This is a genomic window from Citrobacter europaeus (assembly GCA_020099315.1).
Taxonomy (GTDB): domain Bacteria; phylum Pseudomonadota; class Gammaproteobacteria; order Enterobacterales; family Enterobacteriaceae; genus Citrobacter; species Citrobacter europaeus.
The window spans coordinates 4,379,772-4,608,030 of the sequence record CP083650.1 but is presented as its reverse complement, the minus strand read 5'-3'; the positions used below and the strand labels follow the sequence as shown (position 1 = coordinate 4,608,030).

237 protein-coding genes, 5 tRNA genes, 4 rRNA genes and 1 other RNA gene (2 of these 247 only partly in view) are annotated in these 228,259 nt (G+C 52.1%); 145 read left to right on the top strand and 102 right to left on the bottom strand.

Annotation, left to right across the window (positions count from 1 at the left end; genetic code table 11):
• A protein-coding gene (locus tag LA337_21645; GenBank protein UBI18533.1) for an FUSC family protein crosses the window boundary here: on the bottom strand, positions 1–1,534 show its 5' portion. 554 nt of this gene lie to the left of the window's left edge; only the first 1,534 of its 2,088 coding nucleotides appear in the window; its start codon is at positions 1,532–1,534; the stop codon falls past the left edge of the window.
• A gap of 51 nt (positions 1,535–1,585) precedes the next feature.
• Entirely contained in the window at positions 1,586–2,218 is a 633-nt protein-coding gene (gene crp / locus LA337_21640; protein ID UBI15723.1) for a cAMP-activated global transcriptional regulator CRP, read from the bottom strand.
• Between the two features lie 308 nt (positions 2,219–2,526).
• On the opposite strand from crp, the gene LA337_21635 reads away from it, so the two are divergent.
• On the top strand, positions 2,527–2,931 hold the full coding sequence (locus LA337_21635) for an OsmC family protein (protein UBI15722.1): 405 nt from the start codon (positions 2,527–2,529) through the stop codon (positions 2,929–2,931).
• A gap of 68 nt (positions 2,932–2,999) precedes the next feature.
• On the opposite strand, the gene LA337_21630 is transcribed toward LA337_21635, so the two are convergent.
• From LA337_21630 to LA337_21615, 4 genes are all read right to left on the bottom strand, one after another.
• Positions 3,000–3,869, bottom strand: coding sequence for a phosphoribulokinase (locus LA337_21630; GenBank protein UBI15721.1), 870 nt, complete (start codon positions 3,867–3,869; stop codon positions 3,000–3,002).
• 53 nt (positions 3,870–3,922) lie between these two features.
• Entirely contained in the window at positions 3,923–4,141 is a 219-nt protein-coding gene (locus LA337_21625; GenBank protein ID UBI15720.1) for a YheU family protein, read from the bottom strand.
• Positions 4,138–5,160, bottom strand: coding sequence for a hydrolase (locus LA337_21620; protein UBI15719.1), 1,023 nt, complete (start codon positions 5,158–5,160; stop codon positions 4,138–4,140). The genes LA337_21625 and LA337_21620 overlap by 4 nt, the downstream gene beginning before the upstream one ends.
• Before the next feature lie 81 nt (positions 5,161–5,241).
• Entirely contained in the window at positions 5,242–5,961 is a 720-nt protein-coding gene (locus LA337_21615; protein UBI15718.1) for an NUDIX hydrolase, read from the bottom strand.
• A 191-nt stretch (positions 5,962–6,152) separates the two neighbouring features.
• Here LA337_21615 and prs point away from each other — a divergent pair, with 191 nt between their 5' ends.
• Entirely contained in the window at positions 6,153–7,013 is an 861-nt protein-coding gene (gene prs, locus LA337_21610; protein ID UBI15717.1) for a ribose-phosphate diphosphokinase, read from the top strand.
• 14 nt (positions 7,014–7,027) lie between these two features.
• Complete coding sequence (locus LA337_21605; protein UBI15716.1) at positions 7,028–8,518, top strand: nicotinate phosphoribosyltransferase; 1,491 nt, start codon at positions 7,028–7,030, stop codon at positions 8,516–8,518.
• Positions 8,519–8,570: 52 nt separating this feature from the next.
• Here LA337_21605 and LA337_21600 read toward each other — a convergent pair whose 3' ends face one another.
• Positions 8,571–10,472 (bottom strand): ABC transporter ATP-binding protein, encoded by a 1,902-nt coding sequence (locus tag LA337_21600; protein UBI15715.1) that lies wholly within the window; start codon positions 10,470–10,472, stop codon positions 8,571–8,573.
• A gap of 132 nt (positions 10,473–10,604) precedes the next feature.
• Here LA337_21600 and kefG point away from each other — a divergent pair, with 132 nt between their 5' ends.
• The 4 genes from kefG (at position 10,605) to slyD (ending at position 13,876) form a co-directional block, all read left to right on the top strand.
• Positions 10,605–11,156, top strand: coding sequence for a glutathione-regulated potassium-efflux system ancillary protein KefG (gene kefG, locus LA337_21595; GenBank protein ID UBI18532.1), 552 nt, complete (start codon positions 10,605–10,607; stop codon positions 11,154–11,156).
• Positions 11,156–12,961, top strand: a complete 1,806-nt coding sequence (kefB, locus tag LA337_21590; protein ID UBI15714.1) for a glutathione-regulated potassium-efflux system protein KefB — start codon at positions 11,156–11,158, stop codon at positions 12,959–12,961. Before kefG ends, kefB begins: the two co-directional genes overlap by 1 nt.
• Before the next feature lie 8 nt (positions 12,962–12,969).
• Complete coding sequence (locus LA337_21585) at positions 12,970–13,170, top strand: YheV family putative metal-binding protein (protein UBI15713.1); 201 nt, start codon at positions 12,970–12,972, stop codon at positions 13,168–13,170.
• Positions 13,171–13,264: 94 nt separating this feature from the next.
• Entirely contained in the window at positions 13,265–13,876 is a 612-nt protein-coding gene (gene slyD / locus LA337_21580) for a peptidylprolyl isomerase (protein UBI15712.1), read from the top strand.
• Between the two features lie 112 nt (positions 13,877–13,988).
• On the opposite strand, the gene LA337_21575 is transcribed toward slyD, so the two are convergent.
• On the bottom strand, positions 13,989–14,207 hold the full coding sequence (locus LA337_21575; GenBank protein UBI15711.1) for a SlyX family protein: 219 nt from the start codon (positions 14,205–14,207) through the stop codon (positions 13,989–13,991).
• Positions 14,208–14,439: 232 nt separating this feature from the next.
• On the opposite strand from LA337_21575, the gene fkpA reads away from it, so the two are divergent.
• From fkpA to bfr, 11 genes are all read left to right on the top strand, one after another.
• Positions 14,440–15,258, top strand: coding sequence for an FKBP-type peptidyl-prolyl cis-trans isomerase (fkpA, locus tag LA337_21570; protein ID UBI15710.1), 819 nt, complete (start codon positions 14,440–14,442; stop codon positions 15,256–15,258).
• A 167-nt stretch (positions 15,259–15,425) separates the two neighbouring features.
• The gene (locus LA337_21565) at positions 15,426–16,148 is read left to right on the top strand and encodes a transcriptional regulator (protein ID UBI15709.1); all 723 of its coding nucleotides are present in this window, start codon (positions 15,426–15,428) and stop codon (positions 16,146–16,148) included.
• Entirely contained in the window at positions 16,148–16,534 is a 387-nt protein-coding gene (gene tusD, locus LA337_21560; protein UBI15708.1) for a sulfurtransferase complex subunit TusD, read from the top strand. The genes LA337_21565 and tusD overlap by 1 nt, the downstream gene beginning before the upstream one ends.
• Positions 16,534–16,893, top strand: a complete 360-nt coding sequence (gene tusC, locus LA337_21555; GenBank protein ID UBI15707.1) for a sulfurtransferase complex subunit TusC — start codon at positions 16,534–16,536, stop codon at positions 16,891–16,893. The genes tusD and tusC overlap by 1 nt, the downstream gene beginning before the upstream one ends.
• A gap of 7 nt (positions 16,894–16,900) precedes the next feature.
• Entirely contained in the window at positions 16,901–17,188 is a 288-nt protein-coding gene (gene tusB / locus LA337_21550) for a sulfurtransferase complex subunit TusB (protein ID UBI15706.1), read from the top strand.
• Between the two features lie 125 nt (positions 17,189–17,313).
• The gene (gene rpsL, locus LA337_21545) at positions 17,314–17,688 is read left to right on the top strand and encodes a 30S ribosomal protein S12 (GenBank protein ID UBI15705.1); all 375 of its coding nucleotides are present in this window, start codon (positions 17,314–17,316) and stop codon (positions 17,686–17,688) included.
• A 95-nt stretch (positions 17,689–17,783) separates the two neighbouring features.
• Entirely contained in the window at positions 17,784–18,254 is a 471-nt protein-coding gene (gene rpsG / locus LA337_21540) for a 30S ribosomal protein S7 (protein ID UBI15704.1), read from the top strand.
• A gap of 96 nt (positions 18,255–18,350) precedes the next feature.
• Positions 18,351–20,465, top strand: coding sequence for an elongation factor G (fusA, locus tag LA337_21535; protein UBI15703.1), 2,115 nt, complete (start codon positions 18,351–18,353; stop codon positions 20,463–20,465).
• Positions 20,466–20,534: 69 nt separating this feature from the next.
• Positions 20,535–21,719: an elongation factor Tu gene (gene tuf, locus LA337_21530; protein ID UBI15702.1), complete on the top strand. Its 1,185-nt coding sequence runs from the start codon at positions 20,535–20,537 to the stop codon at positions 21,717–21,719.
• 185 nt (positions 21,720–21,904) lie between these two features.
• Positions 21,905–22,099, top strand: coding sequence for a bacterioferritin-associated ferredoxin (gene bfd, locus LA337_21525; GenBank protein UBI15701.1), 195 nt, complete (start codon positions 21,905–21,907; stop codon positions 22,097–22,099).
• A 71-nt stretch (positions 22,100–22,170) separates the two neighbouring features.
• Positions 22,171–22,647: a bacterioferritin gene (gene bfr / locus LA337_21520; GenBank protein ID UBI15700.1), complete on the top strand. Its 477-nt coding sequence runs from the start codon at positions 22,171–22,173 to the stop codon at positions 22,645–22,647.
• On the opposite strand, the gene LA337_21515 is transcribed toward bfr, so the two are convergent.
• Positions 22,644–23,111, bottom strand: a complete 468-nt coding sequence (locus LA337_21515; GenBank protein UBI15699.1) for an A24 family peptidase — start codon at positions 23,109–23,111, stop codon at positions 22,644–22,646. The two genes, bfr and LA337_21515, sit on opposite strands and share 4 nt — an antisense overlap.
• A gap of 379 nt (positions 23,112–23,490) precedes the next feature.
• Between LA337_21515 and rpsJ the strand changes: the two genes are divergently transcribed.
• The 31 genes from rpsJ to arfA all read left to right on the top strand — a co-directional run bounded on the left by rpsJ (position 23,491) and on the right by arfA (position 38,328).
• Complete coding sequence (gene rpsJ, locus LA337_21510) at positions 23,491–23,802, top strand: 30S ribosomal protein S10 (protein ID UBI15698.1); 312 nt, start codon at positions 23,491–23,493, stop codon at positions 23,800–23,802.
• 32 nt (positions 23,803–23,834) lie between these two features.
• Positions 23,835–24,464 carry a 50S ribosomal protein L3 gene (rplC, locus tag LA337_21505; GenBank protein ID UBI15697.1) on the top strand — a complete coding sequence of 210 codons (630 nt, stop codon included), beginning with the start codon at positions 23,835–23,837 and terminating at the stop codon, positions 24,462–24,464.
• Between the two features lie 10 nt (positions 24,465–24,474).
• Entirely contained in the window at positions 24,475–25,080 is a 606-nt protein-coding gene (rplD, locus tag LA337_21500; GenBank protein ID UBI15696.1) for a 50S ribosomal protein L4, read from the top strand.
• Positions 25,077–25,379 (top strand): 50S ribosomal protein L23, encoded by a 303-nt coding sequence (gene rplW, locus LA337_21495; GenBank protein UBI15695.1) that lies wholly within the window; start codon positions 25,077–25,079, stop codon positions 25,377–25,379. The genes rplD and rplW overlap by 4 nt, the downstream gene beginning before the upstream one ends.
• A gap of 17 nt (positions 25,380–25,396) precedes the next feature.
• A complete protein-coding gene (gene rplB, locus LA337_21490; GenBank protein ID UBI15694.1) occupies positions 25,397–26,218 on the top strand; it encodes a 50S ribosomal protein L2 in 822 nt (273 codons plus the stop codon).
• 16 nt (positions 26,219–26,234) lie between these two features.
• The gene (rpsS, locus tag LA337_21485) at positions 26,235–26,513 is read left to right on the top strand and encodes a 30S ribosomal protein S19 (GenBank protein UBI15693.1); all 279 of its coding nucleotides are present in this window, start codon (positions 26,235–26,237) and stop codon (positions 26,511–26,513) included.
• Positions 26,514–26,527: 14 nt separating this feature from the next.
• A complete protein-coding gene (rplV, locus tag LA337_21480) occupies positions 26,528–26,860 on the top strand; it encodes a 50S ribosomal protein L22 (protein ID UBI15692.1) in 333 nt (110 codons plus the stop codon).
• A 17-nt stretch (positions 26,861–26,877) separates the two neighbouring features.
• Positions 26,878–27,579 (top strand): 30S ribosomal protein S3, encoded by a 702-nt coding sequence (rpsC, locus tag LA337_21475; protein UBI15691.1) that lies wholly within the window; start codon positions 26,878–26,880, stop codon positions 27,577–27,579.
• Between the two features lie 12 nt (positions 27,580–27,591).
• Positions 27,592–28,002, top strand: coding sequence for a 50S ribosomal protein L16 (gene rplP, locus LA337_21470; protein ID UBI15690.1), 411 nt, complete (start codon positions 27,592–27,594; stop codon positions 28,000–28,002).
• A complete protein-coding gene (rpmC, locus tag LA337_21465; protein ID UBI15689.1) occupies positions 28,002–28,193 on the top strand; it encodes a 50S ribosomal protein L29 in 192 nt (63 codons plus the stop codon). Before rplP ends, rpmC begins: the two co-directional genes overlap by 1 nt.
• On the top strand, positions 28,193–28,447 hold the full coding sequence (gene rpsQ / locus LA337_21460) for a 30S ribosomal protein S17 (protein UBI15688.1): 255 nt from the start codon (positions 28,193–28,195) through the stop codon (positions 28,445–28,447). The genes rpmC and rpsQ overlap by 1 nt, the downstream gene beginning before the upstream one ends.
• 163 nt (positions 28,448–28,610) lie before the next feature.
• Positions 28,611–28,982 carry a 50S ribosomal protein L14 gene (rplN, locus tag LA337_21455; GenBank protein UBI15687.1) on the top strand — a complete coding sequence of 124 codons (372 nt, stop codon included), beginning with the start codon at positions 28,611–28,613 and terminating at the stop codon, positions 28,980–28,982.
• 10 nt (positions 28,983–28,992) lie between these two features.
• On the top strand, positions 28,993–29,307 hold the full coding sequence (gene rplX / locus LA337_21450) for a 50S ribosomal protein L24 (protein ID UBI15686.1): 315 nt from the start codon (positions 28,993–28,995) through the stop codon (positions 29,305–29,307).
• A gap of 14 nt (positions 29,308–29,321) precedes the next feature.
• Positions 29,322–29,861: a 50S ribosomal protein L5 gene (rplE, locus tag LA337_21445; GenBank protein ID UBI15685.1), complete on the top strand. Its 540-nt coding sequence runs from the start codon at positions 29,322–29,324 to the stop codon at positions 29,859–29,861.
• 14 nt (positions 29,862–29,875) lie between these two features.
• Positions 29,876–30,181 carry a 30S ribosomal protein S14 gene (gene rpsN / locus LA337_21440; GenBank protein UBI15684.1) on the top strand — a complete coding sequence of 102 codons (306 nt, stop codon included), beginning with the start codon at positions 29,876–29,878 and terminating at the stop codon, positions 30,179–30,181.
• 30 nt (positions 30,182–30,211) lie between these two features.
• Entirely contained in the window at positions 30,212–30,604 is a 393-nt protein-coding gene (gene rpsH / locus LA337_21435; protein ID UBI15683.1) for a 30S ribosomal protein S8, read from the top strand.
• A 12-nt stretch (positions 30,605–30,616) separates the two neighbouring features.
• The gene (gene rplF, locus LA337_21430) at positions 30,617–31,150 is read left to right on the top strand and encodes a 50S ribosomal protein L6 (protein UBI15682.1); all 534 of its coding nucleotides are present in this window, start codon (positions 30,617–30,619) and stop codon (positions 31,148–31,150) included.
• A 9-nt stretch (positions 31,151–31,159) separates the two neighbouring features.
• Complete coding sequence (gene rplR, locus LA337_21425; GenBank protein UBI15681.1) at positions 31,160–31,513, top strand: 50S ribosomal protein L18; 354 nt, start codon at positions 31,160–31,162, stop codon at positions 31,511–31,513.
• Between the two features lie 14 nt (positions 31,514–31,527).
• The gene (rpsE, locus tag LA337_21420) at positions 31,528–32,031 is read left to right on the top strand and encodes a 30S ribosomal protein S5 (GenBank protein ID UBI15680.1); all 504 of its coding nucleotides are present in this window, start codon (positions 31,528–31,530) and stop codon (positions 32,029–32,031) included.
• 3 nt (positions 32,032–32,034) lie between these two features.
• Positions 32,035–32,214: a 50S ribosomal protein L30 gene (gene rpmD / locus LA337_21415; GenBank protein UBI15679.1), complete on the top strand. Its 180-nt coding sequence runs from the start codon at positions 32,035–32,037 to the stop codon at positions 32,212–32,214.
• Positions 32,215–32,217: 3 nt separating this feature from the next.
• Complete coding sequence (gene rplO, locus LA337_21410; protein ID UBI15678.1) at positions 32,218–32,652, top strand: 50S ribosomal protein L15; 435 nt, start codon at positions 32,218–32,220, stop codon at positions 32,650–32,652.
• A gap of 7 nt (positions 32,653–32,659) precedes the next feature.
• Positions 32,660–33,991, top strand: coding sequence for a preprotein translocase subunit SecY (gene secY, locus LA337_21405; protein UBI15677.1), 1,332 nt, complete (start codon positions 32,660–32,662; stop codon positions 33,989–33,991).
• 30 nt (positions 33,992–34,021) lie between these two features.
• Positions 34,022–34,138: a 50S ribosomal protein L36 gene (gene rpmJ, locus LA337_21400; GenBank protein ID UBI15676.1), complete on the top strand. Its 117-nt coding sequence runs from the start codon at positions 34,022–34,024 to the stop codon at positions 34,136–34,138.
• Positions 34,139–34,284: 146 nt separating this feature from the next.
• Positions 34,285–34,641: a 30S ribosomal protein S13 gene (gene rpsM, locus LA337_21395; GenBank protein ID UBI15675.1), complete on the top strand. Its 357-nt coding sequence runs from the start codon at positions 34,285–34,287 to the stop codon at positions 34,639–34,641.
• A 16-nt stretch (positions 34,642–34,657) separates the two neighbouring features.
• Positions 34,658–35,047, top strand: coding sequence for a 30S ribosomal protein S11 (gene rpsK, locus LA337_21390; GenBank protein ID UBI15674.1), 390 nt, complete (start codon positions 34,658–34,660; stop codon positions 35,045–35,047).
• A 33-nt stretch (positions 35,048–35,080) separates the two neighbouring features.
• The gene (gene rpsD, locus LA337_21385; GenBank protein ID UBI15673.1) at positions 35,081–35,701 is read left to right on the top strand and encodes a 30S ribosomal protein S4; all 621 of its coding nucleotides are present in this window, start codon (positions 35,081–35,083) and stop codon (positions 35,699–35,701) included.
• 25 nt (positions 35,702–35,726) lie between these two features.
• A complete protein-coding gene (gene rpoA / locus LA337_21380; GenBank protein UBI15672.1) occupies positions 35,727–36,716 on the top strand; it encodes a DNA-directed RNA polymerase subunit alpha in 990 nt (329 codons plus the stop codon).
• A gap of 40 nt (positions 36,717–36,756) precedes the next feature.
• The gene (gene rplQ, locus LA337_21375) at positions 36,757–37,140 is read left to right on the top strand and encodes a 50S ribosomal protein L17 (protein ID UBI15671.1); all 384 of its coding nucleotides are present in this window, start codon (positions 36,757–36,759) and stop codon (positions 37,138–37,140) included.
• 107 nt (positions 37,141–37,247) lie between these two features.
• Positions 37,248–37,616 carry a DUF1992 domain-containing protein gene (locus LA337_21370; protein ID UBI15670.1) on the top strand — a complete coding sequence of 123 codons (369 nt, stop codon included), beginning with the start codon at positions 37,248–37,250 and terminating at the stop codon, positions 37,614–37,616.
• A gap of 10 nt (positions 37,617–37,626) precedes the next feature.
• On the top strand, positions 37,627–38,052 hold the full coding sequence (gene zntR / locus LA337_21365; protein UBI15669.1) for a Zn(2+)-responsive transcriptional regulator: 426 nt from the start codon (positions 37,627–37,629) through the stop codon (positions 38,050–38,052).
• A 57-nt stretch (positions 38,053–38,109) separates the two neighbouring features.
• Positions 38,110–38,328: an alternative ribosome-rescue factor ArfA gene (gene arfA / locus LA337_21360; protein UBI15668.1), complete on the top strand. Its 219-nt coding sequence runs from the start codon at positions 38,110–38,112 to the stop codon at positions 38,326–38,328.
• Here arfA and mscL read toward each other — a convergent pair.
• The 5 genes from mscL to def all read right to left on the bottom strand — a co-directional run bounded on the left by mscL (position 38,325) and on the right by def (position 43,090).
• On the bottom strand, positions 38,325–38,738 hold the full coding sequence (mscL, locus tag LA337_21355; GenBank protein UBI15667.1) for a large-conductance mechanosensitive channel protein MscL: 414 nt from the start codon (positions 38,736–38,738) through the stop codon (positions 38,325–38,327). The two genes, arfA and mscL, sit on opposite strands and share 4 nt — an antisense overlap.
• 141 nt (positions 38,739–38,879) lie before the next feature.
• Entirely contained in the window at positions 38,880–40,256 is a 1,377-nt protein-coding gene (gene trkA / locus LA337_21350; GenBank protein UBI15666.1) for a Trk system potassium transporter TrkA, read from the bottom strand.
• Positions 40,257–40,277: 21 nt separating this feature from the next.
• Positions 40,278–41,567, bottom strand: coding sequence for a 16S rRNA (cytosine(967)-C(5))-methyltransferase RsmB (gene rsmB, locus LA337_21345; GenBank protein UBI15665.1), 1,290 nt, complete (start codon positions 41,565–41,567; stop codon positions 40,278–40,280).
• A gap of 51 nt (positions 41,568–41,618) precedes the next feature.
• On the bottom strand, positions 41,619–42,566 hold the full coding sequence (gene fmt, locus LA337_21340) for a methionyl-tRNA formyltransferase (GenBank protein UBI15664.1): 948 nt from the start codon (positions 42,564–42,566) through the stop codon (positions 41,619–41,621).
• 14 nt (positions 42,567–42,580) lie between these two features.
• On the bottom strand, positions 42,581–43,090 hold the full coding sequence (gene def, locus LA337_21335; protein ID UBI15663.1) for a peptide deformylase: 510 nt from the start codon (positions 43,088–43,090) through the stop codon (positions 42,581–42,583).
• A 129-nt stretch (positions 43,091–43,219) separates the two neighbouring features.
• On the opposite strand from def, the gene dprA reads away from it, so the two are divergent.
• Genes dprA through LA337_21305 form a run of 6 tightly spaced genes read left to right on the top strand, consistent with a single transcriptional unit; the run spans position 43,220 to position 47,012 of the window.
• Positions 43,220–44,344, top strand: a complete 1,125-nt coding sequence (gene dprA, locus LA337_21330) for a DNA-protecting protein DprA (protein ID UBI15662.1) — start codon at positions 43,220–43,222, stop codon at positions 44,342–44,344.
• The gene (gene smg / locus LA337_21325) at positions 44,316–44,789 is read left to right on the top strand and encodes a DUF494 family protein Smg (protein UBI15661.1); all 474 of its coding nucleotides are present in this window, start codon (positions 44,316–44,318) and stop codon (positions 44,787–44,789) included. Before dprA ends, smg begins: the two co-directional genes overlap by 29 nt.
• A gap of 26 nt (positions 44,790–44,815) precedes the next feature.
• Positions 44,816–45,358 (top strand): topoisomerase DNA-binding C4 zinc finger domain-containing protein, encoded by a 543-nt coding sequence (locus LA337_21320; GenBank protein UBI15660.1) that lies wholly within the window; start codon positions 44,816–44,818, stop codon positions 45,356–45,358.
• A gap of 4 nt (positions 45,359–45,362) precedes the next feature.
• Positions 45,363–45,935, top strand: a complete 573-nt coding sequence (tsaC, locus tag LA337_21315; GenBank protein UBI15659.1) for an L-threonylcarbamoyladenylate synthase type 1 TsaC — start codon at positions 45,363–45,365, stop codon at positions 45,933–45,935.
• A 1-nt stretch (position 45,936) separates the two neighbouring features.
• Positions 45,937–46,758, top strand: coding sequence for a shikimate dehydrogenase (gene aroE, locus LA337_21310; GenBank protein UBI15658.1), 822 nt, complete (start codon positions 45,937–45,939; stop codon positions 46,756–46,758).
• Positions 46,755–47,012, top strand: a complete 258-nt coding sequence (locus LA337_21305; protein ID UBI15657.1) for a DUF1488 domain-containing protein — start codon at positions 46,755–46,757, stop codon at positions 47,010–47,012. Before aroE ends, LA337_21305 begins: the two co-directional genes overlap by 4 nt.
• Here the strand turns inward: LA337_21305 and LA337_21300 are convergent.
• Positions 46,988–47,542, bottom strand: a complete 555-nt coding sequence (locus tag LA337_21300; GenBank protein UBI15656.1) for a gamma carbonic anhydrase family protein — start codon at positions 47,540–47,542, stop codon at positions 46,988–46,990. The two genes, LA337_21305 and LA337_21300, sit on opposite strands and share 25 nt — an antisense overlap.
• 472 nt (positions 47,543–48,014) lie before the next feature.
• Between LA337_21300 and LA337_21295 the strand changes: the two genes are divergently transcribed.
• The 7 genes from LA337_21295 (at position 48,015) to rrf (LA337_21265) (ending at position 53,567) form a co-directional block, all read left to right on the top strand.
• Positions 48,015–49,556: ribosomal RNA gene (locus LA337_21295) — 16S ribosomal RNA — on the top strand.
• 71 nt (positions 49,557–49,627) lie between these two features.
• Positions 49,628–49,704: transfer RNA gene (locus LA337_21290), tRNA-Ile, on the top strand.
• 108 nt (positions 49,705–49,812) lie between these two features.
• Positions 49,813–49,888, top strand: a tRNA-Ala gene (locus LA337_21285).
• 213 nt (positions 49,889–50,101) lie between these two features.
• Positions 50,102–53,008: ribosomal RNA gene (locus LA337_21280) — 23S ribosomal RNA — on the top strand.
• A gap of 199 nt (positions 53,009–53,207) precedes the next feature.
• Positions 53,208–53,323: ribosomal RNA gene (gene rrf / locus LA337_21275) — 5S ribosomal RNA — on the top strand.
• Positions 53,324–53,337: 14 nt separating this feature from the next.
• Positions 53,338–53,413, top strand: a tRNA-Thr gene (locus tag LA337_21270).
• Between the two features lie 38 nt (positions 53,414–53,451).
• A 5S ribosomal RNA gene (rrf, locus tag LA337_21265) occupies positions 53,452–53,567 on the top strand.
• The 16S, 23S and 5S rRNA genes sit together here with 3 tRNA genes alongside, the layout of an rRNA operon.
• A gap of 256 nt (positions 53,568–53,823) precedes the next feature.
• Here the strand turns inward: rrf (LA337_21265) and LA337_21260 are convergent.
• The 7 genes from LA337_21260 to LA337_21230 all read right to left on the bottom strand — a co-directional run bounded on the left by LA337_21260 (position 53,824) and on the right by LA337_21230 (position 63,219).
• On the bottom strand, positions 53,824–54,582 hold the full coding sequence (locus LA337_21260; protein ID UBI15655.1) for an amino acid ABC transporter ATP-binding protein: 759 nt from the start codon (positions 54,580–54,582) through the stop codon (positions 53,824–53,826).
• Between the two features lie 7 nt (positions 54,583–54,589).
• On the bottom strand, positions 54,590–55,693 hold the full coding sequence (locus LA337_21255; GenBank protein ID UBI18531.1) for an amino acid ABC transporter permease: 1,104 nt from the start codon (positions 55,691–55,693) through the stop codon (positions 54,590–54,592).
• 9 nt (positions 55,694–55,702) lie between these two features.
• The gene (locus LA337_21250) at positions 55,703–56,884 is read right to left on the bottom strand and encodes an amino acid ABC transporter permease (protein UBI15654.1); all 1,182 of its coding nucleotides are present in this window, start codon (positions 56,882–56,884) and stop codon (positions 55,703–55,705) included.
• Positions 56,885–56,953: 69 nt separating this feature from the next.
• Entirely contained in the window at positions 56,954–57,979 is a 1,026-nt protein-coding gene (locus LA337_21245; protein UBI15653.1) for an amino acid ABC transporter substrate-binding protein, read from the bottom strand.
• Positions 57,980–58,440: 461 nt separating this feature from the next.
• A complete protein-coding gene (locus tag LA337_21240; protein UBI15652.1) occupies positions 58,441–58,662 on the bottom strand; it encodes a lipoprotein in 222 nt (73 codons plus the stop codon).
• A gap of 271 nt (positions 58,663–58,933) precedes the next feature.
• Positions 58,934–62,047: an efflux RND transporter permease subunit gene (locus LA337_21235; GenBank protein ID UBI15651.1), complete on the bottom strand. Its 3,114-nt coding sequence runs from the start codon at positions 62,045–62,047 to the stop codon at positions 58,934–58,936.
• 11 nt (positions 62,048–62,058) lie between these two features.
• Entirely contained in the window at positions 62,059–63,219 is a 1,161-nt protein-coding gene (locus LA337_21230; GenBank protein ID UBI15650.1) for an efflux RND transporter periplasmic adaptor subunit, read from the bottom strand.
• Positions 63,220–63,632: 413 nt separating this feature from the next.
• On the opposite strand from LA337_21230, the gene envR reads away from it, so the two are divergent.
• On the top strand, positions 63,633–64,289 hold the full coding sequence (envR, locus tag LA337_21225) for an acrEF/envCD operon transcriptional regulator (protein UBI15649.1): 657 nt from the start codon (positions 63,633–63,635) through the stop codon (positions 64,287–64,289).
• 46 nt (positions 64,290–64,335) lie between these two features.
• Here envR and LA337_21220 read toward each other — a convergent pair whose 3' ends face one another.
• From LA337_21220 to LA337_21165, 12 genes are all read right to left on the bottom strand, one after another.
• A complete protein-coding gene (locus LA337_21220) occupies positions 64,336–64,500 on the bottom strand; it encodes a DUF2556 family protein (GenBank protein UBI15648.1) in 165 nt (54 codons plus the stop codon).
• 82 nt (positions 64,501–64,582) lie between these two features.
• Positions 64,583–65,467, bottom strand: a complete 885-nt coding sequence (gene yhdJ / locus LA337_21215; GenBank protein ID UBI15647.1) for an adenine-specific DNA-methyltransferase — start codon at positions 65,465–65,467, stop codon at positions 64,583–64,585.
• An 88-nt stretch (positions 65,468–65,555) separates the two neighbouring features.
• Positions 65,556–65,852, bottom strand: a complete 297-nt coding sequence (gene fis / locus LA337_21210; protein UBI15646.1) for a DNA-binding transcriptional regulator Fis — start codon at positions 65,850–65,852, stop codon at positions 65,556–65,558.
• Between the two features lie 25 nt (positions 65,853–65,877).
• Positions 65,878–66,843, bottom strand: coding sequence for a tRNA dihydrouridine synthase DusB (dusB, locus tag LA337_21205; GenBank protein ID UBI15645.1), 966 nt, complete (start codon positions 66,841–66,843; stop codon positions 65,878–65,880).
• A 360-nt stretch (positions 66,844–67,203) separates the two neighbouring features.
• A complete protein-coding gene (gene prmA, locus LA337_21200) occupies positions 67,204–68,085 on the bottom strand; it encodes a 50S ribosomal protein L11 methyltransferase (protein UBI15644.1) in 882 nt (293 codons plus the stop codon).
• A gap of 11 nt (positions 68,086–68,096) precedes the next feature.
• The gene (gene panF, locus LA337_21195) at positions 68,097–69,548 is read right to left on the bottom strand and encodes a sodium/pantothenate symporter (GenBank protein UBI15643.1); all 1,452 of its coding nucleotides are present in this window, start codon (positions 69,546–69,548) and stop codon (positions 68,097–68,099) included.
• Entirely contained in the window at positions 69,538–69,780 is a 243-nt protein-coding gene (locus tag LA337_21190; protein UBI15642.1) for a YhdT family protein, read from the bottom strand. Before LA337_21190 ends, panF begins: the two co-directional genes overlap by 11 nt.
• A gap of 107 nt (positions 69,781–69,887) precedes the next feature.
• Positions 69,888–71,237, bottom strand: a complete 1,350-nt coding sequence (accC, locus tag LA337_21185) for an acetyl-CoA carboxylase biotin carboxylase subunit (protein UBI15641.1) — start codon at positions 71,235–71,237, stop codon at positions 69,888–69,890.
• A 10-nt stretch (positions 71,238–71,247) separates the two neighbouring features.
• Positions 71,248–71,718 carry an acetyl-CoA carboxylase biotin carboxyl carrier protein gene (gene accB / locus LA337_21180; GenBank protein ID UBI15640.1) on the bottom strand — a complete coding sequence of 157 codons (471 nt, stop codon included), beginning with the start codon at positions 71,716–71,718 and terminating at the stop codon, positions 71,248–71,250.
• A gap of 392 nt (positions 71,719–72,110) precedes the next feature.
• A complete protein-coding gene (gene msrQ / locus LA337_21175; GenBank protein UBI15639.1) occupies positions 72,111–72,710 on the bottom strand; it encodes a protein-methionine-sulfoxide reductase heme-binding subunit MsrQ in 600 nt (199 codons plus the stop codon).
• Entirely contained in the window at positions 72,711–73,715 is a 1,005-nt protein-coding gene (gene msrP, locus LA337_21170) for a protein-methionine-sulfoxide reductase catalytic subunit MsrP (protein UBI15638.1), read from the bottom strand.
• A gap of 119 nt (positions 73,716–73,834) precedes the next feature.
• Complete coding sequence (locus tag LA337_21165; protein UBI15637.1) at positions 73,835–74,809, bottom strand: oxidoreductase; 975 nt, start codon at positions 74,807–74,809, stop codon at positions 73,835–73,837.
• 225 nt (positions 74,810–75,034) lie between these two features.
• Between LA337_21165 and csrD the strand changes: the two genes are divergently transcribed.
• Positions 75,035–76,975 (top strand): RNase E specificity factor CsrD, encoded by a 1,941-nt coding sequence (gene csrD / locus LA337_21160; GenBank protein ID UBI15636.1) that lies wholly within the window; start codon positions 75,035–75,037, stop codon positions 76,973–76,975.
• Positions 76,976–76,983: 8 nt separating this feature from the next.
• On the opposite strand, the gene LA337_21155 is transcribed toward csrD, so the two are convergent.
• Complete coding sequence (locus tag LA337_21155) at positions 76,984–77,304, bottom strand: hypothetical protein (protein ID UBI15635.1); 321 nt, start codon at positions 77,302–77,304, stop codon at positions 76,984–76,986.
• On the opposite strand from LA337_21155, the gene mreB reads away from it, so the two are divergent.
• From mreB to tldD, 7 genes are all read left to right on the top strand, one after another.
• Positions 77,282–78,325 (top strand): rod shape-determining protein MreB, encoded by a 1,044-nt coding sequence (mreB, locus tag LA337_21150; GenBank protein ID UBI15634.1) that lies wholly within the window; start codon positions 77,282–77,284, stop codon positions 78,323–78,325. The genes LA337_21155 and mreB overlap by 23 nt on opposite strands.
• Positions 78,326–78,389: 64 nt before the next feature.
• Positions 78,390–79,412, top strand: coding sequence for a rod shape-determining protein MreC (gene mreC, locus LA337_21145; GenBank protein ID UBI15633.1), 1,023 nt, complete (start codon positions 78,390–78,392; stop codon positions 79,410–79,412).
• Complete coding sequence (mreD, locus tag LA337_21140) at positions 79,413–79,901, top strand: rod shape-determining protein MreD (protein UBI15632.1); 489 nt, start codon at positions 79,413–79,415, stop codon at positions 79,899–79,901.
• A gap of 7 nt (positions 79,902–79,908) precedes the next feature.
• Positions 79,909–80,502 (top strand): Maf-like protein, encoded by a 594-nt coding sequence (locus tag LA337_21135; protein ID UBI15631.1) that lies wholly within the window; start codon positions 79,909–79,911, stop codon positions 80,500–80,502.
• Positions 80,492–81,961, top strand: coding sequence for a ribonuclease G (gene rng / locus LA337_21130; protein ID UBI15630.1), 1,470 nt, complete (start codon positions 80,492–80,494; stop codon positions 81,959–81,961). The genes LA337_21135 and rng overlap by 11 nt, the downstream gene beginning before the upstream one ends.
• 114 nt (positions 81,962–82,075) lie before the next feature.
• Complete coding sequence (gene yhdP / locus LA337_21125) at positions 82,076–85,876, top strand: AsmA2 domain-containing protein YhdP (protein UBI15629.1); 3,801 nt, start codon at positions 82,076–82,078, stop codon at positions 85,874–85,876.
• A 163-nt stretch (positions 85,877–86,039) separates the two neighbouring features.
• Positions 86,040–87,485: a metalloprotease TldD gene (tldD, locus tag LA337_21120; GenBank protein UBI18530.1), complete on the top strand. Its 1,446-nt coding sequence runs from the start codon at positions 86,040–86,042 to the stop codon at positions 87,483–87,485.
• 48 nt (positions 87,486–87,533) lie between these two features.
• On the opposite strand, the gene LA337_21115 is transcribed toward tldD, so the two are convergent.
• Positions 87,534–88,148 (bottom strand): YagU family protein, encoded by a 615-nt coding sequence (locus LA337_21115; GenBank protein UBI15628.1) that lies wholly within the window; start codon positions 88,146–88,148, stop codon positions 87,534–87,536.
• Positions 88,149–88,376: 228 nt separating this feature from the next.
• On the bottom strand, positions 88,377–89,291 hold the full coding sequence (aaeR, locus tag LA337_21110) for an HTH-type transcriptional activator AaeR (protein ID UBI15627.1): 915 nt from the start codon (positions 89,289–89,291) through the stop codon (positions 88,377–88,379).
• Positions 89,292–89,475: 184 nt separating this feature from the next.
• On the opposite strand from aaeR, the gene LA337_21105 reads away from it, so the two are divergent.
• From LA337_21105 to LA337_21090, 4 genes are all read left to right on the top strand, one after another.
• A complete protein-coding gene (locus tag LA337_21105; GenBank protein UBI15626.1) occupies positions 89,476–89,679 on the top strand; it encodes an AaeX family protein in 204 nt (67 codons plus the stop codon).
• Positions 89,680–89,686: 7 nt separating this feature from the next.
• Positions 89,687–90,619, top strand: coding sequence for a p-hydroxybenzoic acid efflux pump subunit AaeA (gene aaeA / locus LA337_21100; protein UBI15625.1), 933 nt, complete (start codon positions 89,687–89,689; stop codon positions 90,617–90,619).
• Positions 90,620–90,624: 5 nt separating this feature from the next.
• On the top strand, positions 90,625–92,592 hold the full coding sequence (gene aaeB / locus LA337_21095; protein ID UBI15624.1) for a p-hydroxybenzoic acid efflux pump subunit AaeB: 1,968 nt from the start codon (positions 90,625–90,627) through the stop codon (positions 92,590–92,592).
• A 119-nt stretch (positions 92,593–92,711) separates the two neighbouring features.
• Complete coding sequence (locus LA337_21090; GenBank protein ID UBI15623.1) at positions 92,712–92,990, top strand: hypothetical protein; 279 nt, start codon at positions 92,712–92,714, stop codon at positions 92,988–92,990.
• Between the two features lie 57 nt (positions 92,991–93,047).
• Here the strand turns inward: LA337_21090 and yhcN are convergent, their stop codons facing one another.
• Both yhcN and argR read right to left on the bottom strand, forming a co-directional pair.
• A complete protein-coding gene (gene yhcN / locus LA337_21085; protein UBI15622.1) occupies positions 93,048–93,314 on the bottom strand; it encodes a peroxide/acid stress response protein YhcN in 267 nt (88 codons plus the stop codon).
• A gap of 375 nt (positions 93,315–93,689) precedes the next feature.
• Entirely contained in the window at positions 93,690–94,160 is a 471-nt protein-coding gene (gene argR / locus LA337_21080) for a transcriptional regulator ArgR (protein ID UBI15621.1), read from the bottom strand.
• A 436-nt stretch (positions 94,161–94,596) separates the two neighbouring features.
• Here argR and mdh point away from each other — a divergent pair, with 436 nt between their 5' ends.
• Positions 94,597–95,532 carry a malate dehydrogenase gene (gene mdh / locus LA337_21075; protein UBI15620.1) on the top strand — a complete coding sequence of 312 codons (936 nt, stop codon included), beginning with the start codon at positions 94,597–94,599 and terminating at the stop codon, positions 95,530–95,532.
• A 95-nt stretch (positions 95,533–95,627) separates the two neighbouring features.
• Here the strand turns inward: mdh and degS are convergent, their stop codons facing one another.
• From degS to LA337_21060, 3 genes are all read right to left on the bottom strand, one after another.
• Positions 95,628–96,695 (bottom strand): outer membrane-stress sensor serine endopeptidase DegS, encoded by a 1,068-nt coding sequence (gene degS, locus LA337_21070; protein UBI15619.1) that lies wholly within the window; start codon positions 96,693–96,695, stop codon positions 95,628–95,630.
• 89 nt (positions 96,696–96,784) lie between these two features.
• The gene (gene degQ, locus LA337_21065) at positions 96,785–98,152 is read right to left on the bottom strand and encodes a serine endoprotease DegQ (GenBank protein ID UBI15618.1); all 1,368 of its coding nucleotides are present in this window, start codon (positions 98,150–98,152) and stop codon (positions 96,785–96,787) included.
• Positions 98,153–98,320: 168 nt separating this feature from the next.
• Positions 98,321–98,719 carry a DUF1043 family protein gene (locus LA337_21060; protein ID UBI15617.1) on the bottom strand — a complete coding sequence of 133 codons (399 nt, stop codon included), beginning with the start codon at positions 98,717–98,719 and terminating at the stop codon, positions 98,321–98,323.
• A 192-nt stretch (positions 98,720–98,911) separates the two neighbouring features.
• Between LA337_21060 and LA337_21055 the strand changes: the two genes are divergently transcribed.
• From LA337_21055 to sspB, 5 genes are all read left to right on the top strand, one after another.
• Entirely contained in the window at positions 98,912–100,039 is a 1,128-nt protein-coding gene (locus tag LA337_21055) for an AFG1 family ATPase (protein ID UBI15616.1), read from the top strand.
• Between the two features lie 218 nt (positions 100,040–100,257).
• Entirely contained in the window at positions 100,258–100,686 is a 429-nt protein-coding gene (gene rplM, locus LA337_21050) for a 50S ribosomal protein L13 (protein ID UBI15615.1), read from the top strand.
• Positions 100,687–100,701: 15 nt separating this feature from the next.
• Positions 100,702–101,094: a 30S ribosomal protein S9 gene (gene rpsI, locus LA337_21045; protein ID UBI15614.1), complete on the top strand. Its 393-nt coding sequence runs from the start codon at positions 100,702–100,704 to the stop codon at positions 101,092–101,094.
• Between the two features lie 315 nt (positions 101,095–101,409).
• Positions 101,410–102,048 (top strand): stringent starvation protein A, encoded by a 639-nt coding sequence (gene sspA / locus LA337_21040; GenBank protein ID UBI15613.1) that lies wholly within the window; start codon positions 101,410–101,412, stop codon positions 102,046–102,048.
• Positions 102,049–102,053: 5 nt separating this feature from the next.
• On the top strand, positions 102,054–102,557 hold the full coding sequence (gene sspB / locus LA337_21035) for a ClpXP protease specificity-enhancing factor (GenBank protein UBI15612.1): 504 nt from the start codon (positions 102,054–102,056) through the stop codon (positions 102,555–102,557).
• Between the two features lie 43 nt (positions 102,558–102,600).
• Here the strand turns inward: sspB and dcuC (LA337_21030) are convergent, their stop codons facing one another.
• On the bottom strand, positions 102,601–103,968 hold the full coding sequence (gene dcuC, locus LA337_21030; GenBank protein ID UBI15611.1) for an anaerobic C4-dicarboxylate transporter DcuC: 1,368 nt from the start codon (positions 103,966–103,968) through the stop codon (positions 102,601–102,603).
• 359 nt (positions 103,969–104,327) lie between these two features.
• Between dcuC (LA337_21030) and nanR the strand changes: the two genes are divergently transcribed.
• The 5 genes from nanR to LA337_21005 all read left to right on the top strand — a co-directional run bounded on the left by nanR (position 104,328) and on the right by LA337_21005 (position 109,317).
• Positions 104,328–105,119 carry a transcriptional regulator NanR gene (nanR, locus tag LA337_21025; protein UBI15610.1) on the top strand — a complete coding sequence of 264 codons (792 nt, stop codon included), beginning with the start codon at positions 104,328–104,330 and terminating at the stop codon, positions 105,117–105,119.
• Positions 105,120–105,377: 258 nt separating this feature from the next.
• Positions 105,378–106,271, top strand: a complete 894-nt coding sequence (nanA, locus tag LA337_21020; protein UBI15609.1) for an N-acetylneuraminate lyase — start codon at positions 105,378–105,380, stop codon at positions 106,269–106,271.
• 110 nt (positions 106,272–106,381) lie between these two features.
• Positions 106,382–107,872: an MFS transporter gene (locus tag LA337_21015; GenBank protein ID UBI15608.1), complete on the top strand. Its 1,491-nt coding sequence runs from the start codon at positions 106,382–106,384 to the stop codon at positions 107,870–107,872.
• Between the two features lie 105 nt (positions 107,873–107,977).
• The gene (nanK, locus tag LA337_21010) at positions 107,978–108,847 is read left to right on the top strand and encodes an N-acetylmannosamine kinase (protein ID UBI15607.1); all 870 of its coding nucleotides are present in this window, start codon (positions 107,978–107,980) and stop codon (positions 108,845–108,847) included.
• Positions 108,848–108,849: 2 nt separating this feature from the next.
• Positions 108,850–109,317 carry a YhcH/YjgK/YiaL family protein gene (locus LA337_21005; GenBank protein ID UBI15606.1) on the top strand — a complete coding sequence of 156 codons (468 nt, stop codon included), beginning with the start codon at positions 108,850–108,852 and terminating at the stop codon, positions 109,315–109,317.
• 58 nt (positions 109,318–109,375) lie between these two features.
• Here the strand turns inward: LA337_21005 and LA337_21000 are convergent, their stop codons facing one another.
• The 4 genes from LA337_21000 to gltB form a co-directional block, all read right to left on the bottom strand.
• Positions 109,376–110,656: a cytosine deaminase gene (locus LA337_21000; GenBank protein UBI15605.1), complete on the bottom strand. Its 1,281-nt coding sequence runs from the start codon at positions 110,654–110,656 to the stop codon at positions 109,376–109,378.
• Entirely contained in the window at positions 110,646–111,896 is a 1,251-nt protein-coding gene (codB, locus tag LA337_20995) for a cytosine permease (protein UBI15604.1), read from the bottom strand. Before codB ends, LA337_21000 begins: the two co-directional genes overlap by 11 nt.
• A 271-nt stretch (positions 111,897–112,167) precedes the next feature.
• Entirely contained in the window at positions 112,168–113,586 is a 1,419-nt protein-coding gene (locus tag LA337_20990; protein UBI15603.1) for a glutamate synthase small subunit, read from the bottom strand.
• A gap of 12 nt (positions 113,587–113,598) precedes the next feature.
• Positions 113,599–118,059 (bottom strand): glutamate synthase large subunit, encoded by a 4,461-nt coding sequence (gene gltB / locus LA337_20985; protein ID UBI15602.1) that lies wholly within the window; start codon positions 118,057–118,059, stop codon positions 113,599–113,601.
• A gap of 684 nt (positions 118,060–118,743) precedes the next feature.
• On the opposite strand from gltB, the gene LA337_20980 reads away from it, so the two are divergent.
• The 4 genes from LA337_20980 to mtgA all read left to right on the top strand — a co-directional run bounded on the left by LA337_20980 (position 118,744) and on the right by mtgA (position 123,813).
• Positions 118,744–119,673: a TIGR01212 family radical SAM protein gene (locus LA337_20980; protein ID UBI18529.1), complete on the top strand. Its 930-nt coding sequence runs from the start codon at positions 118,744–118,746 to the stop codon at positions 119,671–119,673.
• Positions 119,674–119,876: 203 nt separating this feature from the next.
• Positions 119,877–122,213, top strand: coding sequence for an aerobic respiration two-component sensor histidine kinase ArcB (gene arcB / locus LA337_20975; GenBank protein UBI15601.1), 2,337 nt, complete (start codon positions 119,877–119,879; stop codon positions 122,211–122,213).
• A gap of 230 nt (positions 122,214–122,443) precedes the next feature.
• Complete coding sequence (gene elbB / locus LA337_20970; GenBank protein UBI15600.1) at positions 122,444–123,097, top strand: isoprenoid biosynthesis glyoxalase ElbB; 654 nt, start codon at positions 122,444–122,446, stop codon at positions 123,095–123,097.
• Entirely contained in the window at positions 123,094–123,813 is a 720-nt protein-coding gene (gene mtgA, locus LA337_20965) for a monofunctional biosynthetic peptidoglycan transglycosylase (protein UBI15599.1), read from the top strand. Before elbB ends, mtgA begins: the two co-directional genes overlap by 4 nt.
• Before the next feature lie 66 nt (positions 123,814–123,879).
• Here the strand turns inward: mtgA and npr are convergent, their stop codons facing one another.
• The 11 genes from npr to LA337_20910 all read right to left on the bottom strand — a co-directional run bounded on the left by npr (position 123,880) and on the right by LA337_20910 (position 131,799).
• Positions 123,880–124,152 carry a PTS phosphocarrier protein NPr gene (gene npr, locus LA337_20960; GenBank protein ID UBI15598.1) on the bottom strand — a complete coding sequence of 91 codons (273 nt, stop codon included), beginning with the start codon at positions 124,150–124,152 and terminating at the stop codon, positions 123,880–123,882.
• On the bottom strand, positions 124,149–125,003 hold the full coding sequence (gene rapZ, locus LA337_20955; GenBank protein ID UBI15597.1) for an RNase adapter RapZ: 855 nt from the start codon (positions 125,001–125,003) through the stop codon (positions 124,149–124,151). The genes npr and rapZ overlap by 4 nt, the downstream gene beginning before the upstream one ends.
• 45 nt (positions 125,004–125,048) lie before the next feature.
• Positions 125,049–125,540 (bottom strand): PTS IIA-like nitrogen regulatory protein PtsN, encoded by a 492-nt coding sequence (gene ptsN, locus LA337_20950; protein ID UBI15596.1) that lies wholly within the window; start codon positions 125,538–125,540, stop codon positions 125,049–125,051.
• Between the two features lie 83 nt (positions 125,541–125,623).
• Entirely contained in the window at positions 125,624–125,911 is a 288-nt protein-coding gene (hpf, locus tag LA337_20945; protein UBI15595.1) for a ribosome hibernation promoting factor, read from the bottom strand.
• A 22-nt stretch (positions 125,912–125,933) separates the two neighbouring features.
• Entirely contained in the window at positions 125,934–127,367 is a 1,434-nt protein-coding gene (rpoN, locus tag LA337_20940; protein ID UBI15594.1) for an RNA polymerase factor sigma-54, read from the bottom strand.
• Between the two features lie 46 nt (positions 127,368–127,413).
• Complete coding sequence (gene lptB, locus LA337_20935) at positions 127,414–128,139, bottom strand: LPS export ABC transporter ATP-binding protein (GenBank protein UBI15593.1); 726 nt, start codon at positions 128,137–128,139, stop codon at positions 127,414–127,416.
• A gap of 6 nt (positions 128,140–128,145) precedes the next feature.
• Entirely contained in the window at positions 128,146–128,694 is a 549-nt protein-coding gene (lptA, locus tag LA337_20930; protein UBI15592.1) for a lipopolysaccharide ABC transporter substrate-binding protein LptA, read from the bottom strand.
• Positions 128,663–129,238: an LPS export ABC transporter periplasmic protein LptC gene (gene lptC / locus LA337_20925; GenBank protein UBI15591.1), complete on the bottom strand. Its 576-nt coding sequence runs from the start codon at positions 129,236–129,238 to the stop codon at positions 128,663–128,665. Before lptC ends, lptA begins: the two co-directional genes overlap by 32 nt.
• Positions 129,235–129,801 carry a 3-deoxy-manno-octulosonate-8-phosphatase KdsC gene (gene kdsC, locus LA337_20920; GenBank protein ID UBI15590.1) on the bottom strand — a complete coding sequence of 189 codons (567 nt, stop codon included), beginning with the start codon at positions 129,799–129,801 and terminating at the stop codon, positions 129,235–129,237. Before kdsC ends, lptC begins: the two co-directional genes overlap by 4 nt.
• 20 nt (positions 129,802–129,821) lie before the next feature.
• Positions 129,822–130,808 carry an arabinose-5-phosphate isomerase KdsD gene (gene kdsD / locus LA337_20915; protein UBI15589.1) on the bottom strand — a complete coding sequence of 329 codons (987 nt, stop codon included), beginning with the start codon at positions 130,806–130,808 and terminating at the stop codon, positions 129,822–129,824.
• Between the two features lie 13 nt (positions 130,809–130,821).
• Positions 130,822–131,799: a calcium/sodium antiporter gene (locus tag LA337_20910; protein ID UBI15588.1), complete on the bottom strand. Its 978-nt coding sequence runs from the start codon at positions 131,797–131,799 to the stop codon at positions 130,822–130,824.
• Between the two features lie 214 nt (positions 131,800–132,013).
• Here LA337_20910 and mlaF point away from each other — a divergent pair, with 214 nt between their 5' ends.
• The 7 genes from mlaF (at position 132,014) to murA (ending at position 136,862) form a co-directional block, all read left to right on the top strand.
• The gene (mlaF, locus tag LA337_20905; protein UBI15587.1) at positions 132,014–132,826 is read left to right on the top strand and encodes a phospholipid ABC transporter ATP-binding protein MlaF; all 813 of its coding nucleotides are present in this window, start codon (positions 132,014–132,016) and stop codon (positions 132,824–132,826) included.
• 7 nt (positions 132,827–132,833) lie between these two features.
• On the top strand, positions 132,834–133,616 hold the full coding sequence (mlaE, locus tag LA337_20900) for a lipid asymmetry maintenance ABC transporter permease subunit MlaE (GenBank protein UBI15586.1): 783 nt from the start codon (positions 132,834–132,836) through the stop codon (positions 133,614–133,616).
• Between the two features lie 4 nt (positions 133,617–133,620).
• Complete coding sequence (gene mlaD, locus LA337_20895) at positions 133,621–134,178, top strand: outer membrane lipid asymmetry maintenance protein MlaD (protein UBI15585.1); 558 nt, start codon at positions 133,621–133,623, stop codon at positions 134,176–134,178.
• An 18-nt stretch (positions 134,179–134,196) separates the two neighbouring features.
• The gene (gene mlaC / locus LA337_20890) at positions 134,197–134,832 is read left to right on the top strand and encodes a phospholipid-binding protein MlaC (protein ID UBI15584.1); all 636 of its coding nucleotides are present in this window, start codon (positions 134,197–134,199) and stop codon (positions 134,830–134,832) included.
• The gene (gene mlaB / locus LA337_20885; protein UBI15583.1) at positions 134,832–135,125 is read left to right on the top strand and encodes a lipid asymmetry maintenance protein MlaB; all 294 of its coding nucleotides are present in this window, start codon (positions 134,832–134,834) and stop codon (positions 135,123–135,125) included. The genes mlaC and mlaB overlap by 1 nt, the downstream gene beginning before the upstream one ends.
• Before the next feature lie 169 nt (positions 135,126–135,294).
• Complete coding sequence (gene ibaG, locus LA337_20880; GenBank protein UBI15582.1) at positions 135,295–135,549, top strand: BolA family iron metabolism protein IbaG; 255 nt, start codon at positions 135,295–135,297, stop codon at positions 135,547–135,549.
• Positions 135,550–135,602: 53 nt separating this feature from the next.
• Entirely contained in the window at positions 135,603–136,862 is a 1,260-nt protein-coding gene (gene murA, locus LA337_20875) for a UDP-N-acetylglucosamine 1-carboxyvinyltransferase (GenBank protein ID UBI15581.1), read from the top strand.
• 59 nt (positions 136,863–136,921) lie between these two features.
• On the opposite strand, the gene sfsB is transcribed toward murA, so the two are convergent.
• Positions 136,922–137,206: a DNA-binding transcriptional regulator SfsB gene (gene sfsB / locus LA337_20870; protein ID UBI15580.1), complete on the bottom strand. Its 285-nt coding sequence runs from the start codon at positions 137,204–137,206 to the stop codon at positions 136,922–136,924.
• Positions 137,207–137,427: 221 nt separating this feature from the next.
• Complete coding sequence (gene ispB / locus LA337_20865) at positions 137,428–138,399, bottom strand: octaprenyl diphosphate synthase (GenBank protein UBI15579.1); 972 nt, start codon at positions 138,397–138,399, stop codon at positions 137,428–137,430.
• A gap of 258 nt (positions 138,400–138,657) precedes the next feature.
• Here ispB and rplU point away from each other — a divergent pair, with 258 nt between their 5' ends.
• The 4 genes from rplU to cgtA all read left to right on the top strand — a co-directional run bounded on the left by rplU (position 138,658) and on the right by cgtA (position 141,527).
• Positions 138,658–138,969, top strand: a complete 312-nt coding sequence (rplU, locus tag LA337_20860; protein UBI15578.1) for a 50S ribosomal protein L21 — start codon at positions 138,658–138,660, stop codon at positions 138,967–138,969.
• Between the two features lie 19 nt (positions 138,970–138,988).
• On the top strand, positions 138,989–139,246 hold the full coding sequence (rpmA, locus tag LA337_20855; GenBank protein UBI15577.1) for a 50S ribosomal protein L27: 258 nt from the start codon (positions 138,989–138,991) through the stop codon (positions 139,244–139,246).
• Positions 139,247–139,373: 127 nt separating this feature from the next.
• Positions 139,374–140,339, top strand: coding sequence for a DMT family transporter (locus LA337_20850; GenBank protein ID UBI15576.1), 966 nt, complete (start codon positions 139,374–139,376; stop codon positions 140,337–140,339).
• A 15-nt stretch (positions 140,340–140,354) separates the two neighbouring features.
• On the top strand, positions 140,355–141,527 hold the full coding sequence (gene cgtA, locus LA337_20845; GenBank protein ID UBI15575.1) for an Obg family GTPase CgtA: 1,173 nt from the start codon (positions 140,355–140,357) through the stop codon (positions 141,525–141,527).
• Positions 141,528–141,633: 106 nt separating this feature from the next.
• Here cgtA and dacB read toward each other — a convergent pair whose 3' ends face one another.
• Complete coding sequence (dacB, locus tag LA337_20840; GenBank protein ID UBI15574.1) at positions 141,634–143,067, bottom strand: serine-type D-Ala-D-Ala carboxypeptidase; 1,434 nt, start codon at positions 143,065–143,067, stop codon at positions 141,634–141,636.
• A 248-nt stretch (positions 143,068–143,315) separates the two neighbouring features.
• Between dacB and greA the strand changes: the two genes are divergently transcribed.
• Positions 143,316–143,792 (top strand): transcription elongation factor GreA, encoded by a 477-nt coding sequence (gene greA, locus LA337_20835; GenBank protein ID UBI15573.1) that lies wholly within the window; start codon positions 143,316–143,318, stop codon positions 143,790–143,792.
• Between the two features lie 153 nt (positions 143,793–143,945).
• Here the strand turns inward: greA and yhbY are convergent, their stop codons facing one another.
• The gene (gene yhbY, locus LA337_20830) at positions 143,946–144,239 is read right to left on the bottom strand and encodes a ribosome assembly RNA-binding protein YhbY (GenBank protein UBI18528.1); all 294 of its coding nucleotides are present in this window, start codon (positions 144,237–144,239) and stop codon (positions 143,946–143,948) included.
• 125 nt (positions 144,240–144,364) lie between these two features.
• Here yhbY and rlmE point away from each other — a divergent pair, with 125 nt between their 5' ends.
• From rlmE to glmM, 4 genes are all read left to right on the top strand, one after another.
• Positions 144,365–144,994, top strand: coding sequence for a 23S rRNA (uridine(2552)-2'-O)-methyltransferase RlmE (rlmE, locus tag LA337_20825; GenBank protein ID UBI15572.1), 630 nt, complete (start codon positions 144,365–144,367; stop codon positions 144,992–144,994).
• Between the two features lie 99 nt (positions 144,995–145,093).
• Positions 145,094–147,028 carry an ATP-dependent zinc metalloprotease FtsH gene (gene ftsH / locus LA337_20820; protein UBI15571.1) on the top strand — a complete coding sequence of 645 codons (1,935 nt, stop codon included), beginning with the start codon at positions 145,094–145,096 and terminating at the stop codon, positions 147,026–147,028.
• A 98-nt stretch (positions 147,029–147,126) separates the two neighbouring features.
• Entirely contained in the window at positions 147,127–147,975 is an 849-nt protein-coding gene (folP, locus tag LA337_20815; GenBank protein UBI15570.1) for a dihydropteroate synthase, read from the top strand.
• Complete coding sequence (gene glmM / locus LA337_20810; protein UBI15569.1) at positions 147,968–149,305, top strand: phosphoglucosamine mutase; 1,338 nt, start codon at positions 147,968–147,970, stop codon at positions 149,303–149,305. The genes folP and glmM overlap by 8 nt, the downstream gene beginning before the upstream one ends.
• A gap of 45 nt (positions 149,306–149,350) precedes the next feature.
• Here glmM and dcuC (LA337_20805) read toward each other — a convergent pair whose 3' ends face one another.
• Positions 149,351–150,817: a C4-dicarboxylate transporter DcuC gene (gene dcuC, locus LA337_20805; GenBank protein ID UBI15568.1), complete on the bottom strand. Its 1,467-nt coding sequence runs from the start codon at positions 150,815–150,817 to the stop codon at positions 149,351–149,353.
• Positions 150,818–150,827: 10 nt separating this feature from the next.
• Entirely contained in the window at positions 150,828–151,961 is a 1,134-nt protein-coding gene (gene iadA, locus LA337_20800; GenBank protein ID UBI15567.1) for a beta-aspartyl-peptidase, read from the bottom strand.
• A 148-nt stretch (positions 151,962–152,109) separates the two neighbouring features.
• On the opposite strand from iadA, the gene LA337_20795 reads away from it, so the two are divergent.
• The 3 genes from LA337_20795 to LA337_20785 all read left to right on the top strand — a co-directional run bounded on the left by LA337_20795 (position 152,110) and on the right by LA337_20785 (position 153,599).
• Complete coding sequence (locus LA337_20795) at positions 152,110–153,003, top strand: LysR family transcriptional regulator (GenBank protein ID UBI15566.1); 894 nt, start codon at positions 152,110–152,112, stop codon at positions 153,001–153,003.
• Positions 153,004–153,170: 167 nt separating this feature from the next.
• The gene (secG, locus tag LA337_20790) at positions 153,171–153,503 is read left to right on the top strand and encodes a preprotein translocase subunit SecG (protein UBI15565.1); all 333 of its coding nucleotides are present in this window, start codon (positions 153,171–153,173) and stop codon (positions 153,501–153,503) included.
• A 9-nt stretch (positions 153,504–153,512) separates the two neighbouring features.
• Positions 153,513–153,599, top strand: a tRNA-Leu gene (locus LA337_20785).
• Between the two features lie 198 nt (positions 153,600–153,797).
• Here the strand turns inward: LA337_20785 and argG are convergent.
• Entirely contained in the window at positions 153,798–155,141 is a 1,344-nt protein-coding gene (gene argG, locus LA337_20780; protein UBI15564.1) for an argininosuccinate synthase, read from the bottom strand.
• A gap of 334 nt (positions 155,142–155,475) precedes the next feature.
• On the opposite strand from argG, the gene LA337_20775 reads away from it, so the two are divergent.
• From LA337_20775 to mtr, 12 genes are all read left to right on the top strand, one after another.
• Positions 155,476–155,552, top strand: a tRNA-Met gene (locus LA337_20775).
• Between the two features lie 207 nt (positions 155,553–155,759).
• Positions 155,760–156,212 (top strand): ribosome maturation factor RimP, encoded by a 453-nt coding sequence (gene rimP, locus LA337_20770; protein UBI15563.1) that lies wholly within the window; start codon positions 155,760–155,762, stop codon positions 156,210–156,212.
• 28 nt (positions 156,213–156,240) lie between these two features.
• Complete coding sequence (gene nusA, locus LA337_20765; GenBank protein ID UBI15562.1) at positions 156,241–157,728, top strand: transcription termination factor NusA; 1,488 nt, start codon at positions 156,241–156,243, stop codon at positions 157,726–157,728.
• Positions 157,729–157,752: 24 nt separating this feature from the next.
• On the top strand, positions 157,753–160,443 hold the full coding sequence (gene infB, locus LA337_20760; protein ID UBI15561.1) for a translation initiation factor IF-2: 2,691 nt from the start codon (positions 157,753–157,755) through the stop codon (positions 160,441–160,443).
• 146 nt (positions 160,444–160,589) lie between these two features.
• Positions 160,590–160,994 (top strand): 30S ribosome-binding factor RbfA, encoded by a 405-nt coding sequence (gene rbfA, locus LA337_20755; protein ID UBI15560.1) that lies wholly within the window; start codon positions 160,590–160,592, stop codon positions 160,992–160,994.
• Positions 160,994–161,938 (top strand): tRNA pseudouridine(55) synthase TruB, encoded by a 945-nt coding sequence (truB, locus tag LA337_20750; protein ID UBI15559.1) that lies wholly within the window; start codon positions 160,994–160,996, stop codon positions 161,936–161,938. Before rbfA ends, truB begins: the two co-directional genes overlap by 1 nt.
• 273 nt (positions 161,939–162,211) lie before the next feature.
• Positions 162,212–162,481, top strand: coding sequence for a 30S ribosomal protein S15 (gene rpsO / locus LA337_20745; protein UBI15558.1), 270 nt, complete (start codon positions 162,212–162,214; stop codon positions 162,479–162,481).
• 246 nt (positions 162,482–162,727) lie between these two features.
• Positions 162,728–164,860: a polyribonucleotide nucleotidyltransferase gene (gene pnp, locus LA337_20740; GenBank protein ID UBI15557.1), complete on the top strand. Its 2,133-nt coding sequence runs from the start codon at positions 162,728–162,730 to the stop codon at positions 164,858–164,860.
• 109 nt (positions 164,861–164,969) lie between these two features.
• Complete coding sequence (nlpI, locus tag LA337_20735; protein ID UBI15556.1) at positions 164,970–165,854, top strand: lipoprotein NlpI; 885 nt, start codon at positions 164,970–164,972, stop codon at positions 165,852–165,854.
• A 106-nt stretch (positions 165,855–165,960) separates the two neighbouring features.
• On the top strand, positions 165,961–166,041 hold the full coding sequence (gene yrbN, locus LA337_20730) for a protein YrbN (protein UBI18527.1): 81 nt from the start codon (positions 165,961–165,963) through the stop codon (positions 166,039–166,041).
• Positions 166,034–167,962 (top strand): DEAD/DEAH family ATP-dependent RNA helicase, encoded by a 1,929-nt coding sequence (locus LA337_20725; protein UBI15555.1) that lies wholly within the window; start codon positions 166,034–166,036, stop codon positions 167,960–167,962. Before yrbN ends, LA337_20725 begins: the two co-directional genes overlap by 8 nt.
• A gap of 269 nt (positions 167,963–168,231) precedes the next feature.
• On the top strand, positions 168,232–169,476 hold the full coding sequence (gene mtr, locus LA337_20720; protein ID UBI15554.1) for a tryptophan permease: 1,245 nt from the start codon (positions 168,232–168,234) through the stop codon (positions 169,474–169,476).
• An 88-nt stretch (positions 169,477–169,564) separates the two neighbouring features.
• Here mtr and LA337_20715 read toward each other — a convergent pair whose 3' ends face one another.
• The 10 genes from LA337_20715 to LA337_20670 all read right to left on the bottom strand — a co-directional run bounded on the left by LA337_20715 (position 169,565) and on the right by LA337_20670 (position 179,972).
• Positions 169,565–170,572: a luciferase-like monooxygenase gene (locus LA337_20715; GenBank protein ID UBI15553.1), complete on the bottom strand. Its 1,008-nt coding sequence runs from the start codon at positions 170,570–170,572 to the stop codon at positions 169,565–169,567.
• A gap of 94 nt (positions 170,573–170,666) precedes the next feature.
• The gene (locus LA337_20710; protein ID UBI15552.1) at positions 170,667–171,371 is read right to left on the bottom strand and encodes a fimbria/pilus periplasmic chaperone; all 705 of its coding nucleotides are present in this window, start codon (positions 171,369–171,371) and stop codon (positions 170,667–170,669) included.
• Complete coding sequence (locus tag LA337_20705; protein ID UBI15551.1) at positions 171,364–171,897, bottom strand: fimbrial protein; 534 nt, start codon at positions 171,895–171,897, stop codon at positions 171,364–171,366. Before LA337_20705 ends, LA337_20710 begins: the two co-directional genes overlap by 8 nt.
• A gap of 9 nt (positions 171,898–171,906) precedes the next feature.
• Entirely contained in the window at positions 171,907–172,428 is a 522-nt protein-coding gene (locus LA337_20700; GenBank protein UBI15550.1) for a fimbrial protein, read from the bottom strand.
• Positions 172,429–172,448: 20 nt separating this feature from the next.
• Positions 172,449–173,504 (bottom strand): fimbrial protein, encoded by a 1,056-nt coding sequence (locus tag LA337_20695; protein ID UBI15549.1) that lies wholly within the window; start codon positions 173,502–173,504, stop codon positions 172,449–172,451.
• Positions 173,504–176,089 carry a fimbrial biogenesis usher protein gene (locus LA337_20690; protein UBI15548.1) on the bottom strand — a complete coding sequence of 862 codons (2,586 nt, stop codon included), beginning with the start codon at positions 176,087–176,089 and terminating at the stop codon, positions 173,504–173,506. Before LA337_20690 ends, LA337_20695 begins: the two co-directional genes overlap by 1 nt.
• 38 nt (positions 176,090–176,127) lie before the next feature.
• Entirely contained in the window at positions 176,128–176,784 is a 657-nt protein-coding gene (locus LA337_20685) for a fimbria/pilus periplasmic chaperone (GenBank protein ID UBI18526.1), read from the bottom strand.
• 234 nt (positions 176,785–177,018) lie between these two features.
• A complete protein-coding gene (locus tag LA337_20680) occupies positions 177,019–177,576 on the bottom strand; it encodes a fimbrial protein (GenBank protein UBI15547.1) in 558 nt (185 codons plus the stop codon).
• A gap of 513 nt (positions 177,577–178,089) precedes the next feature.
• On the bottom strand, positions 178,090–178,986 hold the full coding sequence (locus tag LA337_20675; protein UBI15546.1) for a U32 family peptidase: 897 nt from the start codon (positions 178,984–178,986) through the stop codon (positions 178,090–178,092).
• Positions 178,977–179,972, bottom strand: coding sequence for a U32 family peptidase (locus tag LA337_20670; GenBank protein ID UBI15545.1), 996 nt, complete (start codon positions 179,970–179,972; stop codon positions 178,977–178,979). Before LA337_20670 ends, LA337_20675 begins: the two co-directional genes overlap by 10 nt.
• Positions 179,973–180,192: 220 nt before the next feature.
• On the opposite strand from LA337_20670, the gene LA337_20665 reads away from it, so the two are divergent.
• On the top strand, positions 180,193–180,717 hold the full coding sequence (locus LA337_20665) for an SCP2 domain-containing protein (protein UBI15544.1): 525 nt from the start codon (positions 180,193–180,195) through the stop codon (positions 180,715–180,717).
• Complete coding sequence (locus tag LA337_20660; protein ID UBI15543.1) at positions 180,711–181,214, top strand: N-acetyltransferase; 504 nt, start codon at positions 180,711–180,713, stop codon at positions 181,212–181,214. Before LA337_20665 ends, LA337_20660 begins: the two co-directional genes overlap by 7 nt.
• Here LA337_20660 and LA337_20655 read toward each other — a convergent pair.
• Positions 181,201–181,500 carry a GIY-YIG nuclease family protein gene (locus LA337_20655; protein ID UBI15542.1) on the bottom strand — a complete coding sequence of 100 codons (300 nt, stop codon included), beginning with the start codon at positions 181,498–181,500 and terminating at the stop codon, positions 181,201–181,203. The two genes, LA337_20660 and LA337_20655, sit on opposite strands and share 14 nt — an antisense overlap.
• Positions 181,501–181,552: 52 nt before the next feature.
• Between LA337_20655 and LA337_20650 the strand changes: the two genes are divergently transcribed.
• Positions 181,553–181,996: a YhbP family protein gene (locus LA337_20650; protein UBI15541.1), complete on the top strand. Its 444-nt coding sequence runs from the start codon at positions 181,553–181,555 to the stop codon at positions 181,994–181,996.
• Here LA337_20650 and LA337_20645 read toward each other — a convergent pair.
• Complete coding sequence (locus LA337_20645; GenBank protein UBI15540.1) at positions 181,976–182,494, bottom strand: type 1 glutamine amidotransferase; 519 nt, start codon at positions 182,492–182,494, stop codon at positions 181,976–181,978. The genes LA337_20650 and LA337_20645 overlap by 21 nt on opposite strands.
• A gap of 128 nt (positions 182,495–182,622) precedes the next feature.
• On the opposite strand from LA337_20645, the gene LA337_20640 reads away from it, so the two are divergent.
• Positions 182,623–183,258: an NAD(P)H-binding protein gene (locus tag LA337_20640; protein UBI15539.1), complete on the top strand. Its 636-nt coding sequence runs from the start codon at positions 182,623–182,625 to the stop codon at positions 183,256–183,258.
• Positions 183,259–183,350: 92 nt separating this feature from the next.
• Here LA337_20640 and yraP read toward each other — a convergent pair whose 3' ends face one another.
• Genes yraP through LA337_20620 form a run of 4 tightly spaced genes read right to left on the bottom strand, consistent with a single transcriptional unit; the run spans position 183,351 to position 186,962 of the window.
• On the bottom strand, positions 183,351–183,926 hold the full coding sequence (gene yraP, locus LA337_20635) for a divisome-associated lipoprotein YraP (GenBank protein ID UBI15538.1): 576 nt from the start codon (positions 183,924–183,926) through the stop codon (positions 183,351–183,353).
• Between the two features lie 9 nt (positions 183,927–183,935).
• Positions 183,936–184,526, bottom strand: coding sequence for a DnaA initiator-associating protein DiaA (gene diaA / locus LA337_20630; GenBank protein ID UBI15537.1), 591 nt, complete (start codon positions 184,524–184,526; stop codon positions 183,936–183,938).
• Positions 184,527–184,560: 34 nt separating this feature from the next.
• Positions 184,561–184,956, bottom strand: coding sequence for a YraN family protein (locus tag LA337_20625; protein ID UBI15536.1), 396 nt, complete (start codon positions 184,954–184,956; stop codon positions 184,561–184,563).
• On the bottom strand, positions 184,914–186,962 hold the full coding sequence (locus LA337_20620; GenBank protein UBI15535.1) for a penicillin-binding protein activator: 2,049 nt from the start codon (positions 186,960–186,962) through the stop codon (positions 184,914–184,916). Before LA337_20620 ends, LA337_20625 begins: the two co-directional genes overlap by 43 nt.
• A gap of 63 nt (positions 186,963–187,025) precedes the next feature.
• Between LA337_20620 and rsmI the strand changes: the two genes are divergently transcribed.
• Positions 187,026–187,889, top strand: a complete 864-nt coding sequence (gene rsmI, locus LA337_20615; protein UBI15534.1) for a 16S rRNA (cytidine(1402)-2'-O)-methyltransferase — start codon at positions 187,026–187,028, stop codon at positions 187,887–187,889.
• Positions 187,890–187,891: 2 nt separating this feature from the next.
• Entirely contained in the window at positions 187,892–188,953 is a 1,062-nt protein-coding gene (locus LA337_20610; GenBank protein ID UBI15533.1) for a Fic family protein, read from the top strand.
• Here the strand turns inward: LA337_20610 and LA337_20605 are convergent.
• The 8 genes from LA337_20605 to garD all read right to left on the bottom strand — a co-directional run bounded on the left by LA337_20605 (position 188,950) and on the right by garD (position 197,102).
• A complete protein-coding gene (locus LA337_20605) occupies positions 188,950–189,723 on the bottom strand; it encodes a DeoR/GlpR family DNA-binding transcription regulator (GenBank protein ID UBI15532.1) in 774 nt (257 codons plus the stop codon). The genes LA337_20610 and LA337_20605 overlap by 4 nt on opposite strands.
• Positions 189,724–189,834: 111 nt before the next feature.
• Positions 189,835–190,878 carry a galactitol-1-phosphate 5-dehydrogenase gene (gene gatD / locus LA337_20600; protein UBI15531.1) on the bottom strand — a complete coding sequence of 348 codons (1,044 nt, stop codon included), beginning with the start codon at positions 190,876–190,878 and terminating at the stop codon, positions 189,835–189,837.
• 44 nt (positions 190,879–190,922) lie between these two features.
• Complete coding sequence (locus LA337_20595; GenBank protein UBI15530.1) at positions 190,923–192,296, bottom strand: PTS galactitol transporter subunit IIC; 1,374 nt, start codon at positions 192,294–192,296, stop codon at positions 190,923–190,925.
• Positions 192,297–192,300: 4 nt separating this feature from the next.
• Positions 192,301–192,585, bottom strand: coding sequence for a PTS galactitol transporter subunit IIB (gene gatB, locus LA337_20590; GenBank protein ID UBI15529.1), 285 nt, complete (start codon positions 192,583–192,585; stop codon positions 192,301–192,303).
• Between the two features lie 29 nt (positions 192,586–192,614).
• On the bottom strand, positions 192,615–193,079 hold the full coding sequence (gatA, locus tag LA337_20585) for a PTS galactitol transporter subunit IIA (GenBank protein UBI15528.1): 465 nt from the start codon (positions 193,077–193,079) through the stop codon (positions 192,615–192,617).
• 14 nt (positions 193,080–193,093) lie between these two features.
• Positions 193,094–194,365: a tagatose-bisphosphate aldolase subunit GatZ gene (gatZ, locus tag LA337_20580; GenBank protein ID UBI15527.1), complete on the bottom strand. Its 1,272-nt coding sequence runs from the start codon at positions 194,363–194,365 to the stop codon at positions 193,094–193,096.
• Between the two features lie 132 nt (positions 194,366–194,497).
• On the bottom strand, positions 194,498–195,352 hold the full coding sequence (locus tag LA337_20575) for a tagatose bisphosphate family class II aldolase (protein UBI15526.1): 855 nt from the start codon (positions 195,350–195,352) through the stop codon (positions 194,498–194,500).
• A 178-nt stretch (positions 195,353–195,530) separates the two neighbouring features.
• Complete coding sequence (garD, locus tag LA337_20570; protein ID UBI15525.1) at positions 195,531–197,102, bottom strand: galactarate dehydratase; 1,572 nt, start codon at positions 197,100–197,102, stop codon at positions 195,531–195,533.
• Positions 197,103–197,505: 403 nt separating this feature from the next.
• Between garD and garP the strand changes: the two genes are divergently transcribed.
• From garP to LA337_20500, 14 genes are all read left to right on the top strand, one after another.
• Entirely contained in the window at positions 197,506–198,840 is a 1,335-nt protein-coding gene (gene garP / locus LA337_20565; protein ID UBI15524.1) for a galactarate/glucarate/glycerate transporter GarP, read from the top strand.
• 15 nt (positions 198,841–198,855) lie between these two features.
• Positions 198,856–199,626 carry a 2-dehydro-3-deoxyglucarate aldolase gene (gene garL / locus LA337_20560; GenBank protein ID UBI15523.1) on the top strand — a complete coding sequence of 257 codons (771 nt, stop codon included), beginning with the start codon at positions 198,856–198,858 and terminating at the stop codon, positions 199,624–199,626.
• A 30-nt stretch (positions 199,627–199,656) separates the two neighbouring features.
• Positions 199,657–200,547 carry a 2-hydroxy-3-oxopropionate reductase gene (gene garR, locus LA337_20555; protein UBI15522.1) on the top strand — a complete coding sequence of 297 codons (891 nt, stop codon included), beginning with the start codon at positions 199,657–199,659 and terminating at the stop codon, positions 200,545–200,547.
• 65 nt (positions 200,548–200,612) lie between these two features.
• Positions 200,613–201,758, top strand: coding sequence for a glycerate 2-kinase (gene garK / locus LA337_20550; GenBank protein UBI15521.1), 1,146 nt, complete (start codon positions 200,613–200,615; stop codon positions 201,756–201,758).
• A gap of 32 nt (positions 201,759–201,790) precedes the next feature.
• An RNA gene (gene rnpB, locus LA337_20545) (RNase P RNA component class A) lies at positions 201,791–202,167 on the top strand.
• 1,076 nt (positions 202,168–203,243) lie between these two features.
• Positions 203,244–204,182, top strand: a complete 939-nt coding sequence (tdcA, locus tag LA337_20540) for a transcriptional regulator TdcA (GenBank protein UBI15520.1) — start codon at positions 203,244–203,246, stop codon at positions 204,180–204,182.
• A 98-nt stretch (positions 204,183–204,280) separates the two neighbouring features.
• The gene (gene tdcB, locus LA337_20535; GenBank protein ID UBI15519.1) at positions 204,281–205,270 is read left to right on the top strand and encodes a bifunctional threonine ammonia-lyase/L-serine ammonia-lyase TdcB; all 990 of its coding nucleotides are present in this window, start codon (positions 204,281–204,283) and stop codon (positions 205,268–205,270) included.
• Between the two features lie 22 nt (positions 205,271–205,292).
• The gene (gene tdcC, locus LA337_20530; protein UBI15518.1) at positions 205,293–206,624 is read left to right on the top strand and encodes a threonine/serine transporter TdcC; all 1,332 of its coding nucleotides are present in this window, start codon (positions 205,293–205,295) and stop codon (positions 206,622–206,624) included.
• A gap of 31 nt (positions 206,625–206,655) precedes the next feature.
• Positions 206,656–207,864 (top strand): propionate kinase, encoded by a 1,209-nt coding sequence (gene tdcD, locus LA337_20525; protein ID UBI15517.1) that lies wholly within the window; start codon positions 206,656–206,658, stop codon positions 207,862–207,864.
• 28 nt (positions 207,865–207,892) lie between these two features.
• A complete protein-coding gene (gene pflB / locus LA337_20520) occupies positions 207,893–210,187 on the top strand; it encodes a formate C-acetyltransferase (protein ID UBI15516.1) in 2,295 nt (764 codons plus the stop codon).
• 13 nt (positions 210,188–210,200) lie between these two features.
• Complete coding sequence (locus LA337_20515) at positions 210,201–210,596, top strand: enamine/imine deaminase (GenBank protein ID UBI15515.1); 396 nt, start codon at positions 210,201–210,203, stop codon at positions 210,594–210,596.
• A gap of 87 nt (positions 210,597–210,683) precedes the next feature.
• Positions 210,684–212,048, top strand: a complete 1,365-nt coding sequence (gene tdcG, locus LA337_20510) for an L-serine ammonia-lyase (GenBank protein UBI15514.1) — start codon at positions 210,684–210,686, stop codon at positions 212,046–212,048.
• A 380-nt stretch (positions 212,049–212,428) separates the two neighbouring features.
• Positions 212,429–213,760 carry an amino acid permease gene (locus LA337_20505; GenBank protein UBI15513.1) on the top strand — a complete coding sequence of 444 codons (1,332 nt, stop codon included), beginning with the start codon at positions 212,429–212,431 and terminating at the stop codon, positions 213,758–213,760.
• Positions 213,761–213,784: 24 nt separating this feature from the next.
• Positions 213,785–215,095, top strand: coding sequence for a serine dehydratase subunit alpha family protein (locus LA337_20500; protein ID UBI15512.1), 1,311 nt, complete (start codon positions 213,785–213,787; stop codon positions 215,093–215,095).
• A 54-nt stretch (positions 215,096–215,149) separates the two neighbouring features.
• On the opposite strand, the gene LA337_20495 is transcribed toward LA337_20500, so the two are convergent.
• Both LA337_20495 and LA337_20490 read right to left on the bottom strand, forming a co-directional pair.
• Positions 215,150–215,299: a hypothetical protein gene (locus LA337_20495; protein ID UBI15511.1), complete on the bottom strand. Its 150-nt coding sequence runs from the start codon at positions 215,297–215,299 to the stop codon at positions 215,150–215,152.
• Positions 215,300–215,325: 26 nt separating this feature from the next.
• Positions 215,326–216,027, bottom strand: coding sequence for a pirin family protein (locus tag LA337_20490; protein UBI15510.1), 702 nt, complete (start codon positions 216,025–216,027; stop codon positions 215,326–215,328).
• Between the two features lie 104 nt (positions 216,028–216,131).
• Here LA337_20490 and yhaJ point away from each other — a divergent pair, with 104 nt between their 5' ends.
• Entirely contained in the window at positions 216,132–217,028 is an 897-nt protein-coding gene (yhaJ, locus tag LA337_20485; protein UBI15509.1) for a DNA-binding transcriptional regulator YhaJ, read from the top strand.
• A 108-nt stretch (positions 217,029–217,136) separates the two neighbouring features.
• Here yhaJ and LA337_20480 read toward each other — a convergent pair whose 3' ends face one another.
• The 11 genes from LA337_20480 to LA337_20430 all read right to left on the bottom strand — a co-directional run bounded on the left by LA337_20480 (position 217,137) and on the right by LA337_20430 (position 224,417).
• Complete coding sequence (locus LA337_20480; protein ID UBI15508.1) at positions 217,137–217,502, bottom strand: DUF805 domain-containing protein; 366 nt, start codon at positions 217,500–217,502, stop codon at positions 217,137–217,139.
• A 125-nt stretch (positions 217,503–217,627) separates the two neighbouring features.
• A complete protein-coding gene (gene yqjG / locus LA337_20475) occupies positions 217,628–218,614 on the bottom strand; it encodes a glutathionyl-hydroquinone reductase YqjG (protein UBI15507.1) in 987 nt (328 codons plus the stop codon).
• Positions 218,615–218,686: 72 nt separating this feature from the next.
• Entirely contained in the window at positions 218,687–219,079 is a 393-nt protein-coding gene (locus LA337_20470; GenBank protein UBI18525.1) for a DoxX family protein, read from the bottom strand.
• Positions 219,080–219,254: 175 nt separating this feature from the next.
• Entirely contained in the window at positions 219,255–219,554 is a 300-nt protein-coding gene (locus LA337_20465) for a YqjK-like family protein (protein ID UBI15506.1), read from the bottom strand.
• Complete coding sequence (locus LA337_20460) at positions 219,554–219,949, bottom strand: phage holin family protein (GenBank protein UBI15505.1); 396 nt, start codon at positions 219,947–219,949, stop codon at positions 219,554–219,556. The genes LA337_20465 and LA337_20460 overlap by 1 nt, the downstream gene beginning before the upstream one ends.
• A gap of 2 nt (positions 219,950–219,951) precedes the next feature.
• Complete coding sequence (locus tag LA337_20455; protein ID UBI15504.1) at positions 219,952–220,257, bottom strand: YqjD family protein; 306 nt, start codon at positions 220,255–220,257, stop codon at positions 219,952–219,954.
• A 33-nt stretch (positions 220,258–220,290) separates the two neighbouring features.
• Positions 220,291–220,659 (bottom strand): DUF1090 domain-containing protein, encoded by a 369-nt coding sequence (locus LA337_20450; GenBank protein ID UBI15503.1) that lies wholly within the window; start codon positions 220,657–220,659, stop codon positions 220,291–220,293.
• 147 nt (positions 220,660–220,806) lie between these two features.
• Positions 220,807–221,175 (bottom strand): EnvZ/OmpR regulon moderator MzrA, encoded by a 369-nt coding sequence (mzrA, locus tag LA337_20445; protein UBI18524.1) that lies wholly within the window; start codon positions 221,173–221,175, stop codon positions 220,807–220,809.
• 18 nt (positions 221,176–221,193) lie between these two features.
• Positions 221,194–221,856, bottom strand: a complete 663-nt coding sequence (locus tag LA337_20440) for a DedA family protein (protein UBI15502.1) — start codon at positions 221,854–221,856, stop codon at positions 221,194–221,196.
• A gap of 348 nt (positions 221,857–222,204) precedes the next feature.
• A complete protein-coding gene (gene exuR, locus LA337_20435; protein ID UBI15501.1) occupies positions 222,205–222,981 on the bottom strand; it encodes a transcriptional regulator ExuR in 777 nt (258 codons plus the stop codon).
• 134 nt (positions 222,982–223,115) lie between these two features.
• On the bottom strand, positions 223,116–224,417 hold the full coding sequence (locus tag LA337_20430; GenBank protein UBI15500.1) for an MFS transporter: 1,302 nt from the start codon (positions 224,415–224,417) through the stop codon (positions 223,116–223,118).
• A gap of 473 nt (positions 224,418–224,890) precedes the next feature.
• On the opposite strand from LA337_20430, the gene uxaC reads away from it, so the two are divergent.
• The 3 genes from uxaC to LA337_20415 all read left to right on the top strand — a co-directional run.
• Entirely contained in the window at positions 224,891–226,303 is a 1,413-nt protein-coding gene (uxaC, locus tag LA337_20425; GenBank protein ID UBI15499.1) for a glucuronate isomerase, read from the top strand.
• A 161-nt stretch (positions 226,304–226,464) separates the two neighbouring features.
• On the top strand, positions 226,465–227,952 hold the full coding sequence (locus LA337_20420) for an altronate dehydratase family protein (GenBank protein ID UBI15498.1): 1,488 nt from the start codon (positions 226,465–226,467) through the stop codon (positions 227,950–227,952).
• Positions 227,953–228,060: 108 nt separating this feature from the next.
• Positions 228,061–228,259, top strand: the start of a protein-coding gene (locus LA337_20415) for a YgjV family protein (protein UBI15497.1). It continues 356 nt past the right edge of the window; the window shows 199 of its 555 coding nt (coding positions 1–199); it begins with the start codon at positions 228,061–228,063; the stop codon falls past the right edge of the window.

Genomic DNA, 228,259 nt, shown 5'->3' with positions numbered 1-228,259 from the left:
GACCGCTCTGCCACTGTGGCCACAGCCAGAGCGTGCCGCCAAAGGCGATTAGGCAGCCAATGATCGTATCGACAAACCGCGGCACGATAAACTGTTCCCCGTTCAGCGTCAGCAGTTGCAGGGTGTAAACTGCCGTGACCGTAAAGCCGACGGTAGCCCAGCCGTAATTTTTACGGATGATCAGATAGCTCACCAGGGTTATCAGCAGCATGGCTGCCAGCGTGAAACCTTCCGGAATATGAAAGTGCAGCGTGACGCCGGCAATCACCAGCCCAACGAGCGTACCGACCGACCGATGTAAGATGCGTACCCGGGTCGCCCCGTAGCCATTTTGCGTGACGAACAGAATAGTCATTAAAATCCAGTAGGGCTTTGGCAGGTGTAAGGCGCTGCCCATCAGGCTGGCGATACTCAACATAACGCAGATGCGTCCGGCATTGCGCAGCGCTGGAGATTTCAACGACAGATAGTTTTTCAGGGCTGGGATCAACGGCAACCGACGCTGCTTGTCAGCCATCAAGTCACGGGCATACAACGGGCGCTGGGTGCGTAGCACGCGGGCAATACGGCTAAAGTGCCAGTAGCAAAATTGTCCCACCGGGTTGTCCGGATGCTGCCTGGCGATTTTCTCCAGTGTGCCAATCTGTTTTTCCATCGAGAAACGGGTCGGCAAACGGTGATACAAAATATCATCGGCCAGTACCCGAAGGCGTTCGGCTACGGTACGCGCATTCCAGCGAATCACCTGCTCCGCATGGCTACGCTCGACCAGCTTTTGCACCTCTTCCGGCTGGTGGAGGCTAACGGAAATATGCTCTTGTAAATCGAGCGCCTCCTGAAAGGCACGCAGCAGGCGCTTGTAATCGTTGTTGCGATGCGCCGACAGCATATGCATTTGCTGATAACACTGGGTAATCAGATCCACTGCCTTTTGTTGGCGAACCAGCAGGGGAGGCAGCGCTTTTTCTGGGTCGGCATGCTGGGTCAGCATGCTGTACTTAGTTTCACAGTAATCGGCTAATTCACGATACAACAGGCTGAGCGATTCACGGAGCGGCTGTTCGCGCCACATCCAAAACCAGAACCAGTTGAACAGGCCATACCATAACGTGCCCAGCGCGTAGATCAGCAGCGGCTCCCAGACGGGCATGTTGCCGGCCAGGCTTAGCGTGAAAATCGCTGCGATAAGTGAGGCAGGCAATAGTCGCGCATGCAAAGGGCTCAACTCGGCGGTTACACCAAGAATTAGCGTCAGGCCGGTGAGGATAAGCGGCAGTGGTATATCTTTTGCCAGCAGTAATTGCATGATCAAACTGCATCCGGCAAACAAAGACGCGCCAATAGCTAAACGTTTGAAAAAGCGCTTATGCGGGGTATCAAGACCGGCAATGTTGCAGCAGGCAGGGACCAGGGAGAAGAGGAGGCCCAGATGAAGCTGACCGATGATCAGACCAACAGCCACAGGTAAACATAGCACTAGCGTCTGCCGTAGTGCGTAGTTGATCTCTGGGTGGTATATCAGTCTTCGCCACATCGGTGCAAACAAAAGTGGCGCATTACTGGGTAACGCGCCACTTCGATGGGGTTAACGGGTGCCGTAGACGACGATAGTCTTACCGTGTGCGGAGATCAGGTTCTGATCTTCCAGCATCTTCAGAATACGGCCGACGGTCTCACGGGAGCAGCCAACGATCTGGCCGATTTCCTGACGGGTGATTTTAATCTGCATGCCGTCCGGGTGGGTCATCGCATCAGGCTGTTTCGCCAGATTCAGCAGAGTCTGCGCGATACGACCAGTTACGTCGAGGAAGGCGAGGTTGCCGACTTTTTCAGACGTGACCTGCAGACGACGAGCCATCTGAGAAGACAGGCGCATCAGAATATCCGGGTTGACCTGGATTAATTGGCGAAATTTTTTGTAGGAAATTTCAGCGACTTCACATGCGGTTTTGGCACGTACCCAGGCGCTACGTTCCTGACCTTCTTCGAAGAGGCCTAATTCACCAATAAAATCGCCCTGATTCAGATAAGAAAGGATCATTTCTTTCCCTTCTTCATCTTTGATCAGCACTGCCACTGAGCCTTTAACGATGTAATACAACGTTTCCGCTTTTTCACCCTGGTGAATCAGCGTGCTCTTCGATGGGTACTTATGAATATGGCAATGAGACAAGAACCATTCGAGAGTCGGGTCTGTTTGCGGTTTGCCAAGCACCATGCGCGGTTATCCTCTGTTATAAGCTGTCTCCAGAGCCAGAAAACGACGCTGCCTCTGGGTTTGCAAAAATGTGCTTCCCGCTACCTGGGAAGGGGGCTACTAAAAATATACTGCAGCCTGTAATGTGATGTCCTCTGCATACATGCAGTACGTCAATGTATTACTGTAGCATCCCGACTGTTTTAGCATAGCTTTCGCCGTGTGTCTCCTGGTGTCTCGCTTCAGCATGACGCAGGTCGCCTTCCATTGCGAGAATTGTTATGTGCGCGTAATCTGTCAGGAAAATTGAAACATTGGAGTTACGAAATATGCAAGCGCGTGTAAAGTGGGTTGAAGGGTTAACCTTCCTCGGTGAGTCCGCCTCTGGCCACCAAATTCTGATGGACGGTAACTCCGGTGATAAAGCGCCGAGCCCGATGGAAATGGTATTAATGGCGGCGGGCGGTTGTAGCGCAATTGATGTGGTTTCGATCCTGCAAAAGGGTCGTCAGGATGTGACCAACTGCGAAGTGAAACTGACCTCAGAGCGTCGTGATGAAGCGCCGCGCCTGTTTACCCACATCAACCTGCATTTCATCGTAACGGGTAACGATCTTAAAGATGCATCAGTCTCACGCGCAGTCGACCTTTCAGCGGAAAAATATTGCTCCGTGGCACTGATGCTGGAAAAGGCGGTGAACATTACCCACTCCTATGAAGTGGTTGCCGCGTAATCCCTGACGCCAGATAATGTTGATTCGTAGGCCCGATAAGCGAAGCGCCATCGGGCACTTTCCACGCCTCACCCTATCTTTTTGCCTTCCATCAGTCGCTGGACCAGCGGCAGCATAATCAATTCCATCGCCAGGCCCATCTTGCCGCCCGGCACGACCAATGTATTGATATGGGAAATGAATGAGCCCTGCAGCATGGCCAGTAGCCACGGGAAGTCGATCCCTTCCAGGTTACGAAAATGAATCACGACAAAGCTTTCATCCAGAGACGGGATACTCTTGGCGGCAAAGGGGTTAGAGGTATCGACGGTCGGTACGCGCTGGAAGTTAATATGCGTCCGGGAAAACTGCGGCGTGATGTAATTGATGTAATCGTCCATTGATCGCACCACCGAGTCCATCACCGCTTCACGCGAGTGTCCACGCTCGCTGGTATCGCGAGTCAGTTTCTGGATCCATTCCAGGTTTACGATCGGCACCACGCCAACCAGCAGATCGACATGTTGGGCCACGTTTTGCTGTGGGGTGACGACGCCGCCGTGCAGTCCTTCATAAAACAGGACATCCGTCGGTTCAGGCAGCGGCTGCCAGGGCGTGAAAGTCCCTGGCACCTGGTTCCACGGTACGGCCTCATCGTAAGTGTGCAGATATTTTCGCGACTGGCCTTTGCCCGTCTGACCGTATTCGATGAAAGTTTGTTCCAGCAGACCGAAGTCATTCGCTTCGGGGCCGAAATAGCTGATATGCCGCCCGGCATCGCGCGCTTTGCGAATCGCCATGTCCATTTCCGGACGGGTATAGCGATGAAAACTGTCACCTTCCACCTCGGCGGCACGCAGATTTAACTGCGCGAAAATTTTACGAAACGCGAGGCTGGTGGTGGTGGTCCCCGCGCCGCTGGATCCTGTTACCGCAATCACCGGATGTTTGGCAGACATAACAACTCCATGAAATGGTTATAATTATAGTAAAGTCGGCCGGCGGCTACGGATTACTCGTGAATCTGCTTCCTCGGCATAATATTGACCGTTTCATGCAGTTCAGACCACACCAGCACGGCTTCACCTGATTGTAGTTGGCGTTTGACGTCGGCGACTTTTTGTTCGAGCGAACGTTCATGTTCACCATAATCGGTGCCTTCACGCAAGACAAAGCTTTCAATCAGATTGTCCAGCGCGTCCGGGGAGATATCTTGCCAGGGGATGATCATGATGAGACCTCCAGATACGTTGTCAGCCAGTCGGGGATTCTGGATTCCAGCCACATCTCAGGATGGCGTACCGTGCCGCCAATGAATCCGACGTGGCCACCGTGTTCAGTCAACTGATACTCCACCTGCGAAGGCAGGTTTTCCGGTTTCGGGATCACGTGATGATCCATAAACGGATCGTCCTTGGCATGGATAATCAGCGTGGGTTTGGCTATCTGGTTGAGCAACGGCATGGCGCTACACTGACGATAATAGTCTATAGCATCGGCGAAACCGTGGATTTTGGCGGTGATCAGATCGTCAAAATCGCGGATGCGACGCAGAGATTTCAATTGGGACAGACTTACCGGCAGCGAGCCTGGATAGGCCTCAAGCTTACGCGAGGCATTGGCTTTCAACAGATTGAGCAGGTAGCGCTGATAGACCCGAGAGAATCCCTTGTCCATATGGTAACTACAGGCTTCCAGCACGAAAGGCGCGGAGACGATAACGGCGGCATCAATTGGAATCTCGTTGCCTTCTTTGGCCAGCAGGCAGGCCAGCATGTTGCCACCGAGCGAATAGCCCACCGCTGCGGTCGGCACGCGACCGAACTCACGCTCCAGCCAGTGTAAAAACCAGGTGCCATCTTCTGTTTCGCCCGAATGATAAATGCGGTTCAGACGATTGGGTTCACCGCTGCAGCCGCGAAAATGCATTACCACGCCCAGCCAGCCGCGCTTTTGCGCCGCTTCAATCAGGCCATGTGCGTACGGGCTGTTCAGACTACCTTCCAGACCGTGAAAAACCACCAGGCGCGGTTTGTGTTTCGCCTGTTGCGGATCTTCACTCCACGCCAGATCGACAAAATCACCATCGGGCAATTCCAGACGCTGCCAGTGGGCGTCGAACTTCACCTTGCGGCGAATTAAGCGCGGCAGCATCGTCTGCAGATGGCGGTTACTGATACCGCGCATCGGGCGGAATTCTCGCGAATCGTCGGTAGGTGGGGTCATTTCTGTGGACGTGATTTCAACCATAACACCAGAGCAATTAATAATCGGAAAGAATAACTATACCGCGCACAGCGCGTGCGGGTTAGCCAATATGTGATTTTGTCGCTAGTCAGCAAGCAGGTTACGCGAGAAAAGATGAAAATCGACGTCGGGTTTACGTCGCCACAGGCGAGCTTTACGCGTCCCTGTCGCCATGCTTTCTCCGGTATCTTCAAACATTCCTGACGCTTCAAAGCGGCGAATCAGACTTTTACGCTGGATCGACTGACCAAGGATAACCTCGGTGGCTTCAAGCAGTTGTCCATGGGTAAATGTCTCCGGCAGGCAGTATACGGGCAGTAGCGAGTACATCGTTTTTTGCCGTAAGCGATGCAGTGCCGCCGTAATGATTTTCTCGTGATCGAACGCGAGTGAATGGTTTTTCAACTCGTCAACCGGTACCCAACGGGCGTTACTGACGCTGGCAATATGCGGCGCGCAGTCTACCCAGGCGATTAGCGCAAACCAGGTGACCGTCAGGCTCCAGCCGCGCGGGTCTCGTTCTGGCCCGGAAAAGGTATCCAGTTGTTCAAGCCACGAAGGCGAAACGCCCGTTTTTTCAGTGAGTTTGCGTAGCGCGGTGGCGCGGGTTGAATCATCGTTTTCGATATCAATAAAACCGCCAGGTAATCCCCAACGTCCTTTTTGCGGCTGGTTTGCCCGCTCGACCAGTAATACGCACAGCGCCTGCTGATGCAGGGTAAATAACACGCTATCTACCGTCACCAGAGGTGAAGGGAAGCGGCTGGCGTCGTACTGATTCAGGTAGTCGGCTTCGGTGGTCATAAGGTACTCACGATGATTTGTAACGCTGACAAGTGTACCAGCCCGGCACTGGGGGGCAAGGTTCGTTTTTTATCATTACTTATCAGTGGATTATCTCTTGTTCTAAAAATAATGCATTTTATACTTGCTTAATATGTGTCTCAAGGACATTATTAATTGTGTCGAAGGGACATAATTAAGGGGTGAGAGCGATGAGCGTAAAACTGACATTAACTTTGGACGACCAGACCTACGCAGTTGCCAGTGGTATTTTTCCTGATGGCGCCGGCTGGTTGAAAGTCACTGATGCACTGCCATCGTTTGCTCGCCTGATGCGCATCCGCGCGGTGGCAATGCGAGATATGAACGATTTTATGCTGCTGGCGCAACTGGTTGAGGCGGTCCGTCATCAGACGGATGTACTGGTCAGCCATCTCGACCTCCCCTGGCTGCCGTGGGCGCGTCAGGACAGACATATGGTGGCGGGTGATAGCTTTGCGCTGAAAGTCTTCGCCAGCCAGCTCAATACGCTGCAATTCGATAAGGTGAAGGTGCTCGATCCGCACAGCGACGCGGCGGCGGCAGCTATCAATAATTTTGTGGCGATTTCACAAGAGACTTGCCTGCTGCACAGCGCGACTTTGCAGCGCCAGTTCCAGCAAAAAACGCTAATGCTGGTTGCCCCCGACGCCGGAGCTTTGAAGAAAATTGATGCTGTTGCCAGAGCTGCCGGCGTGGAGGAGTACGCCATCCTGAGCAAAAAACGCGATGTAGCAAGCGGCAAGCTGACGGGATTTTCGTTAATGGCCGGAGACGTCAGGGGCAGGGATATGCTGATTGTTGACGATCTGTGCGACGCAGGCGGTACGTTCATTGGTTCCGCGCAGGTACTACGTGAGGCCGGTGCCCACAGCGTCAGTCTGTATGTCACCCACGGTATTTTTTCTAAGGGCGTCGAACACCTGTTTGCCAACGGCATTGATGCTATCTACACCACCACCTCTTTTGCTGCCCCGACGCTGGAGCATCCGCAGCTTGAGCTTATCGACATTGACGCGATTTACCGCGCCTGAGGGAGATGCTGATTATGAAAATGAACCCAATTCTGGCTATCGACGGCTACAAAGTTTCTCACCGCGTGCAATATCCGCAGGGAACCCGTCGCGTGTATTCCAATTTTACCCCACGCAGCGATCGCTTTTTTTCCTCGCCGTTGGCGGATGGCAAACTGGTATTTTTTGGCCTGCAGGGTTTTTTGCAGTGGTTTTTAGTCGACCTGTTTAATGAGGCGTTTTTTGCCCGTCCGGAAGATGAGGTGGTCAGCGAATATAAACAGGTCATGGACAGCTATCTCGGCAAAGATGCGGTGGCGGTGGATCATATCCGCGCCCTGCATCAGTTGGGCTATCTGCCGTTGCACATCAAAGCGCTGGATGAAGGCAGCAAAGTTCCGATGGCGGTACCGGTCTTAACCATTATCAACACCAAACCCGAGTTTTTCTGGCTGGTGAATTACCTGGAAACCGTGCTGTCGGCAGAGCTGTGGAAAGCGTCAACCAACGCCACCATTGCTCACCACTACCGCAAAATCTGCGCGCGCTGGGCAGAGAAAACCTGTAGCGACCTGGCACACCTTGACTTCCAGTGTCATGACTTTTCCTTTCGCGGCATGTCCGGATTACAGGACACCATGCAGGCGGGCAGTGGGCATTTGTTAAGCTTTAAAGGGACCGACAGTATTCCATCTCTGCTGTACGCCCGCGATTACTACACCGACGGCGAACCCTATTTTATCGGCGCCAGTATTCCGGCTACCGAACACAGCGTGATGTGTATGGGTGAGCGCGAGCATGAGATTGAAACCTTCCGCCGCCTGATTGCCGATCTCTATCCGCAGGGATTTGTATCGATAGTCTCCGATACCTGGGACTACTGGCAGGTGCTGACGGAATACACCCGCGAACTGAAGAACATCATTCTGACCCGTGAAGGGCGGGTGGTATTCCGTCCGGATAGCGGTAATCCGGTTGAGATTCTGTGCGGTACAGGTGCGGATGAGGATACCCGAGCCGATCGTACGGCACAGGAGAAAGGCTCTGTGGAGGTGCTGTGGGAGATATTTGGCGGCACGGTTAACGCTAAAGGCTACAAGGTGCTCGACCCACATGTGGGGCTGATTTATGGCGATTCCATCACCCTTGAGCGGGCGAATGAGATCCTGCGTCGTCTTGAAGCGAAAGGATTTGCCAGTTCAAATGTGGTGTTTGGCGTGGGTTCCTTTACCTATCAGTACAACACGCGTGACACCTTCGGTTTTGCAATGAAAGCGACGTGGGGAGAAGTCGATGGCAAAGGCCGGACGATTTTCAAAGAGCCGAAAACCGATAATGGCTTAAAGCGCTCTGCCCGCGGTTTGCTTCGAGTAGCACGTGATGAGCTGGGGGAATTGCGCCTGCATGATGAACAAACGTGGGAGCAAGAGCAGGAAGGAGAACTGAAAACCCGTTTTCTTAACGGCAAGCTGTTTAACCGTGAACATTTTGAAGATATCCGCCAGCGTCTGGCGATGCAGAGATAATTCAACAAAAATGCCTGATAAGACGCACAAGCGCCTTATCAGGCACTCATGACTATTCGGCCAGCATCTGCTCAAGCTGTTCCTGCGCTTCCAGCCAGGCCATCTCGCACTCTTCCAGTCCGGATTTTGCACTGGCCTGCTGCTGCAGGCATGCGGTGAGTTCGGCTTTGCGGCTTTGGTCATACAGTTCGCTATCGCCGAGTTTTTCTTCCGCCTGCGCCAGCTGTGCGTGCAGTTTCTCCATCTCTTTTTCCAGACGGGTAATCTCTTTACGCAGCGGCTGCGTCAGGGTGCGCAATTCAGCTTCGCGACGCTTCTGGTCTTTACGCGCCTGGGCGCTGTTAACGCTCTCTTTCGCCGGTTCGTCGTTCTGGTTTTCTTGTTTTTGCACATCGCTCAGCCACTGCTGATAATCCTCCAGATCGCCGTCAAACGGCTCGACTTTTTTGTCGTGCACCAGATAGAGGTCATCGGTGGTGGAGCGAATCAGGTGACGGTCGTGCGAGACCACGACCAGCGCGCCTTCGAAATCGATCAACGCTTCGGTCAGCGCCTGGCGCATATCAAGGTCCAGGTGGTTGGTCGGTTCATCAAGCAGGAGCAGGTTCGGGCGCTGCCAGACGATCAACGCCAGCACCAGACGCGCTTTTTCACCACCGGAGAAGCGGCGAGTCTCTTCGCTGACTTTATCGCCCTGGAAGCCGAATCCGCCGAGGTAGTCCCGCAGTTTCTGCTCCAGCTCCTGCGGCGCCATGCGCGCCAGGTGCTGAATAGGCGATTCATCGGCGCGTAAAAACTCCAGCTGGTGCTGCGCGAAGTAGCCCAGCTTGATACCTTTCGCCAGGCCAATCTCGCCGCTAATGGGGGCCAATTCGCCGGCCAGCAGCTTGATCAGCGTCGATTTACCCGCGCCGTTGCGACCGAGCAGGCCGATGCGGGAACCCGGCACCAGATTCAGTTTGATCGAATCGAGAATGACGCGATCGCCGTAGCCAGCGCTGACCTTTTCCATCTTCAGCAGTGGATTCGGCAGGCTTTCTGGTTCACGAAAGCTGAAGTGGAACGGGTTGTCCACGTGTGCCGGGGCAATCAGCTCCATGCGTTCCAGCATTTTGATACGGCTTTGCGCCTGCTTTGCTTTGGTTGCTTTAGCGCGGAAACGATCGATATAGCTTTGCAGATGCGCCACGCGCTCCTGCTGGCTTTCGTACATTGCCTGTTGCTGCGCGAGGCGGGTCGCACGCTGGATTTCAAACGCGCTGTAGTTGCCGGTGTACTCGAACATGGTTTGCTGTTCGATATGAATAATTTTGTCCACCACCGGGTCGAGGAAGTCGCGGTCGTGGGAGATCAATATCAGCGTGCCCTGGTAGCTTTTCAGCCATCTTTCCAGCCAGATTACCGCGTCGAGATCGAGGTGGTTGGTGGGTTCATCGAGCAGCAGCAGGTCTGAACGGCAAATCAGCGCCTGGGCCAGGTTGAGACGCATACGCCAGCCACCGGAAAAGTCGCTGACCGGGCGCTCAAGCTGTTCGTTGGAGAAACCGAGACCATGCAGCAGGCTGGCGGCGCGTGAGCGCACGGTCCAGGCGTCGATGGCATCCAGTTTGCCATGGACGGTGGCAATAGCGTGTCCATCGTTACGTTCGTTGGCATCGTTCAACTGCGCTTCCAGTTGACGATACTCGCGGTCGCCGTCAATCACGTACTCCAGCGCGGGCTGCGGCAATGCTGGCGTTTCCTGATTCACCCACGCAAGCTGCCAGTTTCCCGGATAGGTAAATCCTCCGGCGTCGGCGCTGAGTTCATTTTTCAGCAATGCCAGCAGGGTAGATTTACCACAGCCATTTTTACCTACCAGACCAACTTTCTGCCCTGGATTAATGGTGGCCGTGGCATTGTCCAGCAAGACGCGCACGCCGCGACGAATTTGTAACGATGAGAAAACAATCATAAGGCGCCGTATGTTCAGACTATGTTAATTTATCATTATGATAATGTAATGTGTGGGCCATTTGCCGCACCGAGGCGCAATGGTAGCCCAAAACGTCGAAAATAGACAAAAGACAAAACCGGGAGGGGGATGATGTTCCAGCCAGCGAAAGTCTTGCTGCTGTATGCCCATCCGGAATCTCAGGACTCGGTTGCGAACCGGGTTCTGCTTAAACCGGCCATGCAGCTCAGCAATGTTACCGTGCACGACCTGTACGCGCACTATCCTGATTTTTTTATCGACATTCCGCATGAGCAGGCGCTGCTGCGTGAGCATGATGTGATTGTTTTTCAGCATCCGCTTTACACCTATAGCTGTCCGGCGCTGTTAAAGGAGTGGCTTGACCGTGTACTGAGCCGCGGATTTGCCAGCGGCCCCGGAGGGAATCAACTGGCGGGAAAGTACTGGCGGAGCGTTATCACGACCGGAGAACCGGAAAGCGCCTATCGCTATGACGCGCTAAACCGTTATCCAATGAGCGATGTACTGCGTCCTTTTGAGCTAACGGCCGGTATGTGCCGCATGCACTGGATGAGCCCTATTATCGTCTACTGGGCCAGGCGGCAAACGAAGCAGGAGCTGGACAGCCATGCGAAAGCGTATGGTGACTGGCTGGCGAATCCGATCCCTGTGGGAGGCCGCTGATGGAAGGTTCTGATTTATTGACGGCGGGAGTGTTGTTCCTCTTCGCGGCGGTGGCGGCAGTTCCCCTGGCCTCAAAGCTGGGTATCGGTCCGGTGCTGGGTTACTTGCTGGCGGGTATTGCTATCGGCCCGTGGGGATTAGGATTCATCAGCGATGTGGATGAAATTCTGCACTTTTCCGAGCTGGGTGTGGTCTTTTTGATGTTCATCATTGGGCTGGAACTTAACCCTGCCAAGTTATGGCAGTTGCGGCGTTCAATTTTTGGCGTCGGCGCCGCGCAGGTAATGCTGAGTGCAGTAGTGCTGGCAGGATTATTGATGCTCACTGCGTTCTCCTGGCAGGCGGCAGTGGTTGGCGGCATTGGTCTGGCGATGTCATCGACCGCCATGGCGCTACAGTTGATGCGCGAAAAAGGCATGAACCGCAGTGAATCCGGACAACTGGGTTTTTCGGTGCTGCTGTTTCAGGATTTGGCGGTGATCCCTGCGTTGGCGCTGGTTCCGCTGCTGGCGGGTTCTGCTGACGAACATTTTGACTGGATCAAAGTGGGAATGAAGGTGCTGGCCTTTGCCGGCATGCTGATTGGCGGGCGCTATTTGCTGCGTCCGGTTTTCCGCTTTATTGCGGATTCTGGCGTGCGGGAAGTATTTACCGCCGCGACGCTGTTGCTGGTGCTGGGTTCGGCTTTATTTATGGATGCGCTGGGGCTGTCGATGGCGTTGGGAACGTTTATCGCGGGCGTGCTGCTGGCGGAAAGCGAATACCGACATGAGCTGGAAACGGCAATCGATCCGTTTAAAGGCCTGCTGCTCGGCCTGTTTTTTATCTCCGTAGGCATGTCACTCAATCTTGGCGTGCTCTATACCCATATTCTGTGGGTGGCGGCGAGCGTGATAGTACTGGTGGTTGTAAAAATGCTGGTGCTGTATGTGCTGGCGCGTCTTAACGGCATGAGAAGCTCAGAACGGATGCAGTTTGCCGGGGTTTTGAGTCAGGGCGGTGAATTCGCTTTCGTGCTGTTTTCAACGGCATCCTCGCAACGGCTGTTTCAGGGCGACCAAATGGCGTTGCTGCTGGTGACCGTCACGCTGTCGATGATGACCACGCCGCTGGTGATGAAGCTGATCGACAAATGGCTCTCCCGTCAGTTTAACGGTACGGATGAAGAAGATGAAAAACCCTGGGTAGAAGATGATAAACCGCAGGTGATTGTGGTGGGGTTTGGGCGCTTTGGTCAGGTTATTGGTCGCCTGTTGATGGCCAATAAAATGCGGATTACCGTTCTGGAGCGGGATATCAGCGCGGTGAATTTGATGCGTAAATATGGCTATAAGGTTTACTACGGTGATGCCACGCAGGTGGATCTGTTGCGTTCTGCGGGTGCGGAGGCGGCACAGTCTATTGTTATTACCTGTAATGAGCCTGAAGACACCATGAAACTGGTGGAACTGTGCCAACAGTATTTTCCGCATTTGCATATTCTTGCGCGTGCGCGCGGACGTGTAGAGGCGCATGAGTTATTACAAGCTGGTGTGACGCAGTTTTCCCGCGAAACGTTCTCCAGTGCGCTGGAGTTGGGGCGTAAAACGCTGGTTACACTGGGGATGCATCCGCACCAGGCTCAGCGCGCTCAGCTGCATTTTCGTCGGCTGGATATGCGCATGCTGCGGGAGCTGATCCCCATGCATACGGATACCGTACAAATCTCTCGAGCCAGGGAAGCCCGGCGCGAGCTGGAGGAAATTTTCCAACGAGAGATGCAGCAAGAGCGGCGTCAGCTGGATGGCTGGGATGAATTTGAGTAGAGGTAATCATGGCAATTCGTAAACGTTTTATTGCAGGCGCAAAATGTCCGTCCTGCCAGGCGCAGGATACGCTGGCAATGTGGCGCGAAAATAATATCGATATTGTTGAGTGTGTTAAGTGCGGCCATCAGATGCGGGAAGCGGATAAAGAGGCGCGCGAGCACGTTCGCAAAGAAGAGCAAGTGATCGGGATTTTTCATCCGGACTAGCGATATGGCGCAGCTTTTTTTAAGCTAGAGGGTACACGGGTGCAGAATTCCGCTACAATCTGCGCCACTATTCTTTCCATGCTCAGGAGATATCATGAAAGTAGCAAAGGACCTGGTGGTCAGCCTGGCCTATCAGGTACGTACAGAAGACGGTGTGTTGGTTGATGAGTCTCCGGTGAGTGCACCGCTGGACTACCTGCATGGTCACGGTTCCCTGATTTCTGGCCTGGAAACAGCGCTGGACGGTCATGAAGTTGGCGACAAATTCGATGTTGCTGTTGGCGCAAACGACGCATACGGTCAGTACGACGAAAACCTGGTGCAGCGCGTTCCTAAAGACGTCTTCATGGGCGTTGACGAACTGCAGGTTGGCATGCGTTTCCTGGCTGAAACTGACCAGGGTCCAGTACCGGTAGAAATTACCGAAGTGGAAGACGATCACGTTGTAGTTGATGGTAACCACATGCTGGCTGGCCAGAACCTGAAATTCAACGTAGAAGTTGTTGCTATCCGCGAAGCGACCGAAGAAGAACTGGCTCACGGCCACGTTCACGGCGCGCACGGTCACGACCACGATCATGACCACGGTCATGACGGTTGCTGCGGTGGTCATGGCCACGGTCACGACCATGGTCACGAGCACGGCGGCGAAGGCTGCTGCGGCGGTGGCGGTAAAGGTAACGGCGGCGGCTGCGGTTGCCACTGATCGGTATGATTGCCTGATGGCGCTACGCTTATCAGGCCTACCGTAGGCCGGATAAGACGTTTACGTCGTCATCCGGCACAAAAAGCGGGGATATCCCCGCTTTTTTTACGTCTCAATAATGTGGCGGCGGGGTCTCTTCAGACTGCGACGCAATGTGGGACGGCTGCGTTGCTTTGAGCTTTTCTGTCAGTAAACGCAGATGGTCGCGGAGTTTGGCCATTTCCAGTTCATGCGCGGTCACCGTCACGTTGAGCTCTTCAATGGTTATCTCCTGAAATGCCAGGCGACTTTCCAGTTCAGCCAGGCGAGTTTCCATTGTTGTATCCTGCATGATTCACCTCTTTCTTTTTTCTCCGGCAGATCGCGGACTGCGGCGAATTCTACTTAACTTTGCCTGTTTGCACAGCACTCAATCTTCGGTCACGAAACTAATTTAAACAAAAAGAGTCTGAAATGTGGTGATAATAGGGCGTGCCCGTATGTTGATTTGTTCTACAACGCTTTATAGTACATTTTTGTTTTAGCTAACCCTGGGGTGAGATGCCCCGGCCCTGGAGATATGGATGAAATCACTGTTTAAAGTAACGCTGCTGGCGACCACAATGGCTGTTGCTCTGCATGCCCCGATCACCTTCGCTGCTGATGCTGCGAAACCAGCCGCTACTGCTGACAGCAAAGCAGCATTCAAGAATGACGACCAAAAAGCCGCTTACGCGCTGGGCGCGTCCCTGGGTCGTTATATGGAAAACTCTCTGAAAGAGCAGGAAAAACTGGGCATCAAACTGGATAAAGATCAGCTGATCGCTGGCGTTCAGGATGCGTTTGCAGACAAGAGCAAGCTGTCTGACCAGGAAATCGAACAAACTCTGCAGGCGTTTGAAGCGCGCGTGAAGAGCTCCGCTCAGGCGAAAATGGAAAAAGACGCGGCTGATAACGAAGCCAAAGGTAAAGTTTACCGCGAGAAATTTGCTAAAGAGAAAGGCGTTAAAACCTCTGCTACTGGCCTGGTCTACAAAGTAGAGAAAGAAGGTACTGGCGCTGCGCCGAAAGACAGCGATACCGTGGTAGTCAACTACAAAGGTACGCTGATTGATGGTAAAGAGTTTGATAACTCTTATACCCGCGGTGAGCCGCTCTCTTTCCGTCTTGACGGGGTAATCCCGGGCTGGACTGAAGGCCTGAAAAACATCAAGAAAGGCGGCAAAATCCAGCTGGTTATCCCACCGGATCTGGCTTACGGCAAAACTGGCGTACCGGGCATTCCGGCCAACTCTACGCTGGTCTTTGATGTTGAACTGTTAGACATCAAACCGGCGCCGAAGGCCGATGCGCAGCCAGATGCTGCACCGGCAGATAAAGCTGCAGACAGCAGCAAAAAATAAGTGACCAGAAACCGCCGCCCACAGGGCGGCGGTTTTTTATTATCGACAGGATATAATTAATACTGGAAAGCGCCTTGTGCGCTGTATTACTTTAGATGCCCCTATAATAGTGATGAGCCTGCCCTGACAACATAACGACAGGCTCCTGAAAAGGAGTGCTTTTTTTCATGTCCAGGTCGCTTTTAACCAACGAAACCAGTGAGCTAGATTTACTGGATCAACGTCCTTTCGATCAAACTGACTTCGATATCCTCAAATCCTACGAAGCGGTTGTGGACGGGTTGGCGATGCTCATTGGTTCCCATTGTGAAATCGTATTGCACTCTTTGCAGGATTTGAAATGCTCGGCTATCCGCATTGCTAACGGTGAACACACGGGCCGCAAAATTGGCTCGCCGATTACCGACCTTGCATTGCGTATGCTGCATGATATGACGGGTGCGGATAGCAGCGTGTCGAAGTGTTACTTCACACGTGCGAAAAGCGGTGTCTTGATGAAGTCGGTGACGATTGCTATTCGCAACCGTGAGCATCGCGTGATTGGTCTGCTGTGCATCAATATGAACCTTGATGTCCCATTCTCGCAGATAATGAATACCTTTATCCCACCGGAAACCCCGGAAGTGGGTTCTGCCGTCAACTTCGCTTCTTCGGTGGAAGACCTGGTTACCCAAACGCTGGAATTCACGATCGAAGAAGTGAACGCCGATCGCAATGTTTCCAACAACGCCAAGAATCGTCAGATTGTCCTGAATCTGTATGAGAAAGGTATCTTCGATATTAAAGATGCCATCAACCAGGTTGCCGATCGGCTGAACATCTCCAAGCACACGGTCTACCTCTATATTCGTCAGTTCAAAAGCGGCGATTTCCAGGGGCAAGACAAGTAATGCGTTTTGCCATCATGGTGACGGGGCCGGCTTATGGTACGCAGCAGGCGAGCAGCGCGTTGCAATTTGCTCATGCGCTACTCAAAGAAGGGCATGAGCTAAGTAGCGTCTTTTTCTATCGTGAAGGTGTGTATAACGCCAACTTACTGACTTCGCCTGCCAGTGATGAATACGATCTGGTACGGGCCTGGCAACAGCTGAACCAGCAGCATGGCGTGACGCTGAATATTTGCGTGGCGGCGGCGTTGCGTCGCGGCGTAGTCGATGAAACTGAAGCGAAACGTCTGGGCCTGGCAGGCGCTAATTTACAATCAGGTTTTAACCTCAGCGGGCTGGGTTCGCTGGCTGAGGCGTCCCTGACCTGCGATCGCGTGGTGCAGTTTTAATGAAACGTGTTGCTTTTGTCTTTTCTACCGTGCCGCACGGCAGCGCGTCTGGCCGTGAAGGATTAGATGCCTTGCTGGCGACATCGGCATTAACGGAAGACCTCGGCGTATTTTTTATCGGCGATGGCGTTTTTCAAATCCTTCAGGGACAACAGCCGGATGTTGTGTTGGCGCGAGACTACATCGCAACCTTCAAACTGTTGGGATTGTACGATATTGAGCAATGTTGGCTTTGCGCCGCCTCTTTACGCGAGCGGGGTCTTCAGCAGGGTGTTAATTTTGTGGTCGATGCGACAGCGTTAGAACCGGAAGATTTACGCCGTGAGCTAGGCAACTATGACGTCATTTTAAGGTTTTGAGATACTCATGCTGCACACATTACATCGCTCTGCGTGGCTTACCGATTTCTCCTCTCTTCTCCGCCTGATTGATAAAGACGATGAACTTTTATTGCTCCAAGATGGCGTGACCGCGGCAGTAGAAGGAAGCCGTTTCCTTGAAAGTCTGCAAAATGCCTCCATTAAGGTCTATGTACTGGAAGAAGACATTCAAGCTCGCGGCTTATGTGGTCAAATTTCAGACAGTGTCGTCAGGGTTAGCTATACTGACTTCGTCAGACTTACGGTGAAGCACCCCAGCCAGATGTCCTGGTAATTGTGGGATCGTTGTATATTTCTTGACACCTTTTCGACACCGACCTAAAATTCTGCGTCCTCATATTGTATGAGGTCGTTTTATTACGTGTTTACGAAGCGAAAGCTACAACCAGGAGCTATTTAATGGCAACAGTTAACCATCTGGTACGCAAACCACGCGCACGCAAAGTTGCAAAGAGCAACGTGCCTGCACTGGAAGCATGCCCGCAGAAACGTGGTGTATGTACTCGTGTATATACCACCACTCCTAAAAAACCAAACTCCGCACTGCGTAAAGTATGCCGTGTGCGTTTGACTAACGGTTTTGAAGTGACTTCCTACATCGGTGGTGAAGGTCACAACCTGCAGGAGCACTCCGTGATCCTGATCCGTGGCGGTCGTGTAAAAGACCTCCCGGGTGTTCGTTACCACACCGTTCGCGGTGCGCTTGACTGCTCCGGCGTTAAAGACCGTAAGCAATCACGCTCCAAGTATGGCGTGAAACGTCCTAAGGCTTAATGGTTCTCCGTTAAGTAAGGCCAAACGTTTTATATTAATGTCAAACTAAACTCGTAGAGTTTTGGACAATCCTGAATTAACAACGGAGTATACCCATGCCACGTCGTCGCGTCATTGGTCAGCGTAAAATTCTGCCGGATCCTAAGTTCGGATCAGAGCTGCTGGCTAAATTTGTAAATATCCTGATGGTAGATGGTAAAAAATCTACTGCAGAAACCATCGTATACAGCGCGCTGGAGACCCTGGCTCAGCGTTCTGGTAAAGATGGCCTGGAAGCTTTTGAAGTAGCCCTTGAAAACGTGCGTCCGACTGTCGAAGTTAAGTCTCGCCGCGTTGGTGGTTCTACTTATCAGGTTCCAGTTGAAGTCCGTCCGGTTCGTCGTAATGCCCTGGCAATGCGTTGGATCGTTGAAGCTGCTCGTAAACGCGGTGATAAATCCATGGCTCTGCGCCTGGCGAACGAACTTTCTGATGCTGCAGAAAACAAAGGTACTGCAGTTAAGAAACGTGAAGACGTTCACCGTATGGCAGAAGCCAACAAGGCGTTCGCACACTACCGTTGGTAATCCCTTCGGAGTTTTAGTCACCAGGCGGGCGCTTCTAGTAAGCAGCCCGCTTTGGGCTACTTAAATTGAACGCCTAAAAGATAAACGAGGAATCAAATGGCTCGTACAACACCCATCGCGCGCTACCGTAACATCGGTATCAGTGCGCACATCGACGCCGGTAAAACCACTACTACCGAACGTATTCTGTTCTACACCGGTGTAAACCACAAAATCGGTGAAGTTCATGACGGCGCAGCCACCATGGACTGGATGGAACAGGAGCAGGAGCGTGGTATTACTATCACCTCCGCAGCGACTACTGCATTCTGGTCTGGTATGGCTAAGCAGTATGAACCGCATCGCGTAAACATCATCGACACCCCGGGGCACGTTGACTTCACTATCGAAGTAGAACGTTCCATGCGTGTGCTTGATGGTGCAGTAATGGTTTACTGCGCAGTTGGTGGTGTTCAGCCTCAGTCTGAAACCGTATGGCGTCAGGCAAACAAATATAAAGTTCCACGCATTGCGTTCGTTAACAAAATGGACCGTATGGGTGCGAACTTCCTGAAAGTTGTTGGTCAGATCAAAACCCGTCTGGGCGCGAACCCTGTTCCGCTGCAGCTGGCAATTGGCGCTGAAGAAGCGTTCACCGGTGTTGTTGACCTGGTGAAAATGAAAGCCATCAACTGGAACGAAGAAGATGCAGGCGTAACCTTCACTTATGAAGATATCCCGGCTGACATGCAGGAACTGGCTGAAGAATGGCACCAGAACCTGATCGAGTCCGCTGCAGAAGCTTCAGAAGAGCTGATGGAGAAATACCTGGGTGGTGAAGAACTGACTGAAGAAGAGATCAAAAAAGCTCTGCGTCAGCGCGTTCTGAACAACGAAATCATCCTGGTAACCTGTGGTTCTGCGTTCAAGAACAAAGGTGTTCAGGCGATGCTGGATGCGGTAATTGATTACCTGCCATCCCCAGTCGACGTACCTGCGATCAACGGTATTCTGGACGACGGTAAAGATACTCCGGCTGAGCGTCACGCTAGCGATGATGAGCCGTTTGCTGCTCTGGCATTCAAAATCGCTACCGACCCGTTCGTGGGTAACCTGACCTTCTTCCGCGTGTACTCTGGTGTGGTTAACTCCGGTGACACCATCCTGAACTCAGTGAAAACTGCACGCGAGCGTTTTGGCCGTATCGTACAGATGCACGCTAACAAACGTGAAGAGATCAAAGAAGTTCGCGCGGGCGATATCGCTGCTGCTATCGGTCTGAAAGACGTGACCACTGGTGACACTCTGTGTGACCCGGATCACCCGATCATTCTGGAACGTATGGAATTCCCTGAGCCGGTAATTTCCATCGCGGTAGAACCGAAAACCAAAGCTGACCAGGAAAAAATGGGTCTGGCTCTGGGCCGTCTGGCTAAAGAAGACCCGTCATTCCGCGTTTGGACTGACGAAGAATCTAACCAGACCATTATCGCCGGTATGGGTGAGCTGCACCTCGACATCATCGTTGACCGTATGAAGCGTGAATTCAACGTTGAAGCGAACGTCGGTAAACCTCAGGTTGCTTACCGTGAAGCGATTCGCGCGAAAGTTACCGATATCGAAGGTAAACACGCTAAGCAGTCTGGTGGTCGCGGTCAGTACGGTCATGTTGTTATCGACATGTACCCGCTGGAGCCGGGTTCAAACCCGAAAGGCTACGAGTTCATCAACGACATCAAAGGTGGTGTAATTCCTGGCGAATACATCCCGGCCGTTGATAAAGGCATCCAGGAACAGCTGAAATCCGGCCCACTGGCTGGTTACCCGGTTGTTGATCTGGGCGTGCGTCTGCACTTCGGTTCTTACCATGACGTTGACTCCTCTGAGCTGGCGTTTAAACTGGCCGCTTCTATCGCCTTCAAAGATGGCTTTAAGAAAGCGAAACCAGTTCTGCTTGAGCCTATCATGAAGGTTGAAGTAGAGACTCCGGAAGAGAACACCGGTGACGTAATCGGTGACTTGAGCCGTCGTCGTGGTATGCTTCGTGGTCAGGAATCCAACGTCACTGGCGTTGTTATCCATGCTGAAGTTCCGCTGTCTGAAATGTTCGGATATGCAACCCAGCTGCGTTCTTTGACCAAAGGCCGTGCTTCTTACTCCATGGAGTTCCTGAAGTACGACGATGCGCCGAACAACGTTGCTCAGGCCGTTATTGAAGCCCGTGGTAAATAATCCACAGGATTAAAACCTAAGTCCCGTGCTCTCTCCAAAGGGGAGAGCACTATAGTAAGGAATATAGCCGTGTCTAAAGAAAAATTTGAACGTACAAAACCGCACGTTAACGTCGGCACCATCGGCCACGTTGACCACGGTAAAACTACCCTGACCGCTGCAATCACTACCGTACTGGCTAAAACCTACGGCGGTGCTGCTCGTGCATTCGACCAGATCGATAACGCGCCGGAAGAAAAAGCTCGTGGTATCACCATCAACACTTCTCACGTTGAATATGACACCCCGACTCGCCACTACGCACACGTAGACTGCCCGGGCCACGCCGACTATGTTAAAAACATGATCACCGGTGCTGCGCAGATGGACGGCGCGATCCTGGTTGTTGCTGCGACTGACGGCCCGATGCCGCAGACTCGTGAGCACATCCTGCTGGGTCGTCAGGTAGGCGTTCCGTACATCATCGTGTTCCTGAACAAATGCGACATGGTTGATGACGAAGAGCTGCTGGAACTGGTAGAAATGGAAGTTCGTGAACTTCTGTCTCAGTACGATTTCCCGGGCGACGACACTCCGATCGTTCGTGGTTCTGCTCTGAAAGCGCTGGAAGGCGAAGCAGAGTGGGAAGCGAAAATCATCGAACTGGCTGGCTTCCTGGATTCTTACATCCCAGAACCAGAGCGTGCGATTGACAAGCCGTTCCTGCTGCCTATCGAAGACGTATTCTCCATCTCCGGTCGTGGTACCGTTGTTACCGGTCGTGTAGAGCGCGGTATCATCAAAGTTGGTGAAGAAGTTGAAATCGTTGGTATCAAAGAGACTGCTAAGTCTACCTGTACTGGCGTTGAAATGTTCCGCAAACTGCTGGACGAAGGCCGTGCTGGTGAGAACGTTGGTGTTCTGCTGCGTGGTATCAAACGTGAAGAAATCGAACGTGGTCAGGTACTGGCTAAGCCGGGCTCTATCAAGCCGCACACCAAGTTCGAATCTGAAGTGTACATTCTGTCCAAAGACGAAGGCGGCCGTCATACTCCGTTCTTCAAAGGCTACCGTCCGCAGTTCTACTTCCGTACTACTGACGTGACTGGTACCATCGAACTGCCGGAAGGCGTTGAGATGGTAATGCCGGGCGACAACATCAAAATGGTTGTTACCCTGATCCACCCAATCGCGATGGACGACGGTCTGCGTTTCGCAATCCGTGAAGGCGGCCGTACTGTTGGTGCGGGCGTTGTTGCTAAAGTAATGAGCTAATTATTAGTTAATTAGCTTTGAGCTTAAAAAGGGCGCTTCGGCGCCCTTTTTGCTGCCTGCTATTTAGCGATTGTCATATTTATTCGCATTTTTTATTCATTCTCCCGCCGCGTAAATAGCGTTGTGCTATTGTAATCATAACTATTCTCATTTACACTTTGCGCAGAAATTGAACGGGAGCGATCATGTACGTTTGTTTGTGTAATGCGATAAGTGATAAAAAAATACGTCAGGCTGTTCGCCAGTTTCATCCTCAGTCCTTTCAACAATTACGTAAATTTATTCCTGTTGGAAATCAATGTGGTAAGTGTATTCGTGCCGCCCGCGAAGTCATGCAGGATGAATTAACGCAAATGCCAGAATTTAAAGAGATCGCCTAAGTCACACTCTTTTTTTTGACATCCCTGTAGCCCCATCTACGCTCTAATAGTGGAAGCGGAGGGACTATAAAATGAAAGGTGATGTTAAAATCATAAATTATCTCAATAAACTATTGGGAAATGAGCTTGTCGCAATCAACCAGTATTTTCTCCATGCCCGTATGTTTAAAAACTGGGGACTGACTCGCCTCAATGATGTTGAGTACCATGAATCTATCGATGAGATGAAGCACGCTGATAAATACATTGAGCGTATTTTATTTTTAGAAGGGCTCCCAAACTTACAGGACCTCGGTAAGTTGGGTATAGGCGAAGACGTTGAAGAGATGCTGCAATCCGATCTTCGACTGGAACTCGATGGTGCTAAAGACTTACGTGAAGCCATTGCCTATGCCGATAGCGTTCATGACTATGTCAGCCGGGATATGATGATCGAGATCCTGACTGAAGAAGAAGGGCATATTGACTGGCTCGAAACAGAGCTGGACCTGATTGCAAAACTTGGCTTGCAAAACTATCTGCAATCGCAAATTAAAGTCAGCGACTAACTGCCCTGTATCATACTTACCAGGCCAATGACAAAACCCGCAGCCGCCAGATATGGCCCAAATGGCAGCGGGTTTTTTAGTACCTGTCTCCCGCACCGGACGCAGGAAATCCCGGTGAGGCAACAGGCCATGCCTGCGGCAAGTAAAACCAACAGTGGTAATGATTCCCAGCGATGCCATGCGCCTAGCGCGGCAAGAAATTTGACATCACCAAAGCCTAACCCTTCCTGACGGCATATCAGACGATACCCCCAGTAGAACAAAGCAAATACCCCATACCCCGCTACGGCACCCCAAAGCGCGTCGGATAACTGCGCCGGTCTGCAGCACTGATGATAAATAAGACCGCCCCACAAAAGAGGGCAGGTAAATTTGTCGGGCAGCAGTCCGGTACGTAGGTCATGGACTAAGAGCAACCCTGATAGCGAAACATAAATCAGCAGAAAGGGAAAATCGATGTACATGGGCAAGCCTCATCTGGCAAAGCGTTTACCCTCGGGTAAACCCGGCGGCTCTACAAGTCCGGGATGTGGGTTATGTTTGCTCCCTTCCAGGGAAAACGCGTTGCACCACAGGACATACAATCAGAGTGGAAGGGGACCCGCATTTGTGAACGAGTGATTAATTTCTACGCGGCACTTGCTTAAGACTGAGATTTACGTATAATGCGCGGGCTTGTCTAATATTGACAGCGGTTCGATATGAGCCACCGGTACTGCGAAAGCAATACCAGACAATGTTCCCAATCGGGGAACTCTGTAAGAACGGTTACACTCTCCCATCAATCGTAATGGGTTTGAGGAGTAACTATTTCGTCTATAAAATAATTGGAGCTCTGGTCTCATGCAGAACCAAAGAATCCGTATCCGTTTGAAAGCGTTTGATCATCGTCTGATCGATCAATCAACCGCGGAAATCGTCGAGACTGCCAAGCGCACTGGTGCGCAGGTTCGTGGTCCGATCCCGCTGCCGACCCGCAAAGAGCGTTTCACCGTTCTGATCTCCCCGCACGTCAACAAAGACGCGCGTGATCAGTACGAGATCCGTACTCACAAGCGTCTGGTTGACATCGTTGAGCCAACTGAAAAAACCGTTGATGCTCTGATGCGTCTGGACCTGGCTGCCGGTGTAGACGTGCAGATCAGCCTGGGTTAATCAGGTCATCGAGCGATTGAGAGGTTGATACAATGATTGGTTTAGTCGGTAAAAAAGTGGGTATGACCCGCATCTTCACTGAAGATGGCGTATCTATCCCAGTAACCGTTATCGAAGTTGAAGCAAACCGCGTTACTCAGGTTAAAGATCTGGCTAACGATGGCTATCGCGCTGTTCAGGTTACCACCGGTGCTAAAAAAGCTAACCGCGTAACTAAGCCGGAAGCTGGCCACTTTGCTAAAGCTGGCGTAGAAGCTGGCCGCGGCCTGTGGGAGTTCCGTCTGGCAGATGGTGAAGAATACACCGTTGGTCAGAACATTAGCGTTGAACTGTTTGCTGACGTTAAAAAAGTTGACGTAACCGGTACCTCTAAAGGTAAAGGTTTCGCTGGTACCGTTAAGCGCTGGAACTTCCGTACCCAGGACGCTACTCACGGTAACTCCTTGTCTCACCGCGTTCCGGGTTCTATCGGTCAGAACCAGACTCCGGGCAAAGTGTTCAAAGGCAAGAAAATGGCAGGTCAGCTGGGCAACGAACGTGTAACCGTTCAGAGCCTGGACGTAGTACGTGTTGACGCTGAGCGCAACCTGCTGCTGGTTAAAGGTGGTGTTCCGGGTGCGACCGGTTGCGACCTGATCGTTAAACCAGCTGTGAAGGCGTAAGGGGATAGCAATGGAATTAGTATTGAAAGACGCGCAGAGCGCGCTGACTGTTTCCGAAACTACCTTCGGTCGTGATTTCAACGAAGCGCTGGTTCACCAGGTTGTTGTTGCTTATGCAGCTGGTGCTCGTCAGGGTACTCGTGCTCAGAAGACTCGTGCTGAAGTAACTGGTTCAGGCAAAAAGCCGTGGCGCCAGAAAGGTACCGGCCGTGCGCGTTCAGGTTCTATCAAGAGCCCGATCTGGCGTTCAGGTGGCGTGACCTTCGCTGCTCGTCCACAGGACCACAGTCAAAAAGTTAACAAAAAGATGTACCGCGGCGCGCTGAAAAGCATTCTGTCCGAACTGGTACGTCAGGATCGTCTGATCGTTGTCGAATCATTCTCTGTAGAAGCGCCTAAAACTAAGCTGCTGGCACAGAAACTGAAAGACATGGCTCTGGAAGATGTGCTGATCATCACCGGTGAGCTGGACGAAAACCTGTTCCTGGCTGCGCGCAACCTGCACAAGGTTGACGTACGCGATGCAACTGGTATCGACCCGGTTAGCCTGATCGCCTTCGACAAAGTCGTAATGACTGCTGATGCTGTTAAGCAAGTTGAGGAGATGCTGGCATGATTCGTGAAGAACGTCTGCTGAAAGTGCTGCGCGCACCGCACGTTTCTGAAAAAGCGTCTACTGCGATGGAAAAAACTAACACCATCGTTCTCAAAGTTGCTAAAGACGCGACCAAAGCAGAAATCAAAGCTGCTGTGCAGAAACTGTTTGAAGTCGAAGTCGAAGTCGTTAACACCCTGGTAGTTAAAGGGAAAGTTAAACGTCACGGACAGCGTATCGGTCGTCGTAGCGACTGGAAAAAAGCTTACGTCACCCTGAAGGAAGGCCAGAATCTGGACTTCGTCGGCGGCGCTGAGTAAGTCGGAGGAGTAATACAATGGCAGTTGTTAAATGTAAACCGACATCTCCGGGTCGTCGCCACGTTGTTAAAGTGGTCAACCCAGAGCTGCACAAGGGCAAACCTTTTGCTCCGCTGGTTGAAAAAAACAGCAAATCCGGTGGTCGTAACAACAATGGCCGCATCACCACTCGTCACATCGGTGGTGGTCACAAGCAGGCTTATCGTATTGTTGACTTCAAACGCAACAAAGACGGTATCCCGGCAGTTGTTGAACGTCTTGAGTACGATCCGAACCGCTCCGCGAACATCGCGCTGGTTCTGTACAAAGACGGTGAACGCCGTTACATCCTGGCCCCTAAAGGCCTGAAAGCTGGCGACCAGATTCAATCTGGCGTTGATGCTGCAATCAAAGCAGGTAACACCCTGCCGATGCGCAATATCCCGGTTGGTTCTACCGTTCATAACGTAGAAATGAAACCAGGTAAAGGCGGTCAGCTGGCACGTTCCGCTGGTACTTACGTTCAGATCGTTGCTCGTGATGGTGCTTATGTCACCCTGCGTCTGCGTTCTGGTGAAATGCGTAAAGTAGAAGCAGACTGCCGTGCAACTCTGGGCGAAGTTGGCAATGCTGAGCATATGCTGCGCGTTCTGGGTAAAGCAGGTGCTGCACGCTGGCGTGGTGTTCGTCCTACCGTTCGCGGTACTGCGATGAACCCAGTCGACCACCCACATGGTGGTGGTGAAGGTCGTAACTTTGGTAAGCACCCGGTAACTCCGTGGGGCGTTCAGACCAAAGGTAAGAAGACCCGCAGCAACAAGCGTACTGATAAATTCATCGTACGTCGCCGTAGCAAATAATTTTAGAGGATAAGCCATGCCACGTTCTCTCAAGAAAGGTCCTTTTATTGACCTGCACTTGCTGAAGAAGGTAGAGAAAGCGGTGGAAAGCGGAGACAAGAAGCCCCTGCGCACTTGGTCCCGTCGTTCAACGATCTTTCCTAACATGATCGGTTTGACCATCGCTGTCCATAATGGTCGTCAGCACGTTCCGGTATTTGTTTCCGACGAAATGGTCGGTCACAAACTGGGTGAATTCGCACCGACTCGTACTTATCGCGGCCACGCTGCTGATAAAAAAGCGAAGAAGAAATAAGGTAGGAGGAAGAGATGGAAACTTTAGCTCAACATCGCCATGCTCGTTCTTCTGCTCAGAAGGTTCGCCTTGTTGCAGACCTGATTCGCGGTAAGAAAGTGTCGCAGGCTCTGGATATTCTGACCTACACCAATAAGAAAGCGGCTGTACTGGTTAAGAAAGTCCTGGAATCTGCCATTGCTAACGCTGAACACAACGATGGCGCTGACATTGACGATCTGAAAGTTACGAAAATTTTCGTAGACGAAGGCCCGAGCATGAAGCGCATTATGCCGCGTGCAAAAGGTCGTGCAGATCGCATCCTGAAGCGCACCAGCCACATTACTGTGGTTGTGTCCGATCGCTGAGACTCTGGAGACTAGCAATGGGTCAGAAAGTACATCCTAATGGTATTCGCCTGGGTATTGTAAAACCATGGAACTCAACCTGGTTTGCGAACACCAAAGAATTCGCTGACAACCTGGACAGCGATTTTAAAGTACGTCAGTACCTGACTAAGGAACTGGCTAAAGCGTCTGTATCTCGTATCGTTATCGAGCGTCCGGCTAAGAGCATCCGTGTGACCATTCACACCGCTCGCCCGGGTATCGTTATCGGTAAGAAAGGCGAAGACGTAGAAAAACTGCGCAAAGTCGTAGCGGATATTGCTGGCGTTCCTGCTCAGATCAATATCGCCGAAGTGCGTAAGCCTGAACTGGACGCAAAATTGGTTGCTGACAGCATCACTTCTCAGCTGGAACGTCGCGTTATGTTCCGTCGTGCTATGAAGCGTGCTGTACAGAACGCAATGCGTCTGGGCGCTAAAGGTATCAAAGTTGAAGTTAGTGGCCGTCTGGGCGGCGCGGAAATCGCACGTACCGAATGGTACCGCGAAGGTCGCGTACCTCTGCACACTCTGCGTGCTGACATCGACTACAACACCTCTGAAGCGCACACCACTTACGGTGTAATCGGCGTTAAAGTGTGGATCTTCAAAGGCGAGATCCTGGGTGGTATGGCTGCTGTTGAACAACCGGAAAAACCGGCTGCGCAACCTAAAAAGCAGCAGCGTAAAGGCCGTAAATAAGGAGCGTCGCTGATGTTACAACCAAAGCGTACAAAATTCCGTAAAATGCACAAAGGCCGTAACCGCGGTCTGGCTGCTGGCGCGGATGTTAGCTTCGGCAGCTTCGGTCTGAAAGCTGTTGGCCGTGGTCGTCTGACTGCCCGTCAGATCGAAGCAGCACGTCGTGCTATGACCCGTGCAGTTAAGCGTCAAGGTAAGATCTGGATCCGTGTATTCCCGGACAAACCGATCACTGAAAAGCCGCTGGCAGTGCGTATGGGTAAAGGTAAAGGTAACGTGGAGTATTGGGTTGCCTTGATTCAGCCGGGTAAAGTCCTGTATGAAATGGACGGCGTACCGGAAGAGCTGGCCCGTGAAGCATTCAAGCTGGCAGCAGCGAAACTGCCGATTAAAACCACCTTTGTAACTAAGACGGTGATGTAATGAAAGCAAAAGAGCTGCGTGAGAAGAGTGTTGAAGAGCTGAACACCGAGCTGCTGAATCTGCTGCGTGAGCAGTTCAACCTGCGTATGCAGGCTGCAAGTGGCCAGCTGCAACAGTCTCACCTGTTGAAGCAAGTGCGTCGTGACGTCGCACGCGTTAAGACTTTACTGACTGAGAAGGCGGGTGCGTAATGACCGATAAAATCCGTACTCTGCAAGGTCGCGTTGTTAGCGATAAAATGGAGAAATCCATCGTTGTTGCTATCGAACGTTTTGTGAAACACCCGATCTACGGTAAATTCATTAAGCGTACGACCAAACTGCACGTACATGACGAGAACAACGAATGCGGTACTGGTGACGTGGTTGAAATCCGCGAATGCCGTCCGCTGTCCAAGACTAAGTCCTGGACGCTGGTTCGCGTTGTAGAGAAAGCCGTTCTGTAATACAGTAGGCATTCTCAACGAATAAACGGCTCAGCGATGAGCCGTTTATTTTTTCTACCCATATCGTTGAAGCGGTGTTATAATGCCGCGCCCCCGATATGGGGCTTTTTTAACGACCTGATTTTCGGGTCTCAGTAGTAGTTGACATTAGCGGAGCACTAAAATGATCCAAGAACAGACTATGCTGAACGTCGCCGACAACTCCGGTGCACGTCGCGTAATGTGTATCAAGGTTCTGGGTGGCTCGCACCGTCGCTACGCAGGCGTCGGCGATATCATCAAGATCACCATCAAGGAAGCAATTCCGCGTGGTAAGGTCAAAAAAGGTGATGTGCTGAAGGCGGTAGTGGTGCGCACCAAGAAGGGTGTTCGTCGCCCGGACGGTTCTGTCATTCGCTTCGATGGTAATGCATGCGTTATTTTAAACAATAACAGCGAGCAACCTATCGGTACGCGTATTTTTGGGCCGGTAACTCGTGAACTTCGTAACGAGAAGTTCATGAAAATTATCTCTCTGGCACCAGAAGTACTCTAAGGAGCGAATCATGGCAGCGAAGATCCGTCGTGATGACGAAGTTATCGTGTTAACCGGTAAAGATAAAGGTAAACGCGGTAAAGTTAAGAATGTCCTGTCTTCCGGCAAGGTCATTGTTGAAGGTATCAACCTGGTTAAGAAACATCAGAAGCCGGTTCCGGCCCTGAACCAACCAGGCGGCATTGTAGAGAAAGAAGCAGCTATTCAGATCTCTAACCTTGCTATCTTCAACGCGGCAACCGGCAAGGCTGACCGTGTAGGCTTTAGATTCGAAGACGGCAAAAAAGTCCGTTTCTTTAAATCTAACAGCGAAACTATCAAGTAATTTGGAGTAGTACGATGGCGAAACTGCATGATTACTACAAAGACGAAGTAGTCGCTAAACTCATGACTGAGTTTAACTACAATTCTGTCATGCAAGTCCCTCGGGTCGAGAAGATCACCCTGAACATGGGTGTTGGTGAAGCGATCGCTGACAAGAAACTGCTGGATAACGCAGCAGCTGACCTGACAGCAATCTCCGGTCAAAAACCGCTGATCACCAAAGCACGCAAATCAGTTGCAGGCTTCAAAATCCGTCAGGGCTATCCGATCGGCTGTAAAGTAACTCTGCGTGGCGAACGCATGTGGGAGTTCTTTGAGCGCCTGATCACTATTGCTGTTCCACGTATCCGTGACTTCCGTGGCTTGTCCGCTAAGTCTTTCGACGGTCGTGGTAACTACAGCATGGGTGTCCGTGAGCAGATCATCTTCCCAGAAATCGACTACGATAAAGTCGACCGCGTGCGTGGTTTGGATATTACCATTACCACTACTGCGAAATCTGACGAAGAAGGCCGTGCTCTGCTGGCTGCCTTTGACTTCCCGTTCCGCAAGTAAGGTAGGGTTACTGAATGGCTAAGCAATCAATGAAAGCACGCGAAGTAAAGCGCGTAGCTTTAGCTGATAAGTACTTCGCAAAACGCGCTGAACTGAAAGCTATTATCTCTGATGTGAACGCGACCGACGAAGATCGTTGGAACGCAGTTCTCAAGCTGCAGTCTCTGCCGCGTGATTCCAGCCCGTCCCGTCAGCGTAACCGCTGCCGTCAAACAGGTCGTCCGCATGGCTATGTGGGCAAGTTCGGGTTGAGCCGTATCAAACTGCGTGAAGCCGCCATGCGCGGTGAAGTACCAGGCTTGAAAAAGGCTAGCTGGTAATTACCAATTGAATCACGGGAGTAAAGACAGATGAGCATGCAAGATCCGATCGCGGATATGCTGACCCGTATCCGTAACGGTCAGGCCGCGAATAAAGCTGCGGTCACCATGCCTTCCTCCAAGCTGAAAGTGGCAATTGCCAACGTGCTGAAGGAAGAAGGTTTTATTGAAGATTTTAAAGTTGAAGGCGACACCAAGCCGGAACTGGAACTTACTCTTAAGTATTTCCAGGGTAAAGCTGTTGTAGAAAGCATTCAGCGTGTCAGTCGCCCAGGTCTGCGCATTTATAAGCGTAAAGACGAGCTGCCGAAAGTTATGGCTGGCATGGGTATCGCAGTTGTTTCTACCTCTAAAGGTGTTATGACTGATCGTGCAGCGCGCCAGGCTGGTCTTGGTGGCGAAATTATCTGCTACGTAGCCTAATCGGAGGAAAAAATGTCTCGTGTTGCTAAAGCACCGGTCGTTATTCCTGCCGGCGTTGATGTAAAAATCAACGGTCAGGTTATTACGATCAAAGGTAAAAACGGCGAGCTGACTCGTACTCTCAACGATGCTGTTGCAGTAAATCATGCAGATAATGCACTGACCTTCGGTCCGCGTGATGGTTACGCAGATGGATGGGCTCAGGCTGGTACCGCGCGTGCCCTGCTGAATGCAATGGTTGTCGGTGTTACCGAAGGCTTCACTAAGAAGCTACAGCTGGTTGGTGTAGGTTATCGTGCAGCGGTTAAAGGGAATGTAGTAAACCTGGCTTTAGGTTTCTCTCACCCAGTTGACCATCAGCTGCCTGCGGGTATCACTGCAGAATGTCCGTCTCAGACTGAAATCGTGCTGAAAGGCGCTGATAAACAGCTGATCGGTCAGGTTGCAGCAGATCTGCGCGCCTACCGTCGTCCTGAGCCTTATAAAGGCAAGGGTGTTCGTTACGCCGACGAAGTCGTGCGTACCAAAGAGGCTAAGAAGAAGTAAGGTAACACTATGGATAAGAAATCTGCTCGTATCCGTCGTGCGACCCGCGCACGCCGCAAGCTCCAGGAGCTGGGTGCAACTCGCCTGGTGGTACATCGTACCCCGCGTCATATTTACGCACAGGTAATTGCACCGAACGGTTCTGAAGTTCTGGTAGCTGCTTCTACTGTAGAAAAAGCTATCGCTGAACAATTGAAGTACACCGGTAACAAAGACGCTGCTGCAGCTGTAGGTAAAGCTGTTGCTGAACGCGCTCTGGAAAAAGGCATCAAAGATGTTTCTTTTGACCGTTCCGGGTTCCAATATCATGGTCGTGTCCAGGCACTGGCAGATGCTGCCCGTGAAGCTGGCCTTCAGTTCTAAGGTAGAGGTGTAAGATGGCTCACATCGAAAAACAAGCTGGCGAACTGCAGGAAAAGCTGATCGCGGTTAACCGCGTATCTAAAACCGTAAAAGGTGGTCGTATTTTCTCCTTCACAGCTCTGACTGTAGTTGGTGATGGTAACGGTCGCGTTGGTTTTGGTTACGGTAAAGCGCGTGAAGTTCCAGCAGCGATCCAGAAAGCGATGGAAAAAGCCCGTCGCAATATGATTAACGTCGCGCTGAACCACGGCACCCTGCAGCACCCGGTTAAGGGTACTCACACGGGTTCTCGTGTATTCATGCAGCCGGCTTCCGAAGGTACCGGTATCATCGCCGGTGGTGCAATGCGCGCCGTTCTGGAAGTCGCTGGAGTTCGTAACGTTCTGGCTAAAGCGTATGGTTCCACCAACCCGATTAACGTGGTTCGTGCAACTATCGATGGTCTGGAAAATATGAAATCTCCGGAAATGGTCGCTGCCAAGCGTGGTAAATCCGTTGAAGAAATTCTGGGGAAATAAACCATGGCAAAGACTATTAAAATTACTCAAACCCGCAGTGCAATCGGTCGTCTGCCGAAACACAAGGCAACGCTGCTTGGCCTGGGTCTGCGTCGTATTGGTCACACCGTAGAGCGCGAGGATACTCCTGCTGTTCGTGGTATGGTCAACGCGGTTTCCTTCATGGTTAAAGTTGAGGAGTAAGAGATGCGTTTAAATACTCTGTCTCCGGCCGAAGGCTCTAAAAAAGCGGCTCGCCGCCTGGGTCGTGGTATCGGTTCTGGCCTCGGTAAAACCGGTGGTCGTGGTCACAAAGGTCAGAAGTCTCGTTCTGGCGGTGGCGTACGTCGCGGTTTCGAGGGTGGTCAGATGCCTCTGTACCGTCGTCTGCCGAAATTCGGCTTCACTTCACGTAAAGCAGCGATTACAGCCGAAGTTCGTCTGTCTGACCTGGCTAAAGTTGAAGGCGGTGTTGTAGACCTGAACACGCTGAAAGCAGCTAACATTATCGGTATCCAGATCGAGTTCGCGAAAGTGATCCTGGCTGGTGAAGTCACTACTCCGGTAACTGTTCGTGGCCTGCGTGTTACTAAAGGCGCTCGTGCTGCTATCGAAGCTGCTGGCGGTAAAATCGAGGAATAAGTAGCAGATGGCTAAACAACCGGGATTAGATTTTCAAAGTGCCAAAGGTGGCTTAGGCGAGCTGAAACGCAGACTGCTGTTTGTAATCGGCGCGCTGATTGTGTTCCGTATTGGCTCTTTCATTCCGATCCCTGGTATTGATGCCGCTGTACTTGCCAAACTGCTTGAGCAACAGCGAGGCACCATCATTGAAATGTTTAACATGTTCTCTGGTGGTGCTCTCAGCCGTGCTTCTATCTTTGCTCTGGGGATCATGCCGTATATTTCGGCGTCGATCATTATCCAGCTGCTGACGGTGGTTCATCCAACGCTGGCAGAAATTAAGAAAGAAGGGGAGTCTGGTCGTCGTAAGATCAGCCAGTACACCCGCTACGGTACTCTGGTGCTGGCAATATTCCAGTCGATCGGTATTGCTACCGGTCTGCCGAATATGCCTGGTATGCAGGGCCTGGTGATGAACCCAGGCTTTGCATTCTATTTCACCGCTGTTGTAAGTCTGGTTACAGGGACAATGTTCCTGATGTGGTTGGGCGAACAGATTACTGAACGTGGTATCGGCAACGGTATCTCAATCATTATCTTCGCCGGTATTGTCGCGGGACTCCCGCCAGCCATTGCCCATACTATCGAGCAAGCGCGTCAAGGCGACCTGCACTTCCTCGTGTTGCTGTTGGTTGCAGTATTAGTATTCGCAGTGACGTTCTTTGTTGTATTTGTTGAGCGTGGTCAACGCCGCATTGTGGTAAACTACGCGAAACGTCAGCAAGGTCGTCGTGTCTATGCTGCACAGAGCACACATTTACCGCTGAAAGTGAATATGGCGGGGGTAATCCCGGCAATCTTCGCTTCCAGTATTATTCTGTTCCCGGCAACCATCGCGTCATGGTTCGGGGGCGGGACTGGTTGGAACTGGCTGACAACAATTTCGCTGTATTTGCAGCCTGGGCAACCGCTTTATGTGTTACTCTATGCGTCTGCAATCATATTCTTCTGTTTCTTCTACACGGCGTTGGTTTTCAACCCGCGTGAAACAGCAGATAACCTGAAGAAGTCCGGTGCATTTGTACCAGGAATTCGTCCGGGAGAGCAAACGGCGAAGTATATCGATAAAGTAATGACCCGCCTGACTTTGGTTGGTGCGCTCTACATTACCTTTATCTGCCTGATCCCGGAGTTCATGCGTGATGCAATGAAAGTACCGTTCTACTTCGGTGGGACCTCACTGCTTATCGTTGTTGTCGTGATTATGGACTTTATGGCTCAAGTGCAAACTCTGATGATGTCAAGTCAGTACGAGTCTGCATTGAAGAAGGCGAATCTGAAAGGCTACGGCCGTTAACAGTCGCCCGAGAAGTTACGGAGAGTAAAAATGAAAGTTCGTGCTTCCGTCAAGAAATTATGCCGTAACTGCAAAATCGTTAAGCGTGATGGTGTCATCCGTGTGATTTGCAGTGCCGAGCCGAAGCATAAACAGCGCCAAGGCTGATTTATTCGCATATTTTTCTTGCAAAGTTGGGTTGAGCTGGCTAGATTAGCCAGCCAATCTTTTGTATGTCTGTGCGTTTCCATTTGAGTATCCTGAAAACGGGCTTTTCAGCATGGTGCGTACATATTAAATAGTAGGAGTGCATAGTGGCCCGTATAGCAGGCATTAACATTCCTGATCAGAAACATGCTGTGATCGCATTAACTTCGATCTACGGCGTCGGCAAGACCCGTTCTAAAGCCATTCTGGCTGCCGCGGGTATCGCTGAAGATGTTAAGATCAGTGAGCTGTCTGAAGAACAAATCGACACGCTGCGTGACGAAGTTGCCAAATTTGTCGTTGAAGGTGATCTGCGCCGTGAAGTTAGCATGAGCATCAAGCGCCTTATGGACCTTGGTTGCTATCGCGGTTTGCGTCATCGTCGTGGTCTCCCGGTTCGCGGTCAGCGTACCAAGACCAACGCACGTACCCGTAAGGGTCCGCGCAAACCGATCAAGAAATAATCGGGGTGATTGAATAATGGCAAAGGCACCAATTCGTGCACGTAAACGTGTAAGAAAACAAGTCTCTGACGGCGTGGCTCATATCCATGCTTCTTTTAACAACACCATCGTTACCATTACTGATCGTCAGGGTAACGCACTGGGTTGGGCAACAGCCGGTGGTTCCGGTTTCCGTGGTTCTCGCAAATCCACTCCGTTTGCAGCTCAGGTTGCAGCAGAGCGTTGCGCTGAAGCCGTAAAAGAATACGGTATCAAGAATCTGGAAGTTATGGTCAAAGGACCGGGTCCAGGTCGCGAATCTACTGTTCGTGCTCTGAACGCCGCTGGTTTCCGCATCACTAATATTACTGATGTGACTCCGATCCCTCATAACGGTTGTCGTCCGCCGAAAAAACGTCGCGTATAACGCTGTCGTTTCTAGGATTGTTGGAGAAAGAAAATGGCAAGATATTTGGGTCCTAAGCTCAAGCTGAGCCGTCGTGAGGGCACTGACTTATTCCTTAAGTCTGGCGTTCGCGCGATCGATACCAAGTGTAAAATTGAACAAGCTCCTGGCCAGCACGGTGCGCGTAAACCGCGTCTGTCTGACTATGGTGTGCAGTTGCGTGAAAAGCAAAAAGTTCGCCGTATCTACGGTGTGCTGGAGCGTCAGTTCCGTAACTACTACAAAGAAGCAGCACGTCTGAAAGGCAACACCGGTGAAAACCTGTTGGGTCTGCTGGAAGGTCGTCTGGACAACGTTGTATACCGTATGGGCTTCGGTGCCACTCGTGCAGAAGCACGTCAGCTGGTCAGCCATAAAGCAATTATGGTAAACGGTCGTGTTGTTAACATCGCTTCTTATCAGGTTAGTCCGAATGACGTTGTTAGCATTCGTGAGAAAGCGAAGAAGCAGTCTCGCGTGAAAGCCGCTCTGGAGCTGGCTGAGCAGCGTGAAAAGCCAACCTGGCTGGAAGTTGATGCTGGCAAGATGGAAGGTACGTTCAAGCGTAAGCCGGAGCGTTCTGATCTGTCTGCGGACATTAACGAACACCTGATCGTCGAGCTTTACTCCAAGTAAAGCTTAGTACCAAAGAGAGGACACAATGCAGGGTTCTGTGACAGAGTTTCTAAAACCGCGCCTGGTAGATATCGAGCAAGTGAGTTCGACGCACGCCAAGGTGACCCTTGAGCCTTTAGAGCGTGGCTTTGGCCATACTTTGGGTAACGCACTGCGCCGTATTCTGCTCTCATCGATGCCGGGTTGCGCGGTGACCGAGGTTGAGATTGATGGTGTACTACATGAGTACAGCACCAAAGAAGGCGTTCAGGAAGATATCCTGGAAATCCTGCTCAACCTGAAAGGGCTGGCGGTGAGAGTTCAGGGTAAAGATGATGTTATTCTTACCTTGAATAAATCTGGCATTGGCCCTGTGACTGCAGCCGACATTACCCATGATGGTGATGTCGAAATCGTCAAGCCACAGCACGTGATCTGCCACCTGACCGATGAGAACGCATCTATTAGCATGCGTATCAAAGTTCAGCGCGGTCGTGGTTATGTGCCGGCTTCTACCCGAATTCATTCGGAAGAAGATGAGCGCCCAATCGGCCGTCTGCTGGTCGACGCATGCTACAGCCCTGTAGAGCGTATTGCCTACAATGTTGAAGCAGCGCGTGTAGAACAGCGTACCGACCTGGACAAGCTGGTCATCGAAATGGAAACCAACGGCACAATCGATCCTGAAGAGGCGATTCGTCGTGCGGCAACCATTCTGGCTGAACAACTTGAAGCTTTCGTTGACTTACGTGATGTACGTCAGCCGGAAGTTAAAGAAGAGAAACCAGAATTCGATCCGATCCTGCTGCGCCCTGTTGACGATCTGGAATTGACTGTCCGCTCTGCTAACTGCCTCAAAGCAGAAGCTATCCACTATATCGGTGATCTGGTACAGCGTACTGAGGTTGAGCTTCTTAAGACGCCTAACCTTGGTAAAAAATCTCTTACCGAGATTAAAGACGTGCTGGCTTCCCGTGGACTGTCTCTGGGCATGCGCCTGGAAAACTGGCCACCGGCAAGCATCGCTGACGAGTAACCGGATCACAGGTTAAGGTTTTACTGAGAAGGATAAGGTCATGCGCCATCGTAAGAGTGGTCGTCAACTGAACCGCAACAGCAGCCATCGCCAGGCTATGTTCCGCAATATGGCAGGTTCACTGGTTCGTCATGAAATCATCAAGACGACTCTGCCGAAAGCGAAAGAGCTGCGTCGCGTAGTTGAGCCGCTGATTACTCTTGCCAAGACTGATAGCGTAGCTAATCGTCGTCTGGCATTCGCCCGTACTCGTGATAACGAGATCGTGGCAAAACTGTTTAACGAACTGGGCCCGCGTTTCGCGAGCCGCGCCGGTGGTTACACTCGCATTCTGAAGTGTGGTTTCCGTGCAGGCGACAACGCGCCGATGGCATACATCGAGCTGGTTGATCGTTCAGAGAAAACAGAAGCTGCTGCAGAGTAATCTGTAGTAACGTAAAAAAACCCGCCTCGGCGGGTTTTTTTATATCCGTCATATCCCCAATTACCTACAATATCTGTACTCTTTTTGTTCATCCCCTGGAGTGTTGTATGTGGTTACTGGACCAGTGGGCAGAGCGCCATATTATTGAAGCACAGTCTAAAGGTGAGTTTGATGGTTTACCTGGTACAGGTGAGCCGCTGATCCTTGACGATGATTCTCATGTCTCGCCTGAACTTCGTGCCGGATTCCGTCTATTAAAGAATGCTGGATGTCTTCCTCCTGAGCTTGAGCAGCGCAGAGAGGCAATACAGTTGCTTGAAATACTCGCAGGGATCCGCAAAGATGATCCCAGTTATCCGGAGGTGAGTCGAAGACTGTCACTACTGGAACTCAAACTTCGGCAGGCTGGACTCAGTACCGAGTTTTTACGCGGCGAATATGCAGATAAGCTGCTACAGAAGATCAACGACGATTAGCGGAGAGAGCATGTACCGTATTGGTGAATTAGCGAAACTGGCTGACGTAACGCCTGATACTATCCGTTACTATGAAAAGCAGCAGATGATGGAACATGAAATACGTACAGAAGGCGGGTTTCGCCTCTATACGGAAAGCGATCTTCAGCGTCTGAAGTTTATTCGATATGCCCGTCAGCTTGGTTTTACTCTGGAATCGATCCGCGAGCTGCTGTCGATCCGCATCGATCCCGAACATCATACCTGCCAGGAATCAAAAGGGATCGTCCAGGAAAGATTGCAGGAGGTCGAAGCACGAATAGCGGAGCTTCAGGCGATGCAACGGTCGCTGCAGAGATTGAATGACGCGTGTTGTGGAAAAGCACACAGCAGCGTGTACTGCTCTATCCTTGAAGCACTTGAGCAGGGCGCCAGCGGCTCAGCATCAGGCTGTTGATTTATTGAACGGTCAGGTCTACACTCGCGGCGTAAATTACTACAAACTGGAGATATTATGAGTCGTTATCAGCACACCAAAGGGCAGATAAAGGACAACGCTATTGAGGCGCTTTTGCACGATCCACTTTTCAGACAGCGCGTCGAGAAAAATAAGAAAGGGAAAGGAAGTTATCTACGTAAAGGTAAACATGGCAATCGGGGTAACTGGGAGGCCAGTGGCAAGAAAGTCATTCACTTTTTTACCACTGGCCTTCTTGCTTCACTGAGTGCTTAAGAGCGGTTATTCTGTTCTTTCAACAGGTCACGAATTTCACTCAGCAATACTTCTTCTTTCGATGGAGCTGGCGGTGCTGCCGGCTCTTCCGCTTTTTTACGGTTCAGTTTGTTGATCAGTTTGATTGCCATAAAGATAGCAAACGCAACGATAATGAAATCGAAGACGTTCTGAATAAATACACCGTAATGCATGACGACAGCCGGGATATCTCCCTGCGCATCACGTAACGTTACAGCAAACTGTTTAAAATCAATTCCACCAATTAACAGCCCCAGCGGCGGCATAATGATATCGGCAACCAGTGATGAAACAATCTTACCGAATGCCGCACCAATGATGACACCCACTGCCAAATCGACAACATTCCCGCGCATCGCGAATTCGCGAAACTCTTTAATAATGCTCATTTTATTCTCCCTATGCAGCTGACGTTTATAAGTTTAACAAATGTTTAGGCAATTTCCATTTATGTATTGCCGAAAGGAAAATTTATTAGACCATGAAAAATAAAGGGAAATAAAAAGGGCGCTGTATTAGCGCCCAAATTATTACAGGAAGAAAGGACTTGGCTGGAATAATCGCTCGACGTCGGTAATAAACTTTTTATCTGTCAGGAACATAATTACGTGATCGCCCTGCTCAATGCGCAGGTTATCATTGGCAATCATCACATCGTTACCACGCACAACAGCGCCAATGATGGTTCCTGGTGGAAGTTTAATTTCATCAATTGAACGCCCCACAACCCGCGACGTCGTTTCATCACCGTGTGCGACGGCTTCAATGGCTTCCGCGACGCCGCGGCGTAGTGAAGACACACCGACAATATCAGCTTTACGCACGTGACTTAGCAGCGCGGAGATGGTCGCCTGCTGCGGTGATATCGCAATATCGATCACACTGCCCTGCACCAGATCGACGTATGCTCTGCGTTGGATCAACACCATTACTTTCTTGGCGCCCATCCGTTTGGCAAGCATCGCCGACATGATATTCGCTTCATCATCGTTGGTCACCGCGATGAACAGATCAACCTGATCGATATGTTCTTCTGCCAGCAGCTCTTGATCCGAGGCATCACCAAAAAAGACGATCGTATTTTGCAGTTTCTCCGCAAGCTCTGATGCGCGTTGTTGATTACGTTCGATCAGTTTGACGCTGTAATCTTTTTCCAGACGACGTGCCAGACCCGCGCCGATATTACCGCCACCCACTAACATAATGCGTTTGTACGGTTTTTCCAGACGCTGTAATTCGCTCATTACGGCGCGAATATGCTGCGATGCTGCGATAAAGAAGACTTCATCACCCGCTTCAACAATGGTAGAACCTTGTGGACGGATCGGGCGGTCATGACGGAAAATCGCTGCCACTCGGGTATCTATGTGCGGCATATGCTCACGCATTGTCGACAGTGCGTTACCGATCAGCGGCCCACCATAATAGGCTTTCACCACGGCCAGGCTAACTTTCCCTTCGGCAAAATTTACCACCTGCAAGGCGCCCGGATATTCAATCAGCCGATAAATGCTATCGATAACCAGTTGCTCAGGCGCAATCAGGTGATCGATAGGTACCGCATCGGATTGAAACAGCTTGTCGGCATCACGAACGTAATCCGGTGAACGAATACGGGCGATGCGATTAGGCGTATTAAACAGTGAATAAGCTACCTGGCAGGCAACCATATTTGTTTCATCTGAGCTGGTTACGGCAACCAGCATATCGGCATCGTCGGCCCCAGCTTCACGCAAAACGCGGGGATGCGAACCATGCCCTTGCACGACGCGGAGATCAAACTTGTCCTGCAGGCTACGCAGGCGCTCACCATTGGTATCGACTACCGTGATATCGTTGTTCTCTCCGACCAGGTTTTCAGCCAGCGTACCGCCAACTTGACCTGCGCCCAGAATGATAATTTTCATCAGTCGCGACCCGTTATCTCATCACTTTTTGATTAGCTTAGCGTAAAAGAAGCCATCGCCATCTTCCGCACCCGGTAAATTCTGACGCCCGGGTTTTTCCGGTATACCGGTTTCGCTTAATACCGCATCCGGCGTACGTGCCAGGAAGGCGGCAATTTGCTGCTGATTTTCTTCTGGCAGGATAGAGCACGTTGCATAAACCAGCGTGCCGCCAGGTTTAAGGTGTGACCAGGTTGCATTCAGGATTTCAGCCTGCAACTGTGCAAGTTCGGCAATATCCCGGTCGCGGCGCAGCCATTTGATATCCGGATGGCGACGTATCACCCCGGTAGCAGAACATGGAGCGTCCAGCAAAATACGGTCAAATTGTTGTTCACCGCACCACTGCTGTGGATAGCGGCCATCACCCTGTTTTACAGTTGCCTTCATGCCCAGGCGTTTCAGATTGTCGTAAACGCGTGACAGGCGTTTTTCATCGACATCGACGGCCATGACGTTAGCTTGCGGAGCAACTTCCAGTATGTGAGTGGTTTTCCCGCCCGGCGCGCAGCACAGGTCGAGGATCTGTTCACCGTTCTCTGGCAACAGATAAGTTACACATCCTTGAGCGGAAGCGTCCTGGACGGTTACCCAGCCTTCATTAAAACCAGGGAGAGCGTGTACAGGGGCCGGCGTTTCCAGACGAACTGCATCCGGGTAGTCCGGATGCGGGAAACCCGTTAATCCCGCTTCGGTAAGCAGGTCCAGCCAGGCATCGCGCGTATGGTGAACACGATTGACACGAAGCCACATCGGCGGTCGCTGGTTATTGGCTTCAAGAATGGCTTCCCACTGCTGCGGATACGCGCTCTTAATACGTTTTACCAGCCAGGAAGGATGTAAGAAACGCAGATCGCTTTGTGCGAACTCGGCCAACAGTTCATCCTGACGGCGTTGAAACTGGCGCAACACGCCGTTGATCAGCCCTTTGAGCTGCGGACGCTTTATGACAACTGCGCCTTCTACGGTCTCAGCCAGCGCAGCGTGCGGTGGAATACGGGTATGCAGCAGTTGGTAGAAGCCCACCATGATCAGATAGTGAACGGTGCGCTGTTTGCCCGTCATTGGACGTTCCATCAACTGCTGGATCATCCACTCCAGTTGGGAGAGTGTGCGCAATACGCCGAAGCAAAGCTCCTGCAACAGCGCTTTGTCTTTATCGGCAACTTTTTGCTGCATGGCAGGCAGCACATTGCTTAATGATTGCCCTTTTTCGACAACCTGTTCGACGGCCTGGGCCGCCATACTGCGTAAATTAAGATGTTTTTTCATAAGCGCAAAAATAAAAATGCCCGGAGATACCGGGCTTAAAGAGATGAACCGTCAGATCAGACGGTTACCGGGTATAAACCATTCCCGTCGCGAATTAAGCAGATCCTGCGCGCTCATGGCTTTTTTACCGGCAGGCTGCAAAGAGACGAGATTCAGGATGCCATCGCCTGTTGCGACCTGGATACCCTGCTTTGTCGCCTCAAGAATAGTGCCTGGCGCGGCCTGTGTGTTTACAGCAATAACCGAAGCTTGCCAGACTTTCACTGGCTGACCGTCGATTTCAAGCCAGCTCATGGGCCATGGGTTAAAGGCGCGGACGCAACGTTCCAACTGAGCAGCCGAAAGTGACCAGTCGATGCGGGCCTCTTCTTTGCTGAGTTTTTCTGCATGCGTAACCAGTGATTCATCTTGTGCCACTGGTTTTATCGTGCCGGCAGCCAGCTGTTTTAGCGTTTCAATCAGCCCCTGAGGCCCCAAATCTGCCAGCTTGTCGTATAGCGAGCCGCTGGTATCCTCTGCCGTAATCGGGCAGGACAGCTTAAGCAGCATATCACCGGTGTCGAGGCCAACATCCATCTGCATGATAGTCACACCGGTTTCGGCATCGCCAGCCCACAGTGAGCGCTGGATCGGTGCCGCGCCACGCCAGCGTGGCAGCAGTGAACCGTGAACGTTAATACAACCCAGACGCGGCATTTCCAGTACGGCTTTTGGTAGAATCAGGCCATATGCCACCACTACCATCACGTCTGCGCGTAAATCAGCAACCAACTGCTGGTTTTCCTGAGGGCGAAGAGAGACGGGTTGGAAAACCGGTATCCCTTTTTCTTCCGCCAGTACTTTTACCGGGCTGGGCATTAGCTTTTTACCGCGTCCCGCTGGGCGGTCCGGTTGGGTAAACACGCCAACGACGTTATGTCCAGAAGACAACAGCGCGTCGAGATGACGCGCTGCAAAGTCAGGTGTACCCGCAAAAATAATACGTAGTGAGTCTGACACGTTGATTCTTGTCCTTAAGCTCGGGCGTTCAGGCGGTCGAGTTTTTCAACTTTCTGACGAATGCGTTGTTGCTTCAACGGAGACAGATAATCGATAAACAGTTTACCGACCAGGTGATCCATTTCATGTTGAATGCAGATAGCCAGCAGGCCATCGGCTTCCAGTTCAAAAGATTTGCCGTTGCGATCGAGCGCACGAATTTTTACTTTCTCTGCGCGTGGTACTAACGCACGCTGTTCAGGAATTGACAGGCAGCCTTCTTCAATGCCGGTTTCGCCGTCTTTCTCCAGCAGCTCTGGGTTAATAAGTACCAACTGCTCGTCGCGATTTTCAGAGACATCAATAACAATGATGCGCTGATGAATATCGACCTGTGTTGCTGCCAGACCGATACCTTCTTCGGCGTACATCGTTTCGAACATATCATCAACGATACGCTGAATTTCTGCATTCACTTCTTCGACCGGTTTTGCGACTTTGCGAAGGCGCTCGTCCGGAATATGTAACACTTGCAAAACTGACATAGTTATCCAGAGTTGTGTTCAGGAGTTGAAAAGATTATTACCTCTATTCTAGACAAAACCCCCTCTGATTGACAGCATCAGTGACCAATCGCAAAGATTGCCAGGACTGCTTGTGGCAGGGGAACAGGGATGACCCAAATCGAAATTTGGCTACGTTTAGCGCAAGTGAATGAACTGTATGGTGATGAGATGGTGCGCATTGCCCACAGGCTTAATACTCAACCGTGCATTAACAATGCGGTACTCCTGCAGGCAGGATTCTCTCCCCGTCAGGCCCGACGGTTTTTAACTTTTTCACAGCAGACGCTGGAAAAAACGCTGCGCTGGCTTGAGCAGCCAAACCACCATTTTGTGGTTGCCGACAGCGATCATTACCCGCCATTGCTCCGTGCGATTGAGGATTATCCTGGGGTGCTTTTTGTCGCAGGAAACCCCGCATGCCTCCGCTCGTTCCAGGTGGCCGTTGTCGGCAGCAGACAGCACTCCTGGTATGGCGAACGCTGGGGACGGTTGTTTTGTGAAAAGCTTGCAGCATGCGGCGTGACGATCACCAGTGGTCTGGCCCGGGGGATTGATGGCGTGGCGCACAATGCTGCGATAAACCGTCAGGGCACGAGTATAGCAGTGCTGGGTAACGGGCTTGAGACCATTCACCCACGACAGCATGTCCGTCTGGCTGAACGGCTGATTGATGCTGGAGGCGCACTGGTGTCTGAGTTCCCATTAGATACGCTACCTTTACCGCGCAATTTTCCCCGACGAAATCGCATTATTAGTGGTCTAAGTAAAGGTGTCCTGGTTGTTGAAGCTGCCCAGCGTAGCGGGTCACTGGTCACTGCGCGCTGCGCGCTGGAACAAGGACGGGAGGTTTTTGCTTTGCCTGGACCGATAGGGAGTCCGGGAAGCGAAGGCCCACATTGGCTTATTCAGCAGGGAGCCATGCTTGTGACCGCACCAGAGGAAATTCTGGAAAATTTGCAATATGGGCTGCATTGGCTGCCAGATGAACCTGAAAAATCAATTTATTCGCCAGATCACGAAGAGGTGGCATTGCCATTTCCGGAGCTCCTGGCTAACGTAGGAGATGAGGTAACACCTGTTGACGTCGTCGCTGAACGTGCCGGCCAACCTGTGCCAGAGGTAGTGGCTCAACTGCTCGAACTGGAGTTAGCAGGATGGATCGCAGCTGTACCCGGCGGCTATGTCCGATTGAGGAGGGCATGCCATGTTCGACGTACTAATGTATTTGTTTGAGACATATATCCATAACGAAGCTGAGCTGCGTGTGGATCAGGACAAACTGGAACGGGATCTTACCGACGCTGGTTTTGATCGTGAAGACATTTACAACGCGTTACTTTGGCTGGAAAAGCTAGCTGATTATCAGGATGGTCTTGCTGAACCTATGCAGCTGGCATCTGACCCTCTTTCTATACGTATTTATACTGCAGAAGAGTGCGATCGACTGGATGCAAGCTGTAGAGGGTTCCTGCTATTCCTGGAGCAGATTCAGGTGCTAAACCTCGAAACGCGAGAAATGGTTATTGAGCGTGTACTCGCGCTGGATACGGCAGAGTTCGATCTGGAAGACCTGAAGTGGGTGATCCTGATGGTGCTATTCAACATTCCAGGTTGTGAAAATGCCTATCAGCAAATGGAAGAATTACTCTTTGAAGTGAATGAAGGTATGCTGCATTAATCAATCTTCATTCAGTATGAGTTGTTATGGCTAAATCAGCACTGTTCACGGTGCGTAAAAACGAGCCCTGCCCACAATGCGGGGCTGAACTGGTTATTCGTTCCGGGAAACACGGTCCGTTTCTCGGTTGTTCACACTATCCAGAATGCGATTACATCCGTCCGCTAAAATCTTCAGCGGACGGACATATTGTCAAAGTTCTGGAGGGTAAGCTTTGCCCTGCATGTGGCGCTGAACTGGTTCTGAGACAGGGAAGATTCGGTATGTTCATTGGATGCAGTGATTATCCGACGTGTGAACACACTGAACTTATCGACAAGCCTGATGAAACAGCAATTGTCTGTCCTCAATGCCAGACTGGCCACCTTGTCCAGCGGCGTTCCCGTTATGGCAAAACCTTTTACTCCTGCGATCGCTATCCGGAGTGCCAGTTTGTCATTAACTTCAAACCGTTAGCCGGAGAGTGTCCTGAGTGCCATTATCCGCTACTCATAGAAAAGAAAACCGCGCAGGGTGTGAAACATTTCTGTGCCAGTAAACAATGTGGAAAGCCGATCCCGGCGGAATAAAAAAGTGAATAATAACCTGCCCACAGGCCCTATCGCTGCGGCGATAGCGGTTCTGAAACAAGAAAAAGTCATCGCCTATCCAACAGAAGCTGTATTTGGCGTCGGCTGCGATCCCGACAGCGAAACGGCTGTTACCCGTCTGTTGGAGCTAAAACAACGCCCGGTCGATAAAGGCTTAATTTTGATTGCGGCAAACTTTGACCAGCTTAAGCCTTACATTGACGATAGCACGCTTACTGATGCCCAACGTGAGGCGGTGTTCGCCCGCTGGCCAGGTCCTGTCACCTTCGTATTCCCGGCGCCTGCGACAACGCCTCGTTGGTTGACCGGTCGTTTTGATTCGCTGGCCGTGCGTGTCACCGATCACCCGCTGGTGGTTGCATTGTGCCAGGCTTATGGCAAACCGTTAGTCTCCACCAGTGCTAATTTGAGTGGCTTACCGCCTTGCAGAACGGTAGAGGAAGTCCGCGCGCAGTTTGGTACAGACTTTCCCGTAGTTGAAGGGGAGACCGGAGGGCGTTTGAATCCTTCGGAGATCCGTGATGCTCTGACGGGTGAACAGTTTCGACAGGGGTAATATGAAAGAAGCCTATGCTGTTTTTGGTAATCCGATAGCGCACAGTAAATCGCCCTTTATTCATCAGCAATTTGCAGAGCAGTTGAAGATTGATCATTCCTATGGACGTGTACTGGCGCCCATCAATGATTTTGTGAATACGCTGAACGCTTTTTTTGCTGAGGGCGGGAAGGGGGCAAATGTCACCGTACCTTTTAAAGAAGAGGCGTTTGCACGTGCCGATGAACTAACGGAGCGGGCATCTCTTGCTGGAGCGGTTAATACCCTTAAACGATTAGAGGATGGGCGTTTATTGGGAGACAACACGGATGGCATTGGCTTATTAAGCGATCTTGAACGTTTATCTTTCATTCGTCCTGGAGCGCGAGTTCTACTGATCGGGGCTGGTGGCGCATCCCGTGGGGTTTTATTACCTCTTCTTTCTATGGATTGCGCGGTGACTATCGTTAACCGTACAGCTTCGCGCGCTGAAGAACTGGCTCAACTCTTCTCTCATACCGGCAGTGTGCAGGCAGTGGGTATGGACGAGCTTGATAATTACAGTTTTGATTTGATCATTAACGCGACGTCTAGCGGAATTAGCGGTGAGGTACCCGCTATTCCGACATCACTTATCCACTCCTCTGTCTATTGTTATGACATGTTTTATCAGCAGGGGAATACACCGTTCCTTTCCTGGTGTGCTGAACATGGGGCGAAACAGTATGCCGATGGCCTGGGGATGCTGGTGGGTCAGGCCGCGCACGCCGTTTTACTCTGGCATGGGGTTTTGCCGCAGATTGAACCCGTCATTAAAAGCATGCAACAGGAATTGTCGGCATGAATCAGGCGATCCAGTTTCCCGATCGAGAAGAATGGCGCACGGATGTCAGCGCCGTGGTTTTTCCGGCGATGGTTCATGGTATGCAGCTAACATGTGCTATTTCAGGAGAAAGGTTGGCGTCCCGCTTTGGTGGCAGCACGCCTGAACAGTGGCTGGAAACTTTTCAACAGTATCGCTGGGACCTGGAGGAAGAGGCCGAAGCATTGATCCAGGATCAGCAGGAAGATTCTCAGGGTTGGGTTTGGTTACTCTGACTTAAATACTCATCTTTCCATTTAACATAGTTGTTAGCTGAGTATTTTAAGCCTGCTTTCTCTTCATCGCTTAATGGGCGGATTTGTTTTACCGGGCTTCCCAGGTACAGATATCCACTCTCCAGGCGTTTGTTTTGCGGAACCAGACTTCCAGCCCCAATCATAACGTCGTCTTCTACCACTACGCCGTCCAATACAATCGATCCCATACCGACCAATACGCGGTTGCCAATGATGCAGCCGTGTAGCATGACTTTATGACCGACCGTCACATCCTCACCCACGATCAATGGATTACCCTGCGGATTCGATGTGGATTGATGCGTGACATGTAAAACGCTGCCATCCTGAATGTTCGTACGGGCGCCGATTTGTACATAATTCACGTCGCCACGAATCGCAACCAATGGCCAAATCCCAACATCATCAGCCAAACGAGTATCACCAATGACGACGCTGCTGGGGTCGATCATCACGCGTTTTCCGATCTGTGGGAAAAGATCCTTATAAGGACGTAATACATCAGACATGTTTACCTCAACGAAAATAGAGCGGTAATGAAGACTTTGGTTGGATTATTGAGACTGTGCAAGTGATTTAGCTATCAAAAATCAGCCAAATTGCGCAGGAATGTAGCGAAAGGGGTGAAAAACAAGCATTCAGCAAAAAAGATCCAAAAAACACTTGTGCTAAAAAATGGGATCCCTATAATGCGCCTCCATCGACACGGCAGATGTGAATCACTTCACGCAAACAGCCGGTTCGGTTGAAGAGAAAAACCTGAAAATGAGGGTTGACTCTGAAAGAGGAAAGCGTAATATACGCCACCTCGCGACAGAGCGCTAAAGCGCGTCGCAACTGCTCTTTAACAATTTATCAGACAATCTGTGTGGGCACTCGAAGATACGGATTCTTAACGTCGCAAGACGAAAAATGAATACCAAGTCTCCTGAGTGAACATACGTAATTCATTACGAAGTTTAATTCACGAGCATCAAACTTAAATTGAAGAGTTTGATCATGGCTCAGATTGAACGCTGGCGGCAGGCCTAACACATGCAAGTCGAACGGTAGCACAGAGGAGCTTGCTCCTTGGGTGACGAGTGGCGGACGGGTGAGTAATGTCTGGGAAACTGCCCGATGGAGGGGGATAACTACTGGAAACGGTAGCTAATACCGCATAACGTCGCAAGACCAAAGAGGGGGACCTTCGGGCCTCTTGCCATCGGATGTGCCCAGATGGGATTAGCTAGTAGGTGGGGTAACGGCTCACCTAGGCGACGATCCCTAGCTGGTCTGAGAGGATGACCAGCCACACTGGAACTGAGACACGGTCCAGACTCCTACGGGAGGCAGCAGTGGGGAATATTGCACAATGGGCGCAAGCCTGATGCAGCCATGCCGCGTGTATGAAGAAGGCCTTCGGGTTGTAAAGTACTTTCAGCGAGGAGGAAGGCATTAAGGTTAATAACCTTAGTGATTGACGTTACTCGCAGAAGAAGCACCGGCTAACTCCGTGCCAGCAGCCGCGGTAATACGGAGGGTGCAAGCGTTAATCGGAATTACTGGGCGTAAAGCGCACGCAGGCGGTCTGTCAAGTCGGATGTGAAATCCCCGGGCTCAACCTGGGAACTGCATCCGAAACTGGCAGGCTAGAGTCTTGTAGAGGGGGGTAGAATTCCAGGTGTAGCGGTGAAATGCGTAGAGATCTGGAGGAATACCGGTGGCGAAGGCGGCCCCCTGGACAAAGACTGACGCTCAGGTGCGAAAGCGTGGGGAGCAAACAGGATTAGATACCCTGGTAGTCCACGCCGTAAACGATGTCGACTTGGAGGTTGTGCCCTTGAGGCGTGGCTTCCGGAGCTAACGCGTTAAGTCGACCGCCTGGGGAGTACGGCCGCAAGGTTAAAACTCAAATGAATTGACGGGGGCCCGCACAAGCGGTGGAGCATGTGGTTTAATTCGATGCAACGCGAAGAACCTTACCTACTCTTGACATCCAGAGAACTTAGCAGAGATGCTTTGGTGCCTTCGGGAACTCTGAGACAGGTGCTGCATGGCTGTCGTCAGCTCGTGTTGTGAAATGTTGGGTTAAGTCCCGCAACGAGCGCAACCCTTATCCTTTGTTGCCAGCGATTCGGTCGGGAACTCAAAGGAGACTGCCAGTGATAAACTGGAGGAAGGTGGGGATGACGTCAAGTCATCATGGCCCTTACGAGTAGGGCTACACACGTGCTACAATGGCATATACAAAGAGAAGCGACCTCGCGAGAGCAAGCGGACCTCATAAAGTATGTCGTAGTCCGGATTGGAGTCTGCAACTCGACTCCATGAAGTCGGAATCGCTAGTAATCGTGGATCAGAATGCCACGGTGAATACGTTCCCGGGCCTTGTACACACCGCCCGTCACACCATGGGAGTGGGTTGCAAAAGAAGTAGGTAGCTTAACCTTCGGGAGGGCGCTTACCACTTTGTGATTCATGACTGGGGTGAAGTCGTAACAAGGTAACCGTAGGGGAACCTGCGGTTGGATCACCTCCTTACCTTAAAGAAGCGTTCTTTGTAGTGCTCACACAGATTGTCTGATGAAAATTAGCAGTAAGAAAATCTCTGCAGGCTTGTAGCTCAGGTGGTTAGAGCGCACCCCTGATAAGGGTGAGGTCGGTGGTTCAAGTCCACTCAGGCCTACCAAATTCGCCTCCGTGCTGTGTTACGGCGATGCTCGCATACTTCAGTATGCTTCGCACCACCGCGCCTTGCCCGGAAACGAATTAGGGTACAGAGATAAGTATTTACGATGGGGTTATAGCTCAGCTGGGAGAGCGCCTGCCTTGCACGCAGGAGGTCTGCGGTTCGATCCCGCATAGCTCCACCATCCTTTACTTACTGCAACAACACAAGAAAACTTCAGAGTGTACCTGAAAAGGTTCACTGCGAAGTTTTGCTCTTTAAAAATCTGGATCAAGCTGAAAATTGAAACGACACACTGTTTCATTTCTCCGTAATAAGAAATGAAAAGCGGTGTGTTCGAGTCTCTCAAATTTTTGCAGCACGATGATGAATCGAAAGAAACATCTTCGGGTTGTGAGGTTAAGCGACTAAGCGTACACGGTGGATGCCCTGGCAGTCAGAGGCGATGAAGGACGTGCTAATCTGCGATAAGCGTCGGTAAGGTGATATGAACCGTTATAACCGGCGATTTCCGAATGGGGAAACCCAGTGTGATCCGTCACACTATCATTACGTGAATACATAGCGTAATGAAGCGAACCGGGGGAACTGAAACATCTAAGTACCCCGAGGAAAAGAAATCAACCGAGATTCCCCCAGTAGCGGCGAGCGAACGGGGAGCAGCCCAGAGTCTGAATCAGCATGTGTGTTAGTGGAACGGTCTGGAAAGTCCGGCGATACAGGGTGATAGCCCCGTACACAAAAGTGCATATGTTGTGAACTCGAAGAGTAGGGCGGGACACGTGGTATCCTGTCTGAATATGGGGGGACCATCCTCCAAGGCTAAATACTCCTGACTGACCGATAGTGAACCAGTACCGTGAGGGAAAGGCGAAAAGAACCCCGGCGAGGGGAGTGAAAAAGAACCTGAAACCGTGTACGTACAAGCAGTGGGAGCCTCTTTATGGGGTGACTGCGTACCTTTTGTATAATGGGTCAGCGACTTATATTCTGTAGCAAGGTTAACCGTATAGGGGAGCCGAAGGGAAACCGAGTCTTAACTGGGCGTTAAGTTGCAGGGTATAGACCCGAAACCCGGTGATCTAGCCATGGGCAGGTTGAAGGTTGGGTAACACTAACTGGAGGACCGAACCGACTAATGTTGAAAAATTAGCGGATGACTTGTGGCTGGGGGTGAAAGGCCAATCAAACCGGGAGATAGCTGGTTCTCCCCGAAAGCTATTTAGGTAGCGCCTCGTGAATTCATCTTCGGGGGTAGAGCACTGTTTCGGCTAGGGGGTCATCCCGACTTACCAACCCGATGCAAACTGCGAATACCGAAGAATGTTATCACGGGAGACACACGGCGGGTGCTAACGTCCGTCGTGAAGAGGGAAACAACCCAGACCGCCAGCTAAGGTCCCAAAGTCATGGTTAAGTGGGAAACGATGTGGGAAGGCACAGACAGCCAGGATGTTGGCTTAGAAGCAGCCATCATTTAAAGAAAGCGTAATAGCTCACTGGTCGAGTCGGCCTGCGCGGAAGATGTAACGGGGCTAAACCATGCACCGAAGCTGCGGCAGCGACACTATGTGTTGTTGGGTAGGGGAGCGTTCTGTAAGCCGTTGAAGGTGTGCTGTGAGGCATGCTGGAGGTATCAGAAGTGCGAATGCTGACATAAGTAACGATAATGCGGGTGAAAAACCCGCACGCCGGAAGACCAAGGGTTCCTGTCCAACGTTAATCGGGGCAGGGTGAGTCGACCCCTAAGGCGAGGCCGAAAGGCGTAGTCGATGGGAAACAGGTTAATATTCCTGTACTTGGTGTTACTGCGAAGGGGGGACGGAGAAGGCTATGTTAGCCGGGCGACGGTTGTCCCGGTTTAAGCATGTAGGCGGAGGTTCCAGGTAAATCCGGTACCTTATTAACGCTGAGGTGTGATGACGAGGCACTACGGTGCTGAAGTAACAAATGCCCTGCTTCCAGGAAAAGCCTCTAAGCATCAGGTAACACGAAATCGTACCCCAAACCGACACAGGTGGTCAGGTAGAGAATACCAAGGCGCTTGAGAGAACTCGGGTGAAGGAACTAGGCAAAATGGTGCCGTAACTTCGGGAGAAGGCACGCTGATATGTAGGTGAAGTGGTTTACCCATGGAGCTGAAATCAGTCGAAGATACCAGCTGGCTGCAACTGTTTATTAAAAACACAGCACTGTGCAAACACGAAAGTGGACGTATACGGTGTGACGCCTGCCCGGTGCCGGAAGGTTAATTGATGGGGTTATCCGTAAGGAGAAGCTCTTGATCGAAGCCCCGGTAAACGGCGGCCGTAACTATAACGGTCCTAAGGTAGCGAAATTCCTTGTCGGGTAAGTTCCGACCTGCACGAATGGCGTAATGATGGCCAGGCTGTCTCCACCCGAGACTCAGTGAAATTGAACTCGCTGTGAAGATGCAGTGTACCCGCGGCAAGACGGAAAGACCCCGTGAACCTTTACTATAGCTTGACACTGAACACTGGTCCTTGATGTGTAGGATAGGTGGGAGGCTTTGAAGCGTGGACGCCAGTCTGCGTGGAGCCAACCTTGAAATACCACCCTTTAATGGCTGGTGTTCTAACGTAGACCCGTAATCCGGGTTGCGGACAGTGTCTGGTGGGTAGTTTGACTGGGGCGGTCTCCTCCTAAAGAGTAACGGAGGAGCACGAAGGTTAGCTAATCCTGGTCGGACATCAGGAGGTTAGTGCAAAGGCATAAGCTAGCTTGACTGCGAGAGTGACGGCTCGAGCAGGTGCGAAAGCAGGTCTTAGTGATCCGGTGGTTCTGAATGGAAGGGCCATCGCTCAACGGATAAAAGGTACTCCGGGGATAACAGGCTGATACCGCCCAAGAGTTCATATCGACGGCGGTGTTTGGCACCTCGATGTCGGCTCATCACATCCTGGGGCTGAAGTAGGTCCCAAGGGTATGGCTGTTCGCCATTTAAAGTGGTACGCGAGCTGGGTTTAGAACGTCGTGAGACAGTTCGGTCCCTATCTGCCGTGGGCGCTGGAGAATTGAGGGGGGCTGCTCCTAGTACGAGAGGACCGGAGTGGACGCATCACTGGTGTTCGGGTTGTCATGCCAATGGCATTGCCCGGTAGCTAAATGCGGAAGAGATAAGTGCTGAAAGCATCTAAGCACGAAACTTGCCCCGAGATGAGTTCTCCCTGAGACTTTAAGTCTCCTGAAGGAACGTTAAAGACTATGACGTTGATAGGTCGGGTGTGTAAGTGTAGCGATACATTGAGCTAACCGATACTAATGAACCGTGAGGCTTAACCTTACAACGCCGAAGATGTTTTGGCGAAGACAGACACAATATTCAGCTTGATAACAGATTAGTAAGTCCGAAGGATTTTGCGCTGAGACAAGGCGGCAAGTGAAGCGACGGAAGGAGCATACACCGGTATGTGACTGACGTTCGCAAGTGCAGCCAACGCAGTATCAGCCCAAAAGACACAGGACAGAGCACAAAGAATTTGCCTGGCGGCTGTAGCGCGGTGGTCCCACCTGACCCCATGCCGAACTCAGAAGTGAAACGCCGTAGCGCCGATGGTAGTGTGGGGTCTCCCCATGCGAGAGTAGGGAACTGCCAGGCATCAAATTTAGTGTGCTGATATGGCTCAGTTGGTAGAGCGCACCCTTGGTAAGGGTGAGGTCCCCAGTTCGACTCTGGGTATCAGCACCAGTTTTTCGGTTAAAGTTCGGCACTTAGAAAAGAATTTGTCTGGCGGCTGTAGCGCGGTGGTCCCACCTGACCCCATGCCGAACTCAGAAGTGAAACGCCGTAGCGCCGATGGTAGTGTGGGGTCTCCCCATGCGAGAGTAGGGAACTGCCAGACATCAAATAAAAGCGAAAGGCTCAGTCGAAAGACTGGGCCTTTTGTTTTATCTGTGGTCTGTCGGTGAGCGCTCTCCTGAGTAGGACAAATCCGCCGGGAGCGGATTTGAACGTTGCGCAGCAACGGCCCGGAGGGTGGCGGGCAGGACGCCCGCCATAAACTGCCAGACATCAAATAAGTGAAAAGGCCATCCGTCAGGATGGCCTTTTCACGTTTATACGTGGGAAAAAGCCGGAACTGTATCCGGCGTGTGGCTTTAATGAATAACCTGCGATAAAAACGCGCGGGTGCGTTCGGATTTGGGGTGAGCAAAAAACTCATCCGGTGGTGCCTGTTCCACAATCTCGCCAAGATCCATAAAGATCACCCGGTCGGCCACTGTGCGGGCAAAGCCCATCTCATGAGTAACACACAACATGGTCATGCCTGATTGCGCCAGACCTATCATGGTATCCAGCACTTCTTTTACCATTTCAGGATCTAACGCTGATGTGGGCTCATCAAACAACATGATTTTGGGTTTCATGCACAGCGAGCGCGCAATGGCTACACGCTGTTGCTGTCCACCAGAGATTTGCCCGGGATATTTATGCGCATGTTCCGCAATGCGAACTCGCTCAAGGTAGTGCATTGCCAGTACCTCAGCCTCTTTTTTCGGCATCTTTTGCACCCAGATTGGCGCCAGCGTGCAATTTTGCAGGACCGTCAAATGAGGAAAGAGATTAAAGTGCTGAAAGACCATGCCAACTTCCTGTCTGACGCGCTCAATATTGCGGATGTCTTCATTGAGTTCTATCCCATCCACCACAATACGTCCTTGCTGATGCTCTTCCAGATGGTTGATACAGCGAATAGTTGTTGATTTACCCGAACCGGAAGGACCGCACAATACGATGCGCTCGCCCTGTTTTACCTTCAGGTTGATGTTTTTCAGGACATGAAACTGTCCGTACCATTTGTTGACGTTTTCCAGCGTGATCATCGCGTCAGTAGATTGCATTAATAATTGACTCATAAATTCCTCAGTGCGGTGTACGCCCGGTGTTAAAACGTTTTTCCAGATGTTGGCTATAACGCGACATGCTGAAACAGAAGATCCAGTAAATCAGTGCGGCGAAAACATATCCTTCCGTCGACATACCCAACCACGCGGGGTCCACAGTGGCCTGCTGCACGCTACTGAAGAGATCAAATAAGCCGATGATGATGACCAGACTGGTATCCTTGAATAAGGCGATAATCGTGTTAACCAGACCCGGGATAACCAGCTTGAGGGCTTGCGGGAGAATGACCAGCCCTTGCGTTTTCCAGTATCCTAATGCCAGTGATTCAGCGGCTTCATACTGACCTTTAGGTAGGGCCTGTAACCCTCCGCGAACCACTTCTGCGACATAGGCTGACTGGAAAAGAATAACGCCGACCAGCGCTCGGATAAGTTTGTCGATACTGGTCCCTTCGGACATAAACAGAGGAAGCATGACCGAAGACATAAACAGAACGGTAATCAACGGCACACCGCGCCAGAACTCAATAAAAATGACGGATAAAATCCGCACGACTGGCATATGAGAACGACGTCCCAGCGCCAGTAAAATGCCCCACGGAAGCGCGCCCGCAATCCCCACGGATGCGATGATAAGCGTCAGTGTTAATCCACCCCACTGCCGGGTTTCTACGCGCTCCAGCCCGAAAAAACCACCGTACATCAACCACCAAACCACCACTGGATAAACGACGGCCCAGACGGCGATATAGCGGCCACGATGCGGGATTGTTTTCAAGAACATGGGAACGATAGACAGCAAACCAATTATCAGGGCCAGATTTACGCGCCAGCGCTGATCGTGGGGATAAAGTCCATACATGAATTGCCCAAAGCGTTCATGAATGAACACCCAGCAGGCTCCGGCTTTGGTGCAGTCTGCTCGGGTTGAACCGACCCAGTTGGCCTGAAAGAATACCCAGTTCAACAATGGCGGAAGAAATGACCAAATCAGCCAGACGCACAGCAGTGTGAGCAGGCTGTTTGACCAACTGGAGAACAGGTTTTTACGCATCCAGAGTAGACTGCGACTTGCCGGGTTACTGCTCTGGCGCGAGGGGTGAGACAGCAGTGCTTTTGTCATCATGGCTCCTTAGCGCTCAATCAGTGCAATACGGCGGTTATAAATATTCATCAATAAAGAAATGCTCAGGCTGATGATCAAGTACACCGACATCGTGATGGCGATAGTTTCAATGGCTTGCCCTGTTTGATTAAGTACCGTGCCGGCAAAAAGTGAAACCATATCCGGGTAGCCAATGGCGGCCGCAAGTGAGGAGTTTTTGACGATATTCAGATACTGGCTGGTTAATGGAGGAATGATGACGCGCAGCGCCTGCGGGATGATCACCTGACGCAGCGTCACTGGATTTGGCAGACCCAGCGAGCGTGCGGCTTCATGTTGGCCATATGGAACAGCCTGAATTCCCGCCCGAATAATTTCTGCAATAAACGCTGAGGTATACACTGAAAGCGCCAGCGTCAGAGCCGCTAGTTCAGGTATAAGCACCATACCGCCACGGAAATTAAAACCGCGAAGCGCGGGGATATCCCAGTGAAGCGCAGCACCAAACATCCACTGTGCAATCAACGGTAAAAGTACGATCAGTGCCAGAGCCGTAGGCCAGGTCCGGCGTAGTTGACCGGTTTTGGTCTGGTGCATTCTGTTGTAGCGAAATAACCCGATGGTGATGACGATAGCGATAATGACAGCGGCGCAAAAGGCAAAAAAACCTTCTCCCATTTGCGGTGCCGGAATATAGAGCCCCCGGTTGCTCAGGAACATCAAATCCAGCGCGTTAACGGCCTGACGTGGGCCTGGCAGGTTACGTAATACGGCGAAATACCAGAAGAAGATCTGCAGCAGCGGCGGTATATTGCGGAACGTTTCGATGTAGATCGTTGAGAGCTTTCGCAATAACCAGTTATCTGACAGGCGTGCCAGTCCGAGAAAGAAACCGAGAATTGATGCGAAAACAATGCACAGTGCTGAAACTAATAGTGTATTGAGCAGGCCAACGATAAAGACACGGCCATACGTATCGCCTTGCTCGTAATCAATCAGATGCTGGACAATACCAAATCCGGCGCTGCGATCGAGAAAAGAAAATCCCGAGGTAATACCGCTATTGTTCAGGTTATTTATCGTGTTATGAATGAGATACACCGCAATGCTGATAACCGCAATGACGGCGAGTATTTGAAATAACCAGGCGCGGACCGCAGGGTTAGAAAAGGATAACGATCCTTTTACGGTTGAGCGGCGATGGAACATAAGAAAACCTCAGTAACTATGACTCTGGGCTGAGCGCCGCAGTTGCGGCGCCCGTTACATCACTACGCATTAGCGCACCGGTGGCGCATACTGAATGCCGCCGTTATTCCAGAGGTTGTTCTGTCCACGTTTGATCTTCAGTGGGCTTTCCGATCCAACGTTACGTTCAAAGATCTCCGAGTAGTTACCAACCTGCTTGATAATGTTGTAAGCCCATTTGTTATCAAGCTTCAGATCCTTGCCATAATCCCCTTCTTTACCTAACAGGTGTGCCATATCCGGCGTTGCAGGATTAGCCGCTTTTTCATCAACGTTTTTCGAGTTAACACCCATTTCTTCCGCATTCAACATGGCGAACAGCGTCCAGCGAACAATGGAGAACCACTCATCGTCCCCACGACGCACGACAGGTCCCAGTGGTTCTTTAGAGATAACTTCTGGCAGGACAATCCACTCAGCCGGATTACTCAGCTTGATTCGCAGGGCGTACAGCTGAGACTGGTCGGAAGCCAGCGTGTCGCAGCGTCCAGATTCCAGAGCTTTAGCGGATTCATCCGAGCGGTCAAAAGTGACGGGGGTGTACTTCATGTTGTTGGCTTTAAAGTAGTCAGCCACGTTCAGTTCGGTATCTGTTCCTGCCTGAATACAAACCGTTGCGCCATCCAGCTCTTTAGCGCTCTTCAGACCTGCTTTATTGTGGGTAAGAAAACCAATGCCGTCGTAATACGTCACGCCCGTGAAAGACATACCCATACCGGCATCACGAGAAGAGGTCCATGTGGTATTACGAGAGAGCATGTCGACTTCACCAGATTGTAACGCGGTGAAGCGTTCCTTAGCGGTAAGCGGGGTATATTTTACTTTGCTATCATCGCCAAATACGGCGGAGGCAACGCCGCGACATACGTCGACATCAATACCTGAAAACTTACCGCTTGCATCGGCGTAAGAAAAGCCAGGCAACCCGTCACTGATCCCACACTGCACAAAACCTTTTTTCTTTACGGCATCAAGTGTTGCGCCGGCATGAGCCTGATTTGTAACCGCAAGCAGCACGCCGGCCGCAGCCAGGCTGGCTATTATCATCTTTTTCATAGAGCATCCTGTGTGGAGGAATTATTGTTATGGAAACGTTCTTAAAACGTCTTTTACCTGTCTGTGGCGATGGCCATACTCTTTTAAGCAAAGGTAGTGCCAGGTTTTTTGCGCACGATTATTCGACGCAATATGCAGAGTGTAGACAGGAATAAATAAATGCAGCGCCCTGAAGTGGTGCAAAATTGAAACGTAAGCCACATTTCGGCGCAAAAAATTTAAAATTCAAACCGAACGCGTGATAACGATTTCGTACGTTAATATTGATGGCGTGAGAATAATGAAAAGAAAACACGGTGTTACGAAGAACCGAAAAAATGCTAATTTCAAATCGTGGATATGTGAGGGGAATCTATAATAATTTTATTATACGTTGAGTGCTATATACCAACGTTTTGTCTTATATGAAGATTTAATTCTTATTGCAAAAAGCGCGGTACCCACCGCGCTTTTATGAAGATTTATTTGGTCAGGGCAACTATCCCAAGCGTCAGCCCGGCAACGGCTGCTGCGCCACCGGCGATGGCACCGGCTGTTTCCCAGTTATCCTGAGTGGTGCCTTTCATACAGGTATTGGTATGAACCAGGCGTCCCTGATCGTCGTATACAGGTACGCAAGGAGAATCGTGTGCACAGCCGGCCAGCAATGCGGTAAGCAATGCAACGGATATTAATCTTTTCATGGTGTTACCTCAAATATAAGCGTTTCGCTAATCGAGCAAAGACAAACGCTAAGCCATCTGCGAACTCGGGGATTATTTTACCACCTCTTAAAAAAAGACTGACATGAGGAATAATCTCAATTCATGTGGATTGTAAAAATAATGGATAAAAAGAAAGGTGGCGGGCGGGTTTTCAGGAGAGGTTAAAAACAAATAAATAGCTATCTTATTAATAAATAAAGAGGGGCATCATCGGTGAAAAAGGCGTCCGAAGACGCCTTTATTTTACAAATTAATCGTTGTGCCGACTAAAACGCCGTCTGACGACAACGAAGAAGACGGGGACGAAGAAGATTGCCAACAGTGTCGCGGTCAGCATGCCTCCCATTACGCCTGTTCCGACCGCATTTTGCGCACCACTCCCGGCACCGTGGCTGATAACCAGAGGCATAACCCCCAGAATAAACGCCAGAGATGTCATCAGGATTGGACGAAGACGCATGCGTGACGCTTCCAGAGTAGCTTCAATCAAGCCCTTGCCTTCTTTATCCATCAGGTCTTTGGCAAATTCGACAATCAGGATGGCGTTCTTAGCCGAGAGGCCAATAGTGGTTAACAGGCCCACCTGGAAGTAGACGTCGTTATTCATCCCACGCAGCGACGCTGCTAACAGCGCGCCAACCACGCCGAGCGGCACAACCAGCATGACCGAGAAGGGGATCGACCAGCTCTCATACAGTGCTGCAAGGCAAAGGAAAACGACAATTAGCGAGATGGCATACAGCGCTGGCGCCTGGTTACCCGACAGTCGTTCCTGATAGGACATACCCGTCCAGTCATGACCAATACCGTTTGGCAGTTTTTCCGCCAGGCTTTCCATCAGCGCCATTGCTTCACCAGTGCTTCGCCCTGGTGCCGCTTCGCCCAGTATTTCCATGGATGGCATACCGTTGTAACGTTCCAGGCGCGGTGAACCATAAATCCAATGTGATGCACTGAACGCAGAAAACGGAACCATTTCGCCATTGGTGCTGCGGATATACAGATTATTGATGTCCGCTGGCAGCATGCGGTATTTTGCATCCCCCTGGACGTAAACTTTCTTCACGCGGCCACGGTCAATAAAGTCGTTAATGTAATAGCCGCCCAGTGATGCGGAGATAGTTTCGTTGATATCCGACAGCGATACCCCCAGTGCCTGTGCTTTCTCCTGATCAACATCCAGCTTAAACTGCGGAGTATCTTCAAGTCCGTTAGGACGAACGCGAACCAACAGATCGGGGTGTTTAGCCACCATCCCCAGCAGCTGGTTACGCGCTTGCGTCAACGCCGTATGCCCCAGACCGCCCTGATCGATCAGTTCAAAATCGAAGCCGGTTGCGGTACCCAGTTCAACAATAGCGGGCATATTGAAGGGGAAGACTAACCCATCGCGGATCTGGCTGAACGCGCGTGTAGCGCGTGCAATGACCGCTTCAACACTATTTTCCTCACCGCTACGTTCGTCCCAGGGCTTGAGGCTAACGAATGCCAGACCTGAGTTTTGCCCCTGACCGCTGAAGCTAAAACCGTTAACCGTGAAGACGCTTTCGACGTTAGCTTTCTCCTTGGTCAGGTAGTACTGAGTAACCTGATCCAGTACTTTCTGGGTGCGCTCTTGCGTCGCTCCTGCCGGAAGTTGAATCATTGTCATAAACACACCCTGATCCTCCTCTGGCAGGAAGGAGGTCGGCAGGCGCATAAACAGAACCGCCATTCCGATCACGATGATCAGATAGACGACAAGGTAACGCCCGGTTTTACGCACAATACCGCTGACGCTATTGGTATAGTGATTAACGCTGTGATCGAATTTGGCATTAAACCAGCCAAAGAAACCGCTTTTTTTCTCGTGATGCTCAGCCGATACCGGCTTCAACAGCGTTGCACAAAGTGCAGGAGTCAGGATCAGCGCGACCAGTACAGAAAGCGCCATGGCGGAAACGATGGTAATGGAGAACTGCCGATAGATAGCCCCGGTTGAGCCGCCAAAAAAGGCCATGGGGATAAAGACCGCAGACAGCACCATGGCGATACCGACCAGCGCCCCCTGAATTTGTGACATGGACTTTTCCGTCGCCTCTTTAGGCGGCAGATGATCTTCCATCATCACGCGTTCCACGTTCTCCACCACCACTATCGCATCATCGACCAATAGACCGATGGCGAGCACCATCCCGAACATCGTCAGGGTATTTATCGAATAGCCAAACGCGGCAAGTACGGCGAATGTGCCCAACAATACGACGGGGACAGCGATGGTTGGAATGAGCGTCGCCCGGATGTTTTGCAGGAACAAATACATGACCAGGAACACCAGTACGATCGCCTCAAACAGCGTTTTTACCACTTCATGAATCGAGATGGTTACAAACGGCGTCGTGTCGTACGGATAGACCACCTTCATTCCCTGAGGGAAGAACGGCTGCAGCTCAACCAGCTTAGCTTTGATGGCGTTAGCGGTATCCAGCGCGTTTGCCCCGGTTGCCAGCTTAATACCGAGGCCGGAAGCAGGCTTACCGTTAATACGCGCCACGACGTTGTAGTTCTCACCACCCAATTCGATCCGTGCAACGTCCTTCAGGTGAACAACTGAACCATCGCTGTTCACACGTAAAGTCACTTTGCCGAACTCTTCAGGGTCTTTCAGTCGCGTTTGCGCAATGATAGAGGCGTTAAGCTGCTGATTTGGTAATGCGGGCGTACCCCCTAATTGACCTGCGGCAATCTGATCGTTCTGTACCTTCAACTGGTTGATCACGTCAACCGGCGTGAGCTGGTACTTATTCAACAAGTTTGCATCCAGCCAGATGCGCATGGCGTACTGCGCACCAAACAACTGCACGTCACCTACGCCATTAAGACGGCTGATCGAGTCTTTCACGTTCGAGGCGACGTAGTCGGAAATGTCATCCTGCGTGGTTTGTGGGTTATCAGAAACAAAACCCGCAACCATTAAAAAACTGCTGCTGGATTTCTCGACGCTAATCCCCTGCTGCTGAACTTCTTGCGGCAGGAGTGGCGTGGCGAGCTGTAGTTTGTTTTGTACCTGCACCTGCGCGATATCGGGGTCGGTACCAGACTGGAAGGTCAGCGTGATGGTCACGCTCCCCGCGGAATCGCTGGTGGAGGACATATACATCAGGTTATCGATACCGTTCATGTTCTGTTCGATAACCTGCGTAACGGTGTCCTGTACCGTCTGCGCATCCGCACCTGGGTAGGTGGCGGAAATGGCGACCGCAGGGGGGGCGATAGTCGGGTATTGCGCCACAGGCAGTTGCATGATTGCCAGAGTGCCCGCCATCATCAGAATGATAGCCAGCACCCAGGCAAAGATAGGACGCCTGATAAAAAAGTTAGCCATGTCCGGTTACCTTATTGGGCTTTCGTGGCAGGGGTTTCGGTATCGGCAGTTGCTTTAACCTGAACGCCAGGGCGTGCTTTTTGTAAGCCGCTCACGATAACTTTGTCACCTGGTTGCAGACCTTCGCTGATGAGCCACTTGTCGCCAATGGCTTGTGCGGCGACGACTGCGCGAGACTCAACCTGACTCTTGTCGTTAACGACCATCACGGTGGCATCGCCGCGAGGCGTGCGCGTCACACCCTGTTGCGGAACGAGAATGGCATTCGGCTGGACGCCTTCATCAATGCGCGCGCGCACAAACATGCCCGGCAGCAGCGTGTGCTGCGGGTTAGGGAATACGGCCCTGAGGGTGATGGATCCGGTGCTTTCATCAACCGTCACGTCAGAAAATTGCAATGAGCCTTTCAGCGGGTACGATTGACCATTTTCCATCACCAGTTCGACGGTACTGCTGGCGCTGTCTTTATGCAGGCTTCCTTGCTCAACGGATTGCTTGAGGCGCATAAAGTCATTACTGGACTGTGTTACGTCGACGTAAATAGGATCAAGCTGTTGCACGGTAGCAAGCTCAGTTGCCTGACCATTCGTGACTAATGCGCCTTCGGTGACGTTAGATTTACCGATACGTCCGCTAATGGGCGATGTCACTTTGGTGTAAGCCAGGTTGATACGTGCGCTTTCGACCGCCGCTTTTGCCGCGATTACGGAGGCATCGGCCTGGCGGGCATCAGCAATCGCCTGATCGTACTCTTGCTGGCTGATGTACTTGGTGCCAACCAGCGGGACATAGCGTTTTACCGTTAAATGCGCGATAGCGGCAGCCGCTTCACTCTTTGCCAGTTCGCCTTTGGCGCTGTCATAGTCCGCCTGGTAAGTCGCGGGATCGATCTGATAAAGCGACTGACCGGCTTCAACATCGCTCCCCTCGGTAAAATTCCGTTTAAGAACAATCCCGCTGACCTGAGGACGGACCTCAGCAATACGAAATGCCGTTGTGCGTCCAGGTAATTCAGTCGTCACAGCTAAAGGCGCCTTTTCGACGACATGAACAGTCACCTGCGGCTCTGCGGGATGAGCTTGTGTTTCTCCCTGATCGTTACAACCGGCGAGTAATGCTGCGGAGATGATGATGAATGAGGGCAGGAGTGAAAACCTGGCATTTTTCGTCATTTCTATTCCTTAAAAAACCGAACGCTCGTTATTAACCGGGTAACGCAGAGGCGATAACGCGCACAAGAAAAAATAATAGTTGGCTATCCTACAAATTATTAGCTTGCGATGTAAGCAATACTTATTTATAAGCGCAATACACGGCACGTAAAAACAAAAAAAGATTAATCTACTGCCGTTTCATTATGGCGTTAATAGCAATACTATGATGCGCATAAACACATGTTGAAATAGATATTGAATTGGTGAATATATTGATGGTTGTTATTTGTTTTGTTTATTCGTGTGTAATGTCTGCAATTAATGCGTTTAGACCTCGTTTAAATAAATGCTAAGTGATACATTTGTTCCGTATAGCAAATATTAGATAAGAAAGTTAATCATTCTCTACTCTACCCCAGACAGTCGAAACCATGGCCAGAAAAACGAAAGCTGATGCTCTCAAAACGCGACAGCACCTGATAGATACAGCGATTGTGCAGTTTGCCGCGCGCGGCGTTAGCAATACGACGTTAAACGACATTGCGGATGCCGCCAGCGTGACGCGGGGGGCGCTGTATTGGCATTTCGAAAACAAGACGCAACTGTTTAATGAGCTATGGTTACAACAACCTCCATTGCGCGATCTTATTCAGGACCAGCTTATTGGACGTTGGGGGGATAATCCTTTACAGCGACTGCGTGAAAAGTTTGTGGTGGGATTACAATATATTGCACAGAATCCTCGCCAGCAGGCATTAATGCAGATTTTATATCATAAATGTGAATTCCATAATGATATGATATCAGAGCAGGCTATTCGCGATAAAATAGGCCTCAGTCATCAAAGCATTCGCGACGCTCTGCAGAAGTGCGTGGATGAAAATCTGATTGCCACCAGTCTGGATTTAGATGTCATCATCATTATTTTGCACGGTAGCTTTAGCGGAATAATAAAAAACTGGTTAATGAATCCAGTGAGTTATGATTTGTATGGGCAAGCGCCAGTATTAGTTGATAACGTATTAAAAATGTTAAGCCCGGATGGCTGCGTAATGCAATTAATGCAGAGTGAAAATCAGCCTGGGTAGAGTTGGCCGCCAGGGCCTGACGGCTGTCGAAGTGTTTCCCGTCGTGCTATTCGAGATCGACGCAGTTGACTAACTTAAGAGGGTTCACTGAATTCATATTCCGGCACTTGTCGTGCTCCGTTGTCATCAGCTCTATCCACTGAATGAGCAGTGCATCAAAAAGAAAAACGAAGACCGCAAAAACAACCAGCCACCAATACTTGCGAATCATTACCAAGCCCTGTGTATTCATGCCCAAGCGTGCAGGGAATATACACGAAATCTGTAGGCTGAAAAGCAGACTTACAATGCTTTTACTTTGCTGAAAGATCGCCATTCTTTGCCGTTAATCGACTCTTTTTAGACAGGTTTTTTGTCTTCCGCTTTTTTACCTTTGCAAGCTCAATCTCTGAAAAATGAGAGCCAATACTCATTCTTCTGAGTCCCATTTTTACGTACTCGGCATTGATTTCAATCCCGACAAACTTGCGGCCTAATTCCACGGCGGTGGCACCGGTGGTGAAACTACCGGCAAACGGATCCAGCACGCTGTCATCTGGGCAGGAGGAAGCCAGAATGATGCGTTCAAGGAGGGCTTTGGGCTTTTGCGTCGGGTGATTTTCATATTCGTCCATCAGATAACGAACGCGTGGAAACTCCCAGACATTGCCCGGCACTTTTTTCTGGTTGTAAGGTTGAGGCGGGTTCTTTCTGTAGTCTATCAGCGCGCGTTGAGCGCCTGTTTTAGCTTCCACCAGAATATCATCACGATTAAACGTGTAGTTTTTCTGATCTTTTACCATCATCAGGATCGGTTCATACATCGACCCAAAGTGCTTTTTAGCCTGTACGCCGGAGCTATCGTATGACCACACGATACGGCTCTTGATGGTAAAGATCTGGCGGCATTTGAGGTCGATGTACGGCATGTTCTCCGTACTGTTCATGATGTACATGGTGCCGTGCGGTTTGAGAATGCGGTGGCATTCGTCAATGCACTCAAAGAGCCACGCCAGAAAAGCCTCTTCATCCCAGGATTCCACCATCCCGTCAAAGTCTTTACCGATGTTATAAGGTGGGTCGGCAAAAATGAGATCGATGCTTTCAGACGGCAGCTTTTTCAGTTCGGTCAGTGCATCACCCAGGATTATCTTTTTAGACTCATCGCCAAAATAGACAGGTTCACATCTTGCGTTCATCGCCAAAGCCTCCCGTGTGACGTTAATAAAAAAGGCGCTTCCCCATGCCGAGTAGCGCCTTTTAAAACAAACATTTCGCTGATTAGTATCAGTTCATGCCGTATTTTTTCAGTTTTTTACGCAGCGTACCACGGTTGATGCCCATCATCAGGGCAGCACGGGTCTGGTTACCGCGGGTGTATTGCATCACCATGTCCAACAGGGGCTGTTCTACTTCAGCCAGTACCAGCTCATAGAGATCGTTAACATCCTGACCATTCAATTGAGCAAAATAGTTCTTCAGTGCCTGTTTAACCGAGTCACGCAGGGGCTTTTGAGTTACCTGGTCCTGAGAGTTAACGGTAGAAACGGTCAGTACGTCAGAATTTACGCGTTGTTCGAACATAGTTCTGTCAGCTCTTTATTTCTGTTTACGCAAAATTTTCGAAGTATGCCTCCAACGCCGCCAGCTGTTCGCTGGAATCTTCAATGGCGTTGAATGTGCGCCGAAACTGGTCATCCGGAGCGTGTTCCTGGAGATACCAGGATACGTGTTTACGCGCAATTCGGTACCCTTTTGCCTGACCGTAAAAGTCGTGCAGTTCCCGAATGTGCGCACAAAGCAAGCGCTTCACCTCTGCCAGAGGCAGCGGGGGCAGCAGCTCCCCAGTGTCCAGATAATGCTGGATTTCCCGAAAGATCCAGGGTCTTCCCTGAGCTGCACGTCCTATCATCAGGGCATCCGCCCCCGTATAGTCGAGTACAGCTCTGGCTTTATGCGGGTCAGTAATGTCGCCATTCGCGATAATCGGAATGGAAACTTTCTGCTTAACTGCCCGAATACTGTCGTACTCAGCATCTCCATTGAACAAACAGGCGCGGGTGCGTCCATGAATGGTCAGAGCCTGAATGCCACAGTCTTCAGCCAGTTGGGCAATCTCTACGCAGTTACGGTGTTCCGGAGCCCAGCCGGTGCGAATCTTGAGTGTGACAGGAACGTCCACTGCATTGACGACCTCGGTTAGTATTGATTTCACTAAGTCCGGGTACTGCAAGAGGGCTGAACCTGCGAGCTTACGATTCACTTTTTTAGCCGGACACCCCATATTGATATCAATAATCTGGGCGCCGCTTTCCACGTTAATACGTGCGGCATCGGCCATCTCAACAGGGTCGCTACCGGCAATTTGCACCGTGCGAATTCCTGGCTCATCAACGTGCACCATCCGTAAACGAGACTTGTCACTTTCCCAAACCTGCGGGTTAGAAGACATCATCTCGGATACCGTCAATCCGGCTCCCATCTCATAGCACAGCGTCCTGAATGGTCTGTCAGTGATGCCAGCCATAGGTGCTGCGATCAGGCGATTTCTGAGCTGATATTGTCCGATGCGCATGAGTTAAGAAATGACCATACTGTGACTGCAAGGCGGCGTATATTACGCATTTTTCGCACGAGATGAAAGGCCAAACTTTGACCAATCCACTGAGGTGGATCAATGAATTGCTGGTTAAGTACACAGTTTCAAATTAAAATCTTTAATAATCATTTGGATACGATATTGTGCTAATTTTTCATCCGTTTATAAATTCCAAAAACTTCTCTTTTTTTATTACGGCCAGACTCAACTTATCAGGATAAAAAGCTGTTTTTGTGAGCAAATAGTGACTTTGTAATGCGATCTCGCTCCCATTTCCGCAAATCCTTTTGCGAAAAAAAGAGCGATTATTGCGTTACCAACGGTAACGAGAAGGGATTATTTTTTCTGACCGGTGATGCGGCACCATTCTTCTTTCTCGATAACCGGATCGAGCGTAAAGAGATCGGCATAGGCTTCGCAAACGCTTTCCGCCTGGCTGGCAAGAATACCAGAAAGCCCCAGTAAACCGCCCTCAACGGGCAGTACGCTGATTAGCGGCGCCAGCTCACGTAATGGTCCGGCAAGAATGTTAGCGACCACCACGTCGGCTTTCATCGCTTCTGGCTGGTCTTTTGGCAGGTACAACTCCAGACGCTCGGAAACGCCATTGCGCTCGGCGTTATCCCGGCTGGCCTGAATCGCTTGCGGATCGATATCCACGCCGATAGCTTTCGCTGCGCCCAGTTTCAGTGCCGCAATGGCAAGAATGCCGGAGCCGCAGCCAAAGTCGATAACCGTTTTGCCGTTGAGATCGAGACCGTCCAGCCATTGCAGGCACAGAGAGGTGGTGGGGTGAGTACCTGTGCCAAATGCCAGACCCGGATCCAGCATCACGTTGACGGCATTCTCATCCGGGACATCGCGCCAGCTCGGGCAAATCCACAGACGTTCGCCAAAGCGCATCGGGTGGAAGTTATCCATCCATTCGCGTTCCCAGTCTTTGTCTTCGAGCTGTTCGATTTTATGCGCGAAACCTTCGCCCAACAGCGGATGTTGCTCCAGGATGGCAACCACTTCTTTCATGTCGGTTTCTGCATCGAACAAGCCGATCACATCGGTATCTCCCCACAGGCGAGTCTCGCCCGGCAGAGGTTCAAACACCGGCGTATCATGCGTATCCTGGAAGGTGATGGAAACGGAGCCCGCTTCCATCAGCGCATCGCTCAGCTCTTCAGCGTTGGCGCCGGTCGTGTTCAGTTTTAGTTGGATCCATGGCATGGCAAAACTCTTTATTTATCAGTAGTCAATATGGCGGCTTGCGGGACGGCGGAACCGAAACGGTTGCCAATCAGGAAAGCCAGCAAACTTATCAGTAACGAGGGCACAATCGGGTGGAAGCCCAGGTACTGAACGTTAAAGGTAGCGAGGAAGGCATAAAGTACGCCGCCGACAATCATCGCGCTCAATGCGCCAGCCGCGTTTGCCCGCTCCCAGTACAGGCCCAGCACCAGCGGCCACAGGAAAACGGCTTCCAGCCCGCCAAACGCCAGCAGGTTAAGCCAGATAATCATCTCTGGCGGTTTCCAGGCGGCCAGCAGCAGTAATGCGCCGAGCAGCAGGGTAATGACTGCCGACATACGCTTCAGCCGGGTTTCGTTTTTCAGCTGTTCCGGACGAAGGTTCAGGTACAAATCCTTAATGATCGTAGCGGAACTTTGCAGCAATTGGGCATTGATCGTCGACATGATCGCGGCCATCGGGGCCGCGAGGAAGATCCCGGCAGCTATCGGCGGCAACACTTTGACCATCAGCGTAGGGATAACCAGATCCGGTACCGTGAGGTCAGGGATCACCGCACGCCCCAACGCCCCCGCCAGATGCATACCAAACATCAGGATCGCCACCACGATGGTGCCGATGATAATGCCGCGGTGCACTGCTTTACTGTCTTTATAAGAGATGCAGCGTACCGCCGTGTGCGGCAGGCCAATGACGCCAAAGCACACCAGTACCCAGAATGAGGTCATGAAAGTGGGTGACAGAATGTCATCAGCGCCCTGCGGCGAAACCAGTTTAGGATCGATGGTTTGCAGAGTTACTACCGCGTTGCTGAGGCCTCCGGCAGCGTGAACGACACCGACCAGCAAAACGATAGTACCAATCAGCATCACCATGCCCTGCATGGTGTCGTTCAGTACGCTGGCGCGAAAACCGCCGAATGCCGTATATAAAGCGATACTGACGCCAAAAATCAGCAGACCCGTTTCGTAAGGGATACCCGCAGCGGTTTCCAGCAAACGTGCACCGCCAATAAACTGTACGGTCATCGCCCCGACAAACGCGACCAGTAAGCTGAGGCTCGCCAGCCACACCAGCAGGCGGCTCTGGTAGCGCGCAAACAGCATATCGTTGAGGGTAACGGCATTATAGCGGCGCGCCAGAATGGCGAATTTCTTACCAAGAATCCCCAAAGAGAGCCATACCGCAGGCAACTGGATCATCGCCAGCAGCACCCATCCCAGCCCGTATTTGTAAGCGGCGCCTGGACCACCGATAAAAGAGCTGGCGCTAATATAGGTTGCCGTTAGCGTCATGGCTAACACGACCCCGCCCATGGAGCGGCTGCCGAGGAAATATTCATTCAGGAAAGTACCGGTCACTCTCTTACGCATGGCGTAAACAGAAAGACCGAAGACCACCAGTAGGTAGGCGACCAGCGGCAAAATAACTTCAAGCTGCATCGTCATCCTCCAACGGAATGTCGCGATAGATAAACTTCACCATCGCCCAGCACAGTAAGATGAAAACCAGTGGCGTTAGCAGACAGGCCATTTCAAACCAGTGCGGTAAGCCGGTAAAGCCGAGCGTGGAATCTGGTAAGTAAGCGGCCACTAACCATGTGGCAAGATATAAAAGGGTCAGCCACAGCGCCCAGCGCGCCTCTTTATGGGCCTGAACAAAACGAGCGTCCATTTTTTGTCCCTTGTGGATAAAGAAAGCGGGGATTGTACCTTATGGCACGTGCGGGAGGGGAGAAAAACAAAAGGCCGGAATTTCCGGCCTTTTCGGTTAACGCACGCTTACTTTTCCTGAAGTCCGAGTTTTTTCTCCAGATAGTGGATATTGGTTCCACCGTGCTGGAAATGCTCGTCATTCATGATGCGGATCTGCAGATCAACGTTGGTTTTGATACCGTCGATGATCAGTTCCTGCAATGCGTTTTTCATACGGGCGATCGCTACGTCGCGGTTTTCGCCATAGCAGATCAGCTTACCGATCATTGAGTCATAGTACGGAGGTACAGTGTAGCCTGCGTAAATATGGGACTCCCAACGCACACCAAAGCCACCCGGTGCGTGGAAACGCGTGATTTTGCCCGGGCTTGGCAGGAAGGTGTTCGGGTCTTCGGCGTTGATACGGCATTCTACCGCATGGCCTTTTACCACAACTTCATCCTGCTTGATGGACAGCGGTTGTCCCGCTGCGATGCGCAGTTGCTCTTTGATCAGGTCAACGCCGGTGATCATTTCGGTTACCGGGTGCTCAACCTGAATACGGGTGTTCATCTCAATGAAGTAGAACTCGCCGTTTTCAAACAGGAACTCAAAAGTACCCGCCCCGCGATAGCCGATATCAACGCATGCTTTGGCGCAACGCTCGCCGATGTAGCGACGCAGTTCCGGTGTAATGCCCGGCGCTGGTGCTTCTTCGACGACTTTCTGGTGACGACGCTGCATGGAGCAGTCACGTTCTGCCAGATAAATCGCGTTACCCTGACCGTCTGCCAGCACCTGAATTTCGATGTGGCGTGGGTTTTCCAGGTACTTCTCCATGTAGACCATGTCGTTGTTGAAAGCCGCTTTCGCTTCCGCTTTGGTCATGGAGATGGATTGCGCCAGCTCGGCATCGCTGCGCACGACGCGCATACCGCGACCGCCGCCGCCGCCGGAGGCTTTGATGATAACCGGGTAGCCGATGCGTTTAGCATGAGCGCGGTTAGCGTCCATGTCATCGCCCAGCGGGCCGTCAGAGCCAGGGACTGTCGGTACGCCAGCTTTCTTCATCGCGGTGATTGCGGACACTTTGTCGCCCATCAGGCGGATAGTGTCGGCTTTCGGGCCGATGAAGATAAAGCCGGAACGCTCTACCTGCTCAGCAAAGTTGGCGTTCTCAGAAAGGAAGCCATAGCCCGGGTGAATTGCCACCGCGCCGGTGATTTCAGCAGCGCTAATGATAGCCGGGATGTTCAGATAGCTTTTTACGGACTGAGCCGGGCCAATACAAACCGTCTCATCCGCCAGCAATACGTGTTTTAAATCGCGATCCGCGCTTGAGTGCACCGCGACAGTCTTGATGCCCAGTTCTTTACAGGCACGAAGAATACGCAGGGCAATCTCACCACGGTTGGCGATAACAATTTTATCCAACATGTTCGCCTCGTTATTCGATGACGACCAGCGGCTCGTCAAATTCTACCGGTTGACCGCTTTCTACCAGAATCGCTTTAACGACACCGGATTTGTCGGCTTCGATCTGGTTCATCATTTTCATGGCTTCAACGATGCACAGGGTATCGCCCGCATTCACTTTCTGGCCGATTTCGATGAACGCTTTCGCATCCGGGCTCGGGGTGCGGTAGAACGTACCAACCATTGGGGAGCGTACGATGTGACCACTGATTTCCGCTGCTGCCGGAGCTTCCATACTTGGAGAGGCAGTTTGTGCGACAGCGTTAGACAGAGCTGGCTGCTGCATCACTGGTGCAGCATAAGCCTGTTGCATCATTGGAAAACTTGCAGCTGGCGCCGCACGGCTGATGCGTACAGATTCTTCGCCTTCAGAAATTTCCAGTTCGGAGATGCCTGATTCTTCAACCAGCTCGATCAGTTTTTTAATCTTACGAATATCCATGAGTGGGTTCCGTACTCTTTGTTTAGTGAGATTGTGACAAGCGTTTTACCGCCGTCTGTATAGCATTTTTATAACAGTGAGTGACAAGATGCCACGCATCTCAGGCGTTGCACTGGGTGCGGTTGCCATTGAGTGAGATTGCCAGACTTGTTAGTCATTGTGCGGCTATCTTCTGCCATTTTCGGGTAAAAGACAAAATATACCTTCAACATGCGAATGTCACCCTTTCCGCGCTCTAAAAACGCTACCGGGGATAGCAAAGTCGCACATTATAACTATTTCGTAGCAATTGGCAGCTAAATACTGGTCTTATCAGGGAAGATAATCAACCGTTAACATGTAAAGAAAATCGGATCGTCCGCATTTTGCAACGTACTGCACATATCGTGAAACTACCGCCACCACTGGCGAAACTTCTTGTATCGGCAGGCTAACAGCACCGCAGCAAGTGCGGCATAAATGATCGGTTGCGGGGAGATAATTTTTACCGACCACAGATAATGTATGGGTGCCAGGATCGCCACAAGATAGACGAAGTTGTGCAGATACTGCCAATTTTTACCCAGCTTTCGCTGCGCCAACTGCGTGGATGTTAATGTGAGGGCGAATAATATGACCCAACTGACAATGCCCAGCATCAAATAAGGTCGTGTGATTAATTCGCGTCCTAACAGCGCCAGATTATTAATACCCAGTTCCAGAAGCGCGTAGCTGGTTAAATGCAGCGTTGCCCATGCGAAACACCATAGCCCTAATAGGCGACGCGTGCGTATCAATAATGGCTGTTTAGCGTAGCGCGCGAGAGGAGAGACCAGCAAGGTCGCCAGTAAGAATTTCAGAGCTGTCCTACCGGTAAAGTGCTGGATATCTTTGACCGGGTCGGCGCTCAGGCCGCCGTTATTTACCGCCCAAAATAGCCAGACAAACGGCAAAAAGCCGGCAAGATGCAGGCAAACTTTCAGCCCGGTAATGTGTTTCGCAGTCAGACGCACCTAAAAATTCTCCTGCAGGTTAAGACCACGGTACAGTGATGCAACCTCATCGGCGTAACCGTTAAACAGCAGCGTGGGTTGGCGTTGAACGTCCAGAATACCGCCAGCGCCAATGAAACGCTCGGTGGCCTGGGACCAACGGGGGTGATCGACATGCGGATTCACGTTGGCATAAAACCCATATTCATTGGGGGCGGCCAGGTTCCAGGTGGTCGGCGGGCGTTCGCGGGTGAGTTTGATACTCACAATCGACTTAATGCCTTTAAATCCGTATTTCCACGGCACAATTAAACGAATGGGCGCGCCATTTTGTGGCGGGAGGGCTTTTCCATAAACCCCCACGGTAAGCAACGTGAGTGGATGCATCGCTTCGTCCAGACGCAGGCCTTCAACATAGGGATACTTCAGCCCGCCGCCAATAAAACGATCCTTTTGTCCTGGCATCTCATCCGGCGCGTAGCGCGTTTCGAACGCGACATACTTTGCGTTGCTGGTGGGTTCAACCTGTGCCAGCAGTTTATATAACGGAAAGCCAATCCACGGCACAACCATTGACCAGGCTTCCACACAACGCATCCGGTAAATCCGTTCTTCCAGCGGGAAACGGGCGGTCAGCGCATCGTGATCGAGGGTGAGTGGTTTTGCCACTTCGCCACTGATTTGCAACGTCCACGGATCGGTTTTCAGGCTACCTGCGTTGGCTGCCGGATCCGCCTTATCGAGGCCGAATTCATAGAAGTTGTTGTAGCCAGAAACTTTATCCGCTGGCGTTAAAGGAAGCGAATTTTGCCAGGCGGCGGGTTTACTGAAATCAAGTGGCTTACCTGCGGGCGCGGGCGGGCGGTCGTTCCCTTTAAACCAGCTAAGAAGGTCAGCCTGCGCAGAGTGGGGCAAGGACAATGCGGCAGCGCTGATCCCTAATGCTTTCAGTACCTGGCGACGCTGCATAAAAAAAGCCGACTCGTCAGTGACGTCGGCTTCTGTAAATGGACGTAGTTTCTTCATAACAGACTCCCGGCTTACGCGTCATAACTGACAGGGGACGCGTAGTTAATATGGCAGGGAGTCTGGAGATATGCCGCGAAATTTCGTTAATTAAGTGTAAATATCTGCGCCAGCGCCAGTTACTTCACCTTCACCAGCGTACGGCCTTGCACCTGGTTATTGATGATGGCATCGGCGAACTTCGGCGCATCCGCCAGCGTAATCTCCGTGGCGGCCTGAGCATAGAAAGATTCCGGCAGATCCTTAACCAGACGCGCCCAGGCCTCTGCCCGGCGTGCTGGCGGGGTCATCACCGAGTCCACTCCTTGCAAACGAACGTTACGCAGAATGAATGGCATCACCGTGGTTGGCAGAGCGAAACCGCCAGCCAGGCCGCAGGCGGCAACGCAGCCGCCGTAGTTCATCTGCGCCAGAACTTTTGCCAGGACTTTGTCGCCAACGGTATCAACCGCGCCAGCCCACAGCTGTTTTTCCAGCGGGCGTGATTCTGCAAACTCATCGCGACCAAGAATACGGCTGGCGCCCAGGCTCTTCAGGTAGTCGTGGGTACTTTCACGGCCCGAAACCGCCGCAACCTGATAACCCAGCTTATGCAGTAACGCAACGGCTGTGCTGCCCACGCCGCCGCTGGCGCCGGTGACGACAATTTCACCGTCTTGCGGGCGAATACCTGCATCCTCAAGCGCCATTACGCACAGCATAGCGGTAAAGCCGGCGGTGCCGATGACCATGGCTTTACGCCCATCCAGTCCTTTTGGCAGGGCAACCAGCCAGTCGCCTTTCACGCGTGCGCGTTCTGCCAGTCCACCCCAATGATTTTCACCCACGCCCCAACCGGTCAGTAACACTTCCTGACCCGCATGAAAACGGGGATCTTCGCTTGCACGCACGGTACCGGCGAAATCGATACCAGGAATCATCGGAAAATTACGAATGATTTTACCCTTGCCAGTGATAGCCAGAGCGTCTTTATAGTTCAGGCTCGACCAGTGGACATCCACCGTCACATCGCCTTCAGGTAGCTGATTTTCGTCGAGGGGTTGAACGGATGCGAGGGTTTTTCCGTCCTGCTGTTCTAAGATCAAAGCCTGCATAACCTGTCCTCAATTCGTATAGTGGATTGGAAAATTATTAATGAAGACTATACTCGCTAATCAAAACATGATGCCGATTCTGCGCAATAAATTGCCAGATATACCTGATTTGGTAGTATGCCCACACTGTTTGTATAAATGGACGGATTTTGCGTTCAGTTTTGCATTTTTGGGTCGCTATATCACTTTCATGCCCGTTTCATAACTGTCGGAGTTAACACAAGGATGCGATTAACGACGAAATTTTCAGCTTTTGTCACGCTGCTTACTGGGTTAACGATCTTCGTGACTCTGATCGGCTGCTCGCTGAGTTTCTATAACGCGATTCAATATAAGTTCACTACCCGTGTTCAGGCGGTGGCGACGGCAATTGATACGCACCTTGTTTCCCGCGATGTTGTGGCGTTAACCCCGCAAATAGATGAACTGATGGTTTCTGCTGATATCGTGCGCGTTGAACTGCTACAGGGCGAAAACGTGGTGTATGACCACTCCCGTACCAGCAGTTATCGCCCGGCGGGGACGAACAATCTGTATCGTGACATCACCGTTCCGCTGGTCAAACATCCTGGCATGTCGCTGCGTCTGGTTTATCAGGATCCGATGGGCAACTATTTCCATTCGCTGATGACCACCGCGCCACTCACGCTGGCGATTGCTTTCATTATACTGATGCTCTTTTTGTCGGTGCGCTGGCTTCAGCGTCAACTTTCAGGTCAGGAACTGCTGGAGATTCGTTCCACGCGCATTCTGAATGGCGAACGTGGACCGAACGTGCGGGGAACAGTCTATGAATGGCCAGCGCGTGCCAGTAGCGCACTCGATATGTTACTGACCGAAATTCAAAATGCTCGCGAACAACGCAGCCGCCTCGATACGCTGATTCGCTCCTATGTGGCGCAGGATACAAAAACCGGACTGAGCAACCGCCTGTTCTTTGATAACCAACTGGCAACGCTGCTGGAAGATCAGGAAAAAGTGGGATCGCATGGCGTCGTGATGATGGTGCGTCTGCCGGACTTTACTCTGCTGCGCGATAGCTGGGGAATCACCCTCGCGGAAGAACAAATTTCGACATTAATTAATTTGTTGTCGACTTTCATGACGCGCTATCCGGGCGCGTTGCTGGCACGCTACCACCGTAGCGATTTTGCCATCCTGCTGCCACACCGCACGCTGAAGGAGGCGGAAAGCATCGCCGGGCAATTATTAAAAGCGGTAGATGCGCTTCCGGCTAATAAAATGATCGATCGTGCCGATATGGTTCATATCGGTATTTGCGTTTGCCGCAGCGGACAGTCGACGGAACAAGTAATGGATCACGCCGAAGCGGCTACGCGGAATTCGGTATTGCAGGGCGGAAACAGTTGGTCGGTCTATGATGACTCACTGCCGGAAAAAGGGCGGGGAAACGTACGCTGGCGAACGCTGATCGAACAGATGCTCAGCCGGGGCGGACCAAGAATTTATCAAAAGCCTGCGGTAACGCGCGAAGGTCGGGTACACCATCGGGAGCTGATGTGCCGTATTTTTGATGGCAGCGAAGAGGTCATCTCGGCGGAATATATGCCGATGGTGCTGCAGTTTGGCCTGGCTGAAGAGTATGACCGCCTGCAAATCAGCCGTCTGATCCTACTGTTGGGCTACTGGCCGCAGGAAAACCTGGCGATGCAGACAACGGTTGAATCGCTAATTCGCCCACGTTTTCAGCGCTGGCTACGTGATACGCTGATGCAGTGCGAAAAATCATTACGCAAACGCATAATTATTGAACTTGCGGAGGCAGATGTCTGTCAACATATCAGCCGGTTACAGCCTGTCATCAGATTGATGAATGCGCTGGGTGTGCGAATTGCCGTTACGCAGGCGGGTTTAACGCTGGTGAGCACCAGTTGGATCAAAGAGCTCAACGTTGAGTTATTGAAGCTCCATCCAAGCCTGGTGAGGAATATTGAAAAGCGGACTGAAAACCAGCTCCTGGTTCAAAGCCTGGTGGAAGCCTGTTCTGGAACACCAACGCAGGTTTACGCCACGGGCGTTCGTTCGCGTAGCGAGTGGCATACGCTGACGGAACGCGGAGTTGCGGGTGGGCAAGGGGATTTTTTTGCCGCATCACAGCCACTTGACACTAACGTGAAAAAATATTCGCAAAGATACTCGGTTTAACCTGCCGTTTAATTTGTTTTCACGTAGAATAACGCGCGCTGTGCCTTCTGGGGGTGTGCTTGTCTGCTCGCCAGGTTGTAACAGCAAACATGCAGGTGAATGACCTTTGACAGGTTGCAAACAAAAGCGAGGAATGCTGCTGATTTATTCAGCCCTGATGGACTCAGGCCGGTTTTGTAACAAAGGAAACGAACTGCACTAATTTTCACCGTAGCAGATGATTTTTGCGCCTTGTCGCTGCTGCGTGTGGTTGGTAAAGTAAGCGGATTTTGTTTTCCGCCCCAGCTTTCAGGATTATCCCTTAGTATGTTGAAAAAATTTCGTGGCATGTTTTCCAATGACCTGTCCATTGACCTGGGTACCGCGAATACCCTTATTTATGTAAAAGGACAAGGCATCGTATTGAATGAGCCTTCTGTTGTGGCCATTCGTCAGGATCGTGCCGGTTCGCCGAAAAGCGTGGCTGCAGTAGGTCATGATGCGAAGCAGATGCTGGGTCGTACACCGGGCAATATCGCTGCAATTCGCCCAATGAAAGACGGCGTTATCGCTGACTTCTTCGTGACTGAAAAAATGCTCCAGCACTTTATCAAACAAGTGCACAGCAATAGCTTCATGCGCCCAAGCCCGCGCGTACTGGTGTGTGTACCGGTTGGAGCAACTCAGGTTGAGCGCCGTGCGATCCGTGAATCCGCTCAGGGTGCAGGCGCCCGTGAAGTCTTCCTGATTGAAGAGCCGATGGCGGCTGCGATCGGTGCGGGTTTGCCAGTTTCTGAAGCAACCGGTTCTATGGTTGTGGATATCGGTGGTGGTACTACTGAAGTTGCCGTTATCTCTCTGAACGGCGTGGTTTACTCTTCTTCTGTACGTATTGGCGGCGACCGCTTCGACGAAGCGATCATTAATTATGTTCGTCGTAACTACGGTTCTCTGATCGGTGAAGCTACCGCAGAACGTATCAAACACGAGATCGGTTCCGCTTATCCGGGTGACGAAGTGCGCGAAATTGAAGTTCGCGGTCGTAACCTGGCTGAAGGTGTTCCGCGCGGCTTTACCCTGAACTCCAACGAGATTCTGGAAGCTCTGCAGGAACCGCTGACCGGTATTGTGAGCGCAGTCATGGTTGCACTGGAACAGTGCCCGCCAGAGCTGGCGTCTGACATCTCCGAACGCGGCATGGTACTGACCGGTGGCGGCGCGCTGCTGCGTAATCTTGACCGTCTGTTAATGGAAGAAACCGGTATTCCAGTTGTTGTTGCTGAAGATCCGCTGACCTGCGTGGCGCGTGGTGGCGGCAAGGCACTGGAAATGATCGATATGCACGGCGGCGACCTGTTCAGCGAAGAGTAATCGGATGCAGGTAGGGTAGCCAGCGGGTTACCCTTCCGCTCTGATACGAGAATACGCATAGACTATGAAGCCAATTTTTAGCCGTGGCCCGTCGCTACAGATTCGCCTTATTCTGGCGGTGCTGGTGGCGCTCGGCGTTATTATTGCCGACAGCCGCCTGGGGACGTTCAGTCAAATCCGAACGTACATGGATACCGCCGTCAGTCCTTTCTACTTTATCTCAAATGGTCCCCGTGAATTACTCGACGGCGTTTCGCAAACGCTGGCTTCGCGTGACCAACTCGAACTTGAAAACCGGGCGTTGCGTCAGGAACTGCTGCTGAAAAATAGCGAACTGCTGATGCTGGGGCAATATAAACAGGAGAACGCGCGTTTGCGTGAGCTGCTGGGATCGCCGCTGCGCCAGGACGAACAAAAGATGGTGACGCAGGTCATCTCAACGGTTAATGACCCTTACAGCGATCAGGTGGTTATCGACAAAGGGAGCGTTAACGGCGTCTACGAAGGTCAGCCAGTTATTAGCGACAAAGGCGTAGTCGGTCAGGTCGTTGCGGTGGCTAAACTGACCAGCCGTGTGCTGCTGATTTGCGATGCAACACATGCGTTGCCTATTCAGGTACTGCGTAACGATATTCGCGTGATCGCTGCCGGTAACGGTTGCACCGACGATCTTCAGCTCGAACACCTGCCGGCCAATACCGACATTCGCGTTGGCGATGTGCTGGTTACCTCGGGCCTGGGTGGCCGTTTCCCTGAGGGTTATCCGGTTGCTGTTGTTTCTTCCGTTAAGCTGGATACTCAGCGCGCTTATACTGTGATTCAGGCACGCCCGACCGCGGGTCTGCAACGTCTGCGCTATCTGCTGCTGTTGTGGGGCGCCGATCGTAATGGCGCAAATCCGATGACGCCAGAAGAAGTGCACCGCGTTGCCAATGAACGTCTGATGCAAATGATGCCGCAAGTTCTGCCTGCACCAGATACCATGGGGCCGCCTGCGCCAGTGCCAGCTCCCGCAACAGGCGTAACTCCAGCGCCTGCGGATACCACGCCGCCACAACCTGCTCCGCGTAAGCCGGGAGGACAGTAAGTGGCAAGCTATCGTAGCCAGGGACGTTGGGTGATTTGGCTCTCGTTCCTTATTGCACTGTTGCTGCAGGTCATGCCCTGGCCGGACGACATTCTGGTTTTCCGGCCAAACTGGGTGCTGCTCATCTTGTTGTACTGGATCCTGGCGCTGCCGCATCGCGTAAATGTGGGTACAGGGTTTGTGGTGGGTGCCATACTGGATCTCATCAGCGGCTCCACGCTTGGCGTGCGCGCATTGTCTATGAGTATCATTGCTTATCTGGTCGCGCTGAAATTCCAGCTATTCCGCAACCTCGCGCTCTGGCAGCAGGCGTTGGTGGTCATGTTGTTATCACTGGTCGTGGATATTATTGTTTTCTGGGCCGAGTTTTTAGTGATCAATGTCTCTTTCAGACCCGAAGTGTTCTGGAGTAGTGTAGTGAATGGTGTGCTTTGGCCATGGCTATTCTTACTGATGCGTAAAGTCCGTCAGCAGTTTGCGGTGCAATAAGGTTGATATGAATACTCTGTATCTTGCTTCAGGTTCTCCACGTCGTCAGGAGCTGCTCGCTCAGCTTGGTGTTACTTTTGAACGACTGGTGCCTGGGATTGAAGAGCAGCGGCACCCGCAGGAAAGCGCGCAGCAGTACGTTTCGCGTCTGGCGTGTGAAAAAGCGCAGGCTGGTGTGGCGATGGCCCAGCGCGATTTGCCAGTATTGGGGGCGGATACCATTGTTATCCTTAATGGCGAAGTGCTGGAAAAACCCCGCGACGCCGCTCATGCCGCAGCCATGCTGCGCAAACTGTCGGGCAAAACGCATCAGGTCATGACCGCTGTGGCATTGGCCGACCGCCAGCACAGTCTGGACTGTCTGGTGGTGACGGAAGTGACGTTCAGAGCACTAACCGATGAGGACATCGCGGGCTATGTTGCCAGCGGTGAACCAATGGATAAAGCAGGTGCATACGGTATTCAAGGGTTGGGTGGCTGTTTTGTCAGGAAGATAAATGGCAGCTATCACGCCGTAGTCGGCTTACCGCTGGTAGAAACGTATGAGTTGCTGACCAATTTTAACGCACTGCGTGAGAAAAGGGATAAACATGACGGCTGAATTGTTGGTAAACGTAACGCCATCGGAAACTCGGGTGGCTTACATTGATGGCGGTATTCTGCAGGAAATTCATATTGAACGTGAGGCGCGACGCGGAATCGTAGGCAATATCTACAAAGGTCGTGTAAGTCGTGTACTTCCGGGTATGCAGGCGGCTTTTGTAGATATTGGGCTGGATAAAGCCGCATTTCTTCACGCTTCAGACATCATGCCGCACACTGAATGTGTGGCGGGTGAAGAACAAAAACAGTTCACCGTGCGCGACATATCTGAACTGGTGCGCCAGGGCCAGGATCTCATGGTGCAGGTGGTAAAAGATCCGTTGGGTACTAAGGGCGCACGTCTGACGACGGACATCACGCTTCCTTCCCGTTATCTCGTCTTTATGCCGGGTGCTTCGCATGTTGGCGTGTCCCAACGTATCGAAAGCGAAACCGAACGCGAGCGTCTTAAAAAAGTGGTAGCGGATTACTGCGATGAGCAGGGCGGATTCATTATTCGTACCGCGGCGGAAGGCGTCTGTGAAGAGGATCTGGCCTCGGATGCTGCCTACCTGAAGCGCGTCTGGACGAAAGTCATGGAGCGTAAAAAGCGCCCGCAAACGCGCTATCAGATGTATGGCGAACTGGCGCTGGCGCAGCGCGTGTTGCGTGATTTTGCCGATGCGCAGCTTGACCGGATCCGCGTCGACTCCCGTTTGACCTATGAAGCGTTACTGGAATTTACGGCGGAATATATCCCCGAGATGACCAGCAAGCTGGAACATTACAGCGGACGCCAGCCCATATTTGATCTCTTTGACGTTGAGAATGAAATCCAGCGCGCGCTGGAACGCAAAGTAGAGCTGAAGTCCGGCGGTTATCTGATCATCGATCAAACCGAAGCGATGACCACCGTCGATATCAACACCGGCGCGTTTGTTGGGCATCGTAATCTCGACGACACTATCTTTAATACTAATATTGAAGCAACGCAGGCTATCGCTCGTCAGCTGCGTCTGCGAAACCTCGGCGGCATTATCATTATCGATTTTATCGACATGAATAATGAAGATCACCGTCGCCGGGTGCTGCACTCTCTGGAACAGGCTCTGAGCAAGGATCGCGTTAAAACCAGTATCAACGGTTTTTCACAGCTGGGTCTGGTAGAGATGACGCGCAAACGCACGCGTGAAAGCGTGGAGCATGTGCTGTGCAACGAGTGTCCGACCTGCCACGGGCGTGGTACGGTGAAAACGGTGGAAACAGTATGCTATGAAATCATGCGCGAAATCGTGCGGGTACACCATGCATATGATTCCGATCGTTTCCTGGTCTATGCTTCACCGGCAGTAGCTGAGACCCTGAAAGGTGAAGAGTCACATGCGCTGGCGGAAGTCGAAATCTTTGTCGGCAAACAGGTCAAAGTACAAATTGAACCGCTGTATAACCAGGAGCAGTTCGACGTCGTTATGATGTAATCTGGCCTGGTAGACGCCAAATGGCGATACTTTGCAGGCCGGAGAAGGCGTTCACGCCGCCATCCGGCAAGACGGTTTTGTGAGTCACATTTTTTGGTAGACAAGGAGAGGCGCGTGAGGCGATTGCCGGGGATATTACTGCTCACTGGAGCCGCATTCGTTGTCATCGCAGCGCTGCTGGTCAGTGGACTGCGCCTTGCGCTACCTCATCTTGATAGCTGGCGCCCGGCGATCCTTGGCAAGATTGAATCCGCCACCGGCCTGCCCGTTTCCGCCAGCCAACTTTCCGCTAACTGGCAAAATTTCGGTCCTACGCTTGAAGCGCGCGATATCCATGCGCAGCTGAAAGACGGTGGGGAATTTTCGGTCAAGCGCGTCACGTTAGCGCTGGATGTCTGGCAAAGCTTGCTACACATGCGCTGGCAGTTTCGTGATCTCACCTTCTGGCAGTTACAACTGCGCACCAATACCCCCATCCAGCGCAGCGAAAGCGGTGATGGAATTGAAGCCGATCACCTCAGCGATCTCTTCCTGCGCCAGTTTGATCATTTCGATCTGCGCGACAGTCAGATTAGCTTTTTAACCCTCTCAGGCCAGCGTGCTGAACTGGCGATCCCACAGCTTACCTGGCTGAACGGTAAAAACCGGCATCGCGCTGAGGGGCAGGTCAGTCTCTCCAGTCTGACCGGGCAGCACGGCGTTATGCAGGTGCGTATGGATCTGCGTGACGACAACGGACTATTGAATAACGGTCGGGTCTGGCTTCAGGCCGACGACATCGACGTCAAGCCGTGGCTGAATAAATGGATGCAGGATAACGTTGCGCTGCAGACCGCGCGTTTTAGCCTGGAAGCATGGATGACGATCAGCAAAGGCGTGGTTTCCGGCGGCGATGTCTGGCTGAAAAAAGGCGGGGCAAGCTGGCTGGGTGAAAATCGTACGCACACGCTCGCCGTCGATAATCTGACGGCGCACATCAGCCATGAAGGGCCGGGCTGGCAATTCTCTATTCCCGATACCCGTATCACCATGGATGATAAACCCTGGCCGAGCGGGGCGTTAACGCTGGCCTGGATACCAGAACAGGAAGTCGGTGGTGAGAATAACAAACGCAGCGACGAGCTTCGCATTCGTGCCAGCAATCTGGATCTGGCCGGGTTAGAAGGGCTGCGTCCGATGGCATCCAGGCTATCGCCTGCGCTGGGGGATATCTGGCGAGCTACGCAGCCGAGCGGCAAGATAGATGTGCTGGCGCTGGATATCCCGTTACAGGCGACAGAAAAAACCCGCTTCCAGTCCTCGTGGACCGATCTGGCCTGGAAACAGTGGAAGCTGCTGCCAGGGGCAGAACACTTCTCCGGTACGCTTGCGGGAAGCGTGGAAGATGGGGCGCTAACCGCTTCCATGCAGCAAGCCAAAATGCCGTATGAAACCGTCTTTCGCGCACCGCTGGAAATAGAGAGCGGCGTGGCGACGCTAAGCTGGCTGAAAAATGATAAAGGCTTTCAGTTAGATGGACGCAACATCGATGTTAAAGCGAAAGCGGTACGCGCGCGCGGCGGTTTTCGCTATCTGCAGCCCGTCGGTGATGAGCCATGGTTGGGCATTCTGGCAGGCATCAGCACCGACGATGGCTCTCAGGCCTGGCGTTATTTCCCGGAAAACCTGATGGGCAAAGAGCTGGTTGACTATCTCAGTGGCGCTATTCAGGGCGGCGAAGCGGATAACGCCACGCTGGTGTATGGCGGCAACCCACATTTGTTCCCCTATCTCCATAATGAAGGGCAGTTTCAGGTCCTGGTGCCGCTTCGCAATGCGAAGTTTGCTTTCCAGCCCGACTGGCCCGCGCTGACTGACCTCAATATTGAACTGAACTTCATTAACGACGGTCTGTGGATGAAGACGGATAGCGTTAATCTGGGTGGTGTGAAGGCCAGTAATCTGACGGCCAACATCCCCGACTATGCAAAAGAAAAACTGCTGATTGATGCCGATATCAACGGGCCGGGCAAGGCGGTCGGACCTTATTTTGATGAGACGCCATTAAAGGATTCTCTCGGCGCCACGCTCGAGCAGTTGCAAATTGACGGCGATGTGAATGCTCGCTTACATCTTGATATTCCGCTGGACGGCTCGCTGGTTACCGCTAAAGGCGACGTCAACCTGCGTAATAACAGCTTGTTTATTAAACCGCTCGACAGCACGCTGAAGAATTTGAACGGCAAATTCAGCTTTATCAACGGCGATCTGCAAAGTGAGCCGATGACGGCGAACTGGTTTAATCAGCCGCTGAACGTCGACTTTTCTACGACCGAAGGAGCGAAAGCCTACCAGGTCGCCGTGAATCTACAAGGTGACTGGCAGCCAACCCACATGGGGATTTTACCGGCGCAGGTCAACGACGCGTTGAGCGGAAGCATGGCGTGGAATGGCAAAGTGGGAATCGATCTTCCGTATCATGCCGGGCCGACCTACGACATTGAGCTAAAGGGCGACCTGAAGAATGTAAGTAGTCACTTACCTGCTCCGCTGAATAAAGCTACCGGTGAGGCGTTGCCGGTGAACGTTAAGGCCAGGGGCAATCTGCGCAGCTTTGATCTGACCGGCAACGCTGGCAGTAAGAATCACTTTAACAGCCGCTGGCTACTGAATCAGAAACTGACGCTTGACCGCGCAATCTGGACGTCGGAAAGCCGCACCGTGCCCGCGTTACCCGATCAGCAAGGCATTGAGCTTAACCTTCCCCCTATGGATGGCGCGCAGTGGCTGGCGTTGTTCCAGAAAGGCGCTGCAGATAATGTTGGTACCAACGCCAACTTCCCTCAACGGATCACGGTGCGGACGCCATCGTTATCCCTGGGTGGTCAGCAGTGGAATAATTTGAGTATCGTCTCTGAGCCTGCGAGCAACGGTTCCATCGTGCAGGCGCAGGGTCGTGAAATTAACGCCACGCTGGCGATGCGCAATAATGCGCCGTGGCTGGCCAATATTAAGTATCTTTATTACAACCCAAGCGCGGCAAAACCGTCACCGAATAGCACGCCTGCCTCGCCGTTCTCCGCCATCGACAACGTCAGCTTCCGTGGCTGGCCGGACCTTCAGCTACGCTGTGCAGAATGCTGGATGTGGGGACAGAAATACGGGCGCATTGACGCCGATGTGGCGATTAAAGGCGACACGCTCACCTTGAATAACGGTCTGTTGGATACCGGTTTTGCCAGACTGACCACCGACGGCGTATGGGTGAATACGCCGGGCAAGGAGCGGACGTCGCTGAAAGGTAAACTGAGCGGCAGTAAAATTGACTCCGCGGCCGGCTTCTTTGGCGTATCAACGCCGATTCGCAATTCTTCGTTCAACGTGGAGTACGATCTGCACTGGCGTAACCCGCCGTGGGAGCCAGATGAAGCCTCGCTGAATGGCATTTTGCGTGCCCGGTTGGGTAAAGGTGAGATAACCGAACTCAGTACCGGACATGCGGGGCAGCTATTACGCCTGCTGAGCTTTGATGCGTTGTTGCGTAAACTGCGTTTTGATTTCAGCGACACCTTCAGTGAAGGCTTCTATTTCGACTCGATTCGCAGCACGGCGTGGATCAAAGATGGCGTGATGCATACCGATGACACGCTGGTGGACGGTCTGGAAGCCGACATTGCGATGAAAGGCTCAGTGAACCTGGTGCGCCGGGAACTGGATATGGAAGCCATCGTCGCACCAGAAATCTCAGCTACCGTAGGGGTTGCCGCCGCGTTTGCCGTCAACCCGATTGTGGGTGCGGCGGTGTTTGCCGCCAGTAAGGTTCTGGGACCGCTGTGGAGCAAAGTCTCGATTCTGCGTTATCGCATCACCGGTCCGGTCGATAAGCCGCAGATTAACGAAGTTCTGCGTCAGCCGCGCAAAGAAAGCCAGCAATGATTTGACGGGGGCGAGTAATTGCCCCAATCTCAGTACAGTGATCTTCTACCGCAGTCCGTAGGCCGGAAAAGGCGTTCACGCCGCCATCCGGCATTGAAGTGCCTGATGGCGACGCTGGCGCGTCTTATCAGGCCTACAACAGAAACTAATGAGTACCAAAACGATGAGTCTGAACCTGGTAAGTGAACAATTGCTAGCGGCGAATGGCCTGAAACATCAGGATCTGTTTGCCATTCTGGGCCAACTGGCCGAACGCCGTCTTGATTACGGCGATCTCTATTTTCAGTCGAGCTATCACGAATCCTGGGTTTTAGAAGACCGCATCATTAAAGACGGTTCTTACAATATCGATCAGGGCGTTGGCGTGCGCGCCATCAGCGGCGAAAAAACAGGGTTTGCTTATGCAGACCAGATTAGCCTGCTGGCGCTGGAGCAAAGCGCCCATGCCGCGCGAACTATCGTTCGTGATAACGGTGACGGCAAAGTAAAAACGCTGGGGGCGGTAGAGCATCAGGCGCTTTACACTTCGGTTGATCCGTTACAGAGCATGAGCCGTGAAGAGAAACTGGATATTCTGCGCCGCGTAGACAGCGTGGCCCGCGCCGCCGACAAACGCGTCCAGGAAGTGACCGCCAGCCTGACCGGTGTTTATGAACTGATCCTGGTGGCAGCGACTGACGGTACGCTGGCCGCTGACGTCCGCCCGCTGGTACGCCTGTCCGTAAGCGTACAGGTCGAAGAGGATGGTAAGCGTGAGCGCGGCGCCAGCGGCGGCGGTGGTCGTTTTGGCTATGACTATTTCCTTGGTGACCTTGATGGTGAGGTTCGTGCCGACGCGTGGGCAAAAGAGGCCGTACGCATGGCGTTAGTCAATCTGTCTGCAGTTGCAGCCCCTGCGGGTACGCTGCCGGTGGTACTCGGCGCTGGCTGGCCTGGCGTTTTGCTGCATGAAGCGGTCGGTCATGGTCTGGAAGGTGACTTTAACCGTCGTGGCACCTCGGTATTCAGCGGTCATATGGGTGAGCTGGTAGCGTCAGAACTGTGTACCGTTGTGGATGATGGCACAATGGCGGATCGTCGTGGTTCCGTGGCTATCGATGACGAAGGTACGCCGGGTCAGTACAACGTGCTGATCGAAAACGGCATTCTGAAAGGCTACATGCAAGACAAACTGAATGCGCGTCTGATGGGCGTGGCGCCAACGGGTAATGGTCGCCGTGAATCTTACGCGCACCTGCCGATGCCGCGCATGACCAACACCTATATGCTGCCGGGGAAATCCACGCCGCAGGAAATCATCGAATCCGTTGAATACGGTATTTATGCGCCTAACTTCGGTGGCGGCCAGGTGGATATCACCTCCGGGAAATTCGTATTCTCGACGTCCGAAGCGTATCTGATTGAAAACGGTAAAGTGACCAAACCGGTGAAAGGCGCAACGCTGATTGGCTCCGGTATCGAAGCGATGCAGCAAATTTCGATGGTGGGTAACGACCTGAAACTGGATAACGGGGTTGGCGTTTGCGGTAAAGAAGGGCAGAGCTTGCCGGTGGGCGTGGGCCAGCCGACGCTGAAGGTGGATAACCTGACCGTAGGTGGCACCGCCTGAACTGAAAGGGTATAAAAATGGCGCTACTCTTGGGTAGCGCCATTTTTTTTAGCGTATATTGCCCAGCGGAATTTCAGGGTCTGGTTCGTGAGTGATGCGGTTACGCAAATCACGACGAATAATTTCGATCGACCAGAACCAGATAAGATGCCCTGCGATTTCAGATACGTGCTCGTACCACGGCAGTTCAAAGAGCGGAGGCGTCAGCCCCATCAGCGGGAACGAGATCATATGGACAAAAAGCTGAGCTAACGCGCCAGCCAGCAAACCCTGCCAAAGCTTAATTTTAGGGAAGACTTCTGCAACGATGCAATAACCTACGGCAAAGACGATAGAGAAAATAATATGCGTCACGCCAACCCAGTTAAATATATGCCCGGCAAATGTATATACAGCGGCGTTAGGATCGACAACGCCCAACCAGTCGCGTAAAAATATATAGGGAGGATTTAAGAAGTTGCGTGAGCAATCAATCTGGCTGGCTGCTCTTATTAATTGTTCCGGTCCACATGCGCCGGTGAATAAATCAGTAGGGCTGCGTGGAGGAAGGGGAACCTCTGCTCCCCATTTGACGAAAGAGGAGACGATCCCTGCAATCAAGCCAATAAACGCGGCGAGCCCGTAGCGCCTGCGCGAAGGTTGTGTTTGTTCAAATAGATTCATTTCTGATCCTTGCTTTAAGACATCCTGAAAAATATATTATTATTCATGCTGCTAACAATAAAATAACTGCCTGTATGTCAGGCCACTTACACGGTAAATGGTGAGTGGCGGTGGTGTCAATTATCTATTTTTGATAGGGTGCTGGAGTGAATTCTGAATTGTCAGAGGACAATCCAGGAAATATTCATGAGAAATATTCTTCTCGGGATGTTTTAATTATTCCTTTCGTCATCCTCGGACGCCCTGAAAAACGCCGACCACATCGACAAAATAATCCGACAGGTAGTTAATCACCACCTGGACCTTGAGCGGCAGTTTGTCTTTTTCGGTATACAGCGCATAGACCGGACGCGGATCCGACTGATAGCGGGGAAGCAGGATCTCCACTTCGCCACGATTGATCTCATTGATCACCCACATCAACGGCACATAGGCGATCCCCGCGCCTGCGGCCAGCCAGCGAACCAGCGTCATCGGATCGTTAGTCACGAATCGCCCCTCTGGGATCAGCCGGGTAGAGATCCCCTCCGGAGCAATAAGCTCGAACTCATTATCCGGGCGCACGCTGTACTCCAGCCACGAGTGGTTGCTGAGATCGGCGGGCTTCTCCGGGACGCCAAACTGCGCGAGATAGCTTTTAGCGGCGCAGACCACCATCGGCATAGCACCCAGGCGACGTGAAAACAGGCTGGAGTCCTGCAACGCGCCGACGCGAATAACCACGTCCAGACCATCGGCGATTAAATCCGGTGCCGGGATGCCGGTTACCAGATTTACGGTCAATCCTGGATACTCTTTCAGCATCTTTGAGGTCAACCCAGCGAGGACATTTTGTGCCATGGTTGAAGAACAGCCAATGCGCAGGGTGCCGATGGGGGTGTTGTTAAAGGCATAAAGCTGCTCGTGAACATCCTGTGCTTCGTGCAGCATTCGGCGGCAGCCCTGATAATAAATTTTTCCAGCTTCGGTTAGCCCAATGCTGCGTGTGCTGCGGTTTAGCAGCTTGACCTGTAGCTCATCTTCCAGTTTAGAGACCGTCTGGCTTATCGATGATACGCTCATTTGTAGCTGTCTTGCGGCGGCGGTGAAGGAGCCCAGTTCGACAACTTTGGCAAACACCGACATACGTTTTAATCGTTCCATTGTTCACTCTGGCTTAAAAGTGATTTAGATCACATAATATAGATAACAGCATAACAGTTACGTTAATATATTATTATTCAAATAACAGCTATGTCGCTCTCGCCTGGCTCATCCTTGCCCTTCTCTGCGGTGACATACGCTAGAAAATCTATCATCTGCACTCTCTTAAGCTACCAAGGTCAACATGAGTCTGTTTCCCGTTATCGTGGTGTTTGGTCTGTCCTTCCCACCGATTTTTTTCGAATTACTTTTGTCACTGGCGATTTTCTGGCTGGTGCGCCGGGTACTGGTTCCGACTGGCATCTATGATTTTGTCTGGCATCCGGCTCTGTTTAACACCGCGCTGTATTGCTGTCTGTTCTATTTAATAACGCGCCTGTTCGTTTGAGGTTGAAGTGAAAACACTAACAAAAAAACTCTCCCGTACGGCCACGACTCTCGTACTGGTCATTCTGGCCTTCATTGCCATTTTCCGCGCATGGGTGTTCTACACCGAGTCGCCGTGGACGCGTGACGCCCGATTCAGCGCCGATGTCGTTGCCATTGCGCCGGACGTGGCGGGTCTTATTACCAACGTTAACATCCATGATAACCAACTGGTGAAAAAGGATCAGATCCTGTTCACTATCGATCAGCCTCGTTATAAAAAAGCCCTTGAGCAGGCTGAAGCTGATGTCTCTTATTACCAGGTTCTGGCGCAGGAAAAACGCCAGGAGGCCAGTCGTCGTAACCGGCTGGGCGTACAGGCCATGTCTCGTGAAGAGATTGACCAGTCAAACAACGTCCTGCAAACCGTATTACACCAGCTTGCGAAGGCGCAGGCGACCCGCGATCTGGCAAAATTAGATCTGGAACGTACCGTGATTCGCGCGCCAGCAGATGGCTGGGTGACTAACCTGAATGTCTATAGCGGCGAATTTATTACGCGTGGCTCCACGGCGGTGGCGTTGGTCAAACAGCATTCTTTCTATGTGCTGGCCTATATGGAAGAAACCAAACTGGAAGGCGTTCGCCCTGGATATCGCGCCGAGATCACCCCGCTTGGCAGTAATAATGTACTGAAGGGCACCGTTGATAGCGTGGCGGCTGGCGTAACGAATGCCAGCAGCACGCGGGATGCAAAGGGTATGGCAACCATTGATTCCAATCTTGAATGGGTGCGTCTGGCACAGCGTGTACCGGTGCGAATTCGTCTTGATGAGCAGCAGGGAACCCTGTGGCCTGCCGGGACTACGGCTACCGTCGTTATTACCGGCAAGCGAGATCGCGATGCAAGCCAGGAATCCTTCTTCCGTAAAATGGCGCACCGCCTGCGCGAGTTTGGTTAATCGCGATGGGTATTTTCTCCATTGCCAACCAGCATATCCGCTTTGCGGTAAAACTGGCGTGCGCGATTGTACTGGCGCTGTTCGTTGGTTTTCACTTCCAACTTGAGACCCCGCGCTGGGCGGTGCTGACCGCAGCCATTGTGGCGGCGGGCCCGGCTTTTGCCGCCGGCGGAGAACCTTATTCAGGCGCTATCCGCTATCGCGGCATGCTGCGTATTGTCGGGACATTTATTGGCTGTATTGCCGCACTGATCATTATCATCAGCATGATCCGCGCCCCGTTATTGATGATCCTGGTGTGTTGTATCTGGGCCGGGTTTTGTACCTGGATCTCATCGCTAGTGAAGATCGAAAACTCCTACGCATGGGGACTTTCGGGCTATACGGCGCTGATCATCGTCATTACCATCCAGGCTGAACCGCTGCTGACGCCACAATTTGCGCTCGAACGCTGTAGTGAAATTGTGATGGGGATTGTCTGCGCCATTGTGGCCGATCTGCTCTTTTCGCCCCGTTCGGTGAAACAAGAGATTGATGTTGAACTGGACAGTCTGCTGGTGGCGCAGTATCAGCTTATGCAGTTGTGCATAAAGCATGGCGACAGTGAGGAAGTGGACAAAGCCTGGGGCGATTTAGTCAGGCGTACGGCGGCGCTGGAAGGTATGCGCAGTAACCTGAACATGGAGTCCTCACGCTGGGTGCGCGCTAACCGCAGACTGAAAGCATTGAACACGTTGTCGCTCACGCTTATCACGCAGTCCTGCGAAACCTATCTTATTCAGAACACCCGACCGGAACTGATCACTGACACCTTCCGCGAGTTGTTCGATACACCGGTTGAAACGGTGCAGGATGTCCATAAACAGCTGAAGCGGATGCGTCGTGTGATTGCCTGGACCGGCGAGCGCGAAACGCCGGTTACGATATATAGTTGGGCAGGCGCCGCGACACGCTACCTGCTGCTCAAACGCGGTGTGGTGAGTAATACCAAGATTAGCGCTACGGAAGAAGAGATCCTGCAAGGCGAGCCGGTGGTGAAAGTGGAGTCTGCCGAGCGCCATCATGCAATGGTCAACTTCTGGCGCACTACGCTTTCTTGTGTGCTGGGAACCTTATTCTGGCTGTGGACCGGCTGGACCTCTGGCAGCGGCGCAATGGTGATGATTGCGGTTGTCACCTCGCTGGCAATGCGTTTGCCCAATCCTCGCATGGTGGCGATAGACTTTATTTACGGTACGTTGGCGGCGTTACCGCTTGGGGCGCTCTATTTCCTGGTGATTATCCCCAATACGCAGCAAAGTATGCTGTTACTGTGCCTGAGCCTGGCGGTGCTGGGATTCTTTCTGGGGATTGAGGTACAGAAACGACGACTGGGTTCGATGGGAGCGCTGGCCAGCACCATTAATATCATTGTGCTGGATAACCCGATGACCTTCCACTTTAGCCAGTTCCTTGACAGTGCGTTGGGGCAGATTGTTGGCTGTGTGCTGGCGTTTATTGTCATTATGTTGGTGCGCGATAACTCTCGTGACAGAACGGGGCGTGTGTTGCTCAACCAGTTTGTCTCGGCGGCGGTTTCAGCAATGACCACCAACGTGGTACGTCGTAAAGAAAACCACCTCCCGGCGCTTTATCAGCAGCTGTTTTTATTGATGAACAAATTTCCTGGCGATCTGCCGAAGTTTCGCCTGGCGCTGACAATGATCATCGCACATCAGCGCCTGCGCGATGCGCCGGTACCGGTGAACGAGGATTTATCCGCATTCCACCGCCAGCTTCGCCGTACTGCCGATCGCGTGATTTCCGCAGGAAACGACGACAAGCGCCGACGCTATTTTAGCCAGTTGCTGGAGGAGCTTGATATCTACCAGGAAAAATTAATCATCTGGCAAGCTCCACCGCAGGTGACCGAACCGGTAAAACGGCTCAGTGGGATGCTGCATAAATACCAGCATGCGCTGGTCAGTAATTAAGAGTTGAAAACCGACGCTAAAAGCGTCGGTTTTTTTATGGCTATACTTAGCTGAAAATACGAGAGACCCCTGTATATGGGCGGTCTGTAGAGTGGCTGGCGTCGGGATGGTGGCTATAGATGAACATCTATACATTTGATTTTGACGAGATAGAAGACCAGGGTGATTTCTATCGCGAGTTTACGCGCACGTTCGGTCTCGCCCGGGAAAAGGTGGTTGATTTAGATTCTCTGTGGGAGGTGGTTATCGGGGAAGTTTTACCGCTGCCGCTGGAGATTGAATTTGTCCATTTACCGGACAAGCTGCGCAGGCGATACGGCGCGCTGATTTTACTGTTCGATGAAGCGGAAGAAGAGCTGGAAGGACAGCTGCGCTTTAACGTTCGCCACTCAACGTAAGGCATAAAAAAGCCCCCGGCAGGCGGGGGCAAGTCGTCGGACTTAGACGACGAGGGTTTATTTGTAGAGTTCTGCAGTTGCGTGCCAGTGAGCGCCTTCACGGAGTTCGGTGACGCGATAGCTGCTGGCGCCCGCTTTTTCAGCTTTAGCGGCGATGGCCTGACGCATATCCATTGGTGAGCTACCGATCTGAGATACGGAGATGCTGCCCATGGATTGCAGGTTCTGTGCTTCTTGTGAGTTCACCTGAGTAACCGCGGCGCTTGCGCCGAAAGAGAGAACAGAAAGAAGGCTTAAGGTTGCAATAGTAGTTTTGATTTTCATGATATTTACCTCGTCGAATTCTTTTATAGGGGTCTGCGTTTCGTGACCCTCATCACAAAATCAAGTATACACTAATCACGCGATAAATTAATACCACGCTAATTGTTTCCCGGCGTATTAAGTGTTAAGAAAAATATTTTTTATAACAAAATGGAATTAAAAAGAGAGTTATAAACGCCGATTGTTGAGTAAATGCAATAAAATCATGCAGATATAAAATTTTGCAAAATGTGCGCTTTTGAACATGCACATTCACTGCGTGAATGACTTTTGACGGTTAAACGCACCATTTGTTAAATGAATGACAGTGGAAAGTAGAGGGAGGAGGGAGAAATCAGAGGTTTTTCCCCGCCGCGAAGCGACGGGGAGGAGACATTACAGCTCTTGTTCGAACAGTTCCAGAATGGCTTCGTACAAATCTTTTACCGTAAAGCCCTTAGCTGGGGTGGTGAAGATGGTATCGTCACCGGCAATCGTACCCAGAATACCTTCCGCTTTACCCAATGAATCCAGCAGACGTGCGATCAACTGAGCAGCGCCAGGGCTGGTATGAATAACCACGACCGCATCGTTATAGTCGATATCCAGTACCAGATTTTTCAGCGGGCTGGAGGTAGTAGGTACTCCTAACTCTGCCGGCAGGCAGTACACCATTTCCATTTTCGCATTGCGGGTACGCACGGCGCCAAACTTGGTCAGCATGCGAGAAACCTTGGACTGATTGATATTATCAAAGCCCTGATCCTGCAACGCGAGGACGATTTCGCCCTGAGAGCTGAACTTTTCTTCTTTAAGCAGCGCTTTAAACGCCTTTACTAATTCTTCTTGTTTTGCCGAGCTTCGCATAAGTCACCCGTAATATGGCGGTAGAAACAACATTATTGTGCATACAGATGAATTTTTATGCAAACAGTCTGCCTTGTTCAAGGCTGAAATAATGTTATGAAAGAGCGGAATTTTATCAAATTTCGTTATCAAGAAACATGCCTGTGTCACGGCTCGCAAATAAGCTTAAAAGTAAATTAAATGTTATCAAATTGATGTTGTTTTGAGAGGTGGGTAGGGTATATTGTCAGCACCTGTTGGAAAGTTGCTCTACTGTGCGGGTGGTTTTGAATTACGTAACTTAGGTTTTATTTTACGTAAGTTAAATGCATAAAAGCCAAATTTGCGTGACTACGCATTCTTGACGCGTGGTTGTTGTATTCGTTGGATTTGTGAATTAAGGTCGCCGCCGCGGAGCAATAGACACTTTGCTTATCAATATAATAAGGAGTTTAGGATGAAAGTTGCAGTCCTCGGCGCTGCTGGTGGTATCGGTCAGGCGCTAGCATTACTGTTAAAAACCCAACTGCCTTCAGGTTCAGAACTCTCCCTGTACGACATCGCTCCAGTAACGCCTGGTGTGGCCGTTGATTTGAGCCATATCCCTACTGCTGTGAAAATCAAAGGCTTCAGCGGTGAAGACGCTACCCCTGCACTGGAAGGTGCTGATGTGGTACTGATCTCTGCGGGTGTCGCACGTAAACCGGGTATGGATCGTTCCGACCTGTTCAACGTCAACGCGGGTATCGTGAAGAACCTGGTGCAGCAGGTTGCTAAAACCTGTCCGAAAGCGTGTATCGGTATCATCACCAACCCGGTAAACACGACCGTCGCTATCGCTGCAGAAGTGCTGAAAAAAGCAGGCGTATACGATAAGAACAAACTGTTTGGCGTGACCACGCTGGACATCATCCGCTCCAACACCTTTGTTGCGGAACTGAAAGGCAAGCAGCCTGGCGACGTTGAAGTCCCGGTTATTGGCGGCCACTCTGGCGTGACCATTCTGCCGCTGCTGTCACAAATTCCTGGCGTAAGCTTCACCGAGCAAGAAGCCGCTGACCTGACCAAACGTATCCAGAATGCGGGTACTGAAGTTGTGGAAGCTAAAGCTGGTGGCGGATCTGCAACCCTGTCTATGGGTCAGGCTGCAGCTCGTTTCGGCCTGTCACTGGTTCGCGCACTGAGCGGCGAAAAAGGCGTGGTTGAATGTGCTTACGTTGAAGGCGACGGTCAGTATGCTCGCTTCTTCTCTCAGCCGCTGCTGCTGGGCAAAAACGGCGTAGAAGAACGTCAGTCTATCGGCAAGCTGAGCGCGTTTGAACAAGCTGCGCTGGAAGGTATGCTGGATACGCTGAAGAAAGATATCACTTTGGGCGAAGAGTTCGTTAAGTAACGAACGGCCAGAAAATAAAAAACCGGAGCCTGGCTCCGGTTTTTTTATGCACCACACTTTTATAGCCGGATAAAGTACGTTATCCGGCGCTAACGTCAGTTTGTCGCAGGGTATTCCTGAATCGTCACCTGCAGCGTCAGCTGTTTGTCATCACGCATCACGACGACGGAGATAACCGAACCAGGGCGAATCTCTGCCACCTGGTCCATCGTTTCCAGCGCAGATACCGCCGGTTTGTTATTGACCGAGATAATCAGATCGTTAACCTGAATGCCCGCCTGCGCTGCCGGACCGTCCGGCGCTACTTCGTTAACCACAATCCCCTGAATTTGATCCATTCCGCCACCCTGAGCGTGCAGTGGGGCAATTTCACGACCGCTGATGCCGATGTAGCCACGAATCACGCGCCCGTCACGAATCAGCTTATCCATGATTTTAGTCGCCAACTGAAACGGAATGGCAAAGCCGATCCCTTCCGGGGTTTCGCCATCGTTGCTCTTATCAAATGACAGCGTGTTAATACCCATTAACTCGCCCAGCGAGTTAACCAACGCGCCGCCAGAGTTACCGTGGTTGATGGAGGCATCGGTTTGCAGGAAGTTTTGCCGCCCAGTCGGGTTCAGGCCAATACGGCCGGTGGCGCTGATAATCCCCTGAGTGATGGTTTGCCCAAGGTTGTACGGGTTACCAATGGCGAGAACCACATCGCCGATGTGCGGCACGCGTTTATTATTAATTGGGATTGTCGGCAGGCCGCCAGTGGCGTTGATTTTCAGCACCGCAAGGTCGGTTAACGTATCAGAACCCACGAGCAGTGCTTCAAATACACGTCCATCCTGCAGTGCGACGATGATTTGGTCGGCATCATTAATGACGTGCTTATTGGTAATGATATAGCCGCGCTGATCCATGATAACGCCTGAGCCGAGCGTGCGGATCTCAAGCTGGTTGTGCGCGGTACTGTTCATACTGCGGTTATAAACGTTCACGACGGCAGGCGCTGCACGGCGAACCGCCGGGTTATAGCTGGCGGGTGTTTCATCTGCACTGTCGAACTGCGGTGCGGTAAGTGTATTTATTTTGCGCAGAGAGGGCATCGCGGCCAGCAGAATAGCGCCGACGATTAAACCAATCGCGACCGAACGTAAAAGCTTCACAAACATGATGGCGGCGTCATTAATAAAGGGAACGGCAGCAGCATATCACGAGTTTACCGGACATCACACGGGGGGCTGATGTCCGGTTGCAGGCGTTAACGCAGGAGCAGGTAGATAGTTTCGTTTCCGCGAACCACCTGCAGAGCAATGATCGACGGTTTCGCTTCCAGCACTTTGCGCATTTCGGCGATCGAGTTTACGCGATCGCGGTTAACGCCAATAATAACGTCATCTTTATGCAGACCGGCCTGCGCGGCTGGACTGCTTTTTTCAACGTTATCAATTTTGATGCCTTTGGTGCCGTCTTTTAGCTGACCATCGCTGAGCGTAGCCCCTTGTAACGCAGGTGCAATCATCTCCGCACTGGCGGACGATGATGTACTGGTATCCAGGGTGACTTCAACCTCCAGCGGTTTACCGTTACGCAGCAGACCCAGTTTGACTTTGGTCCCTGGTTCGGTTGTCGCAATGCGTGAACGCAGTTCGGCGAAGCTGTTGAGCGGTTTGCCGTTGAGACTGGTAATGACGTCGCCGGACTTTACTCCTGCTTTTGCGGAACCGGAGTTAGGCAGAACCTCGCTGACAAACGCGCCGCGCTGCACGTCCAGTTTGAACGCTTTGGCGATGTCGGAGGTCATTTCGGTACCTTTAATGCCCAACAGGCCACGTTTAATTTCACCAAACTGCATCAGCTGCTGCGCCAGCGTGCGCGCCATGTTGCTCGGGATTGCAAAGCCAATGCCGATACTGCCGCCGCCCGGGGCCAGAATCGCGGTGTTAATTCCAATCAGCTCACCGTTGAGGTTAAGCAGCGCGCCGCCGGAGTTGCCCCGGTTGATGGAGGCGTCGGTCTGAATAAAGTTCTCCAGACCTTCCAGGTTCAACCCGCTGCGACCCAACGCCGATACGATGCCGGAGGTGGCTGTTTGCCCCAAACCAAACGGGTTCCCCACGGCCACCGCGAAATCACCCACGCGGAGTTTATCGGAGTCGGCAATGGCAATTTGTGTCAGGTTGCTGGGATGTTGAATTTGCAGCAGAGCGATATCGCTCTGATCGTCGCTGCCGATAAGCTTAGCGTCGAACTCACGGCCATCATTAAGCTGAACGCTGATTTTTTGCGCCTGGTTAATGACGTGGTTATTGGTCAGGACGTAGCCTTTGGCAGCATCAATAATGACCCCTGAACCCAGCCCTTCAAACGGTTGAGAAGGTTGATCGGGAAGTTCATCACCAAAAAACTTTTTGAACTCTTCCGGGACTTTCTGTCCCTGAGTGGCGGTGCCTTCGACCCTTACGCTCACCACGGCAGGTAACACTTTCTCCAGCATCGGGGCGAGGCTGGGAAGCGCAGCCTGACCGGGAACCTGGCCGGGAATTGACGCTGCGGCCGGGAATGGCGCCGAGAGAGTTAACCCGACACTTAACGCTAATGCACTCAACAGCTGGGTTTGTTTTTTCATGGATCCTGCTCTCGTACCTTGAGTAAACGGAAGATGATTCAAAACAGTTTGATGTTATTGAATTTTCGGTTTGGTCACAATGAGGCTAACGACTAAATAATAGCTGGGACGGGAAGAGAAGCGGAGGGCGCAATTGCTGCGCCCAATAAATTTCTTAACGATGTGCGGTTAGTCGCGCTTTGCGCCGCTACGCAGCAGGCCTGATGCCCCTTCAGAATAGTCACGCGGCATCTGAACCGGCGCCTGATCGTTGCCTGCTTCGGACTCTGCCAGACGATTACGGAACGGGTTGTTTTCTGGCGACATACCCGGCAGCAGGTTGCTGGAGCTTTTCGCCATATGCTGGTAGATCTGACGATAATCGTCCGCCATGTTATCCAGCAATTCAGCGCTGCGGGCAAAGTGGCTCACCAGCTCTTCGCGGTACTCTTCCAGCTCAGCTTTATTTTTTTCCAGTTCGTACTGCAATGCCTGCTGTTGGCGTAATTTACGATTACCAAAACGCATGGCTACAGCACCAATAATGATACCGACGACTAACCCAATTAGCGCATATTCCCAGGTCATGAACATCTCCCGTTGTCTTGTGTTTCCGTAGGGTGTTGGCTTTAGGCCCCATGCCCGCGCCTGATTATGCCACTATAACCGCTAATCCCGTAGAAGTGGAATCCCGTGTTTATATCACGTAATGTAGAACGGCCTTTTTTTCGTCAACCGTGAGCGACGGCACATCGATTCTCAAGGAATAACAATAACATCATGCAAAGCCTTTCCCCGACATCGCGTTACCAGCAAGCACTCAAAGACGGCAGTCATCAACCCGACAATGTACAACTAGAAGCCGTGAATCGACTGGAAACAATTTTCCAGGCGCTTACGACGCCGACACGTCCTGCACCGCAGGAGAGCGGACTGATGGCGCGTTTTGGCAAATTGCTGGGCAAGCGTGAGTCACCGACCAACGCGCCGGTGCGTGGTTTGTATATGTGGGGCGGGGTTGGGCGCGGAAAAACCTGGCTGATGGATCTGTTCTACCATAGCCTGCCGGGCGAACGTAAACAGCGTTTGCACTTCCACCGTTTTATGCTGCGCGTCCATGAAGAGCTTACTGCCTTACAGGGGCAGAGCGATCCGTTGGAAATCATTGCCGACCGTTTTAAGGCCGAAACCGACGTGCTGTGCTTTGACGAATTTTTTGTTTCCGATATCACCGATGCCATGCTGCTCGGCGGCCTGATGAAAGCGCTCTTTGCCCGTGGTATTACGCTGGTGGCGACCTCCAATATTCCGCCAGATGAGCTGTATCGTAACGGTTTGCAACGCACGCGCTTTCTTCCTGCCATCGATGCCATCAAACAGCATTGCGACATCATGAATGTTGATGCTGGCGTCGATTATCGTCTGCGTACCTTAACGCAGGCGCATTTGTGGCTGTCGCCACTGAATGAGGAAACCCGCCAGCAGATGGATAAACTCTGGCTGGCATTAGCGGGAACCAAAGGTGAACATGCGCCGACGCTGGAGATCAATCATCGTCCAATGCAGACGCTGGCCGTCGAAAACCAAACGCTGGCGGTGTCGTTTACCACGCTCTGTGTCGATGCGCGTAGCCAACATGACTACATTGCGCTGTCGCGTCTGTTTCACACGGTGCTGTTGTTTGATGTGCCGGTCATGACCTCGCTGATGGAAAGCGAAGCGCGGCGTTTTATCGCGCTGGTGGATGAGTTCTATGAACGCCATGTCAAGCTGGTGATCAGTGCGGCATCACCACTCTATGAAATTTATCAGGGCGAGCGTCTGAAGTTTGAATTTCAGCGCTGTTTGTCGCGTTTGCAGGAGATGCAAAGCGAAGAGTATCTGAAGCGGGAACATTTAGCCGGTTAAACCTGCCGCAAATCACATAAAGGGGTCGATCTTTGACCCTGACTTCTCTATAATCTTGCGACCCCACGTTACGAGAGAGTTTTTTTCCCAAAACTTTCTATGCGCCGGCATAGGCTATTCGAAGGGGTAGGTTTGCTGGACAATGTCGTGTGAACCTCAACTGACAAAACGTTTGGGTGTTCACCAACGTGTAACTTATTTATTTGGGTAAGCTTTTAATGAAAACTTTTACAGCTAAACCAGAAACCGTAAAACGCGACTGGTATGTTGTTGACGCGACCGGTAAAACTCTGGGCCGTCTGGCTTCCGAACTGGCTCTGCGCCTGCGCGGTAAGCACAAAGCGGAATACACTCCGCACGTAGATACCGGTGATTACATCATCGTTCTGAACGCTGACAAAGTTGCTGTAACCGGCAACAAGCGTACTGACAAAGTGTACTATCACCACACCGGTCACATCGGTGGTATCAAACAAGCGACCTTTGAAGAGATGATTGCTCGCCGTCCTGAGCGTGTGCTTGAAATCGCGGTTAAAGGCATGCTGCCAAAAGGCCCGCTGGGTCGTGCTATGTTCCGTAAACTGAAAGTTTACGCTGGCAACGAGCACAACCACGCGGCACAGCAACCGCAAGTTCTTGACATCTAATCGGGATTATAGGCAATGGCTGAAAATCAATACTACGGCACTGGTCGCCGCAAAAGTTCCGCAGCTCGCGTTTTCATCAAACCGGGCAGTGGTAAAATCGTAATCAACCAACGTTCTCTGGAACAGTACTTCGGTCGTGAAACTGCCCGCATGGTAGTTCGTCAGCCGCTGGAACTGGTCGACATGGTTGAGAAACTGGATCTGTACATCACTGTTAAAGGTGGTGGTATCTCTGGTCAGGCTGGTGCGATCCGTCACGGTATCACCCGCGCTCTGATGGAGTACGACGAATCCCTGCGTGGCGAACTGCGTAAAGCTGGCTTCGTTACTCGTGATGCTCGTCAGGTTGAACGTAAGAAAGTCGGTCTGCGTAAAGCACGTCGTCGTCCTCAGTTCTCCAAACGTTAATTGTACTCTGCTTCGGCAGACAACAATTTGCGAAAAAACCCGCTTCGGCGGGTTTTTTTATCGTTTTTCTGCTCGTAGATCCACGGTAATCCGCTGATTGCCACCTCTTTTTCCCCATTTCAAGAATCGACTCACCACAAAGGTCACAAAATCTGGTAAACTATCATCCAATTTTCTGCCCAAATGTCCGGTATCGTTCATTTTTTGTTTGTATTTTGAACAGTAATGGCTTTTCCGAATCTGGGTGACATCACTTCTGGCTGGCCACTGAGTGGCTGGTAGCAGTAAAAATTCTGAATATACCTGGAGGTTTTCATGGCTGTCGCTGCCAACAAACGTTCGGTAATGACGCTGTTTTCTGGTCCTACTGACATCTATAGCCATCAGGTCCGCATTGTGCTGGCTGAGAAAGGTGTTAGTTTCGAGATTGAGCATGTGGAGAAGGACAATCCACCTCAGGATCTGATCGACCTCAACCCGAATCAGAGCGTACCGACACTGGTGGATCGTGAGCTGACCCTGTGGGAATCTCGCATCATTATGGAATACCTGGATGAGCGCTTCCCGCATCCGCCGCTGATGCCGGTTTACCCGGTTGCGCGTGGTGAAAGCCGCCTGTACATGCAGCGTATTGAAAAAGACTGGTACACGCTGATGAACGTCATCGTGAACGGTTCTGCTTCTGAAGCCGAAGTCGCGCGTAAGCGTCTGCGCGAAGAACTGCTGGCAATTGCGCCAGTATTTGGCCAGAAACCTTACTTCCTGAGCGATGAGTTCAGCCTGGTAGACTGCTACCTGGCGCCGCTGCTGTGGCGTTTACCGCAGTTGGGTATTGAATTCAACGGTGCAGGTTCGAAAGAACTGAAAGGGTACATGACTCGCGTCTTTGAGCGTGACTCTTTCCTGGCTTCTCTGACTGAGCCTGAACGTGAAATGCGTCTGGGCCGGGGTTAACCTGTATGGATTTGCCACAGCTAACACCACGCCGTCCGTATCTGCTGCGCGCATTCTATGAGTGGTTGTTAGACAACCAGCTCACGCCGCATCTGGTGGTGGATGTGACGCTTCAGGACGTGCAGGTTCCGATGGAATATGCGCGTGACGGGCAAATTGTTCTGAACATTGCACCGCGTGCGGTGGGTAACCTGGAGCTGGCTAACGATGAAGTGCGTTTTAACGCGCGCTTCGGTGGTGTGCCGCGTCAGGTTTCTGTACCGCTGGCGGCAGTTCTGGCAATTTATGCTCGTGAAAATGGCGCCGGTACTATGTTCGAACCGGAAGCCGCCTACGACGAAGATGTCGCCAGCTTAAATGATGACGACAACGACGCGCCTGGTTTTGAGAGTGAACCGGTTATGTCGGTCATTGATGGCGATAAGCCTGATAATGGCGACGACAACGATCCGGATGACACGCCGCCGCCGCCTCGCGGTGGGCGCCCAGCGCTACGCGTAGTGAAATAAAAAACAGGCCCTTTGGGGCCTGTTCTGTTTTCTGGCTTCGGGGTCAGTAAAACAGTGCGATGGTGGCTATCATATTCACCACAAATCCCACCGCCATCGGGATAGCCGTACGTTTTACCACCTCAAAGGGCGATACGCCGGCAATACCCGATGTCACTACAATTACCGCAGTAATGGGTGACACCGCCCGGGCCAGCGTAGTAGCAAAATGCATCGGCATAATCATCACTACCGCAGGAATATGTAGTCCGGCGGCTATATCCGGAATCAGGCTGGCAAAAGACATAAACGGCGCGTTGCCTGACCCCATAACGATCGCACAAGCGGCAATAACCACGGCCATGATGATCATCACGCCGATGCCGCCGAGACCGGAATGCTCTGCGCCTTTTATTACGGCGTCGACAGTCCCGATAGTCGTCAACCCTTTCGCAAAGATCTCACCGGCGACCACCAGCGTGACAACGTTGGCAAACTGCGTCCCCATGCCGTCAAAAAAAGCCTGCACATCATCCATCGTTTCGCGCAGATTATGTTTATGCAGGAATTCTACAAACATGGTCAGCGTCATGCTCATCAGCATCACCACCACCAGATTCAGCTCTGCTTTCATTAGCCCCATATGTGCAAGGGCAAGCGATCCCAACATCAGAAGCAACGGCATAACGGGGAGAATGGCGTAATAGAGTGGAGGTACGTTTTCCAGCGTCTTTTGTTCAGCGAATCCGTTGCTTTCCGGGAATGCTTTTTTATCAAACTGCCGCTGAACGAAAAAATGCGCAATAGCGACAGCAACGATCACGCACGATGCGACGGGTAACTGATACTGAAAGAAGTAGGTAGCGATTTTCATGCCTGCGACCTGCGCGGCAAAAATTGAGTTGGTTTCCAGGATGCCCCACTCAATTGACATCGAGGTGGCAATGACCGCCACCGCGGATATACGACTAACGCCAAGACTGACCAGCGTCGGGAACAGCGTCACCATCAGCAGCATGCCTAAACCGGAAGCGCTGGTAATGAACTGAGCCATGATCTGACCAATCACATAGGTGGCTGCAAGAACAACATAAGGTGAGCGGATTAGCTTTAATGGGCGGCTTAACAGGCTAACCATCGCTCTGCTGGCTCCCATCTTATCCATATAACGGGCATAACCGCCGACCGCCATGATTGATAACCCCAGTCCGGCAGCCCGGGTGGAAAGCATCCGCAGAATTTCGTTGTAAATATCGACCAGCAGATAGCCGCTGCTCTTGTCGTCAGCAACCAGCGCGCCGTAGCCCAGCCAGACGCCGCAGATCATCAGGAAGATCCCGGCGGCGGCCAGCACGACCTGCGGCTTGTAGTTTTTGAGGATCAGGTAACCCATCGTTAATAAAACGATGACAGAGATAATGATGCCGAACATTGTTTCACTCCATGCCAGAGAAGAAGATAAATCCGGTAATAATGCTGTTGTCAAAACGGATGTTATATTTTTTCGGGTGCTTTTTATGGAGTGAATATCTTATTTTTAATTCGATGTTTAAATTATTTATCGTTATAAAATAGATGGTTATGATAATTTATCACGTTCATATTCATAAATTTCATGAAGCGAATATGATGCTGTTTAATTAAAGAAAAGCGTAATGCTTAAACATAATAAAATATCCTGAAGATAGATATTACCAATAAGTCGCCCAGCCCGATTGACCATCATTTCACCCTGCTTTCGATCCTGTGTTAGGATAAACCTGCTGTTGTTTGTCACCACGACTTAGCTGAATGGACCCTATGAACGCATTTGATTCGCAAGCTGAAGACTCTCCATCCACCATTGGCCGTAGCTTACGCAATCGCCCGCTGGCGCGTAAAAAACTGTCTGAGATGGTTGAAGAAGAACTGGAGCAGATGATTCGTCGTCGGGAATTTGGCGAGGGCGAACAGTTGCCGTCTGAGCGGGAGCTGATGGCCTTCTTTAACGTGGGCCGTCCTTCTGTACGAGAAGCGCTGGCAGCGTTAAAACGCAAAGGTCTGGTACAAATCAACAACGGCGAGCGCGCCCGCGTTTCGCGTCCTTCGGCTGATACTATTATCAGCGAGCTGTCCGGTATGGCGAAAGATTTCCTCGCGCATCCCGGCGGCATTGCCCACTTCGAACAGTTGCGACTGTTCTTTGAATCAAGCCTGGTCCGATATGCCGCCGAACATGCGACGGACGAGCAAATCGACAGACTGGCGAAAGCGCTGGAGATCAACAGCCAGTCGCTCGATGACAATGCGTTGTTCATTCGCTCGGATGTTGATTTTCACCGTGTGCTGGCGGAGATCCCGGGCAACCCCATCTTTATGGCCATCCATGTTGCGCTGTTAGACTGGCTGATTGCAGCTCGTCCGGCCGTCGCCGATCAAGAGTTGTATGAGCACAATAACGTGAGTTATCAGCAGCATATAGCTATTGTCGACGCAATTCGCCAGCGCGATCCTGAAGAAGCGGACCGCGCACTGCAAGAACACCTCAACAGCGTTTCCGCGACCTGGCACGCCTTCAGCAAAAGTAAAAAATTGCGTAAGTGATCGCGATCCTGACGATCGTTTAAACACAAAATCATTCAAGTTGCATCAAGGCGGCAAGAGAGCGAGCCCCCTGGAGCATAGGTAACTATGTGACAGGGGTGAGCGAACGCAGCTACGCAGAGGCGGCTTGAAGAATGAAGTGTTTAGTGAAGTAGATCGCACTATAAGCGTTCTGTATTGTATTGCTGCTTATTTGATCTGGTATAACAGGTATAAAGGTATGCAGTCAGATAACACTAATCATCGTCAGAGGTCGTTATGGCAAGAGATTTAAAAGGCGTAATGCCAGCATTGTTAACCCCATTCGATAATCAACAGCGACTGGACATCGAGAGTCTGCGCCGCCTGGTTCGTTTCAACATTGGTCAAGGTGTAGATGGGCTCTATGTCGGTGGCTCAACGGGTGAGGCCTTTGTCCAAAACCGCGTTGAAAGAGAGCAGGTACTGGAAATTGTTGCCGAAGAAGCGAAAGGCAAGGTGACGCTTATCGCCCACGTTGGCACGGTAAGCACCGAAGAGAGCCAACAGCTGGCGAGCGCCGCGCATCGCTACGGCTTTGATGCGGTTTCGGCCGTCACGCCGTTTTACTATCCGTTCAGCTTTGAAGAGCATTGCGATCACTATCGCGCGATTATTGATTCTGCTGATGGTTTACCGATGGTGGTCTATAACATTCCGGCGCTGAGCGGTGTGAAATTGACGCTGGATCAGATCAACACGCTGGTGACGTTGCCGGGCGTTGGTGCGCTGAAGCAAACTTCAGGCGATCTCTATCAGATGGAACAGATCCGCCGCGCTCACCCCGATCTGGTGCTTTATAACGGCTATGACGAGATCTTCGCTTCTGGTCTGCTTGCGGGTGCAGATGGCGGTATCGGTAGCACTTACAACATCATGGGATGGCGTTATCAGGGAATTGTGAAAGCGCTCAAAGAAGGCGACATCCGGACGGCGCAAAAGCTGCAAACCGAGTGCAATAAAGTTATCGATCTGCTTATTAAGGTTGGCGTGTTCCGCGGCCTGAAAACGGTACTGCACTATATGGATGTGGTTTCTGTCCCACTGTGCCGTAAACCATTTGCCCCGGTAGATGAACGATATCTGCCGGAACTGAAAGCGCTGGCAAACCAACTGCTGGCGGAAAAGGCGTAATCGCGGGTCGCCGGGGGCGCTTCGCTTGCCCGGCCTGGATTTTTCGACTTTAGGCCGGATAGGGCAAAGCCGCCGTCCGGCACAACAACAAAAATCGTCGGGAGAGTAAAATGAGTACTTCTACCCAGAGCATCCCGTGGTATCGCCATCTCAATCGGGCGCAATGGCGGGCATTTTCCGCCGCCTGGCTGGGATATTTACTTGATGGTTTTGATTTTGTATTAATCGCCCTTGTGCTAACTGAAGTACAAGGTGAATTCGGACTGACGACGGTGCAGGCTGCCAGCCTGATCTCGGCCGCCTTTATCTCCCGTTGGTTTGGCGGATTAATGCTGGGGGCCATGGGCGATCGTTACGGACGCCGCCTGGCGATGGTCACCAGCATCATTCTGTTCTCCGTGGGGACGCTGGCCTGCGGCTTCGCGCCGGGCTACACCACCATGTTTATCGCCCGCCTGGTTATCGGTATGGGAATGGCGGGTGAGTACGGCTCCAGCGCAACCTATGTTATTGAAAGCTGGCCAAAACACCTGCGAAACAAAGCCAGCGGCTTCCTGATTTCCGGCTTCTCCGTTGGCGCAGTTATCGCCGCCCAGGTTTACAGCCTGGTGGTCCCGATCTGGGGGTGGCGCGCGCTGTTCTTCATCGGCATTTTGCCCATTATCTTCGCCCTCTGGCTGCGTAAAAATATTCCGGAAGCGGAAGACTGGAAAGAGAAACACGAAGGCAAAGCGCCGGTACGCACGATGGTGGACATTCTCTACCGGGGTGAGCATCGGGTAATTAATATTCTGATGACGCTCGCCGCCGCAACCGCGCTGTGGTTCTGCTTTGCTGGCAACCTGCAAAATGCGGCTATCGTGGCGGTTCTTGGACTGATCTGCGCGTTTATCTTCATTAGCTTTATGGTGCAAAGCAGCGGGAAACGCTGGCCGACGGGCGTCATGCTGATGGTGGTCGTGCTATTCGCCTTCTTGTACTCGTGGCCGATTCAGGCGCTGCTGCCTACATATCTGAAAACCGAACTCATGTATGACCCCTCAACGGTTGCCAGAGTGCTCTTCTTTAGCGGCTTTGGCGCGGCGGTCGGTTGTTGCGTCGGTGGTTTTCTTGGTGACTGGCTGGGCACGCGTAAAGCTTATGTCTGCAGTCTACTGGCTTCGCAACTGCTGATTATTCCAGTGTTCGCGATTGGCGGCTCAAACGTCTGGGTACTGGGTTTATTGTTGTTTTTCCAGCAAATGCTTGGTCAAGGGATCTCCGGGATCTTACCAAAACTGATCGGTGGCTATTTCGATACCGACCAGCGTGCGGCGGGCCTGGGCTTCACCTACAACGTGGGCGCACTGGGTGGGGCACTGGCGCCGATCATCGGCGCGCTGATTGCCCAACGTCTGGATCTCGGAACCGCGCTGGGATCGCTCTCTTTCGGTCTGACATTTGTGGTGATCCTGCTGATTGGTCTCGATATGCCGTCCCGCGTACAGCGCTGGCTGCGCCCTGAAGCGTTGCGTACGCATGATGCCATTGATGGTCGACCGTTTAGCGGGGCCGTGCCGTTCGGCGGTGACAAAAGCACCATGGTGAAATCCAAAAGTTAATCGGGTTGCCCGGCGCTAAACCGGGCAATGACGTAAGGGAAGAACGATGTCGCTATTTGAGCAACAGGATAAAAAGATTATCACCGCGATGCAGAAGGCTGTGTCATGACCACGCTGGCGATTGATATCGGCGGCACCAAACTGGCTGCCGCGCTGATAGACAGTAATCTGCAAATCCGCGAGCGGCGTGAATTGCCAACGCCTGCCAGCAAAACGCCGGATGCACTGCGCGCCGCGTTATATGCTCTGATTGCGCCGTTACAGGGGCAGGCAACGCGGGTGGCGATCGCTTCGACGGGGATTATCCGCGAAGGTTCTCTGCTGGCGCTGAATCCGTACAATCTCGGCGGGCTACTGCATTTTCCTTTGGTACAAACGCTAAAAGATCTTACCGCGTTGCCGACGCTGGCAGTCAATGATGCCCAGGCAGCGGCATGGGCTGAGTATCATGCGCTTGGCGGCGAGTACCGCGATATGGTGTTTATTACCGTTTCCACCGGCGTGGGCGGTGGGGTGGTCAGCGAAGGAAAACTGCTGACCGGCAGCGGCGGTCTGGCCGGGCATCTGGGACATACGCTGGCTGATCCGCATGGGCCTGTTTGCGGCTGCGGGCGTGTGGGCTGCGTTGAGGCGATCGCTTCCGGACGTGGAATAGCGGCGGCAGCCGAAGGCGCGCTTGCTGGATGCGACGCCAAAACCATTTTTAGCCGCGCCGGGCAGGGGGATGAGCAAGCAAGCCGGTTGATCCATCGTTCAGCGCGGACCCTGGCAAGGCTTGTCGCCGATGTGAAGGCCACGACCGATTGCCAGATCGTGGTGATTGGCGGCAGCGTTGGGCTGGCTGAAGGGTATCTGGCGCTGGTGGAACATTATCTGGCACAAGAGCCTTTGGCCTATCACGTGGAATTACTGGCGGCGCATTACCGTCATGACGCTGGATTACTGGGGGCCGCGCTGTTGGCCCTGGGAGATTGATTATGATGTCAGATGAGTTGCGTTCACTGCCTTCTGCCGGATTACATCCGGTCTTGCAGCAGGCATTAACGCTTGCCGTTGCGGCGAATCCGCAGGAGAAAACGCCTGGGCGCTACGAGTTGCAGGGCGATAATATTTTTATGAATGTCATGCAATTTGCAACGCAGAACCCAGAGCACAAGAAAGCGGAGCTGCATCAGCAGTACATTGACATTCAGGTGCTGCTATCCGGCGAAGAACGTATTCTGTTTGGGATGGCCGATTCTGCTCGTCAGTGCGAAGAGATGCACGTTGAGGATGATTATCAGCTGTGCAGCCAGATTGCCGATGAGCAGGCTATGGTACTGAAGCCGGGAAGATTTGTGATTTTTATGCCGGGCGAGCCGCATAAACCGGGTTGCGTGGCGCAGGCCCCGATGGATATCAAAAAGGTGGTGATCAAGGTGCGCGCCAGCTTATTACAAGCCTGACGATGAGAGACCGTGTCGGATGGCAAGGCTTGCGCCATCCGACATGGAATATAACGACCTAGCGTTTAAACGTCACCGCTTCTGGCTGGGTCAGATGCAGCGTAGTCCGAGCTGGCACAGTCTCGGCAATGACTCGCCCGTGACGAATGGAATAACGGGCAGGCGTCTGGCGACGAACTGCATCAAATCCATTCTCTGCCGGTAAAATCACCAGATTCGCGGAATTCCCCACGTTCAGACCGTAGTCCTGCAGGTGCAGGGTTTTCGCGCTGTGGGTGGTGACCAGGTTCAGCCCATCGTTAATCTGCCCGTACCCCATCAACTGGCACACGTGTAACCCCATATGCAGCACCTGCAGCATATTCGCGGTACCCAGCGGATACCACGGGTCGAAGACGTCATCATGACCGAAGCAGACGTTGATCTCCGCCTCCAGCATCTCTTTGACGCGCGTTACGCCGCGGCGTTTAGGATATGTGTCAAAGCGCCCTTGCAGGTGAATATTCACCAGTGGATTGGCGACAAAGTTAATGCCGGACATTTTCAACAGGCGGAAAAGACGGGAAGCATACGCGCCGTTATAGGAGTGCATTGCCGTGGTATGGCTGGCGGTCACGCGTTCGCCCATATTGTAGCGATGCGCCAGCGCCGCGACGGTTTCAACAAAGCGTGATTGCTCATCGTCAATTTCGTCGCAGTGCACGTCGATAAGCCTGTCGTATTTTTGCGCGAGGGCGAAAATTTTGTGCAGCGACTCCACGCCATATTCACGCGTGAATTCGAAGTGGGGGATCGCGCCAATGACATCGGCACCCAGACGCACGGCTTCCTCTAATAACGCCTCACCGTTGGGGTAAGAAAGAATACCCTCTTGCGGGAACGCCACAATCTGCAGTTCTACCCACGGAGCGACTTCTTGCTTCACCTCCAGCATGGCTTTTAGCGCCGTCAACGTAGGGTCGGAAACGTCAACGTGAGTACGGACATACTGAATGCCGTTGGCCATTTGCCACTTCAGGGTCTGCATGGCGCGCGCTTTGACGTCTTCGTGAGTGAGCATTGCCTTACGTTCGGCCCAGCGCTCAATGCCTTCAAACAATGTACCAGACTGGTTCCAGCTCGGCTCCCCCGCGGTTTGCGTGGTGTCGAGATGGATATGTGGCTCAACAAACGGGGGAATTGCCAGACCACCTTCGGCATCAAGAATTTCACCCTGTGGCAACGTAGCTGCGTCCTGAGGCTCAATCCGGCTGAAGCGCCCGTCTTCAATCGTGAGCTGCCACAATCCTTCGCGTCCCTGTAAACGCGCCTGACGAATGGTGATGTTATTATTCTGCATGGCTGACCTCTGGTGATTTAACAAGGCTGCGATTGAAAAGGGGATTCAGCAGGATATAGCTGAATACGCCGCCGAGTACGGCGTTGACGGGCACGATGCCGGGGATATAGTGGCCGGCGGCAATGCCCAGTGCAACGGACAGGATAGCTATCCAGTTTACGGAAATAAATTGCGCTTTGCTGAAGTCGGCATACCGGCGATGGTTCAGCAGATAGTCGGCGATAATCACCCCGCCAATTGGGGGAATTGCTGCCGACAGAAATGTCAGCCAGCCGACAAAGTTATTGTAAAGCCACAGCGCGCACAGTGTGCCGATAATTCCGTTAGCCACTGACAGCGTACGGCTGGAAAGGCCGGTAATATTGGCAAATCCAAGGCCTGAGGCGTATAGCGCATTGTCGTTGGTGGTCCAGATATTCAGGCCAAGCACCACAATTGCGGGCAGCAGCAGTCCCTGGGCAATCATCACGTCAGAGATATCTGCCTGTCCAACAGCGGCGGCACCCGCTGCGCCGAAAATAAACATCAGCGAATTGCCAAGGAAAAACGCCACCATGGCAATCAGCACCGCGCCTTTGGCGTTGCGGCCAAAGCGAACAAAGTCGGCAGTTAACGTCCCAGCGCTGACAAACGAGCCGACCACCAGCGCCAGCGCGGTGGAGAAATTAAGCGGCGTCTGCGGCACTATCGCTTTTAAATGATCTAAACCGCCTACATCGCTCACCGCCAGCCAGACGGAGTAGCTGCCAAGAATGACGATGGCAGGTACGGCGATGATAGATAAAACGGTCAGGGCCGAAATACCAAAAAAGATGGTCAGGGTCATCAACAGACCGGAAACCGCAATCAGGATATTGACGTCAAGCCCCGTCGCTTTGCCGACCGGGATAGCAAACATGGCTACACCCACGCCAAACCAACCTACCTGTGTGCCGCCTAACAGCAGTGAAGGAAGCCATGAACCTTTCAAACCAAATGAGTAACGCGCCAGAAGGTGGGTTGAGAGCCCTGTTTTTGCGCCGATAAAGCCGAGAAATGCAGTGTAAATACCGAGGAGAAGATTACCGAAGAGAACTGCCAGGAAGAAATCATTATAAGAAAGACCGGTACCGAGTGTGCCACCGGTCCACATACTGGCGGAAAAAAATGTGAGCCCCAACATGACAAACGTTAGTGGAATCACGCCTTTCCGCGCCGCCAGAGGGACGGGGCCCTGGCTATAATTGTTGTCCTGCGACACAACGCCTCCATGAATTTTGCCCAAAAAATCCGCCGCATAATATACAGTTCTCAGAATAAAGCAAACGTTTACGTGTGATATTTTCTTGATAATTATTCGTGGGGTTAATGGTTCGCTGGTTTTTCTCCGTCGTCAGTGAACCACCGCGTGCGAGTTGAGTTTCCAGTATGGTTTGCGAGCGGTTTTCGAAGAATGATTCCGCATGTATTTTGCGGAGAAATATTGGCTCCCCATCCATCAGCGTCAGGCTGTGGCAGGGGAGCCAGAAGTATTACACTTCCAGGTAGTTCAGGATACCGTCCGCCGCTTTTCGACCTTCGGCAATCGCGGTAACTACCAGATCCGAACCACGCACGATGTCGCCACCGGCGAAGATTTTCGGGTTGCTGGTCTGGAAGGCGTTATCGCTGCGTTCCGGCGCAATAATACGACCCTGAGAATCCAGTTCGACGCTGTGCTCTTTCAGCCACTCCATACTGTGCGGGCGGAAGCCGAACGCCAGTAGCACCGCATCAGCCGGAACAACGTGCTCGGAACCGGCGACGATCTCCGCGCGGCGACGGCCCTTCGCATCCGGTTCGCCCATTTCGGTACGCGCCATTTTCACGCCGCATACTTTACCGTTGGCATTCACTTCCACGCCTAACGGCTGGACGTTGAACTGGAACTCTACACCTTCTTCGCGCGCGTTTTTCACTTCGCGCTTAGAACCCGGCATGTTTTCTTCGTCACGACGATAGGCGCAGATGACGTGTGCTGCGTTCTGGCGAACCGAGGTCCGCACGCAGTCCATCGCGGTATCGCCACCGCCGAGAACGACGACGCGTTTGCCTTCCATGCTGATGTACGGCTCATCGCTGCTTTCGCCAAAGCCCATCAACTGTTTAGTATTGGCGATCAGGAACGGCAGGGCATCAAATACGCCGGAAGCGTCTTCGTTTTCCAGCCCACCACGCATCGACTGATAGGTACCTACGCCAAGGAACACGGCGTCGTAATCCTTCAGCAGGGAGTCGAGCTGCACATCGCGGCCCACTTCCACGTTCAGTTTGAACTCGATGCCCATGTCGGTGAAGATTTCACGACGACGGGTCATGACCTCTTTTTCCAGCTTGAAGGCCGGGATACCGAAGGTCAGCAGGCCGCCGATTTCCGGGTGACGGTCAAATACCACCGCCTTCACGCCGTTGCGGGTCAGCACGTCGGCACAGGCCAGACCCGCCGGACCCGCACCGATGATCGCGACGCGCTTGTCAGTCTGGCGCACGCCGGTCATATCCGGACGCCAGCCCATTTCGAACGCTTTATCGTTGATATAGCGCTCGATGTTGCCGATGGTCACTGCGCCGAACTCATCGTTCAGCGTACAGGATCCTTCGCACAGTCGGTCCTGCGGGCACACACGACCACAGACTTCCGGCAGGGTGTTGGTCTGGTGCGACAGTTCTGCTGCTTCAAAGATACGTCCCTCATTTGCCAGCTTCAGCCAGTTCGGGATGTAGTTATGCACCGGGCATTTCCACTCGCAGTACGGGTTGCCGCAAGACAGGCAACGGTCTGCCTGTGCTTTGGCCTGACCTTCAGAAAACGGCTCGTAGATCTCGATAAATTCGATCTTACGGATCTTCAGCGGCTTCTTCGGCGGATCAACACGCTGCAGGTCGATAAATTGGTATACGTTCTGACTCATTGCTGCTACCCCTTACTGCGCCTGCACACGCAGCTCTGCTGCGCTACGACTACGGTGACCCAACAGTGCTTTCACATCACTGGATTTTGGTTTTACCAGCGCGAATTTCGCAGAGAATGCTGGCCAGTTAGCCAGGATCTCTTCGCCGTGTGAAGAGCCGGTATGCTGGACGTGCTCGGTAATCAGACCGCGCAGGTGTTCCTCGTGGATAGCCAGCGAGTCCACGCTCAGCACTTCTACCAGTTCCGGGTTCACGCGTTTGCGGAATTCACCGTCTTCGTCGAGCACGTAGGCGAATCCGCCCGTCATACCCGCCCCGAAGTTGACGCCCGTTTTGCCGAGAATACAGACGATACCGCCGGTCATATATTCGCAGCCGTTGTCGCCAATACCTTCAACCACGGTGATAGCCCCGGAGTTACGTACTGCAAAGCGCTCACCCGCACGACCCGCGGCAAACAGGCGGCCACCGGTGGCGCCGTACAGACAGGTGTTACCAATGATGCTCGCCTCATGGCTACGGAAAGCGGAGCCAACCGGAGGACGCACTGCCAGCAGGCCGCCCGCCATGCCTTTACCGACATAGTCGTTGGCATCGCCGGTAAGATACAGCTCCACGCCGCCTGCGTTCCACACGCCGAAGCTCTGGCCTGCGGTACCGCTGAAGTGCGCTTTGATCGGGTCAGATGCCAGCCCCTGATCGCCATGCGTTTGAGCGATATAGCCCGACAGCGACGCGCCGACTGAACGGTCGGTGTTGCGGATATCGAACCAGAAAGTTTTGCTCTGGCGCTCGTCGACATACGGTTTCGCCTGCTGTAACAGTTGGGCGTTCAGTACGCCGTTATCAAACGGCGGGTTGTTCTCGGTGCAATGCAGCGCTTTACCCGGATGTGGTTCAGCGGTTTCCAGCAGACGATACAGCTCCAGCTTCTGCTGTTTGGCGGTAAATCCTTCCAGCTCTTTGAGCAGGTCGGTACGACCAATAAGATCCACCAGACGTTTCACGCCCAGCTCGGCCATCAGCTCGCGCACTTCGCGGGCGATAAATTCAAAGTAGTTGGTCACTTTGAACGGCAGGCCGTGATAGTGGTTCTTACGCAGTTTGTCGTCCTGAGTCGCCACGCCGGTTGCACAGTTGTTCAGGTGGCAAATACGCAGGTATTTACAGCCCAACGCCACCATCGGACCGGTGCCGAAACCAAAGCTTTCCGCACCCAGAATCGCCGCTTTAATGATATCGACGCCGGTTTTCAGACCGCCATCGACCTGCAGACGAATCTTGTGACGCAGGCCGTTAGCCACCAGCGCCTGCTGGGTTTCCACCAGACCCAGTTCCCACGGGCAGCCCGCATATTTCACGGAGGAGAGTGGGCTTGCGCCGGTGCCGCCGTCGTAGCCAGCAATGGTGATAAGGTCCGCATAGGCTTTCGCCACGCCAGTGGCGATGGTGCCAACGCCCGGTTCGGAAACCAGCTTGACCGAGATCATCGCTTTCGGGTTGACCTGTTTGAGGTCGAAAATCAGCTGCGCTAAGTCCTCGATAGAGTAGATATCGTGGTGCGGCGGCGGGGAGATCAGCGTCACCCCCGGCACCGAATAGCGCAGTTTGGCGATGTACGGGGTGACTTTATCACCTGGTAACTGACCGCCTTCGCCAGGCTTCGCGCCCTGAGCGACTTTAATCTGAATAACATCGGCGTTGACCAGATACGCCGGGGTTACGCCAAAGCGACCAGAAGCAACCTGCTTAATCCGCGACACCTTGTTAGTGCCGTAGCGCGCCGGGTCTTCGCCGCCTTCACCGGAGTTCGAGTTACCGCCGATGCTGTTCATAGCTTCAGCCAGCGCTTCGTGTGCTTCCGGGCTTAATGCGCCGATGGACATGGCTGCGGTATCAAAGCGTTTAAACAGTTCGGTTGCAGGTTCGACTTCGTTAATGCTTACGGCTTCATCGCCAGGCGTAATCGCCAGCAGATCGCGCAGCGTGGCCGCTGGACGCTCATTGACCAGCCGGGCATATTCCTGATAGTCACTGTATTCACCGCTTTGTACCGCCTGTTGCAGCGTGCGTACCACGTCCGGGTTGTAGGCGTGGTATTCGCCCCCGTGGACGTATTTCAGCAAACCGCCCTGGCTGATGGGTTTACGCGCCAGCCATGCATGTTTGGAAAGATTCAGCAGATCCTGCTGGAAGTCGGTAAACCCTGCGCCGCTGATGCGGCTGACCACGCCCTGGAAACACAGCGCAACGACATCATCATGCAGACCAACGGCTTCAAACAGCTTCGAGCAGCGGTAAGAGGCGATGGTCGAGATGCCCATCTTGGACATGATTTTGTACAGACCTTTGTTGATGCCGTTACGGTAGTTCAGCATCACAGTCCGGTAATCTTTGGCAATCGCCTGAGTGTCGATCAGTCGTCCCAGCGTTTCATACGCGAGATACGGATAAATGGCCGTCGCGCCAAAGCCGAGCAGGACAGCAAAATGGTGCGGGTCGCGGGCACTGGCGGTTTCAACGATGATGTTGGCATCGCAACGCAGGCTTTGTTCAACCAGACGCGTTTGCACTGCGCCCACGGCCATCGGCGCCGGAACCGGCAGGCGGTTTTTGGCGATGTTACGGTCAGAGAGCACCAGCAGTACGGTGCCGTTACGCACCATCTGTTCGGCTTTATCACACAGGGCTTTGACGGTCTCTTCGAGCGTGGTTTCGGTCACGTCGAAGGTAATATCCAGTCGATCGGCGCGATAATGCTCCTCTTTCATGGTCGTCAGCTGGGTGAAATCGGAGTACAGCAGGATCGGCGATTTAAAGCTCAGGCGGTGTGCCTGACCTTCGGCTTCGCAGAAGACATTCATCTCACGACCGATGCTGGTGGCCAGCGACATAACGTGCGCTTCACGCAGCGGGTCGATCGGCGGGTTAGTCACCTGCGCGAACTGCTGGCGGAAGTAGTCATAAATGATTCGCGGCTGGCTGGAGAGCACGGCAAACGGGGTATCATCACCCATTGAACCGACCGCTTCCTGACCATTTTCGCCGAGCACGCGGATTACGGAATCCAGCTCTTCGGCGCTGTAGTTAAACTGTTTTTGGTAGCTGGCGAGGGTGTCATCGTCCAGTTCACGGCTGCCGACCTGATCGTCAGCCAGATCTTCGAACGGCACCAGACGGCGGACGTTCTTCTCCATCCACTCTTTGTACGGATGACGACTTTTCAAATCGTCATCGGTTTCGGCAGAGTGCAGAATGCGCCCGCTGCGGGTATCGATAACCATCAGCTCGCCAGGCCCGACACGGCCTTTTTCAACCACTTCATCCGGTTGATAATCCCAGATCCCAACTTCAGAAGCGCAGGTAATCAGCTTGTCTTTGGTGATAACGTAGCGCGCCGGACGCAGGCCGTTTCGGTCGAGGTTACAGGCGGCAAAGCGACCGTCGGACATGACGATGCCAGCCGGGCCATCCCACGGCTCCATGTGCATGGAGTTAAAGTCAAAGAATGCGCGCAGCTCCGGATCCATATCCGGGTTGTTCTGCCAGGCCGGCGGCACCAGTAAGCGCATGGCACGGATGATGTCCATCCCGCCTGCCAGCAGCAGTTCCAGCATGTTATCCATTGAACTTGAGTCGGAGCCGGTTTCGTTAACGAACGGCGCAGCGTCGTGCAGATCCGGGATCAAAGGCGTCTGGAATTTATAGGTACGTGCGCGTGCCCACTGGCGGTTGCCGGTGATGGTGTTGATTTCACCGTTATGCGCCAGGTAGCGGAACGGCTGCGCCAGCGGCCAACGTGGTACGGTGTTAGTGGAGAAACGCTGGTGGAACAGGCAGATGGCCGATTCCAGACGCAGGTCCGCGAGGTCCAGGTAAAAGCGCGGCAGATCCGCCGGCATACACAGACCTTTATAGATATTGACCAGGTTCGACAAGCTACAGACGTAAAAGTCTTTATCTTCCTGGAGACGTTTTTCAATACGACGGCGCGCGATGAACAGGCGGCGTTCCATATCACGCGGGCGCCAGCCCGCAGGGGCGTTGACAAAAATTTGCTCGATACGAGGCAGGGAGGAGAGCGCAATTTCACCGAGAACACCTTCGTTGGTCGGCACGTCGCGCCAGCCGACAATCGACAGGGTCTCCTGCTGTAATTCTTCTTCAACAATGCGACGAGAAGCCGCGGCCAGCTCAGCGTCTTTATTTAAAAAGATCATGCCGACGGCGTAGTTTTTGGCTAAACGCCAGCCGCGCTCTTGCGCCACGATGCGGAAAAAGCGGTCCGGTTTTTGTAACAGCAGGCCGCAACCATCGCCGGTTTTTCCATCGGCAAGAATTGCGCCACGGTGCTGCATACGGGCCAGTGCGTGTATGGCGGTACGCACTACCTTGTGGCTAGGTTCGCCTTCTATGTGGGCGATCAGGCCGAAACCACAGTTATCCCTCTCAAGGGATTTATCGTACAACATATCAGTGAACCTCCCCAGGCTCTGCGGGATTCCCATCTGGACCGTTGCGCACGGGCACACCAAGAGCATGGCGACGGGGTTTGCGTGTCATACGCTTACCTCGCATTCGCCCTCTTTATCCTTTTCGCACAGGTCAAACAAGTTTGAGGACTTGCTTCAGAGGGAATCTCAATTACTGCATAAATATGATGAGCAGACTGCTCATCCAGAAAGCTTCCAGCGGATTTCCAAGTTATCGGGAATCCACACACAGGTCAAATGGCAATCTTATTTATGCAAAAATGTGCTATGGGGTAATTAAATTTATGAATTTATTGAAATAAAAGGGTTTTTTACATTGATTTAACCTGAGGGGAATGCCCTGGGAAGTGTGATCTGTCTCACTGTCAGAAAGGCCGGATATCTCTCGTCCTGCCTTTGTTTATCGAGATGCTTGGCATTTTATGCTGGTTTTTAAAGTTTTGGCGTCTTAAAGATACTGTTTTTACGCTGAGAGTATAAGAAGATAAAAAAAACTGCCGGATATAAGGAAAAGTAATTATATTTCGAGTGAATGAAATTCCGATTATTTTGATTTGTTATGCAATAAATAAAGGCTCGCCAGGGCGATTGATCCAGGTCATCGCCGACTGGGGTAAAAAATGGCAGGCTTTGGCCTCTTTTCAAGGCGCGGTCTACCAGATTATGCAGTTACAGAAATTAGTCAATATGTTTGGTGGGGATCTTTCTCGCCGTTATGGGCAAAAGGTTCATAAACTCACGCTACACGGCGGTTTTAGCTGTCCAAATCGCGATGGCACCATCGGTCGCGGCGGATGCACTTTCTGTAATGTGGCCTCATTTGCTGATGAAGCGCAGCAGCACCATTCCATTGCTGAGCAGCTTGAGCATCAGGCACATCTGGTCAATCGCGCGAAACGCTATTTGGCCTATTTCCAGGCCTATACCAGCACCTTTGCTGAAGTGCAGGTGCTGCGTTCGATGTATCAACAGGCGATCAGCCAGGCCAACATTGTCGGGTTATGCGTTGGCACACGTCCCGACTGCGTGCCGGATGCGGTACTCGACCTGCTTTGCGAGTATAAAGACCTCGGCTATGAGGTTTGGCTGGAGCTCGGTCTGCAAACTGCGCATGACAAAACCCTGCACCGCATTAACCGCGGCCATGATTTCGCTTGCTACCAGAACACCACGCGGCTGGCGCGCGAGCGCGGGCTGAAGGTCTGCTCACACTTGATTGTTGGTCTGCCGGGAGAGGGGCAGGCGGAATGTCTGCAAACCATGGAGCGTGTGGTGGAGACGGGCGTTGACGGTATTAAGCTGCATCCGCTGCATATTGTGAAAGGCAGTACGATGGCGAAAGCCTGGGAGGCCGGGCGACTGAACGGAATTGAGCTGGACGACTATACGGTTACCGCCGGGGAGATGATCCGCCATACGCCGCCAGAGGTGATTTATCATCGCATTTCTGCCAGCGCGCGCCGCCCAACGCTGTTGGCGCCGCTCTGGTGCGAAAACCGTTGGACCGGGATGGTCGAACTGGACAAATACCTTAACGAGCATGGCGTGCAAGGCTCGGCGCTGGGTACGCCGTGGGTGCAGCCGGAGAGCTAATCTTCTGTAGGTCGGACGCCGGATAAGGCAAATCCGGCATCCGGCAATCTGCGTCTGCTTGCCTGATGGCGCTTCGCTTATCAGGCCTACGATGAACCACTCCCCGGTCATTTCACCGATAACCTCCGCATTTCTTGCACAATCTTCAACGTCACGCCGAGAATTGAGTATTATTGTGCCAAGTTGTCGTGAAGGAACTCTCTATGAAGCAAATCCGTATGCTGGCGCAATATTACGTCGACCTGATGATGAAGTTGGGTCTGGTGCGCTTTTCGCTGCTATTGGCGCTGGCTCTGGTCGTGTTGGCAATTGTGGTGCAGATGGCTGTCACCATGGTGCTGCACGGCCAGGTAGAAAGCATTGATGTTATCCGCTCTATCTTTTTTGGTCTGTTAATTACTCCCTGGGCCGTCTATTTCCTGTCAGTGGTGGTGGAGCAACTGGAAGAGTCCCGGCAGCGCCTGTCACGACTGGTACAAAAGCTGGAAGAGATGCGCGAGCGCGATCTCAAGCTCAATGTGCAGTTGAAAGACAATATTGCCCAGCTCAATCAGGAAATTGTTGAGCGCGAAAAAGCCGAAGCGGAGCGCCAGGAAACGTTCGAGCAGCTGAAGGTCGAAATTAAAGAGCGTGAGGAAGCGCAGATCCAGCTTGAGCAACAGTCTTCCTTCTTACGCTCTTTCCTCGATGCCTCGCCGGATCTGGTTTTTTATCGTAATGAAGATAAAGAATTTTCCGGCTGTAACCGCGCCATGGAACTGCTGACCGGCAAAAGCGAAAAGCAATTGGTGAATTTAAAACCTGCTGATGTTTACTCCCCTGAGGCGGCTGAAAAGGTTATTGAAACCGACGAGAAGGTATTCCGTCATAACGTTTCGCTCACCTACGAACAGTGGCTGGACTACCCGGACGGACGCAAAGCCTGCTTTGAAATTCGCAAGGTGCCTTACTATGACCGCGTAGGTAAGCGACATGGCCTGATGGGCTTTGGGCGTGATATTACCGAGCGTAAGCGTTATCAGGACGCGCTTGAGCGCGCCAGCCGCGATAAGACCACCTTCATTTCAACTATCAGTCACGAGCTGCGCACCCCGCTTAACGGTATTGTCGGCTTAAGCCGGATCTTGTTGGATACGGACCTGACCGCTGAGCAGGAAAAATACCTGAAAACTATCCACGTCTCTGCCGTGACGCTGGGGAATATTTTCAACGATATTATCGATATGGATAAGATGGAGCGACGTAAAGTCCAGCTCGATAACCAGCCTGTTGATTTCACCAGTTTTATGGCGGATCTGGAAAACCTCTCTGGCCTGCAGGCGCAGCAAAAGGGGCTGCGTTTTGTGCTTGAACCAACGCTGCCGCTGCCGCATAAGGTCATTACCGACGGCACGCGTTTGCGACAGATTCTGTGGAATCTTATCAGCAACGCCGTGAAGTTTACCCAGCAGGGGCAGGTGACCGTGCGCGCGCGCTATGACCAGGGGAACATGCTGCATTTCGAGGTTGAAGATTCCGGGATCGGCATTCCGCAGGATGAGCAGGATAAAATCTTCGCCATGTATTATCAGGTTAAGGACAGCAACGGCGGCAAACCGGCAACGGGAACCGGGATTGGACTGGCCGTATCGAAGCGTCTGGCGAAAAACATGGGCGGTGATATTACGGTCTCAAGCCAGGCTGGCAAAGGTTCCATCTTTACGCTGACCGTGCATGCGCCTGCGGTAGCGGAAGAGATTGAAGACGCTTTTGAAGACGATGACATGCCGCTGCCCGCCCTGAATGTGCTGCTGGTGGAAGACATTGAACTGAACGTTATTGTCGCACGTTCAGTGCTGGAAAAACTGGGCAACAGCGTGGATGTCGCCATGACCGGGAAAGCCGCGCTGGAAATGTTCACGCCGGGCGAATATGACCTGGTGCTGCTGGATATTCAGCTACCGGATATGACCGGCCTGGATATCTCGCGCGAGCTGACGCAAAAATATGCCCGTGAGGACCTGCCGCCGCTGGTTGCGCTTACCGCCAACGTCCTGAAAGATAAAAAAGAGTATCTGGACGCGGGAATGGACGACGTGCTGAGTAAGCCGCTGTCGGTTCCAGCGTTAACCGCCATGATTAAAAAATACTGGGATACCCGAAACAAAGAGGAGAGCACTGTGACATCTGAAGAGAGCAGTAAATCGCAAGCGCTGTTAGATATTCCTATGTTGGAACAATACCTCGAGCTGGTGGGACCGAAGTTAATTACCGACGGGCTGGCGGTGTTTGAGAAGATGATGCCGGGATATTTGAGCGTGCTGGAGTCAAATCTGACCGCTCGGGACAAAAAAGGCGTTGTTGAGGAAGGCCATAAAATTAAAGGCGCGGCAGGTTCTGTTGGGCTGCGCCACCTGCAACAGTTAGGCCAGCAGATCCAGTCGCCGGATCTTCCTGCCTGGGAAGATAATGTTGCTGAATGGATTGAAGAGATGAAGCAGGAGTGGCAGCACGATGTGGCGGTATTGAAGGCCTGGGTGGCGAGCGTGGAAAAAAAATGACCCCGGCTTAACCGGGGTGCGCGAATACTGCGCCAACACCAGGGAAATCGTGGCTGCGCCGTAAATTATTATCATTATTTACAAGGGCGCAGCCCTAATTTTCAGGCCGCACGCAGTTAAGATAGCAAATCTTAAATAATTTGTTACATGAATCAGTTAAATGTGTGAAGCGTAGCATTTAAATCATAATAACTAATATGTTTCAGCCAGCTTAGAAAAGGAGTATCGCGATGAAAAAAGTGGGTGTAGTGCTCAGCGGATGCGGCGTGTATGACGGCGCAGAGATCCATGAAACGGTTCTCACGCTTCTGGCCATTGCCCGCAACGGCGCTCAGGCTGTCTGTTTCGCACCGGATAAACAACAAGCGGATGTGATTAATCATCTGACCGGCGAGCCGATGCAGAAAACGCGTAATGTGCTGATTGAAGCCGCACGTATTACACGCGGCGAGATTCGCCCACTGGCTCAGGCAGTCTCAACAGAACTGGACGCGTTGATAGTGCCTGGCGGGTTTGGCGCGGCTAAAAATCTGAGCAATTTTGCCAGTCAGGGCAGTGAATGCCGGGTTGACAGTGATTTAGCTGCGCTGGCGCTGGCGATGCATCAGGCGGGTAAGCCACTGGGATTTATGTGCATTGCGCCCGCCATGTTACCTAAAATTTTTGACTTTCCGCTGCGTCTGACCATCGGTACTGATATCGATACGGCAGAGGTGCTGGAAGAGATGGGCGCTGAGCATGTGCCTTGTCCGGTTGATGACATTGTCGTCGATGAAGACAACAAAATTGTCACTACGCCTGCCTATATGCTGGCGCAGGATATCGCTCAGGCTGCGAGTGGTATCGATAAACTGGTATCGCGTGTACTGGTGCTGGCTGAATGAGAAAAGGCGTTACCGCTTTTCTGCGGCGTATCTTTCTGCGGACGGTCGTTGTCCTCGCTGTATTCTGGGGCGGGGGCATCGCACTTTTCAGCGTGATGCCGGTGCCGTTCTCGGCGGTAATGGTCGAGCGGCAACTGGGTGCATGGCTGTCTGGTGATTTCGGTTATGTGGCGCACTCGGACTGGGTGAGCATGGATGAGATCTCTGTGTGGATGGGGCTGGCGGTGATTGCCGCAGAGGACCAGAAGTTTCCCGAGCACTGGGGATTTGATGTCTCCGCCATAGAGAAAGCGCTGGCGCACAACGAACGTAATGAGAACCGTATTCGCGGGGCGTCGACGTTATCGCAACAGACGGCGAAAAACCTCTTTCTGTGGGATGGACGTAGCTGGGTGCGTAAGGGCCTTGAAGCCGGGCTAACGCTGGGTATGGAAACTGTCTGGAGCAAGAAACGTATTCTGACCGTCTATCTGAACGTTGCGGAGTTTGGCGATGGAATTTTTGGCGTGGAGGCCGCTGCGCAGCACTATTTCCATAAGCCAGCCAGCCGGCTGAGTTTGTCTGAAGCGGCCTTGCTGGCGGCGGTGTTACCCAATCCTATGCGTTTTAAGGCGAATGCGCCTTCTGGTTATGTACGTAGCCGTCAGGCGTGGATTATGCGACAAATGCGCCAGTTAGGCGGTGAGTCGTTTATGCGGGAACATAAGCTGTATTAGCTGAGTTATTGCCGGATGCGGCGTAAACGCCTTATCCGGCCTACTGGCTACGTTCTGTGTACTCGATTAATCTTCGTCAAAGCCTGAGTTAAACAGGGCAATTACCGCTGCCAGGGCTTCAACTTCCTGTGGACCCGTGGCTTCAACTTCTATCTGACGCCCTTTGGCGGAGTCCAGCATCAGCAGAGCGATAACGCTGTTGGCCTCGGCTTCCGTTCCTTCATCATTACGCAGCAACACTTCTGCTTCGAAGCCCTGCATCAATTCAAACAGTTTCATGGCTGGGCGGGCATGCATACCCAGCTTATTCGTGATTTCAACGGTTTGCTTCACGGTCATGATTTACGTTTTTCCAGCGTGCGATGGCGTGACTGCACGTTTTTACCGCGTGAGCGGAAGTAGTCAGCCAGCTGCTCTGCAATATACACCGAACGGTGCTTCCCGCCGGTACAGCCGATGGCTACGGTGAGGTAGCTGCGGTTGTTGGTCTCCAGCATGGGTAACCATAGCTCAAGATAGCTGCGAGTCTGGTAGATAAAATTGTGTACTTCTGTGTGCCTGTCGAGGAAGGCTGCGACGGGGCGGTCAAGACCGGTCATCGGGCGCAGCTTCGGATCCCAGTGCGGGTTAGGCAGGAAGCGCACGTCAAAGACGTAATCCGCGTCAATCGGGATACCGTGTTTGAAACCAAAGGATTCGAATACCATCGTCAATTCGCGTTCACGCTTGCCCAGCAGTCGGGTACGCAACATTTCCGCCAGTTCGTGCACGGACATTTCGGAGGTATCAACGATCAGGTCAGCGCGAGAGCGCAGGGGCTCCAGCAAATCGCTTTCCTTATCGATAGCACTTTCCAGAGATAAGTTCTTGCTGGAAAGCGGATGCAGGCGACGGGTGTCGCTGTAGCGGCGAATCAGGGTGTTGCGATCGGCGTCAAGGAACAGCAACTGCGGTGAGAAGCCTTCAGGCAGGTTGTTCATCGCCTGCTCGAAAATTTCCGGGGACTCAGGCATGTTGCGCACATCAATGCTGACGGCCGCAGAAATCTGGCGATCGGCCAGAGTACGAGCCAGATCGGGCAACAGCACTACGGGAAGGTTATCCACGCAGTAAAAACCCATATCTTCCAGCGCACGCAGGGCGACAGATTTACCTGACCCCGAACGACCGCTGACGATCATCAGTACCATGTACTGTTTCTCCTCACAACGACAAAAAAGGATGCCATTGGGTTGTTATGCCTCATCCTGTCCACCTTCGGTGTCCGTGATGATTTGATACAACTCCTGGTCACTCTGTGCGGCGCGCAGGCGGCGGCAGATGGTTTTATCTGCCAGACGTTTGGCGACCAGTGACAACGTATGCAAATGCGTCTTGGTTTGGTCTGCCGGAACCAGTAGAGCAAAAAGCAGATCGACGGGTTGATTATCAATGGCGTCGAAAGCAATAGGCGTTTCAAGTTGCACAAACACGCCAACCGCGCGCATCGTGTCTTCTTCCAGCTTTCCGTGCGGAATAGCAATACCATTACCGATGCCGGTACTGCCCATTTTTTCACGCGTCAGAATGGCTTCAAATACCACCTGAGAGGGCAAGCTGAGCTGTTTTGCCGCCAGTTCACTGATGATTTCCAGTGCGCGTTTTTTGCTTTGGCAGTGAACGGCCGCACGTGTACATTCCTGGTTAAGAACATTGCTCAGTTGTAGAGTCGTATCGTTATTTGTCATAATTTCACCTAAGCGCTAACTGTACAAATGGCCTGTTGTGCTACACAACAGGCCGTCCTGCACCCGCTAACTGCCCGGACAAGTTAGTGCTGTTTCAGTTTATCTTTATGTTTTGTTAACTGCCGAGCCAGTTTATCAATTAAACCGTCAATGGCGGCGTACATATCCTGACCTTCCGCGCTGGCATGAATTTCGCCACCGTTCACATGCAGTGTTGCGTCCGAGATATGTGTAACCTTCTCCACTTTCAACACAATATAGACCTGATTAATCCGGTCGAAATATTGTTCAAGCTTGGCGAATTTTGTATTCACAAAATCGCGCAGGGCTTCCGTGATTTCGACGTTGTTTCCAGTGATGTTGAGCTGCATAGTGTCTTCCTTATCGGTTGGGTCAGACCAGCTGTTTGCGCTGGTTAGACGGCGGAATGGATAAAGACTCTCGGTACTTCGCAACGGTGCGGCGTGCCACCATGATACCCTGTTCTGACAGCATAGAGGTTAACTTGCTGTCACTCAGCGGTTTCGCGGGGTTTTCCGCAGCAATTAATTTCTTCACCAACGCACGGATAGCTGTGGACGAGGCTTCGCCTCCGCCTTCAGTGTTAACGTGACTGGAAAAGAAATACTTCAATTCAAAAATGCCGCGCGGACTGTGCAGATACTTTTGCGTGGTCACTCGGGAAATGGTCGATTCGTGCATCTCGACGGCCTGGGCGATATCCGCCAGCACCATCGGTTTCATAAACTCTTCGCCTTGCTCAAAGAAGGCTTGCTGCTGTTCAACGATGCAGCGACTGACGCGCAGCAGCGTATCATTGCGACTTTCCAGGCTTTTAATCAGCCACTTCGCATCCTGCAGATTGCTACGAATAAACTGGCTGTCAGCATCGTTGCGCGCGCTGTTGCACATGGCGGCGTAATGCTGGTTAATCTGCAGCCGTGGAATACTGTCGCCGTTGAGTTCGACCACCCAGCGATCGTTATGCTTACGCACCAGCACATCCGGGATGACGTATTCCGGTTCGCCGGTTTGGATCGACTGTCCTGGGCGGGGATCGAGCGACTGGATGAGGTTGACGGCTTCTTTCAGCACATCTTCTTTCAGCCGGGTCACGCGCATCAGCGTGCGGAAGTCATGATTGGCTAACAGATCGAGATGATCGCTGATGATCAGGCGCGCTTCTTCCAGCCACGGCGTGGCTTTATCAAACTGTGAAAGTTGAATCAGTAAGCAGTCGCGGAGATCTTTGGCCGCTACGCCCACGGGATCAAAACGCTGAACGCGTTTAAGCACGGCTTCGATTTCGTCCATACCGACGTCGTCATCGCCCATGCTTTCGAGAATATCGTCCAGGGTTACGGTGAGATAACCGGTTTCGTCTACCGCATCAACGATGGATGTCGCAATGGCGCGATCGGTATCCGAGAACGGGGTCAGCTCCACTTGCCACATCAGGTAATCCTGCAGCGATTGCGTGGTCTCACCCTGGTACACAGGCAGTTCGTCGTCGATGTAATCTCCGCTGGTGCCAGAAGGCGTACCGGCGGTGTAAATTTCATCCCAACTGGCGTCAAGCGGTAGTTCCTCTGGCATCTCTTTTTGTTCGAGAGCATCTGCGGTGTCGAGGGATTCGCTGTCCTGTTTTTCCTGGGTATCAATTTCGTCGTGAAGATCGGTTTGCTCGAGCAGTGGGTTACTTTCCAGCGCTTGCTGAAGTTCTTGCTGAAGTTCCAGCGTGGACAGCTGCAACAGACGGATAGCCTGTTGTAGCTGAGGCGTCATCGCCAGTTGTTGGCTAAGCCTGAGTTGCAAACCTTGCTTCATGTTCAGAGTTGTTCTCTCCTGCGGTGACGTGAAGTCTTCTACCCTATCAGAGTCTGAAGTCTTCCCCAAGGTATACGCGCTTAACGTGCTCATCCTGCAGTATTTCTGTTGGCGTGCCGTGCGCGATCAGGTGGCCCTGACTCACGATATAGGCGCGCTCACACACTGCCAGCGTTTCGCGAACGTTATGGTCGGTAATCAGCACCCCAAGCCCGCTGTCGCGCAGGTGTTCGATGATTCGTTTGATATCAATAACGGAAATCGGGTCAACACCGGCAAACGGTTCATCCAGCAGGATAAATTTCGGATTAGCCGCCAGTGCCCGGGCGATCTCCACGCGGCGTCGTTCACCACCGGAGAGCGACTGACCTAAGCTGTCGCGCAGGTGTTCGATGTGGAATTCTTCCATCAGCTCGTTAGCGCGATCTTCGCGCTGCTCGCTGGTCAGATCGTCGCGAATTTGCAGCACCGCCATCAGGTTATCAAACACGCTCAGGCGACGGAAAATAGACGCTTCCTGCGGCAAATAGCCGATGCCGCGACGCGCGCGCGCATGCAGAGGCAGCAGGCTGATGTCTTCGTCATCAATGATAATGTTGCCCGCATCGCGCGGGACAATGCCGACTACCATGTAAAAGGTCGTTGTCTTACCCGCACCGTTAGGCCCGAGCAAACCGACAATCTCCCCGGAGTTGACGGTCAGACTGACATCTTCCACTACACGGCGGCCCTTATAGGCTTTTGCAAGGTTCTTTGCAGTTAATGTTGCCATAACGAATCAGTTACCTTTTTTCTCTGCCGGAGCCTTGTTTTTGTCCTGCAACTGCGACGGAACCAGAACGGTGGTGACGCGTTTGCCTTTATCGCTGAAGGCCTGCATTTTCTGCTCTTTTACCAGATAGGTGATCTTATCGCCCGTGATGTTGCTATCGAGCTGTTCCAGGTAAGCCTTACCGGTAAGAACGACGAAGTCTTTTGCCAGTTCATAGTGCATGTGTGAGGCGCGGCCTTTCACCGGCTTACCGTTGTCCTGCATCTGGTAAAAGGTGGCGGGATCACCGTAACCATCAATCACTTCTTTACCGTCTTCACCGCCAGGGCGGGTTACGACGACTTTATCGGCGTTAATTTTAATGGTGCCCTGAGTCACAATCACGTTACCAGTAAACGTCACCACGTTGCCCTGCATATCCAGGGACTGCTGGTCCGACTCAATGTGAATCGGCTGCTCGGTATCGCCGGTAACGGCCAATGCCGGGATGCTGGCGGCCAGAAGTGAGCTGGCAAGCACAAGATTAAGGCTGAGTTTGTTTGTTTTGGATTTCATATGAGGTTCTAACCTTTTCAATCAGCTCGGCGTTCTTGCTGCGTAAGTTGCCGCGCATCTTCAGTCCGCTGGAGTTAAATGTTGTGCCATATAACGTGACGAGATCATCGGAAGTGACATCTTGTGTCACCAGGTTAATCTGCGCGTTATCGGTGGTAATTCTGCGTAGTTGAGAGTCGGGCACCAGGGCGTTGACCTCAACATGGCCGTACAAATACAGCATCCGATCGTTGGTCAATTTGGCTTTATCAGCCTTGATCGTCCAGGTCGGTACTTTATCTTTATCAAACGTGGTTAATACTGGTTGAGTAAACCACGAAACCGCTTGTTCCGAATAATATTCAACGTTTTGCGCGATCAAGTGATAGCTCAGTGCGCCTTCCGGACTATACACAACGGTATCAGTATGTTCGCTCTTATAGGTTGGCTCGTTGTTATTGACGACGACCTGAGCGGCGTCGTCTTTGTCAGCCAGATTAATACCAATCATCACAAGGACAGCCAGCGACAGTAGAATGATAACCCAACGTCTGGTTTTGCTCATATCGATTGCCCTTTGGCCTCGTCCAGTTTGCCCTGCGCCAGGAGTAATAAATCGCAGACTTCACGCACCGCGCCACGTCCCCCATCGATGCGGGTAACGTAATCGGCGCGCGGGATCAGCAGAGGATGCGCATCCGCCACCGCCACGCTTAATCCCACTTGCGCCATCACCGGCCAGTCGATCAGGTCATCACCAACGTACGCGACATTTTCAGGCGTGACTGCCAGTTTGCTAAGGAGATCGTTAAAGGCGACCAGTTTGTCTGACTGCCCCTGATACAAATGCGTGATCCCCAATGTGGCACAGCGATCTTCTACAAGTTTAGCCTTTCGTCCGGTAATAATGGCAACCTCGATACCGGAAGTGAGCGCACAGCGAATTCCGTAACCATCGCGGACGTTAAAAGCCTTCAGCTCTTCACCGTTGTTGCCCATATAAATCAGACCATCAGACAGTACGCCATCCACATCCAGGATCAGCAAACGGATGTTCTCTGCCCGGGTGATAACGTCTGTGCTGACGGGTCCATAACAGGTCGCAAGCGACGCACCTGCTTTACTCATTTTCGTTATCCTTGAGTTTCTTACACTACACCTGCACGCAGCAGATCATGCATATGTAACACACCGAGTAACTGGTCGCCATCAGCAACCATTACCGAGGTGATATGGCGGGACTGCATTAAGTTCAGGGCATCGACGGCAAGAATACCCGGACGCACGCGAATGCCTCCAGGGGTCATCACATCGGCAATGCCTAACTGGCGTACATCAACGCCCATATCGAAGACGCGACGTAAATCGCCATCGGTGAAAATACCGTCAATCTTCATGGCATCATCGCAAATGACGGTCATGCCGAGATTTTTACGCGTGATCTCAAGTAAGGCGTCACGCAGGCTGGCGCTTTTAGTCACATGCGGGATCTCATCTCCCGTATGCATAATATCGTTAACGCGCAGCAAAAGCTTACGGCCCAGTGCGCCGCCGGGATGAGATAATGCAAAATCTTCCGCGGTAAAACCACGCGCTTTTAATAATGCCACGGCAAGCGCATCGCCCATTACCAGCGTGGCGGTTGTGCTGCTGGTCGGCGCCAGGCCTAACGGACAAGCTTCCTTGGGCACTTTAACACACAGATGCACATCTGCCGCACGCGCCATGCTGCTTTCCGGACGACCGGTCATGCAGATAAGCGGTACATGAAGACGTTTTAATACCGGGATCAACGCTGCTATCTCATTGGATTCACCGGAGTTAGAGATGGCGATAACCACATCCTGCGGCGAGACCATACCCAGATCGCCATGTGCGGCTTCGCCAGGATGTACGAAAAATGAGGGGGTACCGGTGCTGGCAAATGTGGCCGCCATCTTCCGTCCTATATGTCCTGATTTCCCCATCCCCATCACCACGACTTTGCCCGGGCAGCTGAATATTTTTTCGCATGCGAGAGTAAAATTTTGGTTGATGTACTGATCAAGCTCCGCCAGGCCTTCACGTTCAATTGCCAGGACTTCCTTGCCTGCTTGCTGAAAGTCAAAACCCGGTTGCAACTCTAAGTGCGACATAATGCGTTTCCAGTTATCCAACGAGAAGTGGCGATAACCAATACAACATCGCCAGCCATATGATAAAACCGCCGGTCAGTAGCGCACCCGCGCCGCGACCAATCTGGCGCGGGCGTCGCCAGCAGAGTAGTGCAAAAATTACGCTCACCAGCAGCATGACGCTATAGTCACGGGTGAAGGCCATCGGGTTGACTTCACCCGGCGTAATTAGCGCCGGTAGCCCGAGGACGATAACAATATTAAAAATGTTCGCGCCGATGATGTTACCGACGGCAATATCGTTCTCACCTTTACGCAGACCCGCAATCGCCGTTGCCAGCTCCGGCAGGCTGGTACCAATGGCGACCACCGTTAGCCCGATGGTGAGTTCGCTCATGGCGAAGTAGTTCGCCAGTACGGTTGCGTTATCTACCACCATACGTGTTGCCATTGGCATAATAATCAGCGCAATGCCCAACCACAAAAATGCGACCGGTAACCCGCCTTCGCGCGGTAACTCCGCAATCTGCTCGCGGGTCAGGCTGTCGTTGCCTTGTCGCTCGGCCAGGCGGGCGATTTTAACAATGAATAGCAGCCATAGCACGGCCAGAAGCAGAAGAAAGAATCCATCGCTGCGGCTCAACTGCCCGTCATACAGGACAGATGCGGCTAAAATACTTACCAGCAACATTAGCGGTAATTCACGACGCAGAACATCAGAATGCACGGTAAAAGGATGAATCAGCGCCGACAGGCCTAAAATAAGCAGGATGTTGGTAATGTTAGAGCCGATGGCGGTACCGACGGCTAAATCGAGTTGTCCATTTATTGATGCGGCAACCGAGACAATTATCTCGGGTAACGATGTCCCCATGCTGACCACGGTCATCCCGATGATAATGGGGGGAATACCGAAGTTTCGACATAAAATGGATGCGGCGAACACCAGACGGTCGGCACCGTAGACCACCAGAAGTAAACCAATTATTAACAGCGCCGTCGCTAAAAGCATCTAAAGTCCTTTCTTCAGGTATACTCGCCGGTCCACTTGAAGGATTTCTGGAAGCCGTAACGAATTCTTAATTTTGACTTTATGCGGCTAAAAAGTAAAACAAATGCCAGCTTTCGCTAACCAGGACAGGCAATAATCTGTAAATATGTTGGGTTCAGGGCTAAATTGAGCGCCAAACTCTTCGATTAACGAGGCAATAGTAAAGGATGAATCAATGGGTCAGTCTGTGGCGAATCTAGTCGATATGCGCGATGTCAGCTTTTCCCGAGGCGACCGCTGCATCTTTGATAATATTTCCCTGACGGTGCCGCGCGGTAAGGTAACGGCGATCATGGGGCCATCAGGCATTGGCAAGACAACGCTGTTGCGTCTGATTGGCGGACAAATCTCCCCGGATAAGGGCGAGATCCTGTTTGACGGCGAAAACGTCCCCGCCATGTCCCGTTCGCGTTTATTTACCGTGCGTAAGCGCATGAGCATGCTGTTTCAGTCCGGTGCGCTGTTTACCGACATGAACGTGTTTGACAACGTCGCATACCCGTTGCGTGAGCATACAACGCTGCCTGCGCCGCTACTGAAAAGCACGGTAATGATGAAGCTTGAGGCCGTGGGCCTGCGGGGCGCGGCTAAATTAATGCCTTCTGAATTATCCGGTGGGATGGCGCGTCGCGCCGCGTTAGCTCGTGCTATCGCGCTGGAGCCAGACCTCATCATGTTTGATGAACCGTTCGTCGGCCAGGATCCCATCACCATGGGCGTGCTGGTAAAGCTGATTTCGGAACTGAACAGTGCGCTGGGCGTCACCTGCGTGGTCGTTTCCCATGACGTGCCAGAGGTGCTGAGTATTGCGGATTACGCCTATATTATGGCGGATAAAAAAATAGTGGCCTACGGTAGTGCTCAGGCGCTGCAAGAAAATGCCGATCCGCGAGTGCGTCAGTTCCTCGATGGTATTGCCGATGGGCCGGTTCCGTTCCGTTATCCGGCGGGCGACTACCACATCGATTTACTCAAAACAGGGAGTTAAGCCACCCATGTTGTTAAATGCGCTGGCATCACTCGGGCATCGGGGAATAAAAACCCTCAGGACGTTCGGGCGAGCCGGATTAATGTTGTTCAATGCGGTTGTCGGCAAGCCGGAGTTTCGCAAACATGCGCCGCTGCTGATACGCCAGCTCTATAATGTCGGTGTCTTATCGATGCTGATCATTATAGTTTCTGGCGTGTTCATCGGTATGGTGCTGGGGTTGCAGGGATACCTGGTGCTGACGACCTACAGCGCGGAAACCAGCCTCGGTATGCTGGTGGCACTGTCATTGTTACGTGAGCTAGGACCGGTTGTTGCGGCGCTGCTGTTTGCCGGGCGGGCGGGGTCGGCCTTAACCGCAGAGATTGGCTTGATGCGGGCGACCGAACAGCTTTCCAGCCTGGAAATGATGGCCGTCGATCCTCTGCGCCGGGTTATCTCCCCGCGTTTTTGGGCCGGTGTCATTTCTTTGCCGCTGCTGACGATTATATTCGTCGCGGTGGGGATCTGGGGTGGTTCGCTGGTTGGCGTAAGCTGGAAAGGTATTGATGCCGGCTTTTTCTGGTCGGCGATGCAAAATGCCGTCGACTGGCGTCTGGATCTGGTCAACTGTCTGATTAAGAGCGTGGTGTTCGCCATTACGGTCACCTGGATTGCATTGTTCAATGGTTATGATGCGATCCCGACCTCTGCCGGGATTAGCCGGGCAACGACACGCACCGTAGTGCACGCCTCTCTTGCCGTTCTGGGGCTGGATTTTGTGCTGACCGCACTGATGTTTGGGAATTGAGTTCATGCAAACGAAAAAAAATGAAATTTGGGTCGGGTTATTCCTGCTGGTTGCGCTGCTGGCTGCGCTGTTTATCTGCCTGAAGGCGGCGAACGTTACCTCAATGCGTACTGAGCCGACTTATACGATTTATGCGACCTTTGATAATATCGGTGGCCTGAGAGAGCGTTCTCCGGTGCGGATTGGCGGGGTGGTAGTTGGACGCGTATCGGACATCTCGTTAGATCCGAAAACGTACCTGCCGCGCGTGACGCTGGAAATCGAATCGCGTTTTAACCATATTCCTGACACCAGTTCTCTGAGCATCCGTACGTCCGGTCTGCTGGGCGAACAGTATCTGGCGCTGAATGTGGGTTTTGAAGATCCTGAGCTGGGAACGTCTATCCTCAAAGATGGCGGTACGATTCAGGACACGAAATCCGCGATGGTGCTGGAAGACATGATTGGTCAGTTCCTTTACAACAGCAACAGTAAAGGTGATGACAATAAGAATTCTGGCGATGCGCCAGCCGCAACGGAAGGCAATAATGAAGCCACTACGCCTGCGGGCGCAACGAAATAATCTCAGGAGAATCGACGTATGTTTAAACGATTGATGATGGTGGCTATGCTGGTGATTGCCCCACTTAGCGCGGCAACCGCAGCCGACCAGACGAACCCGTACAAACTGATGAATGAGGCGGCGCAGAAGACCTTTGACCGTCTGAAGAACGAGCAACCCAAAATCCGTTCCAATCCGGATTATCTGCGTCAGGTGGTCGATCAGGAACTGCTGCCTTATGTGCAGGTTAAGTATGCCGGTGCGCTGGTGCTCGGCCGTTACTACAAAGATGCGACACCGGCTCAGCGTGACGCCTATTTCGCTGCCTTCCGTGAATATCTGAAGCAGGCTTACGGTCAGGCGCTGGCGATGTACCACGGGCAGACCTATCAGATTGCCCCTGAGCAGCCGCTGGGTGATGCGACCATCGTGCCTATCCGCGTAACCATCATCGATCCAAACGGTCGTCCTCCGGTACGTCTGGATTTCCAGTGGCGTAAAAACTCCCAGACCGGTAACTGGCAGGCGTATGACATGATTGCCGAAGGCGTAAGTATGATCACCACTAAACAGAATGAGTGGAGCGACCTGCTGCGTACGAAAGGTATTGATGGCCTGACGGCACAGCTGAAATCTATTTCTCAGCAGAAAATCACCCTGGAAGAGAAAAAATAATGACGCAGTCACTCACCTGGACGCGTGAAGGCGACAAGCTGGTGCTGGTGGGAGAACTGGATCAGGACGTGTTAAACCCATTATGGGATGCGCGAGTTGAGGCGATGAAAGGGGTATCCTGCATCGACCTGAACCAGGTATCCCGGGTGGACACCGGTGGTCTGGCATTACTGCTGCACCTGATTAACCAGGGCAAGCAGCAGGGGAACAGCGTTTCGCTCGCTGGCGTTAACGATAAAGTGTATACGCTGGCGCAGCTTTACAATTTGCCTGACGACGTTCTTCCGCGTTAATTTTTGTAAGCCGGATAAGGTCTTGTAATGCTATCCGGCAACCCCTTTGCGGGGTATCTGCCACTAAAGCCTTGTCTGATTTATCAGCGGGGCTTTTTGCTTATTTATGACAGCGCCACTTTGCTCTAAGATGTTGGGCTGTTTTCACTATCTGACGAATGAAGATCCCATGGAAAATAATGAAATTCAGAGCGTGCTGATGAATGCACTCTCCCTCCAGGAAGTCCACGTTTCTGGCGACGGCAGTCACTTTCAGGTTATTGCCGTGGGTGAGATGTTTGAAGGCATGAGCCGGGTCAAGAAGCAGCAATCGGTCTATGGCCCGTTGATGGAGTACATTGCGGACAACCGCATTCATGCCGTGTCGATTAAGGCGTTTACCCCAGCGGAATGGGCACGCGATCGCAAACTTAACGGTTTTTGAGCTACGGGTGACGTGCCGGTAGCGAAGATAAATTCTTAACAGAGAACAGAATAATGGATAAATTTCGTGTTCAGGGGCCAACCAAGCTCCAGGGCGAAGTCACAATTTCAGGCGCTAAAAACGCCGCACTGCCGATCCTTTTCGCGGCGCTGCTGGCTGAAGAACCTGTAGAGATCCAAAACGTCCCGAAACTGAAGGACGTTGACACCTCAATGAAGCTGCTGAGCCAGCTGGGTGCGAAAGTTGAGCGTAATGGTTCCGTGCACATTGATGCGCGTGACGTGAACGTCTTCTGTGCGCCGTACGATCTGGTGAAAACCATGCGTGCGTCCATCTGGGCGCTCGGGCCGCTGGTTGCCCGCTTTGGTCAGGGCCAGGTTTCACTGCCGGGCGGCTGTACCATTGGCGCGCGTCCGGTTGACCTGCACATTACTGGTCTGGAGCAGTTAGGCGCGACAATTAAGCTGGAAGAAGGCTATGTGAAGGCGTCCGTTGATGGCCGTCTGAAAGGTGCGCATATCGTCATGGACAAAGTGAGCGTCGGCGCGACGGTCACTATCATGTGCGCAGCAACGCTTGCCGAAGGCACTACCATCATCGAAAACGCCGCGCGCGAGCCGGAGATCGTGGATACCGCGAACTTCCTGATTGCGCTGGGCGCAAAAATCACGGGGCAGGGTACCGATCGTATTACCATCGAAGGCGTTGAGCGCCTCGGCGGCGGTGTCTATCGCGTTTTGCCAGACCGTATCGAAACCGGTACTTTCCTGGTCGCAGCGGCAATTTCTCGCGGAAAAATTATCTGCCGTAATGCACAGCCAGATACGCTGGATGCCGTTCTGGCGAAGCTGCGTGATGCGGGTGCAGATATCGAAGTCGGCGAGGACTGGATTAGCCTCGACATGCACGGCAAACGTCCGAAAGCGGTCAATGTGCGCACTGCGCCGCACCCGGCGTTCCCGACCGATATGCAGGCCCAGTTCACGCTGCTGAACCTGGTGGCAGAAGGGACGGGCTTCATCACGGAAACCGTGTTTGAGAACCGCTTTATGCATGTGCCTGAGCTGAGCCGTATGGGCGCTCATGCAGAAATCGAAAGCAATACCGTGATTTGTCACGGTGTGGAAACGCTCTCTGGCGCACAGGTTATGGCGACCGATCTGCGCGCATCCGCAAGCCTGGTGCTGGCAGGGTGTATTGCTGAAGGTACGACGGTAGTCGATCGTATTTATCACATCGATCGCGGCTATGAGCGCATCGAAGATAAACTGCGCGCGCTGGGCGCAAACATTGAGCGCGTGAAAGGCGAGTAACCGTCAACATCGCTTGTAACCCCCAGTTCTGTGGGCTGGGGGTTACTCCTCATCGGTGTTCATTCAGAACTCTGTTTCTCTCTGCGTCCTCGCATCATTCGTGTTCTGTCGATGAATTCATGCGTTTTTGCGTCATGGTAGCGTGACGGCCAAATCACCCAGGGATCGGTTCCCAGCGCCCGGGCGATAATCAATTCCCCTTTTGGCCATGGTCGGGTTAACGCATTGGCCAGCGTTGATGAACTTAATCCATTTTTGCGTGATTCAGCGGCCATTGAGGTCCCTTTCTTGCGCAGTCCGGCGATGATATCGGCCGGATGCCAGTCAATCAGCTTGCTTTCCATACACTCATCTCTCCTTTGGTTAACGACGTACGGTTCCACGATAGGTTGTGGCGACACTATAACGCCCGGAGAACGAATGTTCTAAAATGTTCACGTAAAGTGTGAGTATATTCAGAATATGCCAAGGTTGTGGCTTGTTTGTAGGAAATTTGAAAGTTATTATTGGAGCTTATAAGAACATCCCGCGCAGAGCACGGGATGAGGGAGGACGCTGAAAGGAATTAACGGTCGCGCTGTACGGCGATATGCGCCAGACCAATCAGCGCTTCTCGCCATGGCGTATCAGGCAGCACCTGCAGCGCAGCGATGGCCTTATCAGCCTCTTCTTCTGCACGTTGGCGAGTCCACTCCAGGGAACCACAGGCGTTCATTGCATCCAGAACTGGCTCCAGAAGGTGACGCCCATTACCTTGCTCAATGGCCTGGCGGATCATTTGCGCTTGCTCCGGCGAGCCGTGGCGCATGGCATGCAGCAGCGGCAGCGTTGGTTTACCTTCGTTGAGGTCATCGCCGACGTTTTTACCCAGTTGCTCGCCATCTGCGCTGTAATCCAGCAAATCGTCAATTAACTGGAAAGCGGTACCGAGATAACGGCCATAATCCTGCAACCCTTTCTCTTGTTCTTCGCTGCAACCTGCCAGAATGCCAGAACATTGGGCCGCCGCTTCAAACAAACGCGCGGTCTTACTGTAGATAACGCGCATATAGTTTTCTTCGGTGATGTCCGGATCGTTGACGTTCATCAACTGCAAGACTTCACCTTCGGCGATGACGTTGACCGCTTTCGACATGACTTCCAGTACTTTCAGCGAACCGAGGCTGGTCATCATTTGAAAAGCGCGGGTATAGATAAAATCGCCGACCAGCACGCTGGCCGCATTGCCAAAGGCTGCATTCGCCGTGGCTTTCCCGCGGCGCATGTCGGACTCATCCACAACATCGTCGTGCAACAGGGTCGCGGTGTGGATAAACTCGATGAGAGCCGCAATCGTAACGTGCGCATTATCCTGGTAACCAACGGCACGCGCTGCGAGTACGGCGATCATTGGGCGAATGCGTTTGCCGCCGCCGCTAACGATGTAGTACCCCAGTTGATTGATCAACTGAACGTCGGAATTGAGCTGTTCAAGGATTGTCGCATTGACCCCCGCCATATCTTGCGCGGTTAACTCATTGATTTTTTCTAAATTCATCGCAAAAGCCGGGCTTCTCGCCCCGATTACCTTACTGTATGAGAAGGTAACGTCGGGTTTAGGGTTATAAATATATGCTGATTGTACTGAAAAAACGCCGTAGATAAACGTTACCGTACATGTTGTGTTTTTTTTCTTCATGTATTGACGGTAGCACTTGTCAAAGGCTCGCGTTTTGCGTAATATTCGCGCCCTATTGTGAATATTTATAGCGCACTCTGAATCATCAAAAAGGTGTGCGCGGAAGCGGAGTTTTTTATGTACGCGGTTTTCCAAAGTGGTGGTAAACAACACCGAGTAAGCGAAGGTCAGACCGTTCGCCTGGAAAAGCTGGACATCGCAACTGGCGAATCTATTGAATTCGCTGAAGTTCTGATGATCGCAAACGGTGAAGAAGTCAAAATCGGCGTTCCTTTCGTTGATGGCGGCGTTATCAAAGCTGAAGTTGTTGCTCACGGTCGTGGCGAGAAAGTTAAAATTGTTAAGTTTCGTCGTCGTAAACACTACCGTAAGCAGCAGGGCCATCGTCAGTGGTTCACTGATGTGAAAATCACTGGCATCAGCGCTTAAGTTAAGGGGAGCAGATTAAATGGCACATAAAAAGGCTGGCGGCTCGACTCGTAACGGTCGCGATTCAGAAGCTAAACGTCTGGGCGTAAAACGCTTCGGCGGTGAAACAGTTCTGGCTGGTAGCATCATCGTTCGTCAACGTGGTACTAAATTCCACGCTGGCTCCAACGTTGGTTGCGGCAAAGACCACACTCTGTTTGCTAAAGCAGACGGTAAAGTGAAATTTGAAGTGAAAGGCCCGAAAAACCGTAAGTTCATCAGCATCGTTGCTGAATAAGTTTTTCGCGTCCCGGTAACGGATAAAAGCCCCGCAACACGTTGCGGGGCTTTTTACATTCGACGGCCGGTAAATACGCTCGTCGCGCCGTGACAACCCGGAAACGAGCCCTTGCAGGGAATACGGCATGAAGCAGCAGGCAGGCATTGGTATTCTGTTAGCACTCACAACGGCAGTATGTTGGGGCGCTTTGCCAATAGCAATGAAGCAAGTGCTGGAGGTGATGGAGCCTCCTACCGTGGTGTTCTACCGTTTTTTAATGGCAAGTATTGGCCTTGGCGCTATTCTTGCGGTTAAAAAAAAGCTCCCTCCGTTGCGTATTTTTCGCAAAGCGCGTTGGTTGATACTGTTGGCTATCGCTACCGGTGGGCTGTTCGGTAACTTCATTCTGTTTAGTTCATCCTTGCAATACTTGAGCCCAACGGCTTCGCAGGTTATCGGTCAGCTGTCACCGGTTGGTATGATGGTAGCCAGCGTCTTTATCCTGAAAGAAAAGATGCGCGGCACGCAGGTTATTGGCGCCGTTATGCTTCTGAGCGGTCTGGTCCTGTTTTTTAATACCAGTCTGATCGAAATTTTTACCCGACTCACCGATTACACCTGGGGCGTTATCTTTGGTGTTGGTGCGGCGATGGTCTGGGTGAGCTATGGGGTCGCGCAAAAGGTGTTATTGCGCCGACTGGCATCACCGCAGATCCTGTTTTTACTGTACACTTTATGTACGATTGCGTTGTTGCCGCTGGCAAAACCCGGTGTCATCACGCAGCTCAGCGACTGGCAGTTGGCATGCCTGGTATTCTGCGGCCTGAATACGCTGGTAGGATATGGCGCTCTCGCGGAAGCGATGGCGCGTTGGCAGGCGGCGCAGGTGAGCGCCATTATCACGCTCACACCGCTGTTTACGTTGTTATTTTCAGATTTATTATCACTGGCCTGGCCCGATTTCTTCGCCAGACCGATGCTAAACCTATTAGGTTATCTCGGTGCGTTTATCGTGGTTGCGGGCGCGATGTATTCCGCCATTGGTCATCGAATTTGGGGCGGTTTACGTAAGCATGAAACGGTGGTTTCGCAACCCCGCTCAGGCGAATGATTTACGGAGAGTAAAATGAAGTTTGTTGATGAAGCATCGATTCTGGTCGTTGCAGGTGATGGCGGTAATGGTTGCGTCAGCTTCCGCCGCGAAAAGTACATCCCAAAAGGCGGTCCGGACGGTGGTGACGGTGGTGATGGTGGTGACGTTTGGCTGGAAGCCGACGAAAACCTGAACACGCTGATCGATTACCGTTTTGAAAAATCATTCCGTGCGGAACGTGGTCAGAATGGCGCAAGCCGTGATTGCACCGGCAAGCGTGGTAAAGACGTCACGATTAAAGTGCCTGTCGGTACGCGTGTTATCGATCAGGGCACGGGCGAAACCATGGGCGACATGACCAAGCACGGTCAGCGTCTGATGGTCGCTAAAGGCGGCTGGCACGGTCTGGGTAACACCCGTTTCAAATCCTCGGTCAACCGTACTCCGCGTCAGAAAACGATGGGTACGCCGGGCGATAAGCGCGATCTGATGCTGGAGCTGATGCTGCTGGCGGACGTGGGTATGCTGGGCATGCCAAACGCCGGTAAATCGACCTTTATTCGTGCAGTGTCCGCGGCGAAGCCGAAAGTCGCTGATTATCCGTTTACCACTCTGGTACCGAGCCTGGGTGTGGTGCGTATGGACAACGAAAAGAGCTTCGTGGTTGCCGACATTCCAGGACTGATTGAAGGCGCGGCTGAAGGCGCAGGCCTGGGTATCCGCTTCCTGAAACACCTGGAACGCTGCCGCGTGCTGCTGCACCTCATTGATATCGATCCGATTGACGGTTCCGATCCGGTAGAAAACGCCCGTATCATTATTGGCGAACTGGAAAAATACAGTCAGGATCTGGCATCTAAACCGCGCTGGTTAGTGTTCAACAAAATTGATTTGCTGGACAAGGCTGAAGCGGAAGAGAAAGCGAAAGCGATCGCCGAAGCGTTGGGTTGGGAAGGTAAATATTATCTGATTTCCGCCGCCAGCCAGTTGGGCGTGAAAGATCTCTGCTGGGATGTGATGACCTTTATCATCGAGAACCCGATTGTTCAGGCTGAAGAAGCGAAGCAGCCAGAGAAAGTTGAGTTTATGTGGGATGATTATCACCGCCAGCAGCTCGCTGAAGTCGAAGACGAAGCGGAAGATGACTGGGATGACGATTGGGATGAAGAAGACGACGAAGGCGTTGAGTTCATCTACAAGCGTTAATCGCATTAAAAACCCCGGCCATAGTTGCCGGGGTTGTTGTTTCCAGGTCTCTCTGTAGGCTGGATAAGGCACGTTAGTGCCGCCATCCGGCAATCAAACACCCCATCTAATTGTTCTGATAAATATCCTTGTACAACCGGCTCTCGAAGCGTACCAGAGGAATACGGCGATTACGCTGGTCAGCCGGCTCTACCGCATAACCAGACAAATACTGCACAAATGCCATGCGTTGGCCGCTTGCCGTGGTGATGAAGCCAGCAAGGTTATAAACCCCCTGCAGCGAGCCTGTCTTCGCCGATACTTTGCCATCCACACCAGCCTGATGCAGACCCGCACGGTATTGCAGGGAGCCGTCGTGCCCCGCCAGCGGCAGCATAGTGATAAAGTTCAGCTCGTTATCGTGCTGAGCGATGTATTGCAGCACCTGCATCATGGTCGCCGGGGCAATCAGGTTATGGCGGGAGAGACCAGAACCGTCGGCAATAATGGTGTTGCCGATATCAACGCCTGCCTGCTGACGCAAAATCTGGCGCACAGCATCAGAACCTGCTCGCCATGTGCCTGGCACGTTAAATCGCGCATGGCCAATCATACGGAAAACGGTATCGGCAATCATATTGTCCGATTTTTTCAGCATAATCTTAAGCAGATCATGCAGCGGTGCCGACTGCTTACTGGCGACTATGGTTCCCGGCTCGTTCACCAGCGTCTGGCGCAGCAGAGTACCGCTGTAAGTTATACCTGCTTGTTTTAGCTCATCTTTAATAATCGCTCCGGCATAGCTGGCGCCATCCTGAATGGCGAACGCCAGCGGCAGGGGATCGGCACGTTGGGGCAGGCATCCGGTCAGCGTATAGCGGTTGAGATCGCCGGGAACCACATCCAGTTCACAATATTGCGCTTCGGCAGAGCCACGCGCGAGAGTACGCACCTGGCTGAACATGGTGACCGGGTAGTAAGAGGCCACGCGGATAAAAGCGAGATCGTTGGGTTTTTGCGCGCTGTAAAGTGACACTGAGAAACAGTTACGATCGACAATGGCCGCTGCGGGCGGTGCGCTAAAACACTGCGTCATGTCGTTCCAGGGCCAACCTGGCGCTTTATCATGACTGGCAAAAATAGAGGTGTCGATCAGAACATTTCCGGCAATTTGTGTCACGCCTGATTTTTTCATGGTCGCCACCATATTGCGAATATCCTGGCGTTTTAGCGTCGGATCGGCACCAAATCGCGCCACTAAGTCACCTTTCAATACTCCGCCTTCCACGTTGCCTTTAGTCTCAAGCGTGGTGGTAAAACGAAAGTCAGGCCCGAGCTGAATCAATGCCGCCAGCGCGGTGATCACTTTCTGGGTACTGGCCGGCAGCGCCATCTGCTGGCTATGAAAATCAATAGCGGGTGCAGGTGCGCCAACCTTCTGTACCATAAGGGCGAGGTTGGCCCCGGCAGGGAGCTGATTGATATACTCGTCGACGTTCGCAGCCTGAACGCTGAACGCTATACTGGCAGTCAATCCGATGGTAAATCTGGAAAATCGCATAATCTCGCGCTAACAACCTGGAAACAGGCCGTCATACTACGGCGCAACGCCCCAAAAAGTAAACGATGACCCATAGGGAACTCCAGGGTAAAATGATCATCAAATAGAGAATTGTAGCTGACCTGGGACCCTGAGCCCCGGGTCGGTATTTTTTTGCTTCTGACTCTGGCATGGCGTATGCCAGAGTGGGCTTAGCAGCCGGGGTGAGAGCAACCACCCCCTACAGGAATGTTCAAGAGGTATAACAAATGCAAGCTATCCCGATGACCTTACGTGGTGCTGAAAAACTGCGCGAAGAGCTGGATTTTCTGAAATCTGTGCGCCGTCCTGAAATTATTGCCGCTATCGCAGATGCGCGCGAGCATGGTGACCTGAAAGAAAATGCGGAGTACCACGCGGCGCGCGAACAGCAGGGTTTCTGCGAAGGACGCATTAAAGATATTGAAGCTAAACTATCCAACGCGCAGGTTATCGACGTCACTAAAATGCCAAACAATGGTCGTGTAGTTTTCGGCGCGACGGTGACCGTGCTGAATCTCGATAACGACGAAGAGCAGACCTGGCGTATTGTCGGTGATGATGAAGCCGATTTTAAACAGAACCTGATTTCGGTGAATTCGCCTATCGCTCGTGGCCTGATCGGTAAAGAGCAGGATGATGTGGTGGTTATTAAAACGCCGGGCGGCGAAGTGGAATATGAAGTAACGAAGGTAGAATACCTGTAATTCGCATCTTGGTTAAGATGTTGATACATTGTAAAGAAAGGAAAAAGGCCGCATAGCGGCCTTTTATCAACGAAGAGAGCGTGGCATTTTGCTCTCCTGCTAGCGGAAAATCCCGCGTTTTACACAAACTTCGTGTGCAACTTTGGGATATTCTTAGCGCGGCAGCGAGATTTTACGTTCTTTAGTCGGGCGATACAGTACCAGCGTTTTGCCGATGACCTGTACATTACAGGCGCCGGTTTCGCGTACGATAGCTTCCACGATCAAGGTTTTAGTATCGCGATCTTCCGAGGCGATTTTCACCTTGATAAGTTCATGGTGCTCTAACGCTTGTTCAATCTCGGCCAGTACCCCTTCGGTCAAACCATTATTGCCAAGCATAACTACAGGCTTGAGCGGATGTGCCAGACCTTTCAGGTGCTGTTTTTGTTTAGTACTCAGATTCATCGTATATTTTTGCTTACGTTGGGATTGAAAACGGGTCATTCTACCGCCATCTCCCATATATCACCAAATAGCTGTGTAGAAATTTACACCGTTGGTTACGATGAACTGCCCTTTGGGAATGTGAAATGACAGGTAAAAAGCGTTCTGCCAGCTCGAGTCGCTGGCTTCAGGAACACTTTAGCGATAAATATGTTCAACAGGCGCAGAAAAAGGGGTTACGTTCCCGTGCCTGGTTTAAACTTGATGAAATACAGCAAAGTGACAAAATTTTTAAACCGGGGATGACGATTGTTGATCTCGGTGCTGCACCCGGTGGTTGGTCGCAATATGCGGTTACGCAGATCGGCAACACTGGCCGCATTATCGCTTGCGATCTTTTACCTATGGATCCAATCGTTGGTGTGGACTTCCTTCAGGGCGACTTTCGTGATGAATTAGTCCTGAAAGCGTTACTTGAGCGCGTAGGTGACAGTAAAGTACAAGTTGTCATGTCTGATATGGCGCCAAATATGTGTGGAACACCGGCGGTGGATATTCCCCGGGCCATGTATCTGGTAGAGCTGGCGCTTGGAATGGCTCGTGATGTATTAGCGCCAGGTGGTAGTTTTGTAGTGAAGGTGTTCCAGGGCGAAGGCTTCGATGAGTATCTAAGAGAGATTCGCTCCCTGTTTACGAAGGTCAAAGTTCGTAAGCCGGACTCTTCTCGCGCCCGTTCGCGTGAAGTGTATATTGTAGCGACCGGGCGTAAACCATAACCGGTAGATTTCAAACGAAAGTTTGAAAGAAACTGGATATAGAGTATCCTGACGCTGTTTTTAACACAGTTGTAATATGAGGTTAATCCCTTGAGTGACATGGCGAAAAACCTAATTCTCTGGCTGGTCATTGCCGTTGTGCTGATGTCAGTATTCCAGAGCTTTGGGCCCAGCGAGTCTAATGGCCGTAAGGTTGATTACTCTACCTTCCTGCAAGAGGTCAATCAGGACCAGGTTCGTGAAGCGAAGATCAACGGACGTGAGATTAACGTTACCAAGAAAGATAGTAACCGTTACACGACCTACATTCCGGTTAACGATCCGAAGCTGCTTGATAACCTGCTGACCAAAAACGTCAAGGTTGTTGGCGAGCCGCCTGAAGAGCCGAGCCTGCTGGCTTCTATCTTCATTTCCTGGTTCCCAATGCTGCTGCTGATTGGTGTCTGGATCTTCTTCATGCGTCAAATGCAGGGCGGTGGTGGCAAAGGTGCCATGTCGTTCGGTAAGAGCAAAGCGCGCATGCTGACGGAAGATCAGATCAAAACCACTTTTGCTGACGTCGCCGGTTGCGACGAAGCAAAAGAAGAAGTTGCTGAACTGGTTGAGTATCTTCGCGAACCGAGCCGTTTCCAGAAGCTGGGCGGTAAAATCCCGAAAGGCGTCCTGATGGTCGGTCCTCCGGGTACGGGTAAAACCCTGTTGGCGAAAGCTATTGCAGGTGAAGCGAAGGTTCCTTTCTTCACAATTTCCGGTTCTGATTTCGTGGAAATGTTCGTAGGTGTTGGTGCATCTCGTGTGCGTGACATGTTCGAACAAGCCAAGAAAGCGGCACCGTGCATCATCTTCATCGATGAAATCGACGCCGTAGGCCGCCAGCGTGGCGCTGGTCTGGGTGGTGGTCACGATGAACGTGAGCAAACGCTGAACCAGATGCTGGTTGAGATGGACGGCTTTGAAGGTAACGAAGGTATTATCGTTATCGCAGCAACTAACCGTCCGGACGTTCTTGACCCTGCGCTGTTGCGTCCAGGCCGTTTTGACCGCCAGGTTGTGGTTGGCCTGCCGGACGTTCGCGGTCGTGAACAGATCCTGAAAGTGCATATGCGTCGCGTACCGCTGTCTCCGGATATCGATGCGGCAATCATTGCACGTGGTACGCCTGGCTTCTCCGGTGCGGATCTCGCGAACCTGGTGAACGAAGCGGCGCTGTTTGCTGCTCGCGGCAACAAGCGCGTGGTATCGATGGTTGAGTTTGAGAAGGCGAAAGACAAAATCATGATGGGTGCGGAACGTCGCTCCATGGTGATGACGGAAGCGCAGAAAGAATCTACCGCGTATCACGAAGCAGGCCACGCGATTATCGGTCGCCTGGTGCCGGAACACGATCCGGTGCATAAAGTGACGATTATCCCACGCGGTCGTGCGCTGGGTGTGACCTTCTTCCTGCCTGAAGGCGACGCAATCAGCGCCAGCCGTCAGAAACTGGAAAGTCAGATCTCCACGCTGTACGGCGGTCGTCTGGCTGAAGAGATCATCTACGGTGTTGAACATGTTTCTACCGGTGCGTCGAATGACATTAAAGTCGCGACTAACCTGGCGCGCAACATGGTTACTCAGTGGGGCTTCTCCGAGAAACTCGGTCCGTTGCTGTACGCTGAAGAAGAAGGCGAAGTGTTCCTGGGACGTTCTGTGGCGAAAGCTAAACATATGTCCGACGAAACGGCTCGCATTATCGATCAGGAAGTTAAACTGCTGATTGAGCGTAACTATGATCGTGCACGTCGTCTGCTGAACGAAAACATGGACATTCTGCACTCGATGAAAGATGCGCTCATGAAATATGAGACCATCGATGCGCCGCAGATTGACGATCTGATGGCTCGCCGCGACGTGCGTCCACCAGCGGGTTGGGAAGAACCGGGTTCTTCTAACAACAACTCTGGCAGCACCGGCAAGCCGAGCGCGCCGCGTCCGGTTGATGAACCGCGTGCGCCGGACTCTGGCACCATGTCAGAGCAACTGGGCGACAAATAAGTTATCGTTGATGATGACCGTGTTCTAATTGAAAACCCTGGGGCTTGCTCCGGGGTTTTTCTTATCTGCATATTCAAGATTTTACCAGGGATAAAACTATGAAACTCTTTGCTCAGGGTTCTTCACTGGATCTCAGCCATCCACACGTCATGGGGATTTTGAACGTCACGCCAGACTCTTTTTCCGATGGCGGGGCGCACAACTCTCTGGTTGAGGCGGTAAAACACGCAAACCTGATGATTAACGCCGGGGCGACTATCATTGATGTGGGTGGTGAATCCACGCGCCCAGGCGCGGCCGATGTGAGCGTGGAAGAAGAGTTGCAGCGAGTGATGCCGGTGGTGGAGGCGATTGCTCAGCGCTTTGAAGTGTGGATTTCGGTCGATACCTCAAAACCAGAAGTGATTCGCGAATGCGCGAGAGCCGGCGCACATATCATTAATGACATTCGCTCACTCTCGGAGCCTGGGGCGCTGGAGGCTGCAGCAGAAACTGGATTGCCGGTTTGTCTGATGCATATGCAGGGGCAGCCGAAAACCATGCAGGAAGCGCCAAAGTACGAGGATGTGTTCGCTGAGGTAAATCGTTACTTTGTTGAGCAAATAGCACGCTGCGAGCGGGCAGGAATCACAAAAGATAAATTGTTGCTCGACCCCGGATTCGGATTCGGTAAAAATCTCACTCACAACTATACATTACTGGCACGCCTGGCTGAGTTTCATCATTTTAATCTGCCACTGTTGGTTGGGATGTCACGAAAATCAATGGTTGGTCAGTTGCTGAATGTGGGGCCATCCGAACGCCTGAGCGGTAGCCTTGCGTGTGCGGTCATTGCCGCAATGCAGGGGGCGCAGATCGTTCGTGTCCATGACGTCAAAGAAACCGTAGAAGCGATGCGTGTGGTGGAAGCCACATTGTCTGCAAAGGAAAATAAACGCTATGAGTAATCGTAAATATTTTGGCACCGATGGGATCCGTGGTCGCGTAGGCGACGCCCCAATTACCCCTGATTTTGTGCTCAAGCTGGGTTGGGCGGCAGGTAAAGTGCTGGCACGTCATGGTTCACGTAAAATTATTATTGGTAAAGATACGCGTATTTCCGGCTATATGCTGGAGTCCGCGCTGGAAGCGGGTCTGGCTGCCGCCGGACTGTCGGCTTCTTTTACGGGCCCAATGCCAACACCCGCCGTTGCGTATCTGACGCGCGCCTTCCGCGCTGAAGCTGGGATTGTTATCTCCGCCTCGCACAACCCGTACTATGACAATGGGATTAAATTCTTCTCCATCGACGGGACCAAACTGCCGGATGCGGTTGAAGAAGCTATCGAAGCCGAAATGGAAAAAGCGATTACCTGCGTGGACTCGGCGGAACTGGGTAAGGCTACCCGTATCGTTGATGCTGCCGGTCGCTATATCGAGTTTTGCAAAGGCACTTTCCCGAATGAGTTAAGCCTGAGCGAGCTTAAAATCGTAGTGGATTGTGCTAACGGCGCGACCTACCACATTGCGCCAAATGTACTGCGTGAGCTGGGCGCAAACGTGATTGCCATTGGCTGTGAGCCAAACGGCGTGAACATCAATGAAGAAGTCGGCGCCACAGACGTCCGTGCCCTGCAGGCCCGCGTAATCGCAGAAAAAGCCGATCTGGGTATTGCGCTGGACGGCGACGGCGATCGCGTCATTATGGTTGACCACGAAGGCAATAAGGTCGATGGCGATCAGATCATGTACATCATCGCCCGTGAAGCCCTGCGTCAGGGGCAGCTGCGCGGTGGCGCGGTAGGCACGTTGATGAGCAACATGGGCCTCGAACTGGCGTTGAAACAGCTGGGTATTCCGTTTGCCCGTGCGAAAGTCGGCGACCGCTACGTACTGGAAAAAATGCAGGAAAAAGGCTGGCGTATCGGTGCTGAAAACTCAGGCCATGTGATCCTGCTGGACAAAACCACCACCGGTGACGGCATCGTGGCAGGTCTGCAGGTACTGGCGGCGATGGTGCGCAATCATATGAGTTTGCACGACCTGTGCAGCGGCATGAAAATGTTCCCACAGCTGTTGGTTAACGTACGTTATACCGCAGGTAGCGGCGATCCGCTGGAACATGAAAACGTGAAAGCGGTGATGGCTGAGGTTGAAGCGGCGCTGGGTAACCGTGGACGCGTTCTGCTGCGTAAGTCTGGTACCGAACCGTTAATTCGCGTGATGGTTGAAGGTGAAGATGAAGCGCAGGTGACTGAATTCGCTCACCGTATTGCCGATGCTGTGAAAGCGGTGTAATCACCTCAGACAGTGAAAGCCGGAGTCTGAGACTCCGGCTTTTTTTTACTGTACGGCAAGCGGCTGTTTACGTCGGCGCTGCCAGACGTAACCGCCGACCATCAGTAGTACAAGGACTGCCAGCCACGGCAGAACCGCCAGCAGATGCCCAGACCGGGCAAAGGTCAGCGCAATCATCAGTAACCAACCGCCCAGCATCGGAATCGCGGTACGCTTAACAATATCCACAGGCGAGACGCCTGCAATTCCCGCGATAGCAATGATGACGCCGGCAATGGGCGATAACGTACGACCAATACCCGCCGAGATCTGGATAGGCAGCATCATGACTGCGATATCGCTTCCGATATGACGACTGATGTCCGGCACCATTGGGGCGAAGGAGAAAAAGGCCGCGTTCCCGGAGCCCATTAGCGCTGAAATTGCAAAGGTGATAAGCGTCATCAGCAAGATAATCGAGGCGGCGCTGAGGCCAAATTCACCGGAAAGCGACAGCAGCGCGTCAACGGCGCCAATGGCTTTCAGTCCGGCTGAAAAGACTTCACCGGCGATAATCAACGTCACGACGGTGGCAAAAACGCTACCCATGCTGTCGAAGACTTTTTGTACGCCAGCCATCACCTCGCGCGCCTTACGATGACGGCAGTATTCACATACAAGGGTAATGGCAAGGCTTATCAGTACGGCGGTATCCAGCGTAATCTTGAGTGAACTGAATACTAAATCACTGCACACCAGCATCAACACCAGCGGCAGCATGGGTAAAAACAGCCAGGCGATAGGTGCGTCGGCTTCATCGGTAGACGTTAATGTCTGCATCTGCTGAGCCACATTGTCACCACTTTCCCGACGGTCGAAAAAGCGTTGCACAACAATATGCAGCAGGGCGATGAACAGAATGACGGGCACGACGATCGGCAATTGATCCTGCACGAAATAGTTCACCACCTCGATACCTGCGGTTTTAGCGGCGAGAACCGAGTTACCAGAACCCGGGCCGAATTCAACCGCACAGGTGCTGGCGATAACGGCGGCAACGGCGGCACGGCTACAGCCAAGGCGGGTTAGCAGCGGGTACAGCGTCGCCATCAACAGCAGACCTAACCCGGTGGCGCTGCTGATAAACAGCGACAGGAATTGCCCCAGCAACAGCGCCAGCCCCAGCAGTAGATACGGTGAGTTCAGGCGTTGCAAAGGGCGAGACGTCACCCGAACCAGCACCTGGCTTGCGCCAATGGCCGACATATACGTGGCGAAACCACCAATCAGCATAATTTGCAGTCCGAGGCCGCCGAGACGCACGCTCAGGGTATCGCGAATAAACTCAAAGACGTCAAAAGGGCCAAATCCGGTGCTCTTTTTCACCAGGCCACTGAGTGAGGTCATCCCGCTAAAATGTGCGATAAGCAACAGCACAATCCCGGTCAATAACAGTACCGATTGGGGGTGATATTTTTTGAGGATCAGACGTCCGGCAAAAATGATGGCGAGTAGCGCCAGTAATAATGACATTTTGGCCCCCTTACTCGAAGTTGCCGGTAACCAGGCATTCGCCATCTCGCAGCAACGGCTTACCCGCAGCAAACAGATGGGACAGCGAGAGGTCATCATTGAGTACACAGATATCGGCACGTTCCCCGGCGCAGAGCACGCCGCCGGAAATACCCAACGAGCGCGCCACGTTTGCCGTCAACATCGCAATTGCCTGTGGCACCGGAATACCAACATCAATCAGGCGAGGAAGCAGATTAAGGTTACCTGCGACCGGTGCCGCGCTTAGGCCTTCCACAATCCCCTGAGCGTTAAAGCGCGGAACGCTGCCATTACCATCAGAGCTTATCGTGATGCGATCGGCCGGCACCTGGGCTTCCAGGGCGTGGAGGATCGCCTGTTCCTGAGGCATAAAGCGACTACCACCGGACGTAACGTCGATATGGCCCCCACGATGAGCGAAAGCAATTGCCTGTTCGAACAAGGACTCTGTTCTCGCAACGTGGGTCGGTGAAATGTGGTGGATCGGAATGCCTGCATCACACAGCTCAAAAAGCGGCGACATCCCTTCCGGTAGATTCCCCAGGTGGACATGCAGCAACCCTTTTTTCCCTGCCAGCAGGGAAGACACGCGGATATCGCTGACTATTCGCAGCAATTCCTGGAAAGAGGGGTAAGAACCACGGTGATCGGCGAGGGCTATTTTTACGCCAAGGATCGCCGGAATGAAGGCCATATCATCGCGGATGGATCGCGTAATGGTTGGGCTGGGAACGGCGTAGGCTCCCGTATGCATAAACGCGCGCAATCCCTCAAGATTGAGAGACTGCATTTTGGCGTAGAGATCTTTGGGCGAACGAGAGATGGCATCGGTGCCTAATACGCCGACAACTGTAGTAATGCCTGCCTGAATCAGATCGCGCAGCTTGACGGCTGGCGTTCGGCTGGCAAACCCGGCTTCGCCACCGCCACCGGTAAGATGCACATGCTGATCGATGATGCCTGGGATAACCCATTTGCCACGACAATCGATAACCTCGTCGACGCCATCAAACAGAGAAATATCTTTTTCTACCGCCACAATTCGGTCGGCATGAATGAGCAGGGAGCAGAGGCCTAAATCCTCAGGAGAAAAAACACGGGCATTGGTCAATAAAGTAAACATATCGGTCCTGTCAAACGTCGAGGGTGAGAGTCGGCAGGTGAAACGGAATATTGTTGTTATGATGGTCACCATAAAGCCATTACTATAATTATGACTATTACCGATTTGTTATTGGAGGATGCGGTTATGGCATGGTGGAGAATTCAACGTGGATTGTAAGTGGCTGGAGGACTTTCTGGCATTGAGCCAGCATGGAAACTACTCCCTGGCGGCGGCGCAGCGGCATATTACTCAACCAGCACTCAGTCGGCGTATAAAGGCGCTGGAAGAGGTGCTGGGGGTGCCGTTGTTTGACAGGACCACGACTCCCGTTACGCTGACGCGCTATGGTGAACGCTTTGAACCCTATGCCCGACACGTCCTCAGTACGTTAACAGAGGCGCGCCACGAATTATCGGCGATGACGCCAGCAACGGATAACACGCTGGTGATGGTCAGCCTGCATACGCTGTCGGTGAATATCCTGCCGGATATGATCAGCTATCTGCGACAAAGTGAACCGCAGCTAAATTTTACGGTAAATGCCAGTATTCAGGGGATAGACAACCACTTTAACGCCCTGATAGACCGGCAAATCGATCTACTGGTGACCTACGATTTACCCTCTGCGCAGCCGGGGTTGGAGATAGCCGGAGGGTTGAAACGTTCACTATGGCGGTATGAGCGATTTATACCGGTTATTTCTGCCCAACTGGCTGATGCGCTTACCGATCCGCATGCGCCGATTCCGTGGCTATGCTACAGCGACTACACCTTTGTCAGACGCATTATTGAGACGGCAGAACAACGCGTCCGCCCGCGTCTGAAAAAAGTGTTTGAGAGTGGTTTAAGTGAAACGATACGAGAAATGGTGCTGCGCCATATGGGAATGGCGTGGTTACCCGAATCGATGGTGGCGGAAGAGCTGGTGAACCAGCAAATTATTCATTGCTGGCCAGAAAACACAGACCTGATTTGTGAAATCCCCGTTGTGGTATGGGCGAATCTTGAAGATCAACGCGCCGTTATGCAGAGATGCTGGGAGAAGTTGCTGCGTTTTTGATTGATATGGCGATTTTTTCCGCAGTTGATACAATGCTAACAAATTGCCCTTGCGAAGGTTATTCGCTTTGGTTAGTATTCACACCCGCTTCAGTGGGAAACAGTAAATATTCCCGCTTTAATGGTCGAAGCATTGTACGCGGCAACTCCGCAAGGAACAGGTTGATTATGCACGAAGCTCTTTTAGTAGTTTTCCTTATTGTGGCAATTGGCCTGGTAGGCTTGATCATGCTGCAGCAAGGCAAAGGCGCTGATATGGGAGCCTCTTTTGGCGCAGGCGCTTCTGGTACTCTGTTTGGTTCAAGTGGTTCTGGTAACTTCATGACCCGTATGACAGCTGTATTGGGAACCTTGTTCTTCATCATCAGTCTGGTGCTGGGTAACATGAACAGCAACAAGACCAATAAAGGAAGTGAGTGGGAAAATCTGAGCGCACCGGCGAAAACCGAGCAAACTCAGCCAGCTGCTCCGGCTCAGCCGACCAGCGATATCCCACGCTAAGTATTCTGTACCGAGGTGGTGGAATTGGTAGACACGCTACCTTGAGGTGGTAGTGCCCTAACGGGCTTGTGGGTTCGAGTCCCATCCTCGGTACCAAATTCCAAAAAAAAGACGCTGAAAAGCGTCTTTTTTTTTCGTCTGTTATTTGTGGCTATCCTGTAGGTCGGATAAGGCGTTAACGCCGCCATCCGACATTATTACAACGCCTGATGGCGCTACGCTTATCAGGCCTACAGACACCTTATATTCCGCGCATAAAAAAGGCCGCTTTCGCGGCCTTAAGATGGCGAATCTTTACTTCGACTTATTTTCCAGATTCTCAACCTGCGGCAGGCCGGTTGTGGAAGAGGCGGTCAGCAGGCCAGACTGCGCATAGCCGAACAGCTTCTCGCGGGTATCGGTAATGTCCAGATTACGCATGGTCAACTGACCGATACGGTCGTCCGGAGAGAATACTGACTCGCCTTTTTCCATCGTTAAACGTTCAGGTTTATAAGTCAGATTGTCAGACACGGTGTTGAGGATTGAGTAGTCATTACCGCGACGCAGTTCCAGCGTCACTTCACCGGTGATCTGGCTGGCAACCCAGCGCTGCAGGCCGTCACGCAGCATCAGAGCCTGAGAGTCGAACCAACGGCCCTGATACAGCAGACGACCCAGCTGGCGACCGTGCGCGTGATACTGCTCGATGGTGTCTTCGTTATGAATACCGGTCAGCAGACGCTCATAGGCGATATGCAGCAATGCCATCCCCGGGGCTTCGTAGATGCCACGGCTCTTTGCTTCAATGATACGGTTTTCAATCTGATCGCTCATACCCAAACCGTGGCGGCCGCCGATACGGTTGGCTTCCAGCATCATCTCAACGTCGTCGCTGAAGGTTTTACCGTTCAGCGCAACCGGATGACCCTGCTCAAAACGCACGGTAACTTCTTCTGCCGGGATCTTCACGCTCTCATCCCAGAATTTCACGCCCATAATCGGGTTGACGATTTTGACGCTGGAGTTCAGGAACTCGAGGTCTTTAGCTTCGTGGGTCGCGCCGAGCATATTGGAGTCTGTGGAGTACGCTTTCTCAACGGACATTTTGTAGTCGAAACCACAGGCAATCATAAATTCGGACATCTCATGGCGACCGCCGAGTTCATCGATAAAATCGGTATCCAGCCATGGTTTGTAAATCTGCAATTCGGCGTTGGTCAGCAGACCGTAACGATAAAAACGTTCAATATCGTTACCTTTGTAGGTGCTACCGTCACCCCAGATGTTCACGCCATCTTCTTTCATGGCGGCAACCAGCATGGTGCCGGTGACTGCACGGCCCAACGGGGTGGTATTGAAGTAGGTTAGCCCGCCGGTGGTATTGTGGAATGCACCGCACTGAATGGCAGCGATCCCTTCGGCAACCAGCTGCTTACGGCAATCTACCAGGCGAGCATTCTCAGCACCATATTCCATTGCACGGCGAGGAATGGCGTCATAGTCATCCTCATCCGGCTGGCCCAAATTCGCAGTATATGCATATGGGACAGCCCCTTTTTGTCGCATCCACAGCAGTGCTGCACTGGTGTCCAGGCCGCCGGAAAAAGCGATACCAATACGTTGACCTACCGGGAGATGCTTGAGAATCGTCGTCATAAAATAAAACCCTGCTTGATAGACTGGTGAAGAGGTCGGCTTATTATGTTAATTGCATTTTTATGCAAAATAAATGAGTTTTCATTTAATCATCTTTTCTGGATGACAGGAAGAGTTTAGTGATAATTTCGTTAAATAACGGCGTGGGTGGCACATTTATCTTGCTGAACAAGCGCTGGTCAGCATTCATTGATTTGCATAGTCGTAACAAGGTTGACATAACGCATAGTGAATCAATATACTGTGCGCAGATTTTACGTCCCGTCCTCGGTACCAAATCCCAGCAGTATTTGCATTTTTTACCCAAAACGAGTAAAATTTGCCACGTTTCAGGCGCGGGGTGGAGCAGCCTGGTAGCTCGTCGGGCTCATAACCCGAAGGTCGTCGGTTCAAATCCGGCCCCCGCAACCACTTTCCCTTAGAGTTCTTTTTCAAATATACTGTGAAGACTTAGGCCTTCGTAGCTGGATTTGAAAAAAATTCTTTCGGAAGGTTCTCCGAACCGCAGGTGCGGTTATAGGGTTCAGTTATCTAAAGCCCCGATTTATCGGGGTTTTTTGTTATCTGACTACAGAATAACTGGGCTTTAGGCCCTTTTTTTATGTCTTGGGGGTGGGCTTGTCCACATTAGAGCAAAAATTAACAGAGATGATTACAGCGCCAGTTGAAGCCCTGGGCTACGAATTGGTCGGCATCGAATTTATTCGTGGTCGCACATCCACACTGCGCATCTATATTGATAGTGAAGATGGCATCAATGTTGATGATTGTGCTGATGTGAGCCATCAGGTAAGCGCCGTGATGGATGTCGAAGACCCAATCACCGTTGCCTATAACCTGGAAGTTTCCTCTCCGGGTCTCGACCGTCCTCTGTTCACAGCTGAACACTACGTGCGTTTCCTGGGTGAAGAAGTCACGCTGGTTCTTCGTATGGCGGTACAAAACCGTCGTAAATGGCAGGGCGTTATCAAAGCGGTGGACGGTGAGATGATCACGGTCACAGTCGAAGGCAAAGATGAAGTGTTCGCGCTGAGTAATATCCAGAAGGCGAACCTGGTTCCCCACTTTTAACAGTCTGGATTGAGGTGAAAAGCCCGCGATGAACAAAGAAATTTTGGCTGTTGTTGAAGCCGTATCCAACGAAAAAGCGCTGCCACGCGAGAAAATTTTTGAAGCGCTGGAAAGTGCGCTGGCTACAGCAACAAAGAAAAAATATGAGCAAGAGATCGACGTTCGCGTAGAAATCGATCGTAAAAGCGGTGATTTCGATACCTTCCGTCGTTGGGTAATCGTAGAAGAAGTTACTCAGCCGACCAAAGAAATTACCCTGGAAGCGGCACGCTTCGAAGACGAAAGCCTGAACGTGGGCGAATATGTTGAAGATCAGATTGAATCTGTCACCTTTGACCGTATCACCACCCAGACCGCGAAGCAGGTTATCGTACAGAAAGTACGTGAAGCTGAACGCGCAATGGTTGTTGATCAGTTCCGCGAACACGAAGGTGAAATCGTCACCGGTGTGGTGAAGAAAGTAAACCGCGACAACATCTCTCTGGATCTGGGCAGCAATGCTGAAGCCGTGATCCTGCGTGAAGACATGCTGCCGCGTGAAAACTTCCGTCCAGGCGACCGTATTCGTGGCGTTCTGTATTCTGTTCGCCCGGAAGCGCGCGGTGCGCAGCTGTTCGTAACCCGTTCCAAACCGGAAATGCTGGTTGAGCTGTTCCGCATCGAAGTGCCGGAAATTGGCGAAGAAGTGATCGAAATTAAAGCGGCTGCTCGCGATCCGGGATCGCGTGCGAAAATCGCCGTTAAGACCAACGACAAGCGTATTGATCCGGTCGGCGCGTGTGTTGGTATGCGCGGTGCGCGCGTTCAGGCGGTTTCTACCGAACTGGGCGGCGAGCGTATCGATATCGTCCTGTGGGATGATAACCCGGCGCAGTTCGTGATTAACGCAATGGCGCCAGCAGACGTCGCTTCTATCGTGGTGGATGAAGACAAACACACCATGGATATCGCGGTTGAAGCCGGTAACCTGGCTCAGGCGATTGGACGTAATGGTCAGAACGTCCGTCTGGCTTCACAACTGAGCGGTTGGGAACTCAACGTAATGACCGTTGATGACCTGCAGGCGAAGCATCAGGCTGAAGCACATGCAGCCATTGATACCTTCACCAAATATCTCGATATCGATGAAGATTTCGCGACAGTTCTGGTTGAAGAAGGTTTTGCGACGCTGGAAGAACTGGCCTACGTGCCAATGAAAGAGCTGCTGGAAATTGACGGCCTGGATGAACAGACCGTTGAAGCGCTGCGCGAGCGTGCTAAAAACGCACTGACCACTCTGGCACTGGCCCAGGAAGAAAGCCTCGGTGATAACAAACCGGCTGACGATCTGCTGAATCTGGAAGGATTGGATCGTGAGATGGCCTTCAAACTGGCTGCCCGTGGTGTTTGTACGCTGGAAGATCTCGCTGAACAGGGCATTGATGATCTGGCTGATATCGAAGGGTTGACCGACGAAAAAGCCGGTGAGCTGATTATGGCTGCCCGTAATATTTGCTGGTTCGGCGACGAAGCGTAATAAACTGTAGCAGGAAGGAACAGTATGACAGATGTAACCGTAAAAACGCTGGCTGCAGAGATACAGACCTCCGTGGATCGCCTGGTACAGCAATTTGCTGATGCTGGTATCCGGAAGTCTGCTGACGACTCTGTGTCCGCACAAGAGAAACAAACCTTACTGGCGCATCTGAACCGTGAGAACGGCTCAGCGCCGGATAAGTTGACATTGCAGCGTAAAACGCGCAGTACTCTCAATATTCCAGGTACCGGTGGAAAAAGTAAATCGGTACAAATCGAAGTCCGCAAGACACGCACCTTTGTGAAACGCGATCCGCAAGAGGCTGAACGCCTTGCCGCGGAAGAGCAGGCGCAGCGTGAAGCGGAAGAGCAAGCCCGTCGTGAGGCAGAAGAAGCTGCCAAACGCGAGGCGCAACAAAAAGCCGAACGTGAGGCCGCAGAACAAGCTAAGCGTGAAGCCGCTGATAAAGCGAAACGTGAAGCTGCGGAAAAAGACAAAGTGAGCAATCAACAGACCGACGATATGACTAAAACCGCCCAGGCCGAAAAAGCCCGCCGTGAAAATGAAGCCGCAGAACTGAAGCGTAAAGCGGAAGAAGAAGCACGTCGCAAGCTTGAAGAAGAAGCGCGCCGCGTAGCGGAAGAAGCTCGCCGTATGGCGGAAGAAAACGAGAAAAATGGTGTGAATAACGCTGAACCTGTTGAAGATACCAGCGATTATCACGTCACCACTTCCCAGCATGCTCGCCAGGCTGAAGACGAAAACGATCGTGAAGTCGAAGGCGGCCGTGGTCGTACTCGCAGCACGAAAGCCGCGCGTCCGGCGAAGAAAGGCAACAAACACGCTGAATCTAAAGCTGACCGTGAAGAAGCGCGTGCAGCGGTTCGCGGTGGTAAAGGCGGTAAGCAGCGTAAAGGTTCCGCTCTGCAGCAGGGCTTCCAGAAGCCAGCTCAGGCCGTTAACCGTGACGTTGTGATCGGCGAAACCATCACCGTTGGCGATCTGGCGAACAAGATGGCGGTCAAAGGCTCTCAGGTCATCAAAGCGATGATGAAGCTGGGCGCAATGGCGACCATCAACCAGGTCATCGACCAGGAAACCGCGCAGCTGGTTGCCGAAGAGATGGGCCACAAAGTTATCCTGCGTCGTGAAAACGAGCTGGAAGAAGCGGTAATGAGCGACCGTGACACTGGCGCTGCGGCTGAACCGCGCGCTCCGGTAGTGACCATCATGGGTCACGTTGACCACGGTAAAACGTCTCTGCTGGACTACATTCGTTCAACGAAAGTGGCCTCTGGTGAAGCGGGCGGCATTACTCAGCACATCGGTGCGTACCACGTTGAAACTGACAACGGTATGATCACCTTCCTGGACACCCCGGGTCACGCCGCGTTTACCTCCATGCGTGCTCGTGGTGCTCAGGCAACGGATATCGTTGTTCTGGTTGTTGCAGCAGACGACGGCGTGATGCCGCAGACTATCGAAGCTATCCAGCACGCGAAAGCGGCAGGTGTGCCGGTCGTTGTTGCAGTCAACAAAATCGATAAACCGGAAGCGGATCCAGATCGCGTTAAAAACGAACTGTCCCAGTACGGCATCATGCCGGAAGAGTGGGGCGGCGAGAGCCAGTTCGTTCACGTTTCTGCGAAAGCGGGTACCGGTATCGACGAACTGCTGGATGCTATCCTGCTGCAGGCCGAAGTACTGGAACTGAAAGCTATCCGTAAAGGTATGGCGAGCGGCGCGGTTATCGAATCCTTCCTGGATAAAGGTCGTGGCCCGGTTGCTACCGTCCTGGTTCGCGAAGGTACCCTGAACAAGGGCGATATCGTTCTGTGTGGTTTCGAATACGGCCGCGTTCGTGCGATGCGTAACGAACTGGGTCAGGAAGTACTGGAAGCGGGTCCGTCCATTCCGGTGGAAATCCTCGGTCTGTCCGGTGTTCCGGCTGCGGGTGACGAAGTTACCGTTGTTCGTGACGAGAAGAAAGCCCGTGAAGTTGCACTGTACCGTCAGGGCAAATTCCGTGAAGTTAAACTGGCTCGTCAGCAGAAATCTAAACTCGAGAACATGTTCGCTAACATGACCGAAGGCGAAGTTCACGAAGTGAACATCGTCCTGAAGGCCGATGTTCAGGGTTCTGTAGAAGCGATTTCCGACTCTTTACTGAAACTGTCTACCGACGAAGTAAAAGTGAAGATCATCGGTTCTGGCGTAGGTGGTATCACCGAAACCGACGCGACCCTGGCTGCGGCATCCAACGCGATTCTGGTTGGCTTTAACGTACGTGCTGATGCCTCTGCACGTAAAGTTATCGAATCAGAAAGCCTGGATCTGCGTTACTACTCCGTCATCTATCATCTGATCGACGAAGTGAAAGCAGCGATGAGCGGCATGCTGTCTCCGGAACTGAAACAGCAGATCATTGGTCTGGCTGAAGTTCGTGATGTGTTCAAATCACCGAAATTCGGCGCTATCGCAGGCTGTATGGTTACCGAAGGCACGATTAAACGTCACAACCCAATCCGCGTACTGCGCGACAACGTGGTTATCTATGAAGGCGAGCTGGAATCCCTGCGCCGCTTCAAAGATGACGTCAACGAAGTCCGTAACGGTATGGAATGTGGTATCGGCGTGAAGAACTACAACGACGTTCGCGTTGGCGATATGATCGAAGTGTTCGAGATCATCGAGATCAAACGTACCATCGCTTAATCTTCGTCGTCTTTTGGGCCGCAATTTGCAGCCCAAAATCCTTAGAAGATGATTAGGTGTTGGCCGGGTAAGCGAAGCGCCACCCGGCAAGAAATTTAAAAAGGGGCTTATGGCCCCTTTTTTGTCTTTATTCTGGAGAATTTATTATGGCGAAAGAATTTGGTCGCCCGCAGCGTGTCGCGCAAGAGATGCAGAAAGAGATCGCACTCATCCTGCAACGCGAAATCAAAGACCCGCGTGTTGGTATGATGACCACCGTATCGGGCGTTGAGATGTCCCGTGATCTGGCTTATGCCAAAGTATTCGTGACTTTCCTGAACGATCAGGACGAAGCTGCCGTGAAAAACGGCATTAAGGCACTGCAGGAAGCCTCTGGTTTTATCCGCTCTCTGCTGGGTAAAGCAATGCGCCTGCGCATCGTGCCTGAGCTGACCTTCTTCTACGACAACTCGTTGGTTGAAGGGATGCGCATGTCCAATCTGGTGACCAGCGTGGTGAAACATGACGATGAGCGTCGTGTGAACCCAGCGGACGACAGCAAGGAGGACTGATGAGTCGTCCTCGTCGTCGTGGTCGCGATATTCACGGAGTTCTGCTGCTGGATAAACCGCAGGGCATGTCCAGCAATGATGTACTGCAAAAAGTAAAGCGCATCTACAATGCCAACCGCGCTGGACATACCGGCGCGTTGGATCCGCTGGCGACAGGCATGCTGCCTATCTGCCTCGGTGAAGCGACTAAGTTTTCACAGTATTTACTGGATTCCGACAAACGCTATCGTGTGGTTGCCCGTCTGGGCCAGCGTACTGATACCTCCGATGCCGATGGGCAAATCGTGCAGGAGCGCCCGGTAACCTTCACCGCAGAGCAGCTTGCAAACGCGCTGGAGACTTTCCGCGGCGATATCGAGCAGATTCCGTCGATGTATTCGGCGCTGAAGTATCAGGGTAAGAAGCTGTACGAATATGCGCGTCAGGGCATTGAAGTGCCGCGTGAAGCGCGCCCGATTACCGTCTATGAGCTGCTGTTTATTCGCCATGAAGGTAACGAACTGGAACTGGAAGTTCACTGTTCCAAAGGCACCTATATTCGCACCATTGTTGACGATCTCGGTGAGAAGTTGGGCTGCGGCGCGCACGTCACGTATCTGCGTCGTTTGACGGTCAGCAAGTATCCGGTGGATCGAATGGTGACGCTGGAACATCTGCGTGACCTGGTTGAACAGGCCGAGCAGCAGAACATTCCGGCGGCACAGCTGCTTGATCCTTTGCTGATGCCAATGGACAGTCCAGCATCGGACTATCCTGTTGTTAATTTGCCTTTAACATCCTCGGTTTACTTTAAAAATGGTAACCCGGTACGGACGTCAGGCGCGCCGCTGGAAGGACTGGTGCGCGTGACGGAAGGCGATGACGGCAAGTTTATCGGCATGGGGGAGATGGACGATGAAGGTCGTGTCGCCCCCCGTCGCCTGGTGGTTGAGTATCCTGCATAGCGCTCTCTGTCTTGCGATAAAAGGGCGCTGCGAGTAGAATACTGCCGCTTAACGTCGCGTAAATTGTTTAACAATCTACGCGACGTATACACAAAATCATTCGAGCTGCATCAAGGCGGCAAGTCTGAGAATCCTCAGGAGCTTACTTAGGTAAGTGACTGAGGTGAGCAGACGCAGCCAACGCAGAGTCAGTTTGAAGGATAAAGTGTATACACTGGGATAGCTGAATTAGAGATCGGCATCCTTTCATTCTTAACACTTTGGAGTTTTAAAATGTCTCTAAGTACTGAAGCTACCGCTAAAATCGTTTCTGAGTTTGGTCGTGATGCAAACGACACCGGTTCTACCGATGTTCAGGTTGCACTGTTGACTGCACAGATTAACCACCTGCAGGGCCACTTTGCAGAGCACAAAAAAGATCACCACAGCCGTCGTGGTCTGCTGCGCATGGTTTCTCAGCGTCGTAAACTGCTCGACTACCTGAAACGTAAAGATGTTGCACGTTACACCGCGCTGATCGAGCGTCTGGGTCTGCGTCGCTAATTCTTTCGAGTTTCAGAAAGAGGGGGCCTTCATGGCCCCTTTTTTCCAGCAGATGGCAGCAATTCGCTGGAAACTAATGTATTGTTGCTATGAATGATCTTCCGTTGCAGAGGTTCGCGCGGCTAATGAGAGGCTTTACTCATGCTTATGGGTTAGGGTTGTCATTAGTCGCGAGGATGCGCAGAAGATCGGGTATTAACGATGGCGCAAAATGTGCCGTCAAAAAAATAGAGAAAGGATATTATTTTGCTTAATCCGATCGTTCGTAAATTCCAGTACGGTCAGCATACCGTTACGCTGGAAACCGGCATGATGGCGCGTCAGGCGACTGCCGCTGTTATGGTTAGCATGGATGACACCGCGGTATTCGTTACCGTTGTTGGCCAGAAAAAAGCGAAACCAGGCCAGGACTTTTTCCCGCTGACCGTTAACTATCAGGAGCGTACCTACGCTGCTGGCCGTATCCCGGGTAGCTTCTTCCGTCGTGAAGGCCGTCCGAGCGAAGGCGAAACCCTGATCGCGCGTCTGATTGACCGCCCGGTTCGCCCGCTGTTCCCTGAAGGTTTCGTTAACGAAGTTCAGGTTATCGCGACCGTTGTTTCCGTTAACCCGCAGGTTAACCCGGACATCGTAGCAATGATTGGCGCATCTGCTGCGCTGACTCTGTCTGGTATCCCATTCAACGGCCCGATCGGTGCTGCACGTGTTGGTTACATCAATGACCAGTACGTACTGAACCCGACTCAGGACGAACTGAAAGAAAGCAAGCTGGACCTGGTTGTTGCGGGTACTGAAGCTGCCGTACTGATGGTTGAATCCGAAGCTGAACTGCTGAGCGAAGACCAAATGCTGGGCGCTGTAGTATTCGGTCACGAACAGCAGCAGGTTGTTATTCAGGCTATCAACGAGCTGGCGAAAGAAGCCGGCAAACCGCGTTGGGACTGGCAGCCAGAAGCCGTCAACGAAGCGCTGAATGCTCGCGTTGCCGCACTGGCAGAAGCTCGCCTGAGCGATGCTTACCGTATCACCGACAAACAAGAGCGTTATGCTCAGGTTGACGTGATCAAATCTGAAACCATCGCGACTCTGGTGGCTGAAGACGAAACCCTGGACGCTAACGAACTGGGTGAAATCCTGCACGCTATCGAGAAAAATGTTGTTCGTAGCCGCGTACTGGCAGGCGAGCCGCGCATCGATGGCCGTGAAAAAGACATGATCCGTGGCCTGGACGTGCGTACTGGCGTTCTGCCGCGTACCCACGGTTCCGCACTGTTCACCCGTGGCGAAACTCAGGCGCTGGTTACTGCGACCCTGGGCACCACGCGTGATGCACAGAACCTCGACGAACTGATGGGCGAGCGTACTGACAACTTCCTGTTCCACTACAACTTCCCTCCGTACTGCGTAGGCGAAACCGGTATGGTCGGTTCTCCGAAGCGTCGTGAGATTGGTCACGGTCGTCTGGCGAAGCGTGGCGTACTGGCAGTAATGCCGGAACTGGATAAATTCCCGTACACCGTGCGTGTGGTTTCTGAAATCACCGAATCTAACGGTTCTTCTTCTATGGCTTCCGTGTGTGGCGCTTCCCTGGCGCTGATGGACGCAGGCGTGCCGATTAAAGCCGCCGTTGCGGGCATCGCGATGGGTCTGGTGAAAGAAGGCGACAACTTTGTTGTTCTGTCTGACATCCTGGGCGACGAAGACCACCTGGGCGATATGGACTTCAAAGTGGCGGGTTCCCGCGACGGTATCTCTGCACTGCAGATGGATATCAAAATTGAAGGTATCACCAAAGAGATCATGCAGGTTGCTCTGAACCAGGCTAAAGGTGCGCGTCTGCACATCCTGGGTGTGATGGAACAAGCGATCAACGCACCGCGTGGCGACATTTCTCAGTTCGCTCCGCGTATCCACACTATCAAGATCAGCCCGGACAAGATCAAAGACGTTATCGGTAAAGGCGGTTCTGTTATCCGTGCTCTGACCGAAGAAACCGGCACCACCATTGAAATCGAAGATGATGGTACTGTGAAGATTGCTGCGACCGACGGCGAGAAAGCGAAATATGCTATCCGTCGTATCGAAGAAATCACCGCAGAGATCGAAGTAGGCCGTATCTACAATGGTAAAGTGACCCGTATCGTTGACTTTGGCGCATTCGTTGCCATCGGTGGCGGTAAAGAAGGTCTGGTACACATCTCTCAGATCGCTGACAAGCGCGTAGAGAAAGTGACTGACTACCTGCAGATGGGTCAGGAAGTACCGGTCAAAGTTCTGGAAGTTGATCGCCAGGGCCGTGTACGTCTGAGCATTAAAGAAGCAACTGAGCAGTCTCAGCCTGCAGGCGAACCGGAAGCTCCGGCAAGCCAGGGCGAGTAAGGTTGCCATTGCCCTCCGTGAAAGCGGAGGGCTTTTAACCCGGCAGGATGCCTTGTTAGCAACCGGGGAACCTGGACGTTCATTCAATCGTTGTCTTCGGGAGTGGGAAATGAAGCCTTTTTTGCGCTGGTGTTTCGTTGCGACAGCACTCACGCTGGCTGGATGCAGTAATTCCGCCTGGCGTAAGAGTGAAGTCCTCGCAGTACCATTGCAACCGACTTTGCAGCAGGAAGTGATTCTGGCACGTATGGAACAAATTCTTGCCAGTCGGGCTTTAACCGATGATGAACGCGCACAGCTTTTATATGAGCGCGGAGTGTTGTATGATAGTCTCGGTCTGAGGGCACTGGCGCGAAATGATTTTTCACAAGCGCTGGCAATCCGACCAGATATGCCTGAAGTATTCAATTACTTAGGTATATATTTAACGCAGGCAGGCAATTTTGATGCTGCCTATGAAGCGTTTGATTCTGTACTTGAGCTTGATCCAACTTACAACTACGCGCACTTAAATCGCGGTATCGCATTGTATTACGGCGGTCGCGACAAGTTAGCGCAAGATGATCTGCTAGCGTTTTATCAAGACGATCCCAATGATCCTTTCCGTAGTCTGTGGCTTTATCTTGCCGAGCAGAAGCTCGATGAGAAGCAGGCTAAAGAAGCGTTGAAGCAACGCTTTGAGAAATCGGATAAAGAGCAATGGGGATGGAACATTGTCGAGTTCTACCTGGGCAACATTAGCGAAGCAACGCTGATGGAACGCCTGAAGGCGGACGCAACGGATAACACCTCGCTCGCTGAGCATCTCAGTGAAACCAACTTCTATTTAGGTAAGTACTACCTAAGTCTGGGGGATTTGGACAACGCTACGGCATTGTTCAAACTGGCGGTGGCTAACAACGTTCATAACTTTGTTGAGCACCGATACGCATTGTTGGAATTATCGCTCCTGGGCCAGGACCAAGATGACCTGGCAGAATCGGACCAGCAATAGCTGACGTACACATCAGCCCGTAATCTTTTTTGATTGCCATCACCTTCACGGGTGAGGGCGTTGTTGTTCGTTAATACACCTACTTTGAGCCGGTTCACACTTTTCAATGAAAATTGCAGATCAATTTCATGATGAGTTATGTAGACTGGCCGCCATTAATTTTGAGGCACACGTACTACATGGCTGAATTCGAAACCACTTTTGCAGATCTGGGCCTGAAGGCTCCTATCCTTGAAGCCCTTAACGATCTGGGTTACGAAAAACCATCTCCAATCCAGGCAGAGTGCATTCCGCATCTGCTGGGCGGCCGCGATGTTCTGGGTATGGCCCAGACGGGTAGCGGCAAAACTGCAGCGTTCTCTTTACCGCTGCTCAACAATCTTGATCCTGAGCTGAAGGCACCTCAGATTCTGGTGCTGGCACCGACCCGCGAACTGGCGGTTCAGGTTGCAGAAGCCATGACGGATTTCTCTAAACACATGCGCGGCGTGAACGTGGTTGCCCTGTACGGCGGCCAGCGTTATGACGTGCAATTACGTGCCCTGCGTCAGGGACCACAGATCGTCGTCGGTACGCCGGGTCGTCTGCTGGATCACCTGAAGCGCGGTACTCTGGACCTCTCCAAACTGAGCGGTCTGGTGCTGGACGAAGCTGATGAAATGCTGCGTATGGGCTTCATCGAAGACGTTGAAACCATTATGGCGCAGATCCCGGAAGGTCATCAGACCGCTCTGTTCTCCGCGACTATGCCGGAAGCGATTCGTCGTATTACCCGTCGCTTTATGAAAGAGCCGCAGGAAGTACGCATCCAGTCCAGCGTTACTACCCGTCCTGACATCAGCCAGAGCTACTGGACTGTATGGGGCATGCGTAAAAATGAAGCGCTGGTGCGTTTCCTGGAAGCAGAAGATTTTGATGCGGCGATTATCTTCGTTCGTACCAAAAATGCGACCCTGGAAGTGGCAGAAGCGCTGGAGCGTAGCGGTTATAGCAGCGCTGCACTGAACGGCGACATGAACCAGTCTCTGCGTGAGCAGACTCTGGAGCGTCTGAAAGATGGCCGTCTGGATATTCTGATTGCAACCGACGTTGCGGCCCGTGGCCTGGACGTTGAGCGTATCAGCCTGGTTGTTAACTACGACATCCCGATGGATTCCGAGTCTTACGTTCACCGTATCGGCCGTACTGGTCGTGCGGGTCGTGCGGGTCGTGCGCTGCTGTTCGTTGAGAACCGCGAGCGTCGTCTGCTGCGTAACATCGAACGCACCATGAAGCTGACTATTCCGGAAGTAGAACTGCCGAACGCAGACCTGCTGGGCAAACGCCGTCTGGAAAAATTCGCTGCTAAAGTACAGCAGCAGCTGGAAAGCAGCGATCTGGATCAGTACCGCGCTCTGCTGGCGAAAATGCAGCCGGAAGAAGAGCTGGATATCGAAACCCTGGCAGCAGCACTGCTGAAGATGGCTCAGGGCGAACGTCCGCTGATCCTGCCGCCAGATGCGCCGATGCGTCCGAAACGCGAATTCCGCGACCGTGATGACCGTGGCCCGCGTGACCGCAACGATCGTGGCCCGCGTGACCGTAATGACCGTGGTGGTGAAGACCGTCCGCGTCGTGAACGTCGTGACGTTGGCGATATGCAGCTGTACCGCATTGAAGTGGGTCGTGATGACGGTGTTGAAGTTCGTCATATCGTTGGTGCGATTGCTAACGAAGGCGATATCAGCAGCCGTTACATCGGTAACATCAAGCTGTTTGCTTCCCACTCCACCATCGAACTGCCGAAAGGTATGCCGGGCGACGTGCTGCAGCACTTTACCCGTACTCGCATCCTGAACAAGCCGATGAACATGCAGCTGGTTGGCGATGCAGTTCCGCACACCGGTGGCGAGCGTCGTGGCGGTGGCCGTTTCAGCGGTGAGCGTCGTGAAGGCGGTCGCGGTGAAGGTCGTAACTTTAGCGGCGAACGTCGTGAAGGCGGTCGTGGCGATGGTCGTCGTTTCAGCGGCGAACGTCGTGAAGGCAACCGTGGCCCGCGTCGTGACGATTCTTCTGCTCCGCGTCGTGATGACTCTGCTGGTCGTCGTCGTTTCGGCGGTGACGCATAAACCTCACGGTTTAACAGCGTAAAGTAATATATACAGCCCCGATCGAAATGATTGGGGCTTTTTTTATTTCATTTGTACTCGTGTACTGGTACAGTGCAGCACATTAAACTGTATTAGCTAATTGTTACCCTAAATAATTCGAGTTGTAGGAAGGCGGCAAACGAGGACATTCCGGGAGCTTACTTAAGTAAGTGACTGGGATGGCGGAGTGCAGCCAACGCATCTACAGCTTGAAATATGACGGGGAAATACACTGGAGAGATGGCTAAATGGCAACACTAACCACCACCCAAACGTCACCTTCGCTGCTCGGCGGCGTGGTGATCATCGGCGGCACCATTATTGGCGCGGGGATGTTTTCTCTGCCTGTGGTCATGTCCGGGGCGTGGTTCTTCTGGTCAATGGCGGCACTGATCTTCACCTGGTTCTGCATGCTGCACTCCGGGCTGATGATCCTCGAAGCTAACCTCAATTACCGCATTGGTTCGAGCTTCGACACCATCACGAAAGATCTGCTGGGCAAAGGCTGGAACGTTGTGAACGGCATCTCGATCGCCTTCGTTCTCTATATCCTGACCTACGCGTATATCTCGGCGAGCGGATCGATTCTGCACCACACCTTCTCGGAGCTGTCGTTGAACGTTCCGGCGCGTGCGGCAGGTCTTGGCTTCGCGCTGCTGGTGGCGTTTGTGGTGTGGTTAAGTACCAAAGCGGTTAGCCGCATGACGGCAATTGTGCTGGGCGCGAAGGTGATTACCTTTTTCCTGACCTTCGGCAGTCTGCTGGGGCACGTGCAGCCCGCAACATTGTTTAATGTGGCGCAGAGCAACGCTTCGTATACGCCGTACCTGCTGATGACGCTGCCGTTCTGTCTGGCGTCGTTTGGTTATCATGGCAACGTCCCGAGCCTGATGAAGTACTATGGCAAAGACCCGAAGACCATCGTTAAGTGTCTGGTGTACGGCACGCTGCTGGCGCTGGTGCTGTATACCGTATGGTTGCTGGGGACGATGGGTAATATTCCGCGTCCGGAATTTATTGGTATTGCACAGCAAGGCGGTAACATTGATGTGCTGGTACAGGCGCTGAGCGGCGTACTAAACAGCCGCAGTCTGGATCTGCTGCTGGTAGTGTTCTCCAACTTTGCGGTGGCGAGTTCATTCCTCGGCGTCACGCTCGGTCTGTTTGACTATCTGGCGGATCTGTTTGGCTTTGATGACTCGGCAATGGGACGTTTTAAAACGGCATTGCTGACTTTTGTCCCGCCAATTATCGGTGGCCTGCTGTGGCCGAACGGTTTCCTGTACGCCATTGGCTATGCAGGACTCGCGGCAACCATCTGGGCCGCTATTGTTCCGGCGCTGCTGGCACGTAAATCACGCGAGCGTTTCGGCAGCCCGAAATTCCGCGTCTGGGGCGGCAAGCCGATGATTGCGCTGATCCTGGTGTTCGGTATCGGCAACGCGGTTATCCATATTCTGTCGAGCGTTAACCTGCTGCCAGTGTACCAGTAGAACAATTGCCCGGTGGCGCTACGCTTACCGGGCCTACAGAGATTGAGTCGGCCGGATAAGGCGCAGCCGCCATCCGGCACAAACCGCGCTACCCCAGCAACTCTTCTTTCACGTCCATCGCCAAATCAAACGAATGTAGACGTGCCTGATGATCAAAAATCTGGCCGTTAACCATAATCTCATCAGCCTGGGTTTCACGCAAAATCGCCTCGAGACCATGCCGCACTTTTGCCTTATCACCGACCAGCGACATACTCAGCGCCTGTTGTACGCCGTACTGCTCAGAAGCGGACCACAGCTGATGCATATTCTCTACCGGCGGCGGTAGCTGGCCGGTTTCGCCACGACGCAGTTTCACAAACGCCTGCTGCATGGAGGTGAAAAGAAACTCGGCGTCGCGATTGCTGTCGGCGGCTATGATGTTGATGCACACCATCGCATACGGCTTTGCCAGCCGCGCTGAGGGCTTGAACTGGCTGCGATACAGATGCAGCGCCTGATGCAGCATATCCGGAGCAAAGTGCGAGGCGAAGGCAAACGGCAAACCCAGCTGAGCCGCCAGCTGTGCGCTGTACAGGCTGGAACCTAATAACCAGACCGGGATCTGCTCGCCGTATCCAGGCACCGGGCGTACATGGGGGTTCGGGTCGCGGGCGTCGAACCAGTCCACCAGTTCAGCTACGTCGCGTGGGAAGTTATCAATATCACCACTCATATGGCGGCGCAGTGCGCGCATCGTCGGCTGATCGCTCCCTGGCGCACGGCCAAGCCCGAGATCGATGCGTCCCGGATACAGCGTGTTCAGGGTGCCAAACTGCTCGGCGATCACCAGCGGCGAATGGTTGGGCAGCATCACGCCGCCAGAACCGAGATGCAGCGTGGTGGTATTAGCAGCCAGATAGCCAATCAGCACTGAGGTAGCGGCGCTGGCGATGCCGGTCATGTTGTGATGCTCTGCCAGCCAATAACGGTGGTAACCGCGTTTTTCGGCCTGTTGAGCGAGATCAAGCGAGTGCGTGAAGGCCTCTTTTGCCGAAGATCCTTCAGGGATCGGCGCCAGATCCAGCACCGAGAACGGAATAGTTTTGTCAGTCATAACGGCTCACTTTGTTACCGGTTAATCATTTAATACTGCATTAAAGATTAGCGAATGTTGTTAACAAAGTGAGCTGTTTATCATTGGGGATTAATCATGGCGCTTGCGTCAATGTGATATTCATTGCGGTGAGTTCTTTACCCACATCATCCAGCGTACGCCACTGTACTTTGCATAGGGTTGTATTTTGGCACCAGGAAACAGAACGCTGACTAAATGGGGCGACAACCCCGGCATTCTCTTCAATATTCCCATTCACTCGCACCGATGTCAGCGTCACATAATAAGGGGTCGGATTGCCGATCTCCAACGACCCGTCCTGTCGCCATTGCCAGTGAATCTGCTGGTATGCTTGCTCTGGGATCCCAGATAGCCCAGGAGGACGATAAATGAGTTTATAACGTGAGCGCAGGGCGACCTGTACCGAGTTCTTTTCCATTTTTCCAGAAGGAATGGCGGTGATCAGCAATTCATACAGGCTTTCACGGTCGACGGGTAAATCCTCTGCGGTTTTAACTATCCGAATTTTATTTTCTTTTTCTCCCGCAAGCGCAAAAAGGGGCGGCGTTACAGTAAAAGGCGTCATCCCGTGGATCGGTTCGGCCCCGGGCCATTGTAGCGTGTTATTAATGGTGCTTTTGACCAGCCAGGTTGCGCTGTCGGTATTTTTTAAGGTGATGGACAGACTGCCGGCATCGGCATCAAAAATAAACCGTGTGCCACCAGCAACGACGCCAGCATGGCCACTGCAGCTACTCCCGAACAGTAGCAAAGCAATAACGGCGTAATAATTATTCATATTGCAGCTGGAAGGTGGCGGTGGCACCGGCATCGCCCGGCGTTACAATCGTGCGGGTGGAGATATACTGGGCATAAAATTGCAGATCGAAGATTTGTACCGAATTAGAACTTAACGTATAAGCGGGGCTCTCGGTTTTTAATGGGATAATCGCTCTGTTGCTGTCTAAAATTGCCACAGCAAGCCCGGTAGCGCTTTCGGCTGAAGCATCCACTTTTAGCAGCTCCGGACGGTCGGTGTCGGATTCACCATTGAATGTGACCGTCGCCGTCGTGACTTCATATGCACATTTTTCCAGGGTGATGATAAATCCCTGCATGGAGGTTACGGCACCCGTCTGAAGAAAATCTTGCGGATGAAACTGCCCAAGGGCAACGGTAAAATCTTTCGATGCGGCAGCGACTTCACAGGTATGAGCGTTAATCGAACCCGTGATATTGATGGTTCCGCTGTGATCGTCGGCGAAAGCAATTGAAATGTGGTCCAGCGCTAAAGCAGAAAACAGGATAAAAAGATATTTTGTCATTCCTCTGCCTCACTGATAGAGCATATCGAAATACATCACCGCATTGGCACTACCCGGCGTTACCACATTCTGAGTGGCCTTATAGCGCAACTGATAGCGGAGAGTGTTATCACCGGACTTCAATGTATATAAACTGCTGGCTTGCCCAAGAGGCAGGGGTTGCGGTGCACCTGAATTTAGATCCAATATTTCAATTGCCACACCTGAAGCCGTGTCGCCTTCACCAGTTGCGTTGGTGAGTGCGAGGAGCGCGCCGTTATCCGTATTGGACTCACCTGAAAAAGTAATACTGCCTTTACCAACGCAGTTTTCCAGATTAATCTCAAAATTCTTCGCTGAACTTACGCTGCCTGTACCGGAAAATACGGCAACTGAGAAGTCGCCGATATGTACCGTCTGATTTTCGCTGGCTACCGCCACATCGCAGCCTTCGGCAATAATCGAGCCGTTAAACGTTAAGTTTGGCACTTCGTTTTCCGCCTGCGCGGTACTGGCCAAACCGGCGACCAGAAAGATCATCCATTTTTTCATTTCTGCTTATCCGTAGCGGGTTACTGAAAATCAATACGCATGGTGGCCACCGCGTTATAGCTGCCCGCTTCAGGGGTGCCCTCAATGGTTTTCACTGGCCAGGCCTGCACGTTAATGGTCGTCGCGTAGGTATCATTCAGCGTTAGCAGGATCTTGCCGGTTTCTGGTGGGATTGTTGTTCCCTGCATATCCGCCACGACCACGCCAATCCCGCTGTTGCTGGACTGGATGGCATCCGGGTATTCTGCCGAAGGGGTGGCGACCATACGCCATTCCAGATTCGCCGTTGAGGCCATATCATTACACTGCACCGGGATGGAAAGGGTTTTCGGTGTATAACCCTTGGGCTTTTGTCCCGGCGTTTTAAAGCTGCCGGCCCACGTTTGACCCAACTCGACGGTAAGCATCTGTCCGGCGTTAATTTCGCAGCTTTCAGGTACGGTCACCGTACCATTTATTGACAGGCTTGCTGTTGCCTCACCGGGAATAAAGGTATCCGTCACGGTATACCAGAGCTGGGCCATAATGGTTGAGGGTATATTGACCTGGCCGACAAAGGAGCGCTTCATATAAAACGTTACCCGGACATGGTTCCCGGTATGATATTCATCGCCTGCTGTGTTACAGGGATATGTCCCGTCATCTTTGGGAATATAATGGTTGTTCCATGGAACAGGGTAGTAAGTACCATTACCTTCATCTTTTATCTCTATCGCGGCCGCAATGTATTCATTGATATTGTAAAAAGTTAATCCATTTGCTGTGGTATAGATGTCCAACGGGCTGGTTGTCCATTGATGCGTGACTACCCCATTGGGATACAGCGTTGGATCACATTGGCAATATAGTGAGAATTGACCGCTGCTGGATTCAGTGACAGGTGGCAAGGCACCCGCTCTGTTGTCCTCTGGATTGGTGATGGTTGAGTTGACATTAAATACGTAGTTTGTTGTCGTACTACCGTTTGCCGGGCCGCAGGCATTGTTTGGATATGCGGCGTAGCATTCGGAGATAGTGCCGAGAAATAACAGCGTTGCGGTTATTTTTAGAAAGAGATGAAGAGGATATTTTTTCATTATATACACCGAGCGGTAATTTTATTAACGGGGCGAATAGCGTTAGCATCAAGCGCATAGGTTGCATGGCACCGGGCATCGCTACCGGTTCCCCATTGCACATTTAACCCCCCTTGCGGCGGCAGCCCGGCAAGATACACGACGCCGTCATCGCCAACGATACTGCTGCTTTCAGTGTCGTCGTGGGTCACGGTCGCGCCAAATGGAACGGGTTTATTGTGGTATTTCAGCGTGACCAAGACCCGATGTCCGATCCGCGCTTTAAAATCAGCTCTGACTAAGGCGCCATGGGTTGGAATAACCTGTACGACGGCATCATCGATATCCATATCATCGCCAAGAGCGTTAATATCCAGGGCGATTCGGTTCTGACGATAGACGTTGGCATACGGAATAACCGTATAGCCGCGCCAGTCGGTTTTTATGCCCTCGTTGTTTTCTACCGGAACATTTTCTGCGCCCGGAATAGCGACCAGAATATTGGTGTTGCCCAACGGCTGGCTGAGCGTAATGCCTGCGGCATGCGCCACAATGCCCCCTGAAAGCCCATAGTTAACCTGTTGGTAGTTTCCGTTATCGCTATAGTTATATCCCACGTTAACGTCGCCATACGCGCCTTTGTAATCCAGGCTGGCCATTCCACTGGCGCCGGTTCCCTGGTTGCCATACCCTTGCTGCAGGTTATAGTTCAGATTGTTGGCCTCAAGCAGCGACCCACTGACCCCCGCGTTTTGCGTGGTATGTCCGTCTTTATCGGTACTGGTGCTAAGTGTGGCGAACATGGAGTTAGTGCGCTGGGTTGGTGAAACGCCGCCGGGGCTCAACCACCAGCCAAGCGGCAGGGAAATATTCAGCGCAACAATTTGATCGGCATTTGGCTGGCCTGGCGATTGGGTATAATTATAACTCAGGCCGATGTTCATATTATGCCATTGGGTATTGTAGCCAATCTGGAATAATGAGTTGGTTTCATCGGTATGCCAGTAGCTCTGTTTGCTACCGGACAAATAAAGGGAGCCATAGCCGTTTAGCTGCTGAGAAATATTAACCTGTACCTTTCCTCGCTTTGAATAATAGAGGTTATAGTAATTTACCCATACAGGCTGATCGTCATCTTCGTCATCAGGGTCGGATGTGTATCCATCCATCTTTTTATAGGTGGTATCGCTAAAGGTATAAAACCCAGAAGTGGAGTAGCGATAGCCTAACAGCTGGAAGTTAGTGCCGATGTTGTTGAGTGATTTTGCGTAGAGAAAACGCAGCGATTGCCCGGTATGGCGACTGTTATCAGCCAGTTCGCTTTGCGCATGCGTCAGATCCAGCGAGACGGCGCCAAAATCGCCCATATTGACGCCGAAACCCAGTGCCGACGCGGTGTAAGTGGAGGACAGCTGACCGCCGCCGTATAACGTCCAACCGTGCGGCAATCCCCAACTGAGAGAGAACTGGCCGAAATCCGTTTCTTCCTGTTGCGAACTGTTTGTTCTTGAGCGTCCGACAATCGCCGAATATTTGATCCTGCCTTCGCGCTGTAAAAGCGGCACCGCTGAATACGGTACGCTGTAGCTGGATATTCTGCCATCCGATTCTTTCACTTCTACGACCAAATCACCGCCCGATGAAGTAGGGTAGAGATCGGTAATTTCAAAAGCCCCTGGCGCGACGTAAGTTTGATAAATAATGTAATTATTTTGCCTGACGGTAACCTGGGCGTTACTTTGCGCGATCCCGCGTATTGTTGGCGCAAAGCCTTTTAAGCTGTCGGGTAACATATTCTCATCGGAAGAGAGTTGTGCGCCACGAAAGTTCAGACTGTCGAAGAGCTCTGATGAGGTGTAACCATCCCCAATAGTGAGTTCGCTTTTTAAGGGAATCACGGTGCGTTGAAGATAGGTATTAATATGTTGCCACTTGCTGCTGGTGGTCGATTTACTCCACGTTGAGTTATCGCGTAAGCGCCACGGGCCAATGTTGGCCCCGCTGTTTAGCGCCAGAAAATAGTTACTGTTGGCGCCGCTGCTTTCTCCGCTGCCGTCGCGACTGTTTGAGCCTGAAAAATTGTAGTTGACCAGCAGGGCGTTAATCCCTTCGTCCCATTGCTCCGGCGGGATGTATCCTCTGGCATTATTACTCAGTGCAATTTGCGGAATAGAAAGATTGAGGCGGAGTTTTTCAAACTCAAATTCGCTTGCGGCATCGGGGATAGCGATACTGAGGTCAACGCACGACTCATCTTTTATCGACGCAAACCCGGGTGATTTATTATTAATGCCAATTTTTTGCAAGTAGTCGACCGACAGACAAGGCTGCAGCTGATGGTTTTGTGGATCTCTGGATTCTCTAAACTCGACGTCGCGGGTGCCGGTGAACGTTTCATTAAGATAGATATCTACCCGATAGGTACCAGGCGTTTGCGCGCCGTTGTTTGTAAAACGCGAGAGATCGGCTACCGCGTCCGGATCGTCTGAAAAAAATGCCGGGTTGAAATAATTCTCTGCCCCCGTAAAGAATGACGTGAAGACAGCGATGAGTGCTGTCGTCAGAGGTGCAATTTTAAATTTATTAATATAAAAGTTTTTTTGCATTTATATCAGCCACATCATTATAAATAGTTATATTATTTTTAACTGCTACATGTTTGTTCTGGCGTCAGTGCGCCAAAATCATTTACCGTCTGAAATTTTATGCTGCCACCCTTGCCGGAAAAGTCGACGCTGCTGGTGGACATCGGCGCCAACATCGTATTTTTGATTTTGTTTTCGCCGATACGGAAATTAACCAGCGTAACGTAATAGGGGGAAGGGTTGTTCATGCTGGCTTTTCCGCCTGCAATACTACAACGCAGAGTGCGCGGGGCATCTACCGACGCGCTGGCTAAGTTTTCCGGGCGCATAAACAGTTTGATTGTGCTTTGAGTGGCAATCTGTAAGGTATTTTGCTTAATCTTTTCTTTGGCAACCGGTGGAATGGCTTTACTGTTAAAATAGAATACTGTTTCGCGATCGGTCGGTAGTGGTTTACCGATATACATGATACGTACGATATTTTCATGTTTTGCCGAAATGGAAAAAAGCGGTGGCGTTACGACAAACTCATTAGATTTAGTGTCATCCGGATTGGACACCCATGATTTAATTAAAAACGTATTTTGGCTATCAGAGTTTCTGACGGGCAGCGAAACCTGTTGCGCAGTCAAGGGGTAGACAATGCGCGTTGCGCCAAGTGAAACGCCCCCGGCGCTGGCGGCAAAAGAAAATATTGATAACGCGCCCACGGTCATGTGGACTAAACCTATTTTAACGGTCTGCTTTCTATTAGCAAATGAGGTAACCATGACATATTCCTTTATATCAAAAATAACATTCAGAAGTGCAATATAAATGGACGCGAAGCCTGTATAAGCTAATGGATTAAATAAATCCGGGGGCGCTATAACAGAAAACGCTTCGGTCCATGGGGAGAGTCAGTGCCACTCTGCGCCATCATTGCGCAAAGCGGCAAAGGCTGAACTACATTACGCGTAGTTCATGTGGAATGTTGCGGTGGCTTCTACGCTACCCGCTTCGCCTGCGGCGTCGGTGGCAATGTAGTCAACGCTCATCGGAATGGTGTTTTCACCATCCAGTACGGCGATAGAGCTTGATTTTACGCCCATATCAACGGCTTTGCTGTCCGGTCCGTACAGTTGCAGTGCAACGTGTTTAGCCGCGCCTGCGCCTGCGGTATTCGCCAGTGCAGCCGGTACATCAGCGTCAGTCTGGCCGGTGAAGGTGACGGCCGCAGTTTTAACAATGCTGGCGTCGCAATCTACCAGGTGAATTTCAAAGCTTTTTGGCTGACCGGCAGCGGTGCCTGCTGTGGCTAAATGCGTTGCACGAACCTGGTCAAGGTAAACGGTAAAATCGAGAGAATCAGAGGCTACAGAGCAGCCCGCATTCACTACCTGCCCAACAAAATGTACAGTACCACCCGGTGCAGTGACATCTGTCGCTGTTTCTTCTGCTTGCGCAGAGGTCATTCCAAAAAGACTCAAAGAGGTAGCAAATACGGTCGCAATTAACTTCTTGTTCATAGATATTTCCTGACTACGAATTAAATACATCCAGGATTGAATATTATATGTATTTCCATTTAAATATTCTTTTCCATTCCTGTTCGAGAATCTTAAATAATCTAATTTAAGTTTAAGATTACATCTCAAGCTGGGTGATTTTATTTGCATGGTAATATTTATAAACGTATTTAAACTTAATATCGATTGTCAAAATAATGGTTGTACATTTCATTTTTTTTGTGTTAATTGGATGTCTTATGTTGTTGTTATATATTGTCTTTTTCTCGCAATAAAGGTGGTGCATAGCTTCGGTTGTATTTGTTGAGTGGATGGCTGTGGGGGGCTATATGTTTTATTAGAATGTATTTACGTGGTGATGGCTAATAAAAAATAATGTCAGAATGTTATTAATAGAGGAGCTAATTAATTAAAATAATATGCAGGAAAGTATTTATAACGCTTACTAAAATAGTGCCAAATATTTAGATGTTAAATATCCGGCACTATTAAATTATCAGCAACTTGTTGAATTTAAGTTAGTAACTCCAGCCCTGCCAGTCGTTTCCAGTAGCCGTTGCAGTCACTGTGGGCGGCAAGCGGTAATGGGGCCGTACCATTTTCATTGGCGCGGAAGGCATCGAGCATGGCGAAAGTTTCGGTTCCTGAAGGGGACAGACGCACAATATCAACCAGCCCCTGCATCGACGTCAGCTCGTTGCCAAGGTTGTAAACATAGCCGCTCATGGTCTGGATCCCGTTGAGGACAAAGACCTGCTGATTCTCCTGCGACAGTACATCGCGCCCGTTCGGGTACTTGATGCAGCAGGTTTCACACTCGTCCTTTGGACGGTCTTCAGAGCGTGCGGTAAAGCAGCGTGCAGAGTACGCCAGCGGCAGATGCCCGTAGCTCAGCACCTCTACTTCAAACTGATTGCGAATACCCAGCTCATCACACTGGTCGAGCAGATTTACCAGCCAGTCGCGGGACAGTTCTACCGGCATACACCAGCGCACCATACCTTGTTTGAGCAGCAAACGCAGGGTTACCGCGTTGTAGCAGTTGAGCGCATGTCCGGCGACAAACGGCAGCTTACGCTCGGCGCACATGTTTACCACGCCAAGATCGCTAGCTTCCACCAGAAAATCGCCGTTTTCAACATAGCGTTTGAGTTCGCCCAGCTCCGACGATGCCTGCACCAGCGCGAGGGTCGAAAGCACCACCTGCTTACCGCTACCGGCCAATGATTTCGCCATATCCAGCCAGTCGCCCACTTTGGTGGCGCGGCGTTTACTGCATACCGCTTCGCCAAGATAGATAACGTCGGCCTGGCTTACGGCGGCCTGCTGATAAAAATCTTCCAGCGTTTCTTTTGGCCAGTACCACAGCACCGGTCCTAAGGAATATTTCATTGCTTCTCTCACTGCCATTTACGGTGATACGCGCCAAGCGTGGTCTGCGTGCCTTCGGACATTGAACCGAGCGTTTCCATCCACGCGGCCTGTGGGGCGTAGTTTTGCGGGTCGGCCATACAGCGGTCGATCGCCTGACGCCACACTTTCGCCACCTGGCTAACGTAAGCCGGACTACGCTGACGCCCCTCGATTTTCACCGAGGCAATATTGGCCGCCAGCAGCTCCGGCAGCAGCTCCAGCGTATTCAGGCTGGTGGGTTCTTCCAGCGCATGATAGCGCTCGCCGTCAACCAGATAACGGCCTTTACACAGCGTGGGATAACCCGCGTTTTCTCCGTCCTGATAGCGGTCGATCAGCACTTCATTAAGGCGGGATTCCAGCCCTTGCTGGGTTTGCTGCCAGCGTACAAAACGGGCTGGAGAACAGGCGCCAACCGTGTTAGGCGACTCGCCCGTCAGATAGGACGAAAGATAGCAACGGCCTTCCGCCATAATGCACAGGCTGCCAAAGGCGAACACTTCCAGGGGAACTGGCGTGACGCGAGCGAGCTGCTTCACCTGATGAATAGACAGCACGCGCGGCAACACCACGCGGGCGACGTCAAAGTTGCGATGATAGAAATTAATCGCCTCTTCATTGGTTGCAGATGCCTGAACAGAGACATGGCGCTCAATATGCGGGTAGCGCTCTGCGGCATACTCAAGCATGGCGAGGTCGGCGAGGATTAGCGCATCTGCACCCAGTTGCGCCGCCATATCCACGGCACGTTGCCAGCGCGCGTAACCATCCGGATGCGCAAAGGTGTTAATCGCGATGTGCAGCTTACGGCGGTGCTGATGAACAAAACTCACCGCTTCCTGCAATTTTTTCTCGGTAAAATTAAGGCCGGCGAAATGACGGGCGTTGGTATCATCTTTCAGCCCGATGTAGACAGCATCAGCGCCGTTCTCGATGGCCGCCTTAAGCGCCGGGAGGTTTCCGGCAGGGCAGAGCAGCTCCATAATTTATCCTGAACGTTGCGCCGTGAAGGGCGCAGAAATGTTAACGAAGAGGGATTTTAGTTAACCTTGCTGAGACAATTTTTGATTTGAGGCAGTTAAAGTCGTATTGGTGACACCAATAAAGAGGTAACAATTTCGTAGCGAATTGTTGATTTATGCCGCTATGTCGTTTATTTGATATGGCAAAATAGCAGGACTATTGAAACAGGGAGTAAAGCTCGTGTTGGATAAACTGCGTTCACGCTTAGTACATTTTGGTCCTTCTCTGATGAGTGTACCGGTTAAACTGACGCCCTTTGCGCTAAAGCGCCAGGTTCTGGAACAGGTCCTGAGCTGGCAGTTTAGTCAGGCGCTGGCCGATGGGGAGCTGGAGTTTCTCGACGGCCGCTGGCTGAGCATTCATGTGCGTGACATTGGCCTCAAATGGTATACCTCTGTTGAGAACGATAAACTTATTGTCAGCCAGAATGCAGATGCGGATGTAAGTTTTAGCGCCGATGCCAGCGATCTGCTTATGATCGCGGCGCGCAAGCAGGATCCGGATACGCTTTTCTTCCAGCGTCGCCTGGTGATTGAAGGTGATACAGAATTAGGGCTGTATGTAAAAAATCTGATGGACGCCATCGAACTGGATCAGATGCCTAAAGCGTTGCGCGTCATGCTGATGCAGTTGGCGGATTTTGTTGAGGCGGGGATGAAAACGCCGCCAGAAACCAAACAGACTTCGGTAGGTGAGCCATGCTGATTCGAGTTGAAATTCCCATTGATGCCCCTGGTATTGATGCGCTGCTGCGCCGTTCATTTGAGAGCGATGCGGAAGCGAAATTAGTGCACGACCTGCGTGAAGATGGCTTCTTAACGCTGGGTCTGGTTGCGACTGATGACGAAGGTCAGGTAGTGGGTTACGTCGCGTTTAGTCCTGTCGATGTTCAGGGCGAAGATCTGCAATGGGTCGGCATGGCGCCGCTCGCGGTGGATGAAAACTACCGGGGGCAGGGGCTGGCGCGTCAGCTGGTCTATGAAGGACTCGATTCACTGAACGAGTTTGGCTACGCCGCGGTGGTCACACTGGGGGATCCAGCACTGTACAGCCGCTTTGGCTTTGAGCTGGCAGCACATCATGACCTGCGCTGCCGCTGGCCGGGCACCGAAAGCGCGTTCCAGGTTCATCGCCTGGCGGACGATGCGCTGGAAGGCGTGACGGGCCTTGTGGAATACCACGACCACTTCAATCGTTTTTAAGCTCCGGGGTTTGCAGGCTGCTCAGTAGCGCCTCAAACCCTTCGCCTTCGACAAGGCGCTCTTTCTGCCGCTTGGTGAGCTGTTTGACGCGATACTCTATGCGCAGGGCCAGCGAACGGTCGCCAACCTGCGCCGCAAATGCCAACGTGAGTTCCCCCTTTCCGCGTAGCGCCTTCGCGCCTTTCCCACTTTGATGCTGCTTATAGCGGCGTTGCACATCGGTGGTTATTCCGGTGTATAAGGCGTTGTCCGCGGTACGGATCAGGTACAGATACCAGGGTGTCATTGTCACCATCGACGTGATAATTTTCAGGCCTACAGTATAAAAGAGAACAGAAATGGAAACACTGACTGCGGTGACCCGCTGGCTGGCAAAGCAGCACGTCGTGACCTGGTGCGTACATCATGAAGGTGAATTATGGTGCGCCAATGCGTTTTACCTGTTTGATGCGCAGAAGATGGTGTTTTATGTGCTGACTGAAGAGAAAACGCGCCATGCGCAGATGTCCGGACCCCGCGCACCGATTGCCGGCACGGTAAATGGTCAGCCCAAAACGGTCGCCCTGATTCGTGGCGTACAGTTCAAAGGGGAAATCCGGCGTCTTGAAGGGCAAGAGAGCGAAGTTGCGCGTAAGGCCTACAACCGCCGTTTCCCCGTCGCCAGAATGCTGCCTGCGCCCGTGTGGGAGATTCGACTGGATGAAGTCAAATTCACGGACAACACGCTGGGCTTCGGTAAAAAGATGCTCTGGCTACGTGACTCACGCGCCGAGAATACGTAATGCCTCACGGTTAAACGCCGGGAGATCGTCTGGGGTACGGCTGGTTACCAACTGATCGTTATCATTCACCATTTCCTGATCGTAAAATTCGGCGCCGGCGTTTTTCACATCGATGATGATAGGCTTCACAGCGGTAAGCTTACGTCCGCGAATGACATCCGCGCTGATAAGCAGCTGTGGACCGTGGCAGATAGCAAACACCGGTTTGCCGCTGTTAACAAAATCCCGGGTAAAGGTCACGAAACGCTCGTCACCGCGCAGGTAATCCGGTGAGTGACCGCCAGGCAACAGCAGGGCGTCAAAATCAGAAGGGCGTACATCTTCGATCGCTTTGTCGATGGTTACGCTGGCCTCTCCTTTTTTCCCCTTCACCGTTTTGCCCGCCTGTTTTTCAATGGTGATGACTTCATGCCCGGCCTGACGAAATTCTGCAGCTGGCGATGTAAATTCTGAATCTTCAAACTCATCAGTGATTAAAACGGCAATTTTCTTGCTCATGTTTCCTCCGTTGAATGGCATGCGGATGAGGCAGAATTTCCATGTTGATGGATAATTACCTCACGAACTATTAAGTCTGGTCGCTGAGGCTGAGAGCGCAAGACGGACAAATCTGTAAAGGAGCGAGGATGAGTCAGGTGTTAATAACGGGCGCAACGGGGCTGGTAGGCGGAAATTTGCTGCGTATGCTGCTCAATGAACCCCGGATCAATGCCATCACGGCACCAACGCGTCGACCGCTGGCTGATACGGTTGGCATCTATAACCCCCATGATCCGCAGCTAACCGATGCTCTGGCGCAGGTTACCGAACCGGTCGATATTGTCTTTTGTTGCCTGGGGACCACCCGACGTGAAGCGGGCAGCAAAGAGGCGTTTATCCATGCTGACTATACGCTGGTGGTGGATACGGCCCTGACGGGACGCCGGTTAGGCGCCCAGCATATGCTGGTGGTGAGTTCGATGGGCGCCAATGCGAATTCACCGTTTTTCTATAACCGGGTGAAAGGTGAAATGGAGCAGGCGCTGATCGCGCAGAATTGGCCACGGCTGACGATTGTCCGACCTTCAATGCTACTGGGGGATAGGGACAAACAGCGGACGAATGAGATGTTTTTAGCGCCGTTGTTCAGGCTGCTGCCGGGTAACTGGAAGTCGATTGAAGCACGCGATGTTGCGCGGGCAATGCTGGCGGAGGCACTGGCGCCTGGGCATGAAGGGGTTTCGATCCTGACCTCTTCCGAGCTACGCGAAAGGGCCAAATAAAATGCCGGATGGCGCTGGCGTTTATCTGACCTACAAACGATTATGCCTGTAGGCCGGATAAGACGCCCATGCGTCGCTATCCGGCATCTGTATTACTTAATAAACGTAAAGGCCGTAGTGACGCGTTTCACGCCGCTTACCCGGCTGGCGATGTCCGCCGCCGCCTTCGCTTCACGCTCAGTTACCAGACCCAACAGGAACACTTCCCCGTTTTCGGTGGTGACTTTCACATTAGAGGATTTCACCTGATCGCTGGTCAGCAACTGGGAACGTACTTTGGTGGTGATCCAGGTATCGTTGGACGCATCGCCCAAGCCAATTGGCTGGCCCTGACGGATCTCATTAAAGACCTCAGTCGTACCTTCTACGCCCATCGCAATCTGTTTTGCCCGCGCAGACAGTTCGCTATTCGGCGACTGACCAACCAGCAGCACTTTACCCTGATACGCGCTCACGTTGATTCGCGTTTCCTTCTTGATTTGGGCATCTTTCGACAACGCCGTATTGACGCGTAATTCCAGGGTTCCATCATCTACCTGGGTGCCGACGCTGCGGGGATCCGTCGCGGCTTTGGTGCCGACAGCAGCAGTTCCGACAACGGCAGCAGCGACACAGCCTTGCAGCAGCAGTGCAGCGATAATCACAGCAAGCGGCGAAAATGCCTTCATGTGTACTCCTTAATCATCCTGGTGAGGGAAAAGCGTGTTATCGATGAGATCGCAAAGGCAGTTGACCGTCAGCATGTGCATTTCCTGAACGCGGGCACTGTGGTGTGAGGGAATACGGATTTCAACATCCTGTGGCCCCAGTAATCCGGCCAGCTCCCCTCCGTCATACCCGGTCAGCGCGACGATTGTCATGTCGCGTGTTACGGCGGCTTCAACGGCTTTTACGATATCGCGGCTATTACCACGCGTAGAGATTGCCAGCAGAACATCACCTGCATGTCCCAGCGCACGGACTTGTTTTGCATAAACTTCGTCGTGCAGGCGATCGTTGGCAATCGCAGTTAAGACCACATTATCAGTGTTTAGTGCAATCGCAGGTAAACTTGGCCGTTCTGTTTCAAAACGATTGATCATGCTGGCAGCAAAATGCTGTGCATTGGCAGCGGACGTCCCATTACCACAACAGAGAATTTTGTTGCCATTGAGCAGGGACTGAACCAGCGTCATGGCTGCACGGGAGATCGCATCCGGAAGTGCTTCAGCCGCAGCTATCTGAGTTTGAATGCTTTCTGTAAAGCAGACTTTAATTCTATCTAACACGCTAATCCTTAAGAACCAGGCTCTGAATCTTCAACTATGAGCGGTCGTTGAACGCGTCCTTAAACCACTCAACATCATTTCCGGTGAAGGCTAACACATCGAACCGGCAATCCACAGTATCAAAACTCCCATTGTGGCGCGCAAGCCACAAGCGGGCGGTCTGTAATAATTTGTGTTGTTTGCTCCGGGTCACACTCGCCGCCGCACCGCCAAACAAGGCTGAGCGTCGGTAGCGAACCTCAACAAATACGGTGGTGTTGCCTTCACGCATTATCAGGTCAATTTCGCCGCCACGTTCACGCACGTTGGCGGCGATAAAATGCAGTCCTTTGCTCTGCAGCCAGTCACGCGCGGTGGATTCCCACGCGTCACCGGTCTGTTTACTCGTTAACTGGCGGGGACGACTTGTCCTTGCTGGTATTTGAGCCATGATAACTTCCTGTTAATCACACAATCCTGCGTTGCGGTTAAGGCTCCGGTGTTGCCGTTAATTTCGAAACCCTGCACCTGACGCATTTGCGAGAAGTGGTTGGCAAGCGACCAGGCATCGACGCCCATGGCGTACATACGCGCCAGCGAGTAGTCATTACGCACCGCGCCAAGCGCTTGCTGCATAAGAGGCGCATTAGCGCCTGCCAGCATCGGAATTTCGCTGTACTGCAAGCCTTCCATTTCCAGACGGAAATCCGGGCCGGCAGTTCCCTGCGCGCTGCGGGAGCTGGCGTACAACGTGGCACCGCTCTGGCTGCCGTTACGCATAGCGATCATCGGCTTAATAAATGCAATTTCTTCCGGCGTCGCCAGAATATACACGGCATCAACACGACCACCGCCGGTGATTTGCGCATCGGTTGGCGCTGCCGGTATCGTCAGACCGCCAATGGTTACACCAGGCTGCGTGGGTACAGAGGAGGCCACCGGGCTGCCCGTCAGGGAAATCCCCGAGCCGCCGTTGACGCCCATTTTCAGCTCAGCAGTGGAGCCGAACTTCTGCTGCAGCACTACGCCGCCACCCAGCTTTTGCCACTCCTGCGCAAAGGCGTTGGCAACGCGATCGCCTAACGCACTCCGCGGGGTCAAAAGCAGCGGCGTCTGTTTTCCTTGATCGCGGATGTGACGCGCGGCGTCGCGCGCTTCATCTTCTGGCGACAGGGCGAAGTAGCAGACGTTCGGCAGGTTTTTCACCGCCTCCGGCTGATTAAGCGCCAGGACGTTTAATGGCGTGTTGCTTTTCATCAGCTCTTCAACATTATTCTTCAACAGCGGGCCAACCACGATGCTGGCGCCATCCTGCTGAACCTGAGCCAGGATCTGATTCAGCGGCTGTGATGAGGTGTCATAGATTTTCAGCTCAGCGGACGGATTCGCCGGCGCGCTGGCGGTCGTTGGCTGTGCAGGCACTGTTGGCTGCGGGGCTGCAGCTTCTGGTTGCGCTGACGTCTCGTTGGTTAGATCGCTTACTGACGCCTGAGAAGGGCTGGCAACACCGTCAGTCGTTTGCGGCTGTTCCGTGGTCGCCATGGCTGCTGTATCTGCAGCAGGCGCGGCAACAGCTGGGGCTGCTACGGGTTGAGTGCCCATGTTTTTCGCAGCTTCAAAGCCTTGCTGGATAGTACGGCCAAATACAGCGGCCTGACCGTTCAGCGGCAGCAGCAGCGCAATTTTGCTGGTGGAGGCGGGCTTAAAGCTCTGCACGTTAACCAACTGCGTTGGCAACAGTTTTGCCCCCGGGTTCTGTGGATAACGTTTTTGCCAGTCAGCAATGCCGGCTTTCATCATGTCCGGATCGTTACGGTTATCGAACCAGACGCGCTGGAGATCCAGCCAGCCTTGCAGCACGTTTTCATCCGCATTGATGACCAGCGCCTGCGCTTGCTCCTGGGTCATGGATGACAGCGCCTGCCAGGTGGCGTCCATGTTTTTCTGCTTAGCATTTGCGGCCAGCAACGGCTCCTGGGCGATCAGGGCGCGCAGTAGTGTCAACGACGGGCGACCCTGGTTGACGTCGATTTGCGTCTGCCAGTACCGTGCCTGCTGGTTTTGATCGAAATCGGCAGGGGTGAGTTTGTCCAGCAGAGCCTGTGCGCCAGCGACATCTTTCTGCGCAAGCTTAATCTCGACGGCCAGCAGTGACTGCTCACGACGCTGGGTATCGCTTAGTTTCTGCGGTAGCTGGTTGAACAGCTCGATGGCCTGCTGGCTCTTGCCTTCTTTCAGCAGTGCACGAATGGCGAGTAATTGCCAGTTGGTCTTGCTATCATCTGAGCTTTGCTGCATTTGTTGCAGATAAAAGCCGGAATCAGCCTGCGCAGTGCCCTGCATATGGGCTGCACTCTGGTCTGGCGCCTGGGTGCCACAGCCTGCGAAAATCAGTGCTGCCAGAATGACTGGCAGCGCGCGTGCGGCTTTCAAACGAGAAAATGTTGAGGGTACCATACTGTATCCAGTGATATTTTTTTACTCAATGCTCAATATTAAATCGGCAATACGGACGACACAATGAAACAACACGAATCGGCGGATAATTCTCAAGGCCAACTCTTTATTGTACCTACTCCTATAGGAAATTTGGCTGATATTACCCAACGAGCGCTCGAAGTTTTACAAGCCGTTGATTTGATTGCCGCTGAAGATACTCGTCATACAGGGCTATTGTTACAACACTTCGCGATTAACGCGCGATTGTTCGCCCTGCATGACCACAACGAGCAGCAAAAGGCCGAAACGCTGGTGGCAAAGCTCAAAGAAGGGCAAAACATTGCGCTGGTTTCCGATGCCGGAACGCCGCTGATTAACGATCCCGGCTACCATCTGGTGCGCACCTGTCGCGAAGCGGGGATCCGCGTTGTTCCCCTACCAGGCCCTTGCGCGGCGATTGCTGCCCTGAGCGCTGCTGGTCTGCCTTCAGACCGCTTTTGCTATGAAGGTTTTCTGCCTGCCAAATCGAAAGGGCGTCGTGATGCGATGAAAGCCATTGAGGCCGAACCACGTACGCTCATTTTTTATGAATCCACCCACCGTTTGCTGGATAGCCTGGAAGACATGGTTGCCGTCTGGGGCGAATCCCGCTATGTGGTGTTGGCGCGTGAGTTGACCAAAACCTGGGAAACTATTCACGGCGCACCGGTTGGCGAACTGCTGGCGTGGGTCAAGGAAGATGAAAACCGTCGTAAAGGCGAAATGGTGCTGATCGTCGAAGGGCATAAAGCGCAAGAAGACGACCTTCCTGCCGATGCGCTCCGTACATTGGCCCTATTGCAGGCAGAACTGCCGCTTAAAAAGGCCGCCGCGCTGGCCGCTGAAATCCATGGCGTGAAGAAGAATGCATTGTACAAGCACGCGCTGGAACAGCAGGGGGAGTAAGAGTGAGCACCTACCAACCACCTTTCGTCGTCACTCCATTGATCCTCAATCAAGTCATTGAAATTGGTGAATTGATGGGGCATTGGGCAGCGATGGCTGGTAGGGCATCTCCTCTTTTGCGTAAAGAGAATCGTATTCGCACGATTCAGGCCTCTTTAGCGATTGAGCATAATTCGTTGACGACGGAACAAGTCACCGCGCTGATGGAAGGAAAACGTATTCTGGCGCCTGCTAAAGACATACAGGAAGTGAGAAATGCGATTCTGGCCTATGAAAAGATGTCGGAATGGAAAAGTGGAAAATTATCCGATCTTTTACAGGCACATCGGGTCCTTATGCTCGGTCTGGTCGATAATCCAGGCCAGCTACGTGCTGGAAATGTTGGTGTTTACAGGGAAAAACAGCTGATTCATATGGCTCCTCCGGCCTCACAAGTTTTACGTTTGATGAATGATCTACTGGGCTGGTTAAAAACGACAGAACTCCACCCACTGATTGCTGGTGCTGTTTTCCATTATGAGTTTGAATTTATTCATCCTTTTGCTGACGGTAATGGACGGATGGGACGTCTATGGCAGACATTAATCCTCCGTGAGTGGCGATCAGAATTGGCGTGGTTACCGGTAGAGACACTGATCCACTACCAACAGGACCGCTATTACCAGGTATTAGGGCAGTGCGATCGACAAAGTAGCTGCACGCCATTTATAGAGTTTATCCTGGAAAATATCATCTCTGCTTTGCAAGAGGGATTGGGAAAATCATCAACTCTGTCGGAAGAAATGTCGGAAGAAATGTCGGAAGAAATGTCGGAAGAAATGTCGGAAGAAATGTCGGAAGAAATGTCGGAAGAAATGTCGGAAGAAATGTCGGCTGATTTACTGGATATAGAAAAACGCATTCTACAAATCTTGTCGCATCAGCCGGGCAGATCCGCCAAAAGTATCGCTGATGAGTGTGAAATCTCAGCCCGAACCGTAGAGCGCTATTTGAAAGCGTTGCAGCTAAAAGGCAAACTGCAACGCGTTGGCGCGACAAAAGGGGGGATGTGGCGGGTTGTTTAAACGACCAGCAGTTCGACGCCTGTCTTAACCAGCGCAGATTTATCTTGTTTGCTGATGCTGTCGTCGGTTATTACGCAGTTAATCTTCTCCATTGGAAGTACCTGATTAAAACCACGTCGGTTAAATTTTGTCGCATCCAGTACGGCAATGACCTTATGTGCAGCAGCAGCCATCACGCTACTAATCGAATAACCTTCGTTGAATGTCGTAATACCATTAGTGGCATCAATCCCGTCAGCGCCCACGAACATCAGGTCAGCGCTTATTCCTTGCAGGGAACGTTCAGCGATAGTGCCATGCATTGAATGAGTTTTGTGGCGCACCGTGCCTCCGCAGACGACCAGCGTAATGTCTTTGTTTTCAGATAATGTAAACGCAGCGGGCAGGCTATTGGTAATAACGGTGATGTTACTTTTTCGGTTTAGCGCCTCGGCGATCAGTAGGGTCGTGCTTCCGCTATCCAGAATCACGGTCATTCCTTCCTCGACCATTGCTGTAGCAGCCTGAGCGATCCGCTTTTTAGGATCGCTGGCAAGCTGATACCGATCTTCTAATAATACTTCCTGATTGTCACCTTCAGCCAGATGGCTTCCAGGTTTTGCCGCACCGCCATGAAAACGGGTGACCAGACCCTTCTCTTCTAATAACCGCAGGTCGGCGCGAATGGTTACTTCAGAAATACCAAAGGTATTCGAAAGGTCCATTACCAGTACGCTACCTTGCGTATTAATCAGGTCGACAATTTTATTCCTTCTCTCAAATGAGTTCATATTGATTTGCCTGATAATTTGACTATCACTAGTTTAATCGAAGGATTGCGAAAGGTGAACGCTAAATTTCGAAAGTAAATGTGAGCCAGCGCAGGTTGCTGGCTCGTGAGGTCAGGAGAGTTTAAGTAGAATTTTCCCCTGCATCGGCGCGCCATTAAGTGATTTGACCGCGCTGGCAAAGCTCTCGGTATCACCGCTGTGGGCAATTAACGGTTCAAGCTGCAAGCGCTTTTCCGTGAGTAAACGGGCCGCGGTTTCCCACTCTTCTCCAGGCCACGGGCTGGAATAATTCATCCAACTGCCAAGAATGGTTAATTCTTTACGCAATATTTGCCCAAAAATACCTGAAGCCAACGCCAGATCGTGATGCAACGTACCGACTAACGCCAGTTGAGCACGAGGTCCGGCAATTTCGATCGACAGCGTCACAGTTTGCGGGGTTCCTGCAGTCTCCAGGACGAGTTGATCAAATTGAATGTTCTCCAGACCAGCGTGGATCTCAGTCGCACTCATCTCCCTACTGTTAAACACATAGGTTGCCCCCAGTTCTTTTGCTAACGCCAGCTTTTGTGGGTTGATATCAATCGCCGTGATACTTTTTGCGCCGAGTTCGCGAGCACATTGCATTGCCAGTAAACCGATGGTACCTGCTCCAACGATGATCACGTTTTTGCCTTCACACCCCTGAGCGAGATGAAAAGCATGCAGGCCAACGGTAATGGGCTCAATGAATGCGCCATCATCAATCGGCATTTCTGAAGGTAATCGGAACAGGTTGGCGCGTTTTACGACCACATATTCTGCGTTTCCACCTTCGCTGCGCGAGCCGACAAACTGATATTGCTTACATAATGAGAAGAATCCTCGCTCGCACTGAGGGCAGTGGAAGCAGGGGAGTAATGGAACGCAGGCAACAGCATCGCCGGGTTGTAAGTCGGTAACTGCTGCACCGTAGGACTCAACATAGCCGCTGAACTCATGCCCCAGCGTTATCGGATAATAGTGAGCGCCATGATTAAATATACGGGGAATATCCGAGCCACAAAGCCCTGAACTAACTACCTTGACCAGTACATCTTCATCAGCCTGTAGTTGCGGAATGGGACGTTCTTCAACGCGTACGTCGCCCTCAGCGTGAATCACCACTGATTTCATAAATGTCTCCATAAATGTGAAGGGGAGCAAATGCTCCCCAGAAATTAAGATGCGGTCTGGCTTTCCGTTATGGCTGCTGCTTTTTCAGCCGCCACAAAATTACGTGCCCGACGCCATGTCAGTAGTACACCCAACAGATAAATCGCAGCGATAATGATGAAGCCCACTACGTTCTGCCAGGTAAAGAGCTGAATCAACAGCCAGGTGATTGGGGAACCGCCCTGATCCATCGATGCAACCATGCCACCGGCTTTCAGTGCGCCTGCATTGGCGGCAAGCTGGGTATGTAGACCAATAGTTTGCGTGGCTATCCATAGGGTGATACCCATGATGATGACGCCGGAGATCAGCGTACGGAACAAGTTCCCCTGATGAACGGCTACCGCCATGGCAACAAAGAAACCAATGGTCGCGAGATCGCCGAATGGCAGTACCTGATTACCTGGTACCAGGACGGCAATCAGAATAGTCAGCGGAATAAAGATCAGGCTGGCGGAAACCACCGACGTATGGCCGAGCAGTAGCGCAGGGTCCAGACCGATTAGGAACTCCTGTCCGCCAAATTTTGCCTGCAGGCGTTTACGGGCATGTTTAGCGATAGGAGTTAGGCCATCCATAATCGGTTTAATGACACGCGGCATGAGCAACATAACGGCAGCCGTTTTCACCGCCAGTTGCAGCACAGCTTTAACGTCATACCCAGCTAGCATGCCGATAACTAATCCCATCACAAAGCCAACGGTTACAGGTTCACCGAAGGGGCCAAAACGTTTTTGTACATCATCTGCACTAAAATGAATGCGGTTCAGTCCCGGGATTTTTTCAATGATCGTATCTACCAGGACTGCTATAGGGCCCAGGTACGCCGAGGAACCGTGAGGAATGGCAATGCCTTCCAGACCAAAAAAGTCACGCGTGTCTTTGGCAAACCAGTCGCCTAGTTTGTAGACGAAGGCTGCATGAACTACCACGCCGAGAATACCCAGCCAGTATGAACCGGTCGCCAGATGCAACATGGCACCGGTAAACGTCATATGCCAGATATTCCAGATATCGACGTTTACTACGCGAGTCATGCGGGTAACCAGCATCAGGATATTGACCCCAATAGCGACAGGAATTGCAATTAATGCAATTTGTGAAGCCCAGGTCATTGGTGATGAACCCGGCCAGCCGACATCAATGACATGCAGGTTGATTTGAAACTGTTCCGCCATCGCTTTTGCGGCAGGGCCGATAGAGTCAAGCATCAGGCCAATGACCAGGCCGATCCCGACAAAGCCAATACCAATATGCAGGCCGGATTTAAAACAATCCCCGAGCTTCATTCCCAATAATTTTGAGAAGATGATGATCACTAACGGCAGCATAACCGTTGGACCTAAGTCGAGGATATAACGCATTATTTCGCTAAACATGGCGTTACCCCACGAGGATAGTCAGTATTTTTTGCTGCAACGCTTCGATACCCACGCCTGAGACAAAAGGCATGCCGTGAACGACCGGGATATCGCCAAACGTACGGTCAACGCGGGCTGTGGTACAAATAAGATCCGCGCCATCCATATAGGTTTCGATTTCTGTTACCCGGCACTGAACCAGGTCGAGTTGGATATTGTTGGCTTCACAGAGTTCTTTAATTTCTTCAGCTGCCATTGTTGAAGTTGCTACAGCACCGCCACAAGCCACAATTACTTTACGTTTCATAGGGTATTCCTTTTATTATCAGTATCTTTTCAAGCCTGTGCGCAGGGCTCAGTCTCAAGGATTTTTTCCCGAAACAGCATTGCCAGTTCTGCATCGGGCGCATTCAACAATGCTTCAATGGTGTTCGGGTTTTGTAGCTCACTAAACAGACGACGCAGGAGCTTCAGTTGCGCCGTTGGGTTCTCAACAATCAGGGCAATAATTAAAGAGACGGCTATCTCTTCGTCATCATCCGCTTGTTGAAAGTTGACCGGTGTATCCGGGCGAATCAGATAGATTGCAGGCGATTTCGCATGAATAGCTTCACAATGCGGAATCGCGACGGCATGACGTTCCAGCGCTATTCCGGTTGGAAAAGTTGCTTCACGCTCAATCAGGGCCTGCGGATAGCTTTCATACACGACCCCTTTGGCCAGCATCTCCTCTCCAATATGTGTCAGCGCATGCTGACACGAGCTAAAATCAATACCTGTTCGAACAAAAAGTTGGCTCATATATTCTCCAGATTTCAGGCACTTGCTGGTGCGCAACCAAAGCGATAGGCGCGCAGAACGTCCTGGATTTTGTCGATAATCAGATTATGTGGTGTGGCGGTTAACGTCCCTTCAGTCAGGCGTTCAAATTGCACGGGCATAAACTGGCTAATGAGTCCCAGTGGTAAAGCAACGTCATTAAGGTTGGTGATTAATTTCTCTACACTTTGACGAATGCGAGGATGCGGCCAGTAGTAACGAATACGGTCGGAGAGGCTGAAGTGAATATCGACCATCGCCTGGCTCCAGGTTGGACGATAGTATTTTTTCCAGTAGTCCGGTTCATTCAGCATAACTTCGTCAATTACTTCCATAACCCGGCTCCGCTGCTCTGGAGAAACCAGTTCATTTTCCATTTGCGCTAGCGCAAAAATGGCTTCACGCAGCGCGAAGGTCAGCGCTGGACCCACTTTTAAAATTGCATAGTGATCGCGTACCAGGGCGCGGTATGCCTGGCGGGTTTGATAATCTGTAGAATGCGCTTCATAAACCATTGGAGTTTCTTTAATCCAGGCTGAAAGCGCTTCTGCAGCCTGTGGCTGATAATGAATGATCTGAGTGTGATCGAATTCGACGCCGGGTTGGACAACAATAGCGATCACGCGAGTTAGCGCTTCTTCAAGTCCTAATGCTCTAAAGGCAATTTGATGGGTTTCCAGTGTACGGGCGGCATCTTCTTCGCGTGTGACATGAACAGTGCCAATGGTACTGGCTTCGCCACCGGGAACAGGAACCTCAGTACCAATCACATAAGTCAGTTGGTGTTTCTGTTCTTCGGTTGCCGTAGCTTCTGCGGCCTGGCAAAGTACGGCAGCTCGCTGAGCAACAACCATCGGATCCAGCGGCGTGGGATCGTCAGCACAGGACATTGAAGCATCGAGGTGGATTTTGCTGAACCCTGCGGCAACGTAGGCTTTAATTAAGGCTACGGATTTCTCCATCGCTTCCGCCGCAGGTTCATTTTGCCAGCAGTTAGGACCGAGGTGATCGCCACCCAGGATCAGTCTTTCACGAGGGAAACCAATCTCTTGTGCGATGCCATAGACAAAATCACGGAAATCGGCGGGTTTCATTCCGGTATAACCACCAAACTGATTAACCTGATTAGACGTCGCTTCGATCAGAACTTTACTATCCGTGTCGAGATCAAAACGTAATGCGGATTCAATGACCAGCGGATGTGCTGAACAAACCGAACAAATACCTAAATGCTCACCTGCTTTATGACGAGAGATTATTTCTTTCACTTCTATCTCCGATATCTTTTGTTTATCTTCATAATATTTTTGGATTGAAGGCAAAGGGTAAAAGCGACTTTCGTGATCCAGCTTTAAAACAGACCTTTGTCAGAATCCGTACAAATCAAATAAATCAATAGGTTACAATTTTCCTTCACAGCCGCAATCGGCAATGACTTTACGCACCACCTCTTTCATGGCGGCTTTTGCTGGCATCATGTAATGCCGTGGGTCATTTGCATTGGTATGTGTACTCAGATAAGTTTTGAGTGCGCCAGAAAAGGCGATTTTGAGTTCGGTCGCGACGTTCACTTTGCAGACCCCTAAAGAGATAGCGCACTTAATATCATGTGTTGGCAGGCCGGATGCGCCATGTAAAACAAGTGGAATATCAACGCGCTGACGAATTTCTGCTAGTCGTTCAAAATCAAGTTTAGGTTCAGCACTATACAAACCATGGGCTGTGCCGATCGCGACAGCCAGTGAGTCGATACCGGTTTTTTCCACAAACTCCCGAGCCTGTTCTGGGTGGGTATAAAGCGCATCTTTTCCGTCCACGATCAGGTCATCTTCTTGTCCACCCAGTCGTCCCAGCTCAGCTTCAACGCTTACGTCATAGCGGTGGCAGTAGTCAGTTACGTGCTTAACTAATTCAATGTTGTCGGCAAACGGCAGATGTGAACCATCGATCATGACAGAGCGAATACCTGTAGCGACTTTCGCTTTAATATCGGTGGCACTTTCGTGGTGATCGAGATGGATGGCGAGAGGATGGTTCCAGCTTCTTGCCAGTTCACTGGCGATAGCAACGATGTTACCGACCCCGGCATAACTAAAAGTGCCTGGTGTGCCGGCGACGATCAACGGAGAGCGTAGTTCGGCTGCTGTTTCCACGACAACCTGTAGGGTCTCCAGGTTGTGGATGTTAAAAGCCGGTACGGCATAGCCTTCTTGCTGCGCCTTCTTCAGCATCATTTTGCTTGAGATGATAAACATACTTCCTCCGAAGTCTTTCGATTTCTTTCTTCGAAATAAAGTATAGGGTTTCGTAATGTTTTTTTGTGATTTTGATCTGATAAATGAAAGTTTCGAAAGAAAAGGGAGGGTTGCGAAAGTTATAGCGAAAAAAAAGGCATGTCAGAAGACATGCCCTTGAAGAAAATATTGCGGACAATCAGGTCACTGGCGCTGGGTTAAACACCGCCAGTTGGTTGTGCAGCCCCCACTGATCTGAGAAGGTTTTCTTACGTCCGCTGGCGACGTCGAGAATAAACTCGAACAGTTTCAGACCCACGTCTTCAATGGTTTCTTCTCCGGTGGCGATGGTGCCTGCGTTGATGTCCATCAGGTCAAACCAACGGTTGGCCAGCTCAGTACGCGTCGCCATTTTTATCACCGGCACGGCCATCAGGCCGTACGGCGTACCGCGACCGGTGGTGAACACCTGTACGGTGATCCCGGAAGCGACCTGCTGCGTACCGCAAACAAAATCACTGGCGGGGGTTGCGGCGTAAATCAGACCACGTTTGGTTGGACGCTGACCCGGCGACAATACTTCGACAATGGCGCTCTTGCCGGACTTGGCAATAGAGCCCAGCGCTTTTTCCACCACATTTGCCAGACCGCCTTTCTTATTGCCCGGAGAAGGGTTGGCGCTGCGATCCGTTTTGCCCATATCCAGGTAGTTATCGTACCAGGCCATCTCTTCGAGCAGGCGTTTACCTACTTCTTCGTTAATCGCCCTTGGGGTCAGAAGGTGGATGGCATCGCGCACTTCGGTAACTTCAGAGAACATCACAGTCGCGCCGCAGCGTACTAACAGGTCGGAGGCATAACCCACCGCCGGGTTGGCCGTCACGCCAGAAAATGCATCGCTGCCGCCGCACTGCATGCCGACCACCAGTTCTGATGCCGGGCAGGTTTCACGCTGTCGCTGATTGAGTTTTGCCAGATGGCGTTCGGCCACCTGCAAAATATCGGCAACCATCGATTGAAAGCCAATGTGCTTTTCATCCTGCAGGCTGACGACGCTGGCGCTGTCGACCGGAATACTTTTCACATCGTGCGTACCTTCGAGCAGGCGCTCTGGCTGTAGTTTTTCACAACCGAGGCCGATGACCATCACTTCACCGCCAAAATTCGGGTTAAGCGCAATATTGTGAATGGTGCGAATCGGCACAATGGCGGCTGGGGCATTGATCGCCACGCCGCAGCCGTACAAGTGATTGAGCCCCACCACGCCATCAACGTTCGGGTATTTGGGCAACAGATCGCGCTCAATGATTTTCACCACATAATCCACCACACCCGCCACGCAGTGCACACTGGTCGAGATGCCGAGCAGATTCTTGGTGCCGACGCTACCGTCAGCATTGCGGTAACCTTCGAAGGTATAGCCCTCCAGAGGCGGCAGCGGCTCTGGCACTTTGGTTGCCAGCGGCAGCGTCTCCAGCGGTGGAGCTTTGGGCAGTTCAACCATTGATTCATCAATCCAGCTGCCGCGTGGGATATCGCGAACGGCATAGCCTATCACTTCGCCATAACGCACAATTTCGCCGTGAACAGGAATATCCAGTAGCGCCACTTTATGGCCCTGGGGAATATGTTCAATGAGTTCCAGTCCGTCCGGAAAACGCGTCCCGGCTTTCAGACCATTGTCATTGACAATTATCGCCACATTATCTGTTTCGTGAACTTTAATATAAAACGCCGTTGGCGATTCTTGTCTGATTTCGATGTCGGCCATTGTCCAGTATTCTCCAACAAGGTGGTGATAATAGTGTGAATATTTATATTTTGAATCTAATTGTAAGTAATAAAGATTCGATATCGTGAAATAAGAATGTCAGGAGTTTAATGCCAAGAATGTGACGATGATCACTTAAACTCAGCAAGGCCGGGCTACCAGGGGCAGCAATACGTAAATGTGTGCATTAGCGCCCATGCGTGTGGGCATATGCCCAAAACATTAATTTAATAACGCGTTATAAATGAGCGCTTGCACAATGATTAACGTTACGCTGCTGATTATACTGAATCACGGTTTTATAGCGTCTGATAAATTATTATGTGTTCTAATTATCAGTAATTTATCACCAGGAATATCTACTCAATAATAATAAAAATTTAATGTACCCGAGGTAATTAGAATGATTCTGGATACAGTTGTCGAGAAAAAGAAAGGTACGCACACCCGTTATTTAATATTGCTGATAATATTTATCGTTACCGCCGTTAACTATGCGGACCGTGCGACGCTATCTATTGCCGGCACGGAAGTAGCGAAAGAGTTGCAGCTCAGCGCCATCTCTATGGGTTACATTTTCTCCGCCTTCGGCTGGGCTTACCTGTTGATGCAAATCCCCGGTGGCTGGCTGTTGGATAAATTCGGCTCGAAGAAAGTCTACACATACAGTCTGTTCTTCTGGTCACTGTTCACCTTCCTGCAAGGCTTTGTGGACATGTTCCCGCTGGCCTGGGCGGGTATTTCAATGTTCATCATGCGCTTTATGCTGGGCTTCTCGGAAGCGCCGTCCTTTCCGGCGAATGCTCGTATCGTGGCGGCCTGGTTCCCGACGAAAGAGCGCGGTACGGCATCCGCAATTTTTAATTCCGCGCAGTATTTTTCTCTGGCGCTGTTTTCTCCGCTGCTCGGCTGGCTGACCTTCGCCTGGGGCTGGGAGCACGTGTTTACCGTAATGGGCGTGATTGGTTTTGTGCTCACCGGGCTGTGGGTAAAGTTTATTCATAACCCAACCGATCATCCGCGTATGTCGCAAGAAGAACTGAAGTTTATCTCGGAAAACGGCGCGGTCGTGGATATGGACCACAAAAAGCCGGGCGATGTGAAGTCAGGTGGTCCTAAACTGCATTATATCAAGCAGTTGCTCACTAACCGTATGATGCTTGGCGTGTTCTTCGGCCAGTATTTTATCAACACAATTACCTGGTTTTTCCTCACCTGGTTCCCGATTTACCTGGTACAGGAAAAAGGCATGTCGATCCTCAAAGTAGGCCTGGTAGCTTCGATTCCGGCGCTGTGCGGATTCGCCGGTGGTGTGCTTGGTGGCGTGTTCTCTGATTATCTGATTAAACGTGGCTTCAGTATCACACTGGCGCGTAAGCTGCCGATTGTGCTCGGCATGCTGCTCGCGTCGACCATTATTCTGTGTAACTACACCGATAACACCACACTGGTGGTCGCACTGATGGCGCTGGCGTTCTTCGGCAAAGGCTTCGGGGCGCTGGGATGGCCGGTGATTTCCGATACCGCGCCGAAAGAGATTGTCGGTCTGTGCGGTGGGGTATTTAACGTATTTGGTAACGTGGCTTCCATCGTCACTCCGCTGGTGATTGGGTATCTGGTGAGCGAGCTGCACTCATTTAATGCTGCGCTGATGTTTGTAGGGTGTTCGGCGCTGATGGCAATGGTTTGCTACCTGTTTATTGTCGGTGACATTAAACGTATGGAATTGCAGAAATAAACAAAGGTATAGGCGATGAATAACACGATTTTCCCGAATAAGTTTAAAGCGGCCCTCGCGGCGCAACAGATTCAGATTGGCTGCTGGTCTGCATTAGCCAGCCCAATCAGCACTGAAGTTTTAGGCCTGGCGGGGTTTGACTGGCTGGTGCTGGACGGCGAACACGCGCCGAACGATATCTCGACGTTTATCCCGCAATTGATGGCGCTGAAAGGCAGCGCCAGCGCACCGGTAGTGCGCGTACCGACCAACGAGCCGGTAATCATCAAGCGCCTGCTGGATATCGGGTTTTACAACTTCCTGATCCCGTTCGTTGAGACGGAAGAAGAGGCGGTAAACGCCGTGGCATCGACCCGCTATCCGCCGGAAGGTATTCGCGGCGTGTCCATATCCCATCGCGCCAATATGTTTGGCACCGTACCGGACTACTTTGCGCAATCGAATAAGAACATCACGATCATCGTGCAGATCGAAAGTCAGCAGGGCGTTGATAACGTTGACGCAATCGCGGCGACAGAAGGCGTCGACGGTGTCTTCGTCGGCCCAAGCGATCTGGCTGCGGCGCTAGGCCACCTTGGCAATGCGTCGCATCCTGATGTGCAGAAAGCTATCCAGCACATTTTTGCCCGCGCGAAAGCACATGGCAAACCAAGCGGCATTCTGGCCCCGGTAGAGGCGGATGCACGTCGTTATCTGGAGTGGGGCGCGACGTTTGTTGCCGTTGGTAGTGACCTTGGCGTGTTCCGTTCAGCCACGCAGAAACTGGCTGATTCTTTTAAGAAATAACCACCATCGACAGTAGAGAGAGATAAAGACATGACAATGAAAGTTGGTTTTATTGGCCTCGGTATCATGGGTAAACCAATGAGTAAAAACCTCCTCAAGGCAGGTTACTCGCTGGTGGTTGCTGACCGTAACCCGGAATCCATTGCACAAGTGATTGCCGCAGGCGCAGAAACCGCCGCCACGGCGAAAGAAATTGCCGAGCAGTGCGACGTGATCATCACCATGCTGCCGAACTCTCCGCATGTGAAAGAAGTGGCGCTGGGTGAAGGCGGCATTATTGAAGGGGCGAAGCCGGGCACAGTGCTTATCGACATGAGCTCCATCGCGCCGTTAGCCAGCCGTGAAATTAGCGATGCGCTGAAAGCAAAAGGCGTGGATATGCTGGATGCGCCGGTCAGCGGCGGCGAGCCAAAAGCGATTGACGGCACGTTGTCGGTGATGGTTGGCGGTGATAAAGCGATCTTCGACAAGTACTACGATCTGCTGAAAGCGATGGCAGGCTCCGTGGTGCATACCGGTGAAATTGGCGCGGGTAACGTCACCAAGCTGGCGAATCAGGTCATTGTGGCGCTGAACATTGCCGCGATGTCTGAAGCGCTGACGCTGGCGACCAAAGCGGGTGTGAACCCGGATCTGGTGTATCAGGCGATCCGTGGCGGGCTGGCGGGAAGCACCGTGCTCGACGCGAAAGCACCGATGGTGATGGACCGCAACTTTAAACCAGGCTTCCGTATTGACCTGCATATCAAAGATCTGGCGAATGCGCTGGATACCTCTCATGGCGTTGGCGCCCAGTTGCCGCTGACTGCTGCAGTTATGGAGATGATGCAGGCGCTCCGCGCAGATGGATTGGGGACAGCCGATCACAGCGCGCTCGCATGCTACTACGAAAAACTGGCGAAAGTGGAAGTCACTCGCTAACAAGAAGGGCGCGGATGCGCGCCCTGTATTTCTTGCCTTGCGCGGCACAGTCAGGCTACATAACTATGAAAATCGTAATTGCCCCAGACTCTTATAAAGAAAGCCTTTCTGCCACCGAGGTAGCTCAGGCGATAGAAAAAGGATTTCGGGAAATTTTCCCCGATGCGCAATATGTTTCTGTTCCGGTTGCCGATGGCGGTGAAGGAACGGTCGAAGCCATGATTGCCGCGACGCAAGGGAGTGAACATTCAGCATGGGTGACGGGGCCGCTGGGCGAAAAAGTGAATGCCTGCTGGGGCATGTCCGGGGACGGTAAAACCGCGTTTATCGAAATGGCGGCAGCCAGTGGTCTGGCGTTGGTTCCTCCTGAAAAGCGCAACCCTTTAGTCACTACGTCGCGTGGCACCGGGGAGTTGATTTTGCAGGCGTTGGATAGCGGTGCGCAGAGCATCATTATAGGCATTGGCGGCAGTGCGACTAACGACGGTGGCGCGGGTATGGTGCAGGCGCTGGGGGCGAAACTTTGCGATGCCAACGGGACAGAGATTGGCTACGGTGGCGGAAGCCTGATGAGTCTGAATACTATCGATATCTCGGGTCTGGATCCGCGCTTAAAAACCTGTTCCATTCGCGTGGCCTGCGATGTGACTAATCCACTCATTGGCGATTCTGGCGCTTCGCGCATTTTTGGACCGCAGAAAGGGGCAACGGAAGAACGCATTCTCGAACTGGACCGTAATCTGTCTCACTATGCTGACATTATTAAAAAGTCTCTGCGAGTTGATGTGAAAGACGTGCCCGGCTCCGGTGCGGCTGGCGGAATGGGCGCAGCGTTAATGGCTTTTTTAGGCGCGGAGCTGCGCAGCGGTATCGAGATTGTGACCCAGGCGCTCAATCTGGAAGAGCATATTCACGACTGTACGCTGGTGGTGACCGGCGAAGGGCGGATCGACAGCCAGAGCATTCACGGCAAAGTACCGGTGGGTGTGGCGAACGTCGCGAAGAAGTACCACAAGCCAGTCATTGGTATTGGCGGCAGCCTGACGCGCGATGTAGAGGTGGTGCATCAATATGGTATCGATGCGGTGTTTAGCGTATTGACCAGCATCGGCACGCTGGAAGAGGCCTTCCGTGGGGCATTTGATAATATTTATCGCGCTTCAAGAAACATCGCCGCCACGTTGGCGATAGGAATACGCAGTGCGGGGTGACATTGCTCCGCAAACCCTCTATACTGCGCGCCGAAGCTGACCAGACAGTCGCCGCTTCGTCGTCGTCCTCTTCGGGGGAGACGGGCGGAGGGGAGGAAAGTCCGGGCTCCATAGGGCAGGGTGCCAGGTAACGCCTGGGGGGGAAACCCACGACCAGTGCAACAGAGAGCAAACCGCCGATGGCCTACGCAAGTGGGATCAGGTAAGGGTGAAAGGGTGCGGTAAGAGCGCACCGCGCGGCTGGTAACAGTCCGTGGCACGGTAAACTCCACCCGGAGCAAGGCCAAATAGGGGTTCACAAGGTACGGCCCGTACTGAACCCGGGTAGGCTGCTTGAGCCAGTGAGCGATTGCTGGCCTAGATGAATGACTGTCCACGACAGAACCCGGCTTATCGGTCAGCTTCACTCTTTATAAAACCCCGCTTCGGCGGGGTTTTTGCTTTCTGGGCAGGTTGGATGAATGACTGTCCACGACGCTATGCTCAAAAGAACGCGGCTTATCGATCAGCTTCACTCTTTATAAAACCCCGCTTCGGCGGGTTTTTGCTTTCTGGGCAGGTTGGATGAATGACTGTCCACGACGCTATGCTCAAAAGAACGCGGCTTATCGATCAGCTTCACTCTTTATAAAACCCCGCTTCGGCGGGTTTTTTGCTGTATGAGCTGGTTGTCATGCCTGATGGCGCTACGCTTATCAGGCCTACTGGGATGGGTGGAACTGGTTTGGTAGGCCGGATAAGGTGTTTACGCCGCCATCCGGCAAATATTTTCCTGATAGTATTGCGATTGGTTTACCCCGAATCTGGCGTTTTATTTTCCATTCATCTAATCTTTATTTAGTTCTTATTTATGTTGCTGGCTTCTTTTATAAGAGGAAATGTCTCTCGGGATATTTCTTGTTTTGTGATGGACAACACAAAACGCTATGCGATACGTTTTTTCCGAGAATAATCACGCGCAATCGATCGCTATCACAAAATTAGTTGCTGACAAAGTGCGCAAAACAAGTGTTATAATAATGTTACGTATGGTGATGGTTTGTTTTCATTGTTTTAAATATTGATAAATGCAATGTTTCTTTACAAACAAATAAGGCCAAAAAACGTGATGCATAACGTTATTTAATCACTATAAACAATAAAATCAAATTATTTTTGATAAATTGCTTATTAAATTTAAGCACCGTTTTGCCTGATAATTACTCTGTAATTGATTGAAATATAGCCTTTCATGGATTTAAGAAATAGCAGGGAAAATGATGTCGTTATAGCCATAAAAAATCGTTATCCCCCCATCTTTTTTTGATTAAAGTCAGGATAAAGTGAGATCAATATTTCATATCTATATGATTATTAAGTGATTTCAATTTTCATAATAGTCTTACAAAATGTAAGTCAAGGGGATTTGTGAGTGGTAGCACATATCCTTGTTCGCTTAATTTGGTACACTTCCTGCCGTCAACAAAGTAATTAGCGTAGGTCGATATGAATACTATTACACTCCCTAAAACACAGCACTTAGTGGTCTTTCAGGAAGTCATTAGAAGTGGTTCTATCGGCTCAGCTGCAAAAGAATTAGGTTTAACTCAACCGGCTGTCAGCAAAATCATTAATGATGTAGAAGCTTATTTCGGTATTGAGTTAGTTGTACGTAAAAATACTGGTGTGACATTAACTCAGGCAGGTCAGGTGATGCTCTCATGGTCTGAATCTATTACCCGTGAAATGAAAAACATGGTTGATGAGATGAACAGCATGACGAGCAACGCGGTCGTTGATGTGTCGTTTGGCTTTCCTTCACTGATTGCCTTCACCATCATGTCCGGCATGATTAAAAAATTCAAAGAAGTGTTCCCGAAAGCGCAGGTTTCTATGTATGAAGCTCAGCTCTCCTCCTTCTTACCGGCGATTCGTGACGGACGTCTGGACTTCGCCATCGGTACGCTGAGTGATGAGATGAAACTGCACGATCTGCACGTTGAGCCGCTCTTTGAGTCAGATTTTATCCTGGTCGCCAGCAAGTCCCGAACATGCACCGGCATCACCTCGCTGAGCGCGTTGAAAAACGAACAGTGGGTGTTGCCACAAACGAATATGGGTTACTACAGCGAACTTCTTACCACGTTACAGAATAATGGCATCAGCAGTGAAAACATCGTTAATACAGACTCCGTCGTTACGATTTATAATCTTGTTCTCAGTGCTGATTTCTTAACAGTAATTCCCTGCGATATGACCACACCGTTTGGCTCAAACCAGTTTATTACTATCCCGGTAGAAGAAACCTTACCCGTCGCGCGTTATGCCGCCGTATGGTCGAAAAATTATCGAATTAAAAAAGCAGCATCTATTTTGGTGGAATTAGCCAAAGAATATTCATCATATAATTGTCGGAGACGAAGGCAATTAATTGAAATTGATTAAAGATTGAATTTGTTTTAACACGAAATCAACGCCATCTGTCTATATCTGACAATGGTCACGGCTATCTATTTACTTTAATACCCTAGTAAGAGGTTCTAATGCACATTACATACGATCTCCCAGTTGCAATTGAAGATATCCTCGAAGCGAAAAAAAGACTGGCGGGGAAAATTTATAAAACGGGAATGCCTCGCTCTAACTATTTTAGTGAACGTTGCAAAGGGGAAATTTTCCTCAAGTTTGAAAACATGCAGCGTACCGGTTCATTTAAAATCCGTGGCGCGTTTAACAAGCTCAGTTCATTAACCGAAGCTGAAAGATGTAAGGGTGTGGTGGCTTGCTCTGCAGGTAACCATGCGCAAGGCGTTTCTCTCTCCTGCGCTATGCTCGGAATCGACGGCAAAGTGGTGATGCCGAAAGGCGCGCCGAAGTCTAAAGTTGCTGCAACCTGTGATTATTCCGCAGAAGTTGTGCTGCATGGCGACAACTTCAACGACACCATCGCTAAGGTTAGCGAGATTGTGGAAACGGAAGGCCGTATCTTTATTCCGCCATATGATGACCCGAAAGTCATTGCAGGTCAGGGGACTATTGGTCTGGAAATTCTGGAAGATCTGTACGATGTCGATAACGTGATTGTGCCAATTGGCGGTGGCGGACTGATTGCTGGTATTGCGGTGGCAATTAAGTCTATTAACCCGACCATTAAAATTATTGGCGTGCAGTCTGAAAACGTTCACGGCATGGCGGCTTCTTTCCACGCTGGAGAAATAACCACGCACCGAACGACCGGCACCCTGGCGGATGGTTGTGACGTTTCCCGCCCGGGTACTTTAACGTATGAAATTGTTCGTGAGTTGGTGGATGACATTGTCCTGGTCAGCGAAGATGAAATTCGCAACAGCATGGTGGCATTAATTCAGCGAAATAAAGTTGTGACTGAAGGTGCCGGCGCGCTGGCATGCGCAGCATTATTAAGCGGGAAATTAGATAGCTATATCCAGAACAGAAAAACAGTCAGCATTATTTCTGGCGGTAATATCGACCTTTCTCGTGTATCTCAAATTACTGGTTTAGTTGACGCTTAATATACTTCGTTGAGGATAGGATATGAGTACTACTGATAGCATTGTATCCAGCCAGACAAAACAGTCGTCCTGGCGCAAATCGGACACCACCTGGACACTGGGTTTATTTGGTACAGCCATCGGCGCAGGGGTGCTGTTCTTCCCTATCCGCGCAGGTTTTGGCGGACTGATCCCCATTCTGATCATGCTGGTGCTGGCATACCCCATTGCCTTCTATTGCCACCGTGCGCTGGCACGCCTGTGTCTTTCCGGTTCTAATCCTTCCGGTAACATCACAGAAACGGTTGAAGAGCACTTTGGTAAAACGGGCGGCGTGGTTATCACGTTCCTCTACTTCTTTGCAATTTGTCCGCTGCTGTGGATTTATGGCGTCACCATTACCAACACCTTTATGACCTTCTGGGAAAACCAGTTGCAGATGCCCGCGTTAAACCGTGGCTTCGTGGCACTGTTCCTGCTGCTGCTGATGGCATTCGTCATCTGGTTCGGTAAAGATCTGATGGTTAAAGTGATGAGCTTCCTGGTATGGCCGTTTATTGCCAGCCTGGTGCTTATTTCTCTGTCTCTGATTCCTTACTGGAACTCTGCGGTTATCGATCAGGTTGATCTCAGCAATATCGCACTGACTGGCCATGACGGCATCCTGGTTACCGTGTGGCTGGGTATTTCCATCATGGTGTTCTCTTTCAACTTCTCACCTATCGTTTCTTCCTTCGTGGTGTCTAAACGCGAAGAGTATGAGAAAGATTTTGGTCGCGAGTTCACCGAGCAGAAATGTTCTAAAATCATCTCTCGCGCCAGTATGCTGATGGTTGCCGTGGTTATGTTCTTCGCCTTTAGCTGCCTGTTCACGCTGTCTCCGGCAAACATGGCGGATGCGAAAGCGCAAAACATTCCGGTACTTTCTTACCTGGCGAACCACTTCGCTTCACTGTCCGGTACGAAGTCCACCTTCGCGACCGTTCTGGAATACGGTGCTTCAATCATCGCACTGGTTGCTATCTTCAAATCTTTCTTCGGCCACTATCTGGGCACGCTGGAAGGACTGAACGGTCTGGTGCTGAAGTTTGGTTACAAAGGCGATAAAACAAAAGTTTCTGCCGGCAAACTTAATACCATCAGCATGATCTTCATCATGGGCTCCACTTGGGTTGTGGCTTACGCCAACCCGAACATCCTGGACCTGATTGAAGCAATGGGCGCGCCGATTATTGCCTCTCTGCTCTGCCTGCTGCCGATGTACGCCATCCGTAAAGCGCCATCACTGGCGAAATACCGTGGCCGTCTGGATAACGTGTTTGTTACCGCGATTGGTCTGCTGACCATCCTGAACATCGTCTACAAACTGTTTTAATCCTTAAGCTCAGGATGAGCGGAGTAGTGAAATGAATGAGTTTCCGGTAGTACTGGTTATTAACTGTGGTTCATCCTCCATTAAATTCTCAGTGCTGGATGCAGCAAACTGTGACGTTTTAATGGCGGGAATTGCAGACGGTATTAACTCTGAAAATGCGTTCATAGCAATTAATGGAGGAGAGCCAGCTAAGCTGGCTCACCACAGCTACGAAGACGCATTAAAAGCAATTGCCGTTGAACTGGAGAAACGTAATTTAATGGACAGCGTGGCCTTAATTGGCCACCGCATTGCCCACGGCGGAAATATCTTTACCGAATCAGCAATTATTACTGAGGAAGTTATCGACAATATTCGCCGGGTATCGCCTTTAGCGCCGTTACATAATTATGCGAACCTCAGTGGGATCGAGTCCGCTCAGCACCTTTTCCCAGGCGTGCAGCAGGTCGCGGTATTTGATACCAGCTTCCACCAGACGATGGCTCCTGAGGCCTATCTGTACGGTTTACCGTGGAAATATTTTGAGGAGTTGGGCGTTCGTCGTTACGGTTTCCACGGCACGTCGCACCGCTATGTTTCTCAGCGAGCGCATGAGCTTCTCGAGCTGCAACATGATGACTCAGGTCTGGTTGTGGCGCACCTGGGGAACGGCGCGTCAATCTGTGCGGTACGTAACGGACAGAGCGTTGATACCTCAATGGGCATGACGCCGCTGGAAGGGCTGATGATGGGCACACGCAGCGGCGACGTCGATTTCGGCGCGATGGCGTGGATTGCCAGCGAAACCAACCAGACGCTGAGCGACCTTGAGCGTGTAGTGAATAAAGAGTCCGGTTTACTGGGTATTTCCGGTTTGTCCTCTGACTTACGTACGTTAGAAAAAGCCTGGCACGAGGGACATGAGCGTGCGCAGTTGGCGATTAAAACGTTTGTGCATCGTATTGCACGTCATATCGCCGGACATGCCGCATCACTGCATCGTCTTGATGGGATTATTTTCACCGGTGGAATAGGTGAGAACTCGGTATTAATTCGTCGTCTGGTTATTGAACACCTCGCCGTTTTAGGGGTGAATATCGATAGCGAGATGAATAGCCTGCCAAATTCCCATGGCGAAAGAATTATCTCTAATAAAGATGCTCGTGTTATTTGTGCGGTAATTCCCACAAATGAAGAGAAAATGATTGCGCGTGATGCCATTGCGTTAGGCAAAATTAATACACCAGTAGAATTTGCATAATTAATTTTCAGCAGAGAGATTATTTTTCATGAAGGTAAATATCGATACCAGCGATATGCTGTATGCCGAAGCCTGGAATGGCTTTAAAGGTACGGACTGGAAAGAAGAAATTAATGTCCGTGATTTTATTCAGCACAACTATACGCCTTATGAAGGGGATGAATCTTTCCTCGCCGAAGCTACGCCTGCGACCACTGCGTTGTGGGAAAAAGTCATGGCGGGCATCCGTATTGAAAACTCGACGCACGCGCCGGTTGATTTCGATACCAATATTGCCACCACGATAACCGCTCATGATGCGGGTTATATTGAACAAGAACTGGAAAAAATCGTCGGTTTGCAAACGGATAAGCCGCTCAAGCGTGCTCTGCATCCGTTTGGCGGCATCAACATGATCAAAAGCTCTTTTGATGCTTATGGTCGTGAGATGGATGCTGATTTTGAATACCAGTTTACTGAACTGCGTAAAACCCATAACCAGGGCGTATTCGACGCCTACTCTCCGGATATGCTGCGCTGCCGTAAATCCGGCGTGCTGACCGGCCTGCCGGATGGTTACGGTCGTGGTCGTATCATCGGTGATTATCGCCGCGTCGCGCTGTACGGTATCCGCTACCTGGTGCGCGAGCGTGAACTGCAGTTTGCCGATCTCCAGTCTAACCTGGAGTGGGGCCAGAATCTTGAAGCCACGATTCGTCTGCGCGAAGAACTGTCTGAGCACCGCCGCGCTCTGCTGCAAATGCAGGAAATGGCGGCGAAATACGGCTGCGATATCTCCCGTCCGGCGCGTAATGCGCAGGAAGCGGTGCAGTGGGTGTACTTTGCTTACCTGGCTGCGGTGAAATCGCAGAACGGCGGCGCTATGTCGCTGGGCCGTACCGCATCGTTCCTCGACATCTACATTGAGCGCGATTTCAAAGCGGGTATCTTAAACGAGCAGCAGGCGCAGGAGCTGATCGACCACTTCATTATGAAGATCCGTATGGTGCGCTTCCTGCGTACGCCGGAATTCGACACGTTGTTCTCAGGCGACCCTATCTGGGCGACCGAAGTTATCGGCGGCATGGGGCTGGATGGCCGCACGCTGGTGACGAAAAACTCGTTCCGTTACCTGCATACGCTGCACACCATGGGCCCGGCGCCTGAGCCGAACCTGACTGTACTGTGGTCTGAGCAGCTACCGATTGCCTTCAAAAAGTACGCCGCCCAGGTGTCTATCATCACTTCATCTTTGCAGTATGAAAACGACGATTTGATGCGCGCCGACTTTGACAGCGATGACTATGCCATTGCCTGCTGCGTCAGCCCGATGGTTATCGGCAAACAAATGCAGTTCTTCGGTGCGCGTGCAAACCTCGCCAAAACGTTGCTGTACGCAATCAACGGCGGCGTGGATGAGAAACTGAAAATCCAGGTCGGCCCGAAAACGGCGCCGCTGATGGATGACGTGCTGGACTACGACACGGTGATGGAGAGCCTGGACCACTTTATGGACTGGCTGGCCGTGCAGTACATCAGCGCGCTGAACATCATCCACTACATGCACGACAAGTACAGCTACGAAGCTTCGCTGATGGCGCTGCACGATCGTGATGTCTATCGCACGATGGCCTGTGGTATGGCGGGTCTGTCCGTGGCGGCGGATTCTCTGTCGGCTATCAAATATGCTCGCGTGAAACCGATTCGCGATGAAAATGGTCTGGCCGTTGATTTCGAAATCGAAGGCGACTATCCGCAATACGGCAACAACGACGAGCGCGTAGACAGTATTGCCTGCGACCTGGTCGAACGCTTTATGAAGAAAATTAAGGTGTTGCCAACCTACCGTAACGCGGTGCCAACGCAGTCTATTCTGACCATCACCTCCAACGTGGTGTACGGACAGAAAACCGGTAACACGCCGGACGGACGTCGCGCTGGTACGCCGTTTGCGCCAGGGGCTAACCCGATGCACGGCCGCGATCGTAAAGGTGCGGTGGCGTCGTTAACGTCGGTCGCCAAACTGCCGTTCACCTATGCCAAAGACGGTATCTCGTACACCTTCTCCATTGTGCCGGCTGCACTGGGCAAAGAGGATGGGGTGCGTAAAACCAACCTGGTCGGTCTGCTGGACGGTTACTTCCACCATGAAGCGCATGTGGAAGGCGGGCAGCATCTGAACGTTAACGTTATGAACCGTGAAATGTTGATGGATGCCATTGAGCACCCGGAAAACTATCCGAACCTGACGATCCGCGTGTCTGGCTATGCGGTGCGCTTCAACGCGCTGACCCGCGAACAGCAGCAGGATGTTATTTCACGTACTTTCACCCAGGCGCTCTGACGCCGGAGGGACTATGAGAAAAGTTATTGCAACCGAATGTGCGCCAGGGGCCATCGGGCCTTACGTACAGGGTGTGGATCTGGGCAGTATGGTGTTGACGTCAGGTCAAATCCCGGTATGTCCACAGACCGGTGAAGTGGCAGAAAACGTGGCCGATCAGGCGCGTCAAAGCCTGGAAAACGTGAAAGCGATCGTCGAGTCCGCAGGTTTGAAAGTGAGCGATATCGTGAAGACGACCGTTTTCGTATCCGACCTGAACGATTTCGCCACCATTAACCAGGTGTACCAGCAGTTCTTTGATGAGCATAAGGCAATTTACCCTACGCGCAGTTGCGTACAGGTCGCCCGCTTACCCAAGGATGTGAAGCTCGAGATTGAAGCCATCGCCGTACGTGGCGACACGCTGTAATCCCTTGCGGGGCGATCGCAGGATCACCCCGATCCTTAATGAGTGTGAAACCTGGTCTTCACTGAACGGCAATCCGAGGGTGTGGATATGATTAGCGCATTCGATATTTTTAAGATTGGCATTGGACCTTCCAGCTCCCATACCGTGGGGCCAATGAACGCTGGTAAAAGCTTTATCGATCTGTTGGTCAGCAGCGGAGAACTTCCCAGAACCACGCATATTGTGGTCGATCTTTACGGCTCGCTCTCCCTGACCGGAAAAGGTCATGCGACAGATGTCGCCATCATAATGGGACTGGCCGGAAACAGTCCGCAAAACGTTAATATAGATTCAATCGCTGGCTTTATTCAGGAAGTGGCCCGTACCGGACGTTTACCGGTTGCAGAGGGCACGCATGTTGTCGATTTCACTCCAGATAAAAATATTCTCTTTCATAGCGAAACGCTGCCGCGCCATGAAAATGGCATGCGTATTACCGCGTGGAACGGCACCGAGACGCTGCTAAGTAAAACCTATTACTCCGTCGGCGGTGGTTTTATCGTTGAAGAGGAGCAATTTGGTCAGGCGCATGATGTTGAAGCACACGTGCCCTACAATTTTCATTCCGCCAGCGAACTGCTGAAACTGTGTGAGCGCAACGGGCTGTCTGTTTCCGGCCTGATGATGCAAAACGAACTGGCGATGCGCAGCAAAGAAGAAATCGATGCTGGCTTTGCCGCCATCTGGGACGTCATGCACGCCGGGATCGAGCGCGGTATGAACACCGAAGGCGTCCTGCCGGGCCCGCTTAACGTTCCGCGTCGCGCCGTGGCATTACGTCGGTTGCTGGTTTCCAGTGATAATTTGTCCAGCGACCCGATGAACGTGATTGACTGGATCAACATGTTCGCGCTGGCCGTGAGCGAAGAAAACGCCGCCGGTTGCCGGGTTGTCACGGCACCGACCAACGGCGCATGTGGGATTATCCCTGCTGTCCTGGCCTATTACGACAAGTTCCGTCGTCCGGTGAATGCGAACTCCATTGCTCGTTATTTGCTGGCCGCGGGGGCGATAGGCGCGCTGTATAAGATGAACGCCTCTATTTCTGGTGCTGAGGTGGGCTGTCAGGGTGAGATTGGCGTGGCCTGTTCAATGGCGGCAGCCGGGCTGACAGAGTTGCTTGGCGGTAGCCCGTCACAGGTTTGTATTGCGGCTGAAATCGCCATGGAGCATAACCTGGGGCTGACCTGCGACCCGGTCGCCGGACAGGTGCAAATACCGTGCATTGAGCGTAATGCGATCAACGCGGTAAAAGCCGTCAACGCCGCGCGTATGGCGCTACGTCGGACGTCAGAGCCACGCGTGTCGCTCGATAAGGTGATCGAGACCATGTATGAAACAGGCAAAGATATGAACGACAAATACCGTGAAACGTCGCGCGGTGGCCTGGCGATTAAGGTGGTTTGTACCTGAGGTTAAAAGCCGAGCCTGATGGCACCCAGCTTTCAGGCCTACGGTTTGCGCGCGTTTGTAGGCCGGATAAGGCGCAAGCGCCGCCATCCGGCCATGAATGAATTAATCAACATAGCAGAATAAAAAGGTGCACTTTAGTGCACCTTTTTTGTTGTGATCGGCTTCAAAATTAGAAATTAAATTCTTTATGTGAGTTTAAAAGAGAAATTATTTCTTAACTTTTAGAAATTACAGGGGTTTGTTTGTGAAGTTTTTCTCTGACCCTGCGCGTATGATTTCCTCATTACTCCAATAGCTCGCCTGCACCTTAGTACTGCGTATCGCATTGAGGCAGTACGAAAAAATATAAAAACCTCTACCTACACATTGAGCGGGAAATTATGGAAACAACAACAAATAACAGCGTAATACTCGACGCGTCTGCTCCGGCTCGCCGGGCGGGAATGACCGAAAGTGAATGGCGCGAAGCCATTAAATTCGACAGCACGGACACCGGCTGGGTCATTATGAGTATCGGTATGGCAATTGGCGCGGGGATTGTTTTTCTTCCTGTCCAGGTAGGGCTGATGGGGCTGTGGGTGTTCTTGCTCTCCTCTATCATCGGCTACCCAGCCATGTATCTGTTCCAGCGGCTGTTTATTAATACGCTGGCTGAGTCCCCAGAGTGTAAAGACTATCCGAGCGTAATCAGCGGCTATCTGGGTAAGAACTGGGGCATCCTGTTAGGTGCGTTGTATTTTGTGATGCTGGTTATCTGGATGTTTGTTTATTCCACCGCCATTACCAACGATAGCGCCTCCTACCTGCACACTTTTGGCGTTACTGAAGGTTTGCTGTCCGACAGCCCGTTTTATGGCCTGGTGCTGATTTGCATCCTGGTTGCCCTCTCGTCACGCGGTGAACAAATGCTGTTTAAAATCTCCACCGGCATGGTACTGACCAAGCTACTGGTGGTTGCTGCGCTTGGCGTATCAATGGTGGGAATGTGGCATTTGCATAACGCAGGTTCACTGCCGCCGATGGCGTTACTGATCAAAAACGCGATCATCACGCTGCCGTTCACGCTGACCTCGATTCTGTTTATTCAGACCTTAAGCCCGATGGTTATCTCATACCGTTCTCGCAATAAATCCATTGAAGTGGCGCGCCATAAAGCCCTGCGTGCTATGAACATTGCGTTCGGTATCCTGTTTGTTACCGTCTTTTTCTACGCCGTTTCCTTCACGCTGGCGATGGGCCATGACGAAGCGGTTAAAGCCTACGAGCAGAACATTTCCGCTCTGGCGATTGCCGCGCAGTTTATCAACGGTGCGGGTGCGGGCTGGGTGAAAATTGTTAGCGTTATTCTGAACATTTTCGCCGTTATGACCGCTTTCTTCGGCGTTTACTTAGGTTTCCGTGAAGCCACTCAGGGGATCGTGATGAACATTCTGCGTCGTAAAATGCCAGCAGAGAAAATCAATGAGACCCTGGTTCAGCGCGGCATTATGGTTTTCGCCATCCTGTTGGCGTGGAGCGCAATTGTGCTGAATGCACCGGTACTGAGCTTCACCTCTATTTGTAGCCCTATTTTCGGCATGGTGGGTTGTCTGATCCCGGCCTGGCTGGTTTACAAAGTTCCTGCACTGCACAAATACAAAGGCGCTTCCCTGTATCTGATTATTATCACGGGCCTGCTGCTGTGCATTTCTCCGTTCCTGGCATTTTCCTGAGATATCTGAGCAAAGGTTGTTGTTATGTTTGAGACTACATTGAATCCATTATGGGATAGTTTTATCCGCGCGGTGCAGGAAGAAGTTAAGCCTGCGCTGGGTTGTACGGAACCTATCTCTCTGGCTCTGGCGGCAGCGGTCGCAGCCGCTGAGCTGGGCGGCGCGGTTGAACGCATTGATGCGTGGGTCTCACCGAACCTGATGAAAAACGGCATGGGCGTTACCGTGCCGGGTACCGGAATGGTCGGGTTGCCTGTCGCGGCAGCGCTGGGTGCGCTGGGTGGAAATGCCCGCGCCGGTTTAGAGGTACTGAAAGACGCGTCGCCACAAGCGATCGCCGATGCGAAAGCGATGCTGACCGCAGGGAAGGTTGCTGTGATGCTGCAGGAGCCTTGCGAGGACATCCTCTTTTCCCGCGCGAAGGTTTACGGCGCTGAAGGATGGGCGTGCGTAACGATTGTGGGCGGTCATACCAACATTGTGCGCATCGAGACCAATAAAGGCGTGGTGTTCACCACAGAACAGAACGCTGAGGAAGAGGAGCAGGAGTCACCGCTGGCGGTACTGTCTCACACGTCGTTGGAAGAGATTCTGGCGTTCGTGAACGCGGTACCGTTTGAGTCAATCCGCTTCATTCTCGATGCGGCAAAACTGAACGGTGCACTGTCTCAGGAAGGGCTGCGCGGTAACTGGGGCTTGCACATCGGAACCACGCTTGAGAAGCAATGTGCGCGTGGCCTGCTGGCGAACGATCTCTCCACCTCTATTCTGATCCGTACCAGCGCGGCATCGGATGCGCGAATGGGCGGGGCGACGCTGCCGGCCATGAGCAACTCCGGCTCCGGTAATCAGGGGATTACCGCTACCGTTCCGGTCATGGTGGTGGCCGAGCACTTTGGCGCGGATGAAGAGAAACTGGCGCGTGCGCTGATGTTGTCTCACCTGAGTGCTATCTACATCCATCATCAGCTCCCGCGTTTGTCTGCACTGTGTGCGGCAACCACGGCGGCGATGGGCGCCGCGGCGGGGATGGCATGGATCGTTGATGGTCGCTACAACACTATCGCAATGGCGATCAGCAGCATGATTGGCGACGTAAGCGGGATGATTTGTGATGGCGCTTCGAACAGCTGTGCGATGAAAGTCTCAACCAGTGCATCTGCGGCGTGGAAAGCGGTGCTGATGGCGCTGGATGATACCGCTGTAACCGGCAATGAAGGGATTGTGGCGCATAACGTGGAGCAATCTATCAGTAACCTGTGCGCGCTGGCGTGTCGTTCTATGCAGGAAACCGACAAGCAGATCATTGAGATCATGGCCAGTAAAGCGCATTAATCTGTAGGCCGGGTAAGGCGCAGCCGCTACCCGGCATCAGCCTGAGCCGCCTTTTCAGGCGGCTTCTTCGTCTTCCAGCCGTAGCTCGGCATCGGCCACAATCGCTTCCAGCTCCGTCAGCATTTCTTCATAACCGAAGGTAACCGTTTCCTGCTTTTTAGGCTCAGTCTGCGGCTGGCGTTTTTTTGATGATTTCTTGCTCAATAGTCGTACTCCGTTGTTTTCCCTGACTATACGGGCAAATCTATCAGCAAAGCGCGCAGCGGGGTATCAGCGACTAACGTTATGTTAGTTTCGTCACGAATAAATGCGCCATCGCCGCAGGTGAGCGCTTCTTTTTCGGCGCCAGATGTTACCGCATGGAATCTGCCGTGAATCGACTGTAAGTAAGCCCGCGGCCCATGTAACTGAAAACTCAGAGATTCACCCTGTTGCAGTTCAACGTGGTGCACCCATACCTGTTGGCGTAGATGCAGGCTGCCTTGTTCACCGTCTGGCGAGGCCAGCAGCTGATGCTTACCGGCGCTCAACGTGGCTTTCTGTACGCAGGCGTTTTCGCGCTGCGGACAGGCGTCCAGCCAGAGCTGCATTCTGGTTAATGGTTTATCTTTGCTGATATTGTGTTCGCTGTAGCTGATTCCTGGCTGTGTCGCGAGTAGTAAAACTTCTCCCGCTTTGGCCTGAATATGGTTGCCTTCGCTGTCGCGGTACTCCGCTTCCCCTTCGAGGATCAGATTGACGATATCCACCTTCGGATAGGTCCGTGGCTGGAAAGAGGCCCCCGGTGCCAGAACTTCCTGGTTCAGAACACGCAGCGAGGCATAACCCAGCAGTTTAGGATCAAAATAGTGTCCAAAGGAGAAGGTATAACGGGCCTGCAGCCAGCCGTAGTCTGCTTGCCCGCATTGTTTGGCTGTACGGGTAGTAATCATAGTTCTTGACCTCTCTTTACTTCCTTTTATGTTAAATGGCTAGACGCTGCATTGTTAGCCAGATATTCTGCCCGGTATGTTCAAATTTCCTGAATGAGAACGAGATGGCCAAAGAAAGGGCTTTAACGCTTGAAGCGTTACGCGTCATGGACGCAATAGACCGACGCGGCAGCTTTGCCGCAGCGGCGGACGAACTGGGGCGTGTTCCTTCTGCGCTCAGCTATACCATGCAGAAGCTGGAGGAGGAGCTGGACGTGGTGCTGTTTGACCGTTCAGGTCATCGCACAAAATTCACCAACGTCGGGCGTATGCTGCTGGAGCGTGGGCGTGTACTGCTGGAAGCTGCGGATAAACTGACCACCGATGCCGAAGCATTGGCTCGCGGTTGGGAAACGCATCTGACCATCGTCACCGAAGCGCTGGTGCCGACGGCGGCATTTTTCCCGTTGATTGACAGGCTTGCCGGGAAGGCCAATACCCAGCTTTCCGTTATTACCGAAGTTCTGGCCGGGGCGTGGGAGCGTCTGGAGCAGGGGCGGGCGGATATCGTGATTGCGCCGGATATGCATTTTCGCTCATCCTCAGAAATCAACTCGCGTAAGCTGTACTCGCTGATGAACGTCTATGTAGCGGCCCCGGAGCATCCCATCCATCAGGAGCCGGAACCGTTATCGGAAGTCACCCGCGTGAAATACCGCGGGATCGCGGTGGCGGATACCGCCCGTGAACGTCCGGTGCTGACCGTCCAACTGCTGGATAAACAGCCGCGTCTTACGGTGAGTACGATAGAAGATAAACGCCAGGCGCTGTTGGCCGGTCTTGGCGTGGCGACGATGCCGTACCCGCTGGTGGAAGAGGATATTGCGGCTGGTCGGCTGCGGGTAGTTAGCCCGGAATCGACAAGCGAAATTGATATTATTATGGCCTGGCGTCGGGACAGCATGGGCGAGGCGAAATCCTGGTGTCTGCGAGAAATCCCCAAGCTGTTTGCAGGTAAATAGCTGGACTGTTACGCCGGATGTGGTGCTAAGCACCTTATCCGGCCTGGAAGACGGAGTATGTTGTAGGCCTGATAAGCGTAGCACCATCAGGCATCTACATATGCTACGTCAGGATAACTGTTTGGGATCGGGCCCAAAGCGGTTACTCCCCTGAGTCCCGTTTTGACAGTTGAAAATGATGATCACCAACCAGCCTACGATCGGGATCAGCAGCACCAGCAGCCACCAGGCTGAACGATCGGTGTCATGCAAACGCCGGAACTGCACTGCCCACCAGGGGATAAATACCAGAACCCCATAAATCGTCGTTAATATACCTTCTCCCCCGGCGCGCTCCCAGCCAAGCATTCTGTCCAGAATACCCAGCACGAACGTGAAGATGATGTTGACCAACACAAACATCCAGTATTCTTTACGACGCGCGCGGCCACCAAAACCAAAGTAGTTCTTTAATACGTTTAAATACCAATCCATTTTTGCCTCGTTCTGCATTCAATTACTTGTTTTTAAAGCAATCAAATTAAGAATAGCCGTGAATGAAATGATGGTAAATATTTGTGGTGTTAATTATTTGGCCCCCAGATGAGGGCCAGTGTAAATCATGCGAAACGCTCGTCACGCCCATGAGGTTCGCTTAGATCCTGCCACGGCCCAACAGAAATAATACCAGTCGGGTTAATGGTTTTGTGGCTACGGAAGTAGTGATTGCGGATGTGATCGAAATTGACGGTTTCCGCAATACCTGGCATCTGGTAGATATCGCGCAGGAAACCGTACAGGTTCAGATAGTCGCTAATCCGGTGTTTGTCGCATTTGAAGTGGGTTACATACACGGGATCAAAACGCACCAGCGTGGTCCACAGGCGAATATCGGCCTCGGTTAACTGGTTGCCGGTCAGGTAGCGATGTTGTCCAAGGATTTGTTCCAGTCTCGCCAGCGATTGGAAGACTTTTTCCACTGCGTCGTCGTAGGCTTCCTGACTGGTGGCAAATCCGGCTTTATACACGCCGTTATTGACGTTGTCATAAATCCAGCCGTTCAGCTCATCGATTTTGCTTTGCAAGGCTGGTGGATAGTAATCCCCGGCTTTTGCGCCCAGCGCATCAAACGCAGTATTAAACATGCGGATGATTTCTGCAGATTCATTGCTGACAATGGTGTGGTTCTTTTTATCCCACAGCACCGGAACGGTCACCCGTCCGCTGTAGTGAGGATTGGCGTGTAAATAGAGCTGATAAAGAAAGTCGTGCTGATACAGGGTATCACCGGTTGCCGCCGGGAAGTTATCGTCAAAGGTCCAGCCGTTTTCCAGCATCAACGGATGTACTACGGAAACGGAAATGAACGGTTCCAGCCCTTTAAGTTTTCGCAAAATCAGCGTGCGATGCGCCCACGGACAGGCCAGCGAAACGTACAGATGATAGCGATCTTTTTCGGCAGCAAAGCCAGCCTCACCGGTTGAGCCAGGCGCGCCATCCGCGGTGAGCCAGTTACGGAAAGCCGATGCAGAACGTTGAAATTTTCCCCCGGTTGATTTGGTATCGTACCAGGTGTCATGCCAGACGCCGTCAATCAGTTGTCCCATGATTTTCGCCTCCTCAGATAGCAAAAGCGAGGAGATATCTCCTCGCTTTTTGATGTGTTCAGTATAGTTTGCTTACCACTTTTTATTCAGTACACGGTCGATGCTAAAGGCGCCCGGACCGGTGATAGCCAGCAGCAGGAAACCGCCTGCGATAGTCAGGTTTTTCATGAACATCAGAGAGTTCACACCTTCCGCAAAGTTGCTGTGGAAGAGGAACGCCGTCAGCAGCGTGAAGCCTGCGGTGAACAGTGCGGTCGTACGGGTCAGGAAACCGAACAGAATTGCCAGACCGCCGCCAAACTCAAGCAGAATCACCAGCGGTAGCATAAATCCTGGGACGCCCATGGCTTCCATGTACTGTTGGGTACCCGCATATCCGGTGATTTTTCCCCAACCTGCGGAAATAAACAGGATTGGCATCAGAATGCGCGCTACCAGTACACCAACATCTTCTAATTTCTTCATCATACTCTCCAGGAAACCACTCAGGCGGCTTATTGTGTTTTTTTGTGCATCGGCGCTGCAGAGCGCGTCGTTGCTGTCGATGGAGAGAATCATAAACGTGCTTAGTGACAATTGTTAGCAAGGAAAACTGTCAATATTTTTCAAAAATTTTGAGGTTAGGGGGGGAAGAGGGGTTTTAGCCACGCAGTTGCTGCTGTCTGATGGTGGATTTAACCAGACGCCAGATGCTCCAGACGCTAAAACCGCGTTTGGCCCAGCGTACCAGCAGATTTGGGTTACGAATGGTGCGAACCGCCATAATGCTGCTCCCGACTAACACCCAGCCACGCAGGTTCAACAGCGTTTTCCAGCCACGATCGTAAACTTCGGTGGCTTCCAGCCAGTCGCGGCGAGTGGCAGACAGATCCAGCCGTTGCTGCTGGATCTGTCCAAGCAGTTGCGCCTTACGTTGTTGACGTTCGACTTTACTGCTCATTATGCATCATCCTCCAGGGCACGCCTGTCGTTAGCGAGCTCATTGCGCGTATGGCGCAGCAGCGTTGTTTTACGTGCCTTACGCAGCGTCCATAGCCCGCCGATAAGCGCTAAAAGCAACAGCACAACGGTGGTGGCAATCATGGCGTTCAGACGATATTGTGGATCTATAGCCCAGATGATAAGCACCATCAGGCTCATCAGTCCAAACGCCGCGAACAGCATGGTAAGCCCAAGCATCAGCAGGATCTGGATGAGATTGGATTTTTCCTCTTCCAGCTCAACGACGGCCAGCCGCAGCCGCGTCTCTACGATCTCAACGAGAATCGTCAGGATCCGCTGTCCAATACCCAGTACGCCTTTGCCTGGACCTTGTGCGTGTTGAGAATCTGCCATTGTTAACGGCGCGACAGCAGTACACCAAGCACCACACCGACTGCAGCGCCAATGCCGACGCCTGTCCATGGGTTTTCGCGCACGTAGTTATCGGCTTTAGCCGCTGCCTCACGGGTCTGTTTGGCAATCACATCGCTGGTTTCGCTCAGGCGATGGCGGCTCTCGCGCAAAGCGTGTTCGGCTTTGCTGCGAATTTTACTCATCTCTTCCTTCGACTTATCGCCAGAGGAGCTAAGTACTTCTTCAAGCGTATCCGCAAGAGATTTCAGCTCAGCGCGCAGGTTTTCCGTAGCATTATCTTTCGACATAGTTTTCTCCAGTTGAGTGGCTAGTTACCGTACTTAGTAATCGCGGGTCTCGAGTTCTTTCAGCTCTTTCTGAGCTTCAGCAAGCTTGTGCTCGCGCTTTGCTATCTTATCCGCATCGCCTTTTTGCTTCGCCTCGGCCAAATCACGTTGACGCTCGGCTATCTCGTCTTTCTGCTCAGCAATTTTTTTCTGATGGTCGGCGCGCAGTTTGCTGTCAGTACAGTTAGCCCTAACTTCGCTGAGTGCTTTGTTCAGGCCATTGATGCGGTTTTGATTGTTGTGCTTTTCGGCATAGCTAATCTCCCGCTGAATATCCTGTTCTTTTTCCTGACAGAGGGTGGAGGCGTAACTGCCGGCACTGAGAGCGAAAAGACTAATTGCTAAAGCGATGCGGTATTTCATTCTTGAACCTTCCATTGTGATTCGACCTGGTGGCTAAGGCCGATGCTCCAGAGTAATAAAGCGTTGAGTCATAAACCCAGTTTATTAATCATAGGCGTTAAATGATGAAATCACCAAAGTGAGTGATCTAATTCAGAATCCTGGAGATTAACCAAAACGGTGCGGGGTATCACGTAAGCGGGATAACCACTGTACCGCCTGATTATCATCATCCTGCTGGGCAATAACGAAACCATGCGGTAACGTTCGGTCCAGCACGACCTTTGCGGCTGCGCTCTGCGCGCTGGAATCAAAGGTGATTAGCAGCGCGTCATTTTGCGGAGTAATGCTTTTAAAGCGAATACCGTTGGCGTCCAGGTGATGCCAGATAGAGAAGCCATCAGGCATGGTGGCTCCCTGATTTACTGCACGAATGGCAAGCGTTGACTCCTGCTGGCGGATGACCGACCAGGTCAGGAGCAGCGCGCCAATAAAAAGCATAAAGGTAGTGGTCCAGGCAAGTCGTCGGAGCGTTATGCGTGATTTCAGCATAATTTACCCTCGGTTCCCGTATTTCTTTTTCCAAAGCACAACCAGTGAACCTGCCAGACCAAACACCAGTAACACCACGGGAAGCAGCATCAGGCAAGACATCAGCTGATCTTCATATTTGAGAAACACTGGCGTTTTGCCCAGCAGATAGCCAAGCGTTGTGAGAATCAGAACCCAAAGCAGTCCGCTCATCCAGTTAAAGAACTGAAAGCGCGCATTGTTCAGGCCGGACAATCCTGCGATGGTCGGCAGTAGTGTTCTGACAAACGCGATAAAGCGACCGACCAGCAGCGCAGACAAGCCATGCTTATGGAACAGATGATGCGCACGCTGATGATAATGCGCTGGTAGATGGGACAGCCAGTTTTGTACGGTGCGGGTATTTCCCAGCCATCGCCCCTGGATATAGCTGAGCCAGCAACCGAGGCTGGCTGCGGTGGTAAGCAGCAGTACTGTTTGCGGGAAACCCATCGCGCCTTTGGCGATAAGTACGCCGACCAGTACCAGAAGACTGTCGCCAGGTAAAAAGGCTGCTGGCAGCAGTCCGTTTTCCAGAAACAAAATGGTAAATAGTACGAAATAGAGCATGCCAATCATGGAAGGATTGGCCAGCGTTTCAAAATCCTGAGCCCATAAAGCATTCAGTAATTGAGTCAGTAGTTCCATTCAATATTCCTGGAGAATCGGTTGTCGTCATGCCGGTTTTCTGGAGTTTGTAACGCCGCAATTTAATTGGTGTTTTTTACATGGATCGCGGTCTGACACAAATTCACGGCCTGAACTATTCCCTGTAAAGTTGTGAAGTAAGCAAGCTCTCAAACACAAAAATTCAAATAACAACTAATTGTAACAAAGGTCAACGTTGTCCGTTATAGAAATTACGGTTGTTGAACTGTGATTTTGCTTATCGCAATGGAGGGAGGCGAGAGGATTTACACAGGCTGACACTTTATACCTAACGCTTACCAAGCGTCAGAAACAGGCGCTTTGTCGCGCCTGCATCGCTAAGATTGTTTATTTTGCGCCGTTAGCCGCCGTATCGAGATGAACAACGGGATTTTCAGTAAAAAGATAACGGTCAGCATTGAACTCAAAATCATCGCTGGTTTCGTTAAACAGCATCTGTTTGGTGTTCTCAAGGTGCTGCCACATTGCCAGCTTGGCGGCATGGGGATCTTTGCGAATCAGCGCCCGCAGGATCTGGTCATGGTCGTCACACCAGTTATCTACCGTACGCAGGTCGATGTGGTCGTGTAGTTTCTTCCAGTAGGGGTTGTGAATACGTTGAGTCCACATTTTTTCAACAATCGCGGCCAGAGCGGAGTTCTGCGTTGCCAGCGCGACCTGCACATGGAACTGGAGATCCCACTCGGAGTCACGAAAGCTTTTTTCGTTACGCGACTTCTCCTGAATTTCCATCAGCTTCATGATGTCCTGTTTGGTCACCTGAGTGGCGGCAAACTCGGCAATGTTGCTCTCAATCAACTGGCGAGCCTGGAGCAGCTCAAAAGGACCGTAGCTGGCGAACTCCAGATTTTCATCTGGCGCGACATAATGTTTAGGTTGGTTCGAAATGACGTGGATCCCCGATCCTTTACGCACTTCAACGTAGCCCTCAACCTCGAGCATGATGATCGCTTCACGAACCACGGTGCGGCTGACATTTTTTTCATCGGCGATAAAGCGCTCGGCGGGGAGTTTATCACCCACCAGGTAGACGCCCTGCTCAATGCGTTCTTTCAGATCAGCGGCAAGTTGTTGGTACAAACGTCGTGGTTCGGTGATTTCCATATGCGCTCCAGGCATGATACGGCAGACTATATTTGTTATACCACTTTTGCGAATACGGCTCCACTCGCGGCGACAAAAAAGCCGCCAGATAACTGGCGGCTTCACATTATATACCCTTGATGAATAACATCGGGTTAATTTTGCGTCGCGGGATCGCCGGTTTGTGAACCCGAATCTACCTCGCTGGCCGATTTGTTCTGCAATACCGTCCAGATGACTAACGCGCCGAGTAGGTCGAATACCGCCAGTACGGCGAACAGCGGGCTAAAGCCGATGGTGTCAGCCAGCGCGCCAACGACCAGTGCAAACAGCGTACTTGCAAGCCAGGCGGACATACCGGTCAGACCGTTTGCGGTTGCCACTTCATTACGACCAAATACGTCAGAAGAGAGCGTAATCAGGGCACCAGAAAGCGCCTGGTGAGCAAAGCCGCCGATGCACAGCAGAGCGATAGCAATGTACGGACTGGTGAACAGGCCGATCATCCCTGGGCCAATCATCAGCAATGCGCCCATGGTGACGACCATTTTACGCGAAACGATCAGGTTAACCCCGAACCAGCGCTGGAACAGCGGCGGTAAATAACCCCCTACGATACAACCCAGGTCAGCAAACAGCATTGGCATCCAGGCAAACATCGCAATTTCTTTCAGGTTAAAGCCGTAGACTTTAAACATGAACAGCGGGATCCAGGCGTTGAAAGTACCCCAGGCCGGCTCTGCCAGGAAACGCGGCAGCGCGATACCCCAGAACTGACGGTTACGCAGGATCTGACCGAGGGACATTTTCTTCGCGGTACTGTTTTTATGCTGTGATTCCTGACCATTCAGAATGTAATCACGTTCTTCATCAGACAGTTTTTTCTGGTCGCGTGGGTGTTTGTAGAACACCAGCCAGGACATCGCCCAAATGAAGCTCAGCGCACCGGAAATAATGAATGCCATCTGCCAGCTGTGCATGACGATAGCCCAGACGACCAGCGGCGGAGCAATCATCGCGCCGATAGAAGAACCCACGTTAAAGTAACCTACGGCAATTGAACGCTCTTTAGCCGGGAACCATTCGGAGCTGGCTTTCAGACCTGCGGGGATCATCGCGGCTTCAGCGGCACCTACCGCGCCACGCGCCAGCGCCAGTCCACCCCAACTGCCAGCCAATGCGGTCGCGCCGCAGAAGACGGCCCACAGAACGGCGAACATCGCGTAACCAATTTTAGTGCCGAGCACATCGAGCACATAGCCGGCAACGGGTTGCATTACGGTGTAAGCAGCAGAATACGCTGCGATGATATAGGAATACTGTTGAGTGGAGATGTGTAACTCTTCCATCAGAGTTGGCGCAGCTGCCGCCACAGTGTTACGTGTCAGGTAACCCAGCACGGTGCCAAGCGTCACCAGTGCGATCATGTACCAACGTAACCCTTTAATTTTACGCATGTAAAACCTCATCGTTTTGTTATTTCCGCGAACGAGCGGTCATCTTCCAGTTCAGGGAGGAGGATGTTCTTTTACGAGGGGGTAACCGAAAAAAAAGCCGGCACTCCCCGAACTTTGCCATGTCAATAATTGTGCTAATTCGGTTTCCGTACCGGTCAATCCGATGGTGATACATCGGTAATTTGCATTCCGTCGGCTTATGTATCGCGACGGCCAAAAGATAACTTGTCATACAGCTTTAAAAGGTGAGTGCCATCACAAAAGTGTGAATCTTCGTGTGGTCATTATTTCGATTCAGCAAAGCCAGTACTGGCGCGGCTTGACGCGTAATTTACCTCTTTGAGAGTAATTTTTTTGTCACCATTTGTTGATCTAACTCACGAAAATATCTTCAGTGTATGGAAATTGGTGTGATAACTTTGTCAACATCAAAACATAAGCAATCTGACGCACTCGCTGAGAGGAAGACGATAATGACCCCGTTTATGACTGAAGATTTCCTGCTGGACACCGAATTTGCCCGCCGTCTGTATCATGATTACGCCAAAGACCAGCCGATCTTCGATTACCACTGCCATTTACCACCGCAACAAATCGCTGAAAACTACCGTTTTAATAACCTGTATGACATCTGGCTGAAGGGCGACCACTATAAGTGGCGTGCGATGCGCACCAATGGCGTCGCTGAGCGCCTGTGTACCGGCGATGCGTCCGATCGTGAGAAGTTTGACGCCTGGGCCGCGACCGTACCGCACACCATCGGTAACCCGCTGTACCACTGGACCCACCTCGAACTACGTCGTCCGTTTGGTATTACAGGTAAGCTGCTGTCTCCTGCGACTGCCGACGAAATCTGGAACCAATGCAACGAACTGCTGGCGCAGGATAAATTCTCCGCGCGCGGCATCATGCAGCAGATGAACGTGAAAATGGTTGGTACCACCGATGACCCGATCGACTCTCTGGAGCATCACGCGGCCGTTGCTAAAGACGGAAGCTTTGATGTGAAAGTGCTGCCGAGCTGGCGTCCGGATAAAGCTTTCAACATCGAACTGGCAACCTTTAATGACTATATGGCGAAGCTGGGCGAAGTGTCCGACACCGACATTCGTCGCTTCGTAGACCTGCAGACCGCGCTGACCAAACGTCTGGATCACTTCGCGGCTCACGGCTGTAAAGTCTCTGACCACGCGCTGGACGTGGTGCTGTTTGCTGAATCTAACGAATCTGAACTGGATAGTATTCTGGCGCGCCGCCTGGCGGGTGAAACCCTGAGCGAGCATGAAGTAGCCCAGTTTAAAACTGCCGTACTGGTGTTCCTCGGCGCAGAATACGCGCGTCGCGAATGGGTACAGCAGTACCACATCGGCGCGCTGCGTAATAACAACCTGCGTCAGTTCAAACTGCTGGGCGCGGATGTTGGCTTTGACTCCATCAACGACCGTCCGATGGCCGAAGAGCTGTCCAAACTGCTGAGCAAGCAGAACGAACAGAACCTGCTGCCGAAAACCATTCTGTACTGCCTGAACCCGCGCGATAACGAAGTGCTGGGCACCATGATCGGCAACTTCCAGGGCGAAGGTATGCCGGGCAAAATGCAGTTCGGTTCCGGCTGGTGGTTCAACGATCAGAAAGATGGGATGGAACGTCAGATGACGCAACTGGCCCAGCTTGGCCTGCTGAGCCGTTTTGTCGGCATGCTGACCGATAGCCGTAGCTTCCTGTCATACACGCGCCATGAATACTTCCGTCGTATCCTGTGCCAGATGATTGGCCGTTGGGTTGCTGCAGGTGAAGCACCGGCAGATATCCAGTTGCTGGGCGAAATGGTCAGAAATATTTGCTTTAACAATGCGCGTGATTACTTCGCCATTGAACTGAACTAAGAGCCTATCCATTAGGCTATTTTACTTGCCAGTTTGAACCTGGGCAGTGCTCAAAATCCTCACGTACTACGTGTACGCTCCGGTTTTTGCGCGCTGTCCGTGTCCAAACGGGCTGCGACAATATACGCCTACTGAAATAGGCTCTAAGGTCCGGGATTGATATGCAATACATCAAGATCCATGCGCTGGATAACGTCGTGGTAGCGCTCGCTGATTTGGCTGAAGGAACCGAAGTCACCGTTGATGGGCAGGCGGTAACCCTGCGTCAGGCGGTCTCTCGTGGCCATAAATTCGCTTTGCGCGATATTGCGAAAGGCGAAAACGTCATTAAATACGGTTTGCCAATTGGCCATACGCTGGTGGACGTTGCGGCGGGTGAGCATATTCATGCCCACAACACGCGCACGAATCTGAGCGACCTGGACACGTATAGCTACCACCCTGATTTTCAGGCGGAAGTTGCCCAACCGGCGGATCGCGATGTACAGATTTATCGCCGCGCGAACGGTGATGTCGGGGTACGTAACGAACTGTGGATCCTACCGACGGTAGGCTGCGTCAACGCCATGGCGCGTCAGATGCAGAACCGTTTTCTGAAAGAGACCAACGATGCCGAAGGTATTGACGGCGTGCATCTCTTCAGCCACACCTACGGCTGTTCGCAACTGGGCGACGACCACATTAACACCCGCACGATGCTGCAAAACATGGTGCGTCACCCGAATGCGGGTGCGGTGCTGGTGGTGGGCCTTGGTTGTGAAAACAACCAGGTTGATGCCTTCCGTGAAACCTTAGGTGGGTACGATCCTGAGCGCGTTCACTTCATGGTCTGCCAACATCAGGAAGACGAAGTGGAAGCGGGGATTGAACATCTTCATCAGTTGTACAACGTGATGCGTAACGACAAGCGTGAGCCAGGTAAACTGGGCGAGCTGAAGTTTGGTCTGGAATGCGGCGGCTCTGACGGCCTGTCCGGTATTACCGCCAACCCGATGCTGGGCCGTTTTTCGGACTACGTGATTGCCAACGGCGGTACCACCGTGCTGACCGAAGTGCCGGAAATGTTCGGCGCCGAGCAGTTGCTGATGGACCACTGCCGTGACGAAGAAACGTTTGGCAAGCTGGTTACCATGGTCAATGACTTCAAGCAGTACTTCATTGCCCACGACCAACCGATTTACGAGAATCCATCCCCGGGCAACAAAGCGGGCGGTATCACCACGCTGGAAGACAAATCTCTGGGCTGCACGCAAAAAGCGGGATCCAGCCAGGTGGTGGACGTACTGCGCTATGGCGAACGCCTGAAGACGCACGGCCTGAACCTGCTGAGCGCGCCGGGCAACGATGCTGTCGCGACCAGTGCCCTCGCGGGCGCGGGATGTCATATGGTGCTGTTCAGTACCGGTCGCGGTACGCCGTACGGCGGTTTTGTGCCGACGGTGAAAATTGCCACCAACAGCGAACTGGCAGCGAAGAAAAAGCACTGGATCGATTTTGACGCCGGACAGCTGATCCACGGCAAAGCGATGCCGCAGTTACTGGAAGAATTTGTCGATACCATCGTCGATTTCGCTAACGGCAAGCAAACCTGCAACGAGCGGAATGATTTTAGAGAGTTAGCGATATTTAAAAGCGGCGTAACACTTTAATTGTAAAGACGTAGGCCTGATAAGCGCAGCGCCATCAGGCACAAACCGTTGCCGGATGGTGGCGAACTCGCCTTATCCGGCCTACGAGATAGAATTGGGGTTGCTTGCATGACCGCGTATTGGCTGGCCCAGGGCGTAGGTGTCATCGCCTTTCTGATCGGCATTACCACCTTTTTCAATCGCGATGAGCGCCGGTTCCGGCTGCAACTCGCCGTCTATAGCGCCACCATTGGCGTGCATTTTTTCCTGATGGGCGCCTGGCCTGCAGGAATGAGTGCCGAGCTTAACACCATCCGCACACTCGTCT

Excerpts from the sequence above, each read along its gene's own strand:
- crp (UBI15723.1), bottom strand. The coding sequence starts at position 2,218 with ATGGTGCTTGGCAAACCGCAAACAGACCCGACTCTCGAATGGTTCTTG.
- LA337_21635 (UBI15722.1), top strand. The coding sequence starts at position 2,527 with ATGCAAGCGCGTGTAAAGTGGGTTGAAGGGTTAACCTTCCTCGGTGAG.
- LA337_21630 (UBI15721.1), bottom strand. The coding sequence starts at position 3,869 with ATGTCTGCCAAACATCCGGTGATTGCGGTAACAGGATCCAGCGGCGCG.
- LA337_21625 (UBI15720.1), bottom strand. The coding sequence starts at position 4,141 with ATGATCATCCCCTGGCAAGATATCTCCCCGGACGCGCTGGACAATCTG.
- LA337_21620 (UBI15719.1), bottom strand. The coding sequence starts at position 5,160 with ATGGTTGAAATCACGTCCACAGAAATGACCCCACCTACCGACGATTCG.
- LA337_21615 (UBI15718.1), bottom strand. The coding sequence starts at position 5,961 with ATGACCACCGAAGCCGACTACCTGAATCAGTACGACGCCAGCCGCTTC.
- prs (UBI15717.1), top strand. The coding sequence starts at position 6,153 with ATGAGCGTAAAACTGACATTAACTTTGGACGACCAGACCTACGCAGTT.
- LA337_21605 (UBI15716.1), top strand. The coding sequence starts at position 7,028 with ATGAAAATGAACCCAATTCTGGCTATCGACGGCTACAAAGTTTCTCAC.
- LA337_21600 (UBI15715.1), bottom strand. The coding sequence starts at position 10,472 with ATGATTGTTTTCTCATCGTTACAAATTCGTCGCGGCGTGCGCGTCTTG.
- kefG (UBI18532.1), top strand. The coding sequence starts at position 10,605 with ATGTTCCAGCCAGCGAAAGTCTTGCTGCTGTATGCCCATCCGGAATCT.
- kefB (UBI15714.1), top strand. The coding sequence starts at position 11,156 with ATGGAAGGTTCTGATTTATTGACGGCGGGAGTGTTGTTCCTCTTCGCG.
- LA337_21585 (UBI15713.1), top strand. The coding sequence starts at position 12,970 with ATGGCAATTCGTAAACGTTTTATTGCAGGCGCAAAATGTCCGTCCTGC.
- slyD (UBI15712.1), top strand. The coding sequence starts at position 13,265 with ATGAAAGTAGCAAAGGACCTGGTGGTCAGCCTGGCCTATCAGGTACGT.
- LA337_21575 (UBI15711.1), bottom strand. The coding sequence starts at position 14,207 with ATGCAGGATACAACAATGGAAACTCGCCTGGCTGAACTGGAAAGTCGC.
- fkpA (UBI15710.1), top strand. The coding sequence starts at position 14,440 with ATGAAATCACTGTTTAAAGTAACGCTGCTGGCGACCACAATGGCTGTT.
- LA337_21565 (UBI15709.1), top strand. The coding sequence starts at position 15,426 with ATGTCCAGGTCGCTTTTAACCAACGAAACCAGTGAGCTAGATTTACTG.
- tusD (UBI15708.1), top strand. The coding sequence starts at position 16,148 with ATGCGTTTTGCCATCATGGTGACGGGGCCGGCTTATGGTACGCAGCAG.
- tusC (UBI15707.1), top strand. The coding sequence starts at position 16,534 with ATGAAACGTGTTGCTTTTGTCTTTTCTACCGTGCCGCACGGCAGCGCG.
- tusB (UBI15706.1), top strand. The coding sequence starts at position 16,901 with ATGCTGCACACATTACATCGCTCTGCGTGGCTTACCGATTTCTCCTCT.
- rpsL (UBI15705.1), top strand. The coding sequence starts at position 17,314 with ATGGCAACAGTTAACCATCTGGTACGCAAACCACGCGCACGCAAAGTT.
- rpsG (UBI15704.1), top strand. The coding sequence starts at position 17,784 with ATGCCACGTCGTCGCGTCATTGGTCAGCGTAAAATTCTGCCGGATCCT.
- fusA (UBI15703.1), top strand. The coding sequence starts at position 18,351 with ATGGCTCGTACAACACCCATCGCGCGCTACCGTAACATCGGTATCAGT.
- bfd (UBI15701.1), top strand. The coding sequence starts at position 21,905 with ATGTACGTTTGTTTGTGTAATGCGATAAGTGATAAAAAAATACGTCAG.
- bfr (UBI15700.1), top strand. The coding sequence starts at position 22,171 with ATGAAAGGTGATGTTAAAATCATAAATTATCTCAATAAACTATTGGGA.
- LA337_21515 (UBI15699.1), bottom strand. The coding sequence starts at position 23,111 with ATGTACATCGATTTTCCCTTTCTGCTGATTTATGTTTCGCTATCAGGG.
- rpsJ (UBI15698.1), top strand. The coding sequence starts at position 23,491 with ATGCAGAACCAAAGAATCCGTATCCGTTTGAAAGCGTTTGATCATCGT.
- rplC (UBI15697.1), top strand. The coding sequence starts at position 23,835 with ATGATTGGTTTAGTCGGTAAAAAAGTGGGTATGACCCGCATCTTCACT.
- rplD (UBI15696.1), top strand. The coding sequence starts at position 24,475 with ATGGAATTAGTATTGAAAGACGCGCAGAGCGCGCTGACTGTTTCCGAA.
- rplW (UBI15695.1), top strand. The coding sequence starts at position 25,077 with ATGATTCGTGAAGAACGTCTGCTGAAAGTGCTGCGCGCACCGCACGTT.
- rplB (UBI15694.1), top strand. The coding sequence starts at position 25,397 with ATGGCAGTTGTTAAATGTAAACCGACATCTCCGGGTCGTCGCCACGTT.
- rpsS (UBI15693.1), top strand. The coding sequence starts at position 26,235 with ATGCCACGTTCTCTCAAGAAAGGTCCTTTTATTGACCTGCACTTGCTG.
- rplV (UBI15692.1), top strand. The coding sequence starts at position 26,528 with ATGGAAACTTTAGCTCAACATCGCCATGCTCGTTCTTCTGCTCAGAAG.
- rpsC (UBI15691.1), top strand. The coding sequence starts at position 26,878 with ATGGGTCAGAAAGTACATCCTAATGGTATTCGCCTGGGTATTGTAAAA.
- rplP (UBI15690.1), top strand. The coding sequence starts at position 27,592 with ATGTTACAACCAAAGCGTACAAAATTCCGTAAAATGCACAAAGGCCGT.
- rpmC (UBI15689.1), top strand. The coding sequence starts at position 28,002 with ATGAAAGCAAAAGAGCTGCGTGAGAAGAGTGTTGAAGAGCTGAACACC.
- rpsQ (UBI15688.1), top strand. The coding sequence starts at position 28,193 with ATGACCGATAAAATCCGTACTCTGCAAGGTCGCGTTGTTAGCGATAAA.
- rplN (UBI15687.1), top strand. The coding sequence starts at position 28,611 with ATGATCCAAGAACAGACTATGCTGAACGTCGCCGACAACTCCGGTGCA.
- rplX (UBI15686.1), top strand. The coding sequence starts at position 28,993 with ATGGCAGCGAAGATCCGTCGTGATGACGAAGTTATCGTGTTAACCGGT.
- rplE (UBI15685.1), top strand. The coding sequence starts at position 29,322 with ATGGCGAAACTGCATGATTACTACAAAGACGAAGTAGTCGCTAAACTC.
- rpsN (UBI15684.1), top strand. The coding sequence starts at position 29,876 with ATGGCTAAGCAATCAATGAAAGCACGCGAAGTAAAGCGCGTAGCTTTA.
- rpsH (UBI15683.1), top strand. The coding sequence starts at position 30,212 with ATGAGCATGCAAGATCCGATCGCGGATATGCTGACCCGTATCCGTAAC.
- rplF (UBI15682.1), top strand. The coding sequence starts at position 30,617 with ATGTCTCGTGTTGCTAAAGCACCGGTCGTTATTCCTGCCGGCGTTGAT.
- rplR (UBI15681.1), top strand. The coding sequence starts at position 31,160 with ATGGATAAGAAATCTGCTCGTATCCGTCGTGCGACCCGCGCACGCCGC.
- rpsE (UBI15680.1), top strand. The coding sequence starts at position 31,528 with ATGGCTCACATCGAAAAACAAGCTGGCGAACTGCAGGAAAAGCTGATC.
- rpmD (UBI15679.1), top strand. The coding sequence starts at position 32,035 with ATGGCAAAGACTATTAAAATTACTCAAACCCGCAGTGCAATCGGTCGT.
- rplO (UBI15678.1), top strand. The coding sequence starts at position 32,218 with ATGCGTTTAAATACTCTGTCTCCGGCCGAAGGCTCTAAAAAAGCGGCT.
- secY (UBI15677.1), top strand. The coding sequence starts at position 32,660 with ATGGCTAAACAACCGGGATTAGATTTTCAAAGTGCCAAAGGTGGCTTA.
- rpmJ (UBI15676.1), top strand. The coding sequence starts at position 34,022 with ATGAAAGTTCGTGCTTCCGTCAAGAAATTATGCCGTAACTGCAAAATC.
- rpsK (UBI15674.1), top strand. The coding sequence starts at position 34,658 with ATGGCAAAGGCACCAATTCGTGCACGTAAACGTGTAAGAAAACAAGTC.
- rpsD (UBI15673.1), top strand. The coding sequence starts at position 35,081 with ATGGCAAGATATTTGGGTCCTAAGCTCAAGCTGAGCCGTCGTGAGGGC.
- rpoA (UBI15672.1), top strand. The coding sequence starts at position 35,727 with ATGCAGGGTTCTGTGACAGAGTTTCTAAAACCGCGCCTGGTAGATATC.
- rplQ (UBI15671.1), top strand. The coding sequence starts at position 36,757 with ATGCGCCATCGTAAGAGTGGTCGTCAACTGAACCGCAACAGCAGCCAT.
- LA337_21370 (UBI15670.1), top strand. The coding sequence starts at position 37,248 with ATGTGGTTACTGGACCAGTGGGCAGAGCGCCATATTATTGAAGCACAG.
- zntR (UBI15669.1), top strand. The coding sequence starts at position 37,627 with ATGTACCGTATTGGTGAATTAGCGAAACTGGCTGACGTAACGCCTGAT.
- arfA (UBI15668.1), top strand. The coding sequence starts at position 38,110 with ATGAGTCGTTATCAGCACACCAAAGGGCAGATAAAGGACAACGCTATT.
- mscL (UBI15667.1), bottom strand. The coding sequence starts at position 38,738 with ATGAGCATTATTAAAGAGTTTCGCGAATTCGCGATGCGCGGGAATGTT.
- trkA (UBI15666.1), bottom strand. The coding sequence starts at position 40,256 with ATGAAAATTATCATTCTGGGCGCAGGTCAAGTTGGCGGTACGCTGGCT.
- rsmB (UBI15665.1), bottom strand. The coding sequence starts at position 41,567 with ATGAAAAAACATCTTAATTTACGCAGTATGGCGGCCCAGGCCGTCGAA.
- def (UBI15663.1), bottom strand. The coding sequence starts at position 43,090 with ATGTCAGTTTTGCAAGTGTTACATATTCCGGACGAGCGCCTTCGCAAA.
- dprA (UBI15662.1), top strand. The coding sequence starts at position 43,220 with ATGACCCAAATCGAAATTTGGCTACGTTTAGCGCAAGTGAATGAACTG.
- smg (UBI15661.1), top strand. The coding sequence starts at position 44,316 with ATGTTCGACGTACTAATGTATTTGTTTGAGACATATATCCATAACGAA.
- LA337_21320 (UBI15660.1), top strand. The coding sequence starts at position 44,816 with ATGGCTAAATCAGCACTGTTCACGGTGCGTAAAAACGAGCCCTGCCCA.
- aroE (UBI15658.1), top strand. The coding sequence starts at position 45,937 with ATGAAAGAAGCCTATGCTGTTTTTGGTAATCCGATAGCGCACAGTAAA.
- LA337_21305 (UBI15657.1), top strand. The coding sequence starts at position 46,755 with ATGAATCAGGCGATCCAGTTTCCCGATCGAGAAGAATGGCGCACGGAT.
- LA337_21300 (UBI15656.1), bottom strand. The coding sequence starts at position 47,542 with ATGTCTGATGTATTACGTCCTTATAAGGATCTTTTCCCACAGATCGGA.
- LA337_21260 (UBI15655.1), bottom strand. The coding sequence starts at position 54,582 with ATGAGTCAATTATTAATGCAATCTACTGACGCGATGATCACGCTGGAA.
- LA337_21255 (UBI18531.1), bottom strand. The coding sequence starts at position 55,693 with ATGACAAAAGCACTGCTGTCTCACCCCTCGCGCCAGAGCAGTAACCCG.
- LA337_21250 (UBI15654.1), bottom strand. The coding sequence starts at position 56,884 with ATGTTCCATCGCCGCTCAACCGTAAAAGGATCGTTATCCTTTTCTAAC.
- LA337_21245 (UBI15653.1), bottom strand. The coding sequence starts at position 57,979 with ATGAAAAAGATGATAATAGCCAGCCTGGCTGCGGCCGGCGTGCTGCTT.
- LA337_21240 (UBI15652.1), bottom strand. The coding sequence starts at position 58,662 with ATGAAAAGATTAATATCCGTTGCATTGCTTACCGCATTGCTGGCCGGC.
- LA337_21235 (UBI15651.1), bottom strand. The coding sequence starts at position 62,047 with ATGGCTAACTTTTTTATCAGGCGTCCTATCTTTGCCTGGGTGCTGGCT.
- LA337_21230 (UBI15650.1), bottom strand. The coding sequence starts at position 63,219 with ATGACGAAAAATGCCAGGTTTTCACTCCTGCCCTCATTCATCATCATC.
- envR (UBI15649.1), top strand. The coding sequence starts at position 63,633 with ATGGCCAGAAAAACGAAAGCTGATGCTCTCAAAACGCGACAGCACCTG.
- LA337_21220 (UBI15648.1), bottom strand. The coding sequence starts at position 64,500 with ATGATTCGCAAGTATTGGTGGCTGGTTGTTTTTGCGGTCTTCGTTTTT.
- yhdJ (UBI15647.1), bottom strand. The coding sequence starts at position 65,467 with ATGAACGCAAGATGTGAACCTGTCTATTTTGGCGATGAGTCTAAAAAG.
- fis (UBI15646.1), bottom strand. The coding sequence starts at position 65,852 with ATGTTCGAACAACGCGTAAATTCTGACGTACTGACCGTTTCTACCGTT.
- dusB (UBI15645.1), bottom strand. The coding sequence starts at position 66,843 with ATGCGCATCGGACAATATCAGCTCAGAAATCGCCTGATCGCAGCACCT.
- prmA (UBI15644.1), bottom strand. The coding sequence starts at position 68,085 with ATGCCATGGATCCAACTAAAACTGAACACGACCGGCGCCAACGCTGAA.
- panF (UBI15643.1), bottom strand. The coding sequence starts at position 69,548 with ATGCAGCTTGAAGTTATTTTGCCGCTGGTCGCCTACCTACTGGTGGTC.
- LA337_21190 (UBI15642.1), bottom strand. The coding sequence starts at position 69,780 with ATGGACGCTCGTTTTGTTCAGGCCCATAAAGAGGCGCGCTGGGCGCTG.
- accC (UBI15641.1), bottom strand. The coding sequence starts at position 71,237 with ATGTTGGATAAAATTGTTATCGCCAACCGTGGTGAGATTGCCCTGCGT.
- accB (UBI15640.1), bottom strand. The coding sequence starts at position 71,718 with ATGGATATTCGTAAGATTAAAAAACTGATCGAGCTGGTTGAAGAATCA.
- msrP (UBI15638.1), bottom strand. The coding sequence starts at position 73,715 with ATGAAGAAACTACGTCCATTTACAGAAGCCGACGTCACTGACGAGTCG.
- LA337_21165 (UBI15637.1), bottom strand. The coding sequence starts at position 74,809 with ATGCAGGCTTTGATCTTAGAACAGCAGGACGGAAAAACCCTCGCATCC.
- csrD (UBI15636.1), top strand. The coding sequence starts at position 75,035 with ATGCGATTAACGACGAAATTTTCAGCTTTTGTCACGCTGCTTACTGGG.
- mreB (UBI15634.1), top strand. The coding sequence starts at position 77,282 with ATGTTGAAAAAATTTCGTGGCATGTTTTCCAATGACCTGTCCATTGAC.
- LA337_21155 (UBI15635.1), bottom strand. The coding sequence starts at position 77,304 with ATGCCACGAAATTTTTTCAACATACTAAGGGATAATCCTGAAAGCTGG.
- mreC (UBI15633.1), top strand. The coding sequence starts at position 78,390 with ATGAAGCCAATTTTTAGCCGTGGCCCGTCGCTACAGATTCGCCTTATT.
- LA337_21135 (UBI15631.1), top strand. The coding sequence starts at position 79,909 with ATGAATACTCTGTATCTTGCTTCAGGTTCTCCACGTCGTCAGGAGCTG.
- rng (UBI15630.1), top strand. The coding sequence starts at position 80,492 with ATGACGGCTGAATTGTTGGTAAACGTAACGCCATCGGAAACTCGGGTG.
- tldD (UBI18530.1), top strand. The coding sequence starts at position 86,040 with ATGAGTCTGAACCTGGTAAGTGAACAATTGCTAGCGGCGAATGGCCTG.
- LA337_21115 (UBI15628.1), bottom strand. The coding sequence starts at position 88,148 with ATGAATCTATTTGAACAAACACAACCTTCGCGCAGGCGCTACGGGCTC.
- aaeR (UBI15627.1), bottom strand. The coding sequence starts at position 89,291 with ATGGAACGATTAAAACGTATGTCGGTGTTTGCCAAAGTTGTCGAACTG.
- LA337_21105 (UBI15626.1), top strand. The coding sequence starts at position 89,476 with ATGAGTCTGTTTCCCGTTATCGTGGTGTTTGGTCTGTCCTTCCCACCG.
- aaeB (UBI15624.1), top strand. The coding sequence starts at position 90,625 with ATGGGTATTTTCTCCATTGCCAACCAGCATATCCGCTTTGCGGTAAAA.
- LA337_21090 (UBI15623.1), top strand. The coding sequence starts at position 92,712 with ATGAACATCTATACATTTGATTTTGACGAGATAGAAGACCAGGGTGAT.
- yhcN (UBI15622.1), bottom strand. The coding sequence starts at position 93,314 with ATGAAAATCAAAACTACTATTGCAACCTTAAGCCTTCTTTCTGTTCTC.
- argR (UBI15621.1), bottom strand. The coding sequence starts at position 94,160 with ATGCGAAGCTCGGCAAAACAAGAAGAATTAGTAAAGGCGTTTAAAGCG.
- mdh (UBI15620.1), top strand. The coding sequence starts at position 94,597 with ATGAAAGTTGCAGTCCTCGGCGCTGCTGGTGGTATCGGTCAGGCGCTA.
- degS (UBI15619.1), bottom strand. The coding sequence starts at position 96,695 with ATGTTTGTGAAGCTTTTACGTTCGGTCGCGATTGGTTTAATCGTCGGC.
- degQ (UBI15618.1), bottom strand. The coding sequence starts at position 98,152 with ATGAAAAAACAAACCCAGCTGTTGAGTGCATTAGCGTTAAGTGTCGGG.
- LA337_21060 (UBI15617.1), bottom strand. The coding sequence starts at position 98,719 with ATGACCTGGGAATATGCGCTAATTGGGTTAGTCGTCGGTATCATTATT.
- LA337_21055 (UBI15616.1), top strand. The coding sequence starts at position 98,912 with ATGCAAAGCCTTTCCCCGACATCGCGTTACCAGCAAGCACTCAAAGAC.
- rplM (UBI15615.1), top strand. The coding sequence starts at position 100,258 with ATGAAAACTTTTACAGCTAAACCAGAAACCGTAAAACGCGACTGGTAT.
- rpsI (UBI15614.1), top strand. The coding sequence starts at position 100,702 with ATGGCTGAAAATCAATACTACGGCACTGGTCGCCGCAAAAGTTCCGCA.
- sspA (UBI15613.1), top strand. The coding sequence starts at position 101,410 with ATGGCTGTCGCTGCCAACAAACGTTCGGTAATGACGCTGTTTTCTGGT.
- sspB (UBI15612.1), top strand. The coding sequence starts at position 102,054 with ATGGATTTGCCACAGCTAACACCACGCCGTCCGTATCTGCTGCGCGCA.
- dcuC (UBI15611.1), bottom strand. The coding sequence starts at position 103,968 with ATGTTCGGCATCATTATCTCTGTCATCGTTTTATTAACGATGGGTTAC.
- nanR (UBI15610.1), top strand. The coding sequence starts at position 104,328 with ATGGACCCTATGAACGCATTTGATTCGCAAGCTGAAGACTCTCCATCC.
- nanA (UBI15609.1), top strand. The coding sequence starts at position 105,378 with ATGGCAAGAGATTTAAAAGGCGTAATGCCAGCATTGTTAACCCCATTC.
- LA337_21015 (UBI15608.1), top strand. The coding sequence starts at position 106,382 with ATGAGTACTTCTACCCAGAGCATCCCGTGGTATCGCCATCTCAATCGG.
- nanK (UBI15607.1), top strand. The coding sequence starts at position 107,978 with ATGACCACGCTGGCGATTGATATCGGCGGCACCAAACTGGCTGCCGCG.
- LA337_21005 (UBI15606.1), top strand. The coding sequence starts at position 108,850 with ATGATGTCAGATGAGTTGCGTTCACTGCCTTCTGCCGGATTACATCCG.
- LA337_21000 (UBI15605.1), bottom strand. The coding sequence starts at position 110,656 with ATGCAGAATAATAACATCACCATTCGTCAGGCGCGTTTACAGGGACGC.
- LA337_20990 (UBI15603.1), bottom strand. The coding sequence starts at position 113,586 with ATGAGTCAGAACGTATACCAATTTATCGACCTGCAGCGTGTTGATCCG.
- gltB (UBI15602.1), bottom strand. The coding sequence starts at position 118,059 with ATGTTGTACGATAAATCCCTTGAGAGGGATAACTGTGGTTTCGGCCTG.
- LA337_20980 (UBI18529.1), top strand. The coding sequence starts at position 118,744 with ATGCAGTTACAGAAATTAGTCAATATGTTTGGTGGGGATCTTTCTCGC.
- arcB (UBI15601.1), top strand. The coding sequence starts at position 119,877 with ATGAAGCAAATCCGTATGCTGGCGCAATATTACGTCGACCTGATGATG.
- elbB (UBI15600.1), top strand. The coding sequence starts at position 122,444 with ATGAAAAAAGTGGGTGTAGTGCTCAGCGGATGCGGCGTGTATGACGGC.
- mtgA (UBI15599.1), top strand. The coding sequence starts at position 123,094 with ATGAGAAAAGGCGTTACCGCTTTTCTGCGGCGTATCTTTCTGCGGACG.
- npr (UBI15598.1), bottom strand. The coding sequence starts at position 124,152 with ATGACCGTGAAGCAAACCGTTGAAATCACGAATAAGCTGGGTATGCAT.
- rapZ (UBI15597.1), bottom strand. The coding sequence starts at position 125,003 with ATGGTACTGATGATCGTCAGCGGTCGTTCGGGGTCAGGTAAATCTGTC.
- ptsN (UBI15596.1), bottom strand. The coding sequence starts at position 125,540 with ATGACAAATAACGATACGACTCTACAACTGAGCAATGTTCTTAACCAG.
- hpf (UBI15595.1), bottom strand. The coding sequence starts at position 125,911 with ATGCAGCTCAACATCACTGGAAACAACGTCGAAATCACGGAAGCCCTG.
- rpoN (UBI15594.1), bottom strand. The coding sequence starts at position 127,367 with ATGAAGCAAGGTTTGCAACTCAGGCTTAGCCAACAACTGGCGATGACG.
- lptB (UBI15593.1), bottom strand. The coding sequence starts at position 128,139 with ATGGCAACATTAACTGCAAAGAACCTTGCAAAAGCCTATAAGGGCCGC.
- lptA (UBI15592.1), bottom strand. The coding sequence starts at position 128,694 with ATGAAATCCAAAACAAACAAACTCAGCCTTAATCTTGTGCTTGCCAGC.
- lptC (UBI15591.1), bottom strand. The coding sequence starts at position 129,238 with ATGAGCAAAACCAGACGTTGGGTTATCATTCTACTGTCGCTGGCTGTC.
- kdsC (UBI15590.1), bottom strand. The coding sequence starts at position 129,801 with ATGAGTAAAGCAGGTGCGTCGCTTGCGACCTGTTATGGACCCGTCAGC.
- kdsD (UBI15589.1), bottom strand. The coding sequence starts at position 130,808 with ATGTCGCACTTAGAGTTGCAACCGGGTTTTGACTTTCAGCAAGCAGGC.
- LA337_20910 (UBI15588.1), bottom strand. The coding sequence starts at position 131,799 with ATGCTTTTAGCGACGGCGCTGTTAATAATTGGTTTACTTCTGGTGGTC.
- mlaF (UBI15587.1), top strand. The coding sequence starts at position 132,014 with ATGGGTCAGTCTGTGGCGAATCTAGTCGATATGCGCGATGTCAGCTTT.
- mlaE (UBI15586.1), top strand. The coding sequence starts at position 132,834 with ATGTTGTTAAATGCGCTGGCATCACTCGGGCATCGGGGAATAAAAACC.
- mlaD (UBI15585.1), top strand. The coding sequence starts at position 133,621 with ATGCAAACGAAAAAAAATGAAATTTGGGTCGGGTTATTCCTGCTGGTT.
- mlaC (UBI15584.1), top strand. The coding sequence starts at position 134,197 with ATGTTTAAACGATTGATGATGGTGGCTATGCTGGTGATTGCCCCACTT.
- mlaB (UBI15583.1), top strand. The coding sequence starts at position 134,832 with ATGACGCAGTCACTCACCTGGACGCGTGAAGGCGACAAGCTGGTGCTG.
- ibaG (UBI15582.1), top strand. The coding sequence starts at position 135,295 with ATGGAAAATAATGAAATTCAGAGCGTGCTGATGAATGCACTCTCCCTC.
- murA (UBI15581.1), top strand. The coding sequence starts at position 135,603 with ATGGATAAATTTCGTGTTCAGGGGCCAACCAAGCTCCAGGGCGAAGTC.
- sfsB (UBI15580.1), bottom strand. The coding sequence starts at position 137,206 with ATGGAAAGCAAGCTGATTGACTGGCATCCGGCCGATATCATCGCCGGA.
- ispB (UBI15579.1), bottom strand. The coding sequence starts at position 138,399 with ATGAATTTAGAAAAAATCAATGAGTTAACCGCGCAAGATATGGCGGGG.
- rplU (UBI15578.1), top strand. The coding sequence starts at position 138,658 with ATGTACGCGGTTTTCCAAAGTGGTGGTAAACAACACCGAGTAAGCGAA.
- rpmA (UBI15577.1), top strand. The coding sequence starts at position 138,989 with ATGGCACATAAAAAGGCTGGCGGCTCGACTCGTAACGGTCGCGATTCA.
- LA337_20850 (UBI15576.1), top strand. The coding sequence starts at position 139,374 with ATGAAGCAGCAGGCAGGCATTGGTATTCTGTTAGCACTCACAACGGCA.
- cgtA (UBI15575.1), top strand. The coding sequence starts at position 140,355 with ATGAAGTTTGTTGATGAAGCATCGATTCTGGTCGTTGCAGGTGATGGC.
- dacB (UBI15574.1), bottom strand. The coding sequence starts at position 143,067 with ATGCGATTTTCCAGATTTACCATCGGATTGACTGCCAGTATAGCGTTC.
- greA (UBI15573.1), top strand. The coding sequence starts at position 143,316 with ATGCAAGCTATCCCGATGACCTTACGTGGTGCTGAAAAACTGCGCGAA.
- yhbY (UBI18528.1), bottom strand. The coding sequence starts at position 144,239 with ATGAATCTGAGTACTAAACAAAAACAGCACCTGAAAGGTCTGGCACAT.
- rlmE (UBI15572.1), top strand. The coding sequence starts at position 144,365 with ATGACAGGTAAAAAGCGTTCTGCCAGCTCGAGTCGCTGGCTTCAGGAA.
- ftsH (UBI15571.1), top strand. The coding sequence starts at position 145,094 with ATGGCGAAAAACCTAATTCTCTGGCTGGTCATTGCCGTTGTGCTGATG.
- folP (UBI15570.1), top strand. The coding sequence starts at position 147,127 with ATGAAACTCTTTGCTCAGGGTTCTTCACTGGATCTCAGCCATCCACAC.
- glmM (UBI15569.1), top strand. The coding sequence starts at position 147,968 with ATGAGTAATCGTAAATATTTTGGCACCGATGGGATCCGTGGTCGCGTA.
- dcuC (UBI15568.1), bottom strand. The coding sequence starts at position 150,817 with ATGTCATTATTACTGGCGCTACTCGCCATCATTTTTGCCGGACGTCTG.
- iadA (UBI15567.1), bottom strand. The coding sequence starts at position 151,961 with ATGTTTACTTTATTGACCAATGCCCGTGTTTTTTCTCCTGAGGATTTA.
- secG (UBI15565.1), top strand. The coding sequence starts at position 153,171 with ATGCACGAAGCTCTTTTAGTAGTTTTCCTTATTGTGGCAATTGGCCTG.
- argG (UBI15564.1), bottom strand. The coding sequence starts at position 155,141 with ATGACGACGATTCTCAAGCATCTCCCGGTAGGTCAACGTATTGGTATC.
- nusA (UBI15562.1), top strand. The coding sequence starts at position 156,241 with ATGAACAAAGAAATTTTGGCTGTTGTTGAAGCCGTATCCAACGAAAAA.
- infB (UBI15561.1), top strand. The coding sequence starts at position 157,753 with ATGACAGATGTAACCGTAAAAACGCTGGCTGCAGAGATACAGACCTCC.
- rbfA (UBI15560.1), top strand. The coding sequence starts at position 160,590 with ATGGCGAAAGAATTTGGTCGCCCGCAGCGTGTCGCGCAAGAGATGCAG.
- truB (UBI15559.1), top strand. The coding sequence starts at position 160,994 with ATGAGTCGTCCTCGTCGTCGTGGTCGCGATATTCACGGAGTTCTGCTG.
- rpsO (UBI15558.1), top strand. The coding sequence starts at position 162,212 with ATGTCTCTAAGTACTGAAGCTACCGCTAAAATCGTTTCTGAGTTTGGT.
- nlpI (UBI15556.1), top strand. The coding sequence starts at position 164,970 with ATGAAGCCTTTTTTGCGCTGGTGTTTCGTTGCGACAGCACTCACGCTG.
- yrbN (UBI18527.1), top strand. The coding sequence starts at position 165,961 with ATGAAAATTGCAGATCAATTTCATGATGAGTTATGTAGACTGGCCGCC.
- LA337_20725 (UBI15555.1), top strand. The coding sequence starts at position 166,034 with ATGGCTGAATTCGAAACCACTTTTGCAGATCTGGGCCTGAAGGCTCCT.
- mtr (UBI15554.1), top strand. The coding sequence starts at position 168,232 with ATGGCAACACTAACCACCACCCAAACGTCACCTTCGCTGCTCGGCGGC.
- LA337_20715 (UBI15553.1), bottom strand. The coding sequence starts at position 170,572 with ATGACTGACAAAACTATTCCGTTCTCGGTGCTGGATCTGGCGCCGATC.
- LA337_20710 (UBI15552.1), bottom strand. The coding sequence starts at position 171,371 with ATGAATAATTATTACGCCGTTATTGCTTTGCTACTGTTCGGGAGTAGC.
- LA337_20705 (UBI15551.1), bottom strand. The coding sequence starts at position 171,897 with ATGACAAAATATCTTTTTATCCTGTTTTCTGCTTTAGCGCTGGACCAC.
- LA337_20700 (UBI15550.1), bottom strand. The coding sequence starts at position 172,428 with ATGAAAAAATGGATGATCTTTCTGGTCGCCGGTTTGGCCAGTACCGCG.
- LA337_20695 (UBI15549.1), bottom strand. The coding sequence starts at position 173,504 with ATGAAAAAATATCCTCTTCATCTCTTTCTAAAAATAACCGCAACGCTG.
- LA337_20690 (UBI15548.1), bottom strand. The coding sequence starts at position 176,089 with ATGCAAAAAAACTTTTATATTAATAAATTTAAAATTGCACCTCTGACG.
- LA337_20685 (UBI18526.1), bottom strand. The coding sequence starts at position 176,784 with ATGACCGTGGGCGCGTTATCAATATTTTCTTTTGCCGCCAGCGCCGGG.
- LA337_20680 (UBI15547.1), bottom strand. The coding sequence starts at position 177,576 with ATGAACAAGAAGTTAATTGCGACCGTATTTGCTACCTCTTTGAGTCTT.
- LA337_20675 (UBI15546.1), bottom strand. The coding sequence starts at position 178,986 with ATGGCAGTGAGAGAAGCAATGAAATATTCCTTAGGACCGGTGCTGTGG.
- LA337_20670 (UBI15545.1), bottom strand. The coding sequence starts at position 179,972 with ATGGAGCTGCTCTGCCCTGCCGGAAACCTCCCGGCGCTTAAGGCGGCC.
- LA337_20660 (UBI15543.1), top strand. The coding sequence starts at position 180,711 with ATGCTGATTCGAGTTGAAATTCCCATTGATGCCCCTGGTATTGATGCG.
- LA337_20655 (UBI15542.1), bottom strand. The coding sequence starts at position 181,500 with ATGACACCCTGGTATCTGTACCTGATCCGTACCGCGGACAACGCCTTA.
- LA337_20650 (UBI15541.1), top strand. The coding sequence starts at position 181,553 with ATGGAAACACTGACTGCGGTGACCCGCTGGCTGGCAAAGCAGCACGTC.
- LA337_20645 (UBI15540.1), bottom strand. The coding sequence starts at position 182,494 with ATGAGCAAGAAAATTGCCGTTTTAATCACTGATGAGTTTGAAGATTCA.
- LA337_20640 (UBI15539.1), top strand. The coding sequence starts at position 182,623 with ATGAGTCAGGTGTTAATAACGGGCGCAACGGGGCTGGTAGGCGGAAAT.
- yraP (UBI15538.1), bottom strand. The coding sequence starts at position 183,926 with ATGAAGGCATTTTCGCCGCTTGCTGTGATTATCGCTGCACTGCTGCTG.
- LA337_20625 (UBI15536.1), bottom strand. The coding sequence starts at position 184,956 with ATGGCTCAAATACCAGCAAGGACAAGTCGTCCCCGCCAGTTAACGAGT.
- LA337_20620 (UBI15535.1), bottom strand. The coding sequence starts at position 186,962 with ATGGTACCCTCAACATTTTCTCGTTTGAAAGCCGCACGCGCGCTGCCA.
- rsmI (UBI15534.1), top strand. The coding sequence starts at position 187,026 with ATGAAACAACACGAATCGGCGGATAATTCTCAAGGCCAACTCTTTATT.
- LA337_20605 (UBI15532.1), bottom strand. The coding sequence starts at position 189,723 with ATGAACTCATTTGAGAGAAGGAATAAAATTGTCGACCTGATTAATACG.
- gatD (UBI15531.1), bottom strand. The coding sequence starts at position 190,878 with ATGAAATCAGTGGTGATTCACGCTGAGGGCGACGTACGCGTTGAAGAA.
- LA337_20595 (UBI15530.1), bottom strand. The coding sequence starts at position 192,296 with ATGTTTAGCGAAATAATGCGTTATATCCTCGACTTAGGTCCAACGGTT.
- gatB (UBI15529.1), bottom strand. The coding sequence starts at position 192,585 with ATGAAACGTAAAGTAATTGTGGCTTGTGGCGGTGCTGTAGCAACTTCA.
- gatA (UBI15528.1), bottom strand. The coding sequence starts at position 193,079 with ATGAGCCAACTTTTTGTTCGAACAGGTATTGATTTTAGCTCGTGTCAG.
- LA337_20575 (UBI15526.1), bottom strand. The coding sequence starts at position 195,352 with ATGTTTATCATCTCAAGCAAAATGATGCTGAAGAAGGCGCAGCAAGAA.
- garD (UBI15525.1), bottom strand. The coding sequence starts at position 197,102 with ATGGCCGACATCGAAATCAGACAAGAATCGCCAACGGCGTTTTATATT.
- garP (UBI15524.1), top strand. The coding sequence starts at position 197,506 with ATGATTCTGGATACAGTTGTCGAGAAAAAGAAAGGTACGCACACCCGT.
- garL (UBI15523.1), top strand. The coding sequence starts at position 198,856 with ATGAATAACACGATTTTCCCGAATAAGTTTAAAGCGGCCCTCGCGGCG.
- garR (UBI15522.1), top strand. The coding sequence starts at position 199,657 with ATGACAATGAAAGTTGGTTTTATTGGCCTCGGTATCATGGGTAAACCA.
- garK (UBI15521.1), top strand. The coding sequence starts at position 200,613 with ATGAAAATCGTAATTGCCCCAGACTCTTATAAAGAAAGCCTTTCTGCC.
- tdcA (UBI15520.1), top strand. The coding sequence starts at position 203,244 with ATGAATACTATTACACTCCCTAAAACACAGCACTTAGTGGTCTTTCAG.
- tdcB (UBI15519.1), top strand. The coding sequence starts at position 204,281 with ATGCACATTACATACGATCTCCCAGTTGCAATTGAAGATATCCTCGAA.
- tdcC (UBI15518.1), top strand. The coding sequence starts at position 205,293 with ATGAGTACTACTGATAGCATTGTATCCAGCCAGACAAAACAGTCGTCC.
- tdcD (UBI15517.1), top strand. The coding sequence starts at position 206,656 with ATGAATGAGTTTCCGGTAGTACTGGTTATTAACTGTGGTTCATCCTCC.
- pflB (UBI15516.1), top strand. The coding sequence starts at position 207,893 with ATGAAGGTAAATATCGATACCAGCGATATGCTGTATGCCGAAGCCTGG.
- LA337_20515 (UBI15515.1), top strand. The coding sequence starts at position 210,201 with ATGAGAAAAGTTATTGCAACCGAATGTGCGCCAGGGGCCATCGGGCCT.
- tdcG (UBI15514.1), top strand. The coding sequence starts at position 210,684 with ATGATTAGCGCATTCGATATTTTTAAGATTGGCATTGGACCTTCCAGC.
- LA337_20505 (UBI15513.1), top strand. The coding sequence starts at position 212,429 with ATGGAAACAACAACAAATAACAGCGTAATACTCGACGCGTCTGCTCCG.
- LA337_20500 (UBI15512.1), top strand. The coding sequence starts at position 213,785 with ATGTTTGAGACTACATTGAATCCATTATGGGATAGTTTTATCCGCGCG.
- LA337_20490 (UBI15510.1), bottom strand. The coding sequence starts at position 216,027 with ATGATTACTACCCGTACAGCCAAACAATGCGGGCAAGCAGACTACGGC.
- yhaJ (UBI15509.1), top strand. The coding sequence starts at position 216,132 with ATGGCCAAAGAAAGGGCTTTAACGCTTGAAGCGTTACGCGTCATGGAC.
- LA337_20480 (UBI15508.1), bottom strand. The coding sequence starts at position 217,502 with ATGGATTGGTATTTAAACGTATTAAAGAACTACTTTGGTTTTGGTGGC.
- yqjG (UBI15507.1), bottom strand. The coding sequence starts at position 218,614 with ATGGGACAACTGATTGACGGCGTCTGGCATGACACCTGGTACGATACC.
- LA337_20470 (UBI18525.1), bottom strand. The coding sequence starts at position 219,079 with ATGAAGAAATTAGAAGATGTTGGTGTACTGGTAGCGCGCATTCTGATG.
- LA337_20465 (UBI15506.1), bottom strand. The coding sequence starts at position 219,554 with ATGAGCAGTAAAGTCGAACGTCAACAACGTAAGGCGCAACTGCTTGGA.
- LA337_20460 (UBI15505.1), bottom strand. The coding sequence starts at position 219,949 with ATGGCAGATTCTCAACACGCACAAGGTCCAGGCAAAGGCGTACTGGGT.
- LA337_20455 (UBI15504.1), bottom strand. The coding sequence starts at position 220,257 with ATGTCGAAAGATAATGCTACGGAAAACCTGCGCGCTGAGCTGAAATCT.
- LA337_20450 (UBI15503.1), bottom strand. The coding sequence starts at position 220,659 with ATGAAATACCGCATCGCTTTAGCAATTAGTCTTTTCGCTCTCAGTGCC.
- LA337_20440 (UBI15502.1), bottom strand. The coding sequence starts at position 221,856 with ATGGAACTACTGACTCAATTACTGAATGCTTTATGGGCTCAGGATTTT.
- exuR (UBI15501.1), bottom strand. The coding sequence starts at position 222,981 with ATGGAAATCACCGAACCACGACGTTTGTACCAACAACTTGCCGCTGAT.
- LA337_20430 (UBI15500.1), bottom strand. The coding sequence starts at position 224,417 with ATGCGTAAAATTAAAGGGTTACGTTGGTACATGATCGCACTGGTGACG.
- uxaC (UBI15499.1), top strand. The coding sequence starts at position 224,891 with ATGACCCCGTTTATGACTGAAGATTTCCTGCTGGACACCGAATTTGCC.
- LA337_20420 (UBI15498.1), top strand. The coding sequence starts at position 226,465 with ATGCAATACATCAAGATCCATGCGCTGGATAACGTCGTGGTAGCGCTC.